The organism is Kitasatospora saccharophila (assembly GCF_039529925.1).
In the GTDB taxonomy this organism is placed as follows: domain Bacteria; phylum Actinomycetota; class Actinomycetes; order Streptomycetales; family Streptomycetaceae; genus Kitasatospora; species Kitasatospora saccharophila.
The window spans coordinates 1-180,516 of sequence record NZ_BAAANS010000009.1 but is presented as its reverse complement, the minus strand read 5'-3'; the positions used below and the strand labels follow the sequence as shown (position 1 = coordinate 180,516).

Sequence of the window (180,516 nt, the reverse complement as noted above, 5' to 3'; positions counted from 1 at the left end):
GCGCGCCTGCCGGGCGGGCACGGCGGCGGCCCGGAGCCCGGCGGCCCGGGCGGCGGCCGCCGGCCCGGCCCGGCCGCCGCCGCGCGCCGCGAGTTCGCTCAGGCGCTCGTGCAGCGCGGCCGCGGGCGGGCGCTCGGACGGCTCCTTGGCCAGGCAGGCGCCGACCAGCGGGGCCAGCACCGGCGGGATGCCGGTCAGGTCCGGCTCCTCGTGCACCACCCGGTACAGCATCACCTCGGAGGAGGCGCCCGAGCCGAACGGCGACTCGCCGGTCAGCGCGAAGGCCAGCGTCGCCCCGAACGCGAACACGTCGGTGGCGGGCGTGACGGCAGCGCCGCGCACCTGCTCGGGCGCCAGGAAGCCGGGCGAGCCGACCGCGGTGCCGACGTGGGTGAGGGTGGAGGCGCCGCGCGACCAGGCGATGCCGAAGTCGATGATCCGCGGGCCCTTGGGGGAGAGCAGGATGTTCGACGGCTTCAGGTCCCGGTGCACCACCCCGGCCTCGTGCACCTTGACCAGCCCGTCGGCCAGCGCCGAGCCGATCCGTGCCGCGTCCGGCCAGGCCATCGGCCCCTCTTCGGAGACCTGCTTGTACAGCGAGGGCCCGGGCACGTACGCGGTGGCCAGCCAGGGCCGCTCCGTCTCGATGTCGGAGCCCACCACCCGGGCCGTGCAGCCGCCGCGGATCCGCGAGGCGGCGGCGATCTCCCGGGCGAAGCGGGTGCGGAACTCGGCGTCCTCGGCCAGCTCGGCGCGGATCAGCTTCAGCGCGACCCGCTGCCCCTTGCGGTCGGAGCCCAGGTACACCACGCCCATCCCGCCGGCGCCCAGCCGCCGGTGCAGCCGGTACGGGCCGACGATGCGGGGGTCCTCACGCCTCAGCCGCATCATTGCCATCTGCCGTACCCGTTCCCGTTCCGTCAGCCTGTGGGGTGAGGCCCCGTCGGATGTGGGGCATCGTCAGACAACTGTCTCGGGACAGCTTACGGACAGGTAGCGGCCCCGCGTCGACACGCAACACGCGAACCGCCGGTGGGATTGTCCGATCAGAGTGCCGGTCCCGCTCCGCGAGCCCCCCGCCGCCCGCCCCCAGCGGCGGCGATCCGCACCCGAACCGACCCCGGCCCGGCCCGACGCCCCGTCAGAAGCCCGCCGCCGCCCCACCGGCCCGGCCCGGGCTCCGGCCACCCCCCGGGGACGACCCCGAAGCCGGCTCAGGGGTCCTCGTCCCCCCGTCTCCGCCTCCAGGAGTACGCCGCGCCGCCGCTCCTCATCCCAGCGGAGGCGAACGGAACGGTACGCGGGCATGACGATCCCGTCGGTCCCCCCGCATACGGTTGTCACAAGCGAGGGCGGCCCCGCTCGTCCCCCGAGACGCCGCCCCCGCCGCAGACCGCACCACCCCGCACCACCCCGCACCACCCGTCCCGCCCGACCCGACCCGCAGCACCAGCCCGGCAGGAGCCCAGCACACCATGGCACCGCTCAACAGAGCCCTTCGCCGCCGCCACCTCCCCACCACGGAGACCCGGCACCCGGTCGTCGCACTCGCCATCGTCCTGCCCTGCGCCGTCCTGCTGCTGGCCCTGTTCGGAGCGTGGGACCAACTGGCGACCCAGACCAGAGCGGTCGCCGACCTGATCGGGCGCTGACCCCTCATGGGGTAGGGGTCCGCGCCGGCCGGAGCCGCCCTCACCGTCGTGGACGGACAGCGTGAGTGGCACAGGCTGCAGCTCCGGCCCACCGGATGGCCGGGAACGACACGTCGGTGAGGGCGTGCCGTTCCCGGCCACCACCGTTTCCCGACCACCGCCGTCGAACGCCGAGAGCCGCGGTCCGAAGTGGACCGCGGCTCTCGATCGTGGTGCGCGATACTGGGATTGAACCAGTGACCCCTACCGTGTCAAGGTAGTGCTCTCCCGCTGAGCTAATCGCGCGGGTGCGCCAGGAATCCCACAGCTGGGAAGCCTGAGTGCGCGATACTGGGATTGAACCAGTGACCCCTACCGTGTCAAGGTAGTGCTCTCCCGCTGAGCTAATCGCGCGGGTCGATCCTGAGGACCGGGATCCGAAGACCAGTGCGCGATACTGGGATTGAACCAGTGACCCCTACCGTGTCAAGGTAGTGCTCTCCCGCTGAGCTAATCGCGCGGGGAGGACCCCCGGTCGAAACCGGACGGTACCTCTTGGAGGTGGAGACGGGATTTGAACCCGTGTACACGGCTTTGCAGGCCGTTGCCTCGCCTCTCGGCCACTCCACCAGGCAACTTCTGAACTTCTCGAACTCCTGGAGAACGATCTTACCCTGTTCCCCATCGAGCGGACGACGAGATTCGAACTCGCGACCCTCACCTTGGCAAGGTGATGCTCTACCAACTGAGCCACGTCCGCCTGTCTGCCCGGCCCGCCTCCGGTTTTCCCGGCTGCGCTCCCTGGCGACGTGTTGAACTCTAGCGGATCCCCGGCCCAGCTGAAAAATCCGTTCCCGCAGCGTGGCGCGGGGGTGGCCGCCGGACGCCGAACCGCCCCGCCCGGTCCGGACGTTCCACCGGGCCCCCGACCTAGACTTTCCGGTACCGGGGCGATCCCCCGGGGCCCGCCCCGCGCCCGCGCGCGCCCGGCGCCCGACACGGCACCGGCAGCGGGCAGCACCGAACATCCGCGCAGGAGAACCGTGTCCGGCCGCACCCCGCCCCCCAGCCCGCACCAGCCGATGGCCCGCTTCGCCGGACGCCTCGCCACCGGGCTGCGCGAAGTCACCCACGACCCGGCCGCCCTCGAACGCGGCGGATTCTGGGCCGTCGCCCACGACTTCGAGGGCCGCCTCACCTGCGCCCGCTTCGCCGACGTCCGCCCCGACCCGGCCCCGCCCGCCACCGACCGCTGGCACGGCCCCGACCCCGCCGACTGGCACAGCTCCCTCGACGCCGACGCCTACCGCGCCGGAGTCCGCCGCATCCGCGAGCACATCGCCGCCGGCGAGGTCTACCAGGCCAACCTCTGCCGGGTGCTGAGCGCACCCCTGCCCGACCCCGACCGCACCGACATCGACGCCCTCACCGGCCTGCTCGCCGCCCACAACCCCGCGCCGTACGCCGGAACGATCCGGCTCCCCGACCACGGCGTCGAGATCGCCACCGCCTCCCCCGAGCTCTACCTCGCCCGCCGCGGCCGCACCGTCCGCTCCGGACCGATCAAGGGCACCGGACGCACCGAGCACGACCTGCTCGACAAGGACCACGCCGAGAACGTGATGATCGTCGACCTGGTCCGCAACGACCTCGGCCGGGTCTGCGGGACCGGCACCGTCACCGTCCCCGACCTGTGCGCCGTCGAGAAGCACCCCGGCCTGGTCCACCTCGTCTCCACCGTCGAGGGCACCCTGCGCCCCGACGCCGGCTGGGCCGACCTGTTCGCCGCCACCTTCCCGCCCGGCTCCGTCACCGGCGCCCCCAAGAGCAGCGCCCTGCGGATCATCCGCGACCTCGAAACCGCCCCCCGCGGCCCCTACTGCGGCGCCGTCGGCTGGGTCGACGCCGACCGCGGCGAAGCCGAACTCGCCGTCGGCATCCGCTCCTTCTGGATCGAACGCCCCACCACCGGCGCCCCCGTCCTCAAGTTCGGCACCGGCGCCGGAATCACCTGGGACTCCGACCCCGACCGCGAGTGGCGGGAAACCGAGCTCAAAGCCGCCCGGCTGGTGGCGATAGCCTCCACCGGCACCCCCGAAACACCCGAAGGAGCAACCCGCCGATGATCTGGGTCAACGGAACCCTCACCGCCGAGGACGACGCCGCACTCTCCGTCCTCGACCACGGACTCACCGTCGGCGACGGCGTCTTCGAAACCGTCAAGACCGAACACGGCGAACCCTTCGCCCTCACCCGCCACCTCGACCGCCTCACCCGCTCCGCCCGCGGCCTCGGCCTGCCCGACCCCGACCACGACCTGGTCCGCGAAGCCTGCGCCGCCGTCCTCGCCGCCAAGCCGCTGCCGCTCGGCCGCCTGCGGATCACCTACACCGGCGGCACCTCCCCGCTCGGCTCCGAACGCGGCACCGCCGGCCCCAGCCTGATCGCCGCCCTCGGCACCGCGAGCCCCCGCCCCGAGACCACCTCGGTCGTCACCGTCCCCTGGCGCCGCAACGAACACTCCGCCGTCACCGGCCTCAAGACCACCTCCTACGCCGAGAACGTCATCGCCCTCGCCGCCGCCCACCGGGCCGGTGCCAGCGAAGCCCTCCTCGCCAACACCGCCGGCCGGCTCTGCGAAGGCACCGGCTCCAACGTCTTCCTCGTCCTCGACGGCCGCCTGCTCACCCCCACCCTCGCCTCCGGCTGCCTCGCCGGCATCACCCGCCACCTCGTCCTCGACTGGACCGGCGCCGAAGAGACCGACGTCCCCCTCGAAGCCCTCGCCGACGCGGAAGAGGTCTTCCTGACCTCCACCCTCCGCGACGTCCAGGCCGTCACCCGCATCGACGACCGCGAGCTCCCGGGCGTCGGGCCGGTCACCCGCAAGGCGATGGAGCTCTTCGCGGAGCGCGCCGGGCAGGACCGCGACCCGGTCTGAGCGGGGACCGGCCGCGCCGGGGCCCGGGGGGCCTGCGGCTGCGGCGGGAAGCGGGCGGGGCGGGGATAGAAGAGCGTCCGGGGCGGGAAAGGGAGACGGCATGACCACCACGTTGCGGCCCGACGGGCCCGAGGAGGCGGGCGTCGGCGGCGGGCGGACGCAGCGCTGGCACATCATGGTGAACGGGCGGCGGGTGGGCGGGCTGCGGACCAACGCGTGGGGCCGCAGCGGGCGCTACCCGGGGGAGATCTGCGAACTGGAGGTGGCCGAACCGGACCGGCGCCGCGGGCGCGGCACCGTCGCGGTGCTCGCCGCCGAGGAGGTGCTCCGCTACTGGGGCTGCGCCCGGGCACAGGTCACCGTCCCGGTCGAGGCCCCCGTCGCGCTCCGCCTCGCGCACGCCCTCGGGTACACCGAGCAGATGCGCAACCTCGGCAAGCGGCTCGACCGACTCCCGGCCCCGACAAGCGAATTGACGGACCGTCCGATGACCGCCGAGGAGTACCCGGCCTGGCAGCAGGCCGCCGTCGCCGGCTACCGCGAGGAACTGGTCACCGCGGGCCTCGGCCCCGAGGAGGCCACCGCCCGCGCCGAGAGCGACCACCGCCGCGCCCTCCCCGTCGGCCTCTCCACCGTCGGCACCGTGCTGCGCCACCTGCTCGACGCCGACGGCAGCGTCCTCGGCACGATCTGGGTCACCCTCCACCAGGGCGTGCTGCCCGACGGCAGCCCGCTCGCCTGGGTGATGCTGGTGGAGGTCGCCCCCGAGCACCGCGGCCGGGGCCACGGCCGCACCCTGATGCGGATCGCCGAACGGGAGTGCCTGCGGGCCGGCGTCCGCCACCTCGGCCTGAACGTGTTCCGCGACAACGCGGTGGCGCTCGGCCTGTACGAGTCGCTCGGCTACCGGACCACCCGGCACCTGCTCGGCAAACCGCTCTGACCCGCCCCGGCCCGCCCTGCCCCGCCCGCTCAGCCGTTCAGCAGCTCGACGATCCGCTCCCGCAACCCGTCCTGCGACTGCCCGCCGTCCAGCCGCTTCCCGGCCACCACGTACGTCGGCGTGCCCGTGACCCCGATCGCCCGGCCCTCGGCCACGTCCGCGTCGACCCACAGCATGTGCCGGCCGTCGACCAGCGCGGTGTCCACCTCGTCCGCGTCCACCCCGACCGCCCCGGCGATCTCCACCAGCACCGCCGCCCCGCCCCGCTCGACGTCCTCCAGGCGGGCCAGCACGGCCTCCGCGAACTCCCAGCCGCGCCCCTGCTCGAACGCCTCCGCCGCCGCCTCGGCCGCCGGGTACGCGTGCTTGTGCTTCTCCAGCGGGAAGTGCCGCAGCTCGACGGTCAGCGCGGCACCGAACCGCTCGCGCAGCGCCCGGACGTCGTCCAGCGCGGTACGGCAGTCGGGGCACAGCAGGTCGCACCAGAACTCGACACGGGGCAGCGAGGAATCACTCATGCCGCCAAGTCTCCCAGGCCGGGAGCCCCCCGCCGACCGGGCTCAGCGGCCCGCGGCCGGCACCGCGTCCGCGGCCGGCACCGCCTCCGGGCCCGGCACCGCCTCCGCCGAGCGCTGCCGGGCCCGGTACGCCGCGACGTGCAGCCGGTTGCCGCAGGTGCGGCTGTCGCAGTAGCGGCGCGAACGGTTGCGGGACAGGTCGACGAACACCCGGGCGCAGCCCGGCGCCCCGCACCGGCGCAGCCGCTCCAGCTCGCCGGCCATCACGATGAAGGCGAGCGCCATGCCCAGCTCGGCGGCCAGGTGCCGGCCGACCGCGGCGTGCGGGGCGAAGTAGTGGATGTGCCAGCCGTGGTGGTCGTGGTTGGTCAGCCGGGGCGTGGTGCCGGCCTCCGCGACCACGGCGTTCACCAGCTCCGCGGCCCGCTCGACCGAACCGGCCGAGAACACCTCGCGCAGCCGGGTGCGCAGCTCGTGCACCGCGGCCAGGTCCGCCGGACCGAGCGAGTCGATCTCGCTGATCTCCTGCCGGACCACGAAGGCGCTCAGCGCCGCCACGTCGGGCAGCCGTTCGCTGCCGCACGCTTCGGGCGCCGTGTTCAGCAGCTCCACCAGGATGCTCAGCGCGCACTCGGTGTCATGGGTGATCAGCACGTGGGGGCTCCTCACGCGGCGCCGGCCCCGGGGCCGGCGCGTCGGTCATCGCGCGCCGACTCTACCGGCCCCCGCCCACGGCGGCCCGGCTCCCGGGCCGGGAGCCGGACCGAGAACCGGTCCGGGACGCGACTGAGCCCCGGGTGTCCCCTCCGGTGGGAGGGGACACCCGGGGCCGGACCCCGAGGCCGCCGGGGCGGCTGCGAGCTGCGACCGTGCCCCCGAGTAGGACGGTGCGCATCGAGGCGTTCCCGCCGCCGCGCGACGGCGGGCCGTACTCGTACGGGGTTCAGTTCTCGGCGAGGATGTGGGACAGCTCCCGGTCGAGGTCGAAGTGACGGTGTTCGGTGCCGGGGGGCACCGCGGCGTCCGTCCGCTTGAGGAAGGACTCAAGCGCCCGGGCCGGGGCCTCCAGCAAGGCCTCTCCTTCCGGAGAGCTCAGGGCGATGCAAACCACGCCTTGACCGTGACTGCGGGACGGCCACACCCGGACGTCGCCGGTACCGGTCGGTCGGTGCAGCCCCTCCGCGAGGAGGTCGCGGGCGAACACCCACTCCACGGTCTCGTCTGCTCCGGTGTGGAACGTCGCATGCACGGCATAGGGGTCGGCAGTGTCGTAGCGCAGGCCCGCGGGGACGGGCAGTGAGGACTCGCTGGACACGATGAGGCGCAGGTGCAGCTCGCAGCTGACCGTGGTGTTCATAAGCGCCAGGGCCTTTCGCTCAGTGTGCGCTCGGGGAATCGCACGTCGGCGAACGGACCATCCCACCTGAAAGCCCGGTGTAAACCCGTCTGTCCCGATTCCGGTGCGAGTCGTACCCCTTCCGGCGCATTGCGGAATCCCCCGGCGGCTCCCGCCGCCCGGGCGGCGGGCCGGTAACGGCAGGGCATTACCGGCGGTCGCACCGGGGCGGCCCGCGGGGGACTGGAGGAACCCACGAACCTGGCCCCGCCCGGCGCCCGGACCGCCCCCGGCCGCCGCGGTCCGGCGACCGCCCCGACCGGGGCCGTCACCCGCCGTGGCCGACCGGCGCCGCTGGTCGGAACCGGTGCCTGGGGAGGTCCGCCGGGGCACGGGGCCGGCGGCGGTGCGGGTGTTCGGAGCACCCGCGCGGATGGGGTAATGTTTTCCCTGCACCCGGGCGATTAGCTCAGCGGGAGAGCACTTCGTTCACACCGAAGGGGTCACTGGTTCGATCCCAGTATCGCCCACCGGAATGCGCAGGCGCAGGGCTCCGACTTGTTTATCAGGTCGGGGCCCTGCGCCTTTTCCGCATGCTCCGACCCGAGTTCTGACGGACATTCAACGCGCCCTCCCGGAAGGGGAACTGGGGGACCGTCCGTGGAACGGATTGTGGACCCGGGCCCAAGTGGTGCTACAGTTCTTCTCGTTGCCCGGGCGATTAGCTCAGCGGGAGAGCACTTCGTTCACACCGAAGGGGTCACTGGTTCGATCCCAGTATCGCCCACCGAGCACGCCGCAGGCCCCGACCACGCCGTCGGGGCCTGCGGCGTTTTTCCGCGCCCGACCCTCCCCGACGGGGCGTCAGGCCGCCAACTCGCAGGCGTGGCCCGGCTCCAGGCGCTCGCCGCAGCGGCAGCGGGCCGGCCGCACCGGCCAGGCCGTGTCCACCTGCTCCGGTGCGCCCGAGCGCTCGAACCACCGCTCCAGGCCGCGCGCCTGCGCCGCGTGCCACACCGCCTGCCGCAGGTGCAGCTCGGCCGGCGACAGCCCGCCCAGCCGCGCCCCGTGCCGGGACGCCACCGCCCGCACCAGCTCCATCGCCGCCAGCGCGTCCGCCGCCGCGTCGTGCGCGCCCACCAACTCCACGCCGTAGTGCGCGCACAGGTCGGTCAGCGTGCGCCGGCCCTTGCGGTAGCGGTCGAACTGCTTGTCCAGCACCCGCGGATCGAGCACCAGCAGCTCCGCGCCCTCCAGCGCCTCCGCCAGCGACCCCGCCCCGTGCCGGCGCAACTCCCGGTCCAGCAGCGTCAAGTCGTACGGGGCGTTCATCACCACCAGCGGCACGCCCGCCCGGGCCTGCTCGGCCAGCGCCCGGGCCACCTCCGCCGCGACCGCGCGCGGCGGCCGCCCGTGCGCCCGCACCTGCTCGTCCGTGATGCCGTGCACCGCCCGGGCCGGCTCCGGGATCGGTACCCCCGGGTCGGCCAGCCACGTCCGGACGGCGGCCGCCCCGCCCGGTGCGGACTGCACCACCAGGGCGGCCGAAACGATTCTGTCCCGCTCGACGTCGACACCCGTCGTCTCGGTGTCGAAGGACGCCAGCGGACCGCGGTACCAGGAACCCATCTGCTGCATGACGCCCCCTCAGACGCCGCACGGTCCTTGCCGGGCGCCGCTGCCACCGAGGACCGGTGCAGCGGCCGCACCGTGAGGGAGTGATACCGCACTCCGGGACCGGTCAACCGTCCCCGACGTCCGAATCGTGGCGGAACGTGACCGGATGACCACGCGGGCGGCGTCCGGCCCTTGGCGACGTGGACGCGGCCGGGCTCGGTACCATGCACGATGCAGCGGTTCAGCTGCGCCACGGTAGCCAGAACGTCAGGAGAGACCGGTGACGGACGTCCGGATCATCATCAACCGCGAACCCGATCGGGAAGAGCGCGTGGTGACCACGGGCACTACGGCCGCCGAGCTCTTCGCCGACGACCGCGCCGTGATCGCCGCCCGGGTCGGCGGCCAGCTCAAGGACCTCGCCCACGTCGTCCAGGACGGCGACGTGGTCGAACCCGTCGTGATCTCCAGCCCCGACGGCCTCGACATCCTGCGGCACTCCACCGCCCACGTGATGGCCCAGGCCGTCCAGCAGGTCTTCCCCGAGGCCAAGCTCGGCATCGGCCCGCCCGTCCGGGACGGCTTCTACTACGACTTCGACGTCGAGCGGCCGTTCCAGCCGGACGACCTCAAGGTCATCGAGAAGCGCATGCAGGAGATCATCAAGCGGGGCCAGAAGTTCTCCCGCCGGGTGGTCACCGACGAGGCCGCCCGCGAGGAGCTCGCCAAGGAGCCCTACAAGCTCGAACTGATCGGTCTCAAGGGCTCCGCCGCCACCGCCGGCGAGGGCGCGGACGTCGAGGTCGGCGCGGGCGAGCTCACCATCTACGACAACCTCGACCCGAAGACCGGCGAACTCTGCTGGGGCGACCTCTGCCGCGGCCCGCACCTGCCCAGCACCCGGCACATCCCGGCCTTCAAGCTGATGCGCTCCGCCGCCGCGTACTGGCGCGGCAGCGAGCGCAACCCCATGCTGCAGCGCCTCTACGGCACCGCGTGGCCCACCAAGGACGAGCTCAAGGCCCACCTCGACTTCCTGGAGGAGGCCGCCAAGCGCGACCACCGCAAGCTCGGCAACGAACTCGACCTGTTCTCCATCCCCGAGCAGATCGGCTCCGGCCTCGCCGTCTTCCACCCCAAGGGCGGCATCATCCGCCGCACCATGGAGGACTACTCGCGCAAGCGGCACGAGGAGGAGGGCTACGAGTTCGTCTACACCCCGCACGCCACCAAGGGGAAGCTGTTCGAGACCAGCGGCCACCTCGACTGGTACGCCGACGGCATGTACCCCCCCATGCAGCTGGACGAGGGCGTCGACTACTACCTCAAGCCGATGAACTGCCCGATGCACAACCTGATCTTCGACGCGCGCGGCCGCTCCTACCGCGAACTGCCGCTGCGCCTCTTCGAGTTCGGGACGGTCTACCGCTACGAGAAGTCCGGCGTCGTGCACGGCCTGACCCGCGCCCGCGGCTTCACCCAGGACGACGCGCACATCTACTGCACCCGCGAGCAGATGGCCGACGAGCTGGACCGCACGCTGACCTTCGTGCTGGACCTGCTGCGCGACTACGGCCTGAACGACTTCTACCTGGAGCTGTCCACCAAGGACGAGACCAAGTTCGTCGGCAGCGACGAGGACTGGGAGGAGGCCACCGCGGTCCTCGCCAGCGTGGCCGAGAAGCAGGGCCTGCCGCTGGTGCCGGACCCGGGCGGCGCGGCCTTCTACGGCCCGAAGATCTCGGTGCAGGCGCGCGACGCGATCGGCCGGACCTGGCAGATGTCGACCGTGCAGCTCGACTTCAACCTGCCGAACCGCTTCGACCTGGAGTACACCGCGGCGGACGGCTCGCGGCAGCGGCCGGTCATGATCCACCGGGCGCTGTTCGGCTCGATCGAGCGCTTCTTCGCGGTGCTGCTGGAGCACTACGCGGGCGCGATGCCGCCGTGGCTGGCCCCGGTCACCGTCACCGGCATCCCGATCACCGACGAGCACGTGCCGTACCTGCTGGACGTGGCGGCCGAGCTGAAGAAGCACGGGATCCGGGTCGAGGTCGACACCTCGGACGACCGGATGCAGAAGAAGATCAGGAACGCCCAGCGCAGCAAAATTCCGTACATGCTGATCGCGGGCAACGACGACGTCGAAGCGGGTGCGGTGTCGTTCCGCTACCGCAACGGCGAGCAGAAGAACGGCGTGCCCCGTGACGAAGCGATCGCCGAGATCGTTGAAGCGGTGCGGAACCGGGTACAGGTCTGATCTCTCTGCGAAAGCGGAGGTGACCCGGTCCCGTTCATGCTGACTGCGGGGAACGGCGAGGCGTGAAGATGCGGGGCGGGCTCCAGCGGGAGTCTGCCCCGCACTGCTCTGTTCGTGGGCCGTGGCGCTTATGCTGGCGGGCATGACGAGTGAGCCGGAACTGCAGCGGGGCGTGGGGGAGCCGGACGGCTTCCGTCGCCTGTGGACACCTCATCGGATGGCGTACATCCAGGGCGAGAACAAGCCCACCGGGCCGGCTCCCGACGACGGTTGTCCGTTCTGCTCCATCCCGCAGCTGAGTGACGAGGAGGGGCTGATCGTCCAGCGCGGGGAGTCGGTGTTCGCGGTGCTGAACCTGTACCCGTACAACGGGGGGCACTTGATGGTGGTGCCGTACCGGCACGTCGCGGACTACACCGAGCTGGACGGGCCGGAGACGGCGGAGCTGGGGGAGTTCACCAAGAAGGCGATGACGGCGCTGCGGGCGGCCTCGGGGGCGCACGGGTTCAACATCGGGATGAACCAGGGGGCGGCCGCGGGGGCGGGCATCGCCGCGCACCTGCACCAGCACGTGGTGCCGCGCTGGGGCGGGGACACCAACTTCATGCCGGTGGTGGGGCACACGAAGGTGCTGCCGCAGCTGCTGGCGGACACCCGGAAGATGCTGTCCGAGGTGTGGCCGGCCTGAGCCGGTCCGACGGACGTCCAGGGGCGTACGGGAGACCTCCCGTACGCCCCTGGTGCGTGTCCGGCGGGGCCGGTCAGCCGGCGTCGTACTTGTCGGCGCGGAAGGGGCGGGAGCCCTGGACCTCGCTGCGCAGGATGTTGGAGCGGGTGGTGAAGCGGTCGACGGCGACGTCGTGCTCACCGAGGAACTCGATCATGGCGGCGTGGACGATGCCGACGACGGGGCGGGTCAGGTTGATGGCGTCGTCGGACTTGAAGCGGCTGTTCCAGGTCGGGTCGGCCCAGGCCTGGCGCAGGCAGAGCGGTTCGGGGAAGGCGATCGAGCCGCCGAGCCACTTCAGCAGGCCGGGGTTCCGGTGGAAGGGGGCGCGGACGGCCTGCCGGACCACTTCGAGGTCGGTGACGACCGGGAGTTGGACGGTGCGGGTCTCCCAGAACCGGAAGGTCTTGGTGACGTCCTTCTCGGGGACCTTCGGCTTGGAGGTGAAGTAGCCGTTGATCGGGCCGAGGGTGTGCGGGGTGACCCGGATCTGCAGGTTGTGCACCATGACGGTCACGTCGATCACCGTGGTGGAGATCAGTTGGCCCTTGTGCAGGACGAACTGGACGGCGATCCGGTGCTTGGTGTCGGCGCCGAGGCTCTGCTTGGCGGCGACCTCGTGGACGGCGAAGTCGCGCATCCGGTCGCCGTCCATCTCGGGGCCGGAGGGGCGGCCGATCTCGTCGGCGCCCTCGCCGATGTCCAGCACCACCCAGTGGCTGATCTGCGGCCGGGGCAGGCCGCCGTTGGGGACGTCGCTGCTGGTCACGCTGGAGAGGCGGTCGGCGATCCGGCGGGTGAGGTCGGAGACGTGGAAGGTGCGGAAGTCGTGGTGGCCCTCGGCGGGGTGCAGGTCCTCGGCCATGGACCACTCGGCCCAGCGGGCGCCGATGCCGAGGATGCCCCTGTTCCCGGCGTAGTGCTGGACGTTGGTGGTCTGCTCGGTGCTGAGGCGGTCCAGGCCGGCCTTGAGGGTGTTGGCCTTCTTGTCGAGGTGGTCCTTGGGGACGGCCTTGGGGACGACGGCGGCGACCGGGCTGCCGCCGACCAGGTCCCCCCAGCGGGCGCGCTGCTGCATGACGCTGGTGACCACGGTGCGCTTGGCGAGGTACCAGCCGAGGACCGGGCCGAGCATGACCACCCGGAAGTAGAGGCCGGGCAGGCCGCCGAAGGGCGGGCGGATCAGCAGCAGCACGGTGAGGCCGAGGGCGAGCAGCAGGGCCAGGGTGCCGATGAAGCCGTCCTTGGCCGCGGACTTCTTGCTGCCGAGCCAGGCGCGGGCCTGGTAGGCGGCCAGCCAGACCAGCGTGCCGGGGAGGAAGAGCAGGCCGAAGAGCAGGCTGAGGCCGGTGAGCTTGCGGTCCCGGGCCTCGCGCAGGTCCTCGGCGGCGAGGCAGTGCTCGACGACCATCCGGACGTCGGTGCCGTGCGAGGGGACCAGCGGTTTGCGGCCGCCGCCGAGGGTGCGGTCGATCAGGGCGCGGCTGAACGCCTCGCCGGCGCTGGGGCGGAAGAGCGCGAACTTGCCCTTCTTGACCGTGATTCCGGTGAGGGCGGACAGTTCGTTGTAGTCGCCGTCGCGGTAGGCGGCGGAGGAGAACGCCTGCGTGACCGCGGTCTGGTTGCCGACGTCCGTGCGTGGTACCTGTGCGCCCGGCGTCATGTCGAGCTGAGTCACCTGTGCAGCTCCTTCTCCCCTGATCGATCTGCGGCAGGTTACCGTGCGGCGGCCGGGCCGTGCGGATCATCGGCTGAACCTGGGTCACATATCGGCCGCGCGCGGCGTTTTCGGGGTGATGCTGCCCCGTGCGGGCGGGTTCGACGCACCCGGTTTGTCGGCCGGCGCCGCGGGGGTGGAGGATCTCGGGCATGACGAGTGCGTACGCACCGGGGCCGGTGCTGGTTTTCGACGGTGATTGCGCGTTCTGCTCCAGCTGCGTGCGGTGGGCGGAGCGTTATCCGCGGCAGAGCCTGTCCTCGGCGGGCTGGGACGCGGTGGCGTGGCAGTTCGCGGACATGGCCGCGCTCGCGGAGTACACCGGCGGGGAGGTGACGCCGGAGCGGGCCTCGCGGGAGGTGCTGTGGGTGACGCCGGACCGCCGGGTGTACGGCGGGGCGCAGGCGGTGGCGCGGCTGTTGATGCGGTCGGGCGGGCTGTGGGCGTGGGCCGGCGGGGTGCTGGCGCTGGCGCCGGTGCGGCCGGTGGCGGACGTGGTCTACCGCTGGGTCGCGAAGAACCGGGACCGGATGCCGGGCGGCACTCCGGCGTGCGCGCTGCCGCGGCGGTCGTAGCGGTCGTCGCGGTAGCGGTCGCGGCCGGGGTGGCCGGGCGCGGTCGTCGCGGTCGGGGCTCAGTCGGCGGTGTGCCGCGCGGCGAGGTGGGCGGGCATCGGGGCGTGCCGCAGGTAGCTGCGGGTGAACTGGCCGGTTCCGTGCGACAGCGAGCGCAGGTCGAGCGGGTAGCGGGTGAGTTCGAGTTCGGGGACCTCGGCGCGGACCAGGCTGAGGCCGGGGCCGCCGATCTCGGTGCCCAGCACGTGCCCGCGGCGGGCGGACAGGTCGGTGAGCACGGCGCCCTGGTACTCGTCGGGCAGCAGGACGCGGACCTCGTCGACGGGTTCGAGGACCTCGACGGCGGTGTGGCCGGCGGCCTCCTTGAGGGCGAGGGCGGCGGCGGTCTGGAAGGCGGCGTCGGAGGAGTCGACGGAGTGCGCCTTGCCGTCGGTGAGGGTGACCCGGACGTCGGTCATCGGGTGGCCGTGCAGGCCGTGGGCGAGCTGGGCCCGGACGCCCTTCTCGACGGAGGGCACGAAGTGGCGGGGGACGGCGCCGCCGACGACGCGGTCGACGAACTCGAAGCCGCCGCCGGGCAGGGGTTCGACGGTGAGGTCGCAGACGGCGTACTGGCCGTGGCCGCCGGACTGCTTGACGTGCCGGCCGTGGCCGTCGGCGGGGGCGGCGAAGGTCTCGCGGAGGGCGACCTCGTAGGGGACGGTGTCGACGTGGACGCCGTGGCGGGTGGTGAGGCGGTCGAGGGTGACGGCGAGGTGGGCCTCGCCGGTGCACCACAGGACGAGCTGGTGGGTGTCGGGGTTCTGTTCGACCCGCAGGGCCGGGTCCTGGGCGGAGAGCCGGCCGAGGGCCTGGGAGAGCTTGTCGTCGTCGGCCTTGGAGCGGGCCCGGACGGCGGTGGGGAGCAGGGCCTCGGGCAGCGGCCAGGGCGGGAGGACGGTGTCGCCGGTGGTGAGGGTGTCGCCGGTGCGGGCGGCGGTGAGCTTGGTGACGGTGGCGAGGTCCCCGGCCACGGCCATCGGCACGGGGCGCAGTTGGCGGCCGAGCGGGCTGTGCGGGGCGGTGAGGCGTTCCTCGGTGCCGTCGGGGAGGTGGGCGGTGGTGTCGGGGCGCAGGGTGCCGGCGAAGACCTTGAGCAGGCTGAGGCGGCCGAGGTAGGGGTCCTCGCCGGTGTGGACGACCTGGGCGGCCAGCGGGGCGTCGGGGTCGGCGGCGGGCAGTTCGTCGGTGCGGTCGGCGGGGGAGGGGAAGGCGTCGGCGACCAGGTCGAGCAGGGCGTCGCAGCCGGTGCCGTCCGGGGCGGTGGCGAGGACGGGGTGCAGGGTGCCGGTCAGGAGTTCGCGGCGCAGTCCGGCGGTGAGGGCGGCGGTGTCGAGCCCTTCGCCGTCGAGGTAGCGGGCCATCAGGGTGTCGTCCTCGCCGGCCAGGGCCTCGACCAGGCGGGCGCGTTCGGCGTCCAGGGCGGCGTCGAGGCCGGGGGCGTCCTGCGGGGTGCCGTGGGTGCGGCCGGTGAGCAGGTCGGTGAGGCCGTGCAGGTGGCCGTCGCGGAGGTCGACGTGGTGCAGCGGGCGGACGGTGTCGGGGGTGCCGAGGGTGTCCTGGAGCATCCGCAGCACGTCGTCCAGGCGGACCCGGGCGGTGCCCAGGTGGGTGAGGACGATCGCGCGGGGGAGCCGGGCGTCCTCGCACTGCCTCCACAGGGCGCGGACGGGTCGGGCGACCTCGGGGTCGGCGGCGGAGTGGACGAACAGGGCGGCCTCGGCGGCGCGCAGGGCGGCCTGGAGCTCGCCGGCGAAGTCGGCGTAGCCGGGGGCGTCGACCAGGTTGACCTTGAGGCCGCGCCAGGGCAGGGGGAGCAGGGCGAGTTGGACGGAGCGCTGCTGCTGGTGCTCGACGTCCTCCCAGTCGGCGGTGGTGGTGCCGTCGGGGACGGTTCCGGCCCTGGTCAGGACGCCTGCGGTGCGGGCGAGGGCTTCGGCGAGGGTGGTCTTCCCGGCTCCGCCGGCCCCGACCAGGGCCACGTTGCGGAGCCGGTCGGGTCGGTCCGCGGGCGGTGCGGGGGTGTGGGCCGTCCGGTCCGGCATGGCTGGCCTCCTGCCGCTCGATCAGCGTGGATACCATTGTCCAGCCGGGCGGGTCCATTCGCGCGGCCGCCCGGCGGGCAAGCGGTTCGCGGGCGCCAATCCGAGGAGCGGAGCGGACCGGAAGGCCATGCTCAACAAGTACGCGCGTGCCTTCTTCACACGTGTCCTCACCCCGTTCGCCGCGATGCTGCTGCGGTGGGGTGTCAGTCCGGACGCGGTCACGCTGATCGGTACGGCCGGGTCGGTGGCCGGCGCCCTGGTGTTCTTCCCGCGCGGGGAGTTCTTCTGGGGTGTGATCACCGTCACCCTTTTCATCTTCTCCGACCTGGTGGACGGCAACATGGCCCGCCAGGCGGGCCGCTCCAGCAAGTGGGGCGCGTTCCTGGACTCGACGCTGGACCGGGTCGCCGACGCGGCGATCTTCGGCGGTCTGGCGATGTGGTACGCGGGGGGCGGTGACAACGACCTGCTGTGCGCGGTGTCGGTCTTCTGCCTGGCCAGCGGCCAGGTGGTGTCGTACACCAAGGCGCGCGGCGAGGCGCTGGGCTTCCCGGTGAACGTCTCGGGCCTGGTGGAGCGGGCGGAGCGGTTGGTGATCAGCCTGACCGCGGCCGGTTTCGCGGGGCTGCACAAGTTCGGGGTGCCGTACATCGAGTGGCTGCTGCCGATCGCCCTGTGGGTGGTCGCGGCGGGCAGCCTGGTGACGGTGGCGCAGCGGATGCTGACCGTGCGCCGGGAGTCGGCGGAGCTGGAGGCGGCGGGCGCCGCCGAGGGGGTCAAGTGAGGGAACGGTTGGTCGACGCCGCCTACGCGGCCGGCTGGGCGGGGTTGAAGCTCCTGCCCGAGCCGGTGGCCCGCGGCCTGTTCGACACCATCGCCGACGTGGCGTGGCGGCGGCAGGGCAAGGGGGTGCGGCAGTTGGAGGCCAACCTGTCGCGGGTCCACCCGGACGCGGACGGGATCCGGCTGCGGGAGCTGTCCCGGGCCGGGATGCGCTCGTACATGCGGTACTGGATGGAGTCGTTCCGGCTGCCGACCTGGAGCCGGGAGCGGATCGCCGGTGCGATAACGGTGAAGAACCTGGAACTGCTGAACGAGGCGCTGGCGGCCGGGCGGGGCGCGGTGCTGGCGCTGCCGCACATGGCGAACTGGGACCTGGCGGGGGCGTGGATCGCCTCGGCGGGCGGGCACCCGTTCACCACGGTCGCCGAGCGGTTGAAGCCGGAGTCGCTGTTCGACCGGTTCGTGGCGTTCCGGGAGAGCCTGGGGATGGAGGTGCTGGCGCTGACCGGCTCCCAGGTCTCGGTGGTGGGCACGCTGGCGCGGCGGCTGCGCGAGGGGAAGCTGGTGTGCCTGGTGGGCGACCGGGACCTCTCGGAGGCCGGGATCCAGGTGGACTTCTTCGGCGAGCCGACCCGGATGCCGGCCGGTCCGGCGGCGCTGGCCCAGCGGACCGGGGCGGCGCTGTTCCCGGTGTCGCTCTGGTACGACGGGGCGGTGCTGCGGGCCGAGGTGCACCCCGAGGTGGTGCCGTCCGGGGAGGGCACCCGGCAGGAGCAGGCCGCGGCGATGACCCAGGCGATGGCGGACGTGTGGGCGGTCGCGATCCGCGAGCACTCGGTGGACTGGCACATGCTGCAGAAGCTGTGGCTGTCCGACCTGACCCCGCGGAGGGCCGAGCGTTGAGGATCGGCGTGGTGTGCCCGTACGACTGGGACGTGCCGGGCGGGGTGCAGTTCCACATCCGGGACCTGGCGGAGCACCTGATCCGGCTGGGGCACGAGGTGTCGGTGCTGGCCCCGGCGGAGGACGAGGAGGCGCTGCCGCCCTACGTGGTCTCGGCCGGGCGGGCGGTGGCGGTGCCGTACAACGGGTCGGTGGCGCGGCTGAGCTTCGGCATCCTGTCGGCGGCCCGGGTGCGGCGCTGGCTGCGCGAGGGCCGGTTCGACGTGCTGCACGTGCACGAGCCGAACTCGCCGTCGCTGTCGATGCTGGCGGCCTGGGCGGCGACCGGGCCGATGGTGGGGACGTTCCACACCTCGAACCCGCGCTCGCGGGCGATGATCGCGGCCTCGCCGATCCTGCAGCCGGGCCTGGAGAAGATGTCGGGCCGGATCGCGGTGTCGGAGTACGCCCGGCGCACCCTGGTGGAGCACCTGGGCGGCGACGCGGTGGTGATCCCGAACGGCGTGGACGTGCGGTTCTTCGCGGACGCCGAGCCGAATCCGCAGTGGCAGGGCGGCGCGGCCGCGGGCGGGCCGGGGGCGATCGCCCACCAGACGATCGGCTTCATCGGGCGGATCAACGAGCCGCGCAAGGGCCTGCCGACGCTGCTGGCCGCGCTGCCGCGGATCCTGGCCGAGCGGCCGGGCGTGCGGCTGCTGGTGGCCGGCAAGGGCGACGAGGAGGAGGCCGTGGAGGGCCTGGCGCCCGAGGCGCGGGCCCGGGTGGAGTTCCTCGGCATGGTCTCGGACCGGGACAAGGCCCGGCTGCTGCGCTCGGTCGACCTCTACGTGGCGCCGAACACCGGCGGCGAGTCCTTCGGCATCATCCTGGTCGAGGCGATGTCGGCGGGCGCCCCGGTGCTGGCCAGCGACCTGGACGCGTTCCGGCAGGTGCTGGACGGCGGTGCGGCCGGGGAGCTGTTCCCGGTGGAGGACGCGGAGGCGCTGGCCGCCTCGGCGCTCAAGCTGCTGGGCAGCCCGGACCGGCTGGCGGAGCTGCGCGCCGCGGCCTCCCGGCACGTGCGGCGCTTCGACTGGGAGACGGTCGGCGCCGAGGTGCTGTCGGTGTACGAGACGGTGACCGACGGGCGTCCGCCGGTGGCCGAGGTCGAACCGTCCGACCGCCGCTCGCGTCCGAGCCGTTGACCCGTCCCGTCCGGAAGAGGTAGCCCCGCATGCCGCTGATCACCGTCGACCACACCGACCGGCTCGCCGGTTCCTTCGACCGGCGGGGCTTCGGCCTGGCCCTGAACCGGCTGGCGGTGAAGCTGCTGGACGCCAAGCCGGAGAAGTGCAAGACCAGGTTCCGGCGCACCGAGGAGAACGTGGTCGGGGCGGACACCGAGACCTTCGCGCTGGTCGCGGTCAGGGTCGAGGTCTTCCCGGGGCGCAGCGCGGCGGCCAAGGCGGCGCTGGCCGAGGCGGTGCTGGAGGTGCTGCCCGGGTACCTGGGGCCGGACGCCGGGCCGGTGCAGGTCGCCGTCCAGGTCGAGGAGTTGGACCACCTCGCCTACCGCTCGGCGGTCCTCGGGGGCTGAGCCCGGGGGCCGAGCCGGTACCGTAGCGCCCCGTGGCTACCTGGATCTGGGCCGTTGCGGCCGTCGTACTGTTCGCCGTCTACCTGAGCTGGACGGCGGGCAGGCTCGACCGGCTGCACGCCCGGATCGACGCCGCGCGGGCCTCGCTGGACGCCCAGCTGCTGCGCCGTTCCTCGGTGGCGGTGGAGCTGGCGACCTCCTCGCTGCTGGACCCGGCGGCGTCGATCCTGCTGCTGGAGGCGGCGCACGCGGCCCGGCAGGCCGAGTCCGAGCAGCGCGAGGTGGCGGAGAGCGAGCTGAGCCTGGCGCTGCGGGCGGTGCTGGACGAGCCGGAGCAGGTCGCGGCGCTGCGGGCGGCGCCGGGCGGCGAGGAGGCGGTGCGCGACCTGGTGGAGGCGGTGCGCCGGGTGCCGATGGCGCGGCGCTTCCACAACGACGCGGTGCGGGCGGCGCGCGCGGTGCGCGAGCACCGGCTGGTGCGCTACTTCCGCCTCGCGGGGCGCGCGCCGTTCCCGTTGGCCTTCGAGATGGACGACGAGCCCCCGGTGGCCCTCACGCCCGAGGGTGCGTCCGCGTAGGCTGAACCCCGTTTCCTGCCGCAGCCGGGCCGCTGGCCTGATTGTCGTATGCCGGGGACGGCCCTGGACCATGTGGCGCATGGGTCGGCGGGCCCCCGGGCCTACGATAGATCGATAGCACCGGTTCATCCCTGAGTGAGGTCTTACGTGTCCACCACCCCCACTTCCGCCGAGCAGCCCCAGGTCGGCACCGCCCGCGTCAAGCGCGGCATGGCCGAGCAGCTCAAGGGCGGCGTGATCATGGACGTGGTCAACGCCGAGCAGGCGAAGATCGCCGAGGACGCCGGTGCGGTCGCGGTCATGGCGCTGGAGCGGGTCCCGGCCGACATCCGCAAGGACGGCGGCGTGGCCCGGATGTCCGACCCGAACATGATCGAGGAGATCATCGGCGCGGTCTCCATCCCGGTGATGGCCAAGTCCCGGATCGGCCACTTCGTCGAGGCTCAGGTGCTGCAGTCGCTCGGCGTCGACTACATCGACGAGTCCGAGGTCCTCACCCCGGCCGACGAGGTCAACCACTCCGACAAGTGGGCCTTCACCACCCCCTTCGTCTGCGGCGCCACCAACCTGGGCGAGGCGCTGCGCCGGATCGCCGAGGGCGCGGCCATGATCCGCTCCAAGGGCGAGGCCGGCACCGGCAACGTGGTGGAGGCCGTCCGCCACCTGCGCCAGATCAAGAACGAGATCGCCAAGCTGCGCGGCTTCGACAACAACGAGCTGTACGCCGCCGCCAAGGAGCTGCGCGCCCCGTACGAGCTGGTCCGCGAGGTCGCCGAGCTCGGCAAGCTGCCGGTCGTGCTGTTCTCGGCCGGTGGCGTGGCCACCCCGGCCGACGCCGCGCTGATGCGCCAGCTCGGCGCCGAGGGCGTGTTCGTCGGCTCCGGCATCTTCAAGTCGGGCGACCCGGCCAAGCGCGCCGCCGCCATCGTGAAGGCCACCACCTTCTTCGACGACCCGAAGATCATCGCGGACGCCTCCCGCAACCTGGGCGAGGCCATGGTCGGCATCAACTGCGACACCCTCCCGGAGACCGAGCGCTACGCCAACCGCGGCTGGTAAGCGCCCACGCGTCTGGCCCGCCGTGCGAGTTCCCGGCACGGCGGGCCGCTGCGTGGCTCCCGGGCCCTGTAGTTCGAGAACGAAGAGGTAGTGAGACCGTGAGCACCCCCACCATCGGCGTCCTGGCCCTGCAGGGCGATGTCCGCGAGCACCTGGTGGCGCTGGCCGCCGCCGACGCGCTGGCCCGGCCGGTGCGCCGCCCGGAGGAGCTGGCCGAGGTCGACGCCCTGGTGATGCCCGGTGGCGAGTCCACCACCATCTCCAAGCTGGCCGTGCTGTTCGGCCTGATGGACCCGCTGCGCGAGCGGGTCGCGGCCGGCATGCCGGTCTACGGCACCTGCGCGGGCATGATCCTGCTGGCCGACAAGATCCTGGACGGCCGGGACGACCAGGAGAGCGTCGGCGGCATCGACATGACGGTCCGCCGCAACGCCTTCGGCCGGCAGAACGAGTCCTTCGAGACCGCCATCCCGTTCGCGGGCCTGGCCGGCGACCCGGTCACCGGCGTGTTCATCCGCGCCCCCTGGGTCGAGGCGGTCGGCGCGGGCGTCGAGGTGCTGGCCGAGGTGCCGGCCGCGGACGGCCCGGACGCCCGGATCGTCGCGGTCCGCCAGGGCAACCTGCTGGCCACCTCCTTCCACCCGGAGCTGACCGGCGACCACCGCGTCCACGAGTACTTCGTCCGGATGGTCGAGGCCGCCGGGCGCTGAACGGCCCCGTGCGGCGCGGTGACCGTGTGCCACCCGGCGGTGCGGCACCGGTAAGATCTCCCCTGTTCATTTCCCATTGGCGACGAAAAGGAGCTGGCGATGTCCGGCCACTCTAAGTGGGCTACCACCAAGCACAAGAAGGCCGCGATCGACGCCAAGCGCGGCAAGCTCTTCGCCAAGATGATCAAGAACATCGAGGTGGCGGCCCGCACCGGCGGCGGCGACCCGGCCGGCAACCCCACGCTCTACGACGCCATCCAGAAGGCCAAGAAGAGCTCGGTCCCGATCGACAACATCAACCGCGCCGTCAAGCGCGGCTCCGGTGCGGAGGCCGGCGGCGCCGACTACTCGACCATCATGTACGAGGGCTACGGCCCCAACGGCGTGGCCGTCCTGATCGAGTGCCTCACCGACAACCGCAACCGCGCCGCCTCCGACGTGCGCGTGGCGATGACCCGCAACGGCGGCAACATGGCCGACCCGGGCTCGGTGTCCTACCTGTTCAACCGCAAGGGCGTCGTGATCGTCCCCAAGGCCGACGGCGTGGACGAGGACAAGATCCTGGACGTCGTGCTGGACGCCGGCGCCGAGGAGGTCAACGACCTGGGCGAGGCCTTCGAGGTGATGTCCGAGGCCACCGACATGGTCGCGGTCCGCACCGCGCTGGTCGACGCGGGCATCGACTACGACTCCGCCGACGCCAACTTCGTCCCCAGCATGCAGGTCGAGCTGGACGCCGACGGCGCCCGCAAGATCTTCAAGCTGATCGACGCGCTGGAGGACAGCGACGACGTGCAGAACGTCTTCGCCAACTTCGACGTCTCCGACGAGATCATGGCCGAGCTGGACGCCTGAGTCCGGCCCGCGTCCCCCGCCCGGTGGCCCGCTGGTGGCCGCCGGGCGGAGGCGTGTCCGGGACCGGTTGTCGGTGGCCGGGGGTAACCTGCGCAGGTCAAGGAGAGGTGTGGCCGTGCGAGTGCTGGGTGTGGACCCTGGGTTGACCAGGTGCGGCGTCGGGGTGGTCGAAGGACTCCCGGGGCGGCAGTTGACGATGCTCGGCGTCGGCGTGGTGCGCACGCCCGCCGAGGACGAGATCGGCCCCCGGCTGCTCGCCATCGAGCAGGGCCTGGAGTCCTGGCTGGACCGCTACTCGCCCGAACTCGTCGCCGTGGAGCGGGTGTTCGCCCAGCACAACGTCCGCACCGTGATGGGCACCGCGCAGGCCTCCGCGGTCGCCGTGCTCTGCGCGACCCGCCGCGGCATCCCCGTCACGCTGCACACCCCCAGCGAGGTCAAGGCCGCCGTCACCGGCTCCGGCCGGGCCGACAAGGCTCAGGTCACCGCCATGGTCACCCGCCTGCTGCGGCTCGACGCCCCGCCCAAGCCCGCCGACGCGGCGGACGCGCTGGCCCTGGCCATCTGCCACATCTGGCGCGGCGGCAGCACCAACCGCCTGACCGCGGCGATCAAGGCCCACGGCCCGGGCGGCGGCTCCTGGCACGGCGCCGGGGCGACGGGCCGCCCGCGCAGTTCCCCGCGCCCCTGACGGGACGCCCACCGGTACGTTTCACGCTCAGCCATCGACAGGGAGAGAACGACGCCATGATCGCCTTCGTGCAGGGGCCGGTTGCGGTGCTGGGGGCCGGCGTGGCCGTGGTGGAGGTCGGCGGGGTGGGGATGGCGGTGCAGTGCACGCCGACCACGCTGGCGGCGCTGCGGGTGGGGGAGGTGGCCCGGCTGGCGACCTCGCTGGTGGTCCGGGAGGACTCGCTGACCCTGTTCGGCTTCGCGGACGACGACGAGCGGGCCACCTTCGAGGTGCTGCAGGCGGCGCCCGGCGTCGGGCCGAAGCTGGCCCAGGCGATGCTGGGGGTGCACTCGCCGGAGGCGCTCCGGGTCGCGGTGGCCGGCGGCGACGAGAAGGCGCTGATCGCGGTGCCCGGCATCGGCAAGGCGAAGGCGGCCAAGCTGCTGCTGGAGTACAAGGACAAGCTCGGCGCCCCGCACGGCACCGTCCCCGCGCAGAAGCCGGTGGCGTCCGGCCCGGCGCCCTGGCACGAGCAGCTGCACTCCGCGCTGGTGGGCCTGGGCTACGCTCCGCGGGAGGCGGAGGAGGCGGTCTCCCGGGTCGCGCCGGAGGCCGAGGCGCAGTCCGTGCCGGACGTCGGCGCCCTGCTGCGGCTCGCCCTGCGGGGCCTGAACCGGGCCCGCTGAACGGCGCCGGAGCAATGTGGCGACACGTCACCAAGTCGACATGGAGAGCGGTTTCCCGATGAGCCCGTACGAGTCCGACCCCGCTGACCGCCTGCTGACGGCGTCCGCCGACGGCGAGGACCAGGCGGTGGAGGCCGCGCTGCGGCCCAAGCAGCTGGACGAGTTCATCGGGCAGGAGCGGGTGCGCGAGCAGCTCTCGCTGGTCCTGCAGGCGGCCCGCAAGCGCGGCGCGGCGCCGGACCACGTGCTGCTGAGCGGCCCGCCCGGGCTGGGCAAGACCACCCTCTCCATGATCATCGCGGCCGAGCTGAACGCCCCGATCCGGATCACCTCCGGCCCGGCGATCCAGCACGCGGGCGACCTGGCGGCGATCCTGTCCTCGCTGACCGAGGGCGAGGTGCTGTTCCTCGACGAGATCCACCGGATGTCCCGGCCCGCCGAGGAGATGCTCTACATGGCGATGGAGGACTTCCGGGTCGACGTGATCGTCGGCAAGGGCCCCGGCGCCACCGCGATCCCGCTGGAGCTGCCCCCGTTCACCCTGGTCGGCGCGACCACCCGGGCCGGGCTGCTGCCGCCGCCGCTGCGCGACCGCTTCGGCTTCACCGGCCACATGGAGTTCTACGCCCCGGCCGAGCTGCAGCGGGTGGTGCACCGCTCGGCCGGCCTGCTGGACGTGGAGATCGACCCGGCGGGCGCGGCCGAGATCGCCGGGCGCTCGCGCGGCACGCCCCGGATCGCCAACCGGCTGCTGCGCCGGGTGCGGGACTTCGCCCAGGTCCGGCACGACGGCCTGGTCACCCGGGAGATCGCCGCCCGGGCGCTGGAGGTCTACGAGGTCGACGCGCGCGGCCTGGACCGGCTGGACCGGGCGGTGCTGGAAGCGCTGCTGAAGCTGTTCGGCGGCGGCCCGGTGGGCCTCTCGACCCTGGCGGTGGCGGTCGGCGAGGAGGCGGAGACGGTCGAGGAGGTCGCCGAGCCCTTCCTCGTCCGGGAGGGCCTGCTGGCGCGCACCCCGCGCGGGCGGATCGCCACCGCGGCGGCCTGGCAGCACCTCGGGCTGACCCCGCCGCAGTCGCCGGGCGCGGCGAAGGCGGCGCGGAACGTTCAGCAGAACGGCCTGTGGGCCGACGGCCAGGGATAACTGCGGTGCCTTATCGGGAGTTTATGTGCATGCCAAGGCTCGCCACTTTCGGCGGCACACTGGCATGCTTGGCGTTGTCCGTTCAGTGCGGGTCGCCTAGACTCCGCCGGACCGCCCCTCTCACCCGACGGGCCGACGTACACGCACTGGTCGCCGAGCGCGGCCGCAAAGGACCCTGGCCGTGAATCTGATCATCCTCATCCTCCCGCTCCTCGCGATCTTCCTGATGATGCGCTCGCAGAAGAAGCGTCAGGCCCAGACGCAGAGCATGCAGAGCGCGCTCCAGCCGGGGTCGGGCGTGCGCACCATCGGCGGCATGTACGCGCTGGTGAAGGCGGTCAATGACGAGACGGTCGAGCTGGAGATCGCCCCCGGCACGGTGGTCCACTACACCAAGGGTGCGATCGCGGCCGTCCTGGAGCCGCTGGAGTACGACGCGATCATCAACGGCCGCCCCGCCGAGGACGAGGCCGTCGAGGACGCGGAGCAGGACGCGGACGCCGACGAGAAGCCGCTGAGCCTGTCCAAGGACGAGGCGAAGGCCGACGCAGAGGCTCCCGAGAGCAAGTAGTACGGTCGGGGCACCCTCGACCGAGCGGCATCCGCCGCAAGCCCAACAGGACCTCTTGGGCCGTCGTGCGTCCGCCGCCTTCCGGCACCCGCCCAGCGCGGGGCCGGAGGCCGGCCGCCGGGCGGCATGGACAGGGAGAAACGAGCAAGGTGGCAACACCCAAGTCGCGGTCGCGCGACGGATACCCGGGACGGGCGCTGGCGCTCATCCTGGTGGTCACCGTCGGCCTTGTGGCCCTCATGTTCGGGACGGGCAACACCAAGCCGCGTCTCGGTATCGACCTCGCCGGTGGTACCAGCGTCACGCTGACCGCGAAGTCCGATGATCCTTCCGCGGTCAACAAGACCAACCTGGACACCGCGGTCGGCATCATCCAGAAGCGCGTGAACGGCATGGGCGTCTCCGAGGCGGAGGTGCAGACCCAGGGCAACGCGAACATCATCGTCAACATCCCCGACGGTGGTAACACGCAGCAGTCCATCGACAAGGTCGGCGACACCGCCAAGCTCTACTTCCGCCCGGTGCTGGCCGCCGAGCCGTCCGGCGCGGCCGCCCAGCAGCCCGACCCGTCGGCCTCCGCCTCCGCCTCCGCCGACGCCTCGGCCTCCCCGAGCGCGGGCGCCTCCGCGTCGGCCTCCGCGAGCGCCTCCACCGGCGCCTCGGCCTCCGCGTCCGCCACCAAGGCCGGCCGCGCCCTGTCCGGCGCCCTGCAGGCCGACCCGACGGCCTCCGCCTCCGCGAGCGGCTCCGCCTCGGCCCAGCCGTCCGCCTCCGCCGACGCCTCGGCCCCCGCGGCCGACCCGAGCGCCGCGGCCACCCCGGACGCCGAGACCCTCGCCCTGCAGCAGCAGTACACCGCGCTGGACTGCACCAACGAGGCGCAGCGGATCAACTACCAGAAGGCCAGCGACCCGAGCGCGCCGACCGTCGCCTGCTCGTACGACGCCGAGGGCGGCCTCTGGTACAAGTTCGTGCTCGGCGGCGTCGCGGTGAACGGCCAGGACGTCACCAAGGCGCAGGCCGCGGTCGACACCCAGGGCGGCAAGGGCTGGATGGTCGACCTGTCGTTCAACGACACCGGCTCCAAGGCGTTCGCCTCCACCACCGGCCAGCTGGCCACCCAGTCCTCCCCGGCCAACCAGTTCGCGATCGTGCTGGACGGCCAGGTCGTCTCGCACCCGTACGTGTCGGAGTCGATCACCGGCGGCACCGCCGTGATCAGCGGCAGCTTCACCGCGAACGACGCCAAGTCGCTGGCGAACGTGCTGAGCTACGGCGCGCTCCCGCTGGACTTCGTGAAGAGCGACGTCACCACCGTCTCCCCGCAGCTCGGCTCCGAGCAGCTGAAGGCCGGTCTGATCGCCGGTCTGATCGGCATGGTCCTGGTGGTCGCCTACTCGCTGGTCTACTACCGCGGCCTGGGCCTGATCTCGATCGCCGGTCTGGCCGTCTCGGCGGTGCTGACCTGGTCGATCATGAGCCTGCTCGGCGCGGGCATCGGCTTCGCGCTGAACCTGCCCGCGGTCTGCGGCGCGATCGTCGCGATCGGCATCACCGCCGACTCGTTCATCGTGTACTTCGAGCGGATCCGGGACGAGGTCCGCGAGGGCGCCCAGCTGCGGGCCGCCGTGCAGCGCGCCTGGCCGCGGGCCCGGCGCACCATCCTGGTCTCGGACTTCGTGTCCTTCCTGTGTGCCGCGGTGCTGTACCTGGTGTCGGTCGGCAAGGTCCAGGGCTTCGCGTTCACGCTGGGCCTGACCACGCTGCTCGACGTCGTGGTGATCTTCCTGTTCACCAAGCCGCTGATCTCGCTGCTCGCCCGCACCAAGTTCTTCGCCGGCGGCCACCCGCTGTCCGGTCTGGACCCGAAGCGGCTCGGCGCCCGTCCGCCGCTGCGCGGTTCCCGCCGCCGTCCCACCGCGACCCAGGAGGTCTGACCCATGTCGCTCCGCAACATCGGTCACCGCCTCTACCAGGGCGAGGTCTCCTTCGACTTCGTGGGCAAGCGGAAGATCTGGTACTCGATCTCCGCGGTGATCGTCCTGGTGGCCGGCATCGGCCTGGCCATGGGCCTGCACCTGGGCATCGAGTTCAAGGGCGGCTCGGTCTACACCGTGCACAAGCCCGGGCTGACCGCCTCGCAGGCCAAGGACACCGCCGACAAGATCATCGGCTCCAAGACCGCGCTGGCGCAGACCACCAACAAGGGCGACGTCCGGGTCCAGGTCAGCGCCGAGGAGTCGATCCCGGCGACGACCTTCACCAAGGAGTTCTCGCAGGCGATCGGCGTCCAGGAGCAGGACATCAACGCCCAGGTGATCGGCCCCTCCTGGGGTGCCGACATCTCCAAGAAGGCGCTGACCGGCCTGATCGTCTTCATGGTGCTGGTGACCGTCTACATGGCGATCGCCTTCGAGTGGCGGATGGCGGTGGCCGCCCTGGTCGCCCTGATCCACGACCTCCTGATCACCATCGGCGTCTACGCCCTGGTCGGCTTCGAGGTCACCCCGGGCACCGTGATCGGCTTCCTGACCATCCTCGGCTACTCGCTCTACGACACGGTCGTCGTCTTCGACACCGTGAAGGAGAACACCCGGGGCCTCACCAAGCAGTCCCGCCGCACCTACAGCGAGGCCGCCAACCACGGCCTCAACCAGACCCTGGTGCGCTCCATCAACACCACGGTCGTCGCCCTGCTCCCGGTCTCGGCGCTGCTCTTCATCGGCGGCGGCTTCCTGGGCGCCGGCACCCTGAACGACATCTCGCTGGCCCTGTTCATCGGCCTCGCGGCCGGTGCCTACTCCTCCATCTGCGTGGCCACCCCGCTGCTCGCGCAGCTCAAGGAGCAGGCCCCGGACATGAAGGCGCTCGCCAAGCGGGTCGCCCAGCGCCGGGCCGCCGAGGCCAAGGCCGCGGCCGAGGCCCCGGCCGGCGCCGCGGGTGAGGACGGCGACAGCGAGGACGGCACCGGCGAGGAGGTCGCGGCCGGTATGGTCGGACAGCGTAACCAGCCGGTCAGCCGCACCCGCGGCAAGGGACGGCCGTCCGGCAAGCACTGACCCTCCGCGAAGGAACCCCCGTGACCTCCACCACCGACCCCGCCCTGTCCGAGCTGCTCAACAGCCGGATCCGGGACGTGCAGGACTACCCGAAGCCGGGCGTCCTGTTCAAGGACATCGCCCCCCTGCTGGCCGACGCCGAGGCGTTCGGCGCGCTGACCCGGGCGCTGGCCGAGCGGGCGAAGGAGCTCGGCGCCACCAAGGTGGTCGGGCTGGAGGCGCGGGGGTTCGTGCTCGCCGCGCCGGCCGCGTTCGCCGCGGGCCTCGGGTTCGTCCCGATCCGCAAGAAGGGCAAGCTGCCCGGTGCGGTGTTCGCCCGCTCGTACGACCTGGAGTACGGGTCGGCGACGCTGGAGGTCCAGTGCGACGCGTTCGAGCCGGGCGAGAAGGTCCTGGTGGTGGACGACGTGCTGGCCACCGGCGGCACGATCGCCGCGTCGCTGGACCTGGTCCAGGAGGCCGGCGCCGAACTGGTCGGCGTGGTCGTGCTGATGGAGCTCGGCTTCCTGCCGGGGCGCGCGAAGCTCGTCCCGCACCTGCACGGCGCACCGCTGGAGACGCTCGTCGTGGTCTGACGGCGGGCCGCAGGACGACCGCCCGGGAACGGTTCCGTTCCCGGGCGGCTCCGTTCCCGGGGCGGACGCGCCGCCGCGCGGGGGCGCGCGGTCGGTACGATGAAGGTTGATCCGACGTAGGAGTGTCCTTGCCCGACGAGGTTGTGCCCACGGCCGCTGCCGCCAGTTCCCGCCCCTCGCAGGGCGGGATGCGGGCCAGGCTCGCCCGGTTGGGCGGTCAGCGCAGTTCGATGGTCAACCCGGTGCTGGAACCGCTGTTCCGGACGATCCGGGCCAACGACCCCAAGGCCGATCCGGGGCTGCTGAAGGACATCGAGCGGGCGTACGCCGTCGCCGAGAAGTGGCACCGCGGCCAGAAGCGCAAGAGCGGCGACCCGTACATCACCCACCCGCTGGCGGTGGCCACCATCCTGGCCGAGCTGGGGATGGACGCGCCCACCCTGATGGCCGGGCTGCTGCACGACACGGTCGAGGACACCGACTACGGCCTGGAGACGCTCCGGGCCGACTTCGGCGACTCGGTGGCGCTGCTGGTCGACGGCGTGACCAAGCTGGACCGGGTCAAGTTCGGCGAGGCCGCGCAGGCGGAGACCGTCCGCAAGATGGTCGTGGCGATGGCCAAGGACCCGCGGGTGCTGGTGATCAAGCTCGCCGACCGGCTGCACAACATGCGCACGATGCGCTACCTGAAGCGGGAGAAGCAGGAGAAGAAGGCCCGCGAGACGCTGGAGATCTACGCCCCGCTGGCGCACCGGCTGGGCATGAACACCATCAAGTGGGAGCTGGAGGACCTGGCCTTCGCCATCCTCTACCCCAAGATGTACGACGAGATCGTCCGGCTGGTGGCCGAGCGCGCCCCCAAGCGGGACGAGTACCTGGCCACCGTGATCGACCAGGTGCAGGGCGACCTGCGCGGCGCCCGGATCACCGCGCAGACCACCGGCCGGCCCAAGCACTACTACTCGGTCTACCAGAAGATGATCGTCCGGGGCCGGGACTTCGCCGAGATCTACGACCTGGTGGGCATCCGGGTCCTGGTCGACACCGTCCGCGACTGCTACGCGGCGCTGGGCACCATCCACGCGCGGTGGAACCCGGTGCCGGGGCGGTTCAAGGACTACATCGCGATGCCCAAGTTCAACATGTACCAGTCGCTGCACACCACGGTGATCGGTCCCGGGGGCAAGCCCGTCGAGCTGCAGATCCGCACCTTCGACATGCACCGGCGGGCCGAGTACGGCATCGCCGCGCACTGGAAGTACAAGCAGCGCGCGGTGGCCGGCGCCTCCAAGGTGCGCACCGACACGCCCACCCACGGGCGGCAGCACGACAAGGCCGACGCGGTCAACGAGATGGCCTGGCTGCGGCAGCTGCTCGACTGGCAGAAGGAGACCGAGGACCCGAGCGAGTTCCTGGAGTCGCTGCGCTTCGACCTGTCCAGCAACGAGGTGTTCGTCTTCACCCCGAAGGGCGACGTGATAGCGCTGCCCGCGCAGGCCACCCCGGTGGACTTCGCGTTCGCGGTGCACACCGAGGTCGGCTACCGGTGCATCGGCGCCCGGGTCAACGGCCGCCTGGTGCCGCTGGAGTCGACCCTGGAGAACGGCGACACCGTCGAGGTGTTCACCTCCAAGGCGGAGAACGCCGGCCCGTCCCGGGACTGGCTGAGCTTCGTCAAGTCGCCCCGGGCCCGCAACAAGATCCGCGCCTGGTTCTCCAAGGAGCGCCGCGAGGAGGCGATCGAGCAGGGCAAGGAGTCGATCGCCCGGGCGATGCGCAAGCAGGGCCTGCCGATCCAGCGGATCCTCACCGGGGACTCGCTGGTCACCCTGGCCCACGAGATGCGCTACCCGGACATCTCCTCGCTGTACGCGGCGATCGGCGAGGGCCACGTCGCCGCGCAGGCCATCGTGCAGAAGCTGGTCCAGGCGATGGGCGGCGAGGAGGGCGCGGTCGAGGACCTCGCCGAGACCGCCACCCCCTCGCACCAGCCGCGCGCGATGCGCCGCCGGGCCAAGGGCGACCCGGGCGTCATCGTCAAGGGCGTGGACGACGTCTGGGTCAAGCTGGCGCGCTGCTGCACGCCGGTGCCCGGCGACCCGATCGTCGGCTTCATCACCCGCGGCAACGGCGTCTCGGTGCACCGGGCGGACTGCGTCAACGTGGAGTCCCTGCAGCAGCAGCCCGAGCGGATGATCGAGGTCGAGTGGGCGGCCACCCAGTCCTCGGTGTTCCTGGTCGCCATCCAGGTGGAGGCGCTGGACCGCTCCCGGCTGCTCTCGGACGTCACCCGGGTGCTCTCCGACCAGCACGTCAACATCCTCTCGGCGGCCGTCCAGACCTCCCGCGACCGGGTCGCGATGAGCCGGTTCACCTTCGAGATGGGCGATCCCAAGCACCTCGGCCACGTGCTCAAGGCGGTCCGCGGCGTCGAGGGCGTGTACGACGTCTACCGGGTCACCTCGGCGCGCAACAAGTAGCCGCCCCGCCCGCCCGGGTCGCCGCCCGCCCCCGCCCCGCCGACACTGGCCGGGTGGGGGCGGTCGGCTTTCCGGGAGGCAGTGTGCGCGCGATACGGGTGGCGACGGCGGTGACGGGCGCGGCGGTGGCCGCCGCCCTGGTGGCCGGCTGCGGCAGCGGCTCCGGCGGGCCGGGCGGCGCCGCGGGCGCCACCGGCAGCGCGGTGACGGCGTCCGCGGCGGCGGCCACCGCGGCCGGGGACAACGGGGTGGCGCAGCTGCCCGCCGACCAGGTGCTGCAGCGGGCGGTGCAGGCCCTCAAGGGCGCCGGCGCGGTCCGGGCGACCGGCTCGGTGGCCGGCGAGGGGGCGCGGATCGACATGGACCTGCGGATGGACACCTCGGGCGACTGCACCGGCACGCTCAGCCAGAGCGGCACCGGCAGCTTCCGGGTGGTCAAGGCCGGGACGGACCTGTGGGTCAAGCCGGACCGGGAGTTCTGGCAGAGCCACGGCGGGGAGGCGATGGCCCAGCTGGTCGGCGACCGCTACCTGAAGACCACCAGCGACGACCCGGACTTCGGCGAGATCGGCAGCCTGTGCGACCTGGGCGCGCTGGCCGACAGCCTCGGCAGCGCCGGGGGCGACCTGGCCAAGGGCGCCCCGACCACGGTGGCCGGCCGCCCGGCGCTCACCCTGACCGCCGACTCCGGCACCGGCACCGGCACCATGTACGTGGCCACCACCGGCTCGCCCGTCCCGTTGAAGCTGGAGAAGGCCACCGGGGCGGTCGAGTTCGCCGACTTCGGCACCCCGGTGCCCAGCGCCACCCCCGGGCCCGACCAGAGCCTCGACCTGGACCAGCTGCAGTCGCCCGCCCCCACCGCCAGCGTGGTCTGAGCACACGAAGGGCCGAGCGTGCGGAGGGGCTGAGCGCGCGGAGGGCCCCCGTCCGCCCCGGACGGGGGCCCTCCGCGCGCTCACCCGGTCAGGAGGTGAACTCCTGCAGCGACTTCTGCGCCTGGTCCAGCAGCGCCTGGCGGCCCTCCAGCTCGGCCTCCAGCTTGGCGGCCCTGGACGCGTTGCCCGCCGCCCGGGCCTTGTCCAGGTCGGCGCGGAGCTTGTCCACGGCGGCCTGCAGCAGGGCGGTCATGCCGGTGGCCCGGGCCCGCGCCTCCGGGTTGGAGCGCTGCCACTCGGCCTCCTCGGCCTCGCGGACGGCGCGCTCCACCGCGCTCAGCCGGCCGTCCAGCTTCGGACGGGCGTCGCGCGGGACGTGGCCGATGGCCTCCCAGCGCTCGGAGACGCCGCGCAGCGCGGCCTTGGCGGCCTTCAGGTCGGTGATCGGCAGGATCGCCTCGGCCTCGACCAGCAGCGCCTCCTTGGCCTTCTGGTTCTCGCCCTGCTCGGCGTCGCGCTCGGAGAACGCGCCGGACCGGGCCTGGAAGAAGACGTCCTGGGCGCCGCGGAAGCGGGCCCACAGCTCCTCCTCGGCGTCCCGCTGGGCGCGGCCGGCGGCCTTCCACTGGGTCATCAGGTCGCGGTAGGCGGCGGCGGTCGGACCCCACTCGGTGGAGCCGGACAGCGCCTCGGCCTGGGCGACCAGCTTCTCCTTCACCGAACGGGCCGACTCGCGCTCCGAGTCGAGCGCCGCGAAGTGCGCCTTGCGGTGCTTGGAGAACACCGAGCGGGCGTGCGAGAAGCGGTGCCACAGCTCGTCGTCGCTCTTGCGGTCCAGCCGCGGCAGCGCCTTCCAGTTGTCGACCAGGGCGCGCAGCCGGTCGCCGGCCTCCCGCCACTGGTTGGACTCGGCGAGCTGCTCGGCCTCGGCGACCAGCGCCTCCTTGGCGGCGCGGGTCTCCTCCTGGGCCTTGGCCCGGGCGGCCTTGCGCTCGGTCTGCCGGGTCTCGATCTCGCCGGCCAGGGTCTCCAGACGGGCGGCCAGCGCGGCCAGGTCGCCGACCGCGTGCGCCTCGGTGACCTGCGCGCGCAGGTGGTCGAGCGCGGCCTGCGCCTCCTTGGCGGCCAGGTCGGTCTTGCGCACCCGGTGCTCCAGGAGGGCGGTCTCCGCCTCCAGGCCCTGGAACTTGCGCTCGAAGTAGGCGAGGGCCTCCTCCGGGGAGCCGGCCTGCCAGGAGCCGACCTGGCGTTCGCCGTCGGCCGTCCTCACGTAGACGTTCCCCTGCTCGTCGACACGGCCCCACGGGTCGCTGCTCACAGCGCCTCCTCCACATGACGCCACGCCCACGGGCGGGAGCGTCGTCCACAGTTGATGTGCGGCGGACCGATGGAGTCCGCCGTCCCGAGCCGTCGTTGAGTGGTGCCGAGGGTGACGGCCGACGGTCAGGGCACCCTATACAACAGCAACATAGGCGACCAGCGCCGGTGCTGTCCGCATCCGGCGCCGGTCGATTTTCGCGGCGGGTCAGCCCTTGGTGGCGGTGATGCTGCTGATGTTGACCGGGAGCTTGGGCGCACCGTCGCCGCCGGTGCCCTCGGCCCCGGCCTCGGCGATCTTCTTCAGCACGTCCATGCCGCCGGTGATGGTGCCGAACGGGGTGTAGCTGGGGGGCAGTTGGGTGTCCTGGTAGACCAGGAAGAACTGGCTGCCGTTGGTGTTGGCGCCGGAGTTGGCCATCGCCACGGTGCCCGCCGGGTAGGTGGCGCCCTCCAGGTTCTCGTCGGCGAACTGGTAGCCCGGGCCGCCCCGGCCGGTGCCGGTCGGGTCGCCGCACTGCAGGACGTAGATGCCCTCCGTGGTCAGGCGGTGGCACTTCGTGCCGTCCCAGAACTGCTGACCGGCCAGGAACACGAAGGAGTTGACGGTGTGCGGCGCCTTCGCGGCGTCCAGCGAGAGGGTGACGTCGCCCTGCGAGGTCGCGATCTTCGCGGTGTACTTCGCCGCGGTGTCGATCGACATCGCGGGCTCGGCGGCCCACTGCTTGCCGGTGGCGGACGAGGAGGGGACCGGGGCGGCCGCGGCGGTCTTGTCGTCCTTCTTGTCCGAGTCGAACACGCCGCCGGCCACGGTCGCGACGCCGGCGATCACCAGGACGGCCAGGACCGAGGCGACGACCGCGTTGCGCTTCTTGCGCTTGACGGCCGCCTCGGCGCGCGCCTGCACCTGGCGCTCGTACTTGTCACGGGCGAGCTGCCGCCGCCGCTGTTCGCTGCTGACCACCGGACGTCTCTCCTGGGCTGTGGGGTGTGGGGGAGTTGCTGTTGTCGCGTGCGGATCATCGCACCCGTCGGCGGCCAAGTGTAAGGACCCCGCGCGTCAGTACGGGATCAGCACGACATGAGAAAGGGCTGAACGCGCCAGGTAACCGGTTCGCCCGCGGCCCGGTGCCGCCGGTAGGCTGCGGGGGAAAAGCAGACCGCCGCCATGAAACGTAAGGACTCGCGTGTTCGTCGCCGGATTCCCCGCCGGGGCCTGGGGCACCAACTGCTACCTGGTCGCACCCGCCGCCGGCGAGGAGTGCGTGATCGTCGATCCGGGCCACGAAGCGGCGGCCGGCGTCGAGGAGTTGATCCGCGAGCACCGGCTCAAGCCGGTCGCGGTGCTGCTCACCCACGGGCACATCGACCACGTCGCCTCGGTCGTCCCGGTCTGCGGCGCGCGCGGCGTGCCGGCCTGGATCCACCCCGAGGACCGCTACATGCTGGCCGACCCGGAGAAGGGCCTCGGCCGCTCGCTCGGGCAGCAGCTGATGGGATCGATCACCGTCGGCGAGCCGGACGACGTCCGCGAGTTGACCGACGGCGGCGTGCTGGAGCTCGCCGGGCTGCACCTCACCGTCGACCACGCCCCCGGCCATACCGGGGGGTCGGTGACGTTCAGGACGCCCGCGTCGGCAGAGGTTCCGCCGGTGCTGTTCTCGGGCGACCTGCTGTTCGCCGGCTCCATCGGGCGTACCGACCTCCCGGGCGGAGACAGCGCGGCGATCATGCGCTCGCTGGCCCGGGTGTGCCTGCCCCTCGACGACGCGACCGTGGTGCTCTCCGGCCACGGCTCCCAGACCACCATCGGCCGAGAGCGCGCCACCAACCCCTACCTCCAGCAGGCGGGCGGTGCGCAGGGCGCACCGGCCTTCCCGCGACGAGGAATGTGACGGAAGAGAAGTTGAGCACCTTCACCGCCCCCAAGGGCACCTACGACCTGCTCCCGCCCGAGTCGGCGACCTTCCTGGCGATCCGCGAGCGCCTGTCCGCGCCCGCCCGGCGCGCCGGCTACGGGTACATCGAGACCCCGGTCTTCGAGGACGTCAAGCTGTTCTCCCGCGGTGTCGGCGAGTCCACCGACATCGTCACCAAGGAGATGTACAACCTCACCACCAAGGGCGGCGACGAGCTCGCGCTGCGCCCCGAGGGCACCGCCTCGGTCCTGCGCGCCGCGCTCCAGGCCAACCTGCACAAGCAGGGCAACCTGCCGGTCAAGCTCTGGTACTCCGGTTCGTACTACCGCTACGAGCGCGCCCAGAAGGGCCGCTACCGCCAGTTCGCGCAGGTCGGCGCGGAGGCGATCGGCGCGGAGGACCCGGCGCTGGACGCCGAGTTGATCATCCTGGCCGACGACGCCTTCCGCTCGCTCGGGGTGCGCGACTACCGGCTGCTGCTCAACTCGCTCGGCGACCAGCAGTGCCGGCCGGTCTACCGGGCCGCGCTGGTCGAGTTCCTGGCCGGCCTCGACCTGGACGAGGAGACCCGCCGCCGCGCGGGGATCAACCCGCTGCGCGTGCTGGACGACAAGCGCGAGTCGGTGCAGGCCCAGCTCGGGGACGCGCCCAAGCTGCGCGACTACCTGTGCGAGGACTGCAAGGCGTACGACGAGAAGGTGCGCGAGCTGCTCACCGCCAACGGCGTGGCCTTCGTCGACGACCCCAAGCTGGTCCGCGGCCTGGACTACTACACCCGGACCACCTTCGAGTTCGTGCACGACGGCCTGGGCGCGCAGTCCGCGATCGGCGGCGGCGGCCGCTACGACGGCCTGTCCGAGATGATCGGCGGCCCGGCGCTGCCCTCGGTCGGCTGGGCGCTCGGCGTGGACCGCACCTACCTCGCGCTGGAGGCCGAGGGCGTCTCCCTCGACCTGCCCGCCGCGACCTCCGTGTACGCCGTCGCGCTCGGCGAGGAGGCCAAGAACGTGCTGTTCGCCAAGGTGGTGGAGCTGCGCCGGGCCGGCGTGGCCACCGACCTGGCGTTCGGCGTCAAGAGCATCAAGAACGCCATGAAGTCCGCCGACCGCTCCGGCGCCCGCTACGCGCTGATCGCCGGCGACCGGGACCTCGCCGAGGGCGTCGTCCAGCTCAAGGACATGACCACCGGCGAGCAGACCCCCGTCGCCCTTGAGGCGCTCGTCACCACCCTGAAGGAGAAGCAGCTGTGATCCGCACGCACGACGCGGGCACGCTCCGCGCGGAGCACGCCGGCACCACCGTCACCCTGGCCGGCTGGGTGGCCCGCCGCCGCGACCACGGCGGCGTGGCCTTCATCGACCTGCGGGACGCCTCGGGCACCGTCCAGGTCGTGGTCCGCGACCTGGAGTCGGTGCACGGGCTGCGCTCCGAGTACTGCGTCAAGGTGATCGGCGAGGTCCGGGTCCGCCCCGAGGGCAACGAGAACCCGGAGATCCCGACCGGCGCGGTCGAGGTCGTGGTCGAGTCCATCGAGGTGCTGTCCGAGGCCGCGCCGCTGCCGTTCCAGGTCGCCGAGTACGAGCCCGGTTCGGTCAACGAGGAGGTGCGGCTGCGCTACCGCTACCTCGACCTGCGCCGCGAGGGCCCGGCCCGCGCGCTGCGGCTGCGCTCGAAGGTCAACCACATCATCCGCACGGTGATGGAGGAGAACGACTACCTCGACATCGAGACCCCGTACCTGACCCGCTCCACCCCCGAGGGCGCCCGCGACTTCCTGGTCCCGGTCCGCCTCCAGCCGGGCCACTGGTACGCCCTGCCGCAGTCCCCGCAGCTGTTCAAGCAGCTGCTGATGGTGGCCGGCATGGAGCGCTACTACCAGATCGCCCGCTGCTTCCGCGACGAGGACTTCCGCGCCGACCGGCAGCCGGAGTTCACCCAGCTGGACATCGAGGCGTCCTTCGTCGACCAGGAGGACGTGCTGGCGCTCGGCGAGAAGATCGTCGGCCGGATCTGGAAGGAGGTGCACGGGTACGAGCTCCCCAACCCGCTGCCCCGCCTCTCCTACGCCGACGCGATGTCCCGCTACGGCTCCGACAAGCCGGACGTCCGGTTCGGCCAGGAACTCACCGACCTCACCGAGTACTTCAAGGGCACCGAGTTCCGGGTCTTCCAGGCCCCGTACGTCGGCGCGGTCGTGATGCCCGGCGGCGCCTCGCAGCCCCGCAAGCAGCTCGACGCCTGGCAGGACTGGGCCAAGGCCCGCGGCGCCCGCGGCCTCGCCTACGTCCTGGTGGACGCCGAGACCGGCGAGCTGCGCGGCCCGGTCGCCAAGAACCTGTCCGAGGAGCACCTGGCCGGCCTGGCCGCCGCGGCCGGCGCCAAGCCGGGCGACGCGGTGTTCTTCGCCGCCGGCAAGAAGACCGCCTCGCAGGAGCTGCTCGGTGCCGCCCGCCTGGAGATCGGCCGCCGCTGCCAGCTGATCGACGAGTCCCAGTGGGCCTTCCTCTGGGTCGTGGACTTCCCGATGTTCGAGCCGATCGAGGACGACAAGGGCGAGTTCCAGGGCTGGCACGCGGTGCACCACCCGTTCACCGCGCCGACCGCCGAGTCGCTGGCCACCTTCGACACCGACCCGGGCAGCGCGCTCTCCAACGCGTACGACCTGGTGCTCAACGGCTCGGAGCTGGGCGGCGGTTCGATCCGAATCCACCAGCGCGACGTGCAGAAGCGGGCGTTCGACGCGATCGGCCTGTCCGAGGAGGAGGCCGCCTCCCAGTTCGGCTTCCTGCTGGACGCCTTCAACTACGGCCCGCCGCCGCACGGCGGCATCGCGCTCGGCCTGGACCGCGTGGTCACCCTGCTGGGCGGCTACGACACCATCCGGGACGTCATCGCCTTCCCGAAGACCTCCACCGGCGGCGACCCGCTGACCGGCGCCCCCACCGCCATCACCCCGGCCCAGCGCCGCGAGGCGGGCGTGGACGCCCAGCCCAAGGCCAAGGAGAACAAGGACGCCGCCAAGGCCGAGGCCGAGCCCACCGCCTGACGCGCCGTCACGATCCCCGTCGGACCGCCGCCCGACCGTCCCCGGACGGACGCCGGATTCTGACGGGGCATCACAAAGATCACGATTTGTTCCGGCCCCGGCCGGTGCGCGCCCACCAGGAGTAGGCTGCCACCGCCCGGGGCCGGAATGCTGCACCCCCCGGACGCTGCACAACGGGGTGCAGAGCGCACGAAAGGTCGAGGATGACCGTACGGACCAGAGTTGAACTCCCCACCGACACCGCCGAGACCCGGCGGGTGCACATGGCGGCCTTCCCAGGCCCCGAAGAGGCGGACCTGGTGGACGCGCTGCGCCGCGACGCCGCCTGGCTGCCCGCACTGTCCCTGGTCGCGGTGGACGAACGCGAAGTGGTCATCGGCCACGCGCTGCTCACCCGGCTGAAGATCGGCAACGGCAAGGGGCTCGCGCTCGCGCCCGTCGCGGTCGCGCCCGAGTGGCAGCGCAAGGGCGTCGGCACCGCCGTGGTGCGGGCCGCGCTGGCGGCCGCCGCCGAGGCCGGCGAGCGCGTCGTGGTGGTGCTCGGCGACCCGGGCTACTACGGCCGGTTCGGCTTCGCCCCCGCCTCCGGGCACCGGATCACCGGCCCGTTCGACGTCCCCGACGGGTACTTCCAGGCCCTGCCGCTGCCCGGCGCCGACGGCGTCCCGCACGGCGTGTGCCGCTACCCCGCGCCGTTCGCGGAGGTCTGAGCGCCGGGGTCCGTGGTCGACCGGCCGCCACCGGTCGCCCGGAACTGCACCTCCAGGTGCAGCCGGCAGGACTCCGCGAACGCCTCCATGGCCGGGGTCGCCGCCGCGCCCGGCAGCCGGAACAGCCCCACCAGGCTCGGGCTCAGCCCGCGCACCGGCAGGCAGCGCACGTCCGGACGGCCCGCCCAGCGGCCCACCGCGCGCGGCGCGAAGCCCACCCCCTGCCCGCAGGCCACCGCGGCCATCCACTCGTCCGAGTTGTGCGCCACCGCCCCGATCCGCACCGGCCGCTCGCCGCGGTCCGGCGCGCCCAGCCAGTAGTCCCGCCACACCCCGGCCTGCTCCGGGACCGCCACGAACGGCTCGTCCCACAGCTCCGCCGCGTCCACCTCGTGCCGGGCCGCCAGCCGGTGGTCGGCCGCCAGCACCACCCAGCGCTCCTCGGTGCCCAGCGGCACGTGCGCGTACCGCTCGGCCATCGACGCCGGGGCGTGCCACAGCGCCAGGTCCAGCTCGCCCGAGGCCAGGCCGGACGATTCGTCGAACCAGTTGTTCTGCCGCATCCGCACCCGCCAGCCCGGCATCCGGCGGGCGAAGTCCTCCGCCGCGGCCCGGCCCAGCAGGTTGATCGTCGAGCCCTCGAAGCCCACCCGCAGCTCCCCGCCCGCCTCCGCCGCCGCCCGCCGGGTCGCCCGCAGCGCCTCCTCCCAGCCCGCCAGCAGCCCCCCGGCGCGCGCCAGCAGCTCCGCGCCCGCCGCGGTCGGCACCGTCCCGGCCCGCGAGCGCCGGAACAGCTCCACCCCCAACTGCCGCTCCAGCGAACGTAGTTGCTTGGTCAGCGTCGGCTGGCTCACCCCCAGCCGGGCGGCGGCCGCGGTCAGCTGGCCCTCCTCGCCCACCACCGTCAAGTAGCGCAACATCCGGGTGTCCACGTCCATGCCCCCAGGTTATGGACCAAGGCATTGGACCCGGCCACCCGGGGTGTCGCACAGTTGTCCGGCCTTCCCCGGCGCGAGGGGCACCGGCGGCACGGGGGACCGCCGGTGCCCGTCCGGGGGAGGCCGCTCGACCTGCGCCGGCGCCCGCGGCGGCCTAGCCTGGGGGATCGTCAACGGCACGGTGAGCGGAGGCACGCAGTGGCGGCAGCAGCGGGTGGCGGGGCGGGCAAGAACGGCAGAGCGGGCAAGGACGGCCGGGTGGCGAAGGACGGCAGGGCGGGCAGGGACGGCCGGGCGGGCAAGAAGGCCCGCGGGGCCAAGCGGATGCCCAAGAAGCTCTACGAGGACGAACTGCTCCGCCTCCAGCGCGAACTGGTCAAGCTGCAGGAGTGGGTCCGCACCGAGGGCGTCCGGATGGTGGTCGTCTTCGAGGGCCGCGACGCGGCGGGCAAGGGCGGCGCGATCAAGCGGGTCACCGAGTACCTCAACCCCCGGATCGCCCGGATCGCCGCCCTCCCCGCCCCCACCGAGCGCCAGCGCGGCCAGTGGTACTTCCAGCGCTACGTCGAGCAGCTCCCGGCGGCCGGCGAGATGGTCCTGTTCGACCGCTCCTGGTACAACCGGGCCGGCGTCGAGAAGGTGATGGGCTTCTGCACCGACGAGGAGTACTGGCAGTTCCTGCACCAGTGCCCCACCTTCGAACGGATGCTGGTCGAGGCCGGCATCCTGCTGCGCAAGTACTGGTTCTCGGTCAGCGACGTCGAACAGGAGCGCCGCTTCCGCGACCGGCTCGACGACCCGATGCGGCAGTGGAAGCTCTCCCCGATGGACGTCGAGTCCCTCACCCGCTGGGAGGACTACTCGCGGGCCAAGGACGAGATGTTCGTCTACACCGACATTCCGGAATCCCCCTGGAACGTCGTCGAGAGCGACGACAAGCGCCGCGCCCGGATCAACATGATCGCCCACCTGCTCTCCAGCGTCCCCTACCACGAGGTGGTCAAGCCCGCCGTCACCCTGCCGCCCCGCCCCGAGCCGCGCGGCTACCGGCGGCCGCCGCGCGACCTCCAGAAGTACGTCTTCGACCACGCCGCGGCGGTGCTGGCGCAGGCCGGGCAGTAGGGTCGAGCAATGGCGAAGTACTTCGACGTGCACCCCGAGACGCCCCAGCCGCGCACCATCTCCACCGTGGTGGCGAGCATCCGGGACGGCGCCCTCATCGCGTACCCCACCGACTCCTGTTTCGCGCTCGGCTGCCGGTTGGACAACCGGGACGGGCTCGACCGGATCCGCACCATCCGGCGGCTCGACGACCGCCACCACTTCACCCTGATGTGCCAGGACTTCGCCCAGCTGGGCAAGTTCGCCCAGCTCGACAACAACGTCTTCCGCGCGGTCAAGGCCGCCACCCCCGGCAGCTACACCTTCATCCTCCCCGCCACCAAGGAGGTGCCGCGCCGGCTGCTCCACCCCAAGAAGAAGACCGTCGGCATCCGCATCCCCGACCACGCGGTCACCCAGGCCCTGCTGGCCGAACTCGGCGAACCCCTGGTCTCCAGCACCCTGCTGCTGCCCGACGAGGAGGAGCCGATGACCCAGGGCTGGGAGATCAAGGAACGCCTCGACCACGTCCTGGACGCGGTGGTCGACTCCGGCGACTGCGGGACGGTGCCGACCACCGTGGTCGACTTCTCGGACGGCGTGGCGGAGATCGTCCGCTACGGCGCGGGGGACCCGGAGCGCTTCGAGTAGGAGCGGGGACCGGGGCTGTCGGCGGCGTCGCATAGGCTCGGAGCGTGGACGAGCCCGACCTTTTCACGCACGCCGCCGAGGAACGCCAGAGCACCGAGCCGGGGCGCGCCCCGCTCGCGGTGCGGATGCGACCGCGGACGCTGGACGAGGTGGCCGGCCAGCAGCAGCTGCTCAAGGACGGCTCGCCGCTGCGCCGGCTGGTCGCCGGGGCGAAGGGGCCGGCGGCCACCAGTTCGGTGATCCTGTGGGGGCCGCCCGGCACGGGCAAGACCACGCTGGCGCACGTGATCAGCCGGGCGGTGGAGGGCCGGTTCGTCGAGCTCTCGGCGATCACGCACGGCGTCAAGGAAGTCCGGGCGGTGATCGACGGGGCCCGCCGGGCGGTCGGGATGAGCGGCCGGGAGACCGTGCTGTTCCTGGACGAGATCCACCGCTTCTCCAAGGCCCAGCAGGACTCGTTGCTGCCCGCGGTGGAGAACCGCTGGGTCACCCTGATCGCCGCGACCACCGAGAACCCGTACTTCTCGATCATCTCCCCGCTGCTCTCGCGCAGCCTGCTGCTCACCCTGGAGTCCCTCACCGACGAGGACGTCCGGGTCCTGCTGCGCCGCGCCACCGCCGACGAGCGGGGCCTGGGCGGCAGCGTGGAGCTGAGCGCGGAGGCCGAGGACCACCTGGTGCGGCTGGCCGGGGGCGACGCCCGGCGGGCGCTGACCACCCTGGAGGCGGCGGCCGGGGCGGCGCTGGAGCAGGGCGAGCGGGTGCTGACCCTGGCGGCCACCGAGACGGCGGTCAACCAGGCCGCGGTGCGCTACGACCGGGACGGCGACCAGCACTACGACGTGGCGAGCGCGCTGATCAAGTCGATCCGCGGCAGCGACGTGGACGCCACCCTGCACTACCTGGCCCGGATGATCGAGGCCGGGGAGGACCCGCGGTTCATCGCCCGCCGGCTGATGATCTCGGCCAGCGAGGACGTCGGCCTGGCCGACCCGACCGCGCTGCCCACCGCGGTGGCCGCCGCCCAGGCGGTCGCGCTGATCGGCTTCCCGGAGGCCCGGATCATCCTCTCCCAGGCGGCGATCGCGCTGGCCCTGGCGCCCAAGTCGAACGCCGCCTACCTGGCCATCGACGCCGCCCTGGCGGACGTCCGGCAGGGCCTGGCCGGCGCGGTGCCGGCGCACCTGCGGGACGCGCACTACGGCGGGGCGAAGAAGCTCGGGCACGGCAAGGGCTACCAGTACCCGCACGACCTGCCGGAGGGCATCGCCGCGCAGCAGTACGCGCCGGACGCGGTGCACGGCAAGGAGTACTACCAGCCGACCAGGCGGGGCGGCGAGGCCCGGTACGCGGACATCGCGGAGTGGACCAGGGCCCGGCTCAAGGGGGAGTGAGCAGCCTGTAGACTGCTCTACAGCATGTCCCGGGCCAGGGGTTCCGCGAGGAGCGACCGGCCGCACCAGCGGGGCATCGAACAGGGCCCTCCCGCAGGGGAGGTCCCAGGAGCGGCGCGCACCGGTCTTCGGTGTCGCGAGCAGCCCACCACCCTCAACGGTCGGTGGGCCTCTCGTGTGCAAGCACATAGTGCCCGGTCGCGGAGAGCGGCTGATCGTCCGGCAACGGGCGGTTTTTCTCCGGACCGCGAGGAGCGTCCTCCGTCAACACCTGGTGACAGCCGTATCTGAACAGGAAAAGGAAACATGGCGAACCAGAAGCGCCCCAAGGTCAAGATCGCCCGTGCTCTCGGCGTTCCGCTGACCCCGAAGTCCGTCAAGTACTTCGAGGCCCGCCCGTACCCGCCCGGCCAGCACGGCCGCGGCCGCAAGCAGAACTCTGACTACAAGGTCCGTCTGACCGAGAAGCAGCGTCTGCGCGCGCAGTACGACCTCAGCGAGAAGCAGATGGCGCGTGCCTTCGAGGCCGCCAAGAAGGTCGAGGGCAAGACGGGCGAGGCGCTCGTCGGCCTGCTCGAGGTCCGCCTCGACGCCCTGGTCCTGCGTTCGGGCATCGCCCGCACCATCTACCAGGCCCGCCAGATGGTCGTGCACGGTCACATCGAGGTCAACGGCTCGAAGGTCAACAAGCCGTCGTTCCAGCTGAAGCCGGGCTACGTCGTCACGGTGAAGGAAAAGTCCAAGGAGAAGGTCCCCTTCCAGGTGGCTCGCGAGGGCGGCAACGCCGGCGAGGGCCAGACCCCGAAGTACCTCGAGGTCAACCTGAAGGCCCTGGCCTTCCGCCTGGACCGCGCGCCGCAGCGCCGCGAGGTTCCGGTCGTCTGCGACGAGCAGCTCGTCGTCGAGTACTACTCGCGCTGACCCGCGAGCGGAACGCCCCCACGGTCCTCGGACCGCGGGGGCGTTTCCCGTCCCGACCCCGGGCCGCCGTCGCCCAGGGCGCGGCCCACCGCGGTGTCCAGGTCGAGCCGGGAGCCGAGCCGGAAGGCCGCCTCGTACTCCTGCTCGGTCAGGCCGTCGCGGGCGCGCCGCTCGCCCTCCAGGTGCGGGCCGTTGAACGAGCGGGAGCCGAAGAACGGGGTGCCGACCGCCCGCCAGAGCCGGTGCGCGGCGCCCTGCAGCACCCGGGCCTCGCTCAGGTCGGCGTCCGGGCCCTCGGTGGCCAGCAGTGCCAGCAGGTCCATCGCCAGCACGATGCCCAGCAGGTCGCGGAACAGGTGGTTGAGCCGCATCGACTCGCGGGCCAGCGACCGGGCCAGCCGCAGGTCGCCGCCCTGCCGCCGGGCGAAGGCCATCGCGTACAGGCAGTACCCGTACGCCCACTGCTCGCCGTGCTCCTCGCAGGTCTCCCGGACCCGCTCCATCCAGGCCAGGCCGTTCTCCTCGTCGCCCTGGAAGAGGTGGGCGAGGGCGAGTTCGAACATCGCCATCAGGACGTTGGAGTTGAGCTCGCCGAGCGCGTCGTAGTGCCACAGCGCCTCCTCGAACAGCTCGGCGGCGCGGGCCGGTTCGTCGCCGATCAGGGCGGCGCAGCCCTGCCGGTGGACGGCGTAGGCCAGGGCCCGGTCGTCGCCGGTCTCCAGGGCCTGCCGGCGGCACTCCTCCAGGACCGGGCGCGCCCGGTGCAGGTCGCCCTGCAGGGTGGCCAGGTAGCCGGTGACCCAGAGCGCCTTGGCCCGGGCGTCGGTGGGTTCGGGGGCCAGCGCGAGGGCGCGGTCGAGCCAGTGCCGGCCCTCGCCGAGGTGGCCGGTGCCGACCCAGAAGTACCAGAGGGTGCCGGCCAGCACGAGGGCCGGCTGCTCCTCGCCGGGCTCGGCGAGCGAGAACTCCAGCGCGGCGCGCAGGTTGGCGTGGGCGAGCCGGGTGCGCTCGGCGGTCTCGGCCTGCCGGGGGCCGAACCACTCGACCTCGCCCCAGGAGGCGACGCCGAGGTACCAGTCGCGGTGGCGGCGCAGCAGCCGCGGCCGGTCGCCGCCCGCCCGCAGCCAGTGCGCGCCGTACTCGCGCAGGGTGTCGAGCATCCGGAAGCGGGCGGTGCCGTCGCCGTCGAGGCGCTCCAGGACGGACTTGTCGACCAGCGACTCGACCAGTTCCAGCACCTCGTCGGCGTCCAGGCCGTGCCCGGCGCAGACGTACTCGGCGGAGTCCAGGTCGAAGCCGCCGGCGAAGACCGAGAGGCGGGCCCAGAGTAAACGTTCCTTCATGGTGCAGAGTTCGTGGCTCCAGCCGATCGCGGTGCGCAGCGTGTGGTGCCGGGCCGGGGCCGTCCGGTCGCCGCCGGTGAGCAGCCGGAAGCGGTCCTCCAGGCGGGCGGTCAGCTGCTCCACGGACAGCGCGCGCAGCCGGCCCGCGGCCAGCTCCAGGGCCAGCGGGATGCCGTCCAGCCGGCGGCACAGCAGCGCCACCCCGTCCCGGTTGCCGGGCTCCAGCCGGAAGCCCGGCAGCACCGCGGCGGCCCGGTCGGCGAACAGCAGCACCGCCTCCGCCTCGGCCCGGCCGCCGGACGGCCGGTAGGGCAGCGGGGCGAGCGGCAGCAGGTGCTCGCCCGCGGTGCGCAGCGACTGCCGGGAGGTGGCGAGCACCCGCAGGCCGGGGGCGGCGCGCAGCAGCGCGTCCACCAGCTCGGCGCAGGCGTCGACCAGGTGCTCGCAGCCGTCCAGCACCAACAGGGCCTCGCGGTCGGCGAGTTGCTCGACCAGGACGTCCAGCGGCGGCCGGGCGGTGTGGTCGGTCAGCCGGAGCGCCTCCAGCACGGCGTGGCCCAGCAGCAGCGGGTCCTGCACCGGGGCGACCTCGGCCAGGTGCGCGCCGTCCGGGAACCCGTCGGCCAGCCGGGCGGCGGCGCGCAGGGCCAGCCGGGACTTGCCGACCCCGCCCGGCCCGGTCACCGTGACCAGCCGGGCCCGGCCGACCAGGGCCGCCAGCGCGTCGAGTTCGGCGGCCCGGCCGACGAAGCTGGTGGTCTCGGCGGGGAGCCGGCCCCGGTTCCGCGGCGCTGCCGACCTGCTCTCCATGGACGCCCCCGTCGCTGGGAAACCCCGAACCCGCCGACCCGCGCTCCGCGAGCCAAACCCCCAACGAGGTGACCTGACGGTAGGTTACGCGCGGTGTTCGCACATCCGGCCGGGCCGGGGCGGGCCCACCGGTGGATATACCGGTCGGGGAACGAGCCGTCGGCGCGATAGGGTTTAGCGGAAGTTGTCCAACTTACGCAAGCACAGGCGAGGGAGCGCGCGAAGGTGTCCGTGGGAGAGCTGGCCGGGCTGCTGGTCGCCGTCTTCTGGGCGGTCCTGGTCACCTTGCTCGCCGTGGTGCTGGTGCGGCTGTCCAAGGTGCTGCGGGAGGCGACCGTGCTGGTCGCCGCCGTCACCGAGCAGGCCGTGCCGCTGCTGCGGGACGCGAACGCCGCGGTCCGCAGCGCGCACGAGCAGCTGGAGCGGGTCGACGAGATCACCGCCAACGTGCAGGACGCGGCGGCCGACGCCAAGGCGCTGTCGTCCACCGTGGCCGCGACGCTGGGCGGCCCGCTGGTGAAGGTGGCCGCGTTCAGCCACGGCGTCCGCAAGGCGGTCGCCCGGCAGCGGGCCGGGGCGGCCACGCTGCCCCAGCAGGCCGGTGAGCGCGAGGAGTTGGCCCGGATGATCCGGGCCGAGGTGCGGGCCCAGGCGGCGCCGCGCCGCGGGCTGCTGGCCAAGGTCCGCCGGGCCGTGAGGGGCTGAACGCAGTGGTACGACGCATCTTCTGGATGGCCGTCGGCGCGGGCGCCACGGTCTGGGCCATGAACAAGGCCAACGAGGCGGTGCACCGCCTCACCCCGGACTCGCTGTCCGGCACCGCCGCCCGCGGCGCCCTCCGGTTCGGCGACGCCGCCAAGCGCTTCGCCCTGGAGGTCCGCTCCGGCATGGACGAGCGCGAGCGCGAGCTGCGCGCCGACCTCGGCCTGGACGGCACCGCGGTGGTCGAGCCGCCGCGCCGCCGGGCGCTGAGCGGGTCGGCCGCCGCCGACGACGGGGACCGAGCTATCTCGGCGGCCCCGGGCTCCCCGGCCGCCGCCCTGCCCCCGTCCCCGCGCACCGAGCGCCGCACCACCCCCCAGACCATCGTTGCCAAGCCCCGACAGCGCGAGCTGCCGGGCCGCACGACCGATCGGAAGGACCCCCACTGATGGAGTCGGCAGAGATCCGCCGCCGCTGGCTGCGCTTCTTCGAGGAGCGCGGCCACACCGTCGTACCGTCGGCCTCGCTGGTCGCCGACGACCCCACCCTGCTGCTGGTCAACGCCGGCATGGTGCCCTTCAAGCCGTACTTCCTGGGTGAGATCAAGCCGCAGTTCTCGCGCGCCACCAGCGTGCAGAAGTGCGTGCGCACCCTGGACATCGAGGAGGTCGGGAAGACCACCCGGCACGGCTCCTTCTTCCAGATGTGCGGCAACTTCTCGTTCGGCGACTACTTCAAGGAAGGCGCCATCAAGTTCGCCTGGGAGCTGCTGACCAGCCCGGTGGCGGACGGCGGCTACGGCCTGGAGCCGGAGAAGCTCTGGATCACCGTCTACCAGGACGACGACGAGGCCGAGCAGATCTGGCGCGAGGTGATCGGCGTCCCGTCCGAGCGGATCCAGCGCCTGGGCATGAAGGACAACTTCTGGTCGATGGGCGTCCCCGGCCCGTGCGGCCCGTGCTCGGAGATCAACTACGACCGCGGCCCCGCGTACGGCGAGGAGGGCGGCCCGGCGGTCAACGGCGAGCGCTACCTGGAGATCTGGAACCTGGTCTTCATGCAGTACGAGCGCGGCCACGGCGACGGCAAGGACGGGTTCGAGATCCTCGGCGACCTGCCGAGCAAGAACATCGACACCGGCCTCGGCCTGGAGCGCCTCGCCGCCGTCCTGCAGGGCGTCGACAACCTGTTCGAGATCGACACCTCGCGGATGATCCTCGACCGCGCCGCCGAGCTCACCGGCCACACCTACGGCGCCGACCACAAGTCGGACGTCTCGCTGCGCGTGGTCACCGACCACTTCCGCACCGCGCTGATGCTGGTCGGCGACGGCGTCACCCCCGGCAACGAGGGCCGCGGCTACGTGCTGCGCCGCATCCTGCGCCGGGCGATCCGCAACATGCGGCTGCTGGGCGCCACCGAGCCGGTCGCCAAGGACCTGATCGACGTCTCGATCAAGGCGATGGCCCCGCAGTACCCGGAGCTGGAGAGCGACCGCAAGCGGATCGAGACGGTCGTGGTCGCCGAGGAGAACGCCTTCCTGCAGACCCTGCGCTCCGGCACCAGCCTGCTGGACGCCGCGGTCACCGACACCAAGCAGTCCGGCGGCGCGGTGCTCTCCGGCGAGCAGGCGTTCAAGCTGCACGACACCTACGGCTTCCCGATCGACCTGACCCTGGAGATGGCCGAGGAGCAGGGCCTCCAGGTCGACGAGGCCGGCTTCCGCCGCCTGATGCAGGAGCAGCGGGACCGCGCCAAGGCCGACGCCAAGGCGAAGAAGATGGGCCACGCCGACGTCGCCGCGTACCGCGCGGTCGCCGACGAGGCGGGCGCGTCGGTCTTCACCGGCTACGCCCACACCGAAGGCGAGGCCACCGTGGTCGGCCTGCTGGTGGACGGCACCCCCTCGCCGGCCGCCACCGAGGGCGACGAGGTCGAGATCGTCCTCGACCGGACCCCGTTCTACGCCGAGGGCGGCGGCCAGCTCGCCGACCACGGCCGGATCCGCCTCGACTCCGGCGCGGTGGTCGAGATCCGCGACGTGCAGCAGCCGGTGCCCGGCGTGATCGTGCACTCCGGCGGGGTGCTGTTCGGCGAGGTGGTGCTCGGCGCGTCCGCGTACGCCACCATCGACACCGACCGCCGCCGCGCCGTCTCGCGCGCCCACTCGGCCACCCACCTGACCCACCAGGCGCTGCGCGACGCGCTCGGCCCGACCGCCGCCCAGGCCGGTTCGGAGAACGCGCCGGGCCGCTTCCGCTTCGACTTCGGCTCGCCCGCGGCCGTCCCCGGCTCGGTGCTGACCGACGTCGAGCAGAAGATCAACGAGGTGCTGGTCCGCGAACTCGACGTCACCGCCGAGGTGATGACGATGGACCAGGCCCGCAAGCAGGGCGCCATCGCGATGTTCGGCGAGAAGTACGGCGACTCGGTGCGCGTGGTCACCATCGGCGACTTCTCCAAGGAGCTGTGCGGCGGCACGCACGTCGGCAACACCGCCCAGCTGGGCCTGGTGAAGCTGCTCGGCGAGTCCTCGATCGGCTCCGGCGTGCGCCGGGTCGAGGCGCTGGTCGGCGTGGACGCGTACAAGTTCCTGGCCCGCGAGCACACCGTGGTCGCCCAGCTGACCGAACTGGTCAAGGGCCGCCCGGAGGAGCTGCCGGAGAAGGTCTCCGCGATGCTCGGCAAGCTCAAGGACGCCGAGAAGGAGATCGAGAAGTTCCGCGCGGAGAAGGTCCTCGCGGCCGCGGCCGGCCTGGCCGAGGGCGCCGAGGACGTCCGGGGCGTGGCCCTGGTCGCCGCCCGGGTCGGGGACGGCACCGGCGCGGACGAGCTGCGCAAGCTGGTGCTGGACGTCCGGGCCCGGCTCGGCTCCCGCCCGGCCGTGGTCGCCGCGTTCACCGTCGCGAACGACCGCCCGCTGACCGTGATCGCCACCAACGAGGACGCCCGCGGCCGCGGCATCAAGGCCGGCGAGCTGGTCCGCGCCGCGGCCAAGACCCTCGGCGGCGGCGGTGGCGGCAAGGACGACGTGGCGCAGGGCGGCGGCAGCAACCCGGCCGCCGTCGCGGACGCCATCGAGGCCGTGCGGGCACTGGTGGCCGAGCGCGCGTGAGTGACGAGCACAGCGAATCCCCGGAGAAGGTCTTCCGGCGCGGCCGGCGGATCGCCGTCGACGTGGGTGACGCCCGGATCGGGGTCGCGGTCTGCGACCCCGACGGGCTGATCGCCACGCCGGTGGAGACCGTCCCGGCCGGGGGCCGCTCGCAGGCCCGGCTGAAGGCGATCGTCGAGGAGTACGACGCCGTCGAGGTGGTGGTCGGCCTGCCGCGCTCGCTGAACGGCAAGGAGGGCCCGGCCGCCGCCAAGGTCCGCGAGTACGCGGGCCGGCTGGCCGGCCTGCTGTACCCGGTCGGCGTGCGGCTGGTGGACGAGCGGATGACCACGGTCACCGCCGCCGCCGGGCTGCGGGCCTCCGGGCGGTCGTCCAAGAAGGGCCGCTCGGTGATCGACCAGGCCGCCGCCGTGGTGATCCTGCAGTCGGCCCTTGAGACCGAACGGGTGAGCGGTCGGGCGCCCGGTGAGAGTGTCGAGCCGGTCATCTGATCGGTACGGGCTAGCTTCCCGGTAGAGGGTCCGTGCGGACGCGCGTCCGCACGGACCCTCTCTCCTTGCCCGCCGCCGGAAGGGCCCCCGTGACCGACCCGTACACCGCGCCCGGACTCACCCCCGGCCACCTCGGCGCCCCCGCCGTCGAGCCCGAGGGCGCCCCGCCCGGCCTGCCGTACGGCGTCGAACCGCCCGACCCGGAGGAACTGCGCACCCGCGCGGCCTGCTGCCTGAGCGTGGCCGGACTGCTGGGCGTGGCGATGGCGCTGGCGCTCACGCTGTTCGTGCTCTGGCCCGAGGGCAAGAAGCCCGCCCCCGACTACCCCGGCGGCGGCAGCGGCCAGGTCCAGGTGTCGGTGGCGCAGGGCGCCAGCCTCACCCAGATCGGCAAGGCGCTGACGGCCAAGCACGTGGTCGCCTCCACCCAGGCGTTCACCGAGGCCGCCGCCAAGAGCCCGGCGGGCAGCAACATCCACCCCGGCACGTACACCCTCAAGGAGGAGATGTCGGCGGTCTCCGCGCTCAACGTGCTGCTCGACCCGTCCAACGCCAACGCCCTGACCATCCCCGAGGGCTGGCGCTCCACCCAGGTGTTCACCGCGATCGACTCCCGGCTCGGCCTCAAGCCCGGCACCGCCAAGGCCACCGCCGAACAGCACCTCGGCGACCTCGGCCTGCCCGCCGGCGCCTCCGGCCACCTGGAGGGCTACCTCTACCCGGCCACCTACCCCGTCACCGGGGACAGCACCGCCCTGAGCCTCCTCAAGGACATGGTCAAGGAGGCCGACGGCAACCTCGACGGCCCCTCCGTCGCCGACGCCGCCACCGCCAACGGAGTGACCCCGTACGGCCTGCTGGCGGTCGCCAGCCTCGCCCAGGCCGAGGCCGACAACCCCGAGGACATGGCCAAGGTCGCCCGGGTCGTCTACAACCGGCTCGCCAAGAACATGCCGCTCCAACTCGACTCCACCATCAACTACGCGCTCGGCCGCTCCACCCTCACCACCACCCGGGACGACACCAGGCTCGACTCCCCGTTCAACACCTACGCCCACCCCGGCCTGCCGCCCACCCCGATCGGCAACCCCGGCCGGGACGCGCTGCGCGCCGCGATCCACCCCGCCGACGGCGACTGGCTGTACTTCGTCACCGTCCAGCCCGGTGACACCCGGTTCACCGACAGCGAGGAGCAGCAGCGCAAGAACGTCGACGAGTTCAACGCCTACCGGGCCCAGCACTCCTCGCCCCAGCCCTCCGACTCCCCGTCCCCGTGAGCGGTGAACAACCCGTGGTCGGGCCATTTGGCTACGCTGCGGTACGGTAACGTCTCCCACCACGTGCTCCTGGTAGCACGCCGGTTCGACGGACACCCTGGATGCGGCAAAGGGGATCGATGACTGATCAAAGCGGGCGCTACGGCTCCCAGGGCGACCAGCCGTGGTACCCCGGGGAACAGCTCCAGCCCCAGGACCCGTACGGACAGCAGTACGTGCAGCAACAGCAGCAGCCGGGGTACCCGCAGCAGGACGGCTCGTACGGCGGGCAGCAGCAGTTCGTCCAGCAGCAACAGCAGCAGGGGTACCCGCAGCAGCAGGGCGGTCCGTACGACGGACAGCAGCAGTTCGTCCAGCAGCAGCAGCAACAGCAGCAGCCGGGGATGCAGCAGGGCTACCCGCAGCAGCAGGGCGGCTCGTACGGCGGGCAGCAGCAGTTCGTCCAGCAGCAGCAACAGCAGCCGGGGATGCAGCAGCAGGGTTACCCGCAGCAGCAGATGCCGCAGCAGGGCGGTCCGTACGGCGGCCAGCAGCAGTTCGCGCAGCAGCAGCCGGTGCAGCAGCGCCCCGCTCCGCACCAGGAGCCGGCGGGCGGTCCCGGGCCGGACGGCATCGACTGGGAGGCCGAGGCCGCCGCGCTCGACGGCCCGGCCCGGGGCGGGCAGCGGGCCGCCGAGCCCGAGCACGACCGGGCGGACGAGCAGGAGGACTGGGCCGAGGACGAGTACCTCGACGAGGAGGGGAGCCAGGACGGCTCGTTCTTCTCCGAGCAGGACGACTCCCGCGAGGCCGAGCGCAAGCGCAAGGAGAAGGGCAAGAAGTCGGGCCGCCGCAACGGCGGCGCCTGCCTGGTGGTCGCCCTGGTGCTGCTCGGCGGCATGGGCGGCGCCGGCTGGTGGGGCTACGGCTTCTACCAGGACCACTTCGGCCCGCCGGCGGACTTCAAGGGCGACGGCAGCGGCGCGGTCAACATCACCGTCAAGAACGGCGCCGTCGGCGACTCGATCGGCAAGATGCTGGTGGACGCGGGCGTGGTCAAGAGCGTCAAGGCGTTCACCAACGCGTACGAGAAGGACTCCCGGGGCCGCGCCATCCAGCCCGGCACCTACACCCTGAAGCACCAGATGTCCGGGGAGGCGGCGCTCAAGGAGCTGGTGGAGGCCAACGGCGGCAACGTGCTGATCATCCCGGAGGGGCTGCGGGCCTCCGCGATCTACACCAAGATCGACGAGAAGCTCAAGCTCCAGGCGGGCAGCACCGCCCAGGCCGCCAAGGACCAGGCCGGCTCGCTCGGGCTGCCCGCCGAGGCGAACGGCAACCCGGAGGGCTACCTCTGGCCGACCCGCTACTCGGTCGCCGAGGGCATGAAGCCCGAGGACCTGCTCAAGCAGATGGTGTCCAACGCCGTCGAGAAGTACGGCGCGCTCAAGCTGGACGAGGCGGCGCAGAAGCTCGGCCTGAAGAACGGGTACGAGGTGCTGACCGAGGCCAGCATCCTGCAGGCCGAGGGCAACAACTCGGAGGACTACGGCAAGATGGCCCGCGCCATCTCCAACCGCCTGAACACCAACGTCACCCAGCACAAGCTCGCCCTGGACACCACGCTCCAGTACCAGTTGGGCCGCAAGGAGCTGACCTACAAGGAGGTCAACGACGGCTCGCTGAAGTACAACACCAACATGAACCCCGGTCTGCCGCCGACCCCGATCGGCAACCCCGGCGAGGAGGCCATCCAGGCCGTCCTCAATCCGACCCCGGGCGACTGGGCGTACTGGCTGGCGGTCTCGCCCACCGAGACCAAGTTCGCGGCGACGGACACCGAGCACGCGCAGAACACCAAGGACTGGTGCATCTCCCGGGGCATGCAGTACGACCCGAAGCAGGTCGTCTGCAAGTGAGCGCCCGGGCGCGGCCGGTCCCCGCGACCGGCCGCGCCGCCGTGTTCCGGTGGGTGGAACGGCTTTGCGGGGCAGCCGGGTGGGGCGAGTAGCGTGATCCGGATGGAGACACCGGAGAAGACGCCGCACCTGCCCGAACCCGCCCTGCTGGAGGCCGCCCACGTCGACGTGGTGCGGGGCGGGCAGTACCTGTTGCGGGACGTCTCGCTGACCGTCCGGGCCGGCGAGCACTGGGCGGTGCTCGGGGCCAACGGGGCGGGCAAGAGCACCCTGCTGTCGCTGCTCGGCGCGGTCGAGCACCCCACCGCCGGCACCGTGAAGGTGCTCGGGCGGCAGCTCGGCCGGGTCGACGTCCGGGAGCTGCGGGCGCACCTCGGGCACGTCAACCCGCGGCACCCGCTGCGCTCCCCGCTGACCGTCCGCCAGGTCGTGCTGACCGGCACCACGCAGACCATCGAGCCGGACCTGTGGCACAAGCCCACCGCCGAACAGCTCGACCACGCCGAGGAGTTGATCCGCACCCTGGGCATCGCGCACCGCGCCGAGAACCCCTGGACCACGCTCTCCCAGGGCGAGCGCGGCCGGGCCCTGATCGCCCGCGCGCTGATGCCCGAGCCCCGGCTGCTGCTGCTCGACGAACCCGCCACCGGGCTCGACCTCACCGCCCGCGAACAACTCCTGGAGAGCCTGGACGAACTGCGCGCCCGCTACCCCGAGGTGGCGTCCGTGCTGGTCACCCACCACCTGGAGGAACTCCCCGAGACCACCAGCCACGCCCTGCTGCTGCGCGACGGCCTGACCACCGCGGCCGGCCCGGCCACCGAGGTGCTGACCACCGACCTGGTCTCCGAGTGCTTCCGGCACCCGATCCGGATCGCCCACAGCGAGGGCCGCTGGTCCGCCCGCACCCGCCGGGGCACCGAGTGAGCGCACTCCCCGCCTGGACGCTGCGCCCCGCCACCGCCGCCGACCTGGAACCGCTGGTCGAGCTGCGGGCCGGGGTGATGCGCCCCGACCTGGAGCGGCTCGGCCGCTACGACGAGCACCGGGTCCGGCAGCGGATGCGTGACGCGTACCGGCCCGAGCACACCTCGGTGGTCGAACTGCCGGACCCGGCCGAGCCGTTGGCCGGCTGCCTGGCGCTCGCCCCCGACGAGCGCCCCGGCACCCTGCTGCTGGAGCACTTCTACCTCCGCCCGGAGCTGCACGGCCGCGGCCTGGGCACCGCGGTGCTGCGCGCGGCGCTGGACCGGGCCGACGCCGGGGGCCTGGCCGTCCGGCTGAACGTGCTGAACGGCAGCCCCGCCCGGCGGCTGTACGAACGGCACGGCTTCGCGCTGGAGTCCGAGGACCCGGTCGACGTCCACCTGCACCGCCCCGCCCGTCCCGTTGATCCTGGAAAGGCCGTTTCGTGACCACCCCGCACCGGGCCGCCGTGCTCGGCTCGCCGATCGCCCACTCGCTCTCCCCGGCCCTGCACAACGCCGGGTACGCCGCGCTCGGGCTCGCCGACTGGCACTACGACCGGTACGAGATCGACGAATCGACCCTGGCGGACTTCGTCGCCGGGCTCGACCCCGCCGAGTGGGCCGGACTGTCGCTGACCATGCCGCTCAAGCGGGCGGTCCGCCCGCTGCTGGACACCGTCAGCGCCACCGCCCGCGCGGTGGACGCCGTCAACACCGTGGTGATCGACCGCGACGGGCGGCGGCACGGCGACAACACCGACGTCCCCGGCCTGGTCAACGCGCTGCGCGAACGCGGCGTCGAACGGGTCGGGTCGGCCGCGGTGCTGGGCGCCGGGGCCACCGCCTCCTCCGCGCTGGCCGCGCTGGCCCAGGTCTGCGACGGCGAGGTGACCGCGTACGTGCGCAGCGCCGAGCGGGCCGCCGAGATGCGGGAGCTCGGGGAGCGCCTCGGCGTGCCGGTGCGCACCGCCGACTGGGCGGACGGCGCGCGGGCGCTGGACGGGCCGCTGACCGTCTCCACCACGCCGGTCGGCGCCACCGACGGCTTCGCGGCGCAGCTGACGGCGGCCCCGGGCGTGCTGTTCGACGTGCTGTACCACCCGTGGCCGACGAAGCTGGCCGCGGCCTGCCTGGAGCGCGGCGGCACCGTGCTGGGCGGGCTCGACCTGCTGGTGCACCAGGCGGTGCTGCAGTTCGAGCGGTTCACCGGCGTGCAGCGCGGCCCGCTGGCCGCGATGCGGGCGGCGGGGGAGGCGGCGCTCGCGGGCTGAGCGGGCTCGGCGGCAGGGTGGGCCGGGCAGGCGTCGGGCAGGCGGGCGGACGGGTCGAGCAGGTCGTCGTGCGGGGGGCGGCGGTGCTGTCCACTTCCTGACGCCCGCTGTCCGCCACGCGGACCGTGGCCCCGGTGACCTGCGGGACGTGAAAGGATCGGATCCGCCCCGTCGCGTTCCCGCGGCCGGGCAGGACGAGACGCCGGGCCGGCCGCCGTTCACGGCGCGGGCCGCTGACGAAGGAGCTTTCGGTGGGTAGCTTGCGCTGGCTCACGGCGGGGGAGTCGCACGGCCCCGCTCTGGTCGCGACGCTGGAGGGCCTGCCGGCCGGGGTGCCGGTCACCACCGCCATGGTGGCCGACGCGCTGGCCCGCCGGCGGCTCGGTTACGGTCGCGGCGCGCGGATGAAGTTCGAGCAGGACGAGGTGACCTTCCTCGGCGGCGTCCGGCACGGCGAGACCATGGGCTCCCCGGTCGCGGTCATGGTGGGCAACACCGAGTGGCCGAAGTGGGAGCAGGTCATGTCGGCCGACCCGGTCGACCCCGAGGTGCTGGCCGGCCTGGCCCGCAACGAGGCGCTGACCCGCCCCCGCCCCGGCCACGCCGACCTGGCGGGCATGCAGAAGTACTCGATCGACGAGGCCCGCCCGATCCTGGAGCGCGCCAGCGCCCGGGAGACCGCGGCCCGGGTCGCGCTCGGCGCGGTCGCCCGCTCCTACCTCAAGGAGACCTGCGGCATCGAGATCGTCAGCCACGTGGTGGAGCTGGCCGCCGCCAAGGCCCCGGCCGGCGTGCTGCCGCTGCCCTCCGACGAGGCCCGCCTGGACGAGGACCCGGTGCGCTGCCTGGACGCCGACGCGTCCAAGGCGATGGTCGCCGAGATCGACCAGGCCCACAAGGACGGCGACACCCTCGGCGGCGTGGTCGAGGTGCTGGCGTACGGCGTGCCGGTCGGCCTCGGCTCGCACGTGCACTGGGACCGCCGGCTGGACGCCCGGCTGGCCGCCGCGCTGATGGGCATCCAGGCGATCAAGGGCGTCGAGGTCGGCGACGGCTTCGAGCTGGCCCGGATCCCCGGCTCGCAGGCGCACGACGAGATCGTCCCCACCCCCGAGGGCATCAAGCGCACCTCCGGCCGCTCCGGCGGCACCGAGGGCGGCCTGTCCACCGGCGAGCTGCTGCGGGTGCGGGCCGCGATGAAGCCGATCGCGACCGTCCCGCGCGCGCTGCAGACCCTGGACGTGCGCACCGGCGAGCCCGCCAAGGCGCACCACCAGCGCTCCGACGTGTGCGCCGTCCCGGCGGCCGGCATCGTCGCCGAGGCGATGGTGGCGCTGGTCCTGGCGGACGCGGTGGCGGAGAAGTTCGGCGGCGACAACGTCTCCGAGACCCGCCGCAACGTGCAGTCGTACCTCGACAACCTGATCGTCCGATGAGCACGCCGGCCACGCCCGCGGTGGTGCTGGTCGGCCCGCCCGGCAGTGGCAAGTCCACCGTCGGGCGGGTCCTCGCCGAACGCCTCGGGCTGCCGTTCCGCGACACCGACGCCGACGTCGAGCAGGCCGCCGGCAAGCCGATCCCGGAGATCTTCGTCGACGAGGGCGAGCCGCACTTCCGGCAGCTGGAGCGGGAGGCCGTCCGGGCCGCCGCCACCGGCTACGCCGGCGTGCTGGCGCTCGGCGGCGGCGCCGTGATGGCCGAGGAGACCCGGGCGCTGCTCGCCCCGCTGCCGGTGGTGTTCCTGGAGGTGGCGCTCGGCGACGCGGTCAAGCGGGTCGGCCTGGACGCCCCCCGCCCGCTGCTCGCGGTCAACCCCCGGGCCCGCTGGCGCGAGCTGATGGAGGCCCGCCGCCCGCTCTACCTGGAGGTCGCCACCGCCGTGGTCGACACCGAGGGCCGCACCCCCGAGCAGGTCGCCGACGCCGCACTCGAAGCACTGGAGTTGAAGGACCCCCATGTCTGACGCCGACATTGTCAGGATCCAGGTCGCGGGCAGCGACGGCCACGCCCCGTACGAGGTGCTGATCGGCCAGCAGCTGCTCGGCGAGCTCGCCCCGCTGATCGGCCCGAAGGCCAAGCGGGTCGCGATCATCCACCCGGAGGCGCTGGAGGCCACCGGCGAGGCGATCCGCGAGGACCTCGCCGCGCAGGGCTACGAGGCCATCGCCCTGCAGGTGCCGAACGCCGAGGACGCCAAGAGCGCCGAGGTCGCCGCGTACTGCTGGTCGGTGCTCGGCCAGACCGGCTTCACCCGCAGCGACGTCGTCGTCGGCCTCGGCGGCGGTTCCACCACCGACCTGGCGGGCTTCGTCGCGGCCACCTGGCTGCGCGGGGTGCGCTGGATCTCGGTGCCCACCACGCTGCTCGGCATGGTCGACGCGGCCGTCGGCGGCAAGACCGGCATCAACATCGCCGAGGGCAAGAACATGGTGGGCGCCTTCCACCCGCCCGCGGGCGTGCTGGCCGACCTCGGCACCCTGGAGACGCTCGGCAAGCACGACTATGTCTCCGGCCTGGCCGAGGTGATCAAGGCCGGCTTCATCGCCGACCCGGTCATCCTCGACCTGATCGAGGCCGACCCGGAGGCCGCCACCAGCCCGTCCGGCCCGCACACCCTGGAGCTGATCCGGCGCGCCATCCAGGTCAAGGCCGACGTGGTCTCCGGCGACCTGAAGGAGTCCGGCCGCCGCGAGATCCTCAACTACGGCCACACCCTGGGCCACGCCATCGAGCGCAACGAGCGCTACAAGTGGCGGCACGGCGCGGCGATCTCCATCGGCATGGTCTTCGCCGCCGAACTCGGCCGCCTGGCCGGACGGTTGGACGACGCCACGGCCGACCGCCACCGGGCCGTGCTGGCCTCCGTCGGCCTGCCGCTCACCTACCGCGCGGACGCCTGGCCGAAGCTGCTGGACGCCATGAAGATCGACAAGAAGTCGCGCGGCGACCTGCTGCGCTTCGTCGTCCTGGACGGCCTGGCCAAGACCTCCATCCTGGAGGGCCCGGACCCGTCCGTGCTGGTCGCCGCCTACGGGGAGGTCTCCGGATGAGCAGGCCCGTCCTGGTGCTGAACGGCCCCAACCTGGGCCGCCTCGGCTCCCGCGAGCCCGACGTGTACGGCTCCACCTCGTACGCCGGACTGGTCGAGCGGTGCGCGAAGCTCGGCGCCGACCTCGGCCTCGACGTGGAGGTCCGGGAGACCAACTCCGAGGCGGAGATGGTCGGTTGGCTGCACGAGGCGGCGGACGCCGGGACCCCCGTGGTGATCAACCCCGGCGCGTTCACGCACTACTCGTACGCCATGCGCGACGCCGCCGCGCAGCGCACCGCGCCGCTGATCGAGGTGCACATCTCCAACCCGTACACCCGCGAGACCTTCCGCCACAATTCGGTCATCGCGGCCGTCGCCTCCGGCACCATCGCCGGATTCGGCCTCGGCTCGTACGAACTCGCCCTGCGTGCCCTCGCCGAGCAGCTCACCAGTCGCTGACGGCACCCCGGCCCGGTGGCGGACTTGTGCCCGCCACCGGGCCCACGTGTACATTCGGCGCAGGGAGGTGGCGGTGAGCCAGTACGCGCAGAACCAGCACGCGGGGGGCCAGGTGCCGCCCCGGCCGGCCGCTGCCCCGCACCCGCATCCGCACCCGCATCCGCACCCGACGGGCCATCAGCCGCCGTACTCCGGAAGCACCCAGCCGATGCCCGCCCTGGGGCCCACCGCGCCCCGGCCCGACCGGCCGACCGTGCCGCTCAAGGCCGTCGCCCCGATAGCCCCCGGCGGCACCGGACACTTCCTGCTGCCCAGCGGAACCGCCGTCCAACTGCCCGCCCCGCCCCCGCACCAGCCCGCGCTCCCCGCCCCGGCCCCGATCGGCCCGATCGCCGTCCTGCTGATCGGCGCGGCCGGCGCCGGCAAGACCACCGTCGCCCGCTACTGGGCCGAGCGTCGCCCCACCCCCACCGCCCACATCAGCCTCGACGACGTCCGCGAGTGGGTCCAGTCCGGCTTCGCCAACCCGCAGTCCGGCTGGAACACCGACTCCGAGGCGCAGTACCGGCTCGCCCGCCGCACCTGCGGCTTCGCCTGCCGCAACTACCTCGCCAACGGCATCTCCTGCATCATCGACGACGCCGTCTTCCCCGACCGCCCCGCCATCGGCCTCGGCGGCTGGAAGCGCCACATCGGCCCCGGCATGATCCCCGTCGTCCTCCTCCCCGGCCTCGACCGCGTCCTCGCCCGCAACGCCGAACGCTCCGGCAACCGGCGCCTCTCCGACGACGAAGTGGCCCGCATCCACGGCCGGATGGCCGGCTGGCGCACCTCCGGCCTCCCGATCATCGACAACTCCAACCTCAGCGTGCCGGAGACGGCGGCGGCACTGGACCACGCGATCCTGAGCCGGCTGCAGGGGCGTTGAGGGTTCGCTGCGCGGCGAGGGGGTTGGGGCGGGGGAGAGGCGGCGGGGCTGGGGGGTGGGTCAGTTCTCGGTGAAGTAGTGGTCCTCGTTCAGGTCGTCGAGCAGGCTCGGGTGGGTGGGCTGCCAGTCGAGCAGGGTGCGGGTGGTCTCGGCGGAGGCGGGCATGTCGAGGGGGACGATGCGGGACAGGAAGCCGAAGTGTTCGGCGGCGCGGGCTTCTTCGACGGGGGCGGTGGGGAGGCCGAGGCGGATGCCGATGCGCTCGGCGATCTCGCGGAAGGGGACGCCCTGGTCGTCCACGCCGTGCAGCCGGCTGCCGGCGGGGGCGTGTTCGAGGGCGAGCCGGTAGAGGCGGGCCGCGTCGAGGGTGTGGACGGCGGGCCAGCGGTTGGTGCCCTCGCCGAGGTAGCCGGAGGTGCCGGTGGTGCGGGCGGTGCGGATCAGGATGGGGACGAAGCCGTGCCGGTCGAGCGGGCTGTGCACGACCGGGGGCAGCCGGACGACGCTGGTGCGCACGCCCTCGGCGGCCGCGTCGACCAGGGCCTGTTCGGCTTCGGTGCGCGGGGCGCCCGGGGCGACCCGGGTTTCGAGGGAGAGTTGGCCGGGAGCGCCGCCCGCGCCGGTGCCGCCGGTGCCGACGAGGGGCTTGCCGGTGCCCGCGAGCGCCTCGACCAGGGCCCGGACGGCCTTCAGGTCGTCGGCCATCGCGCCGGCGTAGTCGCCGCCGAGCATCGCCTCGTGCTTGAAGGCCAGGTGCACGACGCCGTCGGCGGCCGCGGCGGCGGCCCGCAGGCCGTCCAGGTCGTCGAGGTCGCCGCGGCGGACGTCCGCGCCGAGGGCGGTGAGGGCGGCGGCGGAGGCGTCGGAGCGGGCCAGGCCGGTGACCCGGTGGCCGGCCGCGAGCAGGTCGGGGACGAGGGCGGAGCCGAGGTGGCCGGTCGCTCCGGTGACGAAGACGTGCATGGTGGACCTCCAGTGATGAGACCTTGTCTCGTCACCATAGCTCGCGGAGCGGCATGATGCGACCAAGTCCCGTCACGTAGACTTCGGATCATGGCCAGATGGGACCCGAACGCCCGCGAGCGGCTGGGGCGCGCCGCGCTGGAACTCTTCGTCCGGCAGGGCTACGACCGCACCACCGTCGCCGAGATCGCCGAACGCGCGGGCCTGGCCAAGAGCACCTTCTTCCGGCACTTCGCGGACAAGCGCGAGGTGCTCTCCGGCGGCGACGTGCTGGCCCGGCTGTTCACCGGTGCGATCGCCGCCGCCCCGCCCGGGGCCGGGCCGCTGGAGGCCGCCGGGGCCGCGCTGGCCGCCGCCGGGGAGCAGGCCTTCACCGCCGAGCGGTACGGGACGGTCTGCGAGCGCCAGCAGGTGATCGCCGCCAACCCCGAGCTCACCGAGCGCGAACTCCTCAAGCGCGAGGCCCTCGTCACCGCCCTCACCGCCGCCCTGCGCGAGCGCGGCGTCCCCGAGCCGGCCGCCGTCCTCACCGCCCAGCTCACCCTGCTCGCCCTGGGCACCGCCCTGGCCCGCTGGACCGCCCGCCCCGGCCAGGACTTCACCGCCCTGGCCCGCGAGGCGCTCACCACCCTGCGCGACACCGCCGCCACCCTCTGAAGGTGCGGCTGCCACCGGCCCGAAAGCGGCTGACCCCGGCCGGGTCGGGCTGTCCGTGCGTCCTGGGAGGATGGACTCCTCGCCGACCACCACGACCGAGGAGTTGACGCCGGTGCCCGAGGGGCATGTGATCCACCGCCTGGCCAGGGAGAACGACGAGCGGTTCGGCGGCCGCCCGGTCCGGGTGTCCAGCCCGCAGGGGCGCTTCGCGGAGGGGGCCGCGCTGATCGACGGGCGGGTGCTGGACGAGGCGGAGGCGCACGGCAAGCACCTGTTCCTCGGCTTCGGCGAGCACTGGCTGCACGTGCACCTGGGCCTGTACGGCAAGTACGAGTTCGGCGCGGGCGGGGCCCCGGCGCCGGTCGGCCAGGTCCGGCTGCGGATGGTCAACGACGGCGGCTACGCCGACCTGCGCGGCCCGACCGCCTGCGAACTGCTCACCCCCGCCGAGAAGGCCGCCGTCCACCGCCGGCTGGGGCCGGACCCGCTGCGCCCGGGCGAGGCGGGCGACGCGGCCTGGCAGCGGATCTCCCGCAGCGGCAGCACGGTCGCCGCCCTGCTGATGGACCAGAAGGTGCTGGCCGGCGTCGGCAACGTCTACCGCGCCGAGGTGCTGTTCCGGCTCGGCATCAGCCCGCACCGGGCCGGCCGCGACCTCTCCCGCGCGGAGTGGGACGCGATCTGGACGGACCTGGTCGCCCTGATGCACGACGGCGTGGCCGCCGGCCGGATCGACACCGTCCGCCCCGAGCACACCCCGGAGGCGATGGGCCGCCCCCCGCGGGTGGACGACCACGGCGGCGAGGTGTACGTCTACCGCCGCCACGACCAGCCCTGCCTGGTGTGCGGAACCCCGGTCCGCACCGAGGAGTTGGCGGCCCGGAACCTGTTCTGGTGCCCGCGCTGCCAGCGGGTCTGACGGGCCGTCGGCGGATCAAGCCTTGACGCAAGGTTGACCACGCCTTGGGCGAGGGCCCGGAACGGCGCTCCTATTGTCGGGTGCATGCCCGTGCAACCGTTCCAGGGCCCGCGCCCCACCCCGGCGCTCCCGGTCCTGCCGTACCGCAAGCCCACCAGGGGACGCGACTACTGGGTGCTGGACGACGTCCTGCCGGACCCGGACGCGGTGCGGGCCCGGCACCTGGCCCGCACGGACTGGGACGAGGGCTACCCGTACCGGCCGGAGTCCTGGCCGGGGCTGCGCGCGATGCCCGGGCTGGAGCCGGACGAGCTGGCGCACGTCGAGGAGCTGGTCCGCGGGGCCACCGGGGCGGAGCGGATCTGGGCGCTGGACGAGGCCGGGGGCGGCACCTTCAACCACAACTGCGTGCAGGTGGTCGGCGCGGGGGAGTGCGAGCCGCGCCCGCACACCGACTCGCGCTCGCTGTGCCGGTACGCCGCCGTGCTGTACCTCAACCCGGCCGTCCCCAAGCGCTGCGGCACCAGCTTCCACCGGCAGAGCTTCCCCGGCGGCCGGCTCGGCGGCAACAGCGTGGTCGCCCCGCACGACAACCTGGTGGACGCGCTCGGCACCCGCTTCGTCCCGCCGGACTCGTTCACCGAGGACCTGGCCGTCCCGCACCGCTACAACCGGCTGCTGCTCTACACCGCCAACCTGATCCACACCGCGACCGAGTACCACGGCGCGACGCTGGAGCAGAAGCGGATGACCTGCGTCTTCTTCTGGATGGCCTGAGCCGCCCGGACGGCCTGACCGCTCGTCAGCACGGCCCTGACCAGGCGTGATCTGCGCCACCCGGATCCGGGGGCGCCCTTGCCGCCGCGCCCCCGGCGGGCCTACGGTGGGCGGGCCGTGGTGTTCGGGAAGCCGGTGCACTGTGTCCGTCACGAGAGTGGGACGCAGGAGTCCGGAGCGGCCCTCGCCACTGTGATCGGGGAGTCGTCGGCTCCCACCCCGTGCCACTGGCCGCTCGCGGCCGGGAAGGCCGGGAGCCGGCGCGCAACACCCCGTCAGCCAGGAGACCGGCCACGGCATCTCACGAAGTGATCCACGAGGTGCTGGAGCGTGAACGCGGATGACCGCGCATGAGTCGACCCTGCCCGGGCACAAGCCCGGCTCCCCCCTTCCCTCCTTCCGCTGGCGGCGCGAGGACACCCTGCGCACGGCCGGCCTGATGGCGGTGATCCTGGCGCTGCACGTGGTGGCGTTCGGGACGCTGCTGTTCCTGGTGGCGCCGCACGACTACAAGGTCGGCACCCAGGTGTTCGGCGTCGGCCTGGGCGTCACCGCCTACACCCTGGGCATGCGGCACGCCTTCGACGCCGACCACATCGCGGTGATCGACAACACCACCCGCAAGCTGATGGCGGACGGCCGCCGCCCGGTCTCGGTGGGCTTCTGGTTCGCGCTCGGCCACTCCTCGATGGTGGTGCTGATGGCCGGCCTGGTGGCCGGGGGCGCGGCGCTGGCGGGCACCCTGATGGACGAGGACTCCACCACCCACCGGGTGCTCGGCACCATCGGCACCACCGCGTCCGGCGCCTTCCTCTACCTGATCGCGGCGCTCAACCTGGTGGCCCTGCTGGGCATCTGGCGGGTGTTCCGGGCGATGCGGGCCGGCCAGTACGACGAGGCCGAGCTGGAGAAGCACCTGAACGCCCGCGGCCTGCTGGCCCGGTTGCTGAACCGGGCCACCCGCTCGATCAGCCGCCCCGGCCAGATGTTCCCGGTCGGGATGGTGCTCGGCCTGGGCTTCGACACCGCCACCGAGGTGACCCTGATGGTGATGGCGGGCTCCGGCGCGGCCTCCGGGCTGCCCTGGTACGCGGTGGTCTGCCTGCCGCTGCTGTTCGCCGCCGGGATGAGCCTGTTCGACACCCTGGACGGCACGTTCATGAACTTCGCCTACCAGTGGGCGTTCGCCAACCCGGTCCGCAAGGTGTACTACAACCTGACCATCACCGGGCTGTCGATCGCGGTGGCCTTCGTGATCGGCACCATCGAGCTGGTCGCGGTGCTGCACGACAAGTTCGACCTGGCCGACCCCGTCACCGGCTGGATCGCGGGCCTCAGCCTGGACAACGTCGGCTTCGTGATCGTCGGCCTGTTCGTGGTGGTCTGGGCCGCCGCGATCGGCTACTGGCGGATCGCCAAGCGCTCCCGGGCCTTCGGCGGAGCGGGCGCCGGAGCCTCCTGACGCACCGTCGGGCGGGCCGCGCAGTACAGTTCGGTGGACCTCCCCGGCCGCCGGAGCGCGGCCCGCCCCGACCCGAACAGGGACCCCGCGTGCCGGAACCCGACCTCGTCACCCAGGCCCTCGCCCGCAACCTCAAGCGGATGCGCCTCGACCGCGGCCACACCCTGGACGCGCTGGCCGCCCGTTCCGGGGTCAGCCGCGGCATGGTGGTCCAGATCGAACAGGCCCGCACCAACCCGAGCATCGGCACCGTGGTCCGGCTCGCCGACGCGCTCGGCGTCTCGATCGCCCGGCTGCTCGACTACGACGCCGCCTCGGCCGTCCGGATCGTCCCCGCCGAGGACGCCGTCCGGCTGTGGACCGGCCCCGACGGCGGCAGCGGCACCCTGCTCGGCGGCGCCGAGGCCCCCGGCCCGCTGGAGCTGTGGGCCTGGCTCCTGCACCCCGGCGAGTCGCACGCCTCCGACCCGCACCCGCCCGGCAGCGTCGAGATCGCCCGGGTCGACGAGGGCGTCCTCACCCTCGTCCTGGACGGTCGCGAGCACCGCGTCCCGGCCGGGTCCACCGCCTCCTACGAGGCCGGGACCGCGCACGGCTACCGCAACGACGGCGAGGTGCCCTGCCGGGTCACCATGGTGGTCTCCGTCCCCCCGCCCGGCGCCTGAACGGGCGAGGGGCCCCGGGCGAACCCGGGGCCCCTCGCTCCGCGCGCCGTCAGCCGCCGTACCGGCGCCGGTACAGCTCGACCCGGCCCTCGGTGTCCATCAGGCGGGCCCGGCCGGTGTAGAACGGGTGGCTCGCCGAGGACGTCTCGACGTCGACCACCGGGTACGTCCGCCCGTCGGCCCACTCGACCGTCCGCTCGCTCGCGGCGGTGGAGCGGGTCAGGAACGACAGGCCCCCGGTCTTGTCCCGGAACACCACCGGACGGTACTCGGGGTGGATTCCCTGCTGCATGACTGCTCCTCCTCGCTGGGTGCGTGCTGGATCGGACGGGTGCGGATCAGCGGGCCTCGCGGAACTCCACGTGCCGCCCGGCCACCGGGTCGAACTTCCGCAGGACCATCCGGTCCGGGTCGTTGCGGCGGTTCTTGCGGGTCACGTACGCGAAGCCCGTCCCCGCCGTGGACCGGAGCGTGACCACCGGTCGCAGTTCGCTGCGTGCCATCGTCTCGACCTCCCTCTCCCGGCAACGATTGCCGTTTTCACTACGCCACAACACGGGCACCCCCGCGGGCATTCCCCACCCGCCCAGCCGGTTCCGACGGGCGGCCGCCCCGACCCGTTCGTACGCTCGGACCATGTCCGACGCGCACGCCGCCCGACGCGAACGCCTCCGCGAGTACTGCAGCGCCTCCGGGGCCGACGCCGCGCTGATCACGCGCGCCGCCAACGTCCGCTACCTCACCGGCTGCCCGCCGCTGGGCGCCGCACTGCTGCTCACCCGCGACCGCGCGGTGCTCGCGGCGCCCGAGGGCGCCGAACCCGAGGAGGGCGGCGAGCGGCAGGCCGACCCCGAGGTCACCCGGTTGCCGGTGCCCGCCGAGGCGGACGCCGCGTCCGCCGCCGCCGAGGCCGCCGCCCGGCTGCGGGTGCGCGACCTCGCCGTCGAGGAGCACGACCTCACCGTGGCCAGGCACCGCACCGTCGCCCGGCTCGCCGGGACGGCCCGGCTGCTCGACCTGGACCGGGCGGTGGAGCGGCTGCGGGTGGTCAAGGACGAGTACGAGATCGCCGACCTGCGGATCGCCGCCGAGATCGCCGACCAGGCCCTCGGCGAACTGCTCGAATCCATCCTGGTCGGCCGCACCGAACGGCACCTGGCGATGGAGCTGGAGCGCCGGATGATCGACCACGGCGCCGACCGGGCCGCCTTCCCGGTCTCGGTCGGCACCGGCAGCCACTCCGGCCTGGAGCAGCACCAGCCCACCGACCGGCGGGTCGAGGAGGGCGACTTCCTCACCGTCGCGCTCGGCGCCCGCTACCGCGGCTACGGGATCTCCACCGCCCGCACCTTCGTGATCGGCGCCGCCCCCGCCGCCTGGCAGGTCGAGCTGCACCGCCTGGTCTTCCACGCCCAGCGGGCCGGCCGGGAGGCCCTCGGACCCGGCGTCGAGCAGCACGTCCCGGACGACGCCGCCCGCTCGATCCTCCAGGCCGCGGGCCACGCCGAGCACTCCGTCCACGCCCTGGGACACGGCATCGGGCTGGAGAACCGGGAGGCTCCGCGCCTGGGGCCCGCCGACATGGGTAAACTGGACAATCGCGTGCCGGTCACCGTCGGTCCAGGGGTCCATCTCCCGGGCCGGGGCGGCGTCCGGATCGAGGACACGCTCGTGGTGCGGCCTCCCGAGGAGGGCGGGCCCGAGCTGCTCACCATCACCACCAAGGAGCTCCTCGCGCTGTAGTCCGCCGCCGGGCGGGCGCCGGCGGCGCGCCTGCTTGGTGCTCTTTGACAGCGGACATATCAGGAGTAAGTGCGCCCGTGGCTACCACGAACGATCTCAAGAACGGCATGGTCCTCAAGCTGGACGGCGGCAAGCTCTGGACCGTCGTCGAGTTCCAGCACGTCAAGCCCGGCAAGGGCCCGGCCTTCGTGCGCACCAAGCTGAAGGAGGTCCTCTCCGGCAAGGTCGTCGAGAAGACCTTCAACGCGGGCATCAAGGTCGAGACCGCCAACGTCGACAAGCGGACCATGCAGTACTCGTACCGCGACGGCGAGGCGTTCATCTTCATGGACATGGACACCTACGACCAGGTCCCGGTCGACGCCGCCACCGTCGGCGACGCCGCCAAGTACCTGCTGGAGGGCTTCGAGGCCCTGGTCGCGCAGAACGAGGGCGTCCCGCTGTACGTCGAGCTCCCCGCCGCGGTCGAGCTGGTCATCGCCGAGACCGAGCCGGGCGTGCAGGGCGACCGCTCCACCGGCGGCACCAAGCCCGCCACCCTGGAGACCGGTGCCGAGATCCAGGTGCCGCTCTTCGTCACCACCGGCGAGAAGGTCAAGGTCGACACCCGCGACGGCAGCTACCTCGGCCGGGTCAAGTAACCGTGGCCGCTGCTCGTAGCAAGGCCCGCACCCGGGCCTTCCAGATCCTGTTCGAGGCGGACCACCGAAGCGTGTCCCCCGAGCGGGTGCTCGCCGACTGGATCGCGCGGGCGCGCGACCCCCGTCCGGACGAGGGCATTCCGCAGGTCGCGGAGTACACGATGCAGTTGGTCGAGGGGTACGCGCAGCACGCGCGCACCATCGACGACCTGATCTCCACCTACGCGGTGGGCTGGACGCTGGACCGGATGCCGATCGCCGACCGCAACGTGCTCCGGCTCGGTGCGTACGAGCTGATCTGGGAGGACGGGACGCCCGACGCGGTGGTCCTGGACGAGGCGGTGGAGATCGCCAAGGAGTTCTCCACCGACGAGTCGCCGGCCTTCGTGAACGGCCTGCTCGCCCGCTTCATGGAGCTCAAGCCGAGCATCCGGCGCTGAGCCCCGCACGCCCCCTCGGAGGCCGTCGGACCTGTTGGTCCGGCGGCCTCCGCGCGTAAGCTACCGGCAAGTAGTTTCTGTTCCGCCGCGCAGAAGGGCCGCGAAGCCATGCCGGAAAGCACCCCCGCCTTCGAGTTCGACCAGGGGATCGCGCTCACCCCGCACCCCGACGAGCCCGGCCGTCACGACGGCGAACTCGGCGACGGCTGGCAGATCGGCGGCGGCGTCAACGGCGGCCTGCTGCTCGCCTTCGCCGCGCACGCGCTCGCCCGGGAGGCCGGACCGGCCCACCCGCACCCGCTCACCGTCAGCGGCACCTACGTGTCCGCCTCCCGGCCCGGGCCCGCGACCGTCCGCACCGAGATCCTCCGGCGCGGCCGCAGCCTCACCACCGGCAGCGCGATCCTCTCCCAGGGCGGCCAGGAGCGGCTGCGGGTCACCGCCTCCTTCACCGACCTCGCCGCGCTCGACGAGGAGGTCGCCACCACCGCGCTCCCGCCCGAACTGCCCGCCCCCGAGCAGTGCGTGGGCGTCGAGCACGCCCCGCGCGAACTCCTCGCCCAGGCCGCCCTGCTGGAGCGCCTCGACCTCCGGCTCGACCCGGCCACCATCGGCTGGGCGCTCGGCCAGCCGTCCAAGCAGGGGCGCATCCAGGGCTGGTTCCGGCTCGCCGACAAGCGCCCCGCCGACGCGCTCTCCCTCCTCCTCACCGCCGACGCCCTCCCCCCGGTCACCTTCGACCTCGGCCGCCCCGGCTGGGCCCCCACCATCGAACTCACCGTCCACGTCCGCGCCCTGCCCGCCGACGGCTGGCTGCGGGTCTCGCACGCCACCCGCAACGTGGCCGGCGGGTACTTCGAGGAGGACTGCGAGGTCTGGGACGAGAACGGGCGACTGGTCGCCCAGTCCCGGCAGTTGGCCATGGCGCCCCGGTAGGAGGGCACCACCAGGGGCTCGGGGAACGGCGAGGCCGTGGCTGCGGGCGGTGCACTGCCGTGGCGCGCTTCTGCTTCGGGTTCGGTCAAAGACACGCAGCAGCATGGACCTTCGATGGGCTCCGGCCGTCAGCAGCACGAGCCCGCCGTTCCCCGGGCCCCTGACGGGGCCCATGCGCAGCATCGACTCGCCGTTCCCCGAGCCCCTGGCTTCGCTCTCGCTCCTGACGGTCGGTTGCAGAGTTGTGACGGGGCGTGTGTGTGGGACGGGTGTGGGCGGGGAGGAGTGGGGCAGCAGTTGCTCGACCGAGAACCCCGGGAGCCACCGATGTCCAGGAACAGCCGCCGGCCGCGCCGTTGCAGTGCAGAGCCCTCGCAGCGGAGCGAGGAGGCGTTCGTGACGGGCATCCTGACCGGCGAGGCGGACTTCGAGCGGGTGCGGTCCTGGCGGGTGACGGACGCGCCGGACTACGGGACGTACCTGCGGGAGGCCGGGGAGCTGCTGGCCGGGGCGGTGGAGGAGTACGGGACGGTCCGGGCGCGGATGTTCCACCCGGAGGACTTCGCGGACTACTGCCTGCTGCACGGGCTGGACGTGCGGGAGCAGGTCGCGCGGGACGGCTACCTGGTCAACCCGCCGCTGCGGACCCAGCTGGTGACCTACCGCGGCGAGGACCTCGCGGACTTCCTGCCCCGGCTGGTCCGGGCCCGGGAGGGCGGCCTCGTGCTGTGCCACGCGGACCTGCTGATGGACGGCGCGCTGTGCGGCGCCGAGGGCGCGGCGGCCGACCCGCGGGTGCGGTGGACGTACCAGCAGGCGTCGGAGGTGTTCCGGCGGGTGCTGGTGGGCGCGGGCTGCGGGGCCTACGAGTTCCGGGTGGTGGTGGACGCGCCGGGCGGGCCGCTGGAGGCCCGGGCGCGGGTGCTGCACTGGGAGGACGGCGCGGTGCGGATCAACGACGAGGACCTGGACCTGGTCACCGCGGTGCTGTGCGCCGGGCTGTACTGCGAGCTGCCGGGCGCCGCGGTGCTGCACGGGACGCAGGGCTCGGGCGCGCTGTGCGGGGAGTACCGGCAGGTGGCCTGGGCCTGGCGGAGCACCGGCTACGAGTGGTCGCCGGCCGAGCTGGCGGTGGCCGGGGTGGCCGCGGCCCCCGGGTTCAGCCTGGGCACGGTGGTCTGAGCCGGCGGTTCCGGGACGGCGACAGCGGGGCGGGACACCGGCGATCGCCGGTGTCCCGCCCCGCTGTGACGTTTCTTCAGACGGGGAGCCGACCGCAGGTCAGCTCGCGTCCTCCTCGCGGACGGCGCGCCGCGCGTCCGGGTTCAGCACGCCCCAGCTGATCAGCTGCTCGGTGAGGATCGAGGGGGACTGGTCGTAGATGACGGCCAGCGTGCGCAGGTCGTCCTGGCGGATCGAGAGCACCTTGCCGTTGTAGTCGCCGCGCTGCGACTGGATGGTCGCGGCGTAGCGCTGCAGCGGGCCGGCCTTCTCGGACGGGACCTGGGTGAGCCGCTCCAGGTCGAGGACCAGGCGCGGCGGCGGCTCGGCGGCGCCGCCCGGGGTGCCGCCGGGCAGCAGCTCCTGGACCGGCACGCCGTAGAACTCGGCCAGCTCGGCGAGGCGCTGGACGGTGACCGCGCGGTCGCCGCGCTCGTAGGAGCCGACGACCACGGCCTTCCAGCGGCCCTGGGACTTCTCCTCGACGCCGTGCAGGGAGAGCCCCTGCTGAGTGCGGATCGCCCGGAGCTTGGCCCCGAGCTGCTTCGCGTAGTCGCTGGACATGGATCTCCCCGGACGAGATTGCTGCGCGTGCGCTTGCTTCGCGTGCGCCGAAAAGTGAGCGACGGAGGGCTCGCTGCGGAGCACCTTCGTAACTCACTGTGAGGTTACGTAGAGTGAGGGTTGCGCGTCAAGCCGAATGGGGCACTCGTGCGAACGGGCGGCGAACGGCCTTCGATCAGCACGCTGCTACCATTGACGCGGCTCCGGCTGCGGCCGGAAACCATTCCAGACATCCTTTAAGACCCGTCCCGTGAGGCGGGGAAGGAGGTCCGCTTCGGCATGACCACACCCAGTTCCACCCCCCGCGCCCCGCACCAGGTGCTGGACGCCACCGACATCGCCCGGGTCGTCACCCGGATCGCCCACGAGATCGTGGAACGCGCCAAGGGCGCGGAGGACGTGGTGCTGCTCGGCATCCACACCCGCGGCGTCCACCTGGCCCGCCGGCTGCAGGCCAAGCTGACCCAGATCACCGGCCGGGACATCCCGTTCGGGACGCTGGACATCACCATGTACCGGGACGACCTGCGGCTGAAGCCCGCGCGGGCCCTGGAGCACACCGAGATCCCGGCCGAGGGCATCGACGGCAAGCTGGTGATCCTGGTCGACGACGTGCTGTTCTCCGGCCGGACCATCCGCGCCGCGCTCGACGCGCTGGGCGACATCGGCCGTCCGCGCGCCGTCCGCCTCGCCGTCCTGGTCGACCGCGGGCACCGCGAACTCCCGATCCGCGCCGACTACGTGGGCAAGAACCTGCCCACCTCGCTGCGCGAGGCCGTGCAGGTCCGGCTGGCCGAGTCCGACGGCCTGGACGCCGTCCTGCTGGGTGACCGCGACTACGCCGCCCGCTCCTCCCAGGCCCTGGCCGCCGACCCCGAACTCCCGGAGTAGAACCGCGTGAAGCGCCACCTCGTCTCCACCGCCGACCTCGGCCGCGACGACGCCCTGCTGATCCTGGACACCGCCGAGGAGCTCTCCCAGTTCTCCGGACGGGCCGTCAAGAAGCTGCCCACGCTGCGCGGCCGCACCGTCGTCAACCTGTTCTTCGAGGACTCCACCCGCACCAAGACCTCCTTCGAGGTCGCCGAGAAGCGGCTCTCCGCGGACGTCATCAACTTCTCCGCCAAGGGCTCCTCGGTCTCCAAGGGCGAGAGCCTCAAGGACACCGCGCTGACCCTGCAGGCGATGGGCGCCGACGCCGTGGTCATCCGGCACCACGCCTCCGGCGCGCCCGCCCGGCTGGCCGGCTCGGACTGGCTGCACGGCTCGGTGATCAACGCCGGCGACGGCACCCACGAGCACCCCACCCAGGCCCTGCTGGACGCCTTCACCCTGCGTCGCCACCTCAACCCCGGCACCGGGCGCGACCTGGCCGGCCGCCGGGTCGCCATCGTCGGCGACATCCTGCACAGCCGGGTCGCCCGCTCCAACGTGCACCTGCTGACCACGCTCGGCGCCGAGGTGGTCTTCGTCGCCCCGCCGACCCTGCTGCCGATCGGCATCGAGACCTGGCCCTGCGAGGTCTCCTACGACCTCGACAGCGTGCTGCCCAAGGTCGACGCGGTGATGATGCTGCGGGTCCAGCGCGAGCGGATGAGCGCCGCCTTCTTCCCCACCGAGCGCGAGTACTCCCGGCGCTACGGCCTGGACGGCACCCGGCTGGCCAAGCTGCCCGAGCACGCCGTCGTCATGCACCCCGGTCCGATGGTCCGCGGCATGGAGATCACCGCCGAGGTCGCCGACTCCCCGCGCTGCACCGTGGTCGAGCAGGTCGCCAACGGCGTGTCCGTCCGGATGGCCGTGCTCTACCTGCTGCTCGGCGGCGCGGTCTTCGCCGACGCCCCCGCCGACGCCCCCCGCACCACCGAACTCCCGGAGGCCGCCCAGTGACCACCTACCTGATCCGCAACGCCCAGATCCTCGGCGGCGCCCCCCAGGACATCCACGTCGTCGACGGCGTCTTCGCCGCGATCGGCGAGGACCTCGACGTCCAGGCCGACATCGACATCGACGCGCACGGCCTGATCGCCCTGCCCGGCCTGGTCGACCTGCACACCCACCTGCGCGAGCCCGGCCGGGAGGACGCCGAGACCGTCCTCACCGGCACCCGGGCCGCCGCGATGGGCGGCTACACCGCCGTGCACGCGATGGCCAACACCTTCCCGGTCGCCGACAGCGCCGGCGTGGTCGAGCAGGTCTGGCGGCTGGGCCGCGAGTCCGGCTACTGCGACGTGCAGCCGGTCGGCGCCGTCACCGTCGGCCTGGAGGGCAAGCAGCTCGCCGAGCTCGGCGCGATGCACGACTCCGCCGCCGGGGTGCGGGTCTTCTCCGACGACGGCAAGTGCGTGGACGACGCGGTGATCATGCGCCGCGCGCTGGAGTACGTGAAGGCGTTCGACGGCGTCGTCGCCCAGCACGCCCAGGAGCCCCGGCTGACCGCCGGCGCCCAGATGAACGAGGGCCTGGTCTCCGGCGAGCTCGGCCTCGGCGGCTGGCCCGCCGTCGCCGAGGAGTCGATCATCGCCCGGGACGTGCTGCTCGCCGCGCACGTCGGCTCCCGGGTGCACATCTGCCACCTCTCCACCGCCGGCTCGGTCGAGATCGTCCGCTGGGCCAAGAGCAAGGGCTGGGACGTCACCGCCGAGGTCACCCCGCACCACCTGCTGCTCACCGACGAACTGGTCCGCAGCTACGACCCGGTCTACAAGGTCAACCCGCCGCTGCGCACCGCCGAGGACGTCGAGGCGCTGCGCCGCGCGCTGGCCGACGGCACCATCGACGCCGTCGCCACCGACCACGCCCCGCACCCCGCGGAGGACAAGGACTGCGAGTGGGCGGTCGCCGCGATGGGCATGGTCGGCCTGGAGACCGCGCTGTCGGTCGTGCAGCAGACCATGGTCGACACCGGCCTGCTGAACTGGGAGGGCGTCGCGGACCGGATGTCGCACCGCCCGGCCCGGATCGGCCGGCTGGCCGGGCACGGACGGCCGATCTCGGTGGGCGAGCCTGCCAACCTGGTGCTGTTCGATCCCGCGTACCGTGGAGTGGTGAACCCCGACACCTTCGCGACCCGCTCCCGCAACAGCCCGTACCGGGGCATGGACCTGCCCGGACGGGTGCACGCCACCTTCCTGCGCGGCGAGGCCACCGTGCTCGCCGGCGAACTGGTCGAGCGCTGATGCGGCTCGCCACCGAGAAGGGCCACGTCACCGACTGGCCCGGGTACGTCGGCGCGACGGTGGGCCTGCTGGTCCTGATCGCGCTGGTGTACTGGCTGATGCGGCAGGGCTGGAACTGGCGGCGCACCCTCCAGTCCGACCTGCCGGAACTGCCCGCGGTGCCCGCGGAGACCGGCCCGGCGCTGCTGACGGCGCCCGGCCGCTACCACGGTTCCACCACCGCGGGGAACTGGCTGGACCGGGTCGTCGCGCACGGCCTGGGAACGCGCAGCCTCGCCGAACTGACCCTCACCGAGCGGGGCCTGCTGGCCCGCCGCCCCGGCGAGGCCGACCTGTGGATCCCCGCCGCCGCGCTCACCGGCGCCCGCACCGACTCCGGCATCGCCGGCAAGGTCGTGCCGAGCGGGCTGCTGGTGGTCGGCTGGACGCACGGGCCGCGCGCGCTGGAGAGCGGCTTCCGGCTGGACGCCGCCGACGCGCACGAGGACTGGGTCGAGGCCGTCGAGGCACTAGTGACACGTACGAAGACGATGAAGACGGAAGAGGCCGCCACATGACCGCACCTGCCCCCACCACGCAGCGCACCAGGCGGGAGCGCGTGCCCGCCGTGCTCGTCCTGGAGGACGGCCGGACCTTCCGCGGCCAGGCGTACGGCGCGGTCGGCGAGACCTTCGGCGAGGCGGTCTTCAACACCGGCATGTCCGGCTACCAGGAGACCCTGACCGACCCGTCGTACCACCGCCAGGTGGTCGTGATGACCGCCCCGCAGATCGGCAACACCGGCTGGAACGACGAGGACGACGAGTCGCAGCAGATCTGGGTGTCCGGCTACGTGGTCCGCGACCCCGCCCGGGTCGCCTCCAACTGGCGCTCGAAGCGCTCGCTGGACGAGGAGCTGGAGCGCCAGGGCGTCGTCGGCATCAGCGGCATCGACACCCGCGCGCTCACCCGCCACCTGCGCGAGCGCGGCGCGATGCGGGTCGGCATCTTCTCCGGCCCGGCCGTCGCCGACCAGGCCGAGCTGCTCGCCAAGGTGCAGCAGGCCCCGGAGATGAAGGGCGCCGACCTGTGCGCCGAGGTCGCCACCAAGGAGACCTACGTCGTCCCGGCGATCGGCGAGAAGAAGTTCACCGTCGCCGCCCTCGACCTGGGCATCAAGGGCATGACCCCGCAGCGGATGGCCGAGCGCGGCATCGAGGTGCACGTGCTGCCCGCCAACTCCACCGTCGAGGACATCTACGCCGTCCGGCCCGACGGCGTGTTCTTCTCCAACGGCCCGGGCGACCCGGCCACCGCCGACCGCCAGGTCGAGGTGCTGCGCGGCGTGCTGGCGAAGAAGACCCCGTTCTTCGGCATCTGCTTCGGCAACCAGCTGCTGGGCCGGGCCCTCGGCTTCGGCACCTACAAGCTCAAGTACGGCCACCGCGGCATCAACCAGCCGGTGCAGGACCGCACCACCGGCAAGGTCGAGGTGACCGCCCACAACCACGGCTTCGCCGTGAACGCGCCGCTGGACCAGGTGAGCGACACCCCCTTCGGGCGGGTCGAGGTCTCCCACGTCTGCCTCAACGACGACGTGGTCGAGGGCCTGCAGGCACTCGACATCCCCGCCTTCAGCGTGCAGTACCACCCCGAAGCGGCAGCCGGCCCGCACGACGCCGCCTACCTCTTCGACCGGTTCGTCGAGCTCATGCGAGACGACAGCAAGCACAGTGTGAGCCTTATGGAGGGCCAGCGTGCCTAAGCGCACCGACATCAAGTCCGTTCTGGTCATCGGCTCCGGCCCGATCGTCATCGGCCAGGCGGCGGAGTTCGACTACTCGGGCACGCAGGCCTGCCGGGTGCTCAAGGCCGAGGGGCTGCGGGTCATCCTGGTCAACTCCAACCCGGCGACCATCATGACCGACCCGGAGATCGCCGACGCCACCTACGTCGAGCCGATCACCCCCGAGTTCGTCGAGAAGATCATCGCCAAGGAGCGCCCCGACGCGCTGCTGCCGACCCTCGGCGGCCAGACCGCGCTGAACACCGCGATCTCCCTGCACAAGGCCGGCACGCTGGAGAAGTACGACGTCGAGCTGATCGGCGCCGACGTCGACGCCATCAACAAGGGCGAGGACCGCGAGCTCTTCAAGGGCGTCGTCGAGGCCGTCAACGCCAAGATCGGGTACGGCGAGTCCGCCCGCTCGGTGATCTGCCACTCGATGGAGGACGTCCTCGCCGGCGTCGACACCCTCGGCGGCTACCCGGTCGTGGTCCGCCCCTCCTTCACCATGGGCGGCGCCGGCTCCGGCTTCGCGCACGACGAGGAGGACCTGCGCCGGATCGCCGGGCAGGGCCTGGCGCTCTCGCCGACCACCGAGGTGCTCCTGGAGGAGTCCATCCTCGGCTGGAAGGAGTACGAGCTGGAGCTGATGCGCGACAAGCACGACAACGTGGTCGTCGTCTGCTCGATCGAGAACTTCGACCCGATGGGCGTGCACACCGGTGACTCGATCACCGTCGCCCCGGCGATGACCCTCACCGACCGCGAGTACCAGGTGCTGCGCGACATCGGCATCGCCGTGATCCGCGAGGTCGGCGTCGACACCGGCGGCTGCAACATCCAGTTCGCGGTCAACCCCGAGGACGGCCGGGTCATCGTCATCGAGATGAACCCGCGCGTCTCGCGCTCCTCCGCGCTGGCCTCCAAGGCCACCGGCTTCCCGATCGCCAAGATCGCCGCGAAGCTCGCCGTCGGCTACACGCTGGACGAGATCCCCAACGACATCACCGAGCAGACCCCGGCCTCCTTCGAGCCGACCCTCGACTACGTCGTCGTCAAGGTGCCGCGGTTCGCGTTCGAGAAGTTCCCGTCCGCCGACGCCACGCTGACCACCACCATGAAGTCGGTGGGCGAGGCCATGGCGATGGGCCGCAACTTCCCCGAGGCGCTGAACAAGGCGCTGCGCTCGCTGGAGAAGAAGGGCTCCCAGTTCACCTGGGTCGGCGAGACCGGCGACAAGACCGAGCTGCTGGCGAAGGCCGTCGTTCCGACCGACGGCCGGATCAACACCGTCATGCAGGCGATCCGGGCCGGCGCCACCCCGGAGGAGGTGTTCGAGTCCACCAAGATCGACCCGTGGTTCGTCGACCAGCTCTTCCTGATCAACGAGATCGCCGTCGAGCTGGGCGAGGGCGCCGAGCTCGACCCCGAGCTGCTGCGCCACGCCAAGCGGCACGGCTTCTCCGACCAGCAGATCGGCGAGATCCGCGGCCTGAAGGCCGACGTGGTCCGCGAGGTGCGGCACGCGCTGGGCATCCGCCCGGTGTTCAAGACCGTCGACACCTGCGCCGCCGAGTTCGCCGCCAAGACCCCGTACTTCTACTCGTCCTACGACGAGGAGAGCGAGGTCGCCCCGCGCACCAAGCCCGCCGTGATCATCCTGGGCTCCGGCCCGAACCGGATCGGCCAGGGCATCGAGTTCGACTACTCCTGCGTGCACGCCTCCTTCGCGCTCGCCGACGCCGGGTACGAGACCGTCATGGTCAACTGCAACCCGGAGACCGTCTCCACCGACTACGACACCTCCGACCGGCTCTACTTCGAGCCGCTCACCCTGGAGGACGTGCTGGAGATCGTCCACGCCGAGCAGCAGGCCGGACCGCTGGCCGGCGTGATCGTCCAGCTCGGCGGCCAGACCCCGCTCGGCCTGGCCCAGGCGCTCAAGGACAACGGCGTGCCGATCGTCGGCACCCCGCCGGAGGCGATCCACCTCGCCGAGGAGCGCGGCGCGTTCGGCCGCGTCCTGCGCGACGCCGGACTGCCCGCCCCCAAGCACGGCACCGCGTTCTCCTTCGAGGAGGCCAAGGCGATCGCCGACGAGATCGGCTACCCCGTGCTGGCCCGCCCGTCCTACGTGCTCGGCGGCCGCGGCATGGAGATCGTCTACGACGAGCCCTCGCTCGCCTCCTACCTGGAGCGGCACGCCGGCCTGATCTCCGAGCACCCCGTGCTGATCGACCGCTTCCTCGACGACGCCGTCGAGATCGACGTCGACGCCCTGTACGACGGCGAGGAGCTGTACCTCGGCGGCGTCATGGAGCACATCGAGGAGGCCGGCATCCACTCCGGCGACTCCGCCTGCGCGCTGCCCCCGATCACCCTCGGCGGGTACGACATCAAGCGGCTGCGCTCGGCCACCGAGGGCATCGCCAAGGGCGTCGGCGTGCGCGGCCTGATCAACATCCAGTTCGCGCTGTCCGGCGACATCCTCTACGTGCTGGAGGCCAACCCGCGCGCCTCCCGCACCGTGCCGTTCACCTCCAAGGCCACCGCCGTCCCGCTGGCCAAGGCCGCCGCCCGGATCTCGCTCGGCGCCACCGTCGCCGAACTGCGCGCCGAGGGCCTGCTGCCGCGCGAGGGCGACGGCGGCACGCTGCCCGCCGACGCGCCGATCTCGGTCAAGGAGGCCGTGATGCCGTGGTCGCGCTTCCGCGACGTGCACGGCCGCGGCGTCGACACCGTGCTCGGCCCGGAGATGCGCTCCACCGGCGAGGTCATGGGCATCGACCGGGTCTTCGGCACCGCGTACGCCAAGTCCCAGGCCGGCGCGTACGGCGCCCTGCCCACCAAGGGCAAGGTGTTCGTCTCGGTCGCCAACCGCGACAAGCGCAACCTGGTCTTCCCGGCCCGCGCGCTGGTCGAGCTCGGCTTCGAACTGCTCGCCACCACCGGCACCGCCGAGGTGCTGCAGCGCGGCGGCATCCCCGCCACCGTGGTGCGCAAGCACTCCGACGGCGAGGGCCCGGACGGCGAGAAGACCATCGTCCAGCTCATCCACGAGGGCGGGGTCGACCTGATCATCAACACCCCGTACGGCACCGGCGGCCGCCTCGACGGCTACGAGATCCGCACCGCCGCGGTCTCCCGGGGCGTGCCCTGCCTGACCACCGTGCAGGCGATGGGCGCGGCCGTCCAGGGCATCGCCGAGCTGCGGCGCGGCGAGATCGGCGTGATGTCGCTGCAGGAGCACGCGGCGCTGATCAACTCCGGCCGCAACTAGGCCGAAACCGTGGGGGGCACGCCGGTCCGGTTGCCGGGTGCCCCCCACGTCCATGTCCCGGCACGGCTTACGGCTTACGGCTCACGGAGGGTCGCCCGCGCGATGTACAAGCTCCTGTTCAACCTGGTCTTCAAGAAGATGGACCCGGAGAAGGCCCACCACCTGGCGTTCTTCTGGATCCGGCTGGCCGCCTCGGTGCCCGGCCTGCGCTCCCTGGTGCGCGCCGTGCTCGCCCCGCGCGACCCCCGGCTGCGCACCACCGCGCTCGGCCTCGACCTGCCCGGCCCGTTCGGCCTCGGCGCGGGCTTCGACAAGAACGGCATCGGCATCGACGGCCTGTCGATGCTCGGCTTCGACTACGTCGAGATCGGCACCGTCACCGGCGAGCCGCAGCCCGGCAACCCCGCCCCCCGGCTGTTCCGGCTCGTCGAGGACCGCGCCCTGATCAACCGGATGGGCTTCAACAACCAGGGCTCCGCCCGGGTCGCCACCCGCCTCGCCGCCCGCCCGCACACCAGCAACACCCCCGTCCTCGGCGTCAACATCGGCAAGACCAAGGTCGTGCCGGAGGACGAGGCGACCGCCGACTACCTGAAGAGCGCGAAGGCGCTGGCGCCCCACGCCGACTACCTGGTCGTCAACGTCTCCTCGCCGAACACCCCCGGACTGCGCAACCTGCAGGCCGTCCAGGTGCTCGGCCCGCTGCTCTGGGACGTCCGCAAGGCCGCCGACGAGGTCACCAACCACCACGTCCCGCTGCTGGTGAAGATCGCCCCCGACCTCGCCGACGAGGACATCGACGAGATCGCCGACATGGCCCTGCACCTCGGCCTCGACGGCATCATCGCCACCAACACCACCATCGGCCGCGAGGGCCTGCGCACCCCCGCCGCCCGGATCGAGGAGATCGGCATGGGCGGCCTCTCCGGCGCCCCGCTCAAGGCCCGCTCCCTGGAGGTGCTGGAGCGGCTGCGCAAGCGCACCGACGGCCGCCTCGCCATCGTCTCGGTCGGCGGCATCGAGACCGCCGAGGACGCCTGGCAGCGGATCCTGGCCGGCGCCGACCTCGTCCAGGGCTACTCCGCGTTCATCTACGAGGGGCCGTTCTGGATGCGCAAGGTCCACAAGGGCCTGTCGGCCCGGCTGCGGGCCGCGGGGTACGCGAGCATCGGGGAAGCGGTGGGCAAGGGCAACCGCTGAGCCGCCGGCCCGCGGGGGCGACGAGGGGTGGCCCGTCGGGTCGGCCGCGGGCCCCTGAGCGCAGGAGCCTCGGGGGAGCGGCGGCGGGCGGAGGGCCGGACGAGGACGACCGCTGCGGCGGCAGGCGTGGAGGAAGGGAGCGGCGGGGATGGCCAATCCGGTGGTGGTCCGGGCCGAGGTGGTCGGCACCCGGGCCGACGGGCCCGGCCGGCGGGTCACCGTGCGGTGCGCGACGGCCGCGGCCCGGTTCCGGCCCGGGCACTTCGCCGCCCTCGCCGCCCCCGGGGGCAGCGTCGAGGTGCTGCGCCGCGCGGTGCCCGTGCTGCGCGCCGACGGGGACGCGCTCGACCTGCTGCTGCCCGCCGACCCGCCGCCCGTCCTCGACCTGATCGTCCCGCTCGGCACCCCCTACCCGCAGCCCGACGCCCCCGCCTGCGCCCTGCTGCTCGGCGAGGACACCCAGGCCGGGCCGCTGCCGGCCCTCGCCGAACAGCTCCTCGCCGCCGGGAGCCAGGTCGCCTTCGTGCTCGCCGCGGCCACCGCCGGGCGCCTGTACGGCGTCGACGCGGCCCGCGCGCTCACCGCCGACGTGCTGCTGCTCACCGCCGACGGCAGCGCCGGGCTCCCGCTCGGCGACGACCCCGCCGCCCTGGTCGGCCAGGCCCTCGCCGCCCTCGACGCCGACCTGCTGTACACCGCCGCCACCCCGGCGCTCAGCGCCGCCGCAGTGGCCGCCGCGACCGCGCGCGGGGTGCGCAGCTGGACGGCGGTGGGCGCCGACCTGCCCTGCGGCACCGGCCTGTGCCTGGGCTGCGTGCTGCCGGTGCGCGACGCCGACGGCGTCAGCCGGCTGGTGCGCGCCTGCACCGAGGGACCGGTGTTCGACGGCGCCCGGGTCCGCTGGAGCGGACTGGGCACCGTACCGGCGGACGTGGAAGGGGCGGGGCAGTGAGCGCGCCGCAGGAGGACGGGGACCGGGCCGGACGGACCCGGGGCGCCGGGCGCCGGGCGGTTCCCGCAGCCGGGCGCGGGCCGGGGGAGCGGCGCCCGGACGGCGGGACCGGGGCGGCCGGGGCGGGGGAGGTCGCGTGACGGGGCGTCAGGAGGTGGACCTCACCGCGCCGTTGGGGAGCGGGACGGTGCCCAATCCGCTGTCCACGGCCGCCGGGTGCGCCGGGTTCGGGCGGGAGCTGGCGCGGTTCGTGCCGCTGGACCAGCTGGGGACGCTGACCACCCGCACCGTGCTGCCGCGGGCCGGGGCCGGGCTGCCGGGGCCGCGGATCGTCGCGGTGCCGGGCGGGCTGCTGAACGCCGTGGGCGGCCAGCAGCCGGGCATCGACGGGTTCCTGCGGCGCGAGCTGCCCTGGCTGGCCGAGCGCGGGGTGCGCACCGTGGTGTCGATCGGCGGGCACCGGCTGGAGGACTTCACCGGGCTGGCGGCCCGGCTGGCGGGCCGGGACGGGGTGCGCGGCCTGGAGCTGAACCTGTCCGCGCCCGGCGCCGCCGACCGGGGCCTGCTGTTCGCCGCCAACCCGGCGGTCAGCCACGACGTGGTCGCCGCCGTGAAGGCGGTCGCGCCCGAGCTGCCCGTGTACGCCAAGCTCGCCCCCGACACCGGCACCATCACCGAGGTCGCCGCCGCCTGCGCGGCGGCCGGCGCCGACGGCCTGTCCATGGTCAACACCGCCCGGGGCATGGCCATCGACCTGGACGCCCGCCGTCCGGCGCTGGGCGCCCCCGGCGGCTACGGCGGCCTGTCCGGGCCCGCGCTGCGCCCGATCGCGGTGCACTGCGTCTTCCAGGTGCACGCCGCGATGCGGGCCGGGCGGATGCCCGCGGTGCCGATCCTCGCCATGGGCGGGGTGCGCACCGGCCGGGACGCCCTCGAATTCACCCTGGCCGGCGCGTCCGGCGTCGCGGTCGGCTCCGAGCTGCTGCGCGACCCGACGGCGCCGCTGCGGATCCTGGACGAACTGCGCGCGGAACTCGCCGCCCGCGGCTTCGCCGCCCACACCGACGCGGTGGGGCTCGCCCACCGCACCACCACGACGGAAGACGGAAGACAGTAGATGACTGACAGCACGCCCTTCGGCACCCGCCTGCGGACCGCCCTCGACACCCGGGGCCAGCTCTGCGTCGGCATCGACCCGCACGCCGCGCTGCTCACCGCCTGGGGCCTGAACGACGACCTGGCGGGCCTGGAGACCTTCTCGCGCACCGTGGTCGAGGCGCTGGCGGACCGGGTCGCGGTGCTCAAGCCGCAGTCCGCGTTCTTCGAGCGGTTCGGCAGCCGCGGCGTGGCCGTGCTGGAGCGCTCGGTGGCCGAGGCGCGGGAGGCCGGGGCGCTGGTGCTGATGGACGCCAAGCGCGGCGACATCGGCTCGACCATGGCGGCCTACGCGGAGGCGTTCCTGTCGCCGGACAGCCCGCTGTTCTCCGACGCGCTGACCGTCAGCCCGTACCTCGGCTTCGGCTCGCTGCAGCCGGCCGTCGACCTGGCGCACGCGAACGGCTGCGGGCTGTTCGCGCTGGCGCTGACCTCGAACCCGGAGGGGCACGAGGTGCAGCGGGCCGTCGGCGCGGACGGGCGGAGCGTGGCGCAGGCCGTGCTGGGGCGGCTGGCGGCGGAGAACTCCGGCGCCGAACCGCTGGGCTCGTTCGGCGCGGTGGTCGGCGCGACGCTCGCCGACGCGGGGGTGGACCTGGCGATCAACGGCCCGCTGCTGGCCCCCGGGGTGGGCGCGCAGGGCGCCACCGCGGCCGACCTGCCGCGGGTCTTCGGCGACCAAGTCCGCAACGTGGTGCCCTCGGTGAGCCGTGACGTGCTGAAGCACGGGCCCTCGGTGCAGGCCCTCCGGCAGGCCGCGCAGGTGTTCGTCGACGATGTGAGGGCCGTCACAAACCGATGAGTATCGGGGCGCCAACTCGGTTGATTTGACCGGAAAACTCCCAGGTCGGCCCCTGCTGACCTGGACTTTTCGTGTTCTTTTCCTGACGCGGCGGCCCAAGTTGGGTAGTGTCCGGCGGTAGGACGCCAGTTGGCGGTGGTCACGGCCACCTCCGCAGGTCAGAGACCTGTGGTGTCCCGGCACCACCAAGTCATGGCTCATCCCTTCCATCCACACCTGAGGTGAACGGCGTGGCTCTTCCGCCCCTTACTCCCGAACAGCGCACCGCCGCGCTCGCCAAGGCCGCCGAGGCTCGCCGGAAGCGTGCCGACGTCAAGAACCGGCTGAAGCACTCGGGCGCCTCGCTGCACGACGTCATCAAGGCCGGCAAGTCCGACGACGAGGTCATCGGCAAGATGAAGGTCTCCGCCCTGCTGGAGTCCCTGCCGGGTGTCGGCAAGGTGCGCGCCAAGCAGATCATGGAGCGCCTCGGCATCTCCGAGAGCCGTCGCGTGCGCGGCCTCGGCACGAACCAGATCGCCTCCCTGGAGCGGGAGTTCGGCGGCGCCGCCTCTTGATCGGAGGCCGGTGTCGGCGGAACGTCCGCGATCCGGGATAATCGGTACATGAGTGAGCGTCCGCGGCTGACCGTGCTCTCCGGCCCCTCCGGGGTCGGCAAGAGCACGGTCGTCGCTCATATGAGGAAGCAGTTCCCCGAGGTCTGGCTGTCGGTGTCGGCGACGACCCGGCACCCGCGCCCGGGTGAGCGCGACGGCGTGCAGTACCACTTCGTCGACCACGAGCAGTTCGACAAGCTGGTGGCCAACGGCGAGCTGCTGGAGTGGGCGGTCTTCGCCGGGAACCGGTACGGGACGCCGCGGCAGGCGGTGCTCGACAAGCTGGACAAGGGCGAGCCGGTGCTGCTGGAGATCGACCTCCAGGGGGCCCGGCAGGTCAAGGAGTCCATGCCCGAGGCGCAGCTGGTCTTCCTGGCCCCGCCGAGCTGGGAGGAGCTGGTGCGCCGGCTCACCGGCCGGGGCACCGAGTCGCAGGACGTGATCGACGAGCGGCTCGCCGCGGCGAAGGTCGAGCTGGCGGCGGAGGCGGAGTTCGACACGACGCTCGTCAACACCTCCGTCGAGCAGGTAGCGGCCGAACTGCTAGCCTTGCTCGGTGTAGCCTGACCGGATCGGTTGCACCCAGCCGATACCTGTAAACCACTTCGGAAGGTTCAGCGTGTCCTCTTCGATGACCGCGCCCGAGGGCATCATCAACCCGCCGATCGACGAGCTGCTCGAGGCCACCGACTCCAAGTACAGCCTGGTGATCTACGCGGCCAAGCGCGCCCGCCAGATCAACGCGTACTACTCGCAGCTGGGCGAGGGCCTGCTGGAGTACGTCGGCCCGCTGGTCGACACCCACGTGCACGAGAAGCCGCTGTCGATCGCGCTGCGCGAGATCAACGCCGGCCTGCTCACCGCCGAGGCGGTCGAGGGCGCCTGAGCCCCGGTACCACCCGCAGGGCCCGTTCCGATGCCGTTCCCGGCACCGGGGCGGGCCCTGCGGCCGTGTGCCCGGCGACACGTCGCAGCCGTCCGGCGGGGGGTCGTAAGGTGGGCCCGAGTCCGTCGCAGCCCGTCACGGCCCGTCGCAACAAGGAGAGCCGACCGTCATGAACGCGTCCCGTGTGGTCCTCGGGGTGAGCGGCGGGATCGCCGCCTACAAGGCCTGCGAACTGCTGCGGAGGTTCAGCGAGTCCGGGCACGAGGTGACGGTGGTGCCGACCGCGGCGGCGCTGCACTTCGTCGGCGAGGCGACCTGGGCGGCGCTGTCCGGGCGGCCGGCGGCGACCGAGACCTGGGAGCGGGTGCACGAGGTCCCGCACGTGCGGATCGGGCAGCAGGCGGACCTGGTGGTGGTCGCCCCGGCCACCGCGGACCTGCTGGCGAAGGCCGCCCACGGCCTGGCCGACGACCTGCTGACCAACACCCTGCTGACCGCGCGCTGCCCGGTGGTGTTCGCGCCCGCCATGCACACCGAGATGTGGGAGCACCCCGCCACCCAGGAGAACGTCGCCACGCTGCGGCGGCGCGGCGCGATCGTGATCGAGCCCGCGGTGGGCCGGCTCACCGGCGTCGACACCGGCAAGGGCCGGCTGCCCGACCCGGCCGAGATCTTCGCGGCCTGCCGCCGGGTGCTGGTGCGCGGCGGCCTGGAGCGGGACCTGACGGGCCGTCACGTGGTGGTCTCGGCGGGCGGCACCCGCGAGCCGCTCGACCCGGTGCGCTTCCTCGGCAACCGCTCCTCCGGCAAGCAGGGGTACGCGCTGGCCGCCACCGCGCTGGCCCGCGGCGCCCGGGTCACCCTGGTCGCGGCGAACACCGCGCTGCCCGACCCGGCCGGGGCGGACGTGGTCCGGGTCGGCACCGCGATGCAGCTGCGCGAGGCGGTGCTGCGGGCCGCCGAGGACGCCGACGCGGTGGTGATGGCCGCCGCCGTCGCCGACTTCCGCCCCGCCGAGTACGCCACCGGCAAGATCAAGAAGGTGGACGGGGTCGAGCCCGCGCCGATCGCGCTGGTCCGCAACCCCGACGTGCTGGCCGAGGTGTCGGCCGACCGGGCCCGCGGGGGACAGGTGGTGGTCGGCTTCGCCGCCGAGACCGACGACGTCCTCGCGCACGGCCGGGCCAAGCTCGCCCGCAAGGGCTGCGACCTGCTGGTGGTCAACGAGGTCGGCGACGGCAAGGCGTTCGGCCAGGACACCAACAGCGCCGTGCTGATCGGAGCCGACGGTTCCGAGGTCCACATCGCGGACAGTCCGAAGGAGATCCTGGCCGACGCGATCTGGGACCAGGTCGCCGCCCGGCTGCCCCGCGCGGAGCCGGAAACGGAGCGTTAACCCGGGCAACACCCCTGGTCGCCCCGGTAGTTGGCTCCCGCCGGCCGGTCGGTCCGACGGCGACCCGGGCTGACCGGCGAAGATCCGCACGGTGTGATTCGCGTCCCGGACACGACAGACCTTCGTACGGAGCACCCACGATCGGTAGCCGACCGTTACACTCCACTCCAGGAATCAAGTCTTTCCGGATGCCTCGGGACTTCCGAGCGCATTCAGTCAGCAGCCGCTGCAACCCCAGGGAGCGCTGTGTCTCGCCGCCTGTTCACCTCGGAGTCCGTCACCGAGGGACACCCCGACAAGATCGCTGACCAGATCAGCGACACCATCCTGGACGCCCTCCTCAAGGACGACCCGACCTCCCGCGTCGCCGTGGAGACCCTGATCACCACCGGCCTGGTGCACATCGCCGGCGAGGTCACCACCAAGGCGTACGCGCCGATCGCGCAGCTGGTCCGGGAGAAGATCCTGGAGATCGGCTACGACTCGTCCAAGAAGGGCTTCGACGGCGCCTCCTGCGGCGTGTCGGTGTCGATCGGCTCGCAGTCCCCGGACATCGCGCAGGGCGTGGACACCGCCCACGAGCACCGGGTCGAGGGCGACGTCGAGGACGAGCTGGACCGCCAGGGCGCCGGCGACCAGGGCCTGATGTTCGGCTACGCCTGCGACGACACCCCCGAGCTGATGCCGCTGCCGATCACCCTCGCGCACCGGCTCTCCCGCCGCCTGACCGAGGTCCGCAAGAACGGGACCATCCCGTACCTGCGCCCCGACGGCAAGACCCAGGTCACCATCGAGTACGACGGCGACCGCGCCGTGCGCCTGGACACCGTGGTGGTCTCCTCGCAGCACGCCAGCGACATCGACCTGGACTCGCTGCTCACCCCCGACATCCGCGAGTTCGTGGTCGAGCCCGAGCTCAAGGCGCTCGCCGACGAGGGCATCAAGCTGGTCACCGAGGGCTACCGGCTGCTGGTCAACCCGACCGGCCGGTTCGAGATCGGCGGCCCGATGGGCGACGCCGGCCTGACCGGACGCAAGATCATCATCGACACCTACGGCGGCATGGCCCGCCACGGCGGCGGCGCCTTCTCCGGCAAGGACCCGTCCAAGGTCGACCGCTCCGCCGCCTACGCGATGCGCTGGGTCGCCAAGAACATCGTCGCCGCGGGCCTGGCCAGCCGCGCCGAGGTCCAGGTCGCCTACGCGATCGGCAAGGCCGAGCCGGTCGGCCTGTTCGTCGAGACCTTCGGCACCGAGACCGTCCCGGTCACGAAGATCCAGGACGCCGTCACCCGGGTCTTCGACCTCCGCCCGGCCGCCATCATCCGCGACCTCGACCTGCTGCGCCCGATCTACCAGCAGACCGCCGCGTACGGCCACTTCGGCCGCGAGCTGCCGGACTTCACCTGGGAGCGCACCGACCGCGCCGACGCGCTGAAGGCCGCCGTCGCGAGCTGAGCCCGCTGCCGCGCTCGGAGCCGCCGGCCGGGGAGTCCCTCCCCGGCCGGCGGCTCCGTCGCGTTGTCGGCGGGGTCCGCTAGGTTGGGGGCGTGAGCAGCGCGGACGGCACCGGGGAGCAGTTGGCGTTCATCCGGGAGACGGTGCGCCGGGCGAAGCCGAGGGCCGCGCGCGGGGTGGTCCTCGCCGAACGGAAGCCGGTCGCCCGGGTGCTGGTCGACAAGGGCGTGCTGAGCCTCGACCAGTACTTCGACTACGCGGTGCCCGAGGCGATGTCCGAGGAGGCCCAGCCCGGCGTCCGGGTCCGGGTCCGCTTCGGCGGCCGGGTCGGCGCGCACGGGCGGCGCGAGGGCGGCTCGCTGCACGACGGGTTCGTGGTCGAGCGGCGGGACGACTCCGACTACGCGGGCCCGCTGGCCCCGCTCGCCCGCGTCCTGTCGCCCGAGCGGGTGCTCACCCCGCCGCTGCTGCGGCTGTGCCGGGCCGTCGCCGACCGCTACGCCGGCACCCTCGCCGACGTGCTGCAACTGGCCGTCCCGCCGCGGCACGCCGGGGCGGAGGGCGAACCCTCGCCGCGCCCGCTGCCCCCGCCGGGGGTTCCGGCGCCCGGCAGCTGGGAGCGCTACCTGCACGGCCCGGAGTTCCTGGCCTCGCTGGCGGGCGGCCACGCGCCGCGCGCGGTGTGGACGGCGCTGCCCGGCCCCGACTGGCCCGCCGAGATCGCCCGCGCCGTCGCCGCGACCCTCGCCGCCGGGCGCGGCGCGCTGGTGGTGCTGCCGGACGGGCGCGCGGTCGCCCGCGCGGACGCGGCGCTGCGGGCCCTGCTCGGCGAGGGGCGGCACGCGGTGCTGGCCGCCGAGGCCGGCCCGCAGGAGCGCTACCGGCGCTGGCTGTCCGTCAGCCGCGGCTCGGTGCACGCCGCGATCGGCACCCGGGCGGCGGTGTTCGCACCCGTGCGCGACCTCGGACTGGTGGTGGTCTGGTCGGACGGCGACAGCAGCCACAGCGACCCGAACGCCCCCTACCCGCACGTGCGCGAGGTCGCGCTGCTGCGGGCCGCCGAGGAGGGCGCGGCGGTGCTGCTCGGCGGCGTGTCGATGACGGTCGAGGCCGCGCAGCTGCTGCGCTCCGGCTGGGCGCGCCCGCTGGCCGCCGCCCGGGAGACGGTCCGCCGGACCGCGCCCCGGGTGCGCACCGTCACCGAGTACGACCAGGCCCGCGACGGCGCGGCGCAGGCCGCCCGGCTGCCCTCGGTCGCCTGGGAGACCGCCCGGGAGGCGCTGACCCGCGGGCCGGTGCTGGTCCAGGTCCCGCGCCGGGGCTACGCGCCCCGGCTGGCCTGCGCCCGCTGCCGGGAGACGGCCCGCTGCCGGGCCTGCGGCGGCCCGCTGGAGTCCCCGGCGGCGGACGCGGCACTGGTGTGCGCCTGGTGCGGCACGGAGGAGCAGGACTGGCACTGCGTCGAGTGCGGGTCGTTCCGGCTGCGGGCCGCGGTGGTGGGCGTGCGGCGCACGGCGGAGGAGCTCGGCAAGGCGTTCCCGCGGGTGCCGGTGCGCACCTCCGGGCGGGACGCGGTGCTCGCGACCGTGCCGGGCGCGCCCGCGCTGGTGCTGGCCACGCCGGGCGCCGAACCGGTCGCCGACGGCCCCGGCTACGCGGCGGCCCTGCTGCTCGACGGCTGGGCCCTGCTCAACCGGCCCGACCTGCGGGCCGGCGAGGAGGCGGTGCGGCGCTGGCTGACCGCGGCCGCGCTGGTCCGACCGGCCGACGAGGGCGGCACCGTCGTGGTCGTCGCGGAGGCGGCGGCGCGGGCGGTGCAGGCCCTGGTGCGGTGGGACCCGGCCGGGCACGCGGGCGTCGAACTCGACGAACGGGAGGAGCTGCGCTTCCCGCCGGTCTCCCGGATGGCCTCGGTCACGGGGCCCGCGCAGGCGGTCGCGGACCTGCTGGGCCTGCTCCGGCTCCCGGAGGGCGCGGACGTGCTGGGCCCGGTGCCGGTCTTCGGCGGGGGCGGGGGCGGGGGCGGGGGCGGGGGTGGCGCGAAGGGGGCGCGGGAGGAGGGGGTGGAGCGCGCGCTGGTACGGGTCGCGCCGGGGCAGGGGGCCGCGCTGGCGTCCGCGCTGAAGGCGGCGCAGATCGCGCGACTGGCCCTGCGGGGGGCGGAGACGGTGCGGATCCGGGTGGACCCGACGGACATCGGGTAGGCCGAAGCGGGGGCGCGGGGGAGACCCGCTGCGCTTGGCGGGGTGGTGCAGACAGGGGCGCGGGGAACTGCGCGGAGGGGGCACCTCCCAGCCCCCCTTGGGGCTGGGGGAGGGAGGAGCACGTCAGCGGGATCGCGGGATAGTTGCAAGCTCTCGTCCTGCTTCGCGATCCGGCTGTGCGTGCTCGGTTGGCCGCGCAGTTCCCCGCGCCCCCGGTTTCGTCTTGGCGCGGCGGGTTTCCCCGCGCTCCCGGTTTCGCCTTGGCGCGGCGGGTTTCTCCGCGCCCCCGGTCGTGCGGTGGGGTCAGCGGGTGCGCTGGGGCATCAGGGGGCTGGCCTGGCGGGCCTGTGGGATCGGGGGGCGGGCGGCCGGGGCGGCGGGGGCGGTGGGGGCGGGGGCGGGCGGCGGCGGGGGTGCGGGGGTGTCGATCTCGCGCGGGGAGGGGAGCAGTTCGCCGGTGGGGCGGCGCATGCCGTAGCGGCGGTGCACGGCCTGCTTGGTGACGCCCAGCGCGGAGCCGACCGAGTCCCAGGAGAAGCCGAGGGCGCGGTCGAACTCGACGGCGGCGGCGACCAGGGTCTCGACGCTCTCGCGCAGCTCCTGGGCGAGGCGGACGGTCGGGGCGGGCGCGCGGCCGTAGACCACGAATCCGGCGGAGGTGCTGGGGCGGCGGGGACGGTAGACGTTGCCCAGCTGGGCGGTGAGCGTCCGAAGGGCGTCGACCTGGCGTCGGACCCGTTCGATGTCCCGCACCAGCAGGTGCAGGGACGCCCGGGCCCGGGCGTCGTGGTTGATCTGCTCGGCCATGGCCTCGTTGCCACCTCTCGGTCGGGTCGCGTGCTCGGGGCGCTCGCGCGTCCCGGTCAATTCGCATTGACCAACGCACGTCGGGTCGTTGGGTCACGCGCGGAGTGCGACTCGGGATATGCCAGTGGCCGCTCCGAACCGGCGGCGGGGATTGCATAGACTTCCCGGAGGCCGTCGTTTCCGGGCGGTCGTGTCGGTGCAGAGGGAGTCGCAGTCTTGGCAGTTCAGCCGATCCGGATCTTCGGCGACCCGGTGCTGCGGGCGACCGCGAAGCCGGTGACCGTCTTCGACAAGGAACTGCGGAAGCTGGTGAAGGACCTCACCGACACCATGCTGGAGGCGCCCGGCGCGGGGCTGGCGGCGCCGCAACTGGGCGTCTCGCTGCGGGTGTTCACCTACAACGTGGACGGCGTGGTGGGCCACCTGATCAACCCGGACCTGTCGCTCAGCGAGGAGGAGCAGGACGGCCCGGAGGGCTGCCTGTCGCTGCCCGGCCTGCGGTTCGACACCAAGCGGGCGTACGGCGTGGTCGCCCGGGGCGTCAACATGCACGGGGAGCCGGTGGAGGTGGAGGGCACCCAGCTGCTGTCGCGGTGCATCCAGCACGAGACCGACCACCTGGACGGGATCATCTTCATCGACCGGCTGGACCGGGAGACCCGGAAGGCCGCGATGAAGGCGATCCGGGAGAGCGACTGGGGCGGCGGCCCGGCGCCGACGGTGCGGATCTCGCCGCATTCCACGTTCGGGCCGATTCGCTGACCGCGCGCCGGGCCGCGCCGCCCGCGCGCCCGTCTCCCCGCGCGGATCGGGAGAGCCGATGATCGGGTGGGACGCCCGTCCGACGGTCATTCTCCGGCAATCCGATCTTCCGACCTTCCCACTCCACTGAAAGGCCCCCGCCCGTGCGTCTCGTCTTCGCCGGCACCCCCGAGGTCGCCGTTCCCGCCCTGGACGCCCTGCTGGCCTCCCGGCACGAGGTGGTCGCCGTGGTGACCCGCCCCGACGCGCCGGCCGGGCGCGGGCGCAAGCTGGTGGCCAGCCCGGTCGCGCAGCGCGCCGAGGAGGCGGGCATCGAGGTGCTCAAGCCCGTCCGGCCGAGCGAGCCGGAGTTCATGGCCCGGCTCGCCGAGATCGCCCCCGACTGCTGCCCCGTGGTGGCGTACGGCGCGCTGATCCGGCCCGGCGCGCTGGAGATCCCGGTGCACGGCTGGGTCAACCTGCACTTCTCGCTGCTGCCCGCGTGGCGCGGCGCCGCGCCCGTGCAGCACGCGGTGATGGCGGGCGACGAGGTCACCGGCGCGTCCACCTTCCGGATCGAGGAGGGCCTGGACTCCGGGCCGGTGTTCGGCGTCCTCACCGAGACCGTCAAGCCCACCGACACCAGCGGCGACCTGCTCGGCCGGCTCGCCCGCGCGGGCGCCGAACTGCTGGTGCGCACCATGGACGCGATCGAGGACGGGCAGGCCCGCCCCGAGCCGCAGCCGCTCGCCGGGGTCACGCTGGCGCCCAAGCTCACCGTCGAGGACGCCCGGATCGAGTGGACCCACCCCGCGCTGCGGGTCGACCGGGTGGTGCGCGGCTGCGCGCCCGCGCCCGGCGCCTGGACCACCTTCCGCGGCGAGCGGCTCAAGGTCACCGGCCCGGTCCGGCTGCTGCCGGGCGAGAGCGCGCTGGCGCCGGGCGAGCTGGCGGTCGCCAAGAACAGCGTCCGGGTCGGCACCGGCAGCCACGAGGTGGAGCTCGGCGAGGTCCGCCCGCAGGGCAAGAAGGCGATGCCGGCCGCGGACTGGGCGCGCGGCGCCCGGATCGAGTCCGGGGAGCGCTTCGAGGGCTGAGGCGCGGGCGGGGCCTTCGGGCGGCGGGGGCGCGGCGGGCGGGGCCTTCGGGCGGCGGGGGTGCGGCGGGTTCGGCCTAGACTTGGGGCGAGGCCCCTCGGCGGGCCGGACCTGACCCGCAGCACCTTTGGTTTCGAGGCACCGTTTTGAGCACCCCCGCCGGCGCGAAGCGCGCCCCCCGCCCGCACCGCCGTCCCAAGAAGGACCCCGCCCGGATCGTCGCGTTCCGGGCGCTGCGGGCCGTCGACGAGCGCGACGCGTACGCCAACCTGATCCTGCCCTCGCTGCTGCGCGAGGCCGAGCGCAAGGGCATGGAGCGGCGCGACGCCGCGCTCGCCACCGAGCTGGTGTACGGCACGCTGCGCGGCCAGGGCACCTACGACGCGGTCATCGCGGCCTGCGTGGACCGCCCGCTGCGCGAGGTCGACCCGCCGGTGCTGGACGTCCTCTCGCTGGGCGCGCACCAACTGCTCGGCACCCGGATCCCCAGCCACGCCGCGGTGTCCGCGACCGTCGAGCTGGCCCGGGTGGTGCTCGGCGACGGCCGCGCCAAGTTCGTCAACGCCGTGCTGCGCAAGATCAGCGCCCAGGACCTGGCGGGCTGGGTCGCCCAGGTCGCCCCGCCGTACGAGGACGACGCCGAGGACCACCTCGCCGTCGTCCACTCCCACCCGCGCTGGGTGGTCTCCTCGCTGTGGGACGCGCTCGGCCGCTGGCAGCCGGACGCGAGCGGGCGGCAGGCGATGGAGCAGCTGCTGGAGGCCGACAACGCCCGCCCCGAGGTGACCCTGGTGGCCCGCCCCGGCCGCTCCTCGGTCGCCGAGCTGCGCGAGGCGCTGCCCGAGGTCGAGGACGGCCGCTGGTCGCCGTACGCGCTGCGGCTCACCGACGGCGGCGACCCGGCCGGGGTCGACGCGGTGCGGGAGAACCGGGCCGGCGTCCAGGACGAGGGCAGCCAGCTGGTCGCGCTCGCCCTCGCCAACGCCCCGATCGACGGCCCCGACCGGCTCTGGCTGGACGGCTGCGCGGGCCCCGGCGGCAAGGCCGCGCTGCTCGGCGCGGTCGCCGCGGAGCGCGACGCGGCGCTGGTCGCCTCCGAGAAGCAGCCGCACCGCGCCCGGCTGGTCGCCCGCGCGCTGGACGGCAACCCCGGCCGGTACGCCGTCATCACCGCCGACGGGACGCGCGGCGCCTGGCAGCAGGGCGCCTTCGACCGCGTCCTGGTCGACGTGCCCTGCTCGGGCCTGGGCGCGCTGCGCCGCCGCCCCGAGGCGCGCTGGCGGCGCCGCCCCGAGGACATCGCCGGATTCGGGCCGCTGCAGCGGGAGTTGCTGCGCTCCGCGCTGGACGCGGCCCGGGTCGGCGGCGTGGTCGGCTACGCCACCTGCTCGCCGCACCTGGCGGAGACCCGGGCCGTGGTCGACGACGTGCTGCGCGGCCGGGAGGACGTCGAGTGGATCGACGCCCGCCCGTTGCTGCCCGGCGTCCCCGACCTCGGCGAGGGCCCGGACGTCCAGCTCTGGCCGCACCTGCACGGGACGGACGCGATGTACCTGGCGCTGCTGCGGCGAACCGCCTGACCGTACGCGGGAGTCGAGCCGGCGGCTCGCCCGGCCGCCGGTCGCCCTGCCCGGGGAGGTGCTGTTCCACGAGGCGCAGCCGGGGCTCCACGCGCCCTGCCCCGCTTCGGTACCGGCCTGACGGAGGGGCAGTTCCCGTTCGGGGGCGGCGTGTCCCCCGGGGCGGGGGCGGCTTCCGGTGCGTGGCCGTCCGGACGGGCAGCGGGTACTGGACAAGCGGGCCGGGGCGGCAGAGGGTGGTGACCATGGAGTACACCCACCTCGGCCGCACCGGCCTGTCCGTCTCGCCGCTCTGCCTCGGCACCATGAACTTCGGCCCGCACACCGTGGAGGCCGACGCGCACCGGATCATGGACGCCGCGCACGAGCACGGCATCAACTTCTTCGACACCGCCAACGTCTACGGCTGGGGCGAGAACAAGGGCCTCACCGAGACCATCATCGGCAACTGGTTCGCCAAGGGCGGCGGCCGGCGCGAGAAGACCGTGATCGCCACCAAGCTGTACGGCGACATGGGGGACTGGCCCAACGAGGGCAAGCTCTCCGCGCTCAACATCCGCCGCGCCGTGGACGCCAGCCTGCACCGCCTGCAGACCGACCACATCGACCTGTACCAGATGCACCACGTCGACCGGGACACCCCCTGGGACGAGATCTGGCAGGCGATGGAGGTGCTCACCCTCCAGGGCAAGATCATCTACGTCGGATCCTCCAACTTCGCCGGCTGGCACCTCGCGCAGGCCCAGGAGGCCGCCAAGGCCCGCAACTTCCTCGGCCTGACCAGCGAGCAGTCGCTCTACAACCTGATCGAGCGCAGCGTCGAGCTGGAGGTGGCCCCCGCCGCCCAGCACTACGGCCTCGGCCTGATCCCGTGGTCCCCGCTGCACGGCGGCCTGCTCGGCGGCGTGCTGCGCAAGGAGCGCGAGGGCGTCCGCCGCGCCTCCGGCCGCGCCCTGGACACCCTCAACGAGCGCCGCGAGCAGATCCAGGCGTACGAGGACCTGTGCGCGGAGCTCGGCCACGAGCCCGGCGACGTCGCGCTCGCCTGGCTGCGCACCCGGCCGGCCGTCACCGCCCCGATCATCGGCCCCCGCACCGAGGAGCAACTGGCCGCCGCCGTCCGCTCGTTGGACGTCCAGCTGGACGCCAAGACGCTGGAGCGGCTGGACGAGATCTTCCCCGGCTACCGCACCGCGCCCGAGCACTACGCCTGGTGACGGCGGGCCGTCGGCCCGGAGCGGGCGGCTCGGGGCGGATGGCCTGAGGCGGGCGGCCTGAAGCGGGCGGCCTCGCCCGGCTCGTCGCCGGGCGGGGCGCCGCGCCGCCGGGCCCGGGGAGGTCGTGGGTGCGCGGGGAGGCGTCGAGTCAGAAGTACACCGCGCAGCCGCGCCGTTCGAGGGCGTCGACCAGGTGCGGGGCGGGCCGGCCGGCGGCCCAGCGCAGGTCGAGCTTCTCCAGGGACGGGAGTTCGGCCAGCCAGGACGGGATCTCCGCCAACGGGTTTCCGCGCAGGTCGAGTTCGCGCAGCAGGGGCAGTTCGGCCAGGGCGCGGGGCAGGGACGTCAGCCGGTTGTCGCGCAGTTCCAGGCAGCGCAGTTCGCGCAGTCCCGGGAGCGAACCGGGCAGCGCGGTGAGCGAGTTGCCGCGCAGCCGCAGTTCGCGCAGCCGGACCAGGTCGCCGATCCGGTCCGGGAGTGCGGTCAACCGGCAGTCCTGCGCGCGCAGTTCGAGTAGACCGGTCAACGCGCAGACGGTGTCCGGGAGTTCGGTGAGGGGGTTCTCGCCGACGTTGAGGTAGCGCAGCCGGTGCAGGCGGCCCAGGGCGGCGGGCAGCGCGGTCAGCCGGTTGTCGTGCAGGTAGAGGAAGTCGGACAGTCCGGTCAGGTCGCCGATCCGCCCGGGGACGGCGGTGAGCGCGTTGTGCCCCAGGTCGAGCATCCGGAGGGCGGTGAACTCGCCGATGGTGTCCGGGAGTTCGGTCAACCGGTTGTCCGCGAGGATCAGCACCTCGGCGTCCGTGCGCTCCCACACCTCGTCCGGCACGGTGTCCAGCCCCGCCCGCCACAGGTTCACCGTCGTGTCCGTCACCGCGCCTCCTCCGGCCGGTGCGCGGCGTCCGGGGCGTCGACGGGTTCGGGGCGGGTGGCGGTCAAGGCTGCTCCGTTCACGGGCGGGGCGCGGGTGAGGGTATGGACGATACTGCGGAACGCCGGGCGGTGCCGGGTTCGTGGGGGCGTTCAGGGGGTGGGGCGCTGGAGGACGTTCATGTTGCCCGCGTCGGGGTCGCCGAAGGAGAAGAACAGTACGAGCCGCTGCTGCTCGTCGTGGTCCAGTTCGAAGCGCCAGCGGTAGGGAGCGCCGGTCGGCCCGGGGCGGGCGGGGGAGGGGAGGGTGACGCGGGGGGACGCGGTGGGGGCGGGGCGGGTGTCGGTGGAGGTCCGGGCGGTGAGGTCGAGCACGAGCTGCTGGCCCGACTTCCGGTCGTCGAGTTCCCAACTGCCGGTGCCGGAGAGGCGCCAGCCCTCGTCGAAGTCGTAGTCCTTGCCGTCGAGGTGCTCGATCCGGGCGGTGCCGTCCTCCTGGGGGGCCAGCCGGGTGCCGTCCGCGCCCACCCAGTCGCCGGCCGCCTCGGCGGTGGTCACGCCGTGCGTCCCGGTGCCTTCGGCGTACTGGTGGGGCCCGGCGCAGGCGCCCAGCAGCGACGGCAGTGACAGCAGCAGCGGGGCGAGGAGCAGGGCTCGGGCGGGGCGGGTGCGCATGGTTCGGGTCCCTCCGATCTCGGTGCGGGCCCACCCTCGCAGAGAAACTGAACACGTTCAAGTTGGTGGTGTCGCGGACGGTGCTCCAGGGGATCCGGATGAAAGTACGTGAGGATGACCGGGTGAAGCCGATCAGCCACCAGGTGCCCTACTACTCCCAGTGGGAGTCGCCCGAACTCGTGCCCGACATCCTGGACGGCACGCTGCGGGCCGCCGACGACCCGCTGTGGGAGCGCTCCGGCGCCGCCGACGAGGACGAGTACGAGTACTGGTCGTGGCGGCTGTGCGGGATGGCCTGCCTGCGGATGGCGCTCGACCACTGGTGGGGCGTCGCCCCCGCCGCCGTCCGGCTCGCCGAGGAGTGCCAGCGGGCCGGCGCGTACGTCCGGCACCCCGACGGGCGGCTCGACGGCCTGATCCACGCCCCGTTCGCCGCGTACGCCCGCACCCGCTGGGGCCTGCACGCCGAAGCCGTCGCCCGGTTGCCCGCCGAACGGGTCGCCGCCGAACTCGCCGAGGGCCGGCTCCCGATGCTCTCCGTGCACCCCGGCATCCGCACCCTCGCCCCCGAAGTCCCGCGCACCGGCGGTCACTTGGTGCTCGCCGTCGGCGCCGACGACGAGGCGCTGCGGATCCACAACCCGTCCGGCTTCCCCGACGGCTCCCAGCGCGCGGCCCGCGTGCCCTGGAGCGACCTCGACCGCTTCTACGCCGGGCGCGGCATCGTCCTCGGCCCGCCGCCGTACTGAGGGACGGGGACGGGACGGGGCGAGGGGACGGGCTGAGGGGCGGGGGGAGGGGCGCGGGGCGAAGGAGCGAGGGGCGTCCGCGTCGGGCCGTCGGGGTCAGGCCGCGTTGGGGAGGCCCATGGGGGTGCTCGGGGCGAGGTCGGCGCGGCAGGCGGCCGAGATCGGGTGCAGGGCGTCGAGGAGCTCGTCCAGCTCGGAGCGGTGGAAGTGGGTCCAGACCCGGGAGGCGGCGAGGTCGGTGGCGGCCTCCAGTGCGAGGTGGCGGCGGCGGCCCGCGAGGGTCATCGAGCCGTTCGGGGCCAGCCACTGGCGTTCGATCAGGCGGGCGGTGGCCTCGTCCCACTCGGTGTCGCTCCAGCCGCGGTGCGGCTGCAGGTTCTCGCGCCGGGTGTCGAGGGCGCAGCGGAGCACCAGGGCCTCGCAGCCGTCGAGGCCCTCGGCGACCAGGGCGGCGACGTGGCCGTCGCCCCGGTGCTCGCGCAGTACGGTGGTGGCCTGCCACAGGCGGGCCAGGCGGTCGTCCGGGCGGGGGAGTTCGGCGTTCGCGGCGGCCAGCACGCGCCCACAACAGTCCAGTCCGTCGACGGCGCGTTCCAGCAACTCCACCGAACGGTCGATCAAGTCCGGCTTCACGTCGACCAGGAGGCGTTGCAGCGCCCCCGTCGCACCCTCGACCCGGGCCTCCAGCGCCCGCTCCGGGCTCGCCAGCTCCCAGAGCCCCGGCAGCGCCCGTTCCACCATCTGCGGCGCGAAGTTGAAGAACGCGGCCACCACCGGCGCCGCGTCCACCGCGCCCAGCGGGGCCGAACGCCCGCCGAAGTACCCGCGCCAGTACCCGCGCAGCCCCGCCGCCTCGTACGCGGCGCGGGCCTCCGGGGAGAAGTAGGTGAGTGCGTGGACGGGTTCGAAGAGCCACCAGAGGGCACGGGCGGGGTGGACGACCTGGGTCATCGGAACGCCTTTCGTGAGGGGCGAGCAGCGCGGTTCCGCTTGCTCTGGGAGCCTGCCAGAGCCGGACGGTGCCGGAAAGGGAAAGTGTTTCGGGCGTGTGAACACTTCGGCGGAGCGGGCTCCGGGTGCTTGCTCGGGGCATGCCAGGTGTGCTGTGCGGGGGACGGCGGGGAGGGGCGGGGAGGGCCGGCCGCCCGCGGGGGATGATGGTCGCGAGCGGTCGCACCGGCCGCCCGCACCGAATCGTGAAGGTACCCTCGCCATGGCGCAGATCAACCCCAGCATCCTGTCCGCGGACTTCGCCCGCCTCGCCGACGAGGCCGAGGCGGTGCGCGGATCGGACTGGCTGCACGTCGACGTGATGGACAACCACTTCGTCCCCAACCTCACGCTGGGCGTGCCGATCGTCGAGTCGCTGGCCCGCGCCACCGACACCCCCCTCGACTGCCACCTGATGATCGAGCAGCCCGACCGCTGGGCCCCGCAGTACGTCGAGGCCGGCGCCGGATCCGTCACCTTCCACGTCGAGGCCGCCGCCGCGCCCGTCCGCCTCGCCCGGGAGATCCGCGCCAAGGGCGCCCGCGCCGCGATGGCGCTGCGCCCCGCCACCCCGATCGAGCCCTACGAGGACCTGCTGCCCGAACTCGACATGGTGCTGATCATGACGGTCGAACCCGGCTTCGGCGGCCAGGCGTTCCTCGACATCATGCTCCCCAAGATCCGCCGCACCCGGCAGCTGATCGACAAGCACGGCCTCGACCTGTGGCTCCAGGTCGACGGCGGCGTCGCCCCCGCCACCATCGAAGCCTGCGCCGAGGCCGGCGCGGACGTGTTCGTGGCCGGCTCGGCGGTGTACGGCGCCGCCGACCCGGCGGAGGCCGTCCGGGCGCTGCGCGCGCAGGCGGAGGCGGCCAGCGCCGAGGCGTGGTGGGCCTGCAAGCACTGAGGCCGGGACGGGGACGCGGTCGGGCTGGGGGATTGGGGCTGGGGGATTGGGGCGCGGGCGCGGGGTGGGGTGCTGCGGTGCGGTGCTGCTGCGGTGCCGTCCGGGTGCGATCCGGCGCCGCCGGAAACCGCGACGCGTCGTTCCGGCGTCCAGTGAAGCGCCCGGGCACCGGTCCGGGCGCGAGGACGGCGGAGCGGAGTCAAGGTGCGGAGCGGGGCGGACGCGGGTGCGGGGGCAGCGGGGGCGACGGGCGCCGAGCGGCAGCCGGGGGACGAGCGGTCGGGTGCCGGACGGCCGGGTGCCGGCGGCGCGGGCCCCGGACGGCGGCGGCTGGTCGGGGCGCTCGCGGTGAGCGTGCTCGGTGCCGGGGCCGTGGCCGGGGCGGTCGGCGGGGCGGTGGTCGAGGACGTGCTCCCCGGCGGCGTCCGGCTGCGGCGGCTGCTCGGACTGACCGGGCCGGACGGCACGGTGCCGCAGATCGCGGCCGGCCCGGTCCGCGCCGAGACGGTGCGTTCCGCCGCGCGGGGCCGGGACGTCCGGTTGGTGGTGTTCGACCCGCCGGGCGAGCACCCCGACGACCTGCCGGTCTGCCTGGCCCTGCACGGCCGCGACGGCGACGCGGCCACCTTCACCGGGCTCGGCACCGCCCAGTTCCTCGCCGCCGCCGTCGCGGCCGGCACCCCGCCGTTCCGGGTGGTCGCCGTCGACGGCGGCGCCGCCACCTACTGGCACGCCCGCACCCCCGGCGACGACCCGATGGCCATGCTCACCGGAGAGTTGCCCCGTTGGCTCGCCGACCGTTCGATGCCCGAACCGACCCGCGCCCTGGGCATCTCGATGGGCGGCTCCGGCGCCCTCCAGTACGCCCGGGCCCGCCCGGGGCAGCTGACCGCCGTCGCGCTGCTCAGCCCCGCGCTGTTCCGCACGTGGAACGACGCCCGCAACGTCGACGCCTACCGCGACGAGGCCGACTGGCGCGAGCACGAACCGCTGCTGCACACCGACGCCGTCACCGGACCCGGCACCGGGGCCGGCCGGATCGCGCTCTGGTGCGGCACCGAGGACCCCTTCTGCCCCGCCGCCCGCCGCCTGGCCGCGCTGCCCGGCGTACGGGCGTCCCTCCCGCGCGGCGAGCACACCGGCGGCTTCTGGCGGCGCGTCATGCCAGAGGCGATGGTCGAGCTCGGCGCGGGCTGAGCGTCCGCTGGTCCGCCGTCCGTCCGTCCAGGTGGGCGGCCTTCGGACGTGCGGCCCGTCGTACCCCGGGGCGGCGGGCCGTCCGGCCGATACTGGCGGCCATGAGCAACCTCGACCGGAAACCCGCCCCGGCCGTCTGCGGACGCCAGGCCGCCACCGGCCCCGTCAAGGACCTGTTGACCGGGCGCCGCGTCCCGCTCGGCGAATCCACCGTGGTCCGGCGGCTGCTGCCCAACCTCGGCCGCCGGATGGTCGGCGCCTGGTGCTTCGTCGACCACTACGGCCCCGACGACATCGCCGACGAACCCGGCATGCAGGTCCCGCCGCACCCCCACACGGGCCTGCAGACCGTCAGCTGGCTGCACGAGGGGAGCGTGCTGCACCGGGACAGCCTCGGCAGCCTGCAGACCGTCCGCCCCCGCGAACTCGGCCTGATGACCTCCGGCCGGGCCATCGCGCACTCCGAGGAGTCCCCGCGCGAACACGCCCCCCTGCTGCACGGCGCCCAGCTCTGGGTCGCCCTCCCCGACACCCACCGGCACATCGCCCCCGCCTTCGAGCACCACCCCGAACTGCCCGTCGTCACCGCCGACGGCCTGCACGCCCACCTCATCCTCGGCACCCTCGACGGCGCCACCTCACCGGGCACCACCCACACCGCCCTCACCGGCGCGGACCTCACCCTCCGCGAGGGCGCCGCCCACCGCCTCCCCCTCGAACCGGACTTCGAGTACGCCGTCCTCGCCATGACCGGCAGCGTCGACGTCGACGGCGTCCCCGTCGAACCCGGCTCCCTCCTCCACCTCGGCTGCGGCCGCCGCGAACTCCCGCTGCGCGCCCGCACCGACGCCGCCCTGCTGCTCCTGGGCGGCGAACCCTTCGAGGAACGCATCGTCATGTGGTGGAACTTCATCGGCCGCTCGCACGAGGAGATCGCCCGGGCCCGCGCCGACTGGGAACGGGGCGACCGGTTCGGCGAGGTGCACGGGTACGACGGCGAGCGGCTGGCCGCCCCGCCGCTGCCCGCCACGCCGCTGAAACCGCGCGGGCGGGAGCGCTGAGCCGCCGGTCGGGGAGGTGCGGGGGAGAGCGGTCCGTTCTCCGGTTCGCGTGCGGATTCCAGGCCCGATCGGGGTGCGTCGGCTTTTCGTCGACTTCCGTGGTGGAGCGCCAATGTGTGGACCCGGCAAGATTCGTGCAGGTTTCCACGGAGGCGTTTCGGCCGTATCGCCCGTCCGGTCGATTCCGCTCGAACGCAAGGGGGCGGAAGGAATGTCCGGACTCGGGTCCGGCGTCTTCCGCCCGGGCGGACCACCGGAATCGGTCGTGGTCGAATTGTCGGAACCGGCGGCGTCCCCGCCACCGGGATTCCACCGGGGCGCGAATGGCACCGCGGCGCGGGGCAGCCCCCCTGCCGTCGGCGGCCGGGGCGCGCTGCCCCGCCCGCCGGCGGGTCAGGCCGTCCGCAGCGCCTCGAAGCGGTCCCGGAGCTGGGCCCGGCGCAGCTTGCCGATGCCGGTCTTCGGGATCTCCTCGCGGGCCACCTCCAGGACGTGGGCCGGCTCGACGCCCAGCCGCTCGGCGACCCGGGCCCGGACCGCCCGGGCCGGGTCGCCGCCGGGCGCGGCGGCGCGGGGGTGGTAGAAGACCGCCAACTGGTCGTCGTCGACCAGGCAGGCGACGGTGAACGAGGGCTCCACGAAGTCGAGTTCCTCGACGGCCGCCTCGATCTCGTGCCCGTAGCAGGTCACCTCGCCGAGCTGGATGAGGTCGTCGGCCCGGCCGGTGACGGTCAGGACGCCGCCCTCGATCCGGGCCAGGTCGCCGGTCTTGAACCAGCCGTCCGGGGTGAAGGACTGCCGGTTCTGTGCCGGGTTCCGGAAGTAGCCGCCGGTGATCGACGCCCCGCCCGCCTGCAGCCGGCCCAGCGTGCCCTCCGGGACCGGTTCGCCCGCGTCGTCCACCACCCGGACCGCGGTGCCCGGCTGCGGGCGGCCGGCCGGGACGTGGCGGTCGTCGGCGCCGGCCGCGGTGACGGCGGTGAACTCGCAGTCCACCACGCCCGCCGAGGTCTCCGACATGCCCCACCCCGGGTGCATCGCGTCCCCGGGCAGCCCGAACGGTGCCAGCAGCTCCAGGAACCGGCGGACCACCCGGCCGCGGATCGCCTCCCCGCCGTTCATGATGTAGCGCAGGCGGCTCAGGTCCCAGTCGCGCCCGGCCAACCGTCCGGCCCGGTCGTTGATCAGGCCGAACGCGAAGTTGGGCGCCCAGGTGGTGTCGATCCGGTGGCGGTGGACCGCGTCCAGCCAGCGCAGCGGGTCGGCGAGCACCCAGGCGGTGCGCGCGTGCACCTGGTGGCAGCCGAGGAAGACGTCCCGGACGTGGAACATCACCAGGCCGCCGACGTGGTCCAGGGCCATCCAGTTGAAGCTCCGGGTGGCCCGGCCCAGGCGGTTGGCCAGCGCGGTGGCGGCAGTGCGGCTCAGGATGTTGCGGTGGGTGAGCACCACCGCCTTGGGCACGCCGGTGCTGCCGGAGGTGAGCAGCAGCACCGCGGTGTCCTCCGGGGCCGCCCGGTGCCAGGACCGGTCGGGGGCGTGGCCGAGCAGCGCGCGGGTGTCACCGAGCAGCGCACCGGCCCAGCGCGGGTCGGCGACGGTCTCCGCGGCGACCGGCTGGCCGCTTCCGGTGACCACCCAGGGCCGGCCGTACCCCTGCCAGACCCGGTGCAGCAGCGACGGCGCGTCGGCCGCCGCCGCGCTGACCGGCATCGGTACGAAGCCGCCCAGCACGCAGGCCCAGAACGCGGCGAGCAGTTCGGGGTCCCGGCCGACCTGCAGCACCACCGTCTGGCCCGGCCGGGCCCCGCCGGCCCGCAGGCCGGCCAGGATCCGCGCCGCGTCGTCGAGCAACTCCCGGTAGCCCAGGGAGGATTCGGTGCCGTCCTGGTGGATGAACCGGATCCCCTCCGGGCCGTCGGAGCGGGCGGCGCGCAGCAGCGCCTCGCCGAGGGTGTCCAGGCCGGGCGGGACGGCGGGGCCGCCGTCGAGCAGCGAGCCGGTCATGCCGCCGCCTCCTCGGCGGCGGCGGCGACCAGGACCAGCGGGCCGCGCCCGTGGAACGGCGCGGGCTCCTTCCGGAAGCCGCCGTACTCGGCGGTGACCACCAGGCCCGCCTCGGCGAGCAGTTCGCGGACCTCGGGCCCGGTCAGTACGGCCTGGTCGAAGAAGTTGTCGTACATCGCCACCCGGCCGTCCGCCTCCCGGACCAGCAGGGTCTCCTCGTTGCGCCAGTTCGCCGCGTGGGCGTTGATCGACTGCCGGACCAGCCGGGTGATCAGCAGCTCCCCGGCGCGGTGGTGGGCGATCGTGTACGGCTGGTAGGCGTCCACGAAGTTGAGCAGGTGGCCGAACTCCAGCACCACCTTGCCGCCGGGGCGCAGCAGGCCGCGCACGGTGCGCAGCAGCGGGCGGAGCTCGGCCCGCGGCAGGTAGTTGAGGGTCATGAAGAGGCTGTAGACCAGGTCGAAGCGGTCCTCGGTGGTGAACTCCTCGGCCCGGCCGTGGACGTACGCCAGGCCCGCGCCGCCGGCCTGGCGGGCGTACTCGACGAAGGCGGCGCTCTGGTCCACCCCGACGCCCCGGTAGCCGCGGGCGGCCAGGGCGCGCAGGTTGGTGCCGGTGCCGGAGCCGAGGTCGAGCACCCGCCCGCCGGCCGGTGCGTGCGCGGCGAGGAACTCGGTCTCCCCGGCGAGGTCGCGGAAGCCGCCGCGCATCGCCTCGTAGTAGCGGCCCGGGAATTCGAAGCTGTTCAACGTGTCACCTTCTCGGTCGACGGGACGAACGGGGTGCCGGCGCCGGCGGACGGGCCCGCCTTGCGCCGCTTGCGGAAGTCGCGCGGGGTGATGCCGTAGCGGTTGCGGAAGAGCCGGCTGAAGTGCGAGGCGCCGTAGAGCCCGTTGCGCTCGCCGATCACCGCGACCGGCAGGTGGTCGCGGGCGGGATCGGCGAGTTCGGCCCGGCAGCGGGCCAGCCGCTCGTCCCGGATCCAGCGCGCCGGGCTGGTGCCGTGGTCCTGGAACGTCTTCTGCAGGTAGCGCAGCGACACGTGGTAGCGCTCGGCGAGCAGCGCCGGGCTGAGGTCGGGGTCGGCCAACTGCTCCCGGACGAAGGCCTGGACCCGCAGCATCAGCGCCTGCTTGGCCACCTGGGTGTCCGCCGCCGCGGTGGCCCGCAGCCGCTCGCTGAACAGCGCGGCGGCCAGGCCGACGATGCTGTTGCCGAGCAGGTCCTCGGCCGTGTCGATGTCCGGCCAGTGCCGTCCCACGCCGGCCAGCAGGTCGGCGGTGAGCGCGGCCAGCCCCTGGCCGCCGTCCCAGGAGCGCGCGGTCAGCGACGCCGCGTCCCTGGGCGTCAGCCCGACCAGGCTGTGCGGCAGCAGCGCCTGCACCAGGCTGAACCGTTCCAGCGTGATCACCTTGTAGGGGCGGGTGCTGTCGAAGCAGACCAGTTGCGGGCTGCGCACCGCGACGTGGCGGCCGTCCTGGAACACCCAGAGCTCGCCGGAGAGCGGGCGGACCAGCCGCAGCCAGCCGGTCTCGGCGGTCTCGGCGGCCCGATGGGGCCGGATCAGCTCGTGCGGACCGCCGGCGGCGTAGGAGACCCGCACCGCCCCGAACGCCCGTCTCGCGAGGGTGCCCCGGAAATCCTCGTCACCGTTGCGGGTGATCTGCGCCGAACCGGCCGACTGATCCGAATCCGCTTCGGTGCCTATCGGCTGACGGAGGTTCAGGAGATCCGTGGGCATCATCCATATTCCCTTCGAAATCGGTACCCGCCGGGTCGAACAACTTGAACACGGAGACATCCGCATTTGCCACAGTCATCGAAACCTTCCATTCGGAACCCGGGCGGCCGGACGGCGGGAAGGCGCGCCCGGCCGCCCGTGGCGGACCGGCGGCCCTCACCAGCTGTTGACGAGTCCCTCCGGTGCCGACGCGTCCGACTCCTCGCCCGGCTGGACGGTCCAGCCGCGCTCCTGCAGCCGCTCGGCGAGCACCGGCGCGGCGGTCGGCGAGACCTGCAGCTCGACCCGGCCGCTGGGCCGCCCGGTGGAGTGCTCGATGGCCATGTCCTCGACGTTGACGCCGAGTTCGGAGACCACCGCGAGCAGCCGGGCCAGCTCGCCGGGAGCGTCGCCGATCAGCACGTGCACCGGGACGCAGTCGGCCGGCGCGTCCCCGTGCTTGCCGGGGATCCGGGACCGGCCCTGGTTGCCGCGCACCAGCAGGTCGGCCATCGTGGTCGTGCCCTGGGCCCGCTCCTCGGCGGCCTCCCGGGCCAGTTCGCGCAGCGCGCCGACCGCCACGGCGAGGTCCTCCGCGAGGTCGTCCAGCACGTCGGCGACGGCGGTGGCGTTGCCCTCCAGGATGTCCACCCAGAGCCGGGGGTCGCTGCCCGCGATCCGGGTGACGTCCCGCAGGCCCTGCCCGGCCAGCCGGGCGGCGGCGTCCGGCATGTGCCGCAGCCGGGCCGCCATCAGCGCGGAGACCAGGTGCGGGGTGTGCGAGACCAGGGCGACGGCCCGGTCGTGCGCGGTGCTCTCCATGATCACCGGCACTCCTCCGCAGAGCGTCACCAGTTCGAGCACCCGGTTGAGCGTCTCGCTGTTGGTGTCCGAACGGGGCGTCAGCACCCAGGAACGCCCCTCGAACAGGGTGGCCGTGGCGGCCAGCGGGCCGGAGCGCTCCTTGCCGGCCATCGGGTGGCCGCCCAGGTAGCTGGTCGGGTCGGCGGCGAGCGCCAGCACGTCCCGCTCGGGGCCGGCCTTCACGCTGCCCACGTCGGTGTAGCAGCGCGCCAGCCGCCTGGCCTGCTGCTCGGCCAGCACCACGCCGATCTGCCCGGGCGGCACGGCGAGCACCGCCACGTCCACCGGTTCGGCGGGCCGGGTGGTCACCCCCGCGCCCAGCACGGCGGCGGTGCGGACCGCCGACTCGTCGTTGTCCAGCAGGTGCACCCGGACGCCGCGCCGGGAGAGCGCGAGGCCGACCGAGGTGCCGATCAGGCCGGTGCCGATCACGGCCGCAGAGCGGATCATGACTACTCCTCCAACAGGTCGGGCTGCTCGGTGGTGATCTCGTCCCAGAGCAGTTGGAAGCTGAACCAGCCCAGCTGCTCGTCGCCGAAGCCGGCGCCGGCGGCCAGCGCCTGCTCGTGGCTGAACGCCTCCGGGGTGCCCGCCGCCCGGGCCAGCAGCTGGACCCGCGCGCAGCTGTCGTAGGTGAAGAACCAGTGCACGGCCTCGTCCAGCGAGCCGCCGACGGTGATCAACCCGTGGTGGCGGAGCAGGATGGCGCGGTTGTCGCCGAGCTTCTCCGCGATGTCGCGGCCCTGGGCCAGCGAGACCGAGGGGCCCTCGTAGTCCCGGTAGAGCACCTGGCGGCCGTAGAAGGCGCAGGACTCCTGGTCGATCGGCTCCAGCAGCCGGCCGAGGGCGCCGAGTGCCCGGGAGTGCGCGGTGTGGCCGTGCGCGGCGGCGGTGGCGCCGGGGTGCAGCTCGTGGATCTGCGAGTGGATCACGAAGGCGCTCGGGTTGACCCGGTGCCTGCCCCGCACCACCCGGCCGCCGGAGTCCACGGCGATCAGGTCGGCCACCTTGACCCGGTTGAAGGAGACCCCGAACGGGTTGACCCAGAACTGGTCCGGGTACTCGGGGTCGCGGACCGAGATGTGGCCCGAGATGCCCTCCCCGAAGCCGTACTTGCCGAACAGCCGCAGGGCGGCGGCGAGGCGCTGCTTGCGGTGGCGGCGGGTCTCCTCGTGGGTGGCGAAGACGGGTTCGGTGGGGATCGGCAGGCCGGTACTGGTGTCCGCCAGGTAGGCGGCGGGCTCGGCGGTGCTGGTCATGGCACTCCTCGGAAGGGATCGGTGCGGATCGGTGCGGTGTGGTGCGGTGGGGATCGGTGCGGGCCGGTGGGGTGCGGCGGTTCAGGCCCGCAGCAGCAGGCCCTGCGCGCGGGCGTCCCGGACGCCCCGCGCGTGCTCGTGGACGGCCTCGGCGATGTCCACCGCGCGGTCCACCAGCGAGGGCACGCCGAAGGTGAAGAAGAGCGACCCGGAGGTGATGTTCCCGAGCCCGTAGAGCCGGGCGTCGGGCTCGCCGTCCACCACCATCCGGCTGGTGGCGCGGACGACGTCCAGTCCGCCGTGCCGGTGCCGCACGGCCGCCCGGCCGGCGGTCAGCGAGGCGACCAGCCCGGCGGCCCCGGTCGGGATCCTGTCCTCGGCGGCGTTCACCGCGTTGAACACCCGGTCGACCCGGAAGGCCGAGCCCTCGGTGACCACCTCGAAGCCGCCGGACGGGCGGGCCCCGACGGTCCGCAGGCCGGAGCGGACCTCCAGCCGGCCGGCGTCCACCAGCTCCAGCAGCACCGCCGCGCTGCTCGGCGGCATCGGGCAGCACAGGCTCATGACGGTGCGGTAGTGGTGCCGGAGCACGTGCTCCCTGTCCTGCTCCGGCAGCAGCGGCCAGATGTCCGGGCCGGTCTCCGGCACCGCGCGCTGCAGGATCCGCAGGCCCAGGTCCGGGGAGTCCACGTCGGCCAGCTGCCGGCGCAGCCGGGCCACCGGGTCCTCCTGGTCGATCCGGGTGATCTCCGGCAGCACGGCGTCCAGGGCCGCGCCGGCGTCGCGGAGCTCGGCCCGCACGATCTCGACGATCTCGGGCAGCGGGACCTCGCGCCGGACCCGGGCCAGCGCCCGCATCCGCTCGGGCGTGATGTGCTCCAGCTCGAACGGGACGTACCGCTGCCGGACGCCGGGCAGCACGCCGCGGCGCGAGAGCAGGCTGATCGGGCCCCGGTGGCCCTGCGCGTCGAGCGCGAGCACCAGGTCGACGGCGGTCAGGCCGCTGCCGATCACCGCGATCCGCTCCTGCGGATCGACCTCCCGCAGGGTGTCCGCGACCGGGTAGGGGTCCTGGACGAAGCCCGGCGTGCCGCGCAGGCCGAAGACGTCCTTGGGGCCGTCGCCGCCCACGCAGAGCACCACGTAGTCGAAGGCCCGGGCAGCGCCGTGCCCGGTGTGCAGCAGGACCCGCTCGGCGGTGCGCCGGGCGGCGGTGACCGCCGAGCCGACCAGGTCGATCCGCCAGCCGCGCTGCCGCAGGGTGGTGAGCGCGGCGTGCGCGGAGTGCTCCAGGTACTGGCCGTAGACGCTGCGGGAGACGAACCGGGCGCCCGAGCGCGGGTCGATGCCGTCCCGGCGGCCCAGCCCCCGGTCGCGGTCGGCCAGCCAGCGCTCGAAGTGGCCGAGGTCGCCGGCCCGCACCGACATGTCGTCGGGCAGCGCGTTGACCTTGAGAGCCGGTGCGTCGACCTGGTAGGCACGCCCGCGCCAGAGGTGCGCGGACGGTTCGAAGACCGTCAGGCTGCCGGGCGGCCCGTCCAGTCGGGCCACCGCGTCGATCAGGCAGACCGCGGACGCGCCGCCACCGACGACGCCGATCGAGATTCCAGCGCTCATCGGGTCACACCCGCTCGTGCTCGAACCGGTGGAACGCCCCCTGGAGGAAGATCAGCGGAGCGCCGGCCCTGCGCACGCCCAGTGCGACCACCTCGCCGATGACCATCACGTGATCGCCGGCCACCAGGTGGTCGCGGTAGCGGCACTCCATCCAGGCCGGGGCGTCGAAGAGCAGGGCGCCGGTCCGCTCGCCCGGCACGGTGGGCACCTGTCCGAGGGCCTCGTCGCGCTGCTGCCTGGACCGGGCGAAGGCCCGGGCCAGTCGCTCGGAGTCGGCGTCCAGGATCGAGATGCCCCAGACCCGGGACTCCATCAGGTCGGTCAGGAAGCTGGAGTCGCCCCGGATGCTCAGCGAGACCAGCGGCGGGTCGAGCGAGACGGAGGTGAGGGAATTGGCGGTCAATGCGTGGTGGCGCCGACCGGGCGCCCGGTCCGAATAGGTGGAGACGACGCAGACCCCTGTGGCGAAATTGCGCATCACCTCGCGCAGATCGCCCGCCCCGGCCGGTCGCTCTGGTTTCGTCTTTTCCATGTGCCAGACGTTACCGATCGACGCGGCCGGGGATTTCCCTCGGTGCGCACCGGGAATTGTCGATCCGCGACCCGCCCGGCGGCGGCCGAAATGTCAGGCGACTCCTCTGAAGGCGATCCTTTGCGCTCTCTGCCGGACCGGCACGATCGGGAATCCGGAGAAGTTCCGGGCGTGGAGGGCGGCGATATCCAGGCGGGCCTCCTCGATCGCGGTGATGATGCGCTCGGCGTGCGGCAGCAGCCGCCGGCCCGCCTCGGTGAGCGCGACTCTTCGCCCGCTCCGGTCGAAGAGCGACGCCCCGACGGTGTCCTCCAGGTTCTGGATCTGGGCGGTCACGCTGGACTGGGCGTAGTTGAGGTTGCGCGCGGCGCTGGTGAAGCTCAACTCGGCCGCCACTTCGCAAAAGGCACGTAATTGCTGAAGATGCACGACAGGCTCCTTCTCCTCGACCCGCGGGACGCGGTTGCAGCAGATCGAAACAAAGGTGCAGGCCGCAGGGCAACGGTTGATCGAAGATGCCGATAAAGGTTGGCTAACTTGCGGACCCCGACATAAATGGATGAAGCACCAGGAATCGATCCGACCCCGGTGATCAATCGGAATAAAAATGCCCTGTCCTCCCGCGGTGCGGGAGGACAGGGCGGCAGGTGGGTGCGTGTTCCGGTCAGTTGGAGGCGAGGGCCCGACGGCGGGCATTGCCGCGAACTCCGGCAATCAGCGCGATAAGCATGGTGACGGCGGAAATACCAGTGACCACGTACATGCCGGTGTGGTAGTGGTGGAGCAGTTGCCCGGGGGTCTGCGAGTCGTCGCCGCCGCCCGCCATGGTGGCGGTGACCACCGCGAGCACCACCGCGGCACCGACCTGGTAGCCGGTCTGCAGCACGCCGGCGGCCAGGCCCTGCTCCTCGTCCGCCACCCCGGCGGTCGCCTGCACGTTCGCGGCGGGGAAGGAGAACGGGAAGGCGATGCCGATCAGCACCACGCTCGGCAGGATCGCCGTCCAGTAGGAGGAGCTTTCGCCGATGCCCCAGAACAGCACGTAGGAGAGGGTGTAGGCGACGAAGCCGGCGAAGATCATCCAGATCGGGCCGAACTTCGAGACGGCCCGGCCGATCCGCGGCGCGATGGTCATGATCAACAGGCCGATCGGCAGGAAGCCGAAGGCCATCTCGATCGGCGACCAGCCGCGCAGCGACTGCATGTACAGCCCGCCGATGAACTGGAAGCTCATGTAGGTGCCGAGGATCGCGGCAGCGGCCAGGCTCGCCCCGACCAGCGAGCGGTTGCGCAGCAGGCCGAGCCGGAGCAGCGGGCTGGCCGCCCGGCGCTCGGCCGCGACGAAGACCGCGAGCAGCACCAGGAAGCCGGCGAACTGCCCGAGGGTCCGGGCGGAGGTCCAGCCCTCGGCCGGCGCGTCGACGACGGTGTAGACGAGCAGCAGCATCGCGGCGGTGATGCTCACCGCGCCGACCAGGTCGTAGTCGCGCGGCGCCGCGGAGTCGCCGCCCGGCTGGTCCTTGGGCACCAGGGCGATGCCCGCGGCCAGCACCACCAGCGCCACCACGACCGGCAGGAAGAAGGTCCACCGCCAGTCGACCTGGGTGAGCAGGCCGCCGATGATCACACCGGTCGAGTAGCCGACCGCACCGCAGGCGGTGTAGATGCCGAGCGCCCGGTTGCGCTGCGGGCCCTCGGCGAAGGTGGTGACGATGATCGAGAGGCTGGCCGGGGCGGTGAAGGCCGCGCCGACGCCCATGATGAAGCGGGCCACGATCAGCAGCGTGCCGTCATTGGCCACGCCGCCGACCAGCGAGCCCACGGCGAAGACCGAGACCGCCGCGAGGAAGACCCGTCGTCGGCCGAGCAGGTCGGCCGTCCGGCCGCCGAGCAGCAGGAAGCCGCCGAAGCCGAGCACGTAGGAGCTGACCACCCACTGCACGGAGGCGGTCGACATGTCCAGGTCGGCCTTGATCGGCGGCACCGCGATGCCGACCATGATGTTGTCCAGCGCGTCCAGGAACATCGCGCCGCAGACCGCGATGAGCATGCCCCACTGGCGGAATCCCCACGTGGTGGCGGCGTCCGCGGACGCCGGGTCGGCGACCTCGCCGCCGGCCGTGACTTCGCTTGAGGTTGACATCGACTTTCCCGTCTCTTCGGTGGGTTGTTCGGGTCGGTGCGGTCCGGGGGGTCGGACGCCGCGACGCCCCTCCGTCCGCGCCGTGGAGCGGACGGAGGAACGGGTGCCGGCCGCGTCCGGGTCAGCCCCGCAGCCCCAGCGGGAACGGGGCCAGCGGGGTGCCGCCGAGCAGGTGCGCGCCGGCGGACTGCAGGATCTGGTCCTGGGCCAGGATGTGCTGGCACATCGTGTGCAGGTCGCGGACCCAGCGGTCGAGCGGCGAAGTGCGGTAGATCGCGGCGGTGCCGACCAGGTCGGCCATCCGGATCGCGATCGAGCGGGCGGTGCGGAAGGCGTTGACCCGGGTCAGGGCGTTGGAGACCTGCTCCTCCTCGGTCGGCTCGATCCCGGCCAGCAGCCGCTCCCACTGCCGGTCCAGGCTGGCGTAGACCGCGTCCCGGGCCACCGAGAGGCTCATCTCCGCCTCGGCGACGGCCATCTGGATCCGGTAGCTCTGGCCCCACGGCACTTCGGTGACCCGCTCCAGCTTGGTGGCGGCCAGCTCCCGCACGTGGTCGATGACGGCCCGGGCCACGCCCAGCGGCACGCCGGGGACGTTGCCGAGGATCGCGTCCTGGACGGTCAGCGGACCGGTGCCGCGCGAGTGGCCGAACCGGAAGGTGTGCTCCTCCGGGACGAACAGGTCGGTCGCCCGGTAGTCCCGGCTGCCGCTGCCGGCCAGGCCGGTGGTGTACCAGGTGTCGATGATCTCGAACTCGTCCGGCCGGCCCATCACGACCAGCCAGTGCACCGGCTCGCCGTCCGGGCCGGGCTCGGGCTCGCCGTCCCGGGTCACCAGCAGGCCGCCGACCAGCCAGTCGGCGTGGGTGACGCCGCTGCCGAACTGCCAGCGCCCGTTCACCCGGTAGCCGCCGGGCACCCGCTCGGCGGTGCCGGACGGGAAGATCATCCCGGCGGTGATCAGGTCGGGCGAGCCGACGATGGACCGCTCGACCGACTCGGGCAGGCACCGGGCGTACACCCAGGTGTCCATCCCGATCATCGCGCACCAGCCGGCCGCGGCGTCACCGGTCGAGAGCGCCTCGACCACCCGGCACTGGTCGGCGAAGGACATCTCCGGCCCGCCCAGCGACTTGGGCATCGCCACCCGGAACGCGCCGGTCCCGCGCACCAGTTCCACCACGTCGGCCGGCAGCCGGCGCTCCCGCTCGATCTCCTCGGAACGCTTGCGCAACAGCGGTGCCGCGGCCTCGGCCCTGGCCAGGATCTCCTCGCCGGAGAGCTCGCCGGTCTCCGTGCCCGCGGGCGCCCGCAGAGTCTGCGTAACGGTCATGCCACACCTTCCAGGTCCGGTTGGGCGTGTCGGTGATCTCGTCGCGCCGCGCCCTGTCCGGCGTCGACGACCGTCACGCTAGCCAGGCCGCCGGGCTGCTTTTCGGCCGAACGCGCACCCACTGTGGTGTGATCGCGCACGCCCCTGCCCCTAACCAGATTGATGCCTCATTATGGTTATAAGGCCAGCGAACACTACCCCGTGCTAACCTGTCAACATGGCCAGTGTGGTTGTAGAGGATGCGGAGCTGCTGCTCGATCTGCTCAACACCCGCCCGATCGTCAACGGGGTCGCGAACGACCGCCTGGCGGGCGCCGCCGGCGGACGGTGGCTGGGCGCGCACGGCCTGCCCGACTCTCCCGCCGACGCCGCCGCCGCCCGCCGGGTCAGGGACGCGATCGCCGCCGTCCTGCGCGGCCGGGCCGGGGCCGAGACGCTGCAGCCGCTGCTGGCCGGTGTCAGCCGCACCCCGGTGGTCGAACCCGCGGGCGTGCGCTGGGAACTGCACACCGGGCCGGCCGAGCCGTTCGGGGTGCGCTGCGTGCTCGCCTGGTCCCGGCTGGCCGAATCGCTGCCGGGCCGGCTGCGGCCGTGCGCCAACGAGGAGTGCGGGCTCTTCCTGCTCGACCGCAGCCGGGCCAACGCCCGCCTCTGGTGCTCGATGTCGGCCTGCGGCAACCGCCTGAAGGCCCGCCGGCACTACCGCCGGGTGGCCGGTCGCGCAGACTGACCGGTCGCGCAGACTGACCGGCCGTCAGGAGGGCGTCCCGGCGAGGAGGTCGAGCATGACCTCGGCGCCGAAGCGGGTGGCGCCGACGCCGAGGAAGGCGAGGAGTCGATCTCGGTGCCCGCGGCGTCCGGCATGCCTGCGGCGGGAGCACGACGTCAACGGCGCTGACCTGAGAGGACGGGAGGGCGGGCCGGTCAGGGGCGGCGGGTGGCGAGCAGGGTGGACAGGTCGGGGGCGAGGCGGATCTCGGTGGTGAGCAGGGCGGGGTGGTCGTACCAGACGGTGCGGCCGGTGTCGGGGGCGCCGCCGTAGGTGGGCGGCCAGGCGGTGAGGGGGGTGAGGTCGTCGACCACCAGGGTGCCGCCGGGGGTGAGCAGGCGTTGCGGGTCGGCGGCCGCGGTCTGCTTGCCGTTGCCGCCGCCGTCCAGCACCAGCAGGTCGAACGGGCCGTGCCGGTGGATCGTCGTCCAGTCGCCGTGCAGGATCTCCAGGTCGGCCACGTCGGCGAACAACTCCCGTACCGCGTGCACGAGTTCGGCCTCCCGTTCGACGCTCACCAGGCGGACGCCCGGGCGGCGGCCGGCGATCAGCCAGCCCAGGCCGACACCGCAGCCGGTGCCGGTCTCGCCGATCCCCCCGGCCGGGCCCGCGCCCGCCGCGAGGGCCTGCAGCAGGCGTCCGTGTTCCGGGCGGCAGGACTGGGCGAATCCCAGGCGGGTGGCCAGTTCGACGGCCCGGGCGACGGGTTCGGGCAGGGCGGCGGCGTGGGCGGCGTAGCGGGAGGTTCCGAGGGCGGACATGCCGTCACGCTAGCGTGACGGAGGGTGAAGTCGTGGGTGTACGGCGGAAGTCAGTGCCGGCGGCGGCGGGAGTGCAGCAGCGCTCCGGCGCCCAGGGCGCACAGGCCCAGCGCGGTGGCGCCCAGGGCGAGGGCGTTGCCGTCGGCGCCGGTGTCCGGCAGCGGGACGGGGGCCGGGCTGGTGGGTGTGGGTGTGGGTGTGGGCGTGGGCGTCGGGACCGGGGTGGGGGTCGGCGTCGGTGTGGGCGTGGGCGTCGGGCTCGGGCCGGGTTCCTCGGACATGGTCGGGTGCGGGCTCGGGCTGGGCGAGGGGGACGGGCTGGGCGAGGGGCTGGGGCTGGCGTTCGGGCAGGTGACGTGGACCTCGCCGAGGCGGGCGTCGGTGACCTGGCCGGTGTACAGCTGCTGGCCCTGCGGGTTGTTGAAGGTGCCCGAGATGTCGACGTCCAGCCAGGCGTCCGCGGTGTACTGGCGGCTCTGCACGGCCGGATCGGCGTGCTGGGTCACCGTGACGTCCAGCGTGGACGGGCCGATGGTGGCCGGCAGGCCGAGGTCCGCGCCGGTGATCTGCAACCGGGTGGTGCCGACCGGGACCCGGCGGCCGAGGACGGTCACCTCGTCCCCGTCGGTGTGGTTGTAGGCCAGCGCGAACGGGCCGACCGGCGGCGGGACGCACTCGGCGTAGGAGTCCAGCGAGGCCACCGAACCGGCCTCGATCGGGCCGTAGTGGATGAGCTCGGTGGAGTTGAACCACACCACCAGGTTGGTGAGTTGGGCCTGCGCGAAGTACTTGGACGGGTCGGTGGCGGTCTGCGTGGTCCTGGTGGCGACGGCGATCCGGGACAGCATCCCGTCCGGGTCCGAGGAGAAGTCCGCCACGTCGGTGTCGGGCACCGTGGTGGAACGCGCGGTGCCGTACGCGCCGTGGTACGCCGACAGGCCGATCGCGGGGACGTCCTGGTTGGTGAGCTGCACCAGCGTCGCGCTGGCCAGGTCTCCCGGCGCGGCGGACGCGGGGCGCGCGGAGGGGAGCAGGGCGACCGCCGCGACGGCGCCGGTGGCGGCGAGGACGGCGGCGGCGGCGCGCAGCCGGGGCGCGCGGTTGATGAGGGGCATCGACCACACATAACAGGGCGAAAGGTGCGGCCTGGGCACGGCACGCCCGGGGGCGCACCGGTGGCGCAGCGCGGCCGGGGCCGGACGGCGCACCGGGTCCGTGTGCGACACTTCTGGGCGTTCCGGACGCACCGCCCCGCCCCGGCGGCCGTGCGCACCGGACGCGGAGCGCGGGACGAGCACGGGAGCAGGGCGTGGACCAGCAGGACTTCGGGACGCGGGGCTCGCGGCAGCGCGTCCTGGCCGCCCTCGCCGAACGGCGGCGCACCGGCAGCCGCCCCGGCGCGCGCACCGACGGCCTGCGGATCGCCCTCGCCGTCGAGGGCGGCGGCATGCGCGGCATCATCTCCGGCGGCATGGCGCTCGCCCTCCACGAGGCCGGGCTCACCACCGCGTTCGACGCCGTCTACGGCGCCTCCGCCGGCGCGCTCACCGGCGCGTGGCTGCTCAGCGGCGACGCCGGACAGCTGGCCGGCTGGGCCGACCCCGAGTACGCCCGGGCCATGGTCCGCCCCGGCAACCCGCTGCGCGGCCGCCCCGTCGTCGACCTGCACCACCTGGTCGAGCACCTCTACGCGCACGTGGCCCGGATGGACTTCGACGCCATCCTCGCCAACCCCACCACCCTGCACCCGCTCGCCACCCACACCGGCACCGGCGCCTCCACCGACCTCCACCCGCTGCTCACCGACCCCGCCCGGCTGCGCCTCGCCCTGCGCGCCAGCGCCGCCCTGCCGCTGCTCGCCGGGCCGCCCGTCGAACTCGCCGGCAGCCACTACTACGACGCCGGGCTCGCCGAGTCCGTCCCGTTCCGCACCGCGCTCGCCCAGGGCGCCACCCACGTCCTGGTGCTGCGCTCGCGCGGCCCGCTCCCCGCCCCGGCGGACCCGGCGGACGGGCCCTCGCGCGGCTCCCGGCTGGTGGCCCGGACGGTGCTGCGCCGCTACCCGGGGCCGCTGCGCGACTCCTACCTGGGGCGGGCCGGGCGGCTGCTCGCCGACGAGGAACTGCTCGGCCGGCACGACCTCGACGCGCCCGCGGAGGGCCCCGCGGTGCTCTCCGTCCGCCCCGGCCCGGACGCCCCGAAGGTCGGGCGGCTGGCCCGGGACACCGGGCTGCTGCGGGCCGCGCTGGAGGCCGGGCGGGTGGCGATGGGGGAGCAGATCGCCCGGCTGCCCTGACGCCCGGGACGCGGAGCGCGGTGGGGGACGGGTGCTCGGCGGGCCCGGTGGGGACGGGTGGTCGGCGGGGCCGGTGGGGGACGGGTGGTCAGCCGGCCCGGCGGAGCAGGATGCCGCGGCTGCCCGGGGCGAGGGTGCGCTGGGCGGGGAGCGGGTCGGCCAGGTCGATCTCCTCGACCAGCAGCCAGCCCTGTTGCGCGGACAGCCACGGGCGCAGCCGTCCGTCCAGGGCGGAGGGGGCCAGGGCGACGAACAGCAGGTCGGTGGGGAGGGCGTGCAGGAGTTCGAGGTCCTGGCCGGCGTGCAGGGTGTCGATCAGCAGCACCGCCCCGAAGCGGCGGCGGACGGGCGGCGGGGCGGCGAGGTCGGCCCCGCTCAGCCGCAGCCGGGCCCGGCCGCGCAGTCGGCTCCACAGCCGGGCCCGCAGGGCCGGGTCGGGTTCGGCGGCGTGCACGGTGTAGCCGGCCCGCAGCAGCCGTCCGGTCAGCGCGCCGTCGCCGGCGCCGAGTTCGGCCAGCGCGCCGCTGCCGGGCGGCCGGTGCCGGGTGACCCAGGCGGCGGTGGCGTCCAGCCGTTCGGCCTCGTACTCGGGGGCCAGTAGGGTCTCGGCCACGGTCACGTCCCGTCGCAGGTGTTCTCACGGCCGCGAACGCGGACTGCTACGACCCTAGCCACCTGTTTCGTTCGTGGTCCATACCACCGCCGGGAAAAGTTTACGGTTCACGGTCAATTCACAGAGTGGGGGCCGTTGGTGGGAGCCGCCCGGGCCGGAGTAGGCGGGGTGGTCAACGGCCGCGAGGTGGCGTCGCGGCCGGTCGGGGGCCGTCAGGGGTCTTCGGGAGCCTTCGGGAGCCTTCGGGGTGAGGGGCCCGGGTCAGTCGACGGCCTCGAAGCCGTTGACGCCGTCCATGTCCTCGACGCTGTCGAGATCGAGCTCGAAGTCGTCGTCGTAGCGGTCGTCGTGCTCGGAGGTGGGCTTGCGCTCGGGGGAGACCCGGCCCAGTTGGAGGGCGGGGAACATGGTGGCGGGGTCGTCGGCGATGATGCCGTCGGGGTGGGCGGCGGCGTTCGGGTCCTCGGCGCTGACCCGGTTGCCGCTGCGGCGCTGGCCGCCGCGGATGGCGGAACCGCCGACCGGGCCGTAGCCGCCGTGGCCCATCGCCATCGCGCCCATCATGCCGGGCGGCACCGAGCGGTTCGCCGAGTTGGTCACGGTGGAGGGCGAACTGCCGCCAGAGGAACCGGAGTTGGCGGGACCCTCGGCGGAGGTCTGGGTCTCCAGGCGGGTGCTGCTCTTCGCGCTGCCGGAGCCGCTGCCCGGCACCGCGAGCCGGGTGGAGAAGCCCACTCCGCCGCTCTGGGAGCCGGCTCCGCCGCCCGTGGAGCCGGAGCCCGAGCCGGAGCCCGAACCCGAGCTGGAGCCAGAGCCCGAACCGGCGGCGTGCGAACTGCCGGGCAGGGACGGTTCCTTGAGACCGAGGGTGCTGGTGCCGCTGCTCCGGCCGCCGCCGCCCCCGGAGCCGAGCGGGCCGAGCTTGGGCATCAGCGAGGCGAACGCGGCGAGTCCGGCGTCCCCGCCGCCCAGGCGCGGGCTGTTCAGCGCGGAGGCCGTGCCGCCGGGGGTGGCGTTCGGGCTGAGCGGGACGCTCGCGAAGGAGGTGAGGCTGTTCAGGACGGTGCTGTTGCTCTCCTCGTTCTCGTTGAGGTTGCCCGCCATCTTGTCCATCTTGTCGGCGGTGTCGCGGAACGAGGCGAGGATCCGGGTCAGGACGTCCTCGGCGATGGTCTGCAGCACCTTCTCGGCCGCCTCGATCACCAACTTGCCGAACTTGTCGCCGGATTCCCCCATCTTCAGGCTCTGCACGATCCGCTTGAAGCTGGTGCCGTTCGTCTCGATGTCGTCCGCGTCCCGGCGCAACCCGGCGGCGCACTCGGCGAGTTGGGCGAGGTCGATGGAGAAGCCCTGGCCGTTGGAGTTGTTGGCCGGGGTGGGCGCGATTTTCTCCGCGGCCTTCACGATCATGTCCTCGATCGGCCGGGTGATGGTCTGCGCGAGCTTGCCGACCGCCGCCTCCAGCAGCTGGTTCATGATCTCGCGGCCCATCCGCAGCACCGCCGCCGCGCTCCACGGGCCGGTGGACGAGGCGGCCGCCAACTGGGCCTGGATGGAGAAGAGCTGGGTGATCGACTGGGTCTTGGCCACCTCGACCACCACGGCCGCGGCGCGCAGCACCTTGGCCACCGTGTGGCAGATCTCGGTGATCGTCTTGGAGTACTTGGTGATGGTGCTCCACAGCTCCGAGAGCCGGTCCGCCGAATCGCCCTGGTAGACCTCGTGCAGCAGGGTGAGCGCCTTGTCCGCCGTCATCTGGGCGCTGTCCAACGAACCGGCGAACTTCTCCAATTGGTCGGCCAGTTGGTTCAGTTCGTCCTCGTTGGCGCCCGGGAAGCGGACCCCGAGCAGACCGATGAGGTGGTTGAGCCCCGCCGGTAGTTCCACCGCCATTGCCGCCCCCAGTCGCTGCCCGCGGTAAGTCTCTGATCGCGCAGTGCGACGATACACATAGCGGACGTCATCGACCACCTGTCCGGGCCCCGTACAGGCACATTGTGGGCGAACCCCCGCGCCGTTACGGTGTGCGCCATGGCATGGGGATCATGGTGGCGCGGCCGGTCCGGCACCGGCCCGGGCGCGCCCGGCAGGAGTGCGGAACGGCCTTCCGCGCAGGCGGTGTTGGGTGCGGTGGCGGACGAACTGTCCGCGCTGCACGGCGAACAGTGGCGGGTGACGGGCGAAGAGGTGCGCGGGCCCGGGGAGTTGGCGGTGCGGCTGGGTGCCCCGCCGGACGGCGACCCGCACCGGGTCGACCTGGTGTTCCTGGTCGACCGGGACCGCCCGGAGACCGCCGTCCCGGACCGGGTCACCGTGCTCGACGGCGGCGGCGCCGACGGCGGGGACCAGGACCCGGTGCGCCGGGGCGTCGAGGTGTGGGCGTCCACCGCGGGCGCCGCGCTGATCGAACTCGTCGCCCACAACGGCCGGTTCGCCGGCCACCTGGACCCGTCCGACCCGGACGGCCTGCCCGGCTGGCACGCCGTCCACGGCGGCGTGGTCGGCTGGGGCACCGGCAAGCGCTTCCACGACGTGCAGGACTGGCTGGTGCGCAACCCGGTGCTGCCCGCGCTCGCCCCCGCCCTGGGCGGGGACCTCGGCCGGGACCAACTCATCGGCGTGCAGGTCTCGTTCGGCGCCGGCGGGGGCGAGCAGAGCGCCGAGGTGCTGGTGCACGGCGAGCCGCACGCCGCGGCCTCCGCGGCCCTCGCCGCGCTGGACTGGCCCCGGGTCGCCGAGGGCGACTCGTACGCCCGGACCTTCGTCCTGCTGGCCCGCCGGGCCGGGGCCCGGCCGCCGGCCGGGATCGGACTCCGGGCGGCGGAGCGGACGTAGCGCCCGCCCGCACGAGCAGCCGCCCGGCCGCCCGTTCACGCGGGCGGCTGCTCGCTGCTCCGGGACCGCCGGGCCGCCGAGGGGCGACGGGTGGTCAGGAGGACGGCGGGACTGCCGGGTAGTGCCACGTGCCGCCCGGGGCGCGGTAGTCGGGCAGCCAGGCGGCGAGGACCTGGGCGGACGGGTAGAACATCGGCTCGGGGAGGGCGTCCAGGGCGACCCGCTCCCAGCCGGCGCAGGCGTGCGGCTCGGTCACCAGGGCCTCGGCCAGGCTCGGCGGGGCCAGCACCGCCGCCGTCACCCGGGTGCGGCCCAGCTCGTGGTCGAGCAGCACCGCCAGCACCCGCATCTCCCGGGCGGGCAGCACGATGCCGGTCTCCTCGGCCAACTCCCGTGCCGCGGCCGCCTCGAAGGACTCACCGGGGTGGTCGACCTTGCCGCCCGGCAGGCTCCAGGTCGGCGGCTCCCCGGCGGTGGTGCGCCGCCCGATCAGCACCCGCCCGTCCCCGGTCGGCACGATCACGCCCGCGCCGACCAGCGGCGGCAGCGGGTGCGTCCCGAGCGGGGACTGAGCGTCCGTCACCACTTGCCCTTCTGGTAGTCCTTCAGGAAGCAACCGTACAGGTCCTCGCCCAACTCGCCCCGGACGATCGGGTCGTAGACCCGGGCCGCGCCGTCCACCAGGTCGAGCGGGGCGTGGAAGCCCTCCTCGTGCAGGCGCATCTTCTCCGGGTGCGGGCGCTCGTCGGTGATCCAGCCGGTGTCCACCGCGGTCATCAGGATGCCGTCGGTCTCGAACATCTCCTGTGCGCTGGTGCGGGTCAGCATGTTCAGCGCGGCCTTGGCCATGTTGGTGTGCGGGTGGCCCGAGCCCTTGTAGCCGCGCTCGAAGACGCCCTCCATCGCCGACACGTTGACCACGTACTTGCGGCGCGCGGAGGACGCGGCCAGCGCCGGGCGCAGCTGCGAGATCAGGATGAACGGGGCGGTGGAGTTGCACAGTTGCACCTCCAGCAGCTCGATCGGGCCGACCTCGGAGACGGTCTGCACCCAGCTGTTGGTGTCCGCCAGGTCCGGCACCAGGCCGCCCGCGTCGATCGCGGTGCCGGCCGCGATCCGCTCCGGCGAGGCCGAACCCGTCACCAGGGCCAGCGCGGTGACCTCCTCGGCGCTCACCGACGGCCGCTCGCCGCGGCTCTGCCCCGGCAGGGCGGGCACGTCCACCGCGCCCGAGCCGAACCGGCCGATCACGGTGGAGGAGGGCAGCACCCCGGCGGGCAGCGGCGCGCTCTCGGCCGAGACCAGCTCGCGGTACGCCTCGGGGGAGCGGCGCACGGTCTGCGCCGCGTTGTTGATCAGGATGTCCAGCGGGCCGTCCGCGGCGACCTCGTCGGCCAGCGCCATCACCTGGGCCGGGTCGCGCAGGTCGATGCCGATGACCTTCAGCCGGTGGATCCAGTCGGCGCTGTCCGGCATCGCGGTGAAGCGGCGGATCGCGTCGTTCGGGAAGCGGGTGGTGATGGTGGTGTGCGCGCCGTCGCGCAGCAGGCACAGCGCGATGTACATGCCGATCTTGGCGCGGCCGCCGGTCAGCAGCGCGCGCTTGCCGGTCAGGTCGGCCCGGGCGTGCCGGCGGGCGCGGTTCAGCGCCGCGCAGTCGCGGCACAGCTGGTGGTAGAACGCGTCCACCTCGACGTACCGCTGCTTGCAGGTGTAGCAGGAGCGCGGGCGCTCCAGGATCCCGGCCAGCTCGGTGGTGGTCTCGGTGCTCAGGCCGAACGCGCCCGCCGTCTCGTCGTCGATCCGGCCCGGCGCGCCCGTCGCGGTCTTCGCCGTCACCGCCCGGTCGTTGGCGGTCTTGCGGGCCCGGGTCTCCTGGCGGCGGCGCTGCTTGAGGGTGCGGAAGAGGCCGCCGACCGCCAGCCGGACCCGGATCGCGTCCGGGTGGTCGACGTGGATCCCGTCCAGCTCGGCGAGCACGCTCAGGCACAGCTCCAGGCGTTCGGGGTCGATGCCCTTGCCGTAGTCGGTGTCGTCCTCGACCGGGGTGCTGCCCGGCCCGCTCTGCTGGTTCGTCACTGCCGATGCTTCCTCGATCGCCCCATCCGTACCGCCGAACTCTACGGGAGCGGCCCCCGCCGGGGCGAAGCCTGTGACCTGCCGCACTCCGCCGCCCGGCCCGGACCGCCGGGCTCAACCGCCGCCCAGTGACCAGGCGATGACCGACAGCGTCAGCATCGACAGCACCGTGGAGACCAGCACCGCCGAGCGGGCCAGCACCGGGGCCGCCCCGTACAGCCGCGCGTACACGTACACGTTCTGCGCCGTCGGCAGCGCCGACAGCAGCACCGCCGCCCGCAACTGCGGGCCCGACAGGTGCAGCAGCAGGGTGCCGACGGCCAACGCGGCCAGCGGCTGCCCGAACGCCTTCACCAGCACCGCGACGGCCAGCTCGCCGCGCTCCGGGCGCTGCGGGACCGCGCCGGGCGGGGTGTGCAGCGACAGGCCGAGGGTGACCAGCGCGGCCGGGACGGCGGCCGCGCCCAGCAGGTCGGCGGAGTGCGCCAGCGGGCCGGGCAGCCGCCAGCCGGCCGCCGAGAACAGCGCGCCCAGGCCCGCGCCCAGGATCACCGGGTTGCGCAGCGGCAGCAGCGCCAGCCGCCGCAGCCGCTCGACGCGGGAGGGCGGGGCGGCGCCGGTGGTGGCGTCCAGCACGGCCAGCACCACCGGGGTGACCAGCAGCACCTGGAACAGCAGCACCGGCGCGACGTACGAGGCGTCGCCGAGCACCTGCGCGGCGACCGGGATGCCGAGGTTGCCCGAGTTCACGTAGCCCGCCGCCATCACCGCCACCGTCCGTCCGGCGGTGCCCCGCCCCGGCTGCCCGGTGCGCGCGGGGCGCCGTCCGGCGAGCAGGCCCAGCAGCGAGGCGAGGGCCGTCCCGGCGACGAAGGCCAGCACCCAGGTGTCGGCGAACGAGGCCAGGTCGGTGCGGGCCACCACGGTGAACAGCGCGGCCGGCATCGCCACGTGGAACACGAAGCGCCCGAGCACCGCCTCGGCGTCCGCCCCCAGCAGTCCCGTCCGCCCGGCCAGCCACCCGACCGCCGTCAGTACCCAGATCGGCGCGAACGCCGCGACCAACGCCTCCACCCTGACCTCCCGCCGCAGTCAATCAGGGGCGTCCGGGCCTCCGGTCGGCGGTCTGCCCCTGGGCGCCGAAGCGGAAGAACGTCCGTTCGGTTTCGGCGGTGCCAGGTTTTCGGGCAGCCCCGGATCGAACCAAGAAAAGGTAAAGGAGAAGGCTGGTCGACAGTGGCGCGATTCGATACCGTAGTGACCGTTCTGTAAAATTCCGGAGGGATCATGGTGCGTGAGGAACTGAAGCAGGAGCGGGCGGTGCAGACCCGTGCCGTCCTCCTGAAGGCCGCGGCGGAGGCGTTCGACGAGCTGGGCTACTCCGGTGCCAGCGTCGCCAGGATCCTGGAGCGGGCCGGACTGACCCCGGGGGCGATGTACTTCCACTTCAAGAACAAGGAGGCGCTCGCCACGGCCGTGGCCGCCTCGCAGCAGCAGACGGTGGTGCCCCTCCTCGAATCGGAGGGCGTCCAGCGGGCGGTGGACACCACGCTGCTGTGGGCCAGGCAGCTGCGGACGGATCCGGTGCTGCGGGCCGGGGTGCGGCTCGGCGTCGAGCGGGACGCGCTCGAACTCCACGACCCCACCACCTTCGACGCCTGGACCGAGATCCTGGCCGGCTTCCTGCAGACCGGGGCCGATCGGGGCGAGCTCCAGGCCGGGGTGGACGTCCATGAGCTGGCCGAATACATCGTCTCCTGCTGCACCGGCGTCCAGATCTACTCCGAGGCCGCCACCCGCCGGGCCGACCTGACCGAGCGCCTGGTGCGGATGTGGCAGATGGTGCTGCCCGGCGTCGCCGTGCCCGCCGTGGTCGCCCGGATCGACCTCAGCGGCGACCGATTGCCGGGGGGTGCGGCCGGGGACGGGGGCGCGACCGGGGGTGTGGGCGGGGGCGCGGCTGGGGGTGCGGCGTCGGTCGGGAAGTCGGTCGGGAGGTCGGCCGGCTGAGCCCGCGTCCGGCGGCCGGTCCGGCGGGGCCTCGATAATAAAGCGATCAACCACTTTGTTATTGAGGGGGCGGGCGCTGCGGTCGGGGCGCGGATGGAGGGCCCTTCGAGGCCGTCGGGGCAGGGGAGTCCGGGCTGACGGGCGCGGACGGGCCGGAGGTGACTCCCGAGTAGCTCCACGTAACAAAACGAGCACTCGCTATTCAGCCTGTTTCGAGAGTCGGGAGCGGAGGGGGAAGGGCGCGCCTGTCGTGACGGCGGTCCGGACCGGCGCCGCTCCCGACGCGGGCGCGCGCACCTTCGCGGGCCGGGGCGGTCGTCGCCGGAACCCGGTTCGATCCGGTGGTCGCCCCGGCCCGGTGCCCGGTGCCCGGTGCCCGGCTCCGGCCCGGCCGGCCCGCTTCTCTCGGCCCGTTCCCGCCGACCCGCTTCCGTCAGCCTGCTTCCGGCTCCGCCTCCGGGGCGGGCTGACGGTGCGTGAGCCGGGTCACGCGGGGCGCGTGAGCCGGGTCACGGGCGGGGCGGTTCGGGTGGTCGGGCGGCTGCGGTGCGTGGCCGGGGGGAGAGCGGGGTCACAGCGGCGGGCGGTGGCCGGGGTCACACGGCTCCGGCGGCGCGGAGGGCGCCCGGAGCCCCGAAAGCCTTGGCGGCACTGGCCGCGGGCCCAAGGGCCCCGGGGTGGGGGGACGTTGGGCGCCCCTGTGACCTTCTTCATAACCGGGCCGGAATGCGAGGGGTCCTGGGCGGTGAACTCCCTTGCGGCGCAAGGGAATCCGGGATGTGAAGGAGTTGTGGAGGGCGCATATCGGGACGTTTGCCGCGCCGTTGGGGCTCCGGCAGTCTCGTGGTTGTGCCCCGAGCCGATCCGAGTGCTCACGGGGCTGACACGGCGCAGCGGACCGCGAGACCAGCGCGGCGCAAGCGTCCCCGGTGAGCAGGAGCCGCCGGGCCGGCCGTCCCGGGCCGAGGAACCCCGCACCGAGCGGGAGTCCCGCATGTCCACCCGGGCTTCGGCGTGACCTGGACCGACTCTCGGAGGTACTCGAACATGCGACGCATCAAGCACAACCTGGGCCGACTGCCGCAGGTGCGGATGGGCCACCACCGCATGCCCGACGCCGTTCTCGGCATCGGCCTGGCCGGCGCCATCGCGGTGGGCACCCTGCTCCCGGTCTCCCAGGCGATCGCCAGCCCGGCCGCCAACAAGGCGGACGCCGCCGTGGTCGCCGCCGCCGGCAACCAGGACAACCAGGACGCCAACCGCGACGGCGACCAGGCCGCCTCCCGCAGCGAGGACCGCGAGGCCGTCCAGCAGGACCAGGGCCAGCAGGACCAGGGACAGCAGCAGGACCAGGGTCAGCAGCAGGACCAGCAGGCCGAGCAGGAGAAGCAGGCGGCCGAGCAGCAGGCCGAGCAGGAGAAGCAGGCCGCCGAGCAGAAGGCCCAGGAGGAGAAGCAGGCCGCCGAGCAGAAGGCGAAGGACGAGCAGGCCGCCGCCTCCGCGAAGAAGACCTACCCGAACAACCTGGACGGCTGGATCGAGGAGGCCCGTGACGTGCTGGCCGCCAACGGGCAGCACGTCCCGTCCGCGAAGGCGATGCGGGCCGCCGCGATCGCCGAGTCCTCCGGCAACCCGAACGCCCAGAACAACTGGGACTCGAACGCCAAGAAGGGCACCCCGTCGATCGGCCTGACCCAGGTGATCATGCCGACCTTCAAGGCGTACGCGCTGCCCGGCCACACCGACATCCGCAACCCCGTCGACAACCTGGTCGCCAGCTCGCGCTACTGCGACGCCCGCTACGGCAACATGGACAACATGGCCGCCGCCCGCGGCTACGGCTCCCACTGGCGCGGCTACTAAGCGGCCCGACCACCGGAACCGCCTTCTCGGCCCCCTCGGCGCACCGCGCGCCGCAGGGGGCCGCGGCGCGTCCGGGCCGCGGTGCGTCCGGGGCGTTCGGGCGGGGCGTTCGGGCGGGGCGCGCGTCCGGGGCGTTCGGGCGGGCCGTTCGGACAGGTCGGGCAGGGGTGCGGAAAACCGCAGTCGGGTCGGGTGGGAAACCGCGTACCGGCCGTGAGCTGCGGTTCCTAGCGTGGAGGACGCACCCGGGCAACCGGCCCGGGGCCTTCACCACGAGGAGCACACCGTGCTGCTGGAGACAGTCGCCCCGATCGTCGAGCAGGCTCCCGGGGGTGGGGTCGCCGGGTGGGCGGCCGGGCTGGTCGACACCCTCGGCGGCCCCGGCGCGGGCCTGGCCATCGCGCTGGAGAGCCTCCTCCGGCCGCTGCCCAGCGAGGTGATCCTGCCGCTCACCGGCTTCACCGAGATCGGCAGCCTGGCCTGGAACGGCGTGCTGATCACCGCCGGGTACCTGCGCCTGCTCGGCGAGCGCTGGGGGCTGGTCGAGGACTGCGTCGGGGTGTTCTCCGAGGCGGTGCCGGTCCTCGCGGTCGCCGCGCTCGCCGGATGGCCGGTGCTGCGCCTGCGCGGCCGCTCCGCCCGCCACCGCCGGGAGGGTTGAACCGCTCGCGCCGCACCGACCGCCGGCCCCGGCGGCCCCGCCGGGCCCTCGCATAGGCTCGCCGGCACGGGGCGTGGTGGGTGGCAGGAGAGCAGGGGAGGAAGAAGGGGAGATGGGCGAGGGGGAGGACGCGCGGGGGGAGAAGGGCGTGGGGGAGGGCGGCCGGGTGCGCCGGGGCGCCGGGGTGCTGCTCGGGGTGCTGGTCACTCCGCTGCTGCTGCTCCACCTGCCGCTGGCGCTGCTGCCCGGCGGTGGCGGCGCCGGTGCCGCTGCCGTCACCGATCGGCTCGCGGCGCTCGAACGGGCCCGCCGCACCGCCTTCTGCGGTGACCGCCACCCCGACCGGTACCGGGCCGAACCCCGGGTGCTGCGGCGCTACTTGGCGGCGCGGGCCGGGACGGGACTGGTCACCGCCGTGGTGCTCGGCCTGGTCGGGTGCGGCGCGCTGCTGGCGGGGCTGCTGGCGGCCGGGGCCGTCCGGGGGTCGCTGGGCTGGTCCGAACTGGCGGGGCAGGTGCTGCTCGGCGGCGTCCTGCTGTTCCTGGCGGTGCAGGGCCTGCTCTCGCTGGCCGCCCTGGAGACCCGGCTGGCCCGGGACTGCTTCGGCCCGTCCGAGACGGAGCTGCTCCGGCGGCGGGTCACCGAGCTCGCCGACAGCCGGGCCGCCGTCCTGCACGCCGTCGACGCCGAGCGCCGCCGGATCGAACGCGACCTGCACGACGGCGTCCAGCAGCGCCTCGTCGCACTGCGCCTGCTGCTGGCCCGGGCGGGGCGCGGCACCGATCCGCGGCGCACCGCCGACCTGCTCGGCCAGGCCCACCGCGAGGCCGGCGACCTGCTCACCGAGCTGCGCGAGGTCGCCTGGCGGGTCCACCCCTCCGCGCTCGACGCGCTGGGCCTGGACGAGGCGCTGGCCGGGATCGCGGCCCGCGCCGCGCTGCCGCTGCGGATCCACTACGCGGTGCCGGGCCCGCTGCCCGAGGCGGTGCGCACCGCCGCGTACTTCGTGGTCAGCGAGTGCGTCACCAACGCCGCCAAGCACTCCGGGGCCGCGGCCGTCGACGTCCGGGTCGAGCAGGACGGGGCGCGGCTCACCGTCCGGGTCGGCGACGACGGCGGCGGCGGTGCGGACCCGGCGGGCGGCGGCCTGGCCGGGCTGCGCGGCCGGCTCGCCGCGCTCGACGGCACCCTGCACGTCCACAGCCCCCACGGGGGACCCACCGTCGTCACCGCGGAGCTGCCGTGCACGTGATCGTCGCCGAGGACTCCACCCTGCTGCGGGAGGGTCTGGTCCGGCTGCTCGCCGAGGAGGGCCACCAGGTCCGCGCCGCCGTCGGCGACGCGGAGGCGCTGCTGGCCGCGGTCGAGGCCGACCCGCCGGACGTGGTGGTGGCCGACATCCGGATGCCGCCCACCCACACCGACGAGGGCATCCGGGCGGCGGTCCGGATCCGCGCCCGGTGGCCGCGGGTGGGCGTGCTGGTGCTCTCCCAGCACCTCGAACGGGGGTACGCCGCACAGCTGTTGGCGGCCGGCGCGGAACGGGTCGGCTACCTGCTGAAGGACCGGGTCGCGGAGGTCGACGAGTTCCTCGACGCGCTGGCCAGGGTCGGCGCGGGCGACACCGTCATCGACCCCGAAGTGGTCCGCCGCCTGGTCGTCCGCACCGAGCGCGCCGACCCGCTGGCCCGGCTCACCCCGCGCGAGCGCGAGGTGCTGGAGGCGCTCGCCGAGGGCTGCACCAACGCCGCCGTCGCGGCCCGGCTGCACCTCTCGCTCAGCGCCGTCGAGAAGCACCTCAACGCGCTCTTCGACAAGCTCGACCTGCCGCGGGCGAGCGGCTACAGCCGGCGGGTGCTGGCGGTGCTGCGCTACCTGGGGGCGTGAGGCGGGCCGCCGCGGGGCCGCCCGCCCCGGCCCGGCCGGTGCGGACCCGTACCGAGGAGCTCTTGGAGGATCGTACGAGGGGGTTCCGGAATCCCGGGGCCCCGGTTGTGTCGATCTTCAGGATTCCGGCGTGAGCTGGCTCGGAGCGGGGGATTCAACGAGAATCGAACGTTGGGTGTGTGCGGCTCGGCCGCGTCGCGCCGTAACGTTTCTCCCCAGCCAGAGAGCCCCTTCATGCGCTTCCTGAACGACCTCAAGCCCGCGTACGACCTCACGTACGACGACGTCTTCATGGTCCCCAGCCGTTCCGCGGTGGGCTCCCGGCAGGGTGTCGATCTGTCCTCCAACGACGGGACGGGCACCACCATCCCGCTGGTGGTGGCGAACATGACCGCGATCGCCGGACGGCGGATGGCCGAGACGGTGGCCCGGCGCGGCGGACTGGTCGCGATCCCGCAGGACATCCCGATCGAGGTCGTCTCCGAGGTGATCGGCTGGGTCAAGCAGCGCCACCTGGTGCACGACACCGCGCTGACCCTCAGCCCCGGCGACACCGTCGCCGACGCGCTGTCGCTGCTGCCCAAGCGGGCGCACGGCGCGCTGGTCGTGGTGGAGGGCGGCAAGCCCGTCGGCGTGGTCACCGAGAGCGACTGCCAGGGCGTGGACCGGTTCACCAGCCTGGCCGAGGTGATGTCGCGCGACCTGCTGCTGCTCGACCAGGGCATCGACCCGCGCACCGCCTTCGACCGGCTCAACGAGGCGCACCGCAAGCTCGCCCCCGTGGTCGCCGCCGACGGCACCCTGGTCGGCATCCTGACCAGGAAGAACGCGCTGCGCGCCACCCTCTACACCCCCGCCGTCGACGAGGCCGGCCGCCTGCGGATCGCCGCCACCGTCGGCATCAACGGCGACGTGGCCGGCCGCGCCAAGTCGCTGCTGGAGGCCGGGGCCGACGTGCTGGTGGTGGACACCGCGCACGGCCACCAGGAGTCGATGATCAGCGCGCTGCGCGCGGTGCGCGGCCTCGACCCGCAGGTCCCGATCGTCGCGGGCAACGTGGTCTCCGCCGACGGCGTGCGCGACCTGGTCGAGGCGGGCGCGGACATCCTCAAGGTCGGCGTCGGCCCCGGCGCGATGTGCACCACCCGGATGATGACCGGCGTCGGCCGCCCGCAGTTCTCCGCCGTCCTGGAGTGCGCCGCCGAGGCCCGCCGCCTCGGCAAGCACGTCTGGGCCGACGGCGGCGTCCGCCACCCGCGCGACGTGGCGATGGCGCTGGCCGCCGGCGCCTCCAACGTGATGGTCGGCTCCTGGTTCGCGGGCACCCTGGAGTCGCCCGGCGACCTGCAGACCACCGCCGACGGCCGCCAGTACAAGGAGAGCTTCGGCATGGCCTCGGCCCGCGCCGTGCGCAACCGCACCTCCGACGAGTCGGCCTACGACCGCGCCCGCAAGGGCCTGTTCGAGGAGGGCATCTCCACCTCCCGGATGTTCATCGACCCGGCCCGCCCCGGCGTCGAGGACCTGATCGACTCGATCGTCGCGGGCGTCCGCTCCTCCTGCACCTACGCGGGCGCGGCGAGCCTGGAGGAGTTCCACGACAAGGCGATCGTCGGCATCCAGAGCGCGGCGGGCTACGCCGAGGGCAAGCCGCTGCACTCCAGCTGGGCCTGACGGCGGACCCTCCCCCGCCCGGTGCCGGGTCAGCGCACCGGCGGGGGCTGCCGGGCGACCGTGACGGTGCTGACCGCGCTCCCGTCGGCGCAGTGCACGTGGATCCAGCCCTGTGCGAACTCCCGCAGGTCGTCCCGCTCGCCGCGCTCGCGGGGCAGCCCGAACGGGACGTCCCCGCGGGCGGGGGCGGCGGGCATCCCGTCGACGAAGGCCGCGAGGCGCTCGGCCCGGTGGCCGCCGTGCTCGCCGACCACCACCGCGGTGACCAGGCCGCGGCGCAGCACCAGCCGCGCCCCCGGCAGGGCCCGCACCCACCCGACCAGCGGATGCGACTCCGGGCGGCCCAGCACGTCCAGGAACAGGGTGAACTCGCCGGAACGCCACCGGTACGGGTCGCGCGGCACGCTGACCCCGCGCGGCACCGCCGTCACCCTGACCGGGGCCGCGCCCGGCCGCGCGGAGTCGAACTCGGCGCCGTACCCGACCAGCAGGTCGCGGGCGCCGTAGCGGTGCAGGTCGGTGCCCGCGACGGTGGCCGACGGCGCGCCCAGCGCCCGGTGCACCTCCGTGCGGGAGCCGGGCAGCAGGCCGGACGCGGACAGCGGGCCGGACGCGGGCAGCCGGACGCCCAGCACCTCGCCGTCCCGGGTCAGCACCTCCGCGCCGCCGTCGAACGCGAGCAGCCGCCAGGAGGGGCCGGACGAGCTCGCCCAGCGCCGGTGCGCGCCGCCCGCCAGCCGGACCAGCTCCCGGAAGGCCGGGCCGCCCTCCGGCTCGCCGAGCACCGCGAGCAGCGCCCGGACCGGCCCGTCCGGCAGCGGCCGCGGGGCCGGGCGCTCCAGGGCGATCGAGACCAGGCCGCCGTCGGCGTACTCCAGCCGGACGCGGTCGCCCTCGACGGCGTGCAGGTCGCTGTCGCCGCTGCGATTGCCGTTGCCGTTGCCGTCGCCGCCGTCGCCGTCCGCCTCGACCGGCTCGCCCAGGACCGCCCGGGCCCGCGCGCGGTCGCTGCCCGGGCCGAGGCCGCCGATCAGGGCGGCGGGGCGGGGGTGGGCGTCCTCGCCGGTCAGGCGGAACACCGGGCCGTCGGCGGTGGGGGCCAGCAGGCGGGCGACGGCGGCCCCGGGGCCGTCCGCCGGTCCGTCCAACGCGTCGACGTACCACCAGAGTTCGCCCTCGAAGCGGGGCGGCAGCATCCGGGCCCGGGCCGGGTGCCAGTGCTCGGGGTACCAGGACGCCCCGCCCGGGTGGAACAGCAGCAGGTCGTCGTGCTCGCCGCGCCAGCACTCGCCGGTGAACGGCCCCAGGCCCTCGCCCGCCAGCGCCGCCGCGTACTGCTCGTCCGTAAGCGCGAACAGGGCGTCCGCGGAACCGTGGCCCACCTGCTGGTCGACGCCCACCCAGGCCCGGCCGGTCGACAGTTCCACGCCGAGGCTCGGCTGCCGGACCACCTGCACGAAGTTCCGCACCTCCGGGCCGCGGTGCCCGTCGCCCTTCTTGCGCTTCGCCATGGCCGTCCCGTCCCGTGCTCGCCCGGTGCCGGTGCCGCCGGGGGTCCCATCATCGGGCACGGGACCGTCAGCGGGCACGGGGCCGTCACCGGGCACGGGAGTGTCCGGGGCGCCGGGCGGGGCGGGGCGTCAGTTCGGACTGAGCGGGGTGAGCAGGGCGCGGCTGACCATGCCGACCGAGCCGGAGAGGGCGTCGGCGACCATCGCGCGGGCCGGCGGGACGCGGCGCAGCTCCCACAGGGCGAGGACGGAGGCCCAGGCGGCGTCGCGGGCGCGGTCGATGCTCCAGACGGAGAGCACGTGCAGCAGCGGGCCGCCGGCCGGGACGGGCAGCAGGGACTCGCGGACCTGGGCCTCGACCTGGGCGAGCAGGGCATTGACGCGCAGGTAGTCGGCGTGCAGCCGGTCCGGGGTGCGGCCGGTGAGGCGGCAGGTGTCCAGGACGGCCAGCGGGAGGTCGTTCTCGATGTGGGCGTTCATCCCGGCCAGGGCCCGCTATTATGTGGCGCCCGGAACGGACGCACATGGCACTCTTCCTGCCCTCCCGACCTGCACGGATGCCCAATTCCTCGGACCATCGGGACATGGATCCTGTCACGCCATACGACGGCTGCGGCCTGTGTCTGGTGGGTGTGCGTCGCCTCTCCAGGATGACTGGCGTCACGTCCTCCCCGGAGCGGCAGCGGGACGAGATCCTGCGGGCGGTGGATGCCGTCGGTGGGCACGTCATCGCGTGGGCCGACGACTGGGAGGTATCCGGTGCGACCGACCCCCGTACGCGCGACGGCTTCGGTCCGTGGCTGCTCGGCAAAATGGGGCCTTACGACGGCATCGCCGGGTCGATGGTGGACCGCATCGGCCGCAACGCGGAGGACGTCCTGCGCACCGCCCGGGAGAACCACGAACTCGGCCGCAAACTGGTCACCGGCGACCACCTGGGCCTGTGGGACCTGGACGACCCGAACCAGGAGATGGAACTGGGCTACAAGGCCCTCGGGGCGCAGCAGGAGCACCGGGCGATCCGTACTCGCAATCGGCAGGAGGTGAAGCGGGCCCGCGCCGCGGGCGAGCCCCACAACAAGCCCTCCTACGGCTACAAGTACAAGCGCCTGGCACCGACGACGAAGGTCGTCGGTGCGATCCTGGACCACGGGGATGAGGATCTGGGCAGTTCGGACGCCGCGGGTGAGATCCGCAACGTGAAGGACCGCATCCTCGCCGACCAGACCGGGAAAATCACCGTGGCCACCGAGGCAGCCCGCCTCACTCGCGCAAAAGTGCTCTCCCCCAACGACCAGCTCCGGGTGAACTACGGCCAGGAGCCGCTGGGCACCCCCTGGAGCAACAAGAGCCTCAAGCGCATCCTGTGCAGCCTCGCGGCCCTCGGGTACCTGATGCACAAGGGCCAGCCGGTCCTCGGGCCGGACGGCACACCGGTGAAGATCGGGCCCGCGCTTTGGAACCGCGCCACGCACGACGCCCTGGTCGCCAAGACCGCCCCCAAGCGCAGCGTCAAGCGCGCCCCGAAGGGGGTCTACCGGCAGTCCGGGAACATCACCTGCGGCAACTGCGGCTACACCCTGGTCGTCAGCGGCAGCCGGGGAAGCAAGGGGGCGGTATGGAACCGGTCCTATGCCTGTACGGCGAAGTTCCGGGGCCTGCCGGGCGCAGAGGACTGCAAACCCTCCCCGTCCATCAACATGGCCAAGGCGGACGCGGAACTGGAGCAGTGGTTCCTTCCCAGGTTCGGCGCCGCCGAGTTCGTCGAGACCGTCTACGATCCCGGCACAGGCAAGAAGGACCGCATCGCGGAAGCGGAGGCCAACCGCAAGCGACTGCGCGACGACCGCGCGGCCGGCCTGTACGACGAGCCGGCCGACGCCCAGTGGTACCGCCAGACATACGCCCGAATGACCGAAGAACTGAAGGAACTGCATGCCGAACCGGACCACCCCGCAGGCTGGCGCAAGATCCGTACAGGACGAACCGTAGCTTCCGAATGGGCAGCAGCAACAGACGAAGTAGTCCGCCGTGAACTGCTCGAATCTTTCGGAGTGACCGCCGTCCTCCGCCCGAGTACTGTCGCCCATCGATATGTGATCTCCGCTGACCCAGATACGAATTTGATGTCGGATGAGCTGTTGGCGATGTGGGAGGATGTTGTCGCCTGAGAACCTATTGATCCGAAACGCTAAATTTCCGGCACCTCGGTGATGTAGCGGACGTGCGCGCCCTGGAAGTAGCCGCGGACGATGTGTTGCTGCTTCTGGCGGCGCTGGAAGAAGCGTCGGACTTCGTCGGTGAGCTGGTTGGCGTTGCGGGCGCGGGAGGCCGGCAGCAGGGTCCGTTACAGGTCGGCGTTGACCAGCTCGTCCGGGGTGGTCTCGGGTGCTTACGCGGGCAGCAGGTGCAGGGTGATGCGTCCGGGGTGGTCAGTGAGCCGGGTGCGGGCTCGTCTGCTGTGGTGGACGGAGTGCCGGTCGATGGCGAGGTGGACGGGGCGGTCGAACTGCCTGTTCAGGCGGTCGAGGAAGTCGCAGAACACCTCGGCGGTGAACGATCCCCGGTAGACGGTGAACCACATTTTGTCTCGGGAGCTGATCGCGGACATCGCGTTGACCGAGAAGCGGTTGCCGGTCCGGCGCACGATCGGCGTCCGGCCGCGAGGGGCCCAGGTGCGGCCGGAGACCTCGTGCGAGCGGATACCGGTCCGGTCGGCGAGCAGCAGCTCTGCACCTTCCTCCCGGGCCTTCGCGCGGATCACGGGCCGGATCTCCTCGCGCCGGGCGCGGACTGCTTCCGGTTCCTGTTTGAGCGCGTGCTTGTCGGGATGCTGGAACGACAGGCCCCAGCCCTTGAGGTACTTGCCCACGCCCTGCTCGGTCAGCCGCCCCCGATATAGCAGGGCGATCAGGTCCCTGGTGACGGCGCGGGTTCACAACTGGCCGCCCAAACCCATGTCTCCCGGTCGGCGGTCGAGCAGCGTCTGCCGGACGCGCTGCTCTCGGTCCGGATCGAGCACCCGGTACTCGCCCACCCGCCGTCCGCGGCTCCTTGACACCAGCGCCTCGTGGCGGTCGGACTGCCAGCCAGCCCACCAGTTGCCCACCGACTCCACGCTCACGCACAGGAGTTTGGCCACCTCTCAACGGTCCCCGGCCCGCCCCAAGCGTTGCGAGCGCCCTCATGCGCAGAACTTCCTGAGCCTTCGGCGACAGCCGCCGCGCGTCCTGCACCAGATCCGTCACACCCGGATCAACGAGACCGGATCCTTGCCGTTTCGGATCAATAAGGTGGCCAAGTCAAGGATGCGGGATTTCCCTGATGCTGATTTTCCTATATCCGACAGTCTGCCCGGATCTGGTTTCATAGTGCAAGAATTCGCTGGCGATGATGGCTGGTGGATAGTTGGGGCCGCGTTTCAGGGCGGAGAGGTCGTCGATCATCGACTGGGATGATGATCGATAGTTAAATATTCCCAAGCATTCGGCATTAAGGAGGGTGAAGTAAATATCTACTGATGGCCTTTTTGCCCTGGGTTCAAACCCCGCGCCGTCAATCCTCCTGGATCTTGCTGCGACGGCGCGTGTGGCGACGATTGATATCTCGATGCAACTTGCTCTAGTTTTTACGAAAATTTCACCCTTGGGCTCGTTGATTTGTTCATCGATGGTTCCGTCGAACAGTTGACATATGGCTAGGGCGGTGGATTTCATCTTGCAAGTTACTAGCCACCCGTCTCGATGGGTGAGTGTACCGAACGTTGAGGTTTCTGTGAATTTGCGAAAATTGCCGGCAAGTGCCGGGATGTTTTTCCTTTCGGTCCGATCGGCTTCTTGGCCTTTTCTTGTGGCGACTCCATTGGCCATTTCGATAAATTCCTCCTTCTCTTGGAGTGGGTGCGGGGTGGGGTGATTGCTCCATGAAGCTTGTTCTTCCCTATGGCGCGGATGAGACATCGGAAACGTTGCCGAGCATCTGCCCATTTGGGAATTTAGGTTGACTGATACATCCGCCGGAGCGGCCCGGTGAGGGAGACATGGGGGTGGCATGGCGCTGCGCATGTTTCGCCGGAGCGGCGGTTTAGCGATGAAGTTGCCTGGCCTGGACGAGGGCGGCAGCTTGGTGGTGATTGAGTGCAAGCGTGTCCATGGCGAGATCGTGATCAACCAGGCGCTGCTCTGCATCCTGTGGTTGTTGTGCCCCTGGTGCTGTTGAGGCGCTTATAGCAAGCCGACCCGGTTCGGAGGCGGTTGCCGAAGTTGACCGGAGGCAGCTCGTTAGCGTGTTCTGCGGATGGCGTCGGTGGCGGCTTGGGCGATGGCGGCGGGGGTGCTGGAGGGGCGGGGCAGGTGGAGGAGGGTGGTGCCCGGTAGATGGCGGGATTCGTCGGTGAGGGTGAGTTGGAGTGCGGCGCAGCCGGCGGTGGTGAGGCGGTTGATGCGGGTGACGGCATTTGCGGTTTCGTTGGGGGTGTACTGGGCGTCGGTGACGATGACGAGGAGGCGGCCGGTGCCGGGGCGGCTGAGGTCGAGGCCGTGGTCGAGTGCGTCGATGGCGTCGGCGAGGTTGTGGGCGCGGCCGTTGGCGTCGAACTGGACCACGCGCTCCGGTGGCCGGTGGGTGGGCCTGGTCAGTGCGGTCAGGTACTGGTCGTAGGCAATGGTGGCGGTGCGGGAGTCGGGGCCGGTCAGGGCTGCTGCGCGGGCCACGATCCAGGCGGCGGACGCGACGGGTCCGCAGGCGGCCGACATGGAGCCGGAGACGTCGACCGCGATTGCCACCCGCAGCGGCGGGGTGGGGGAGTTGTGGCGGCGGGTGTGGGTGAACGGCTCGGCGGTGGGCACCGCGCCGGCGGCGCGTTGGGCGTCGCGGGCGAGGGCCCGGCCCATGTTGAGGCGGCCGGGCGGGGTGGGGCTGGTGGTTCGCTCCTCGGTGCGTTCGCGGTAGGCGGCGGCGCGCAGGGCGCGGCTCAGGCTCGCGGCGGCGCGCTGCTCGGCGGTGGTGGGTCGGCGGGTGCCGGTGACCGGACTGTAGTAGGGAGCGGGTGTGCCGTCGGGGCTGACGGTGGTGCCGCGGGGGGTGAAGACCGACTTGGCGGTGGCGGCGGCCTTTCGTCGCTGCTCGGCCTGCTGGGCGCGGCCCTTGGCCTGCCTCTCCGCCCGCCGGGCCAGGGCGCTGTCCGCGGCGGCCTGAGCCGTGCGGTCGGCGAGGTCGTTGGCGGCCATGCGGTCCATGACGACCCCCACGGCTCCGGAGAGCAGGTCGGCGAGGTTCTCGGGGACAGGCCGGGAGGGAAGTGCGGTGTCCAGGGCGTCGCACCAGTCCTGGGCGTGCGTGAGCATGGTGGCGGCGTCGTGGTCGGCGCACTGGTGGGCGGCGGTCCAGATGCCGGTGAGGGTGGCCAGCAGGTTGGCGCCCAGCACCTTCTTGCACAGGGTGGCGACGGCTCGGGTCTCGCCGGCGTCCAGGATGCCGACGTCCCGGCGGCCGAGGATGAGCGCTGCCACGGTGGCGGCGTGCTCGATGCCCGCGACGCGGGGGTTGGCGATGTCGGGCATGACCAGGGTCCGGGCGCTGGTGCGCAGGTACGTGCGGTCCATCGGACGCCTGGTCAGGTGTGCGCCTTCGGCGCGGCTCTCCTCCAGCAGGAGCGCGGCCTCGACGACGCGCGGCTCCGCGTCGGGCGGTTGCCGCCAGACGGTGTGGGTCGCGTGGGCGGCCTCGTGGACGAAGACCCCCCAGGCGGCGGGGTAGCGGTCCTCGTCGCCCGGGATCCGTGGATGGACTTCGTGCGGTTGGAGAGGGGCGAACAGCTCGGCGTCGAACTCGACCTCCCCCAGCATGGGGAAGTAGGCGGCCGGGGCGCCGCTTCGGGTGCCGGGGCGGCAGGTGACGATCAGGTCCTGACGTCCGGACAGGACCACCAACCGGTCGCCGAGTTCGGCCCCGACGCGCAGCCACGCGGCCGGGGAGGGCTGGGGCTGCGCGGGCGGGGCGCCGTCGTCGTCCCAGCGTGCGAGGTCGGCGTCGTCGTCGGGCGTGGTGGCGGGGGGTTGGATGTGGTGGTGGGCGCTCATCGCTGGCGGCCCCGGGAGGCGGAGTTGGTGCTGACCGGGGACTGCCGGGAGGCCGCGGCGGTTGTGGCGGCGAGCTGCTTGCCCAGGGTGAGTGGTGCGACCGACGTGATGCCCATGCCCTTGCGGACGATGTCCGCGACGGTGTCGCGGTCCTCGGCGGGTGCGATCCCGATCAGGTTGCCGAGCGCGGCCTTGGTGCCGAGGACTGCCTCGATCTTCTGGTAGCCGATCAGTTCCCTCAGCTGGGGTGCCCAGCCCAGTTCGCCGAGTTCGACCTTGTGGGAGAGGTTGCGGGCGATCTTGACCACCCGGGCGTCGATCCGCAGTGCCAGGGCGAGGTCGTAGTCGGTGCCGACCTGGATCTGCGCGTTGAAGCGGGACGCCAGCGCATCGGTCAGGATCGCGCCGTGGACGCCCGGGTTGTGCCCCGCCGCCACGTAGAAGCCCGGCTGGGCCTGGATGGTCTCGCCCTTGTGGGCCTTGACCTGGATCTGGCGGCGGCCGTCCATCGCCGGGTAGAGCGCGGCCATCACCTTCGGCGAGATCAGGGTGGCATCGTCGATCAGCAGGGCGCGGCCCTCCTGCATGGCGACGACCAGCGGGCCGTACCGGAAGACGTACCTGCCGTCGTCGTCCTGCGTGTACTCCCCGACCAGGTCGCCGACGGTGGTGTCGCCGTCGCCGGCGACGGTGATCAGGTCAGGGAACGCCGCCTCCACCAGCGAGGTCTTGCCGGTGCCCGGGGGGCCGTAGAGCAGCACCGGCACGTCGGCTGCGCGCAGGCGGGTCAGCGCTTCGACGTCGGGCAGGTCGGCCAGCTCCCTGGGGTGGTAGAGCTGGCCGCCCGGTCGGCGGATCGGGCCGCCCGGTTTGGGCGGGGCAGGCGCGGGGGTGGGCGGCTTCGGCGGGGTCGGCGCGGGAGCGCTCGTTCGGGCCTTGGCCGCGGCGGCGCGGGGTGAGTGGGTTCCCGGCGGACTGATCACCGGGGTCTTCCCGGCAGCGGCGGTGAGCGCGTTCGCGCGGAACTGCTTCCCGGCGCCGACCTGGTTGGCCTCGCCGCGCTTGACCAGGGTCTCGGCCGCTTGCACGACGGCACCGTTGGAGTGGCCCAGCGCCCTGGATATCTGTGCGGTGGTGAACGTTTCCTGCGGCCGGTCGGCGAGGAACCGGGCGATCTTGGCTCGTAGTTCACCGCCCTTGGTGCGCGGTGGAGTGGGGGGCGGTGCGGGGGTGGTCAAAGCGAGGATCCTCCAACGGGTGGGCAGGCGGGTGGAGTTCGGTCAGGTGGGCCGGGAGCGGCTGGCCACTGTGCGGTCGGACGTGCTGGACGGGAGGTCGGGGCGGGACACTTGGGGGGACGTGGCTGCGGTCCCGGGGCGGCGGAGCGGTGAGCGCGGGTGTGGGCCCTGCCCTCGGGCGGCTGCCGTGCGGTCGATGCCGGCCTCGGTTCGGGGTGCCGCGGGCGGCGGTTCGCGGTGTTCCTCGAATCGCCGCCCGGCCTGCTCCCACCAGGAGTTCGCCAGTTCGCTGTCCTCGGCCACCGCTTGGCACTGGGCCTGGTGGCCGAGCATGTCGCCGGTAAGAGGCACGAGGGCGTGGGGAACGGCCGGGGCGACGAGGTCGGTGTGGGCATGCTCGCCCAGGACGATCACGTCGGCATCGTCCAGGCCCAGGCGCCGTGCCTGGTCGCGGATGCTGCCGGCGCGCACCGACTTCTCGTCGCCCACCCGGATCTCGTTGTACATGAGCCAGAAGTCCAGGCCCACGAGCCCGTGCAGGTCGTTGACGATGTAGATCAGGCCCCGCTCGGCGGTCAGCGCGTCGGCGGCCGCGCGCAGGTAGCGGTGGTGGCGGCCGCCGTAGAACTCGCCGGCCCGCAGCGCGTTGGGTCGACCGGCCTCGTTGATCCCGGGGTCCGTCCTCTCGGCGCCGCCCGAGATCACCACGATCCTGCGGCGCGGGGTGTCCACTCCGTGCTGCTGGGCGTAGGCCCGCCCGGCAGCGGTGAGGTGGATGTCCGGCGGGCCGAACAGCTCCTCGTATCGGTAGGTGCGACCTCCCGCGGTGAAGGGGCGCATGTGTGCGAGCCCTTCCCGCAGCAGGACCTGGTGGGTGCGGGCGTTGAAGCGCCTCGGGACCTGGTGGTCGCGGTCGCCGGCTGCCGCGATGACGGCTTCGTGGGGTTTGGGGGCGAGCTTGGGCGGGATCGGCAAGCGCGGTTTCTCCGGGGTCGTATCCGGCGTGCGGCCCCGTGGACGGGGTGACGGTCCGGCAGATCGGGAAGAGGCGCGCCCGCTGGCAGGGCGGTTCTCTATTCCCTCCAGGACAAAGTGAGACATCGGCAACAACGTCTGGTATCTGCCGATTTGGGCATGTAGCTTGGCCGGTCCATCCGCCGGGGCGGCCCGGCGGGGGAGGGGCGAAGGGGAGCGACATGGTGCTGCGGGTGTTCCGGCGGAGTGGCGGCTCGGCGACGGAACTGGCCGGGGCGGCCGTCCCGCTGGAGCGGGACCTCCAGGCGTACGTCGAGCGGAACATGCAGATGCTGCTGGGCGTCCTCTTCCTCGACACCGAGGTGCGCACCGGTCCGCTGCACGGCGGCCGGATCGACACTCTGGGCCTGGACGAGGACGGCAGCCCAGTCATCGTGGAGTACAAGCGGACCCGGGATCAGAACGTGATCAACCAGGCGCTGTTCTACCTGGCATGGCTGCGCGACCACCACGACGCCTTCGAGGCGCTGGTGGCGCGCAGCCTCGGCCCGGAGGCGGTCGCCGAGGTCGACTGGAGCAGCCCGCGGATCATCTGCATCGCCGCGGACTACTCCCGCTACGACGTGCACGCGATCGGGGAGATGCACCGGCGCATCGACCTGGTCCGCTACCGGATGTTCGGCGAGGACCTGCTGGCACTGGAACTGGTGGCCTCGGTCGCCGGGAACGCGGCCCGCAGCGGCAGCGGCGCCCTGACGGTGGCGCGGCCCACGGCCGAGCAGCGGCTCGCCGGCACCGCGCAGGCCGTGCGGGCGCTGTACGACGAACTCGACGGCCGGCTGCTGGACTTCGGGGACGTGCACAGCGTCCAGCTCAAGCAGTACACGGCCTACCGCCGGGGCCCCAACTTCGCCTCGGTGAAGGTCCAGGTGGGCTCGCTGCTGGTCTACCTGCGCCTGGACCCGGCCACCGTCGGCCTGGAGGAGGGCTTCACCCGGAACGTGCGCGGCATCGGCCATCACGGCACCGGCGACCTGGAGGTGCGGATTACCTCGCCGGCCGCTCTGGCCCGGGCGGCGCCGCTGCTGCGGGCGGCCTACGAAGCGGTGGCGTAACCGCCTCGGGTCGCCGGCATGTGCCGCAGGAGAGCCAGGGCGAAGGGTCGGTGGGCGGGGGTTCCTGCCCGCCGACCCTTCGGTTGCCGGCCGCCGAAGCCGACAGGTACGCACTTCCGGCGGTCAGCGGCTGCGGGACCGGGGAGGGGCGGAGGCGTTGGCAGCGGGGGTGTTGCCGCGTTGCGCCGCCGGGCCGGCCGGACTGCGGAACTGGGCGCTCAGAGACGCAAGCCGGGCGTGGGCGCCGGGGAAGAGCGTGACGCGGATGCGTTCGCGGGTGTCGGTGCCCCGCATGGCCACGGCGTGGGCGAGGTCGGGCTGGACGGCGGTGGTGTACCGGCCGCGCTGGAGCCGTGCGGTGGCCACCGCCACGGCGTCGAGTTCTTCACCTGGCTGGGAGGGCGAGAGGTAGTACAGGTCGAGGTCGGTGCGGTGCTGCCAGCCGGCTTGGGTGAGCAACACGCCGGGGTGAATGGGGATGCCGTCGGCGACCGCGGCGACGATCCCCAGATCAGGGTGCCGGGCGAACGCGACGTCAGGTGCTTCGCTGGGCAGCGGGGCGGTGCCGGGGACGTCGAACTGAGGGTCGGTGTCGACGGAGTGGCCCATCGTGCGCAGGGCCCGCACGGCTGAGCGGGTGCGCTCCTCGCTGTCGCGTTCGGGATCGGGGAGGCGGAAGAAGCCGGGGATCTCGTGCGGGCGGAAACCGAGGGAGAGCAGGACGGCGTCGCCCACGGGTCCGGTCATCCGCCCGCCGTAGGAGGCGTAGATGTCGTCTCGTTGGTGGTGACGGAAGATCGTGACGTCGATGTCGTGATCGTCGTCGTCGGCCAGGCCGGCGGGGGCGGGATCGGAGTGCAGTGGTCCTCGCTTCGGGTTCGGGGCTGCTGGACCGCGTCGGGGTCAGCAGCGGAGGGGCGGGGGCGGCGGGTGCCGGTTTGGTCGAGGTGGGTGGTTGGCGAGGCGGCGGCCGGCCACGCCTGGTCAGCGTCGGCCAGAGCGCAGGGGCGGCCCGCCGACGCGGCGCCAGCGGGATCCGGTCGTCGGCCGTGCAGGGAGGGCGATGGTCGGCTCCTCCCTGTAGGTCGGTGGAGGGCTCAGCGGACGGGGCGGCCTGCCGGAAGGAGTGCGGCTTCTGCGGCGGGCAGCGCGCCGCCGGCCGGGGCGGTGGAGAGGACCTGTCTCGTGGTGCGGGAACCGGCCGCGGCGACCCGCTGCGCGATGGTGGTCGTGGCGGCGGGAGGCGCGCTGCGTGGGGCGGGCCGCTCGGGTGTCGGCGGATCGAGCCGCTCCAACTCGGCCAGGAGGCGCTCGTCCATCCAGCGCTTGTCCCGGGTGACTGGGCCCGGAGCGGTGAGGAAGCGGGCGAGTTCGTCGGTGATGACGGTGGGCGTGCCGGTGCTCACGTCGGCCTGCCAGTAGGGCGGCTGCCCGCCCCGGCCGCGGGGCCCGACCTCGACATGGATGTGGGGGTTGTCCAGGTCGAGCGGGTCGCCGGGCGGGTCGACGCGCACCCGTACCCGGGCGAGGAGGTCGGGCGACTCCATCTCCAGGGCCCCGTTGCGGTAGACGCTGTGCCAGCCGGCGTCGCCCAGGATGTCCAGCAGGGAGCGGCGGTCGGCAGGCTGTTGGAGGGCGGGGTGCTCCTCGTCGGAGCGGTCGGCGAGGGCGAGTTGGTCCGCGAGGTCCGCGAGGACCTCGGTCGGGGTCTGGGCGGAGAGGCGGACCATCCAGGCGGCGGGGCCGAGCGGTTCGCGGACGGCGGTGAAGCGCCACGAGACCTCTGGGCCGCTCAGGACCTCGCCCAACCAGAACCGGTGGTCGGGGCTCCAGAAGAGGTGCGACCCCAGGCTTCGGCTGTCGCTGTATTCCCAGGCCCGCTCGCTGATGAGCCAGTCGAACGGCAGCATGTTGGAGTTGGGGCCGGCCAGGTAGGCGGGGCGTACGTCGATGAAGTCGGGCAGGTTGTCGGGGATGGGTGGGTCCGTTCGTGCTCGGGCGAGTGGGCGGTCTCGGGTCAGCGCGGGCGGCCCCGGTGCGGGGAGCGGGACTGCTCAGGGGCAGCGGCGGCGTCGGCCCGGAGCGTGTCGGCGTCCACGGAGCGGTGGCGGGCGGCCGCAGTGCGGTCGACGCGGGCGGAGGCTGCCGGTCGCGGCTTCAGGGGGGCGGCGGTCAGGTGTGCCGTGTGTTCGGCGGGGAGTTGGCGGGCGAGCCGGGTGACCGGTGTGGTGCGGACGAGGGCGGTGGTGACGGCGCGTCGCAGTGGGCGGGGCACCCGGTCGGTCATCTCGATGGTCCACCCCGCCTGCACGCCCGGGCTGATGTCGCCTGCGGTGACCAGCCAGCCGGGAGCGTGGCCCTGGGCGTGTACGAGGTTGCTGGTGCGGTCGACCATGACCGTCCCGCCGTCGGGCGAGGTCCAGAAGGTGTGACCGGCCACGTTGTCCTCGCTCCAGCCGGCCTCGGCCAGGGGCTCCAGGCCGCCGGAGGGCGTGGAGTAGCGCAGGTCGGCGGGCGCGGTGGTGTAGGTGGTGGCGAGTGCCTGGTGAACGGCGGTGGTGATCTCCGCGGGAGTCCGTTCGTCGGCGCAGAGCACCCACAGCGGCAGATCGGTCGACGGGTCGGTGTAGACCGTGAGCCACTCCGCGCCGGCGACCCTGGCCACCTCAGTGGTGCTGATACGGCCGCAGGGGCTGACGTACCTGGCGAACGGGGTGTTGGCGGGCGTCCATCCGGCGGCCAGCAGCGGTGCGGCGGGGGTGGTGGCTGCGAGGTGTCCGGGGCCGGCGAGGTGGACGGGAGCCGCTTCGACCAGCGGGGCGGGCCGGGGCATGCCGGGGGCGAACAGGCCGACAGCCTTTGCACCGGCGGCGGTGAAGCGGCGGTAGACCTCGTCGTGCGCGGGCCACTCGATGTGGTCCGGCAGGTCCTGCCAGCATATGATCTCGCCGTCCGGGGTGCTGCGGCTGGCGATCGGCTGGTCGTAGAACCCCTCCGACACCCCGGAGGCTTCGACGCAGGTGATCACGTGGGCGGCGACGGTGCCCGCCGCCGCGTACAGGTCCTCGTTGGTGAAGCACAGGCTCTCCAGCGGCACGGCCGGCACCGCCCCGTCCACGACGCGATCCCACACCGGGTGGGTGACCAGACCCTCCGGGTTGAACATGTCGTGGCAGTGGGCATCGGCGTCCGCATCGCTCAGGCCGAGCAGGCGGTGGACGTACCGCGAGGAGTCCACGACCAGGTCGAGGGCGAGCATCGCGCCCAGCAGCCGCTGTTCCTCGGGGAGTTCGCCCCAGCTGGTGGACGCTGTGGGCCCTTGCTGCGTGCTGGGGAGGACCTGGTCGGCCAGTACCTCCATGGCGTCCTCGACCCTCACCGTTTGGTCCGCGAAGGCGAGCAGGGAGGAGAGCGTCTGCGCGGTGGCGAGGTCGAGGTCGTGGTCGGTGTAGGCCCGCGGGAGCGGCAGGAGGCCCTCCTGGGTCATGGTGTAGCCGGCGTGGGCGAGGAGGCGCTCGTCCATCCCGTCGCCGTCGCGCCGCAGCGGTGCCGGGTCGGTGAGCGCTTGGACGAAGGCGCTGGTGACCAGCGCGGGCACGTCCGCGGTGAACAGGGCCTGCCAGTAGGGTTCTCCGGCGTCCTCGGGGCCGGCTTCGATCGCCAGCGCGCAGTGCCCCATCAGGTCGAGGGGATCGGCGTTTCGGCGCAGGACGGCGCGGGCGAGACGGTCGGGGGACTCGACGTGCCGGACGCCGCCGATGTCGCCTCGCTTGTGCCAGCCCGCGGCGACGAGCGCGTCCAGGGCGGCGTCGCCCGCGAACTGCCCTTCCTTGAGGGCCGGGTGTTTCTCGCCCGTCCAGTCCGTTCCGGGCAGCGGGACGATGAGGGCCTCGGTCACGGCGGTGACGAACTCCTCGGGGATGTCCTTGGAGAGGCCGACCATCCACTGGGGCGGCCCGAGGGGTTCGCGGGCGGCCGAGATGCGCCACCACGCTCCGGGGTCGAGCTGGCCCGAGGCGATGCGGATGCGGTGGTCGGGGCTGGAGACGAACGTCTGGTCGAGGGGGCGGTTGTGGTCCTGACGCCAGTGGAAGGCGAGGACGTGGCGGGCGACGGGGTTGGAGCGGCCGCCGGTTCCCGCGAGGTGGCGGGTGGCGATGTCGAGGTGGGTGTCCGCGTCGGGTTCGGCGGCGATCGGAAGGGTGTCCTCTCGGAAGTCAGCGGCGGCGGCGTTCACCGCCGGGCGGTGCGGGATCGATGGGGGCGGGAGCTGGCCGGATGCAGTCACTGGGGTGGTGGCGGCCGTGGGCGATGGCGGCGGAGGAGCGGGTGGGGCGCGCCCCGATGCGGACCTGGGGCACGTGGGCGGCCGGGACCTGCCCGCGCAGACGCTCGGCTGCCTGCGGTTCGACGACCTCGTTGAGCGCGGCGACCACGATCGAGTTCGGGCAGTGGGCGGTGAACTCGGCCTGCCAGCGGAGATGTTCGTATCCGCGGGGCCCGCCCCAGACGACGGCGCCGGGTACGGCGACAGCGGAACCGGAGACCTGGACGGGCAGATGGATGCCGCCGGTGCCGTCGGCGCGGGTGAAATCGCTGCCCAGAGCGGTCTCCCTCCACGGCGGGTCGGCGTCCTCCACCGCGAGGTGGACGGCCGCGTCCAAGGGGCGGCCCTCCCACAGCAGGGCGTCGTACCGGGCGTCCGGGTGCTGGTCGAGCGAGGAGGCGAGGTGGTCGGCGACGGCCATCACGATTTCCACCGGGGTGCGGGCGCAGAACCGGGCCTGCCAGTGGAGTTCACCGACCGGGGAGGTGTAGGCGGCGATGGTCCAGCGGGGCCGGTCGCCGTCGGCTTCGTGGTCCAGCTCGATCCGGGCGGTCTGCTGTTCGTGGACGGCGAGGGTGCTCTCGTCGCGGGGCCGCCAGCGCTGCCAGGTCTCGTTCTCCTCGAAGAACTGCGCGAGCGCGGCATCGGGGTCGCCGGGGCCGGCGAGGTGGCCGGGTGTGACGATGACGGGGGTGTCGGGGGTCAGGTGGAACTCCGTACTGCGGGCAGGGGAGGGGTGTCGAGGATCATCTGCCGTGCCTCTTCGCCTGCTCGGCCGCGGCCTGGGTTGCGGTGGCATTCGGGCCGGGCACCGGTGCGGGGGCGGGTGCGGCCGGCAGGACGCGGCTGACCGCGCGGGCGGCGGCGGATCGCCCTAACGCCCTTTGCGGGGCGGGGGTTTGGCGGTCGAGGTGGCGCTGCAGCAGTTCGGCGGCGGCGGTGAGGCTCTCGCGGGCACCCTCGAACGCCTGCTGCAGGTGCTCGACGGCCTCGGCCCGGCGGGGGCCGTCGGCGTGGACGGCGAGGTACTCGGCCTGTTCGAGGACCGGGCCCAGGGTGCGGATCATCCTCCGGCGGGTGGTGATGAGCAACTCGGCCTGGACTTCATGACCGCCCTGCAGCAGGAGGTCGATGCCGGTAGTGGTGGCCTCGATCGGCTTTGTCAGCAGGCTGACGTGGTCGTCGGCCAGGACCGCGTCCCAGTCGGCGGCCCTGAACACGCCAAGGCTCTCGGTGAGTCCGCCGGTGACCTCCGCGAGGGCCTTGGTGGCGAGGTAGAGGGTGAGGTCGCCGTCGTCGTCGGGAACGCGGTCGTGGGGGTAGGCGGCGCGCAGGGCTTGCAGTTCGGCCGGGGTGTAGGCGGACAAGGGTGTTCTTTCAACGGTGGGGGACGGGGCGGGGCGCGGCCGTGTTGAGCGTAGTCGGCGGCGGGGTGCTCAGGACGGTCCTGGGCACTTCGCCGGCCGCGATGAGTGCGGGGCTTGTTCCGGTGGCCGCCTCGGCCCGCCCAGCGGCGGCTACCGGTACGGTCGTCAGTTGGGCCTTCATTCCCTCGGTGAGCCCGTCGGCGTTGCGCAGCAGCGGCTCGGGGCTGGCGACGGCGGTGGTGAAGGCGTTCAGTACACGTTGCGGGACGTTGGCGGTGAACCGCGCGCTCCACGAGGTGGACTGCTCGCCCGTCGCGCAGGCGACCTTGAGGAACGGGTCGCGCCAGGGACCGTCCTTGTGGAGCGGCGGTTCGGCCAGGGACAGGCGCGCGGTGACGAGGCGGTCGGGCGAGGTGAGGGTGCACGCTCGGGCGGTGATGGTCTCCGACCAGCCTCGCAGGGCGAAGGGGTACAGAGCCCCCAGCCCCGAGCCGCCCCGGACGAACGCGTGCTTCTCGTTGCTGCCCCTGCTCTCCTCCACGGCGGCGGCGACCTCGTCCAGCGCGGCGGCGACTATCTCGGGTGGGGTGTGCCAGCCGAAGGTCATCTGCCAGTCCGCCAAGCCCCCGGAGTAGGGGTCGCTGCGGGCGACGATCTGCCAGGGGACGTCGTCGTAGTCGTTGCGGAAGCCCATCCGGACCCGCTCGCAGGGCGAGGCGAACGGTGTGAAGTACTCGGCGGGGCCGTTCACGGCGGGGCGGGTGTGCCAGCCGTACGCCTCAGGGATGGCCCCCAGGACGGTGTCGATCTCGCCGTTCTCGGCGCCGGCCAGGTAGCGCGGGGTGACGTGGAGCATGTTGTCCGGGTCGTACCAGTCCTGAGCGCGGACGAGGGCGTCGGTGAAGAGCGGGCGGGGAGTCAGGGGGGGCCTCTCGGGTGGGCTGGTGGTGGACGAGCGGGTGTCGGTCAGTGGCGGTGGTGCCGGCGGCGGACCTCCTTCGCTCGGGCTGGGGCTGCGTCGGGGGAGGATGGTGGCGTCCCGTCGGGCCTGCTGTCGAGGCGGGCGGCCTCGGCGCGGGCCTGAGCGGGCGTCGGCGGGGGCGTGACCCCGCGCATCCATTCGGTGGCGGCTTCGCGGCTGGTGAAGGTTGCCCCCCGTAGGCGTGAAGTGGCCTCTCCGGTACGGAAACTGACGAACAGGGCTACGGGCTTGCTGGGGTCGGGCGGGTTGCGATCGGCGGCGATGGTGTAGGTCTCGAAGTGGTCGCCGGTTCGCGTGGAGAGGCTGTCGACGATCTCGAAGCGCGGGCCGGACTCCCGCAGCAGGGTCTCGATCCGGGTGGACTCGGCGTCGCCGAGGGGGAGGAAGACGTCGGCGGCGAGCTGCCGGAGCCTGCCGCGGTCGGCGCCCTGGCCCGCCAGCCAGTTCTCGGCGAGCGGAGGTATCGGCTGGTCCTGCATCTCGGCGCGCAGCGGGCCGGGGCCGGGGCCGATGTGCAGGTGGACGGCGATGAACGGTGCTCGGCCCTTGTGATGGCGGCCGTGGTCGTAGACCAGGTAGTAGTGGTCGCCCGCGGTGCCGTCCGGTGGGCCGTAGCCGTAGAGGACCAGGCGGTCGCGGTCGTGGTCGGCGAGCCACTCCAGGACTTCGCGGGTGCGGGGGCCGGCGGCCTGCAGGCCGTCCAGACCGAGTTCGCTGGCGAGGTCGCTGACCTCGGGGTAGTACGTCAGGGTGGGTGCCCTTCCGTCGGACGGCGGGGACGTTGCGGCCGCTGGAGGCGGTGGGGAACCACCGCCGCGTCTCAGCGTGCCGGCCGGTGGGTGTGGGTGCGGGGCAGGGCGTCGTGCCTGCTGGTCGCAGGTTCGGGAGGTCGGTGTGCCGGGTCGGCGTGGGAGGGGCGCCTGCGGGCGGCTGCCATCCGGGGACTGGATGTACGGGTGATGGCGGGCAGCGGCGCGACGGGGTGGACGAGGACACGGGTGGCGGCGGCGACCAGATGCGTCGGGGTGTCGCGGGTGAAGTCGGCGGTCCACCTGGCAGGGCTGTTGTCGGCTCCGCACCAGAACGTGATCGTGTCCTCGTACCGGTCGAGTTCGTCGCCCTGCCAGGGCTCGGGGTGGCGCTGGACGGACAGGCCGGCGAGCCCGGCCCGGGGCTTGGGCGAGGTGACGGTGGTGCGGATGCCGGTGTGCTTGGTCCGCCATCCGGCCCGGGCGAGGACGGAGGCGGCCTCGGCGACGTCGCGGGTGGTGCCGGTGAGGCGGTCTGGGGCGCTCTCCAGAGTCCGCGCCACCGTGTCGAGGATCGCGGCGACGACCAGCGGGGGTGTCTGCGGGGAGAACTCCGCCCGCCACCTGGGCAGTTGGAACGGCGCATCGGTGACGTCGAGCTTCCACGGCCAGAAGTGGTCGGGCAGGTAGCCGACGTGCACCAAGCCGCACGGGCTGGCCACGAAGGTGTGCTCCGTCTCGGGGCTGTGGTGGTTGGGCCAGCCGCGCTCACCGGTGAGGACATGCAGGGCCCGTCGGGCGTCGCCCGGATCGCGGGGGCCTTCCAGGCAGTGCTCGGCGATGGCCAGCGGCTCGCCGCCCGTCTGGCCGCCGGTCAACGCGCCTCCCTACGGGAAACGTTCGTGGCCTCGGGGTGGCCGTGCGTGTTGTTCAACGAGTGCTCCCTCGGGCGGGTGGTCGGGATCGGGGTGGGCTGCCCGGGTGGCGGGCCGCGCGCGGTCGCGGCCCGCCACCCGGACGCGGGCCCCTACGGGCGGTCGGCCTTGAGGATCGCGGCGGCCTCCTGCGCGCGGCGGGTGCTGACGCCGACGTCGCGGGCCCGGACCGCGGCCGCGACGGCGCGGGAGTTGACGGGGGTGCCCTCGGGCAGGTCCTCGCGGGCGATGCGCAGGACGGTCTCCAACGGGGCCCCCTTGGCCCGCTTGCGCGGCGCGTGCTCGGCCGTTTCCTCGGCGGGGGACGGGCCCGTGTCGTCCAGGTCGCAGGAGAGCATGGCGGCCAGCGTGCTCTCGACGGCCTCGGCACGCCGGCGCTCCTCCTCTTCGAGCAGCGGTCGGCAGGCGGCGGCGACCAGGTGGGCCGGGGTGGCGTCGGCGAACCGGACCTGCCAGCGCTCGCCCCTCTCGTCCTTGCCCCACAGGGTCCAGGCGAGAGTGGCGCCCCGGAAGGACCGCTCCAGGCCGAACTCCTGCCGGTACCAGCCGTTCTGGGGCAGGAGTTCGAAGGCGCTCTCCACACGCGGTCCGCGCAGGGCTCGCCGCTGGTCGCGGGGGTTCGGTTCGGCCAGGTCGCGGGCGAGCGCGCACAGGAGCGACTTGAAGACCGCGTCGGGGGTGTAGGCGCTGAGCTCGGCCCGCCACAGGACGTCTCCGGCGGCGCTGGTGTAGGCGGTCACGGTCAGCGCCGGCTCCCAGGTGGCCGCAGGGTCGTCCTCGATGCGTACCCGCTGGCACGGGCTGACGAAGACGTCGTGGCCGTTGGCCAGGCGGTGGAACGACCAGTCGCTCGCGCACCAGGTCGGGCAGTCGTCGGGGCTGCGGCCGTCGGGGCCGGGGCCGGGACCGGGACCGCAGCCGGAGGTCCGGTCGGGGTCGGGAGGACAAGGGGTGGGCAGGGTGAAGCTCCTTGCAGTGGTCGGTGGTTGGGGAAGGTGGTGGGGTTACGACGGGTCGGCCTCGGCGAGGCTCTGCCGGGCTTCCGCCAGGCGGCGCTCGGCGATGTCCGCGTAGTGCTCGGTCAGCTCGATGCCGAGGAAGGACCGGCCCTCCATGAGGGCGGCGACCCCGGTGGAGCCGGACCCGGCGGTGAAGTCCAGGACGGTGCCGCCGGGCGGGCAGATCTTCACCAGCTCTCGCATCATCGACAGCGGCTTCTGGGTGATGTGCTCGCGACCGGAGCCCTTGGGCTGGCTGCCCTCCAGCAGCCCGCGCAGGTAGACGGGGTTGCGGTCGCCGTCCATCGCCCCCTTGGAGCCCCAGGCCACGAACTCCGCGTTCTGGGTGAAACGGCCCTTCTGCGGGCGCGCGGCGGGCTTGTACCAGGGCACGATGCCGCGCCACAGCCAGCCGCCGGCCTGCAGCGCGTCGGTCGTGATCGGCAGCTGCCGCCAGTCCGAGAAGACGGCGACGGTGCCTCCGTCGACGGTCAGCCGGTACGCCTCGGCGAGCAGCTGGCTGAGCCAAAAGCCGTAGCTGCGCTGGTCCTTGTGCTCGCCGGGGAAGTCCGGCAGGACGACCTTCACGCCCGAGGTGTACTTCTCGCGGGCGGTCCGGCCGGTTCGCTCCTGCGTGGTGCGCCCGCCCGAGTTGTACGGGGGGTCGCAGATGACGCAGTCGACCGTCCGGGCGGGCAGTTCGGTCAGCCGAGTCAGGGCGTCGCCCCGCAGCAGGGTGTAGTCGGGGGTGTAGTCGGGTTCGGTTTGGGTCAAGTGGTCATGTCCTCGCAGGGGTTGGGGGTGCCGCCGGTCGGCGGGGGCGCGGCGGCGCGGTGTCGCGCAGGCCGGCCGAAGGCCCGGTGGGCGGGGCAGGTGGGGAGGACCCGCCGCGATCCTCGCCGCTGGGCCTGAACAAGAACGTAGGCGACCCGATATCTCCCGGGCAAGGAATTCGAGATGGCCGGAGAAAATCCGTGGATTCCTTGCCCGGGAGATATCCGACCGCCTAGCGTCTTGCTTGTCGCCAGGAGCACCGACCTGCTGACCTGCACCGACGGAAGCGGGAACTTCCCTCGGACGCAGGCGGATCGGAGGCCCGGCCGATTCCACCACACCCCTTTGCAGCGCACGCACGCCCTTGGACGAGTCCGCCTGCGCTGCTGTCACACGATCGGAGACACCCGTGCCGGGAATCCCCCTGCCCGATTTCTCGACCGCCCGCGCCCCGGGCCCGCACCGAGGAGGTCCGCGCCGCCAGCGGCGCCGCCGGTGAAGAAACTCGCCGCCGGCCTCGCGGCCGGGATCCTGCTGGCCCCGCTCCTCCTGGCCGTGCCGTTCGCGGCCCTCGCCGGGAACGCGGCGGCCGCCTGCCCGACAGCGGACTCGCAAGCCGTGGACAGCGCCGCCGTCGAAGCAGCGGTCAAGCTGATCCTCGGCGGCGGATCTGGACCCACCGTCCCGGTGGAGGGCCTGGACCTGCCCACCACCCAGATCCCTATGGCCAAGGCCATCGTCGCCACCGGCATCGCCCTGCAGGTCCCGGCCCGCGGCCAGGTCATCGCCCTGGCCACCGCCATGCAGGAGTCCCGCCTGCGCAACCTCACCTACGGCGACCGCGACAGCCTGGGCCTGTTCCAGCAGCGCCCCTCCCAAGGCTGGGGCACCCCCGAGCAGGTCACCGACCCCGTCTACGCGAGCACCTCCTTCTACAAGGCGCTGCTGGCGGTGCCCGGTTGGCAGGAGCTGCCGCTCACCATCGCCGCGCAGAAGGTGCAGCTCAGCGGTTTTCCGGACGCCTACGCACAGTGGGAGCCGCTGGCGACCGCCCTTCAGCAGGCGATCGGCGCCTCGCTCGGCGTACCCGCCGCCGGCACCGCGCCGACGGCCGCCGCCTCGCCCGGCTTGTGCACATCGCCGGGCACGGACACGGACTGGGGAGTGATCCCGCCAGGCACCCTGCCGGCTGGCTACCAGATCCCCAGCGATGCGCCCATGCCCGTGCAGTCCGCGATCCGCTGGGCCCTCGGCCAGCTCAACACCCCCTACCAGTGGGGCGGTTCCTGCACCAACAGCCACGGCGAGGACCCGATGGGCCGCTGCGACTGCAGCAGCCTCGTGATGCAGGCGTACCGGGCCGCGGGCGTCAACACCCTCGACCGCGTCACCTACGACCAGGTCAAGCAGGGCACCGCCGTCCAGCCGGCCGACGTGCGGGCCGGTGACCTGCTGTTCACCGAGCCGGGCCCCAGCGGCCCCGAGCACGTCGGGATGTACATCGGCTCCGGCCTCGTGGTGCACGCCCCGCACACCGGCGACGTGGTCCGCATCGCCCAGTGGGACTCCTGGAAATCCGGCGTGATCGCCATCCGCCGCATCGTCCCCTGACCTTCCCCCTCCCCTCCCTTTCCCCCTTCACCTCCGTGCCGCGGCGGCGTGCCGTCCCGCGCCCCGGCATGCCCAAATCCCCCTGGAGAAACGTTTGTCCTTGATCCTCGCCGAGGCAGTCACCCGCCTGGCCTACGACCCCGGCGTCACCCCTGCCGAAGGCGGTCTGCCGGGCCTGTCCGTCCTCAAGCAGGTCGTCAGCAGCATCAACTTGTTCGGAATCGTGGCCACGGTCGGCGCACTCGCCGTCGCCGGCGTCGTCTGGGCCTGGGGCCACCACACCGGCAGCCACGGCGCCGAGAGCAAGGGCAAGCAGGGCGTTCTGGCCGCCGGCGGTGTCGCTCTGCTGCTGGGCGCCGCGAACGGCCTGGTCGCTTTCTTCTCCACCCTCGGAACGCAGGTCAAGTAAGTGCCCAAGTCCCGTCCGTACAGCAGTAGTCCGGTCTTCGGCCGGAGGATGCTGATCGGGCTGGGCGTGCTGCTGGCCGCCGCCCTGCTGGCCGGGCTCGCCGCCCGGCTGGCGGGCGGCGGTCACGCCGACCACCCCGCCGCCCAGCCCACCACCGCCCCCCGGCCAGCCTCCCCGGCACCCTCCTCCGCCGAACCGTCCGGCGAGGCCACAGGGAGCGTGGCCCGTCCTCCGCACACCACCTCCCCGACCGACTACGCCACCGAGTTCGCCCGCACCCTGTGGTCCTACGACACCCGCACGCTCGACCAGCCGGGCTTCGTCAACGGGCTTCGGCTGTGGCTCACTTCGGAGAGCCAGTACGCCGACGGATCCTCCGTCGAGGCCCAGGTCCCGGACCCGGTGCTCTGGTCGCGGATGCGCGACAACGAGCAGACCTCCACCGCCCGCGACCTGCAGGCGCACCTGCCGGACGGCTTCCGGCAGGCCGTCGCCCAGGACCCCGGCGCGCTGAGCCGCGCGTACATCTACGCCGTCACCGTCACCGGCACCGTCGACATCGCCTGGAACGGCGGCGGCCGCGGCGGCGAGTCCCGGGCGATCACCCTGGCCGTCCAGTGCCGCCCGCAGCAGGACTGCGCACTGGCCGCCATCGCCCCCACCGTCTACCCGTGAGCTGACCGCTCCTCTATATAGGAAGGAGGGGGTTCCCTATCGGGTTCTGCGACCTCCCTCTCGCCGGCGCGCTGTGCGACCTCACTCCGGGCGGCGTCGCCAGCGGCATCACCACCAGCATCGGCAACTGGATCGCCCAGAGCTGCGGCGACCTCGCCAAGTCCGCAGTCGACATGGCCAGTCGGGCCGTCGACCAGACCACCTCCGTCGACCTGTCCGCCGACTGGTTCCGTACCAACTACGCGTTGATCCTGCCCATCGCGCTGACGATGATCGTGATGACGTTCACCCTGCAACTCGTCAGAGCCGCGTGGCGCCGCGACGGCCAAGCCCTCGGCCAGGCCGTCACCGGCACCGTCTCCTCGGTCTTCTTCGCGATGTGCGCGATCACCTTCACCTCCGTGGCCATCGCCGTGGTCGAGGCCCTGAGCCGGGGCCTGTTCACCATCGCCAACTCCAGCATGGACGACGCGGTGCGCCGCCTCGTCAAGGTCTCGATGATCACCGCAACCACCCCGCTGGGCTGGGCGATCCCCGCCCTGACAGCCCTGGGCTGCGCGGTCGGCGCGATCCTCTACTGGGGCATGATGATCTTCCGCAAGGTCAGCATCCTCGTCCTGGTCGTCCTCGCCCCGCTGGCCGCGGCGGGCGGCCCCTGGGAGCCGACGCGCGACTGGAAACGCCGCTGGGTGGAAGCCACCGCCACCGTCGTCGTCTCCAAGCTGGTGATGACGATCATCATGCTGGTGGGCGTCTCCGCGATCGGCGACAGCGACACCAAGGACGGCCTGACCGCGCTCAGCGACATCATCGCCGGCCTGGTCGTGATGGCCCTGGTCCTGTGCTGCCCGTTCATGATCTACAAGTTCGTGCACTGGGCCGGCGACGGGCAGGCCCACGACCTGCACCGCTCCACCGCCGCGGGTCTGCAGACCGCCACCGCCGCCGCCAAGCAGGGCGGGCAGATGGCGATGCGCGCGGGCACCGGGGGCGCCGGAGCCGTCGCGGGTGGTGCCGGAGCGGCCGGTGCGAGCGGGGCCGCCAGCCCGCAGGGCCCCTCCCAGGTTCCCGGCATGTCGTCCGGCGCGGGATCAGGGCCTTCAACCGACAGCGCCACCGGCGCCCTCGCCAAGGCGACCCCGACCAGCTTCCGCTACGGGGCGCCCACGCGCTCCGGGCCGGGCGACGGCGGCGTCCCCCTGCTCACCCGCTCCACCCCCAGGCCCCGTTCGGACGGCGACCAGGGCACGCCCCTGCTGGCCCATGCGGGCTCCTCCGGATCCGCCCCCGCCGCCGGTTCCTTCCCCGCAGGCAGCACCTCGCCGGCCAGCAAGGCGGCCGGCGCCTCCGGTGCCTCCCGGATCTCCACACCCGGCTCCACCGGTGGACCTTCCGCCGCCGGACCCTCCGCCACCGGACCGGCCTCGACCGGTTCCTCCGCCGCGCCCGCCGGCGGCGCCGCTTCGCCCAGCGGCCCGGCCTTCAGCCCGGTCATCGTGCCGCCCGCGGGCCGACCGTCCACTCCGGCTCCGGCCGGGCAGCGCTTCCGCTTTCCCGAGCGCCCGCCGTCCTCCTGACGCCCGGTGCCTTCTCCCTGCTGTGTCCCCGCGCCTTCGCGCCCGCCCTCCCGTGCCGCTCCGGTCCGGGAGGGCCCGGACCGGCCCCGCCCCCGCACCCCAGGTAGAGAACAGCCCTGACCAGCGAATACCCCGACACGATCCGATTCCCCGTCCGCGCCCGCCGAGGCATCCTCCTCGGCCTGAACCTCCCGCAGCTCGCCATCGCCGGCACCGGCGGCCTGCTGCTGCTCGCCGTCCTGATGACCATGGGCGTCCCTGCCGCCCTCTTCCTCACCCCGCTGTGGGCCCTGCTCGGCGCCGCCATCGTGGTCCGCATCCGAGGCCGCTCCCTCGCCGAGTGGGTGCCGATCGCCCTGCGCTACCAGCTGCGCCGCACCCGCGGCCAACTCCTGTGGCTGGCAAGGCCCTCCACCCGCCCCCGCCGCGAAGGGCTGCTGCACCTGCCCGGCACCGCGGCCTCCCTGCGCGCCGTCACCAGCCCCGACGGCCGCCTCGGCGCCGTCCACGACCAGCAGCAGGGCACCCTCACCGCCGTCACCCGCGTCTCCTCCCGCGCGTTCGCGCTGCTCGATGCCGCCACCCAGAACGCCAACGTGAACGGCTGGGGCCGCACGCTGGCCGCGCTCTCCCGCTCCGGGCAGATCACCCGCATCCAGGTCATCGAGCGCACCGTCCCCGACTCCGGCGACACCCTGCAGCGCTACTGGCTGGAGCACGGCCGCCCCTCCACCCCCGTCGCCGGCCCGATCTACGAGGACCTCCTCGCCGCCGCCGGACCGAGCGCCGCCCCGCACGAGGCGTACATCGCCGTCGCCCTCGACCTGCGCGAGGCCCGCCGCCTGATCAACCAGGCCGGCGGCGGCCTCACCGGCGCCTTCGCCGTCCTGCAGCAGTTGACCGCGAGCCTCGACCAGTCGGTGCGCGGCGCGGGCCTGGCCCCGGGCGGCTGGCTGACCGCGGGCGAGATCGCCGCCGTCGTGCGCACCGCCTACGACCCGGCCGTCCTGGGCGCGCTGGAGCGCTGGAGCGAGAACGGCCGCCCGGAGGCCGACGTCGCCGCCGCCGGCCCCGTCGTCCTGGTCGAGGAGCCGGAGTCGATCCGCACAGACTCCGCGCACCACACCGTCTTCTGGATCGAGCAGTGGCCCCGCACCGAAACCTCGGCCGGGTTCCTCCACCAGCTGCTCTACTCCTCCGGCGTGCGGCGGACCCTGTCGATCACCTACGTCCCCCAGCAGCTCGATGCCGCGCTCAAGGACGTCCAGCGCAAGAAGGCGACGATCATCTCGGACGCCGCCGAGCGCGTGCGCCGCGGCCAGGTCGACTCCGAGACCGACACCGTCGAGTACGCCGACGTCAAGCAGCGCGAACTCCAGCTGATCGCCGGCCACGCGGACGTCGCCATGACCGGGCTGCTCGTCGTCTCCGCCGACGAACCGGAGCAGCTGAGCGCCGCCTGCGCCCAGGTCGAGACCGCCGCCGTCGCCGCCCTGATCGACCTGCGCCGCCTGACGATGCAGCAGGCAGAGGCTTTCACCGCCGCCGCCCTTCCCCTCGCCCGACTCTGACCGCCGAAGGGCACCCACTTCTTGACGCACGACCTCCCCGACCGCTGCGACCTGCTGCGCTTCGCCAGCGCCGCGGTCGACGTCCATCACCACACCCGCCTCGCCGACGGCGAAGCCGTCTCCCGCACCGAGCTCGACGACCTCCACGCCCACACCGTCGCCCTGTTCGATCTCCTCGACACCGCCACCGCCCGCACTCGCCCCCACACCCCGGCCGCCGGCGACCACCTCCACAACGCCCGCCTGCGCGTGTGGCAGGTGGCAGAGCACCTCCACGACGCCTACCACGCCGCCCCCCGCGCGGACGGCCGACGGCCCACCCGCGAAGCCTGCGCGCTGCGCCTTCCCGACGGTGCACCCGACCTGACGATCTGCCAGCGCCGCGCCGTCGCCGCCGCCCGGCTGCGCCGGATCACCACCCCCGCCGATCTGCACGCCCCCGCCCCCGGCCTCCTGCGCCGCTGAGCCCGACCCCGCAGAGAGGAGACCGGTTGCGCAACCGCACCAGCACCAGCGCCAGTCCCCTGTTCACCCCCGCCCGCGCCGCTCGCGCCGAGCGCCGCCGCGCCCGCCGCGACCTCGCCGAAGCCCGCCGCCAGGCCCGCCTCGCCGACCAGCCGGTACACCGCACTACCGCAGAGGTCGACGAACTCGACGAGCGCCCCCTCTACCCGGCCGCAGGCCGGCCCGGCCCCGCCTCCGCCCGCGGCGGCAAACTCCGCCTCCCCCCGCACCGCATGACCACCGCGGTCGCCGCCGGCGCGTTCCCCTTCCTCGCCGAAGGCGGCCTCGGGGCGGGCGGCGTCTACCTCGGCCGCGACGTCCACTCCGAATCCAGCTACCTCTTCGACCCCTTCGCCTTGTATGGCCGCGTCGAGGGCTTCACCAATCCCAACGTGGTGCTGGCCGGCGTGATCGGCATGGGCAAGTCGGCGCTCGCCAAGTCCATCGCCACCCGGTCGATCGCCCACGGCTACAAGGTCTACGTCCCCTGCGACCCGAAGGGCGAATGGACTTCCGTCGTACGGGAGTTGGGCGGCCGGACGATCTCGCTCGGGCCCGGCATGAGCGGACGCCTCAACCCGCTCGACGCCCCGCCCCCGCCGCCGGGCGCCGACCCGGACGACTGGGCGGCCGAGGTCCGCAAGCGCAGGCTGCTGCTGCTGGCGGCGCTGGCCCGCACCGTCCTGCACCGCGACCTGCTGCCGATGGAGCACACCGCGCTCGACGTCGCCCTCGACGAGGTCGTCGCCGACGCCCACCGCACCGGCCGCGTCCCCCTGCTGGGCCACATCGCCTCCATGCTCGGCAACGCCGCACGCCTCGACGACGCACTGGGCGACCCGGCCCGCCGCCTGGGCGCCGCCGCCGAAGACCTCGCCCACGCCCTGCGCCGCCTCGTCCAGGGCGACCTGGCCAACATGTTCGACGCCCCGAGCACGGTCGAGTTCGACCCGACCGCCCCGATGCTCAGCATCGACCTGTCCGCCTTGGGCTCCGCAGGCGACGACACCGGCCTGATCCTCGCGATGACCTGCGCCTCCGCCTGGATGGAGGCCGCGCTCTCGGACCCCAGCGGCGGCCGCCGCTGGGTCGTCTACGACGAGGCGTGGCGCCTGATGCGGCACCTGCCGCTGCTGGAGCGCATGCAGGCCCAGCTCAAGCTCGCCCGCGGCCTGGGCATCGCCAACCTCATCGTCATCCACCGCCTGTCCGACCTGCTGTCGGCCGGCGACGCCGGATCCCGCGGCCGAGTCCTCGCCGAGGGCCTGCTCTCCGACTGCGCCACCCGCATCATCTACCGGCAGGAGCCCGACCAACTCGCCGCCACCGCGAGCCTGCTGGGCCTGACCGGCGTGGAGACCGAGGCCATCGCCAACTGCGGCCGGGGCCGCGGACTCCACAAGCTCGCCGGTCGCTCCTTCATCGTCCAGCACGTCCTGCACCCGGCCGAGCGCGCCCTGTTCGACACCGACGCCCGGATGGGCGAGAACCCCCGCGGGTTCACGAATCCCGAAGCCCTGCGGGCCGCGTGATCCGCTCCCGACTCCCAGCCGCCCGCCCTGTCCGGCGGTGACCCTCGACACCGACCCCACCCAAACCAGGAGAACCCCATCGAAGCCCATCCCACCGCTGCCGTCTTCCCCATGCTCGACGACGACGATCTGCACGCGCTCGCCGAGGACATCAAGGAACTCGGCCAGATCCACCCGATCGTCCTCGACGAGCAGGGCCGGATCCTCGACGGCCGAAACCGCCTCGCCGCGTGCGAGATCGCCGGATTCGAGCCGCAGTTCACCACCTACGACGGTACCGACGCCGCCACCTACGCCCTGTCGGTCAACATCCGCCGACGGAGCCTGACCAAGGGCCAGGCTGCGATGGTCGCCGCGAAGGCGGCTTCAGTTTCTGAACGAGACCCCCATTCAAAAACTGGACAGTCGGTCCGCTCAGTTTCTGAAGCGGCGGGCGTCTCGGTCGGCCGGGTAGGCCAGGCCAACACCGTGCTGCGTCACGCACCGGACCTCGTCGACGCGGTGATCTCGGGAGCCACAGGACTCGACGCGGCGTACAAGACCGCCCGGGAGGCCAAGGCGCAGGCGGACTCCGCCGAGTCCCAGCTCGCCCGGCTGCGGGCGGAAGACCCGGAGCTGGCCGACAAGGTCGTCGACGGGGAGCTGACGCTGCCCGGGGCGTGGGCGGAGCGCAAGGAACGCGCGGAGGAGGAGGTTCGCCGGCGCAAGGTCGCCACTACCTTCCTGTGCGAGACGGTCCCGCCGCTGGCCCAGGCCCGCGGCACCGGCACCGCCCTGCTCTACGACCCGCAGTTCATGCTCACCGGCCGGGCGATCACCGCCGAGGTCATCGACCAGGCCATCGAGGCCCTGGCCGAGATGGCCCAGGCGTGGCGTGAGCGTGAGGCCGCGTGAGCGTGACCGCCGACCTGCGGCTGTGGCAGATCGTCGAGGACGCCGCCGCCCACGTCACCGACGAGGCCGGACGCTTCCGCCGCAGCGACCTGGAAGCGGAGCTGCGCGAGCGGCTGGCCGACGAGGACCTGGACGTCCACGTCCGTTCGGCCGCCGTCGGCAAGCTCGCCGGCTCCCTCGTGCGCGGCTTCGGCGAGCGCCGCAGCCCCAAGCCCCGCCGCCGCGCCTCGATGTTCCACCCGCAGGGCATCTTGAAGCTGGGCGGCGGCGTGTGGGTGTGGATGGAGCACGCCACCCCCACCGACCTCCTCGAATGGGGCCGCCTGTCCACCCGCAACCTGGCCAAGGTCGCCGTCGCCGAGGCCGACCGCCAGGACTACGTCGCCGAGCGCCTGGACGCCTTCCGCCTCCACAGCGGCCTCACCCACCTCGGCGAACTGGAACGCGCGGTCTACGGCTACACCGGCCCCGACCCCGCCGGCTTCGGCGGCGGGGGGCAGGAGCCGTGACGCACGTGAGCGTCGCCTACGACGCAGCCCTAGGCACCCACACCGCCCTCGCACCCAACGCGGTCTGCGCCGCGCAACTGATGGAGGCCGGCTTCCTCCAGCACAGCGCCGACGTCCTGTACCGCCTGCCCGAGAAGCCGGTGATCTCTGCCGAGTGGATGATCCGCGACGCCGCCCGGCTCCTGGCCGCGCACGGGTACGGCCTGCTGCGGCTGTACTCCGAGGACGAGCAGCGCCAGCAGGCCGAACAGGCCGGCCCGGCGGGAGAGGCCCGCCCGGTGCGGACCATCGGCCCGGGGACGGTCTTCCACCACCACGTGGTCGACGACCTCGCCGCCGGCCACCTCGTCATCCACGCCCGCTACTCGGGCGCGCACGGCGAGGCCGAGCTGCTCGGCACCTACCCGGCCACCGGGAAGGCCGCGACCTTCTACACCGAGTCCGACAGCAGCTGGTGGGGCGTCGTCCACTACCCCGACCTCGACGCCGCCGAGGAGGGGTTCGGGAGGCCGCAGTCCCTGCCCGCGGCGATCTCCCCGCCCGCCACCGATGCCCGCGCCTCGGCCGCCCACACCACCACGCGCAACGCCGACCGTCTCCACCTCGACCTGCCCAGCGTCCCCGCGCCCGCGGCGCCCGCTCCCGCGAAGGCTCCCCGCCTGGCGTTCTGACCCGCCCGCTTCCCCCGCCCCCGGAGGTACCCATGCCCGCCCTGTCCGCACCCCTCACCCGCTTCGACGCCCGGGTCGAGGCGGCCACCAGCCTCAGCATCGCCGTCCTGCACGCCCAGGACGGTCTCGACAACGCGGCCGCCCGCCTGCGCGACGCCCACCGGCGCCTGGCCCAGGCCGAGACCCAGAGCGCCTTCGAGCTCGTCCGGCTGCGGCTGGTCACCGACCGCCAGCGCCGGGTCGACGACCGGCTGCTGGACGCCATCGCCACCCAGCTGGAGGTCCTGGAGGACATCGCCACCGCGCGGGACGAGGCCGAGCAGGACCTGCTGGACCTCCTGGCCGAGGCCGAGCAGCAGCACAGCACCGCCACCGCCGCGGCGACCGCGGCCCCGGTCGCCGCGCGGGGCCGGTGACCCCTGCGCACCGGCCGGCGGTGGCCTTCGGCTGGGACTACGACGTCGGCGAGTTCGCCATCGCCGGCGACGAGGGCGACCCGCTGGTGCGGCTGGTCCTCGACCACTGCGGCTTCGACCGCCGGATCGAGCCGCTGGGAGCCTGGGGGATCGCACCGGGCGCCGCCGACGAACACGAGCAGATCGAGGCCGCCTCCGTGGCCGTCGACCTGCTGATCGCGGTCGGCCGCCGTGTGGCCAACTGGCACGATCCCGGCCAGCGTTCGGCGGATGTCGCCCGCCACTACCGGTGGCTGCGCAGCACGGAGCCGTTCCCCGACGCCGCCGCGGTCGCCCGCGCCGCCAGCGCCGAGGCCGGGGCGCGCCTGGCCGCCGCAGCGGTGACCGATCACTCGTGGACCCTCACCGAGGACATCGCCCGCGGGCGGCTGCTGGTGGAGGCCCGGCGCACCCTCGGGGGCGTCGAGTGGATGCTGGCCACCCCCGCAGCAAAGCTCGACCACTACCTCGGCCTGGTCCACCACCCGCAGGAGGGCGTCCTCGGCGTCACCGACGACTACGCCCTCTGGTACGCCGGCCAGGCCCGCCGGGACTTCCGCGTCCACACCCTGCGCGAGACCGTGCCGCCCAAGCCCGCCCGCACCCGCGTGCCCGCGCCCGCCGCTGCGGTGCAACTGCCCGCCCGCCTGGCGCAGCGCCCCGTCCACCCCGCCGTCGCGGCACCCGACGCCCGCCGCCGCTGACGCCGCTTCCCGCCCCTCTTCGATCAGCGAGACCCCCACATGCCTGCAGACATCTCCTTCGCCCCCGGCCCGGACGGCGCGATCACCGCCCGTACCGTGGCCCGCCTGCCCGACAGCGCCCGCCGGCTCCTCGAACAGCAGGACGCGGTGCGCACCGACGACGGCTCCTACCTCTTCACCGGCTCGGACGCCGTCGCCCGTGCCGCCCGCGCCGCCTTCTTCCTGAACGTCGGCGGCCTGCGGGTCGACACCTTCAACGGCCCGCTGGAGCCGGAGCGCACCCTCGTCCCGGACGGGGCGGACATCGTCTTCGCCCGCCACCCCGTCGAGGGGATCGTCGCGGCGGCCGCCACCGAGGCCACCGAGCCCCTGGTGCCCGAGATCCTGTACCGCTTCGGCTTCACCCACGACAGCGACCGGGACATCTACCTGCAGCCGTCCGGCCTGAGCGAGCGCCAGGCCCTGGTGGCCGCCGCCCGCGTGAGCCTGGTCCTGCAGAGCCTGGGCGTGCAGGTCGCCACCCGCGGGCTCGCCGCCCGGCCGGCCTCCGCCGACCGGCTGGCCGAGGCGGTCGAGGACCTCGCCGTCGAACGGGGCAACATCCGCACCCTGACCGACAGCAGCGACATCGCGGACCTCCTGGACGCCGCCAGCGACCAGGACACCGGCGCCCTCACACATCTGTCCGGCCTGCTCGACGACATCGGCCAGTGGGCCTCGGGCCTGCCCGTCGGCCAGGACCAGGAGATCGGCGGGCGGATCGACGAGGCCCGCATCGCCACCGAGGCCCTGCACATCAGCATCGCCGGCCTGCAGCGCCACCTCTCCGGCCTCGACGCGGTCCTGGAGACCTCCGCGGCCCCGGCACCCGCGGCCCGCTCGGCCCGCTCCAGCGCCGCCACCGCCTCCACCGCCGCGGCCGCCCACGCCCTGATGGGCGGGCCGATCCTGCAGAGCCCCGCCCCGGTGCCCTCCGCCGTCCTCCCGCAGACCGCCCCCGCCGCCACTCTCTAGGAGCCCCGCATCCCCGACCCCACCATCCAGTTCGTCCGGCACCCCGTGCACGGCGTCGCGGTCACCGGCCTCGACCGGGCGACCTACCAGCACCGCCGCCTGCTGGCCGACTACGGCTTCACCCCGCTGGCGGGCACCGACGACCTCGTCCTGACCGCCCGCACCGACAGCGTCTTCCTCCACACCCGGCAGGCCGTCGCCGCCCTGCGCTCCACCGGCGCCGCCGTCAGCGCGGACGCCGTCTTCGACTACTCCAGTCCGGCCGCCGCCGCTGCCGGCCCCAACCCCAGGATCGTCACCCCCGGCACCGGGCCCGCGGCCGACGTCGTGATCGGCGCGCACCCCGAGCACGGCATCACCGCCGCCGACCGCTCCGGCGCCCCCGGCACCGCACAGCTCCTCGTCCAGCAGGGCTTCTACCGCACCCCCGGCAACCCGGAGCTGTTCGCGCTGAACCTCTCGGACACCAACGGCACCCGGCGCGCCACCGACGCCGTCGCAGCCCTGCGCGCCGCCGGACTGCACGTCAGCACCGACCTGGCGTACGAGCCTCGCCGCCCGGAAGAGGACAACTCCTCCCGCGCCGCCCAGGCTGCACCGGCGCCGCCCGCGCACGCCGGACCCGCCGACCCGTTCCTGACCCGGCCCGCTCCCGCCGCGCCGCCCAAGGACACCGCCGTGCCCGAGCGGTCCGCACCGGACGCCGGCACCACCGCGGCCGACCCGTTCCACACCCGGCTGCACCCCGCCCCGGCCGTCGAGGGCGCCCCCGACGCCCGGATCGCGGCCATGGTGGCCAACCGACAGAAGACCCTCACCGTGATCGACGAGATCCTCCTCGGGCTGTCCCAGCAGCTGCGCGACGACCCGGACTCGCTCGACCCCGTCGCGGTCGCCGCCACCTTGGCCGACACCCAGACCATGCTCGGCGGCGTCCGGCAGGACCTGGAGGCGATCACCGCCTTTGCCCCGGCCCGCCCCCGCGCCGCCGCCCGCGCCGGTCGAGCGGCCGTCACCCCCGCGCTGAGCGCCCGCGCCCAGGCCGCCCGCGCCACCAGCGTGCGCCTGGGCCGCGTCACCGCAGCCCAGCCCGCCGAGGCCGTGCGCCGCGCCGAGGACCCGCGCGTCGCCTACAGCATCCACACCCGCTGACCTGGAGATTCTTCCACCTTGCCCGTCAAGACCGTCTGGACCGTCGAGCACGCCTGCTCGCACAGCGCCGACCACGACCTCTCCGCCCGCCCCGCCGACCGGCGCGCCGGCTACGCCCGCTGGCTCGCCGGGCGCGACTGCACCGACTGCTGGCGCGCCCAGCGCGAGAGCGACGACGCCGGCCGCGCCGCCTGGCTGGAGACGAAGCGCGCCGAGGAGCAGCAGGCCGCCACCTGGTGGGCCACCCAGTTCCGCATGCCGCCGCTGTCCGGCCCCGAGCGCGCCCTGGCCTGGGGCGAGCGCTCGCGCCACCAGCTGATGACCGCCGCCTACCGCGTGCTGGTCGCCGAGGGAAACCTCGCCGAGAGCACCTGGGAGGAGGTCGAGGAGCAGGCCCGCGCCGTCGACCGGGCCGGCTGGTGGATCGACCAGCGCGACGCCGAACCGGGCGACCTGCCGGAGCTGCTGGCCGCCGCCGACGGCTCCACCGAGAACCCCCACCACTGACCAGCCTTGGAGACCCACGCCCCTTGCCGCCCCTGACCACCGCTCTCTCCCACACCCAGCCCGACACCGCCGAGACCGGGAGGATCGCCGCCTGGGCGATCCGCCGCCTGGGCGACGCCCTGCACGACAGCCCCACCCCCACCGCCGGTGCCCAGGCCCTCACGGCCGTCGAGACCGCGGTGTACGAGATCGAGGAAGCGCTGCGCCTGGCAGCGGAGCACGCCGCCGGCAGCGACGGCTCTCCCGCCGACTTCGTGCTGTCGGAGCAACTGAGCGCCGCCGCCCTGAACGCCGTGCGCCTGCGCACACAGGTGGAGGCCGCGGCGGTGCGGCTGCGCGAGTACGACGGCGCCTACCCGCCGCCCGTGCCGGTCCCGGCCACCCGCGCCGAGCGCCGTCGCGCCGCCGCGGCGGCCTCCGCCCACGCCGCCGCGACCGCCACGCCGGCACCCCCCACCGCCACCGCCTTCGAGGTGACTGCCAACGCCGGGTACCTCGCCCGGAGCCTGCGGTGAACGGGCCCGAGATCAGCATCGTGCCGGGCTCCTTCGGCCCGGTGGAGGTGCGCGGCGCCGACGAGAGGGCCCTGCGCCTGATCGAGAACCTCGGCTTCCGTACTCCGCGGCGGGCCGCCGCCCCGGTGCACCTGCCGGCGAAGGAGGGACCGCTCATCCAGCGGGCCCTGGCCACCCGGGCCGCCGAGCACCTGGCCGCCGCCGGCTACCGGGTCGACCTCGACGCGGAGCTGCGGATCTCCGACCTCGACGAGCGGACGATGGAAGTCCTCGACTCCATGACCCGCAGCATCGACCAACTGCTGGGCCTGCTGGAGGAGATGGACAGCGTCCACGACCTCGCCGACGCCGCTGCCCAGCTGGTCAGCGGCCCGCACGGCCCCATCTACGCGATGGCCGATGTGCTCCGGCGGGCGGGCGACCACGTCCGCCGCACCGCGGGCGAGGGCCCCGATGGCGGCCTGGCCGACTTCTTCCACACCGGCAGCAGGCGCATGACCGACCTCGCCGCCTTGGCCGACGCCGTCAGCTACCTTCCCCGCCCCGCGGCCCGCGCCGACCGCCGCCAGGCCGCCACCGTCCGCTCCACCACCCCCTCCACCGGCACCAGGGCGCTGCACGCCTCGCTCCCGCCGCCCGGTCCGACCGCCCGCACCACCTCCCGGAGGCCGACCTGACCGCACCCGCCCCGAACCTCGACCCCTCACCGACCGCCGCTCGGCACCACGACCCGGATCCCGGACAGATCGCCCAGCTCCTCTCCGGGCTCCTGACCAAGGAAGGCGTGCTCGCCCTCACCGCCCGCCTGGCCCGCCAGGCAGCCCGCGCCCTGGACCCGATCGGCGCCGAGAAGCAGACCAACCCGAGCGCCTACGAGGTCCGCCAGCACCTCACCGACGTCGCCGACGCGATCGAGGACGCGCTGGAGGCCACCGGCGACGACGCCGAGGACCTCGCCCGGGGCCTGGCCGCCTGGGCCGCGACCGGCCCCGCCGAGATCACCGCCGCACACGGCAGCACCGGCCCGCGCCCGGAGTCCGGCGAGCGGCTGCACCTCTTCTGGGTCGACGGCGCCCTCGACCGCGCGCCCTACCTCGGCCTGGTCGGCCCCGACCACACCGACGGCGACGCCCAGCCCTACTGCACCGCCGGGTTCACCCGCGAGGTGGCCGAGCGCATCACCGCCGACCTCGCCGCCGACGGCGGCGGCCTCACCGCGCGCTGGGACAGCGGGGGCGAGCTGCGCTTTCGCTGGACGGCCGAGCACGCCGGCATGGCCGGCAGCGAGGACGTCGCACCCGACGACCGCGGCCTGTACCGCATCGGCGGCCTGTGGCCCTGGTCCTCGTTCGAACTCCCCCCGGACGCCGTCCGCACCACGGCGCCCGTCCGCACCGAGACCGCCCCGGCCGCGGCGCGCGCGAACGGGAACGGCCCCCTCAAGGCGGCGGCCGCGGAACCCGATCCCGCCGCCGCGGTACGCCGGCTGACCACCCGGCTCGACGAGACGGTCGACCCCGCCGAGGCGGCCCGCCTCGTCGAGCAGGCGGAGCAGCACCTCGAAGCGCTGTCGGAGTTCTTCGGCGCCGCGGCGCGCTGGAGCGGAGCCCGCGAGGGGACCGCCCACCTGCAGCTCGACCTCGGCCGCACCAGCCAGGAGGTGTACGACGCGGGCGCCGACCTCGCGGAGGTGGCCGACGGCCTGCGCACCGCAGTGCCCCGTCCCGCCCGCATCCGCTCCACCGCCGCCCCGACGGCCGTGGCCGCGGTGCCGGCCGCGCACCCGCTGCCCCAGCCGTCACCGCCACGGCGTTGAAGAAACGTTCCCCCCAGTGATCCCGAGCATCACACGCTACGCCAGCACCCGGGACCTGCTGGCCTCCGCCCAGCAGCAAGCCCGCCACCGCCCCGGCCACCCCCGGGTGAGGATCGTCGCCGCCTGGAGGCCCGTCGCCGAGCTCCCGCAGCCGGGAACCGACGAACTCGACGCCCTCGCGGCCGACCTGGACGCGGACCTCCTGCGCCTGCGGCCCGAGCGCGAGCGCCGTCCGGGGCGCGAGCGGGACGTGTGGCACTGCACGCTGCGCGCCCACCCCGACTCGCCCCCGCTCACCGACGCCCGCTGGGCCGAAGCCGCCCGCCGGGTACTGGCCGCCACCGGCATCGCCCCCGGCGGCGACGCGCCGTCCTGCCGCTGGATCGCGCTGCGGGTGGACAGCCACGAGGTACGGATCATCGCGCCCCTCGCCCGCCCGGACGGCCGCCCCCCGCCGCCGGAGCGCGACCTGTCCCGCGCCATGGCCGTCTGCCAGCTACTGGACGTCGAATCCCGCCGCCTCGCCGCGGCGGCGCTGCCCGGCCCCGGTACCCGCCCGGTCCGCAGCACCCCGGCCCCGACCCAGATGCCGGCCTGCGCACCGCCCGCACGCCGATCCCGCTGAACGAAAGGCACCCTCCTGCCCGAACCCCACGCCCGCCCGCCCGCCGACCGCGCCCACGACGCCACCGCCCGCATATCCCACGCCATCGCCGACCTGGGCCAATGCATCGAGGCGATGGACCCCGACGAGGCCGCCGAACTTCTCCACGGGCTGTTCCTGCCGCCCGGCCCCGTCCAGGCGCTCGCAGCCCTCCTCACCCGTCTCGGCGCCCACGCCGCCGACGCCTGGAGCGACCCGGCCGTCCACGAGCCCCTCTATCGCGAAGGCGCCGAACTCGCTCTTGGCGCCTACCGGGTGGCTGCCGTCGCCGACCGGCTCGGACACCTCGACGTCGCCGAGACCCGGCGGCGGTACTCGGCCGCCCGCGCCTTCTCGCCCGCCGCCCAGGCGGCCGGACCGGGCGCCCGCATCCACCAGTCCGCCATCGTCGAGGCCGCCCGCACCGCCGCCCCGCACCCGCGGATCGCCGAGCCGCCCGCGCGCTGACCGCGCCCCCGATGGGGCGACGGCGCCCCTTCCCGCCAACTGCGCTGCCCTAGGCCGCAGTCCGGCCTTCCCCATGCCGCCCGCGCTGTTTCCGCGCGCCGGCTTCCCCACGCCGACCGCGTGCTGCTTCCCGCGGTCCGGTTTCCCCTGCAAGGACCCCCACTGCCCCCCTCCTCCCATTCCTCACCGTCCCCGTCCCCGGGCACCGACGCCCTCCTCTACACCTTCATCGGCGCCGGACTTGCGCTGATCGCCTACGGCTCCCTCGCCTGGGCCTGCGGCAACACCACCAACACCCTCCTCGGAGGCGGCGGTTGGACGCCCTTCCAACCGATCGCCGCCGCCCTGCACCCGCAGCAGACCTGGCCCGCCCTGGGCACCGTCGCGCTCCTGCTCGGCGCCCGCATCGCCCCCGGCCTCCTCGCCGCCGCAGCCGCCGGCCTCGGCCTGCGCCTGTGGCTGCGCCACCGCCGCTCCAAGAGCGCAGGGCTCGCCACCAGCCGCGACCTCGCGGTGCTGCTGCCCAAGGAGATCACCGCGAAGGCCAAGAGCCTGCGCCCCAGCCTCGCCTCCGCGAAGCCCGGCAGCATCCGCCCCCAGGACACCGGCATCCTGCTCGGCACCCTGGGCGAGAGCGGCCCGGAGGTCCGCGCGTCCTGGGAGGACGTCGCCGTCGCGATCATGGCCCCGCGCTCAGGCAAGACGACCAGCCTGGCCGTGCCGTCGATCCTGGCCGCCCCCGGCCCGGTCCTGCTCACCTCCAACAAGGCGGCGGGCGATGCGTTCACCGCGACCGTCGACGCCCGCTCGGCCACCGGCCGCGTGTGGACGATGGACCCGCAGCAGATCGCCCACACCGAGCAGGCCATGTGGTGGGATCCGCTGCACGACGCCCGTGACCTGCCCGGCGCCCGCCGCCTGGCCGGGCACTTCGTCACCGCCTCGGTCGACGCCTCCAACGCCACCGACTTCTGGAGCACGGCCGCGGCGAACACGTTGACCGCCCTGTTCCTCGCGGCGGGCGCCGACGGCCGGCCGATCACCGACGTCCTCGGGTGGCTCGCCCAGCCCTCCGACCGCGCCCCGATCGACATCCTCAAGGCGACCGGGCTCACCGCCATCGCCGCCCAGCTGCAGGGCACCGTTTCCGGCGCCGTCGAGACGCGCGACGGCATCTACGAGACGGCCAGGCAGTACGCGGCGTGCCTGCTGGATCCCAGCATCGCTGTCTGGGTCACCCCGTCCGAGACCCTGCCGGAGTTCAAGCCGGCCGACTTCGCATCCTCCCGCGACACGCTGTTCCTGCTGTCCAAGGACGGCGGCGGCTCCGCGTCGGCGCTGATCGCCGCGGCGGCCGACTCGGTCATGCGCTCCGCCGTCGTCCAGGCCGAGCGCGACGGCGGCAGGCTCGACCCGCCGCTGCTGGCGATCCTCGACGAGGCCGCCAACGTGTGCAAAATCCAGGATCTCCCGGACCTGTACAGCCACTTGGGTTCGCGCGGGGTCATCCCGATCACGATCCTCCAGTCCTACAGGCAGGGCCAGAAGTGCTGGGGCGAGGCCGGCATGGACGCCATGTGGTCCGCCGCCACGATCAAGGTCCTGGGCAGCGGCATCGACGACGCCGACTTCGCCGACCGCCTGAGCCGGCTGGTCGGCGAGCACGACGTCGAGAGCGTCTCCCACTCCACCTCGGAGTCGGGCCGCTCCACCTCCACCTCGATGCGGCAGGAGCGGATCCTGCCGCCCGACCAGATCCGCGCCCTGCCCAAGGGCAAGGCTCTGCTGCTGGCCACCGGCATCAAGCCCGCCCTGCTCCAACTGCGGCCCTGGTACAAGGAACCCGGTGCCGCCGCGATCGGCAAGGCGTCCGCGGCCCAGACCGCAGCGATCACCGAACGGGCCCTCGCCAAGGCAGGGGCCGCCGCGTGAACCGCACCCCCGCCTCCTCCGGCACCGCCCCCGCCAGGCCGACCGTGCGCACGCTTTCCCTAGGTGCCGGCGTGCAGTCGACCACCCTGCTGCTGCTCTCCGCCCTCGGAGAACTCCCGAAGTTGGATGCCGCGATCTTCGCCGACACCGGCTGGGAGCCGAAGCGCGTCTACGAGCACCTCGACCGCGTCGAGCGCGAGATCGCCGCCCCGGCCGGCATACCCGTCCTGCGGGTCGCCTCCGGCAACATCAGGGACGACGCCCTCGACCCGAGCCACCGCTTCGCCAGCATGCCGCTCTACGTCCTCAACCAGGACGGAACCCCCGGGATGACGCGCCGTCAGTGTACCGGCGAATACAAGATCAAACCAATAAAGCGGCAGGTCAGAGAGATCCTCGGGTACCCCTACCCGGCCCGCATCCCCACCGGCGTCTTCGCCGAGCAGTGGATCGGCATCTCGACGGACGAGTTCCACCGGGCCAAGGACGCCGACGTCAAGTACACCCACAACCGGTTCCCGCTGATCGAGCTGGGCCTCTCACGCGGCGACTGCCTGGCCCTGCTCGCCGAGCACGGACTGGAGAGCACCCCGAAGAGCAGCTGCCTGGGCTGTCCGTTCCACGGCAACGCCCAGTGGAGGACGATCCGTGACGAATCGCCCGAGGAGTGGGTCGACGTCGTCGAGTTCGACGCCGCGATCCGCGCCGGCAACGCCCGGGCGAACGCCGATGGGCGGCCGCTGCTCGGCCAGGCGTACCTGCACCGCTCCCGCGTCCCGCTCTCCGAGGCGCCCATCGACCACCGAACACGCCGCGAGCGCCTCGGCACGCAGGAGCGGATCGCCTTCGACCGTGAGGAGTTCGGCCCGGAGGACGGCTGCTCCCCGTACTCCTGCAGGTCGGGGGAGCCGGTATGAGCTTCTCCGGGATGATCGACAACCTCTACCAGCAGTGGAAGCCCGCCGACGAGGCCAGCGCCCAGACCCTGCGCAACCTGTGGTTCGACAGCGAGCACTACATCGTGGCCGCGGCCGACCAGAGCACCGACAGCACCGAGCACTTCGTCGTCGCCGGGTGCGAGCTGGCCGCAGGCGAGCCGTGGGTGGAGGAGCGCGCGGTGGCCATCCACGTCCGGCTCGACCCGGACAAGCGGACCTGCCACGTCCGCAAGGCCCACACCCTGACCTTCGGGTGGGCCGGCCACTGGCTCGTGCGCCGCGGCGCGGACCCGGACGCCCTCGCCCGCTACCGCCCCCTGCCCCCCGATCCCTACAACTGGGGCGGCGACGGCTACGACCCCAAGGCCGAGGGCCTGATCTCGGCCAGCCACTACTGGTACGCCCGGCCCGGCGACGCCCGCACCCGGACGATCGAGGACCGCATCCGCCGCTCCGGCGACCGCTACGAGATCCTCACCCGGCAGATGGCCTACTCCGAGTACGCCACCGAGGAGGAGCGCGAGGCCCACTTCGTGCTGCTGCTGGACAACCACCCCCGCGCCGCGGAACGCCGGTACGTCGTGCAACTGGAGACCGTCCACCGCCTGCGGGCCGCCTACACCCTCGACGAAGGCGCCTTCCGGACCGAGAAGCAAGCCCAGGAGTGGATCGACCGGATCGACCCGCGCCGCCTCGCCCCGCTGCCGGCCACCGACCCGGCCACCGGACTCCCCACCGCTCCACGGAGCACCGCACCTGCTGCAGCGCCCGCCGCCTTCCAACCGCCCAGCACCCCAAGGCGGTTCACACGGTGAACGCACCCGCCCGAGCCCTGGCCCCCGCCCCGGGCTCGGGCGGCGGATCCCGGCGGGCCCTGCTGCCGCCCCGCGGAACAGCTCCCGCTGCCACTGCGCCCGCCCCCTCTGTCCCCTCACCCCACCCGGAGGTGTCCCCACGTGGATCCCTGGCGTATCCCGGTCGACCGGGCCAAGGCGCTGCGGCTGATCAGCCCGTTGTGCGACGGCACCGTCGCCGGTGTCCAGCAGGCGGCCCGGCGCGGCGACATGGCCGTCACCGCCGCCTTGACCCAGACCATCCGTCAAGACACGTGGTCCGGCGTCCGGGTCAGCATCCTCTCCCCGAGCGCCGGCGAGATCGCCTCGAACTGGTTCGGCTTCGCGGAGCACGGCACCTTTGGCGAGCGCCGTGACCTCCGCGACGCGCGTACCGGCGAACTCGACCGGCTCAACCAGCAGGACCTGCTACAGCCGCGCCGCCTGCGGCCGGATCGGCTGCGCGACGCCGTGGAGGACTACACCGGGGCCTTCGCGCTGCCGTGCGCCCCGGAGTTCGCCGCCACCGCCCGCCTGGGGGCGATGGAGGCGATGGCGCGCCGACTGGAGCACGTCGGCTCTACCCACCCGCAGACCCTGGCCGGCCGGGCCTACGAGCACGCGGAAGTCCTGCGAGAGGTGGCGCAGGAGATCCACGCCTCCCTCCTCCCGCTGACGGGCGAGTGGAAAGCCGCCGACAGCACCCCCTTCGATCTGCCCGCCGGACTGAACGCGCTGCGCCGGCTCCGCGACGCGCTCACCTCCCTTGCGGACCGCGCCGACGAAGCAGAACGCCACGTCAACCCCTGGGCGCTCAGGAAGCACGTCAGGGACCTGGACGCGATCGACGCGGAGATCCGCGCCGACCTGGCCGGCCCCCGCACCGCCGGGGGGACCCGGGCCGCCGCGGCCACGAGTTCCTCTTCGGTAGCCGCCTCGACACCCGCGCCCGCCCAGGCCGTCGCTGCCTCACCGCACCCCGCCCCCGCCCGAGAGAACGGACACCGGCTGGCGGGGAAGCGGTGACCCCGCAGATGGAGGCCGAGCAGGCCGTCCTCGGCGCACTGCTCCTCGCGCCACACCAACTGGCTTCCGTATCAGGATGGTTGGAGCCTGGAAACTTCTACCGGCCCGCGCACGCGGCGCTGTACGAGGTGCTGCTCGCCCAGCAGCAGGCCGGCCACCGGGCGCTCGCGGGCGAGGACGCCGAGGCGCGGCGCGCGTGGGCGCTGGAGGCGATGGCATCGGCCGCGACCCTCTGCCCGTCCTTCACCTCTTCCTACGGGCACACCCTGATCTCGGCCTGTCCCGCATCCGAGCACGCGGCCGTCTACGGCCGGATGGTGCTGGAGAGCGCGGTGCGGCGGGCGGTCCACGAGCACGCCCACCGGCTGCTGGCCGCCGCCCGCGCCGACGGCGCCGAACCCGAGGCGGTACTGCGGTTGACCGCGGATCTGCGCGCCACCATCGGCCGACTCGCCGATGCCTGGGACTCGCTCGACGCACGGCCCCTGCCCGCACCGGGCGAGTGGCCGCTCGAACTCTCCGAGGACGCCGCGAGCAAGACCCTGCACCAGGAGGAGGCGCTGCTCGCCTCGCTGAGCGCCGCCCCCGCCGAACTCGCCGACGTGGCCAGCTGGCTGCACCCCGGCGACCTCCTCGACCCCGGACACCGCGAGGTCTACCGGGCCCTGGCCGGCCTCGCCCACCGCGGCGAGCCGATCGACCCGCTGACCGTGCTCTGGGAGGTCCAGCACCGCGGCGCCCTTACCGACGGCACCCTCACCGCCGAGCGCGTGCGCACCCTCACCCGCGCCGGCTACCAGGGAGAGCCGGGCTACTGGGCGGAGCGGGTCCTGCGCGCCGCCCTGCTGCGCACGACCGCCTCCCGGGCCGGAGCGGTGCGCCTGCTGGCCCAGGACGCCTCCGTTCCCGCCGCCCGCCTGCTCGGCTCCGCCCTCCACACCCTCCGCGGCGCCGAAACCGTCCAGGGACGCTGGCTCGCGGTGACCGGCCACGGCGCCGACGGTCCTTCCGCCCGTGGCGACCCCGCCGTGGTACGCCGCGGCGCCGCCCGTGCCCGCACCACCACCCCGCCGCCCGCCCCTGTCTCCGCCGCCGCGCCTTCCCCGTCCCAGCGGGCGGCTCCACCCCGAGCACCCGTCAGGAGCACGCACTGACCCAGCAGCACCCCGAGCACCCGCAGCGGCCGCCCACCCCCGCCGCCACCCGGCTGCGGGCCCACGCCGACGCCATCGACGACCTGATCGCCGTCCTGCCCGGCGCGTACCGAGAGCAGGGCCCGCCGTCGGTGGGTGAACTCCTGCACCACATCGAGCGGATCGGCGAGCGCCACCAGGTGGTGATGCGCACCGCCACCGCCCTGGCCCAGGCGCCGCTGGCCACCGGCGCCCAGCGCGCCACCGCCCGCGCACTCGCCGATGCCGGCGCCCACCTCGGCCAGGCCCTGGCCGCCGCCAGCCGGGCCGGCGCTATGGCCGCCCGTCTGCACGAGGTCGACGGCCTTGAAGGACCGGTTCCCGACAACGTCCGCGGACGGGCGGGCCTGCAGCTGAACTTGGCGCTGTCGCGCACCCGGCTCGCCCTCACGGACGCCAGCGACAGCCTTCGTCTGCAGGCCCGCGCCGGCCGCTCCGAAGCCCTCCCGGCTCTGCGCCGCGCCGCCGTCGCCCGCAGCGCCGCCATCCGCGCGGCATCCTCCCCCGGCTTCGCGGCGCCTTCCGCTGTCCCCTTCCTCCCCGCCCCGTCCTCGGCACCGCGCCGGTAGCCACCCCGTTCCCCTGGAGACCGTCCATCCCCACCACCGCCCCCACCCACGCCGACCTGGCCGCCGAGCTGACCGAAATGCGCGGCGTGCTCTACCACCTGGCCGTCAAGCTCAACAAGCACTCCTCCATACCCGCCCACCCCGGCGTCCCCACCTCCGCAGCCCTGACCGAGGCCGCAGAGAACGCCATGACCGTGATGCGGCACTGCACGATCCGCCTCGACGAGCTCGGCGCCGACGCCGACCCGGCCCGGCGGATCGCCGCCCGATCCCTCCGGGAGGTTCGCCACTACGCCGCGCTCGCCAATCGCCACCTGGCCGAAGCCCTGGCGAGCGCCGTCGCCCTGGAAAGCGCCGCGGACCGCGAGAGCAGCGATCCGGACGACAAGGAGCGCGAGGGCAAGCTGAGCTACCAGGTCCTGAACTCGGCGGCCGTCGGCTACAACTCGCTGATCGCCGCACTGCGCGGGATCACCTCGGCCCGGGACGAACTCCTGGCCCTCGACCCGCCGCAGCCCCCCGCTGCTGCTCGCCGTCCCCGGTCGACACCCGCAACTTCCGTACAGGGCCAGGAACTCCACGCCGGCGGGCGGCGCCGATGAGCGACATCGCCGTCGAGGACGTCCAGCGCCTGGCCGACCTCGCCGACCGGCTGGCCGACGTCCGGCGCGACGTGCGGCACACTGCCCGCCGCCCGCCGGCCCAGATGCCGGACCTGCTCGCCCAGAGCATCGCCGGCCTGGGCACCTACATCGCCGTAGCCGCCGGGCTGCGGGCCGAGATGTCGCACCGCCGCGGACCACGGATCCTGAACGTCGGCGAGGACTGGGGGCCGAGCTTCGCCGCCACCCGGGCAGCTTCTGTCCTGGAGCGGTTGACCCAGTTGCTGGACCGCGTCTGCGACCTCGCCAATCAGGCCCGCCCCCGCTCCACGATCCGCGGCCACTTCTACTCGCCGGGCCTGGAGGAGCGCGTCTCACAGCGCTTCGGAGAGATCGACGACATGTTCTCCGACGCCATCGCCGAGATCCGCCGCACCCGCAGCGGCCTCGACCGCGTCCGCAAGCGGGAACTGGCCCGCGAGCAGGAGGCGCTGGCCGATCCGGACGGCAAGGCCGCCCGCTATCTGGCCGAGCAGGCTCGCCATCTGGCCCAACCCCTGGTCATGGTGCCGTCCGGGTACATGGCCGAGGCAGCGGAGACCGCCGCCAAGGCGGCCCGCCGCCGCGGCGCCACCCGGATCGTCTCCTCACCGCCGCCCACCGGCACGAACGACACCCCCAGCAGCAGCGCGGCCGCGAAGCCCGTGCGCCGCTGACCCGGATCGGAGAACAACGCCTTGTCCGACAGCGACCCGCAGGCTCTGCTGCGCAGTACCGCCTCCCGGCTGGAGTCCGCGCGCAGCACCCTGCTCCCGGCCCTGGACTCCGGCCACGCTGCCGAGGCCGCCTGGCCGATGACCCACCTGACGTCGGCGGTCGCCGACCTGACCGACGAGTACCTGTTCAAGGTCTCGGACCCCGCGGCCGACCGCGGCGTGCTGGCCGCGTTGACCGGCGCGGCCGAGCACACCGCCCGCGCCCTGGCCGACATCGCCAGCACCGCCACCGCCCTGCTCGCCCCGCAGGCCGACCGGCCGCCGCAGGCCAGCGAGGCCCTCGCCCGCGCAGACGAAGCCGTCGCCGAGGCCGCCCGCGTGCTGCGCGAAGCCGCCGACCGGATCGCGCCCGCCCCGCCGCCGGCCGCCGCCGAGTTGGCCCGCCCCCGCGCCACCCGCGCCGCCGCCCTGGCCCGCTCCGCGATCGTCAGCACCCCGCCCCCCGCTACCACCCCCAGCTCTCCGGCCGCCCCCGGTGCCACCGTCATCCCGCTGCACCGAGGCCGCTGAGGCCCCACCACCCGGAGCACGCCCTGCCCCGTCTCACCGACCGCCAGCAGCAACTGCTCGCCCTCGCCGACCGCGTGGACGCCGCCGTCGCCGCCTGGCCCTCCCGCCCCGGACAGCCCTTCCGCATGCCGTCCACCGAGCTGGCCGTCCAGCAGCTCGCCATCCTGCAGGCCCTGCACACGCGGGCCGTCGCCGTCGCCGTCCAGCCCCGGCCCGGCCCGTTCGCCGCCCCGGACGACGCGGAGACGGCCCGCCGCGAGGCCGCGGCCGCCGCCCGCACCGTCAGCCACATCGCCTACGCCGCGTACTTCCTGAGCGACGTCCTCGAAATCGCCGTCGACACGGAAGGCCGGGGACGCCCGCTGGGCCCCCTGAGCCTGGACTACGCGGAGAGCGCGTACCGCTCGGCGAGCGACGCCCTGATCGAGGCCGCCCGGAACCTGCACCTGCACACCGACCACCTCGCCGGACGGCCGGACGGCCCCCGCAACCAGTACGGAGCCGTGCGCCGCGCCGCCGCCCGTCTGCGCTCCGCCGTTTGCCCGGCCCCCAAGACCGGACCGGCCGTTCCGGTGGATCCCGCGGCACCCGCCCCCGCGGCCTCCAAGCCGTCCCCGCGCCGCTGACCTTCCGCAGCCTCCCCTGCCCCGCCCGGCTGCCAACCCGCCTGGGCCCTGGGGCACTTCACCCCCCGCTGTCGCCGACCGCCCGCGACCGGGATCCCCCTTCCCCGGAGCCCCACCTGTACCTCCCCCTCCACGTCCAGGCCGACATCCTGGCCTCCACCGCCCACATGCTGCGCGACCACGGCAAGAAGCTCGCGCAGCTCGCCCAGCTCCCCACCATCCCCCCGTCCAGCACCGTCAGCAGCCACCTGCACGGCTTCGTCCAGCTCCACGACCACCTGCACGGCGAGAGCGACCCGCCACAGCAAGGCGCCGACCGCGACTCCGTCGACGCCGTCGCCCACCAGCGGGCCAGCGTCGCCTACGCCTGGGCCGCGACGCTGGTCGCCCGCGCGCACCTGTTCGCCGCGCCGACCCTGGTCGCCGCCGTCCAGATCGAGAACCGCAAGCAGGGCGCCACCGCCGAGGAACTGGCCCTCTTCCGCACCGCGCTGACCGACGCCCACACCGTCATCGAGGAAGCCGCCAGCGCCACCTTCCGCGTCGCGCGCAACCTGTCGGGCTTCGAGCCGGACGTCCTGCGCACCCTCGGCTCCCGTCCAGCCGGCGCGAAGGCCGCCAGCGCGGCCCGCGCCAGGGCCAAACCCCCGAGGATCGTGTTGCCGGGCACGGCACCGCAGACAGCAGCCCCGGCAGAGCAGAGCGCGGCCCCGGGGCGGTCCCGATGAGCGCCGACCCGCCGGGCCCGCGGATCGGGTCCCTGTGCTCCGGCTACGGCGGCCTGGACCTGGGCGTCCAGGCCGTCCTGGGCGGCAGCATCGCCTGGCACGCCGACCCAGCCCCGGCCGCCGCCGCGATCCTGGAAGCCCACTGGCCGGGCGTCCCGAACCTGGGCGACATCACCACGGTCGACTTCCGCACCGTCGAGCCGGTGTGCGTGCTGGCCGCCGGCTTCCCCTGCACCGACGTCAGCGTCGCGGGCAACCGGCGCGGCCTGGCCGAGGGCACCCGCTCCGGCCTCTGGCACACCATCGCCCGCGCCATATCAACTCTCCGACCCTGCTTGGTGGTTCTTGAAAACGTCCGCGGGCTCCTGTCCACCTCCGCCCATGCCCCGTCAGCCGATGGCGACGTGGAATTCTGCCCGTGGTGTCTGGGAGAAGCCGGAGATGAACATCCTCTGCGGGCACTCGGTGCCGTTCTCGGAGACCTGGCCCTCCGCGGGTACGATGCGCGCTGGCAGGTGCTACCCGCAAGCGCCGTCGGAGCCCCTCACCGCCGCGAGCGCGTCTTCCTCACTTATCTGGACAACTTTGAGTTCTGCGACGGCAGATTCCTTCGATCAGGTGTCACCCTGCCGGGGACGGTGTCACCGCTTTCGTGCCGTGCAGT

General features: G+C 73.6%; 178 protein-coding genes, 7 tRNA genes, 1 pseudogene and 1 riboswitch. Of the genes and pseudogenes, 126 read left to right on the top strand and 60 right to left on the bottom strand.

Features of this window, described 5'->3' with window-relative positions; all coding sequences use genetic code 11:
* On the bottom strand, positions 1-897 hold an 897-nt coding region (locus ABD345_RS09505), incomplete at its 3' end, for a serine/threonine-protein kinase (RefSeq protein WP_344551489.1).
* A gap of 578 nt (positions 898-1,475) precedes the next feature.
* On the opposite strand from ABD345_RS09505, the gene ABD345_RS09500 reads away from it, so the two are divergent.
* Complete coding sequence (locus ABD345_RS09500; protein ID WP_344551488.1) at positions 1,476-1,652, top strand: hypothetical protein; 177 nt, start codon at positions 1,476-1,478, stop codon at positions 1,650-1,652.
* Between the two features lie 210 nt (positions 1,653-1,862).
* Here the strand turns inward: ABD345_RS09500 and ABD345_RS09495 are convergent.
* The 5 genes from ABD345_RS09495 to ABD345_RS09475 all read right to left on the bottom strand — a co-directional run bounded on the left by ABD345_RS09495 (position 1,863) and on the right by ABD345_RS09475 (position 2,391).
* Positions 1,863-1,937 (bottom strand) — tRNA-Val (locus ABD345_RS09495).
* Positions 1,938-1,973: 36 nt separating this feature from the next.
* A tRNA-Val gene (locus ABD345_RS09490) sits at positions 1,974-2,045 on the bottom strand.
* Between the two features lie 34 nt (positions 2,046-2,079).
* Positions 2,080-2,151: transfer RNA gene (locus tag ABD345_RS09485), tRNA-Val, on the bottom strand.
* Positions 2,152-2,187: 36 nt separating this feature from the next.
* Positions 2,188-2,261 (bottom strand) — tRNA-Cys (locus tag ABD345_RS09480).
* 57 nt (positions 2,262-2,318) lie between these two features.
* Positions 2,319-2,391, bottom strand: a tRNA-Gly gene (locus tag ABD345_RS09475).
* 322 nt (positions 2,392-2,713) lie between these two features.
* On the opposite strand from ABD345_RS09475, the gene ABD345_RS09470 reads away from it, so the two are divergent.
* The 3 genes from ABD345_RS09470 to ABD345_RS09460 all read left to right on the top strand — a co-directional run bounded on the left by ABD345_RS09470 (position 2,714) and on the right by ABD345_RS09460 (position 5,515).
* Entirely contained in the window at positions 2,714-3,757 is a 1,044-nt protein-coding gene (locus ABD345_RS09470) for a chorismate-binding protein (protein ID WP_344551504.1), read from the top strand.
* The gene (locus ABD345_RS09465) at positions 3,754-4,572 is read left to right on the top strand and encodes an aminotransferase class IV (protein ID WP_344551487.1); all 819 of its coding nucleotides are present in this window, start codon (positions 3,754-3,756) and stop codon (positions 4,570-4,572) included. The genes ABD345_RS09470 and ABD345_RS09465 overlap by 4 nt, the downstream gene beginning before the upstream one ends.
* 100 nt (positions 4,573-4,672) lie before the next feature.
* Positions 4,673-5,515 (top strand): GNAT family N-acetyltransferase, encoded by an 843-nt coding sequence (locus tag ABD345_RS09460; protein WP_344551486.1) that lies wholly within the window; start codon positions 4,673-4,675, stop codon positions 5,513-5,515.
* Positions 5,516-5,544: 29 nt separating this feature from the next.
* On the opposite strand, the gene ABD345_RS09455 is transcribed toward ABD345_RS09460, so the two are convergent.
* The 3 genes from ABD345_RS09455 to ABD345_RS09445 all read right to left on the bottom strand — a co-directional run bounded on the left by ABD345_RS09455 (position 5,545) and on the right by ABD345_RS09445 (position 7,390).
* Positions 5,545-6,033, bottom strand: coding sequence for a DsbA family protein (locus tag ABD345_RS09455; RefSeq protein WP_344551485.1), 489 nt, complete (start codon positions 6,031-6,033; stop codon positions 5,545-5,547).
* Positions 6,034-6,075: 42 nt separating this feature from the next.
* On the bottom strand, positions 6,076-6,687 hold the full coding sequence (locus ABD345_RS09450; RefSeq protein ID WP_344551484.1) for a CGNR zinc finger domain-containing protein: 612 nt from the start codon (positions 6,685-6,687) through the stop codon (positions 6,076-6,078).
* 289 nt (positions 6,688-6,976) lie between these two features.
* Positions 6,977-7,390 carry an SsgA family sporulation/cell division regulator gene (locus ABD345_RS09445; protein WP_030459107.1) on the bottom strand — a complete coding sequence of 138 codons (414 nt, stop codon included), beginning with the start codon at positions 7,388-7,390 and terminating at the stop codon, positions 6,977-6,979.
* A 437-nt stretch (positions 7,391-7,827) separates the two neighbouring features.
* Between ABD345_RS09445 and ABD345_RS09440 the strand changes: the two genes are divergently transcribed.
* Together ABD345_RS09440 and ABD345_RS09435 are read left to right on the top strand one after the other, a co-directional pair.
* A tRNA-Val gene (locus ABD345_RS09440) sits at positions 7,828-7,899 on the top strand.
* A gap of 185 nt (positions 7,900-8,084) precedes the next feature.
* Positions 8,085-8,156 (top strand) — tRNA-Val (locus ABD345_RS09435).
* A gap of 77 nt (positions 8,157-8,233) precedes the next feature.
* Here ABD345_RS09435 and ABD345_RS09430 read toward each other — a convergent pair.
* On the bottom strand, positions 8,234-8,998 hold the full coding sequence (locus ABD345_RS09430; protein ID WP_344551503.1) for an exonuclease domain-containing protein: 765 nt from the start codon (positions 8,996-8,998) through the stop codon (positions 8,234-8,236).
* 268 nt (positions 8,999-9,266) lie between these two features.
* Here ABD345_RS09430 and thrS point away from each other — a divergent pair, with 268 nt between their 5' ends.
* Together thrS and ABD345_RS09420 are read left to right on the top strand one after the other, a co-directional pair.
* A complete protein-coding gene (gene thrS / locus ABD345_RS09425) occupies positions 9,267-11,246 on the top strand; it encodes a threonine--tRNA ligase (protein ID WP_344551483.1) in 1,980 nt (659 codons plus the stop codon).
* Positions 11,247-11,376: 130 nt separating this feature from the next.
* The gene (locus tag ABD345_RS09420) at positions 11,377-11,934 is read left to right on the top strand and encodes an HIT family protein (protein ID WP_344551502.1); all 558 of its coding nucleotides are present in this window, start codon (positions 11,377-11,379) and stop codon (positions 11,932-11,934) included.
* Positions 11,935-12,007: 73 nt separating this feature from the next.
* On the opposite strand, the gene ABD345_RS09415 is transcribed toward ABD345_RS09420, so the two are convergent.
* Positions 12,008-13,651, bottom strand: coding sequence for a hypothetical protein (locus ABD345_RS09415; protein WP_344551482.1), 1,644 nt, complete (start codon positions 13,649-13,651; stop codon positions 12,008-12,010).
* Between the two features lie 191 nt (positions 13,652-13,842).
* Here ABD345_RS09415 and ABD345_RS09410 point away from each other — a divergent pair, with 191 nt between their 5' ends.
* Positions 13,843-14,265 (top strand): thiol-disulfide oxidoreductase DCC family protein, encoded by a 423-nt coding sequence (locus ABD345_RS09410; protein WP_344551481.1) that lies wholly within the window; start codon positions 13,843-13,845, stop codon positions 14,263-14,265.
* A 59-nt stretch (positions 14,266-14,324) separates the two neighbouring features.
* Here ABD345_RS09410 and ABD345_RS09405 read toward each other — a convergent pair whose 3' ends face one another.
* A complete protein-coding gene (locus ABD345_RS09405; protein ID WP_344551480.1) occupies positions 14,325-16,349 on the bottom strand; it encodes an elongation factor G in 2,025 nt (674 codons plus the stop codon).
* Positions 16,350-16,476: 127 nt separating this feature from the next.
* Between ABD345_RS09405 and pgsA the strand changes: the two genes are divergently transcribed.
* The 17 genes and pseudogenes from pgsA to ABD345_RS09320 all read left to right on the top strand — a co-directional run bounded on the left by pgsA (position 16,477) and on the right by ABD345_RS09320 (position 32,879).
* Positions 16,477-17,133, top strand: coding sequence for a phosphatidylinositol phosphate synthase (pgsA, locus tag ABD345_RS09400; protein WP_344551479.1), 657 nt, complete (start codon positions 16,477-16,479; stop codon positions 17,131-17,133).
* Complete coding sequence (locus tag ABD345_RS09395) at positions 17,130-18,035, top strand: phosphatidylinositol mannoside acyltransferase (RefSeq protein WP_344551478.1); 906 nt, start codon at positions 17,130-17,132, stop codon at positions 18,033-18,035. Before pgsA ends, ABD345_RS09395 begins: the two co-directional genes overlap by 4 nt.
* On the top strand, positions 18,032-19,219 hold the full coding sequence (locus tag ABD345_RS09390) for a glycosyltransferase family 4 protein (RefSeq protein ID WP_344551477.1): 1,188 nt from the start codon (positions 18,032-18,034) through the stop codon (positions 19,217-19,219). The genes ABD345_RS09395 and ABD345_RS09390 overlap by 4 nt, the downstream gene beginning before the upstream one ends.
* A gap of 29 nt (positions 19,220-19,248) precedes the next feature.
* Positions 19,249-19,611 (top strand): isomerase, encoded by a 363-nt coding sequence (locus tag ABD345_RS09385; RefSeq protein ID WP_344551476.1) that lies wholly within the window; start codon positions 19,249-19,251, stop codon positions 19,609-19,611.
* Between the two features lie 32 nt (positions 19,612-19,643).
* Positions 19,644-20,189 carry a hypothetical protein gene (locus tag ABD345_RS09380; RefSeq protein ID WP_344551475.1) on the top strand — a complete coding sequence of 182 codons (546 nt, stop codon included), beginning with the start codon at positions 19,644-19,646 and terminating at the stop codon, positions 20,187-20,189.
* 147 nt (positions 20,190-20,336) lie between these two features.
* Entirely contained in the window at positions 20,337-21,248 is a 912-nt protein-coding gene (gene pdxS / locus ABD345_RS09375) for a pyridoxal 5'-phosphate synthase lyase subunit PdxS (RefSeq protein WP_111555892.1), read from the top strand.
* Positions 21,249-21,346: 98 nt separating this feature from the next.
* Entirely contained in the window at positions 21,347-21,958 is a 612-nt protein-coding gene (pdxT, locus tag ABD345_RS09370; RefSeq protein ID WP_344551474.1) for a pyridoxal 5'-phosphate synthase glutaminase subunit PdxT, read from the top strand.
* Positions 21,959-22,057: 99 nt separating this feature from the next.
* Positions 22,058-22,813, top strand: coding sequence for a YebC/PmpR family DNA-binding transcriptional regulator (locus ABD345_RS09365; protein WP_014134592.1), 756 nt, complete (start codon positions 22,058-22,060; stop codon positions 22,811-22,813).
* Positions 22,814-22,928: 115 nt separating this feature from the next.
* Complete coding sequence (ruvC, locus tag ABD345_RS09360) at positions 22,929-23,504, top strand: crossover junction endodeoxyribonuclease RuvC (RefSeq protein ID WP_344551473.1); 576 nt, start codon at positions 22,929-22,931, stop codon at positions 23,502-23,504.
* A gap of 56 nt (positions 23,505-23,560) precedes the next feature.
* Positions 23,561-24,172, top strand: coding sequence for a Holliday junction branch migration protein RuvA (ruvA, locus tag ABD345_RS09355; RefSeq protein ID WP_344551472.1), 612 nt, complete (start codon positions 23,561-23,563; stop codon positions 24,170-24,172).
* 40 nt (positions 24,173-24,212) lie between these two features.
* Positions 24,213-25,316 carry a Holliday junction branch migration DNA helicase RuvB gene (gene ruvB, locus ABD345_RS09350; RefSeq protein WP_344551471.1) on the top strand — a complete coding sequence of 368 codons (1,104 nt, stop codon included), beginning with the start codon at positions 24,213-24,215 and terminating at the stop codon, positions 25,314-25,316.
* Positions 25,317-25,497: 181 nt separating this feature from the next.
* Positions 25,498-25,887 (top strand): preprotein translocase subunit YajC, encoded by a 390-nt coding sequence (gene yajC, locus ABD345_RS09345; RefSeq protein WP_344551470.1) that lies wholly within the window; start codon positions 25,498-25,500, stop codon positions 25,885-25,887.
* Between the two features lie 149 nt (positions 25,888-26,036).
* The gene (secD, locus tag ABD345_RS09340) at positions 26,037-27,824 is read left to right on the top strand and encodes a protein translocase subunit SecD (RefSeq protein ID WP_380272511.1); all 1,788 of its coding nucleotides are present in this window, start codon (positions 26,037-26,039) and stop codon (positions 27,822-27,824) included.
* A gap of 3 nt (positions 27,825-27,827) precedes the next feature.
* Complete coding sequence (gene secF, locus ABD345_RS09335; RefSeq protein WP_344551469.1) at positions 27,828-28,946, top strand: protein translocase subunit SecF; 1,119 nt, start codon at positions 27,828-27,830, stop codon at positions 28,944-28,946.
* 20 nt (positions 28,947-28,966) lie between these two features.
* A complete protein-coding gene (locus ABD345_RS09330; protein WP_344551468.1) occupies positions 28,967-29,521 on the top strand; it encodes an adenine phosphoribosyltransferase in 555 nt (184 codons plus the stop codon).
* A 188-nt stretch (positions 29,522-29,709) separates the two neighbouring features.
* Positions 29,710-32,001 (top strand): annotated as a pseudogene (locus ABD345_RS09325) (RelA/SpoT family protein); the annotation flags it as partial.
* Between the two features lie 83 nt (positions 32,002-32,084).
* Positions 32,085-32,879 (top strand): hypothetical protein, encoded by a 795-nt coding sequence (locus ABD345_RS09320; RefSeq protein ID WP_344551467.1) that lies wholly within the window; start codon positions 32,085-32,087, stop codon positions 32,877-32,879.
* Positions 32,880-32,967: 88 nt separating this feature from the next.
* Here the strand turns inward: ABD345_RS09320 and ABD345_RS09315 are convergent, their stop codons facing one another.
* Positions 32,968-34,197: a DUF349 domain-containing protein gene (locus tag ABD345_RS09315; protein WP_344551466.1), complete on the bottom strand. Its 1,230-nt coding sequence runs from the start codon at positions 34,195-34,197 to the stop codon at positions 32,968-32,970.
* A 207-nt stretch (positions 34,198-34,404) separates the two neighbouring features.
* Positions 34,405-35,160 carry a peptidylprolyl isomerase gene (locus ABD345_RS09310; protein WP_344551465.1) on the bottom strand — a complete coding sequence of 252 codons (756 nt, stop codon included), beginning with the start codon at positions 35,158-35,160 and terminating at the stop codon, positions 34,405-34,407.
* A 223-nt stretch (positions 35,161-35,383) separates the two neighbouring features.
* Here ABD345_RS09310 and ABD345_RS09305 point away from each other — a divergent pair, with 223 nt between their 5' ends.
* From ABD345_RS09305 to ABD345_RS09290, 4 genes are all read left to right on the top strand, one after another.
* The gene (locus ABD345_RS09305; protein ID WP_344551464.1) at positions 35,384-36,091 is read left to right on the top strand and encodes an MBL fold metallo-hydrolase; all 708 of its coding nucleotides are present in this window, start codon (positions 35,384-35,386) and stop codon (positions 36,089-36,091) included.
* 11 nt (positions 36,092-36,102) lie between these two features.
* Positions 36,103-37,365, top strand: coding sequence for a histidine--tRNA ligase (hisS, locus tag ABD345_RS09300; RefSeq protein ID WP_344551463.1), 1,263 nt, complete (start codon positions 36,103-36,105; stop codon positions 37,363-37,365).
* Positions 37,362-39,161, top strand: coding sequence for an aspartate--tRNA ligase (gene aspS, locus ABD345_RS09295; protein WP_344551462.1), 1,800 nt, complete (start codon positions 37,362-37,364; stop codon positions 39,159-39,161). The genes hisS and aspS overlap by 4 nt, the downstream gene beginning before the upstream one ends.
* A gap of 203 nt (positions 39,162-39,364) precedes the next feature.
* Positions 39,365-39,871 (top strand): GNAT family N-acetyltransferase, encoded by a 507-nt coding sequence (locus ABD345_RS09290; protein WP_344551461.1) that lies wholly within the window; start codon positions 39,365-39,367, stop codon positions 39,869-39,871.
* On the opposite strand, the gene ABD345_RS09285 is transcribed toward ABD345_RS09290, so the two are convergent.
* Complete coding sequence (locus ABD345_RS09285; RefSeq protein ID WP_344551460.1) at positions 39,844-40,809, bottom strand: LysR family transcriptional regulator; 966 nt, start codon at positions 40,807-40,809, stop codon at positions 39,844-39,846. The genes ABD345_RS09290 and ABD345_RS09285 overlap by 28 nt on opposite strands.
* Positions 40,810-41,133: 324 nt before the next feature.
* Here ABD345_RS09285 and ppk2 point away from each other — a divergent pair, with 324 nt between their 5' ends.
* The 4 genes from ppk2 to rpsD all read left to right on the top strand — a co-directional run bounded on the left by ppk2 (position 41,134) and on the right by rpsD (position 44,876).
* Positions 41,134-41,931, top strand: coding sequence for a polyphosphate kinase 2 (ppk2, locus tag ABD345_RS09280; protein WP_344551500.1), 798 nt, complete (start codon positions 41,134-41,136; stop codon positions 41,929-41,931).
* A gap of 9 nt (positions 41,932-41,940) precedes the next feature.
* Positions 41,941-42,561 (top strand): L-threonylcarbamoyladenylate synthase, encoded by a 621-nt coding sequence (locus ABD345_RS09275; RefSeq protein ID WP_344551459.1) that lies wholly within the window; start codon positions 41,941-41,943, stop codon positions 42,559-42,561.
* Between the two features lie 44 nt (positions 42,562-42,605).
* Entirely contained in the window at positions 42,606-43,955 is a 1,350-nt protein-coding gene (locus tag ABD345_RS09270; RefSeq protein WP_344551458.1) for a replication-associated recombination protein A, read from the top strand.
* Positions 43,956-44,261: 306 nt separating this feature from the next.
* The gene (gene rpsD, locus ABD345_RS09265; protein ID WP_344551457.1) at positions 44,262-44,876 is read left to right on the top strand and encodes a 30S ribosomal protein S4; all 615 of its coding nucleotides are present in this window, start codon (positions 44,262-44,264) and stop codon (positions 44,874-44,876) included.
* On the opposite strand, the gene ABD345_RS09260 is transcribed toward rpsD, so the two are convergent.
* Entirely contained in the window at positions 44,864-47,029 is a 2,166-nt protein-coding gene (locus ABD345_RS09260) for an ATP-binding protein (protein WP_344551456.1), read from the bottom strand. The genes rpsD and ABD345_RS09260 overlap by 13 nt on opposite strands.
* A 225-nt stretch (positions 47,030-47,254) precedes the next feature.
* On the opposite strand from ABD345_RS09260, the gene ABD345_RS09255 reads away from it, so the two are divergent.
* From ABD345_RS09255 to ABD345_RS09190, 14 genes are all read left to right on the top strand, one after another.
* Positions 47,255-47,734, top strand: coding sequence for a DUF948 domain-containing protein (locus ABD345_RS09255; protein WP_344551455.1), 480 nt, complete (start codon positions 47,255-47,257; stop codon positions 47,732-47,734).
* A 5-nt stretch (positions 47,735-47,739) separates the two neighbouring features.
* Positions 47,740-48,180: a DUF6167 family protein gene (locus tag ABD345_RS09250; RefSeq protein ID WP_344551454.1), complete on the top strand. Its 441-nt coding sequence runs from the start codon at positions 47,740-47,742 to the stop codon at positions 48,178-48,180.
* On the top strand, positions 48,180-50,846 hold the full coding sequence (alaS, locus tag ABD345_RS09245; protein ID WP_344551453.1) for an alanine--tRNA ligase: 2,667 nt from the start codon (positions 48,180-48,182) through the stop codon (positions 50,844-50,846). The genes ABD345_RS09250 and alaS overlap by 1 nt, the downstream gene beginning before the upstream one ends.
* Positions 50,843-51,337, top strand: coding sequence for a Holliday junction resolvase RuvX (ruvX, locus tag ABD345_RS09240; protein ID WP_344551452.1), 495 nt, complete (start codon positions 50,843-50,845; stop codon positions 51,335-51,337). Before alaS ends, ruvX begins: the two co-directional genes overlap by 4 nt.
* Positions 51,338-51,426: 89 nt before the next feature.
* Positions 51,427-52,614 (top strand): endolytic transglycosylase MltG, encoded by a 1,188-nt coding sequence (gene mltG, locus ABD345_RS09235; RefSeq protein ID WP_344551451.1) that lies wholly within the window; start codon positions 51,427-51,429, stop codon positions 52,612-52,614.
* 119 nt (positions 52,615-52,733) lie between these two features.
* Entirely contained in the window at positions 52,734-54,512 is a 1,779-nt protein-coding gene (gene mltG, locus ABD345_RS09230) for an endolytic transglycosylase MltG (RefSeq protein ID WP_344551450.1), read from the top strand.
* Between the two features lie 102 nt (positions 54,513-54,614).
* Positions 54,615-55,439: an ABC transporter ATP-binding protein gene (locus ABD345_RS09225; protein WP_344551449.1), complete on the top strand. Its 825-nt coding sequence runs from the start codon at positions 54,615-54,617 to the stop codon at positions 55,437-55,439.
* Positions 55,436-55,927: a GNAT family N-acetyltransferase gene (locus tag ABD345_RS09220; protein ID WP_344551448.1), complete on the top strand. Its 492-nt coding sequence runs from the start codon at positions 55,436-55,438 to the stop codon at positions 55,925-55,927. The genes ABD345_RS09225 and ABD345_RS09220 overlap by 4 nt, the downstream gene beginning before the upstream one ends.
* Entirely contained in the window at positions 55,924-56,751 is an 828-nt protein-coding gene (locus tag ABD345_RS09215; RefSeq protein ID WP_344551447.1) for a shikimate dehydrogenase, read from the top strand. The genes ABD345_RS09220 and ABD345_RS09215 overlap by 4 nt, the downstream gene beginning before the upstream one ends.
* Positions 56,752-57,002: 251 nt before the next feature.
* A complete protein-coding gene (gene aroC, locus ABD345_RS09210) occupies positions 57,003-58,187 on the top strand; it encodes a chorismate synthase (protein WP_344551446.1) in 1,185 nt (394 codons plus the stop codon).
* Positions 58,184-58,714 (top strand): shikimate kinase, encoded by a 531-nt coding sequence (locus ABD345_RS09205; RefSeq protein WP_344551445.1) that lies wholly within the window; start codon positions 58,184-58,186, stop codon positions 58,712-58,714. Before aroC ends, ABD345_RS09205 begins: the two co-directional genes overlap by 4 nt.
* Complete coding sequence (gene aroB / locus ABD345_RS09200; protein ID WP_344551444.1) at positions 58,707-59,801, top strand: 3-dehydroquinate synthase; 1,095 nt, start codon at positions 58,707-58,709, stop codon at positions 59,799-59,801. Before ABD345_RS09205 ends, aroB begins: the two co-directional genes overlap by 8 nt.
* Entirely contained in the window at positions 59,798-60,241 is a 444-nt protein-coding gene (gene aroQ / locus ABD345_RS09195; protein WP_344551443.1) for a type II 3-dehydroquinate dehydratase, read from the top strand. Before aroB ends, aroQ begins: the two co-directional genes overlap by 4 nt.
* Before the next feature lie 46 nt (positions 60,242-60,287).
* A complete protein-coding gene (locus ABD345_RS09190; RefSeq protein ID WP_344551442.1) occupies positions 60,288-61,169 on the top strand; it encodes an AAA family ATPase in 882 nt (293 codons plus the stop codon).
* Between the two features lie 60 nt (positions 61,170-61,229).
* On the opposite strand, the gene ABD345_RS09185 is transcribed toward ABD345_RS09190, so the two are convergent.
* On the bottom strand, positions 61,230-62,132 hold the full coding sequence (locus ABD345_RS09185) for an SDR family oxidoreductase (protein WP_344551441.1): 903 nt from the start codon (positions 62,130-62,132) through the stop codon (positions 61,230-61,232).
* 90 nt (positions 62,133-62,222) lie between these two features.
* Between ABD345_RS09185 and ABD345_RS09180 the strand changes: the two genes are divergently transcribed.
* The 5 genes from ABD345_RS09180 (at position 62,223) to ABD345_RS09160 (ending at position 66,612) form a co-directional block, all read left to right on the top strand.
* Positions 62,223-62,789 (top strand): TetR/AcrR family transcriptional regulator, encoded by a 567-nt coding sequence (locus tag ABD345_RS09180; RefSeq protein WP_344551440.1) that lies wholly within the window; start codon positions 62,223-62,225, stop codon positions 62,787-62,789.
* Between the two features lie 112 nt (positions 62,790-62,901).
* Positions 62,902-63,708, top strand: a complete 807-nt coding sequence (locus ABD345_RS09175) for an Fpg/Nei family DNA glycosylase (protein WP_344551499.1) — start codon at positions 62,902-62,904, stop codon at positions 63,706-63,708.
* Positions 63,709-63,792: 84 nt separating this feature from the next.
* A complete protein-coding gene (locus tag ABD345_RS09170) occupies positions 63,793-64,485 on the top strand; it encodes a DUF6445 family protein (RefSeq protein ID WP_344551439.1) in 693 nt (230 codons plus the stop codon).
* Between the two features lie 101 nt (positions 64,486-64,586).
* Positions 64,587-64,795, top strand: a riboswitch (cobalamin riboswitch).
* Positions 64,796-64,825: 30 nt separating this feature from the next.
* A complete protein-coding gene (gene nicT / locus ABD345_RS09165; protein WP_344551438.1) occupies positions 64,826-65,947 on the top strand; it encodes a Nickel transporter NicT in 1,122 nt (373 codons plus the stop codon).
* 89 nt (positions 65,948-66,036) lie between these two features.
* Positions 66,037-66,612, top strand: coding sequence for a helix-turn-helix domain-containing protein (locus ABD345_RS09160; RefSeq protein ID WP_344551437.1), 576 nt, complete (start codon positions 66,037-66,039; stop codon positions 66,610-66,612).
* 49 nt (positions 66,613-66,661) lie between these two features.
* Here ABD345_RS09160 and ABD345_RS09155 read toward each other — a convergent pair whose 3' ends face one another.
* Both ABD345_RS09155 and rpmG read right to left on the bottom strand, forming a co-directional pair.
* The gene (locus tag ABD345_RS09155; protein ID WP_344551436.1) at positions 66,662-66,904 is read right to left on the bottom strand and encodes a type B 50S ribosomal protein L31; all 243 of its coding nucleotides are present in this window, start codon (positions 66,902-66,904) and stop codon (positions 66,662-66,664) included.
* A 46-nt stretch (positions 66,905-66,950) separates the two neighbouring features.
* A complete protein-coding gene (gene rpmG, locus ABD345_RS09150) occupies positions 66,951-67,115 on the bottom strand; it encodes a 50S ribosomal protein L33 (RefSeq protein ID WP_344551435.1) in 165 nt (54 codons plus the stop codon).
* A 133-nt stretch (positions 67,116-67,248) separates the two neighbouring features.
* On the opposite strand from rpmG, the gene ABD345_RS09145 reads away from it, so the two are divergent.
* The 5 genes from ABD345_RS09145 to ABD345_RS09125 all read left to right on the top strand — a co-directional run bounded on the left by ABD345_RS09145 (position 67,249) and on the right by ABD345_RS09125 (position 71,554).
* Positions 67,249-68,355 (top strand): aminopeptidase P family protein, encoded by a 1,107-nt coding sequence (locus tag ABD345_RS09145; RefSeq protein ID WP_344551434.1) that lies wholly within the window; start codon positions 67,249-67,251, stop codon positions 68,353-68,355.
* A 77-nt stretch (positions 68,356-68,432) separates the two neighbouring features.
* The gene (efp, locus tag ABD345_RS09140) at positions 68,433-68,996 is read left to right on the top strand and encodes an elongation factor P (RefSeq protein ID WP_111555856.1); all 564 of its coding nucleotides are present in this window, start codon (positions 68,433-68,435) and stop codon (positions 68,994-68,996) included.
* Between the two features lie 2 nt (positions 68,997-68,998).
* Complete coding sequence (gene nusB / locus ABD345_RS09135) at positions 68,999-69,436, top strand: transcription antitermination factor NusB (protein ID WP_344551433.1); 438 nt, start codon at positions 68,999-69,001, stop codon at positions 69,434-69,436.
* 108 nt (positions 69,437-69,544) lie between these two features.
* Positions 69,545-70,372 (top strand): thioesterase family protein, encoded by an 828-nt coding sequence (locus ABD345_RS09130; protein WP_344551432.1) that lies wholly within the window; start codon positions 69,545-69,547, stop codon positions 70,370-70,372.
* 396 nt (positions 70,373-70,768) lie between these two features.
* On the top strand, positions 70,769-71,554 hold the full coding sequence (locus ABD345_RS09125) for a hypothetical protein (protein ID WP_344551431.1): 786 nt from the start codon (positions 70,769-70,771) through the stop codon (positions 71,552-71,554).
* Positions 71,555-71,653: 99 nt separating this feature from the next.
* Here the strand turns inward: ABD345_RS09125 and bldD are convergent, their stop codons facing one another.
* Positions 71,654-72,157: a transcriptional regulator BldD gene (gene bldD / locus ABD345_RS09120; RefSeq protein WP_030459171.1), complete on the bottom strand. Its 504-nt coding sequence runs from the start codon at positions 72,155-72,157 to the stop codon at positions 71,654-71,656.
* A 279-nt stretch (positions 72,158-72,436) separates the two neighbouring features.
* On the opposite strand from bldD, the gene pyrR reads away from it, so the two are divergent.
* The 16 genes from pyrR (at position 72,437) to ABD345_RS09040 (ending at position 91,030) form a co-directional block, all read left to right on the top strand.
* Positions 72,437-73,048, top strand: a complete 612-nt coding sequence (gene pyrR / locus ABD345_RS09115) for a bifunctional pyr operon transcriptional regulator/uracil phosphoribosyltransferase PyrR (protein WP_344551430.1) — start codon at positions 72,437-72,439, stop codon at positions 73,046-73,048.
* A 6-nt stretch (positions 73,049-73,054) separates the two neighbouring features.
* A complete protein-coding gene (locus ABD345_RS09110; RefSeq protein ID WP_344551429.1) occupies positions 73,055-74,047 on the top strand; it encodes an aspartate carbamoyltransferase catalytic subunit in 993 nt (330 codons plus the stop codon).
* Positions 74,044-75,336, top strand: a complete 1,293-nt coding sequence (locus ABD345_RS09105) for a dihydroorotase (protein WP_344551428.1) — start codon at positions 74,044-74,046, stop codon at positions 75,334-75,336. Before ABD345_RS09110 ends, ABD345_RS09105 begins: the two co-directional genes overlap by 4 nt.
* Positions 75,336-75,893: a PH-like domain-containing protein gene (locus ABD345_RS09100; RefSeq protein ID WP_344551427.1), complete on the top strand. Its 558-nt coding sequence runs from the start codon at positions 75,336-75,338 to the stop codon at positions 75,891-75,893. Before ABD345_RS09105 ends, ABD345_RS09100 begins: the two co-directional genes overlap by 1 nt.
* Positions 75,890-77,080 (top strand): glutamine-hydrolyzing carbamoyl-phosphate synthase small subunit, encoded by a 1,191-nt coding sequence (gene carA, locus ABD345_RS09095; protein ID WP_344551426.1) that lies wholly within the window; start codon positions 75,890-75,892, stop codon positions 77,078-77,080. Before ABD345_RS09100 ends, carA begins: the two co-directional genes overlap by 4 nt.
* A complete protein-coding gene (gene carB, locus ABD345_RS09090; protein WP_344551425.1) occupies positions 77,073-80,381 on the top strand; it encodes a carbamoyl-phosphate synthase large subunit in 3,309 nt (1,102 codons plus the stop codon). Before carA ends, carB begins: the two co-directional genes overlap by 8 nt.
* A gap of 102 nt (positions 80,382-80,483) precedes the next feature.
* Positions 80,484-81,581, top strand: coding sequence for a quinone-dependent dihydroorotate dehydrogenase (locus ABD345_RS09085; protein WP_344551424.1), 1,098 nt, complete (start codon positions 80,484-80,486; stop codon positions 81,579-81,581).
* Between the two features lie 148 nt (positions 81,582-81,729).
* Positions 81,730-82,533, top strand: a complete 804-nt coding sequence (locus ABD345_RS09080; protein WP_344551423.1) for an iron-sulfur cluster-binding protein — start codon at positions 81,730-81,732, stop codon at positions 82,531-82,533.
* Positions 82,534-82,669: 136 nt separating this feature from the next.
* A complete protein-coding gene (locus ABD345_RS09075) occupies positions 82,670-83,650 on the top strand; it encodes a dihydroorotate dehydrogenase (RefSeq protein WP_344551422.1) in 981 nt (326 codons plus the stop codon).
* A complete protein-coding gene (gene pyrF, locus ABD345_RS09070; protein ID WP_344551421.1) occupies positions 83,651-84,490 on the top strand; it encodes an orotidine-5'-phosphate decarboxylase in 840 nt (279 codons plus the stop codon).
* A 230-nt stretch (positions 84,491-84,720) separates the two neighbouring features.
* Positions 84,721-85,047 (top strand): integration host factor, actinobacterial type, encoded by a 327-nt coding sequence (gene mihF / locus ABD345_RS09065; protein WP_030459182.1) that lies wholly within the window; start codon positions 84,721-84,723, stop codon positions 85,045-85,047.
* Between the two features lie 48 nt (positions 85,048-85,095).
* Entirely contained in the window at positions 85,096-85,653 is a 558-nt protein-coding gene (gene gmk / locus ABD345_RS09060; RefSeq protein ID WP_014134532.1) for a guanylate kinase, read from the top strand.
* Between the two features lie 52 nt (positions 85,654-85,705).
* Positions 85,706-85,972, top strand: coding sequence for a DNA-directed RNA polymerase subunit omega (gene rpoZ / locus ABD345_RS09055; protein ID WP_030459184.1), 267 nt, complete (start codon positions 85,706-85,708; stop codon positions 85,970-85,972).
* A gap of 169 nt (positions 85,973-86,141) precedes the next feature.
* Entirely contained in the window at positions 86,142-87,368 is a 1,227-nt protein-coding gene (gene coaBC / locus ABD345_RS09050; protein WP_344551420.1) for a bifunctional phosphopantothenoylcysteine decarboxylase/phosphopantothenate--cysteine ligase CoaBC, read from the top strand.
* A gap of 246 nt (positions 87,369-87,614) precedes the next feature.
* The gene (gene metK / locus ABD345_RS09045; protein ID WP_344551419.1) at positions 87,615-88,826 is read left to right on the top strand and encodes a methionine adenosyltransferase; all 1,212 of its coding nucleotides are present in this window, start codon (positions 87,615-87,617) and stop codon (positions 88,824-88,826) included.
* 92 nt (positions 88,827-88,918) lie between these two features.
* Positions 88,919-91,030, top strand: a complete 2,112-nt coding sequence (locus tag ABD345_RS09040; RefSeq protein ID WP_344551418.1) for a primosomal protein N' — start codon at positions 88,919-88,921, stop codon at positions 91,028-91,030.
* A 303-nt stretch (positions 91,031-91,333) separates the two neighbouring features.
* On the opposite strand, the gene ABD345_RS09035 is transcribed toward ABD345_RS09040, so the two are convergent.
* On the bottom strand, positions 91,334-91,837 hold the full coding sequence (locus ABD345_RS09035) for a hypothetical protein (RefSeq protein ID WP_344551417.1): 504 nt from the start codon (positions 91,835-91,837) through the stop codon (positions 91,334-91,336).
* A 216-nt stretch (positions 91,838-92,053) separates the two neighbouring features.
* Here ABD345_RS09035 and def point away from each other — a divergent pair, with 216 nt between their 5' ends.
* The 4 genes from def to ABD345_RS09015 all read left to right on the top strand — a co-directional run bounded on the left by def (position 92,054) and on the right by ABD345_RS09015 (position 96,472).
* Positions 92,054-92,599 (top strand): peptide deformylase, encoded by a 546-nt coding sequence (def, locus tag ABD345_RS09030; protein ID WP_344551416.1) that lies wholly within the window; start codon positions 92,054-92,056, stop codon positions 92,597-92,599.
* Positions 92,600-92,742: 143 nt separating this feature from the next.
* A complete protein-coding gene (gene fmt, locus ABD345_RS09025) occupies positions 92,743-93,675 on the top strand; it encodes a methionyl-tRNA formyltransferase (protein WP_344551415.1) in 933 nt (310 codons plus the stop codon).
* 146 nt (positions 93,676-93,821) lie between these two features.
* Positions 93,822-95,255, top strand: coding sequence for an RsmB/NOP family class I SAM-dependent RNA methyltransferase (locus tag ABD345_RS09020; protein ID WP_344551414.1), 1,434 nt, complete (start codon positions 93,822-93,824; stop codon positions 95,253-95,255).
* Positions 95,256-95,500: 245 nt separating this feature from the next.
* Positions 95,501-96,472, top strand: a complete 972-nt coding sequence (locus ABD345_RS09015) for an aldo/keto reductase (protein ID WP_344551413.1) — start codon at positions 95,501-95,503, stop codon at positions 96,470-96,472.
* A 148-nt stretch (positions 96,473-96,620) separates the two neighbouring features.
* Here the strand turns inward: ABD345_RS09015 and ABD345_RS09010 are convergent, their stop codons facing one another.
* Positions 96,621-97,343 (bottom strand): leucine-rich repeat domain-containing protein, encoded by a 723-nt coding sequence (locus ABD345_RS09010; RefSeq protein WP_344551412.1) that lies wholly within the window; start codon positions 97,341-97,343, stop codon positions 96,621-96,623.
* Between the two features lie 149 nt (positions 97,344-97,492).
* On the bottom strand, positions 97,493-98,014 hold the full coding sequence (locus ABD345_RS09005) for a hypothetical protein (protein ID WP_344551411.1): 522 nt from the start codon (positions 98,012-98,014) through the stop codon (positions 97,493-97,495).
* A gap of 98 nt (positions 98,015-98,112) precedes the next feature.
* Between ABD345_RS09005 and ABD345_RS09000 the strand changes: the two genes are divergently transcribed.
* Positions 98,113-98,763: a C39 family peptidase gene (locus ABD345_RS09000; protein ID WP_344551410.1), complete on the top strand. Its 651-nt coding sequence runs from the start codon at positions 98,113-98,115 to the stop codon at positions 98,761-98,763.
* A gap of 96 nt (positions 98,764-98,859) precedes the next feature.
* Here ABD345_RS09000 and ABD345_RS08995 read toward each other — a convergent pair whose 3' ends face one another.
* A complete protein-coding gene (locus ABD345_RS08995) occupies positions 98,860-99,714 on the bottom strand; it encodes an SCO6745 family protein (protein WP_344551409.1) in 855 nt (284 codons plus the stop codon).
* Between the two features lie 262 nt (positions 99,715-99,976).
* Between ABD345_RS08995 and rpe the strand changes: the two genes are divergently transcribed.
* From rpe to ABD345_RS08980, 3 genes are all read left to right on the top strand, one after another.
* Entirely contained in the window at positions 99,977-100,660 is a 684-nt protein-coding gene (gene rpe, locus ABD345_RS08990; protein ID WP_344551408.1) for a ribulose-phosphate 3-epimerase, read from the top strand.
* Positions 100,661-101,008: 348 nt separating this feature from the next.
* Positions 101,009-101,857, top strand: coding sequence for an alpha/beta hydrolase (locus ABD345_RS08985; protein ID WP_344551407.1), 849 nt, complete (start codon positions 101,009-101,011; stop codon positions 101,855-101,857).
* A gap of 101 nt (positions 101,858-101,958) precedes the next feature.
* Entirely contained in the window at positions 101,959-102,918 is a 960-nt protein-coding gene (locus ABD345_RS08980) for a pirin family protein (protein ID WP_344551406.1), read from the top strand.
* A 393-nt stretch (positions 102,919-103,311) separates the two neighbouring features.
* Here ABD345_RS08980 and ABD345_RS08975 read toward each other — a convergent pair whose 3' ends face one another.
* The 10 genes from ABD345_RS08975 to ABD345_RS08930 all read right to left on the bottom strand — a co-directional run bounded on the left by ABD345_RS08975 (position 103,312) and on the right by ABD345_RS08930 (position 114,393).
* Positions 103,312-104,925: an AMP-binding protein gene (locus ABD345_RS08975; RefSeq protein WP_344551405.1), complete on the bottom strand. Its 1,614-nt coding sequence runs from the start codon at positions 104,923-104,925 to the stop codon at positions 103,312-103,314.
* Positions 104,922-105,674, bottom strand: a complete 753-nt coding sequence (locus ABD345_RS08970; protein ID WP_344551404.1) for a class I SAM-dependent methyltransferase — start codon at positions 105,672-105,674, stop codon at positions 104,922-104,924. Before ABD345_RS08970 ends, ABD345_RS08975 begins: the two co-directional genes overlap by 4 nt.
* Positions 105,671-106,666 carry an AraC family transcriptional regulator gene (locus ABD345_RS08965; protein WP_344551403.1) on the bottom strand — a complete coding sequence of 332 codons (996 nt, stop codon included), beginning with the start codon at positions 106,664-106,666 and terminating at the stop codon, positions 105,671-105,673. The genes ABD345_RS08970 and ABD345_RS08965 overlap by 4 nt, the downstream gene beginning before the upstream one ends.
* A gap of 156 nt (positions 106,667-106,822) precedes the next feature.
* A complete protein-coding gene (locus tag ABD345_RS08960; protein WP_344551498.1) occupies positions 106,823-107,956 on the bottom strand; it encodes a prephenate dehydrogenase in 1,134 nt (377 codons plus the stop codon).
* Positions 107,957-107,961: 5 nt separating this feature from the next.
* Positions 107,962-108,768, bottom strand: coding sequence for a class II aldolase/adducin family protein (locus tag ABD345_RS08955; protein WP_344551402.1), 807 nt, complete (start codon positions 108,766-108,768; stop codon positions 107,962-107,964).
* Between the two features lie 81 nt (positions 108,769-108,849).
* Positions 108,850-110,385, bottom strand: a complete 1,536-nt coding sequence (locus ABD345_RS08950) for an FAD/NAD(P)-binding protein (RefSeq protein WP_344551401.1) — start codon at positions 110,383-110,385, stop codon at positions 108,850-108,852.
* Positions 110,386-110,389: 4 nt separating this feature from the next.
* Positions 110,390-110,863, bottom strand: coding sequence for a flavin reductase family protein (locus tag ABD345_RS08945; protein ID WP_344551497.1), 474 nt, complete (start codon positions 110,861-110,863; stop codon positions 110,390-110,392).
* Between the two features lie 147 nt (positions 110,864-111,010).
* Positions 111,011-111,346, bottom strand: a complete 336-nt coding sequence (locus ABD345_RS08940; RefSeq protein WP_344551400.1) for a LysR family transcriptional regulator — start codon at positions 111,344-111,346, stop codon at positions 111,011-111,013.
* A gap of 235 nt (positions 111,347-111,581) precedes the next feature.
* On the bottom strand, positions 111,582-113,060 hold the full coding sequence (locus ABD345_RS08935) for an MFS transporter (protein ID WP_344551399.1): 1,479 nt from the start codon (positions 113,058-113,060) through the stop codon (positions 111,582-111,584).
* Between the two features lie 121 nt (positions 113,061-113,181).
* Entirely contained in the window at positions 113,182-114,393 is a 1,212-nt protein-coding gene (locus tag ABD345_RS08930) for an acyl-CoA dehydrogenase family protein (protein WP_344551398.1), read from the bottom strand.
* 217 nt (positions 114,394-114,610) lie between these two features.
* Here ABD345_RS08930 and ABD345_RS08925 point away from each other — a divergent pair, with 217 nt between their 5' ends.
* Positions 114,611-115,123: a CGNR zinc finger domain-containing protein gene (locus ABD345_RS08925; RefSeq protein ID WP_344551397.1), complete on the top strand. Its 513-nt coding sequence runs from the start codon at positions 114,611-114,613 to the stop codon at positions 115,121-115,123.
* A gap of 24 nt (positions 115,124-115,147) precedes the next feature.
* Here the strand turns inward: ABD345_RS08925 and ABD345_RS08920 are convergent, their stop codons facing one another.
* The 3 genes from ABD345_RS08920 to ABD345_RS08910 are packed head-to-tail and all read right to left on the bottom strand — an operon-like array spanning position 115,148 to position 117,038.
* Positions 115,148-115,282, bottom strand: a complete 135-nt coding sequence (locus ABD345_RS08920) for a hypothetical protein (RefSeq protein WP_344551396.1) — start codon at positions 115,280-115,282, stop codon at positions 115,148-115,150.
* A gap of 35 nt (positions 115,283-115,317) precedes the next feature.
* A complete protein-coding gene (locus ABD345_RS08915; RefSeq protein ID WP_344551395.1) occupies positions 115,318-115,923 on the bottom strand; it encodes an O-methyltransferase in 606 nt (201 codons plus the stop codon).
* 50 nt (positions 115,924-115,973) lie between these two features.
* Entirely contained in the window at positions 115,974-117,038 is a 1,065-nt protein-coding gene (locus ABD345_RS08910) for an LPXTG cell wall anchor domain-containing protein (protein WP_344551394.1), read from the bottom strand.
* A gap of 194 nt (positions 117,039-117,232) precedes the next feature.
* Here ABD345_RS08910 and ABD345_RS08905 point away from each other — a divergent pair, with 194 nt between their 5' ends.
* The gene (locus ABD345_RS08905; protein ID WP_344551393.1) at positions 117,233-118,219 is read left to right on the top strand and encodes a patatin-like phospholipase family protein; all 987 of its coding nucleotides are present in this window, start codon (positions 117,233-117,235) and stop codon (positions 118,217-118,219) included.
* A gap of 88 nt (positions 118,220-118,307) precedes the next feature.
* Here ABD345_RS08905 and ABD345_RS08900 read toward each other — a convergent pair whose 3' ends face one another.
* Together ABD345_RS08900 and ABD345_RS08895 are read right to left on the bottom strand one after the other, a co-directional pair.
* Positions 118,308-118,832: a class I SAM-dependent methyltransferase gene (locus tag ABD345_RS08900; RefSeq protein ID WP_344551392.1), complete on the bottom strand. Its 525-nt coding sequence runs from the start codon at positions 118,830-118,832 to the stop codon at positions 118,308-118,310.
* A 261-nt stretch (positions 118,833-119,093) separates the two neighbouring features.
* Positions 119,094-120,725, bottom strand: a complete 1,632-nt coding sequence (locus ABD345_RS08895) for a WXG100-like domain-containing protein (RefSeq protein WP_344551391.1) — start codon at positions 120,723-120,725, stop codon at positions 119,094-119,096.
* A 138-nt stretch (positions 120,726-120,863) separates the two neighbouring features.
* Between ABD345_RS08895 and ABD345_RS08890 the strand changes: the two genes are divergently transcribed.
* Complete coding sequence (locus ABD345_RS08890; RefSeq protein ID WP_344551390.1) at positions 120,864-121,667, top strand: DUF6348 family protein; 804 nt, start codon at positions 120,864-120,866, stop codon at positions 121,665-121,667.
* Between the two features lie 94 nt (positions 121,668-121,761).
* Here ABD345_RS08890 and ABD345_RS08885 read toward each other — a convergent pair whose 3' ends face one another.
* The 3 genes from ABD345_RS08885 to ABD345_RS08875 form a co-directional block, all read right to left on the bottom strand.
* The gene (locus ABD345_RS08885; RefSeq protein WP_344551389.1) at positions 121,762-122,250 is read right to left on the bottom strand and encodes a nucleotide triphosphate diphosphatase NUDT15; all 489 of its coding nucleotides are present in this window, start codon (positions 122,248-122,250) and stop codon (positions 121,762-121,764) included.
* Positions 122,247-123,746 (bottom strand): SDR family NAD(P)-dependent oxidoreductase, encoded by a 1,500-nt coding sequence (locus tag ABD345_RS08880; protein ID WP_344551388.1) that lies wholly within the window; start codon positions 123,744-123,746, stop codon positions 122,247-122,249. The genes ABD345_RS08885 and ABD345_RS08880 overlap by 4 nt, the downstream gene beginning before the upstream one ends.
* A gap of 114 nt (positions 123,747-123,860) precedes the next feature.
* Positions 123,861-124,820: an AEC family transporter gene (locus ABD345_RS08875; protein ID WP_344551387.1), complete on the bottom strand. Its 960-nt coding sequence runs from the start codon at positions 124,818-124,820 to the stop codon at positions 123,861-123,863.
* Between the two features lie 213 nt (positions 124,821-125,033).
* Here ABD345_RS08875 and ABD345_RS08870 point away from each other — a divergent pair, with 213 nt between their 5' ends.
* The 6 genes from ABD345_RS08870 (at position 125,034) to ABD345_RS08845 (ending at position 131,841) form a co-directional block, all read left to right on the top strand.
* Positions 125,034-125,756 (top strand): ScbR family autoregulator-binding transcription factor, encoded by a 723-nt coding sequence (locus ABD345_RS08870; protein WP_344551386.1) that lies wholly within the window; start codon positions 125,034-125,036, stop codon positions 125,754-125,756.
* A gap of 1,047 nt (positions 125,757-126,803) precedes the next feature.
* Positions 126,804-127,619 (top strand): transglycosylase SLT domain-containing protein, encoded by an 816-nt coding sequence (locus ABD345_RS08865; protein ID WP_344551385.1) that lies wholly within the window; start codon positions 126,804-126,806, stop codon positions 127,617-127,619.
* Between the two features lie 292 nt (positions 127,620-127,911).
* Positions 127,912-128,280, top strand: a complete 369-nt coding sequence (locus tag ABD345_RS08860) for a hypothetical protein (RefSeq protein ID WP_380276250.1) — start codon at positions 127,912-127,914, stop codon at positions 128,278-128,280.
* Positions 128,281-128,392: 112 nt separating this feature from the next.
* The gene (locus tag ABD345_RS08855) at positions 128,393-129,532 is read left to right on the top strand and encodes a sensor histidine kinase (protein ID WP_344551383.1); all 1,140 of its coding nucleotides are present in this window, start codon (positions 128,393-128,395) and stop codon (positions 129,530-129,532) included.
* Positions 129,523-130,167 (top strand): response regulator, encoded by a 645-nt coding sequence (locus ABD345_RS08850; RefSeq protein ID WP_344551382.1) that lies wholly within the window; start codon positions 129,523-129,525, stop codon positions 130,165-130,167. The genes ABD345_RS08855 and ABD345_RS08850 overlap by 10 nt, the downstream gene beginning before the upstream one ends.
* Before the next feature lie 234 nt (positions 130,168-130,401).
* Positions 130,402-131,841, top strand: coding sequence for a GuaB1 family IMP dehydrogenase-related protein (locus tag ABD345_RS08845; RefSeq protein ID WP_344551381.1), 1,440 nt, complete (start codon positions 130,402-130,404; stop codon positions 131,839-131,841).
* A gap of 29 nt (positions 131,842-131,870) precedes the next feature.
* On the opposite strand, the gene ABD345_RS08840 is transcribed toward ABD345_RS08845, so the two are convergent.
* Positions 131,871-133,352, bottom strand: a complete 1,482-nt coding sequence (locus ABD345_RS08840) for a hypothetical protein (RefSeq protein ID WP_344551380.1) — start codon at positions 133,350-133,352, stop codon at positions 131,871-131,873.
* A 129-nt stretch (positions 133,353-133,481) separates the two neighbouring features.
* On the bottom strand, positions 133,482-133,832 hold the full coding sequence (locus ABD345_RS08835; protein WP_344551379.1) for a DUF5995 family protein: 351 nt from the start codon (positions 133,830-133,832) through the stop codon (positions 133,482-133,484).
* Positions 133,833-133,936: 104 nt separating this feature from the next.
* Between ABD345_RS08835 and ABD345_RS08830 the strand changes: the two genes are divergently transcribed.
* Positions 133,937-135,523 carry a recombinase family protein gene (locus tag ABD345_RS08830; RefSeq protein WP_344551378.1) on the top strand — a complete coding sequence of 529 codons (1,587 nt, stop codon included), beginning with the start codon at positions 133,937-133,939 and terminating at the stop codon, positions 135,521-135,523.
* 221 nt (positions 135,524-135,744) lie between these two features.
* Here the strand turns inward: ABD345_RS08830 and ABD345_RS08825 are convergent, their stop codons facing one another.
* The 3 genes from ABD345_RS08825 to ABD345_RS08815 all read right to left on the bottom strand — a co-directional run bounded on the left by ABD345_RS08825 (position 135,745) and on the right by ABD345_RS08815 (position 137,221).
* On the bottom strand, positions 135,745-136,224 hold the full coding sequence (locus ABD345_RS08825; protein WP_380272462.1) for an IS630 family transposase: 480 nt from the start codon (positions 136,222-136,224) through the stop codon (positions 135,745-135,747).
* 63 nt (positions 136,225-136,287) lie between these two features.
* Positions 136,288-136,494, bottom strand: a complete 207-nt coding sequence (locus ABD345_RS08820; protein ID WP_344551377.1) for a hypothetical protein — start codon at positions 136,492-136,494, stop codon at positions 136,288-136,290.
* 160 nt (positions 136,495-136,654) lie between these two features.
* Positions 136,655-137,221: a hypothetical protein gene (locus ABD345_RS08815; RefSeq protein ID WP_344551376.1), complete on the bottom strand. Its 567-nt coding sequence runs from the start codon at positions 137,219-137,221 to the stop codon at positions 136,655-136,657.
* Positions 137,222-137,402: 181 nt separating this feature from the next.
* On the opposite strand from ABD345_RS08815, the gene ABD345_RS08810 reads away from it, so the two are divergent.
* On the top strand, positions 137,403-137,570 hold the full coding sequence (locus tag ABD345_RS08810; protein WP_344551375.1) for a hypothetical protein: 168 nt from the start codon (positions 137,403-137,405) through the stop codon (positions 137,568-137,570).
* A 62-nt stretch (positions 137,571-137,632) separates the two neighbouring features.
* Here the strand turns inward: ABD345_RS08810 and ABD345_RS08805 are convergent, their stop codons facing one another.
* From ABD345_RS08805 to ABD345_RS08795, 3 genes are all read right to left on the bottom strand, one after another.
* Positions 137,633-139,432 (bottom strand): VWA domain-containing protein, encoded by a 1,800-nt coding sequence (locus ABD345_RS08805; protein WP_344551374.1) that lies wholly within the window; start codon positions 139,430-139,432, stop codon positions 137,633-137,635.
* Entirely contained in the window at positions 139,429-140,607 is a 1,179-nt protein-coding gene (locus tag ABD345_RS08800) for an AAA family ATPase (RefSeq protein ID WP_344551495.1), read from the bottom strand. Before ABD345_RS08800 ends, ABD345_RS08805 begins: the two co-directional genes overlap by 4 nt.
* 105 nt (positions 140,608-140,712) lie before the next feature.
* A complete protein-coding gene (locus ABD345_RS08795; RefSeq protein WP_344551373.1) occupies positions 140,713-141,645 on the bottom strand; it encodes a hypothetical protein in 933 nt (310 codons plus the stop codon).
* A 221-nt stretch (positions 141,646-141,866) separates the two neighbouring features.
* On the opposite strand from ABD345_RS08795, the gene ABD345_RS08790 reads away from it, so the two are divergent.
* Entirely contained in the window at positions 141,867-142,760 is an 894-nt protein-coding gene (locus ABD345_RS08790; RefSeq protein WP_344551372.1) for a DUF5655 domain-containing protein, read from the top strand.
* 123 nt (positions 142,761-142,883) lie between these two features.
* On the opposite strand, the gene ABD345_RS08785 is transcribed toward ABD345_RS08790, so the two are convergent.
* The 10 genes from ABD345_RS08785 to ABD345_RS08740 form a co-directional block, all read right to left on the bottom strand.
* The gene (locus ABD345_RS08785; protein WP_344551371.1) at positions 142,884-143,507 is read right to left on the bottom strand and encodes a hypothetical protein; all 624 of its coding nucleotides are present in this window, start codon (positions 143,505-143,507) and stop codon (positions 142,884-142,886) included.
* 350 nt (positions 143,508-143,857) lie between these two features.
* Positions 143,858-144,670 carry an SPDY domain-containing protein gene (locus tag ABD345_RS08780; RefSeq protein ID WP_344551370.1) on the bottom strand — a complete coding sequence of 271 codons (813 nt, stop codon included), beginning with the start codon at positions 144,668-144,670 and terminating at the stop codon, positions 143,858-143,860.
* A 107-nt stretch (positions 144,671-144,777) separates the two neighbouring features.
* A complete protein-coding gene (locus ABD345_RS08775; RefSeq protein ID WP_344551369.1) occupies positions 144,778-146,997 on the bottom strand; it encodes an SPDY domain-containing protein in 2,220 nt (739 codons plus the stop codon).
* Complete coding sequence (locus ABD345_RS08770; RefSeq protein ID WP_344551368.1) at positions 146,978-147,886, bottom strand: SPDY domain-containing protein; 909 nt, start codon at positions 147,884-147,886, stop codon at positions 146,978-146,980. The genes ABD345_RS08775 and ABD345_RS08770 overlap by 20 nt, the downstream gene beginning before the upstream one ends.
* Positions 147,834-148,454, bottom strand: coding sequence for a hypothetical protein (locus ABD345_RS08765; RefSeq protein ID WP_344551367.1), 621 nt, complete (start codon positions 148,452-148,454; stop codon positions 147,834-147,836). The genes ABD345_RS08770 and ABD345_RS08765 overlap by 53 nt, the downstream gene beginning before the upstream one ends.
* 10 nt (positions 148,455-148,464) lie before the next feature.
* Positions 148,465-149,310: an SPDY domain-containing protein gene (locus tag ABD345_RS08760; RefSeq protein ID WP_344551366.1), complete on the bottom strand. Its 846-nt coding sequence runs from the start codon at positions 149,308-149,310 to the stop codon at positions 148,465-148,467.
* 110 nt (positions 149,311-149,420) lie between these two features.
* Positions 149,421-149,915, bottom strand: a complete 495-nt coding sequence (locus ABD345_RS08755) for a hypothetical protein (protein ID WP_344551365.1) — start codon at positions 149,913-149,915, stop codon at positions 149,421-149,423.
* 341 nt (positions 149,916-150,256) lie between these two features.
* Positions 150,257-151,063, bottom strand: coding sequence for an SPDY domain-containing protein (locus ABD345_RS08750; protein ID WP_344551364.1), 807 nt, complete (start codon positions 151,061-151,063; stop codon positions 150,257-150,259).
* 149 nt (positions 151,064-151,212) lie between these two features.
* Positions 151,213-151,860, bottom strand: coding sequence for a DUF317 domain-containing protein (locus ABD345_RS08745; RefSeq protein WP_344551363.1), 648 nt, complete (start codon positions 151,858-151,860; stop codon positions 151,213-151,215).
* Positions 151,861-152,124: 264 nt separating this feature from the next.
* Positions 152,125-152,892 (bottom strand): DNA-methyltransferase, encoded by a 768-nt coding sequence (locus ABD345_RS08740; RefSeq protein WP_344551362.1) that lies wholly within the window; start codon positions 152,890-152,892, stop codon positions 152,125-152,127.
* A 495-nt stretch (positions 152,893-153,387) separates the two neighbouring features.
* On the opposite strand from ABD345_RS08740, the gene ABD345_RS08735 reads away from it, so the two are divergent.
* The 32 genes from ABD345_RS08735 to ABD345_RS08580 all read left to right on the top strand — a co-directional run.
* Complete coding sequence (locus ABD345_RS08735) at positions 153,388-154,503, top strand: C40 family peptidase (protein WP_344551361.1); 1,116 nt, start codon at positions 153,388-153,390, stop codon at positions 154,501-154,503.
* 100 nt (positions 154,504-154,603) lie between these two features.
* Positions 154,604-154,912, top strand: coding sequence for a DUF6112 family protein (locus ABD345_RS08730; RefSeq protein WP_344551494.1), 309 nt, complete (start codon positions 154,604-154,606; stop codon positions 154,910-154,912).
* On the top strand, positions 154,913-155,587 hold the full coding sequence (locus ABD345_RS08725; protein WP_344551360.1) for a hypothetical protein: 675 nt from the start codon (positions 154,913-154,915) through the stop codon (positions 155,585-155,587). It abuts the gene before it with no gap.
* A gap of 17 nt (positions 155,588-155,604) precedes the next feature.
* Positions 155,605-157,164: an SCO6881 family protein gene (locus ABD345_RS08720; protein ID WP_380276248.1), complete on the top strand. Its 1,560-nt coding sequence runs from the start codon at positions 155,605-155,607 to the stop codon at positions 157,162-157,164.
* 116 nt (positions 157,165-157,280) lie between these two features.
* Positions 157,281-158,735: an SCO6880 family protein gene (locus ABD345_RS08715; RefSeq protein WP_344551492.1), complete on the top strand. Its 1,455-nt coding sequence runs from the start codon at positions 157,281-157,283 to the stop codon at positions 158,733-158,735.
* Positions 158,736-158,756: 21 nt separating this feature from the next.
* Positions 158,757-159,200, top strand: a complete 444-nt coding sequence (locus ABD345_RS08710) for a DUF6238 family protein (RefSeq protein WP_344551359.1) — start codon at positions 158,757-158,759, stop codon at positions 159,198-159,200.
* Between the two features lie 26 nt (positions 159,201-159,226).
* Positions 159,227-160,771, top strand: coding sequence for an ATP-binding protein (locus ABD345_RS08705; RefSeq protein WP_344551358.1), 1,545 nt, complete (start codon positions 159,227-159,229; stop codon positions 160,769-160,771).
* Positions 160,772-160,882: 111 nt separating this feature from the next.
* Entirely contained in the window at positions 160,883-161,665 is a 783-nt protein-coding gene (locus ABD345_RS08700; protein WP_344551357.1) for a ParB N-terminal domain-containing protein, read from the top strand.
* Positions 161,662-162,174 (top strand): hypothetical protein, encoded by a 513-nt coding sequence (locus ABD345_RS08695; RefSeq protein WP_344551356.1) that lies wholly within the window; start codon positions 161,662-161,664, stop codon positions 162,172-162,174. The genes ABD345_RS08700 and ABD345_RS08695 overlap by 4 nt, the downstream gene beginning before the upstream one ends.
* Complete coding sequence (locus ABD345_RS08690; protein ID WP_344551355.1) at positions 162,171-162,845, top strand: hypothetical protein; 675 nt, start codon at positions 162,171-162,173, stop codon at positions 162,843-162,845. Before ABD345_RS08695 ends, ABD345_RS08690 begins: the two co-directional genes overlap by 4 nt.
* A 32-nt stretch (positions 162,846-162,877) precedes the next feature.
* Entirely contained in the window at positions 162,878-163,261 is a 384-nt protein-coding gene (locus tag ABD345_RS08685; protein WP_344551354.1) for a hypothetical protein, read from the top strand.
* Positions 163,258-164,004 carry a hypothetical protein gene (locus ABD345_RS08680; protein WP_344551353.1) on the top strand — a complete coding sequence of 249 codons (747 nt, stop codon included), beginning with the start codon at positions 163,258-163,260 and terminating at the stop codon, positions 164,002-164,004. Before ABD345_RS08685 ends, ABD345_RS08680 begins: the two co-directional genes overlap by 4 nt.
* Before the next feature lie 39 nt (positions 164,005-164,043).
* Positions 164,044-165,018, top strand: a complete 975-nt coding sequence (locus ABD345_RS08675) for a hypothetical protein (RefSeq protein WP_344551352.1) — start codon at positions 164,044-164,046, stop codon at positions 165,016-165,018.
* Between the two features lie 45 nt (positions 165,019-165,063).
* Positions 165,064-166,170 (top strand): hypothetical protein, encoded by a 1,107-nt coding sequence (locus ABD345_RS08670; RefSeq protein ID WP_344551351.1) that lies wholly within the window; start codon positions 165,064-165,066, stop codon positions 166,168-166,170.
* A gap of 18 nt (positions 166,171-166,188) precedes the next feature.
* Positions 166,189-166,677, top strand: coding sequence for a hypothetical protein (locus ABD345_RS08665; RefSeq protein ID WP_344551350.1), 489 nt, complete (start codon positions 166,189-166,191; stop codon positions 166,675-166,677).
* 23 nt (positions 166,678-166,700) lie between these two features.
* Entirely contained in the window at positions 166,701-167,192 is a 492-nt protein-coding gene (locus ABD345_RS08660) for a hypothetical protein (protein WP_344551349.1), read from the top strand.
* Positions 167,189-167,869: a hypothetical protein gene (locus ABD345_RS08655; protein ID WP_344551348.1), complete on the top strand. Its 681-nt coding sequence runs from the start codon at positions 167,189-167,191 to the stop codon at positions 167,867-167,869. Before ABD345_RS08660 ends, ABD345_RS08655 begins: the two co-directional genes overlap by 4 nt.
* A gap of 107 nt (positions 167,870-167,976) precedes the next feature.
* Positions 167,977-169,008, top strand: coding sequence for a hypothetical protein (locus ABD345_RS08650; protein WP_344551347.1), 1,032 nt, complete (start codon positions 167,977-167,979; stop codon positions 169,006-169,008).
* Between the two features lie 16 nt (positions 169,009-169,024).
* A complete protein-coding gene (locus tag ABD345_RS08645; RefSeq protein WP_344551346.1) occupies positions 169,025-169,633 on the top strand; it encodes a hypothetical protein in 609 nt (202 codons plus the stop codon).
* 114 nt (positions 169,634-169,747) lie between these two features.
* Positions 169,748-170,119: a hypothetical protein gene (locus tag ABD345_RS08640; protein ID WP_344551345.1), complete on the top strand. Its 372-nt coding sequence runs from the start codon at positions 169,748-169,750 to the stop codon at positions 170,117-170,119.
* 162 nt (positions 170,120-170,281) lie between these two features.
* Positions 170,282-172,051 (top strand): type IV secretory system conjugative DNA transfer family protein, encoded by a 1,770-nt coding sequence (locus tag ABD345_RS08635; protein ID WP_344551491.1) that lies wholly within the window; start codon positions 170,282-170,284, stop codon positions 172,049-172,051.
* A gap of 86 nt (positions 172,052-172,137) precedes the next feature.
* Entirely contained in the window at positions 172,138-172,968 is an 831-nt protein-coding gene (locus ABD345_RS08630; protein WP_344551490.1) for an adenine nucleotide alpha hydrolase family protein, read from the top strand.
* Positions 172,965-173,804: a hypothetical protein gene (locus ABD345_RS08625; protein ID WP_344551344.1), complete on the top strand. Its 840-nt coding sequence runs from the start codon at positions 172,965-172,967 to the stop codon at positions 173,802-173,804. The genes ABD345_RS08630 and ABD345_RS08625 overlap by 4 nt, the downstream gene beginning before the upstream one ends.
* Positions 173,805-173,945: 141 nt before the next feature.
* On the top strand, positions 173,946-174,848 hold the full coding sequence (locus ABD345_RS08620; protein ID WP_344551343.1) for a hypothetical protein: 903 nt from the start codon (positions 173,946-173,948) through the stop codon (positions 174,846-174,848).
* 8 nt (positions 174,849-174,856) lie between these two features.
* Entirely contained in the window at positions 174,857-176,002 is a 1,146-nt protein-coding gene (locus tag ABD345_RS08615; protein ID WP_344551342.1) for a DnaB-like helicase N-terminal domain-containing protein, read from the top strand.
* A gap of 131 nt (positions 176,003-176,133) precedes the next feature.
* A complete protein-coding gene (locus ABD345_RS08610; protein ID WP_344551341.1) occupies positions 176,134-176,610 on the top strand; it encodes a hypothetical protein in 477 nt (158 codons plus the stop codon).
* 86 nt (positions 176,611-176,696) lie between these two features.
* A complete protein-coding gene (locus ABD345_RS08605) occupies positions 176,697-177,212 on the top strand; it encodes a hypothetical protein (RefSeq protein ID WP_344551340.1) in 516 nt (171 codons plus the stop codon).
* Positions 177,209-177,928 carry a hypothetical protein gene (locus ABD345_RS08600; RefSeq protein ID WP_344551339.1) on the top strand — a complete coding sequence of 240 codons (720 nt, stop codon included), beginning with the start codon at positions 177,209-177,211 and terminating at the stop codon, positions 177,926-177,928. The genes ABD345_RS08605 and ABD345_RS08600 overlap by 4 nt, the downstream gene beginning before the upstream one ends.
* Positions 177,929-177,949: 21 nt before the next feature.
* Entirely contained in the window at positions 177,950-178,498 is a 549-nt protein-coding gene (locus tag ABD345_RS08595) for a hypothetical protein (protein ID WP_344551338.1), read from the top strand.
* A 125-nt stretch (positions 178,499-178,623) separates the two neighbouring features.
* On the top strand, positions 178,624-179,124 hold the full coding sequence (locus tag ABD345_RS08590) for a hypothetical protein (protein ID WP_344551337.1): 501 nt from the start codon (positions 178,624-178,626) through the stop codon (positions 179,122-179,124).
* A 167-nt stretch (positions 179,125-179,291) separates the two neighbouring features.
* Positions 179,292-179,852, top strand: coding sequence for a hypothetical protein (locus tag ABD345_RS08585; protein WP_344551336.1), 561 nt, complete (start codon positions 179,292-179,294; stop codon positions 179,850-179,852).
* Positions 179,849-180,516, top strand: a 668-nt coding sequence (locus ABD345_RS08580) for a DNA cytosine methyltransferase (RefSeq protein ID WP_344551335.1), incomplete at its 3' end; no start/stop codon positions are given. The genes ABD345_RS08585 and ABD345_RS08580, both read left to right, overlap by 4 nt.

Coding starts and splice junctions, on each gene's coding strand:
- ABD345_RS09500 (WP_344551488.1), top strand. CDS start 1,476: ATGGCACCGCTCAACAGAGCCCTTCGCCGCCGCCACCTCCCCACCACG.
- ABD345_RS09470 (WP_344551504.1), top strand. CDS start 2,714: ATGGCCCGCTTCGCCGGACGCCTCGCCACCGGGCTGCGCGAAGTCACC.
- ABD345_RS09465 (WP_344551487.1), top strand. CDS start 3,754: ATGATCTGGGTCAACGGAACCCTCACCGCCGAGGACGACGCCGCACTC.
- ABD345_RS09460 (WP_344551486.1), top strand. CDS start 4,673: ATGACCACCACGTTGCGGCCCGACGGGCCCGAGGAGGCGGGCGTCGGC.
- ABD345_RS09455 (WP_344551485.1), bottom strand. CDS start 6,033: ATGAGTGATTCCTCGCTGCCCCGTGTCGAGTTCTGGTGCGACCTGCTG.
- ABD345_RS09445 (WP_030459107.1), bottom strand. CDS start 7,390: ATGAACACCACGGTCAGCTGCGAGCTGCACCTGCGCCTCATCGTGTCC.
- ABD345_RS09430 (WP_344551503.1), bottom strand. CDS start 8,998: ATGGGTTCCTGGTACCGCGGTCCGCTGGCGTCCTTCGACACCGAGACG.
- ABD345_RS09420 (WP_344551502.1), top strand. CDS start 11,377: ATGCTGGCGGGCATGACGAGTGAGCCGGAACTGCAGCGGGGCGTGGGG.
- ABD345_RS09410 (WP_344551481.1), top strand. CDS start 13,843: ATGACGAGTGCGTACGCACCGGGGCCGGTGCTGGTTTTCGACGGTGAT.
- ABD345_RS09405 (WP_344551480.1), bottom strand. CDS start 16,349: ATGCCGGACCGGACGGCCCACACCCCCGCACCGCCCGCGGACCGACCC.
- pgsA (WP_344551479.1), top strand. CDS start 16,477: ATGCTCAACAAGTACGCGCGTGCCTTCTTCACACGTGTCCTCACCCCG.
- ABD345_RS09385 (WP_344551476.1), top strand. CDS start 19,249: ATGCCGCTGATCACCGTCGACCACACCGACCGGCTCGCCGGTTCCTTC.
- ABD345_RS09365 (WP_014134592.1), top strand. CDS start 22,058: ATGTCCGGCCACTCTAAGTGGGCTACCACCAAGCACAAGAAGGCCGCG.
- ruvA (WP_344551472.1), top strand. CDS start 23,561: ATGATCGCCTTCGTGCAGGGGCCGGTTGCGGTGCTGGGGGCCGGCGTG.
- ruvB (WP_344551471.1), top strand. CDS start 24,213: ATGGAGAGCGGTTTCCCGATGAGCCCGTACGAGTCCGACCCCGCTGAC.
- secF (WP_344551469.1), top strand. CDS start 27,828: ATGTCGCTCCGCAACATCGGTCACCGCCTCTACCAGGGCGAGGTCTCC.
- ABD345_RS09290 (WP_344551461.1), top strand. CDS start 39,365: ATGACCGTACGGACCAGAGTTGAACTCCCCACCGACACCGCCGAGACC.
- ABD345_RS09285 (WP_344551460.1), bottom strand. CDS start 40,809: ATGGACGTGGACACCCGGATGTTGCGCTACTTGACGGTGGTGGGCGAG.
- ppk2 (WP_344551500.1), top strand. CDS start 41,134: ATGCCCAAGAAGCTCTACGAGGACGAACTGCTCCGCCTCCAGCGCGAA.
- ABD345_RS09275 (WP_344551459.1), top strand. CDS start 41,941: ATGGCGAAGTACTTCGACGTGCACCCCGAGACGCCCCAGCCGCGCACC.
- rpsD (WP_344551457.1), top strand. CDS start 44,262: ATGGCGAACCAGAAGCGCCCCAAGGTCAAGATCGCCCGTGCTCTCGGC.
- ABD345_RS09260 (WP_344551456.1), bottom strand. CDS start 47,029: ATGGAGAGCAGGTCGGCAGCGCCGCGGAACCGGGGCCGGCTCCCCGCC.
- alaS (WP_344551453.1), top strand. CDS start 48,180: ATGGAGTCGGCAGAGATCCGCCGCCGCTGGCTGCGCTTCTTCGAGGAG.
- mltG (WP_344551450.1), top strand. CDS start 52,734: ATGACTGATCAAAGCGGGCGCTACGGCTCCCAGGGCGACCAGCCGTGG.
- ABD345_RS09225 (WP_344551449.1), top strand. CDS start 54,615: ATGGAGACACCGGAGAAGACGCCGCACCTGCCCGAACCCGCCCTGCTG.
- ABD345_RS09205 (WP_344551445.1), top strand. CDS start 58,184: ATGAGCACGCCGGCCACGCCCGCGGTGGTGCTGGTCGGCCCGCCCGGC.
- aroB (WP_344551444.1), top strand. CDS start 58,707: ATGTCTGACGCCGACATTGTCAGGATCCAGGTCGCGGGCAGCGACGGC.
- aroQ (WP_344551443.1), top strand. CDS start 59,798: ATGAGCAGGCCCGTCCTGGTGCTGAACGGCCCCAACCTGGGCCGCCTC.
- ABD345_RS09185 (WP_344551441.1), bottom strand. CDS start 62,132: ATGCACGTCTTCGTCACCGGAGCGACCGGCCACCTCGGCTCCGCCCTC.
- ABD345_RS09180 (WP_344551440.1), top strand. CDS start 62,223: ATGGCCAGATGGGACCCGAACGCCCGCGAGCGGCTGGGGCGCGCCGCG.
- ABD345_RS09170 (WP_344551439.1), top strand. CDS start 63,793: ATGCCCGTGCAACCGTTCCAGGGCCCGCGCCCCACCCCGGCGCTCCCG.
- nicT (WP_344551438.1), top strand. CDS start 64,826: ATGACCGCGCATGAGTCGACCCTGCCCGGGCACAAGCCCGGCTCCCCC.
- ABD345_RS09155 (WP_344551436.1), bottom strand. CDS start 66,904: ATGCAGCAGGGAATCCACCCCGAGTACCGTCCGGTGGTGTTCCGGGAC.
- rpmG (WP_344551435.1), bottom strand. CDS start 67,115: ATGGCACGCAGCGAACTGCGACCGGTGGTCACGCTCCGGTCCACGGCG.
- ABD345_RS09145 (WP_344551434.1), top strand. CDS start 67,249: ATGTCCGACGCGCACGCCGCCCGACGCGAACGCCTCCGCGAGTACTGC.
- ABD345_RS09130 (WP_344551432.1), top strand. CDS start 69,545: ATGCCGGAAAGCACCCCCGCCTTCGAGTTCGACCAGGGGATCGCGCTC.
- bldD (WP_030459171.1), bottom strand. CDS start 72,157: ATGTCCAGCGACTACGCGAAGCAGCTCGGGGCCAAGCTCCGGGCGATC.
- pyrR (WP_344551430.1), top strand. CDS start 72,437: ATGACCACACCCAGTTCCACCCCCCGCGCCCCGCACCAGGTGCTGGAC.
- ABD345_RS09100 (WP_344551427.1), top strand. CDS start 75,336: ATGCGGCTCGCCACCGAGAAGGGCCACGTCACCGACTGGCCCGGGTAC.
- carA (WP_344551426.1), top strand. CDS start 75,890: ATGACCGCACCTGCCCCCACCACGCAGCGCACCAGGCGGGAGCGCGTG.
- ABD345_RS09085 (WP_344551424.1), top strand. CDS start 80,484: ATGTACAAGCTCCTGTTCAACCTGGTCTTCAAGAAGATGGACCCGGAG.
- ABD345_RS09080 (WP_344551423.1), top strand. CDS start 81,730: ATGGCCAATCCGGTGGTGGTCCGGGCCGAGGTGGTCGGCACCCGGGCC.
- pyrF (WP_344551421.1), top strand. CDS start 83,651: ATGACTGACAGCACGCCCTTCGGCACCCGCCTGCGGACCGCCCTCGAC.
- gmk (WP_014134532.1), top strand. CDS start 85,096: ATGAGTGAGCGTCCGCGGCTGACCGTGCTCTCCGGCCCCTCCGGGGTC.
- coaBC (WP_344551420.1), top strand. CDS start 86,142: ATGAACGCGTCCCGTGTGGTCCTCGGGGTGAGCGGCGGGATCGCCGCC.
- ABD345_RS09035 (WP_344551417.1), bottom strand. CDS start 91,837: ATGGCCGAGCAGATCAACCACGACGCCCGGGCCCGGGCGTCCCTGCAC.
- ABD345_RS09015 (WP_344551413.1), top strand. CDS start 95,501: ATGGAGTACACCCACCTCGGCCGCACCGGCCTGTCCGTCTCGCCGCTC.
- ABD345_RS09005 (WP_344551411.1), bottom strand. CDS start 98,014: ATGCGCACCCGCCCCGCCCGAGCCCTGCTCCTCGCCCCGCTGCTGCTG.
- ABD345_RS09000 (WP_344551410.1), top strand. CDS start 98,113: ATGAAAGTACGTGAGGATGACCGGGTGAAGCCGATCAGCCACCAGGTG.
- ABD345_RS08995 (WP_344551409.1), bottom strand. CDS start 99,714: ATGACCCAGGTCGTCCACCCCGCCCGTGCCCTCTGGTGGCTCTTCGAA.
- rpe (WP_344551408.1), top strand. CDS start 99,977: ATGGCGCAGATCAACCCCAGCATCCTGTCCGCGGACTTCGCCCGCCTC.
- ABD345_RS08980 (WP_344551406.1), top strand. CDS start 101,959: ATGAGCAACCTCGACCGGAAACCCGCCCCGGCCGTCTGCGGACGCCAG.
- ABD345_RS08975 (WP_344551405.1), bottom strand. CDS start 104,925: ATGACCGGCTCGCTGCTCGACGGCGGCCCCGCCGTCCCGCCCGGCCTG.
- ABD345_RS08965 (WP_344551403.1), bottom strand. CDS start 106,666: ATGCCCACGGATCTCCTGAACCTCCGTCAGCCGATAGGCACCGAAGCG.
- ABD345_RS08955 (WP_344551402.1), bottom strand. CDS start 108,768: ATGACCAGCACCGCCGAGCCCGCCGCCTACCTGGCGGACACCAGTACC.
- ABD345_RS08950 (WP_344551401.1), bottom strand. CDS start 110,385: ATGAGCGCTGGAATCTCGATCGGCGTCGTCGGTGGCGGCGCGTCCGCG.
- ABD345_RS08945 (WP_344551497.1), bottom strand. CDS start 110,863: ATGCGCAATTTCGCCACAGGGGTCTGCGTCGTCTCCACCTATTCGGAC.
- ABD345_RS08935 (WP_344551399.1), bottom strand. CDS start 113,060: ATGTCAACCTCAAGCGAAGTCACGGCCGGCGGCGAGGTCGCCGACCCG.
- ABD345_RS08930 (WP_344551398.1), bottom strand. CDS start 114,393: ATGACCGTTACGCAGACTCTGCGGGCGCCCGCGGGCACGGAGACCGGC.
- ABD345_RS08925 (WP_344551397.1), top strand. CDS start 114,611: ATGGCCAGTGTGGTTGTAGAGGATGCGGAGCTGCTGCTCGATCTGCTC.
- ABD345_RS08915 (WP_344551395.1), bottom strand. CDS start 115,923: ATGTCCGCCCTCGGAACCTCCCGCTACGCCGCCCACGCCGCCGCCCTG.
- ABD345_RS08910 (WP_344551394.1), bottom strand. CDS start 117,038: ATGCCCCTCATCAACCGCGCGCCCCGGCTGCGCGCCGCCGCCGCCGTC.
- ABD345_RS08895 (WP_344551391.1), bottom strand. CDS start 120,725: ATGGCGGTGGAACTACCGGCGGGGCTCAACCACCTCATCGGTCTGCTC.
- ABD345_RS08890 (WP_344551390.1), top strand. CDS start 120,864: ATGGCATGGGGATCATGGTGGCGCGGCCGGTCCGGCACCGGCCCGGGC.
- ABD345_RS08870 (WP_344551386.1), top strand. CDS start 125,034: ATGGTGCGTGAGGAACTGAAGCAGGAGCGGGCGGTGCAGACCCGTGCC.
- ABD345_RS08865 (WP_344551385.1), top strand. CDS start 126,804: ATGCGACGCATCAAGCACAACCTGGGCCGACTGCCGCAGGTGCGGATG.
- ABD345_RS08855 (WP_344551383.1), top strand. CDS start 128,393: ATGGGCGAGGGGGAGGACGCGCGGGGGGAGAAGGGCGTGGGGGAGGGC.
- ABD345_RS08845 (WP_344551381.1), top strand. CDS start 130,402: ATGCGCTTCCTGAACGACCTCAAGCCCGCGTACGACCTCACGTACGAC.
- ABD345_RS08840 (WP_344551380.1), bottom strand. CDS start 133,352: ATGGCGAAGCGCAAGAAGGGCGACGGGCACCGCGGCCCGGAGGTGCGG.
- ABD345_RS08835 (WP_344551379.1), bottom strand. CDS start 133,832: ATGAACGCCCACATCGAGAACGACCTCCCGCTGGCCGTCCTGGACACC.
- ABD345_RS08830 (WP_344551378.1), top strand. CDS start 133,937: ATGGATCCTGTCACGCCATACGACGGCTGCGGCCTGTGTCTGGTGGGT.
- ABD345_RS08815 (WP_344551376.1), bottom strand. CDS start 137,221: ATGGCCAATGGAGTCGCCACAAGAAAAGGCCAAGAAGCCGATCGGACC.
- ABD345_RS08810 (WP_344551375.1), top strand. CDS start 137,403: ATGGCGCTGCGCATGTTTCGCCGGAGCGGCGGTTTAGCGATGAAGTTG.
- ABD345_RS08805 (WP_344551374.1), bottom strand. CDS start 139,432: ATGAGCGCCCACCACCACATCCAACCCCCCGCCACCACGCCCGACGAC.
- ABD345_RS08790 (WP_344551372.1), top strand. CDS start 141,867: ATGGTGCTGCGGGTGTTCCGGCGGAGTGGCGGCTCGGCGACGGAACTG.
- ABD345_RS08785 (WP_344551371.1), bottom strand. CDS start 143,507: ATGACCGGACCCGTGGGCGACGCCGTCCTGCTCTCCCTCGGTTTCCGC.
- ABD345_RS08780 (WP_344551370.1), bottom strand. CDS start 144,670: ATGCTGCCGTTCGACTGGCTCATCAGCGAGCGGGCCTGGGAATACAGC.
- ABD345_RS08770 (WP_344551368.1), bottom strand. CDS start 147,886: ATGCCACCGCAACCCAGGCCGCGGCCGAGCAGGCGAAGAGGCACGGCA.
- ABD345_RS08760 (WP_344551366.1), bottom strand. CDS start 149,310: ATGCTCCACGTCACCCCGCGCTACCTGGCCGGCGCCGAGAACGGCGAG.
- ABD345_RS08755 (WP_344551365.1), bottom strand. CDS start 149,915: ATGCAGGACCAGCCGATACCTCCGCTCGCCGAGAACTGGCTGGCGGGC.
- ABD345_RS08700 (WP_344551357.1), top strand. CDS start 160,883: ATGCTCGACGACGACGATCTGCACGCGCTCGCCGAGGACATCAAGGAA.
- ABD345_RS08685 (WP_344551354.1), top strand. CDS start 162,878: ATGCCCGCCCTGTCCGCACCCCTCACCCGCTTCGACGCCCGGGTCGAG.
- ABD345_RS08675 (WP_344551352.1), top strand. CDS start 164,044: ATGCCTGCAGACATCTCCTTCGCCCCCGGCCCGGACGGCGCGATCACC.
- ABD345_RS08640 (WP_344551345.1), top strand. CDS start 169,748: ATGGACCCCGACGAGGCCGCCGAACTTCTCCACGGGCTGTTCCTGCCG.
- ABD345_RS08625 (WP_344551344.1), top strand. CDS start 172,965: ATGAGCTTCTCCGGGATGATCGACAACCTCTACCAGCAGTGGAAGCCC.
- ABD345_RS08615 (WP_344551342.1), top strand. CDS start 174,857: ATGGAGGCCGAGCAGGCCGTCCTCGGCGCACTGCTCCTCGCGCCACAC.
- ABD345_RS08600 (WP_344551339.1), top strand. CDS start 177,209: ATGAGCGACATCGCCGTCGAGGACGTCCAGCGCCTGGCCGACCTCGCC.
- ABD345_RS08590 (WP_344551337.1), top strand. CDS start 178,624: ATGCCGTCCACCGAGCTGGCCGTCCAGCAGCTCGCCATCCTGCAGGCC.
- ABD345_RS08585 (WP_344551336.1), top strand. CDS start 179,292: ATGCTGCGCGACCACGGCAAGAAGCTCGCGCAGCTCGCCCAGCTCCCC.